The 230014-nt window shown below is 62.3% G+C and carries 214 protein-coding genes, 1 tRNA gene and 1 pseudogene (2 of these 216 only partly in view); 124 read left to right on the top strand and 92 right to left on the bottom strand.

The features are described from left to right. Together KCG44_RS11350 and ilvD are read right to left on the bottom strand one after the other, a co-directional pair. Positions 1 to 560, bottom strand: partial view of an alpha/beta fold hydrolase gene (locus KCG44_RS11350; RefSeq protein WP_218446196.1) — the 5' portion only. Its footprint begins 1396 nt before the window's first position; the window shows 560 of its 1956 coding nt (coding positions 1-560); its start codon is at positions 558 to 560; its stop codon lies beyond the left edge, outside the window. A gap of 3 nt (positions 561 to 563) precedes the next feature. Further along, complete coding sequence (ilvD, locus tag KCG44_RS11345) at positions 564 to 2213, bottom strand: dihydroxy-acid dehydratase (protein ID WP_218446195.1); 1650 nt, start codon at positions 2211 to 2213, stop codon at positions 564 to 566. On the opposite strand from ilvD, the gene KCG44_RS11340 reads away from it, so the two are divergent. After that, on the top strand, positions 2212 to 3072 hold the full coding sequence (locus KCG44_RS11340; RefSeq protein ID WP_218446194.1) for a Crp/Fnr family transcriptional regulator: 861 nt from the start codon (positions 2212 to 2214) through the stop codon (positions 3070 to 3072). The two genes, ilvD and KCG44_RS11340, sit on opposite strands and share 2 nt — an antisense overlap. Before the next feature lie 18 nt (positions 3073 to 3090). On the opposite strand, the gene KCG44_RS11335 is transcribed toward KCG44_RS11340, so the two are convergent. Beyond that, complete coding sequence (locus KCG44_RS11335) at positions 3091 to 3849, bottom strand: HpcH/HpaI aldolase family protein (RefSeq protein ID WP_218446193.1); 759 nt, start codon at positions 3847 to 3849, stop codon at positions 3091 to 3093. Between the two features lie 199 nt (positions 3850 to 4048). On the opposite strand from KCG44_RS11335, the gene KCG44_RS11330 reads away from it, so the two are divergent. Then, positions 4049 to 6388 (top strand): TonB-dependent receptor, encoded by a 2340-nt coding sequence (locus tag KCG44_RS11330; protein WP_218446192.1) that lies wholly within the window; start codon positions 4049 to 4051, stop codon positions 6386 to 6388. Positions 6389 to 6522: 134 nt separating this feature from the next. After that, positions 6523 to 8724, top strand: coding sequence for a N,N-dimethylformamidase beta subunit family domain-containing protein (locus KCG44_RS11325; RefSeq protein WP_218446191.1), 2202 nt, complete (start codon positions 6523 to 6525; stop codon positions 8722 to 8724). On the opposite strand, the gene KCG44_RS11320 is transcribed toward KCG44_RS11325, so the two are convergent. Beyond that, positions 8721 to 9308, bottom strand: coding sequence for a TetR/AcrR family transcriptional regulator (locus KCG44_RS11320; protein WP_218446190.1), 588 nt, complete (start codon positions 9306 to 9308; stop codon positions 8721 to 8723). The genes KCG44_RS11325 and KCG44_RS11320 overlap by 4 nt on opposite strands. A 204-nt stretch (positions 9309 to 9512) precedes the next feature. Between KCG44_RS11320 and KCG44_RS11315 the strand changes: the two genes are divergently transcribed. After that, a complete protein-coding gene (locus KCG44_RS11315) occupies positions 9513 to 11831 on the top strand; it encodes a TonB-dependent receptor (protein ID WP_218446189.1) in 2319 nt (772 codons plus the stop codon). Positions 11832 to 11924: 93 nt separating this feature from the next. Here the strand turns inward: KCG44_RS11315 and KCG44_RS11310 are convergent, their stop codons facing one another. Further along, positions 11925 to 12551 carry a TetR/AcrR family transcriptional regulator gene (locus KCG44_RS11310; RefSeq protein WP_218446188.1) on the bottom strand — a complete coding sequence of 209 codons (627 nt, stop codon included), beginning with the start codon at positions 12549 to 12551 and terminating at the stop codon, positions 11925 to 11927. A gap of 144 nt (positions 12552 to 12695) precedes the next feature. Here KCG44_RS11310 and KCG44_RS11305 point away from each other — a divergent pair, with 144 nt between their 5' ends. The 6 genes from KCG44_RS11305 to KCG44_RS11280 all read left to right on the top strand — a co-directional run bounded on the left by KCG44_RS11305 (position 12696) and on the right by KCG44_RS11280 (position 19003). Beyond that, positions 12696 to 13958 (top strand): pyridoxal phosphate-dependent decarboxylase family protein, encoded by a 1263-nt coding sequence (locus KCG44_RS11305; protein ID WP_218446187.1) that lies wholly within the window; start codon positions 12696 to 12698, stop codon positions 13956 to 13958. Positions 13959 to 13982: 24 nt separating this feature from the next. Further along, the gene (locus KCG44_RS11300; RefSeq protein ID WP_218446186.1) at positions 13983 to 14378 is read left to right on the top strand and encodes a hypothetical protein; all 396 of its coding nucleotides are present in this window, start codon (positions 13983 to 13985) and stop codon (positions 14376 to 14378) included. A 264-nt stretch (positions 14379 to 14642) separates the two neighbouring features. Beyond that, positions 14643 to 15296, top strand: a complete 654-nt coding sequence (locus KCG44_RS11295; RefSeq protein WP_218446185.1) for a VOC family protein — start codon at positions 14643 to 14645, stop codon at positions 15294 to 15296. A gap of 3 nt (positions 15297 to 15299) precedes the next feature. Further along, entirely contained in the window at positions 15300 to 17123 is a 1824-nt protein-coding gene (locus KCG44_RS11290; RefSeq protein WP_218446184.1) for an FAD-dependent monooxygenase, read from the top strand. A 98-nt stretch (positions 17124 to 17221) separates the two neighbouring features. Beyond that, on the top strand, positions 17222 to 17872 hold the full coding sequence (locus KCG44_RS11285) for a TetR/AcrR family transcriptional regulator (RefSeq protein WP_218446183.1): 651 nt from the start codon (positions 17222 to 17224) through the stop codon (positions 17870 to 17872). A gap of 183 nt (positions 17873 to 18055) precedes the next feature. Then, on the top strand, positions 18056 to 19003 hold the full coding sequence (locus KCG44_RS11280) for a fumarylacetoacetate hydrolase family protein (protein WP_218446182.1): 948 nt from the start codon (positions 18056 to 18058) through the stop codon (positions 19001 to 19003). A 94-nt stretch (positions 19004 to 19097) separates the two neighbouring features. Here KCG44_RS11280 and KCG44_RS11275 read toward each other — a convergent pair whose 3' ends face one another. Next, the gene (locus tag KCG44_RS11275; RefSeq protein WP_218446181.1) at positions 19098 to 19562 is read right to left on the bottom strand and encodes an Lrp/AsnC family transcriptional regulator; all 465 of its coding nucleotides are present in this window, start codon (positions 19560 to 19562) and stop codon (positions 19098 to 19100) included. Positions 19563 to 19697: 135 nt separating this feature from the next. On the opposite strand from KCG44_RS11275, the gene KCG44_RS11270 reads away from it, so the two are divergent. From KCG44_RS11270 to KCG44_RS11260, 3 genes are all read left to right on the top strand, one after another. Then, positions 19698 to 20984 carry a cystathionine gamma-synthase family protein gene (locus tag KCG44_RS11270; protein ID WP_218446180.1) on the top strand — a complete coding sequence of 429 codons (1287 nt, stop codon included), beginning with the start codon at positions 19698 to 19700 and terminating at the stop codon, positions 20982 to 20984. An 18-nt stretch (positions 20985 to 21002) separates the two neighbouring features. Beyond that, entirely contained in the window at positions 21003 to 21542 is a 540-nt protein-coding gene (locus KCG44_RS11265; protein ID WP_218446179.1) for an OsmC family protein, read from the top strand. Positions 21543 to 22068: 526 nt separating this feature from the next. Further along, positions 22069 to 22500 carry a hypothetical protein gene (locus KCG44_RS11260; protein WP_218446178.1) on the top strand — a complete coding sequence of 144 codons (432 nt, stop codon included), beginning with the start codon at positions 22069 to 22071 and terminating at the stop codon, positions 22498 to 22500. 70 nt (positions 22501 to 22570) lie between these two features. On the opposite strand, the gene phaR is transcribed toward KCG44_RS11260, so the two are convergent. Further along, a complete protein-coding gene (phaR, locus tag KCG44_RS11255; protein ID WP_218446177.1) occupies positions 22571 to 23134 on the bottom strand; it encodes a polyhydroxyalkanoate synthesis repressor PhaR in 564 nt (187 codons plus the stop codon). Between phaR and KCG44_RS11250 the strand changes: the two genes are divergently transcribed. The 4 genes from KCG44_RS11250 (at position 23128) to KCG44_RS11235 (ending at position 28014) form a co-directional block, all read left to right on the top strand. Next, entirely contained in the window at positions 23128 to 24228 is a 1101-nt protein-coding gene (locus tag KCG44_RS11250; RefSeq protein WP_218446176.1) for an alpha/beta fold hydrolase, read from the top strand. The genes phaR and KCG44_RS11250 overlap by 7 nt on opposite strands. Positions 24229 to 24261: 33 nt before the next feature. Further along, positions 24262 to 25434, top strand: a complete 1173-nt coding sequence (locus KCG44_RS11245) for an acetyl-CoA C-acetyltransferase (RefSeq protein ID WP_218446175.1) — start codon at positions 24262 to 24264, stop codon at positions 25432 to 25434. 74 nt (positions 25435 to 25508) lie between these two features. Further along, a complete protein-coding gene (locus KCG44_RS14590; protein WP_218446174.1) occupies positions 25509 to 27215 on the top strand; it encodes a methyl-accepting chemotaxis protein in 1707 nt (568 codons plus the stop codon). Positions 27216 to 27294: 79 nt separating this feature from the next. After that, positions 27295 to 28014, top strand: a complete 720-nt coding sequence (locus KCG44_RS11235) for a methyltransferase domain-containing protein (RefSeq protein ID WP_218446173.1) — start codon at positions 27295 to 27297, stop codon at positions 28012 to 28014. Here KCG44_RS11235 and KCG44_RS11230 read toward each other — a convergent pair. From KCG44_RS11230 to KCG44_RS11215, 4 genes are all read right to left on the bottom strand, one after another. After that, on the bottom strand, positions 27944 to 28210 hold the full coding sequence (locus KCG44_RS11230) for a hypothetical protein (RefSeq protein ID WP_218446172.1): 267 nt from the start codon (positions 28208 to 28210) through the stop codon (positions 27944 to 27946). The two genes, KCG44_RS11235 and KCG44_RS11230, sit on opposite strands and share 71 nt — an antisense overlap. A gap of 101 nt (positions 28211 to 28311) precedes the next feature. Beyond that, complete coding sequence (gene metW, locus KCG44_RS11225; protein WP_218446171.1) at positions 28312 to 28905, bottom strand: methionine biosynthesis protein MetW; 594 nt, start codon at positions 28903 to 28905, stop codon at positions 28312 to 28314. Further along, positions 28902 to 29999: a homoserine O-acetyltransferase MetX gene (gene metX, locus KCG44_RS11220; RefSeq protein ID WP_218446170.1), complete on the bottom strand. Its 1098-nt coding sequence runs from the start codon at positions 29997 to 29999 to the stop codon at positions 28902 to 28904. Before metX ends, metW begins: the two co-directional genes overlap by 4 nt. Further along, complete coding sequence (locus tag KCG44_RS11215) at positions 29996 to 30283, bottom strand: YciI family protein (RefSeq protein WP_218446169.1); 288 nt, start codon at positions 30281 to 30283, stop codon at positions 29996 to 29998. Before KCG44_RS11215 ends, metX begins: the two co-directional genes overlap by 4 nt. A gap of 106 nt (positions 30284 to 30389) precedes the next feature. On the opposite strand from KCG44_RS11215, the gene KCG44_RS11210 reads away from it, so the two are divergent. The 3 genes from KCG44_RS11210 to rpmB all read left to right on the top strand — a co-directional run bounded on the left by KCG44_RS11210 (position 30390) and on the right by rpmB (position 31865). Then, positions 30390 to 30740 carry a CidA/LrgA family protein gene (locus KCG44_RS11210; RefSeq protein ID WP_218446168.1) on the top strand — a complete coding sequence of 117 codons (351 nt, stop codon included), beginning with the start codon at positions 30390 to 30392 and terminating at the stop codon, positions 30738 to 30740. Continuing rightward, positions 30737 to 31432: an LrgB family protein gene (locus KCG44_RS11205; RefSeq protein ID WP_218446167.1), complete on the top strand. Its 696-nt coding sequence runs from the start codon at positions 30737 to 30739 to the stop codon at positions 31430 to 31432. The genes KCG44_RS11210 and KCG44_RS11205 overlap by 4 nt, the downstream gene beginning before the upstream one ends. A 127-nt stretch (positions 31433 to 31559) precedes the next feature. Beyond that, on the top strand, positions 31560 to 31865 hold the full coding sequence (gene rpmB / locus KCG44_RS11200) for a 50S ribosomal protein L28 (protein ID WP_218446166.1): 306 nt from the start codon (positions 31560 to 31562) through the stop codon (positions 31863 to 31865). Positions 31866 to 32037: 172 nt separating this feature from the next. On the opposite strand, the gene KCG44_RS11195 is transcribed toward rpmB, so the two are convergent. The 3 genes and pseudogenes from KCG44_RS11195 to KCG44_RS14645 all read right to left on the bottom strand — a co-directional run. Further along, entirely contained in the window at positions 32038 to 32403 is a 366-nt protein-coding gene (locus tag KCG44_RS11195) for a response regulator (RefSeq protein WP_218446165.1), read from the bottom strand. Next, positions 32400 to 34976, bottom strand: coding sequence for a CheR family methyltransferase (locus tag KCG44_RS11190; protein ID WP_500797178.1), 2577 nt, complete (start codon positions 34974 to 34976; stop codon positions 32400 to 32402). Before KCG44_RS11190 ends, KCG44_RS11195 begins: the two co-directional genes overlap by 4 nt. Before the next feature lie 93 nt (positions 34977 to 35069). Further along, positions 35070 to 35746 (bottom strand): annotated as a pseudogene (locus tag KCG44_RS14645) (chemotaxis protein CheB); the annotation flags it as partial. Between the two features lie 530 nt (positions 35747 to 36276). On the opposite strand from KCG44_RS14645, the gene KCG44_RS11185 reads away from it, so the two are divergent. The 3 genes from KCG44_RS11185 to KCG44_RS11175 are packed head-to-tail and all read left to right on the top strand — an operon-like array spanning position 36277 to position 40500. Then, positions 36277 to 38397 carry a TonB-dependent siderophore receptor gene (locus KCG44_RS11185; protein ID WP_369411972.1) on the top strand — a complete coding sequence of 707 codons (2121 nt, stop codon included), beginning with the start codon at positions 36277 to 36279 and terminating at the stop codon, positions 38395 to 38397. 9 nt (positions 38398 to 38406) lie between these two features. Further along, complete coding sequence (locus KCG44_RS11180) at positions 38407 to 38982, top strand: hypothetical protein (RefSeq protein ID WP_218446163.1); 576 nt, start codon at positions 38407 to 38409, stop codon at positions 38980 to 38982. Between the two features lie 3 nt (positions 38983 to 38985). Further along, entirely contained in the window at positions 38986 to 40500 is a 1515-nt protein-coding gene (locus tag KCG44_RS11175) for a PepSY-associated TM helix domain-containing protein (RefSeq protein WP_255536493.1), read from the top strand. Between the two features lie 32 nt (positions 40501 to 40532). Here the strand turns inward: KCG44_RS11175 and KCG44_RS11170 are convergent, their stop codons facing one another. From KCG44_RS11170 to coaBC, 4 genes are all read right to left on the bottom strand, one after another. Beyond that, positions 40533 to 40907 (bottom strand): DsrE family protein, encoded by a 375-nt coding sequence (locus KCG44_RS11170; RefSeq protein ID WP_255536492.1) that lies wholly within the window; start codon positions 40905 to 40907, stop codon positions 40533 to 40535. Further along, positions 40883 to 41641 carry a HesA/MoeB/ThiF family protein gene (locus KCG44_RS11165; RefSeq protein WP_218446162.1) on the bottom strand — a complete coding sequence of 253 codons (759 nt, stop codon included), beginning with the start codon at positions 41639 to 41641 and terminating at the stop codon, positions 40883 to 40885. The genes KCG44_RS11170 and KCG44_RS11165 overlap by 25 nt, the downstream gene beginning before the upstream one ends. Positions 41642 to 41910: 269 nt before the next feature. Next, positions 41911 to 42351 (bottom strand): dUTP diphosphatase, encoded by a 441-nt coding sequence (dut, locus tag KCG44_RS11160; protein WP_218446161.1) that lies wholly within the window; start codon positions 42349 to 42351, stop codon positions 41911 to 41913. Further along, on the bottom strand, positions 42348 to 43559 hold the full coding sequence (gene coaBC / locus KCG44_RS11155; protein ID WP_218446160.1) for a bifunctional phosphopantothenoylcysteine decarboxylase/phosphopantothenate--cysteine ligase CoaBC: 1212 nt from the start codon (positions 43557 to 43559) through the stop codon (positions 42348 to 42350). The genes dut and coaBC overlap by 4 nt, the downstream gene beginning before the upstream one ends. Positions 43560 to 43672: 113 nt before the next feature. On the opposite strand from coaBC, the gene KCG44_RS11150 reads away from it, so the two are divergent. From KCG44_RS11150 to KCG44_RS11140, 3 genes are all read left to right on the top strand, one after another. After that, positions 43673 to 44485 (top strand): alpha/beta hydrolase fold domain-containing protein, encoded by an 813-nt coding sequence (locus KCG44_RS11150; protein WP_218446159.1) that lies wholly within the window; start codon positions 43673 to 43675, stop codon positions 44483 to 44485. Positions 44486 to 44675: 190 nt separating this feature from the next. After that, positions 44676 to 44867, top strand: a complete 192-nt coding sequence (locus tag KCG44_RS11145; protein WP_218446158.1) for a hypothetical protein — start codon at positions 44676 to 44678, stop codon at positions 44865 to 44867. Then, positions 44864 to 46123, top strand: a complete 1260-nt coding sequence (locus KCG44_RS11140; RefSeq protein ID WP_218446157.1) for a hypothetical protein — start codon at positions 44864 to 44866, stop codon at positions 46121 to 46123. The genes KCG44_RS11145 and KCG44_RS11140 overlap by 4 nt, the downstream gene beginning before the upstream one ends. 22 nt (positions 46124 to 46145) lie before the next feature. Here KCG44_RS11140 and ubiB read toward each other — a convergent pair whose 3' ends face one another. Together ubiB and KCG44_RS11130 are read right to left on the bottom strand one after the other, a co-directional pair. Continuing rightward, on the bottom strand, positions 46146 to 47678 hold the full coding sequence (gene ubiB, locus KCG44_RS11135; protein WP_218446156.1) for a 2-polyprenylphenol 6-hydroxylase: 1533 nt from the start codon (positions 47676 to 47678) through the stop codon (positions 46146 to 46148). 13 nt (positions 47679 to 47691) lie between these two features. After that, positions 47692 to 48423, bottom strand: coding sequence for a class I SAM-dependent methyltransferase (locus KCG44_RS11130; RefSeq protein WP_218446155.1), 732 nt, complete (start codon positions 48421 to 48423; stop codon positions 47692 to 47694). Positions 48424 to 48509: 86 nt separating this feature from the next. Between KCG44_RS11130 and mutM the strand changes: the two genes are divergently transcribed. The 3 genes from mutM (at position 48510) to dnaA (ending at position 51684) form a co-directional block, all read left to right on the top strand. Beyond that, complete coding sequence (gene mutM, locus KCG44_RS11125) at positions 48510 to 49322, top strand: bifunctional DNA-formamidopyrimidine glycosylase/DNA-(apurinic or apyrimidinic site) lyase (RefSeq protein WP_218446315.1); 813 nt, start codon at positions 48510 to 48512, stop codon at positions 49320 to 49322. Between the two features lie 150 nt (positions 49323 to 49472). Next, entirely contained in the window at positions 49473 to 49736 is a 264-nt protein-coding gene (gene rpsT / locus KCG44_RS11120; RefSeq protein ID WP_218446154.1) for a 30S ribosomal protein S20, read from the top strand. 568 nt (positions 49737 to 50304) lie between these two features. Continuing rightward, positions 50305 to 51684 carry a chromosomal replication initiator protein DnaA gene (gene dnaA / locus KCG44_RS11115; protein WP_218446153.1) on the top strand — a complete coding sequence of 460 codons (1380 nt, stop codon included), beginning with the start codon at positions 50305 to 50307 and terminating at the stop codon, positions 51682 to 51684. 168 nt (positions 51685 to 51852) lie between these two features. On the opposite strand, the gene KCG44_RS11110 is transcribed toward dnaA, so the two are convergent. Further along, complete coding sequence (locus KCG44_RS11110) at positions 51853 to 52554, bottom strand: SIMPL domain-containing protein (RefSeq protein ID WP_218446152.1); 702 nt, start codon at positions 52552 to 52554, stop codon at positions 51853 to 51855. 76 nt (positions 52555 to 52630) lie between these two features. On the opposite strand from KCG44_RS11110, the gene KCG44_RS11105 reads away from it, so the two are divergent. From KCG44_RS11105 to KCG44_RS11085, 5 genes are all read left to right on the top strand, one after another. Next, positions 52631 to 53074: an acyl-CoA thioesterase gene (locus KCG44_RS11105; protein ID WP_218446151.1), complete on the top strand. Its 444-nt coding sequence runs from the start codon at positions 52631 to 52633 to the stop codon at positions 53072 to 53074. Then, entirely contained in the window at positions 53071 to 53487 is a 417-nt protein-coding gene (locus tag KCG44_RS11100; RefSeq protein WP_218446150.1) for a VOC family protein, read from the top strand. Before KCG44_RS11105 ends, KCG44_RS11100 begins: the two co-directional genes overlap by 4 nt. Before the next feature lie 143 nt (positions 53488 to 53630). Next, positions 53631 to 54359 carry a hydroxyacylglutathione hydrolase gene (gene gloB, locus KCG44_RS11095; RefSeq protein WP_218446149.1) on the top strand — a complete coding sequence of 243 codons (729 nt, stop codon included), beginning with the start codon at positions 53631 to 53633 and terminating at the stop codon, positions 54357 to 54359. 74 nt (positions 54360 to 54433) lie between these two features. Continuing rightward, entirely contained in the window at positions 54434 to 56230 is a 1797-nt protein-coding gene (locus KCG44_RS11090; protein WP_218446148.1) for a gamma-glutamyltransferase family protein, read from the top strand. Positions 56231 to 56326: 96 nt separating this feature from the next. Next, the gene (locus KCG44_RS11085) at positions 56327 to 56737 is read left to right on the top strand and encodes a hypothetical protein (protein ID WP_218446147.1); all 411 of its coding nucleotides are present in this window, start codon (positions 56327 to 56329) and stop codon (positions 56735 to 56737) included. 47 nt (positions 56738 to 56784) lie between these two features. On the opposite strand, the gene KCG44_RS11080 is transcribed toward KCG44_RS11085, so the two are convergent. Next, entirely contained in the window at positions 56785 to 57744 is a 960-nt protein-coding gene (locus KCG44_RS11080; RefSeq protein ID WP_218446146.1) for a mechanosensitive ion channel family protein, read from the bottom strand. Positions 57745 to 57808: 64 nt separating this feature from the next. Then, the gene (locus KCG44_RS11075) at positions 57809 to 58279 is read right to left on the bottom strand and encodes a (2Fe-2S)-binding protein (protein ID WP_218446145.1); all 471 of its coding nucleotides are present in this window, start codon (positions 58277 to 58279) and stop codon (positions 57809 to 57811) included. A 63-nt stretch (positions 58280 to 58342) separates the two neighbouring features. On the opposite strand from KCG44_RS11075, the gene KCG44_RS11070 reads away from it, so the two are divergent. From KCG44_RS11070 to KCG44_RS11015, 13 genes are all read left to right on the top strand, one after another. Continuing rightward, positions 58343 to 59155 (top strand): crotonase/enoyl-CoA hydratase family protein, encoded by an 813-nt coding sequence (locus KCG44_RS11070; RefSeq protein WP_218446144.1) that lies wholly within the window; start codon positions 58343 to 58345, stop codon positions 59153 to 59155. An 87-nt stretch (positions 59156 to 59242) separates the two neighbouring features. Next, positions 59243 to 59773, top strand: coding sequence for a DUF421 domain-containing protein (locus KCG44_RS11065; RefSeq protein WP_218446143.1), 531 nt, complete (start codon positions 59243 to 59245; stop codon positions 59771 to 59773). Between the two features lie 132 nt (positions 59774 to 59905). After that, a complete protein-coding gene (gene coxB / locus KCG44_RS11060) occupies positions 59906 to 61048 on the top strand; it encodes a cytochrome c oxidase subunit II (protein ID WP_218446142.1) in 1143 nt (380 codons plus the stop codon). Between the two features lie 19 nt (positions 61049 to 61067). After that, complete coding sequence (ctaD, locus tag KCG44_RS11055; RefSeq protein WP_218446141.1) at positions 61068 to 62732, top strand: cytochrome c oxidase subunit I; 1665 nt, start codon at positions 61068 to 61070, stop codon at positions 62730 to 62732. Continuing rightward, the gene (locus KCG44_RS11050) at positions 62732 to 63652 is read left to right on the top strand and encodes a heme o synthase (protein WP_218446140.1); all 921 of its coding nucleotides are present in this window, start codon (positions 62732 to 62734) and stop codon (positions 63650 to 63652) included. The genes ctaD and KCG44_RS11050 overlap by 1 nt, the downstream gene beginning before the upstream one ends. Next, positions 63649 to 63774 (top strand): cytochrome c oxidase system small membrane protein, encoded by a 126-nt coding sequence (locus KCG44_RS14425; protein ID WP_255536491.1) that lies wholly within the window; start codon positions 63649 to 63651, stop codon positions 63772 to 63774. The genes KCG44_RS11050 and KCG44_RS14425 overlap by 4 nt, the downstream gene beginning before the upstream one ends. Beyond that, positions 63774 to 64343, top strand: coding sequence for a cytochrome c oxidase assembly protein (locus KCG44_RS11045; protein WP_218446139.1), 570 nt, complete (start codon positions 63774 to 63776; stop codon positions 64341 to 64343). The genes KCG44_RS14425 and KCG44_RS11045 overlap by 1 nt, the downstream gene beginning before the upstream one ends. An 8-nt stretch (positions 64344 to 64351) precedes the next feature. Further along, positions 64352 to 65182, top strand: a complete 831-nt coding sequence (locus KCG44_RS11040; protein ID WP_218446138.1) for a cytochrome c oxidase subunit 3 — start codon at positions 64352 to 64354, stop codon at positions 65180 to 65182. Beyond that, complete coding sequence (locus KCG44_RS11035) at positions 65179 to 65544, top strand: DUF983 domain-containing protein (protein WP_218446137.1); 366 nt, start codon at positions 65179 to 65181, stop codon at positions 65542 to 65544. The genes KCG44_RS11040 and KCG44_RS11035 overlap by 4 nt, the downstream gene beginning before the upstream one ends. Next, positions 65541 to 66188 carry an SURF1 family protein gene (locus KCG44_RS11030; protein WP_218446136.1) on the top strand — a complete coding sequence of 216 codons (648 nt, stop codon included), beginning with the start codon at positions 65541 to 65543 and terminating at the stop codon, positions 66186 to 66188. Before KCG44_RS11035 ends, KCG44_RS11030 begins: the two co-directional genes overlap by 4 nt. A 14-nt stretch (positions 66189 to 66202) precedes the next feature. After that, positions 66203 to 67600: a threonine synthase gene (gene thrC, locus KCG44_RS11025; RefSeq protein WP_218446135.1), complete on the top strand. Its 1398-nt coding sequence runs from the start codon at positions 66203 to 66205 to the stop codon at positions 67598 to 67600. A 9-nt stretch (positions 67601 to 67609) separates the two neighbouring features. After that, the gene (locus KCG44_RS11020; protein WP_218446134.1) at positions 67610 to 68839 is read left to right on the top strand and encodes a M16 family metallopeptidase; all 1230 of its coding nucleotides are present in this window, start codon (positions 67610 to 67612) and stop codon (positions 68837 to 68839) included. Positions 68840 to 68843: 4 nt separating this feature from the next. Then, positions 68844 to 69710 (top strand): class I SAM-dependent methyltransferase, encoded by an 867-nt coding sequence (locus tag KCG44_RS11015; protein ID WP_218446133.1) that lies wholly within the window; start codon positions 68844 to 68846, stop codon positions 69708 to 69710. On the opposite strand, the gene KCG44_RS11010 is transcribed toward KCG44_RS11015, so the two are convergent. Then, positions 69707 to 70570 (bottom strand): helix-turn-helix domain-containing protein, encoded by an 864-nt coding sequence (locus KCG44_RS11010; protein WP_218446132.1) that lies wholly within the window; start codon positions 70568 to 70570, stop codon positions 69707 to 69709. The genes KCG44_RS11015 and KCG44_RS11010 overlap by 4 nt on opposite strands. 559 nt (positions 70571 to 71129) lie before the next feature. On the opposite strand from KCG44_RS11010, the gene KCG44_RS11005 reads away from it, so the two are divergent. From KCG44_RS11005 to KCG44_RS10970, 8 genes are all read left to right on the top strand, one after another. Further along, on the top strand, positions 71130 to 71549 hold the full coding sequence (locus tag KCG44_RS11005; protein ID WP_255536490.1) for an SUF system Fe-S cluster assembly regulator: 420 nt from the start codon (positions 71130 to 71132) through the stop codon (positions 71547 to 71549). Further along, the gene (gene sufB, locus KCG44_RS11000; protein WP_218446131.1) at positions 71549 to 73012 is read left to right on the top strand and encodes a Fe-S cluster assembly protein SufB; all 1464 of its coding nucleotides are present in this window, start codon (positions 71549 to 71551) and stop codon (positions 73010 to 73012) included. The genes KCG44_RS11005 and sufB overlap by 1 nt, the downstream gene beginning before the upstream one ends. Before the next feature lie 174 nt (positions 73013 to 73186). Next, entirely contained in the window at positions 73187 to 73927 is a 741-nt protein-coding gene (sufC, locus tag KCG44_RS10995; protein WP_218446130.1) for a Fe-S cluster assembly ATPase SufC, read from the top strand. Then, positions 73924 to 75036 carry a SufD family Fe-S cluster assembly protein gene (locus tag KCG44_RS10990; protein ID WP_218446129.1) on the top strand — a complete coding sequence of 371 codons (1113 nt, stop codon included), beginning with the start codon at positions 73924 to 73926 and terminating at the stop codon, positions 75034 to 75036. Before sufC ends, KCG44_RS10990 begins: the two co-directional genes overlap by 4 nt. Positions 75037 to 75038: 2 nt before the next feature. Then, on the top strand, positions 75039 to 76253 hold the full coding sequence (locus KCG44_RS10985) for an aminotransferase class V-fold PLP-dependent enzyme (protein ID WP_218446313.1): 1215 nt from the start codon (positions 75039 to 75041) through the stop codon (positions 76251 to 76253). Continuing rightward, on the top strand, positions 76250 to 76762 hold the full coding sequence (locus KCG44_RS10980; RefSeq protein ID WP_255536489.1) for a DUF59 domain-containing protein: 513 nt from the start codon (positions 76250 to 76252) through the stop codon (positions 76760 to 76762). Before KCG44_RS10985 ends, KCG44_RS10980 begins: the two co-directional genes overlap by 4 nt. Beyond that, on the top strand, positions 76762 to 77115 hold the full coding sequence (locus tag KCG44_RS10975) for a HesB/IscA family protein (RefSeq protein WP_218446128.1): 354 nt from the start codon (positions 76762 to 76764) through the stop codon (positions 77113 to 77115). The genes KCG44_RS10980 and KCG44_RS10975 overlap by 1 nt, the downstream gene beginning before the upstream one ends. 6 nt (positions 77116 to 77121) lie before the next feature. After that, positions 77122 to 77943 carry an ion transporter gene (locus KCG44_RS10970; protein WP_369411971.1) on the top strand — a complete coding sequence of 274 codons (822 nt, stop codon included), beginning with the start codon at positions 77122 to 77124 and terminating at the stop codon, positions 77941 to 77943. Here KCG44_RS10970 and KCG44_RS10965 read toward each other — a convergent pair. The 5 genes from KCG44_RS10965 to KCG44_RS10945 form a co-directional block, all read right to left on the bottom strand. Further along, positions 77926 to 78447, bottom strand: coding sequence for a Smr/MutS family protein (locus KCG44_RS10965; RefSeq protein ID WP_218446126.1), 522 nt, complete (start codon positions 78445 to 78447; stop codon positions 77926 to 77928). The genes KCG44_RS10970 and KCG44_RS10965 overlap by 18 nt on opposite strands. Before the next feature lie 4 nt (positions 78448 to 78451). After that, positions 78452 to 79699 (bottom strand): murein transglycosylase A, encoded by a 1248-nt coding sequence (mltA, locus tag KCG44_RS10960; RefSeq protein WP_218446125.1) that lies wholly within the window; start codon positions 79697 to 79699, stop codon positions 78452 to 78454. 83 nt (positions 79700 to 79782) lie between these two features. Further along, positions 79783 to 81192, bottom strand: coding sequence for an NAD(P)H-dependent flavin oxidoreductase (locus tag KCG44_RS10955; protein WP_218446124.1), 1410 nt, complete (start codon positions 81190 to 81192; stop codon positions 79783 to 79785). Between the two features lie 77 nt (positions 81193 to 81269). Continuing rightward, a complete protein-coding gene (gene mutS, locus KCG44_RS10950) occupies positions 81270 to 83879 on the bottom strand; it encodes a DNA mismatch repair protein MutS (protein ID WP_255536487.1) in 2610 nt (869 codons plus the stop codon). Between the two features lie 11 nt (positions 83880 to 83890). Beyond that, the gene (locus tag KCG44_RS10945) at positions 83891 to 84655 is read right to left on the bottom strand and encodes a 3'(2'),5'-bisphosphate nucleotidase CysQ (protein ID WP_218446123.1); all 765 of its coding nucleotides are present in this window, start codon (positions 84653 to 84655) and stop codon (positions 83891 to 83893) included. Positions 84656 to 84727: 72 nt separating this feature from the next. Here KCG44_RS10945 and KCG44_RS10940 point away from each other — a divergent pair, with 72 nt between their 5' ends. The 8 genes from KCG44_RS10940 to KCG44_RS10905 all read left to right on the top strand — a co-directional run bounded on the left by KCG44_RS10940 (position 84728) and on the right by KCG44_RS10905 (position 93946). Next, on the top strand, positions 84728 to 85096 hold the full coding sequence (locus KCG44_RS10940) for a VOC family protein (RefSeq protein WP_218446122.1): 369 nt from the start codon (positions 84728 to 84730) through the stop codon (positions 85094 to 85096). Between the two features lie 71 nt (positions 85097 to 85167). Further along, positions 85168 to 85971, top strand: coding sequence for an SDR family NAD(P)-dependent oxidoreductase (locus tag KCG44_RS10935; protein WP_218446121.1), 804 nt, complete (start codon positions 85168 to 85170; stop codon positions 85969 to 85971). Beyond that, positions 85968 to 86744, top strand: a complete 777-nt coding sequence (locus KCG44_RS10930) for an acyl-CoA thioesterase (RefSeq protein ID WP_218446120.1) — start codon at positions 85968 to 85970, stop codon at positions 86742 to 86744. Before KCG44_RS10935 ends, KCG44_RS10930 begins: the two co-directional genes overlap by 4 nt. A 141-nt stretch (positions 86745 to 86885) precedes the next feature. After that, positions 86886 to 88124, top strand: a complete 1239-nt coding sequence (locus KCG44_RS10925) for a serine hydrolase domain-containing protein (protein WP_218446119.1) — start codon at positions 86886 to 86888, stop codon at positions 88122 to 88124. Positions 88125 to 88311: 187 nt separating this feature from the next. Next, complete coding sequence (locus tag KCG44_RS10920; protein ID WP_218446118.1) at positions 88312 to 90366, top strand: 3-hydroxyacyl-CoA dehydrogenase NAD-binding domain-containing protein; 2055 nt, start codon at positions 88312 to 88314, stop codon at positions 90364 to 90366. Positions 90367 to 90530: 164 nt separating this feature from the next. After that, positions 90531 to 91730: an acyl-CoA dehydrogenase family protein gene (locus KCG44_RS10915; RefSeq protein ID WP_218446117.1), complete on the top strand. Its 1200-nt coding sequence runs from the start codon at positions 90531 to 90533 to the stop codon at positions 91728 to 91730. 116 nt (positions 91731 to 91846) lie between these two features. Then, positions 91847 to 92998: an acyl-CoA dehydrogenase family protein gene (locus tag KCG44_RS10910; RefSeq protein WP_218446116.1), complete on the top strand. Its 1152-nt coding sequence runs from the start codon at positions 91847 to 91849 to the stop codon at positions 92996 to 92998. A 3-nt stretch (positions 92999 to 93001) separates the two neighbouring features. Next, a complete protein-coding gene (locus KCG44_RS10905) occupies positions 93002 to 93946 on the top strand; it encodes a D-2-hydroxyacid dehydrogenase (protein ID WP_218446115.1) in 945 nt (314 codons plus the stop codon). Positions 93947 to 93964: 18 nt separating this feature from the next. Here KCG44_RS10905 and KCG44_RS10900 read toward each other — a convergent pair whose 3' ends face one another. The 7 genes from KCG44_RS10900 to KCG44_RS10870 form a co-directional block, all read right to left on the bottom strand. Further along, the gene (locus KCG44_RS10900) at positions 93965 to 94453 is read right to left on the bottom strand and encodes a hypothetical protein (protein ID WP_218446114.1); all 489 of its coding nucleotides are present in this window, start codon (positions 94451 to 94453) and stop codon (positions 93965 to 93967) included. Then, the gene (locus KCG44_RS10895) at positions 94450 to 95124 is read right to left on the bottom strand and encodes a hypothetical protein (protein WP_218446113.1); all 675 of its coding nucleotides are present in this window, start codon (positions 95122 to 95124) and stop codon (positions 94450 to 94452) included. Before KCG44_RS10895 ends, KCG44_RS10900 begins: the two co-directional genes overlap by 4 nt. Further along, positions 95121 to 95687 carry an RNA polymerase sigma factor gene (locus KCG44_RS10890; protein ID WP_218446112.1) on the bottom strand — a complete coding sequence of 189 codons (567 nt, stop codon included), beginning with the start codon at positions 95685 to 95687 and terminating at the stop codon, positions 95121 to 95123. The genes KCG44_RS10895 and KCG44_RS10890 overlap by 4 nt, the downstream gene beginning before the upstream one ends. Before the next feature lie 132 nt (positions 95688 to 95819). After that, positions 95820 to 96857: a 2-oxoacid:ferredoxin oxidoreductase subunit beta gene (locus KCG44_RS10885; RefSeq protein WP_218446111.1), complete on the bottom strand. Its 1038-nt coding sequence runs from the start codon at positions 96855 to 96857 to the stop codon at positions 95820 to 95822. Further along, complete coding sequence (locus KCG44_RS10880) at positions 96854 to 97348, bottom strand: hypothetical protein (protein ID WP_218446110.1); 495 nt, start codon at positions 97346 to 97348, stop codon at positions 96854 to 96856. Before KCG44_RS10880 ends, KCG44_RS10885 begins: the two co-directional genes overlap by 4 nt. Before the next feature lie 2 nt (positions 97349 to 97350). Beyond that, positions 97351 to 99183 (bottom strand): 2-oxoacid:acceptor oxidoreductase subunit alpha, encoded by a 1833-nt coding sequence (locus KCG44_RS10875; RefSeq protein ID WP_255536486.1) that lies wholly within the window; start codon positions 99181 to 99183, stop codon positions 97351 to 97353. 118 nt (positions 99184 to 99301) lie between these two features. Continuing rightward, entirely contained in the window at positions 99302 to 100210 is a 909-nt protein-coding gene (locus KCG44_RS10870; RefSeq protein WP_369411970.1) for a histone deacetylase family protein, read from the bottom strand. Between the two features lie 47 nt (positions 100211 to 100257). Here KCG44_RS10870 and KCG44_RS10865 point away from each other — a divergent pair, with 47 nt between their 5' ends. Genes KCG44_RS10865 through KCG44_RS10855 form a run of 3 tightly spaced genes read left to right on the top strand, consistent with a single transcriptional unit; the run spans position 100258 to position 103089 of the window. Further along, complete coding sequence (locus KCG44_RS10865; protein ID WP_218446108.1) at positions 100258 to 101622, top strand: MATE family efflux transporter; 1365 nt, start codon at positions 100258 to 100260, stop codon at positions 101620 to 101622. 19 nt (positions 101623 to 101641) lie between these two features. Beyond that, a complete protein-coding gene (locus tag KCG44_RS10860; protein WP_218446107.1) occupies positions 101642 to 102592 on the top strand; it encodes an alpha/beta hydrolase in 951 nt (316 codons plus the stop codon). Further along, positions 102589 to 103089 carry an RNA pyrophosphohydrolase gene (locus KCG44_RS10855; protein WP_369411969.1) on the top strand — a complete coding sequence of 167 codons (501 nt, stop codon included), beginning with the start codon at positions 102589 to 102591 and terminating at the stop codon, positions 103087 to 103089. Before KCG44_RS10860 ends, KCG44_RS10855 begins: the two co-directional genes overlap by 4 nt. Before the next feature lie 59 nt (positions 103090 to 103148). Here the strand turns inward: KCG44_RS10855 and KCG44_RS10850 are convergent, their stop codons facing one another. Together KCG44_RS10850 and KCG44_RS10845 are read right to left on the bottom strand one after the other, a co-directional pair. Beyond that, a complete protein-coding gene (locus tag KCG44_RS10850) occupies positions 103149 to 104153 on the bottom strand; it encodes a zinc-dependent alcohol dehydrogenase family protein (RefSeq protein ID WP_218446105.1) in 1005 nt (334 codons plus the stop codon). Between the two features lie 22 nt (positions 104154 to 104175). Continuing rightward, the gene (locus KCG44_RS10845) at positions 104176 to 104364 is read right to left on the bottom strand and encodes a hypothetical protein (protein WP_218446104.1); all 189 of its coding nucleotides are present in this window, start codon (positions 104362 to 104364) and stop codon (positions 104176 to 104178) included. A gap of 69 nt (positions 104365 to 104433) precedes the next feature. On the opposite strand from KCG44_RS10845, the gene KCG44_RS10840 reads away from it, so the two are divergent. Next, positions 104434 to 105297, top strand: coding sequence for a class I SAM-dependent methyltransferase (locus KCG44_RS10840; RefSeq protein ID WP_439651447.1), 864 nt, complete (start codon positions 104434 to 104436; stop codon positions 105295 to 105297). 241 nt (positions 105298 to 105538) lie between these two features. Here the strand turns inward: KCG44_RS10840 and KCG44_RS10835 are convergent, their stop codons facing one another. The 4 genes from KCG44_RS10835 to KCG44_RS10820 form a co-directional block, all read right to left on the bottom strand. Further along, on the bottom strand, positions 105539 to 106330 hold the full coding sequence (locus KCG44_RS10835; protein ID WP_218446102.1) for an alpha/beta hydrolase: 792 nt from the start codon (positions 106328 to 106330) through the stop codon (positions 105539 to 105541). Positions 106331 to 106339: 9 nt separating this feature from the next. Beyond that, on the bottom strand, positions 106340 to 108637 hold the full coding sequence (locus tag KCG44_RS10830) for an NADP-dependent malic enzyme (protein ID WP_218446101.1): 2298 nt from the start codon (positions 108635 to 108637) through the stop codon (positions 106340 to 106342). A 90-nt stretch (positions 108638 to 108727) separates the two neighbouring features. Beyond that, a complete protein-coding gene (locus tag KCG44_RS10825; protein ID WP_218446100.1) occupies positions 108728 to 110317 on the bottom strand; it encodes a fatty acid--CoA ligase in 1590 nt (529 codons plus the stop codon). 82 nt (positions 110318 to 110399) lie between these two features. Next, a complete protein-coding gene (locus tag KCG44_RS10820; protein WP_218446099.1) occupies positions 110400 to 111455 on the bottom strand; it encodes a glycerophosphodiester phosphodiesterase family protein in 1056 nt (351 codons plus the stop codon). A gap of 62 nt (positions 111456 to 111517) precedes the next feature. On the opposite strand from KCG44_RS10820, the gene msrA reads away from it, so the two are divergent. Next, entirely contained in the window at positions 111518 to 112060 is a 543-nt protein-coding gene (gene msrA, locus KCG44_RS10815) for a peptide-methionine (S)-S-oxide reductase MsrA (RefSeq protein WP_218446098.1), read from the top strand. Between the two features lie 350 nt (positions 112061 to 112410). On the opposite strand, the gene rpoN is transcribed toward msrA, so the two are convergent. From rpoN to KCG44_RS10800, 3 genes are all read right to left on the bottom strand, one after another. Then, on the bottom strand, positions 112411 to 113934 hold the full coding sequence (gene rpoN / locus KCG44_RS10810) for an RNA polymerase factor sigma-54 (RefSeq protein ID WP_218446097.1): 1524 nt from the start codon (positions 113932 to 113934) through the stop codon (positions 112411 to 112413). Beyond that, positions 113934 to 114746: an LPS export ABC transporter ATP-binding protein gene (gene lptB, locus KCG44_RS10805; protein WP_218446096.1), complete on the bottom strand. Its 813-nt coding sequence runs from the start codon at positions 114744 to 114746 to the stop codon at positions 113934 to 113936. The genes rpoN and lptB overlap by 1 nt, the downstream gene beginning before the upstream one ends. A 191-nt stretch (positions 114747 to 114937) precedes the next feature. Next, complete coding sequence (locus KCG44_RS10800; RefSeq protein WP_218446095.1) at positions 114938 to 116182, bottom strand: putative DNA modification/repair radical SAM protein; 1245 nt, start codon at positions 116180 to 116182, stop codon at positions 114938 to 114940. A gap of 253 nt (positions 116183 to 116435) precedes the next feature. On the opposite strand from KCG44_RS10800, the gene KCG44_RS10795 reads away from it, so the two are divergent. The 4 genes from KCG44_RS10795 to KCG44_RS10780 all read left to right on the top strand — a co-directional run bounded on the left by KCG44_RS10795 (position 116436) and on the right by KCG44_RS10780 (position 119877). After that, positions 116436 to 118217, top strand: a complete 1782-nt coding sequence (locus KCG44_RS10795) for a DUF885 domain-containing protein (RefSeq protein ID WP_218446094.1) — start codon at positions 116436 to 116438, stop codon at positions 118215 to 118217. Next, positions 118214 to 118768, top strand: coding sequence for a DUF937 domain-containing protein (locus tag KCG44_RS10790; protein WP_218446093.1), 555 nt, complete (start codon positions 118214 to 118216; stop codon positions 118766 to 118768). Before KCG44_RS10795 ends, KCG44_RS10790 begins: the two co-directional genes overlap by 4 nt. 241 nt (positions 118769 to 119009) lie before the next feature. Further along, positions 119010 to 119546 carry a J domain-containing protein gene (locus tag KCG44_RS10785; protein WP_218446092.1) on the top strand — a complete coding sequence of 179 codons (537 nt, stop codon included), beginning with the start codon at positions 119010 to 119012 and terminating at the stop codon, positions 119544 to 119546. Positions 119547 to 119574: 28 nt separating this feature from the next. Next, positions 119575 to 119877: a (2Fe-2S) ferredoxin domain-containing protein gene (locus tag KCG44_RS10780; RefSeq protein WP_218446091.1), complete on the top strand. Its 303-nt coding sequence runs from the start codon at positions 119575 to 119577 to the stop codon at positions 119875 to 119877. Positions 119878 to 119964: 87 nt separating this feature from the next. On the opposite strand, the gene KCG44_RS10775 is transcribed toward KCG44_RS10780, so the two are convergent. The 8 genes from KCG44_RS10775 to KCG44_RS10745 all read right to left on the bottom strand — a co-directional run bounded on the left by KCG44_RS10775 (position 119965) and on the right by KCG44_RS10745 (position 127060). Then, positions 119965 to 121254: an adenylosuccinate synthase gene (locus tag KCG44_RS10775; RefSeq protein WP_218446090.1), complete on the bottom strand. Its 1290-nt coding sequence runs from the start codon at positions 121252 to 121254 to the stop codon at positions 119965 to 119967. Between the two features lie 44 nt (positions 121255 to 121298). Next, entirely contained in the window at positions 121299 to 121853 is a 555-nt protein-coding gene (locus tag KCG44_RS10770; protein ID WP_218446089.1) for a chloramphenicol phosphotransferase CPT family protein, read from the bottom strand. Beyond that, positions 121850 to 121984, bottom strand: a complete 135-nt coding sequence (locus KCG44_RS14420) for a hypothetical protein (RefSeq protein ID WP_255536484.1) — start codon at positions 121982 to 121984, stop codon at positions 121850 to 121852. The genes KCG44_RS10770 and KCG44_RS14420 overlap by 4 nt, the downstream gene beginning before the upstream one ends. Continuing rightward, the gene (locus tag KCG44_RS10765; RefSeq protein ID WP_218446088.1) at positions 121981 to 123093 is read right to left on the bottom strand and encodes an ATP phosphoribosyltransferase regulatory subunit; all 1113 of its coding nucleotides are present in this window, start codon (positions 123091 to 123093) and stop codon (positions 121981 to 121983) included. The genes KCG44_RS14420 and KCG44_RS10765 overlap by 4 nt, the downstream gene beginning before the upstream one ends. 24 nt (positions 123094 to 123117) lie before the next feature. Then, positions 123118 to 124668, bottom strand: a complete 1551-nt coding sequence (gene serA, locus KCG44_RS10760) for a phosphoglycerate dehydrogenase (protein WP_255536529.1) — start codon at positions 124666 to 124668, stop codon at positions 123118 to 123120. A 175-nt stretch (positions 124669 to 124843) separates the two neighbouring features. Next, complete coding sequence (locus KCG44_RS10755) at positions 124844 to 126013, bottom strand: phosphoserine transaminase (protein ID WP_218446086.1); 1170 nt, start codon at positions 126011 to 126013, stop codon at positions 124844 to 124846. 182 nt (positions 126014 to 126195) lie between these two features. Beyond that, a complete protein-coding gene (locus tag KCG44_RS10750) occupies positions 126196 to 126489 on the bottom strand; it encodes a PepSY domain-containing protein (RefSeq protein ID WP_255536483.1) in 294 nt (97 codons plus the stop codon). Then, positions 126482 to 127060: a protein-methionine-sulfoxide reductase heme-binding subunit MsrQ gene (locus KCG44_RS10745; protein ID WP_218446085.1), complete on the bottom strand. Its 579-nt coding sequence runs from the start codon at positions 127058 to 127060 to the stop codon at positions 126482 to 126484. Before KCG44_RS10745 ends, KCG44_RS10750 begins: the two co-directional genes overlap by 8 nt. Positions 127061 to 127305: 245 nt before the next feature. Between KCG44_RS10745 and KCG44_RS10740 the strand changes: the two genes are divergently transcribed. The 3 genes from KCG44_RS10740 (at position 127306) to KCG44_RS10730 (ending at position 130182) form a co-directional block, all read left to right on the top strand. Beyond that, positions 127306 to 127959, top strand: a complete 654-nt coding sequence (locus tag KCG44_RS10740; protein WP_218446084.1) for an extensin-like domain-containing protein — start codon at positions 127306 to 127308, stop codon at positions 127957 to 127959. A gap of 94 nt (positions 127960 to 128053) precedes the next feature. After that, positions 128054 to 128920 (top strand): LOG family protein, encoded by an 867-nt coding sequence (locus KCG44_RS10735; protein ID WP_218446083.1) that lies wholly within the window; start codon positions 128054 to 128056, stop codon positions 128918 to 128920. Beyond that, positions 128917 to 130182: a DUF418 domain-containing protein gene (locus tag KCG44_RS10730; protein WP_218446082.1), complete on the top strand. Its 1266-nt coding sequence runs from the start codon at positions 128917 to 128919 to the stop codon at positions 130180 to 130182. The genes KCG44_RS10735 and KCG44_RS10730 overlap by 4 nt, the downstream gene beginning before the upstream one ends. 15 nt (positions 130183 to 130197) lie before the next feature. On the opposite strand, the gene KCG44_RS10725 is transcribed toward KCG44_RS10730, so the two are convergent. Then, entirely contained in the window at positions 130198 to 130914 is a 717-nt protein-coding gene (locus KCG44_RS10725; protein WP_218446081.1) for a c-type cytochrome, read from the bottom strand. A gap of 122 nt (positions 130915 to 131036) precedes the next feature. Between KCG44_RS10725 and KCG44_RS10720 the strand changes: the two genes are divergently transcribed. From KCG44_RS10720 to KCG44_RS10710, 3 genes are read left to right on the top strand one after another with little or no spacing between them, the layout of a single operon-like run. After that, positions 131037 to 131930: a prephenate dehydratase gene (locus KCG44_RS10720; RefSeq protein ID WP_218446080.1), complete on the top strand. Its 894-nt coding sequence runs from the start codon at positions 131037 to 131039 to the stop codon at positions 131928 to 131930. 48 nt (positions 131931 to 131978) lie between these two features. Continuing rightward, the gene (locus KCG44_RS10715) at positions 131979 to 133781 is read left to right on the top strand and encodes an aminopeptidase P family protein (RefSeq protein WP_218446079.1); all 1803 of its coding nucleotides are present in this window, start codon (positions 131979 to 131981) and stop codon (positions 133779 to 133781) included. Positions 133782 to 133818: 37 nt separating this feature from the next. Continuing rightward, complete coding sequence (locus KCG44_RS10710) at positions 133819 to 135258, top strand: alanine/glycine:cation symporter family protein (RefSeq protein WP_369411968.1); 1440 nt, start codon at positions 133819 to 133821, stop codon at positions 135256 to 135258. On the opposite strand, the gene KCG44_RS10705 is transcribed toward KCG44_RS10710, so the two are convergent. The 3 genes from KCG44_RS10705 to KCG44_RS10695 all read right to left on the bottom strand — a co-directional run bounded on the left by KCG44_RS10705 (position 135255) and on the right by KCG44_RS10695 (position 137453). Beyond that, on the bottom strand, positions 135255 to 136058 hold the full coding sequence (locus KCG44_RS10705; protein WP_369411967.1) for an SDR family NAD(P)-dependent oxidoreductase: 804 nt from the start codon (positions 136056 to 136058) through the stop codon (positions 135255 to 135257). The genes KCG44_RS10710 and KCG44_RS10705 overlap by 4 nt on opposite strands. Then, on the bottom strand, positions 136055 to 136714 hold the full coding sequence (locus tag KCG44_RS10700) for an NnrU family protein (protein WP_218446076.1): 660 nt from the start codon (positions 136712 to 136714) through the stop codon (positions 136055 to 136057). Before KCG44_RS10700 ends, KCG44_RS10705 begins: the two co-directional genes overlap by 4 nt. A gap of 85 nt (positions 136715 to 136799) precedes the next feature. Continuing rightward, entirely contained in the window at positions 136800 to 137453 is a 654-nt protein-coding gene (locus KCG44_RS10695) for a Tim44/TimA family putative adaptor protein (protein ID WP_218446075.1), read from the bottom strand. A 194-nt stretch (positions 137454 to 137647) separates the two neighbouring features. Between KCG44_RS10695 and secB the strand changes: the two genes are divergently transcribed. From secB to KCG44_RS10675, 4 genes are all read left to right on the top strand, one after another. After that, a complete protein-coding gene (gene secB / locus KCG44_RS10690; protein ID WP_218446074.1) occupies positions 137648 to 138202 on the top strand; it encodes a protein-export chaperone SecB in 555 nt (184 codons plus the stop codon). A 57-nt stretch (positions 138203 to 138259) separates the two neighbouring features. Further along, entirely contained in the window at positions 138260 to 139822 is a 1563-nt protein-coding gene (gene murJ, locus KCG44_RS10685; protein WP_218446073.1) for a murein biosynthesis integral membrane protein MurJ, read from the top strand. Between the two features lie 47 nt (positions 139823 to 139869). Further along, positions 139870 to 140883, top strand: coding sequence for a tryptophan--tRNA ligase (gene trpS, locus KCG44_RS10680; RefSeq protein WP_218446072.1), 1014 nt, complete (start codon positions 139870 to 139872; stop codon positions 140881 to 140883). Positions 140884 to 141001: 118 nt separating this feature from the next. Then, positions 141002 to 141640, top strand: coding sequence for a DUF4136 domain-containing protein (locus tag KCG44_RS10675; protein WP_218446071.1), 639 nt, complete (start codon positions 141002 to 141004; stop codon positions 141638 to 141640). A gap of 140 nt (positions 141641 to 141780) precedes the next feature. Here the strand turns inward: KCG44_RS10675 and KCG44_RS10670 are convergent, their stop codons facing one another. The 6 genes from KCG44_RS10670 to KCG44_RS10645 all read right to left on the bottom strand — a co-directional run bounded on the left by KCG44_RS10670 (position 141781) and on the right by KCG44_RS10645 (position 151935). Continuing rightward, complete coding sequence (locus KCG44_RS10670) at positions 141781 to 145107, bottom strand: DUF3857 domain-containing transglutaminase family protein (protein WP_218446070.1); 3327 nt, start codon at positions 145105 to 145107, stop codon at positions 141781 to 141783. A gap of 62 nt (positions 145108 to 145169) precedes the next feature. Next, on the bottom strand, positions 145170 to 146297 hold the full coding sequence (tgt, locus tag KCG44_RS10665; protein WP_218446069.1) for a tRNA guanosine(34) transglycosylase Tgt: 1128 nt from the start codon (positions 146295 to 146297) through the stop codon (positions 145170 to 145172). Between the two features lie 65 nt (positions 146298 to 146362). Beyond that, positions 146363 to 146827 carry a hypothetical protein gene (locus KCG44_RS10660; protein WP_218446068.1) on the bottom strand — a complete coding sequence of 155 codons (465 nt, stop codon included), beginning with the start codon at positions 146825 to 146827 and terminating at the stop codon, positions 146363 to 146365. A 181-nt stretch (positions 146828 to 147008) separates the two neighbouring features. Further along, on the bottom strand, positions 147009 to 148037 hold the full coding sequence (queA, locus tag KCG44_RS10655; RefSeq protein WP_218446067.1) for a tRNA preQ1(34) S-adenosylmethionine ribosyltransferase-isomerase QueA: 1029 nt from the start codon (positions 148035 to 148037) through the stop codon (positions 147009 to 147011). Between the two features lie 14 nt (positions 148038 to 148051). Continuing rightward, positions 148052 to 148744 (bottom strand): peptidylprolyl isomerase, encoded by a 693-nt coding sequence (locus tag KCG44_RS10650; RefSeq protein WP_255536525.1) that lies wholly within the window; start codon positions 148742 to 148744, stop codon positions 148052 to 148054. A 200-nt stretch (positions 148745 to 148944) separates the two neighbouring features. Then, positions 148945 to 151935 (bottom strand): TonB-dependent receptor, encoded by a 2991-nt coding sequence (locus KCG44_RS10645; RefSeq protein WP_255536482.1) that lies wholly within the window; start codon positions 151933 to 151935, stop codon positions 148945 to 148947. Positions 151936 to 152159: 224 nt separating this feature from the next. On the opposite strand from KCG44_RS10645, the gene KCG44_RS10640 reads away from it, so the two are divergent. Continuing rightward, on the top strand, positions 152160 to 153578 hold the full coding sequence (locus tag KCG44_RS10640) for an FAD-binding oxidoreductase (RefSeq protein WP_218446065.1): 1419 nt from the start codon (positions 152160 to 152162) through the stop codon (positions 153576 to 153578). 4 nt (positions 153579 to 153582) lie between these two features. Here the strand turns inward: KCG44_RS10640 and KCG44_RS10635 are convergent, their stop codons facing one another. Beyond that, complete coding sequence (locus tag KCG44_RS10635; RefSeq protein ID WP_218446064.1) at positions 153583 to 154860, bottom strand: TCR/Tet family MFS transporter; 1278 nt, start codon at positions 154858 to 154860, stop codon at positions 153583 to 153585. Between the two features lie 75 nt (positions 154861 to 154935). After that, on the bottom strand, positions 154936 to 155841 hold the full coding sequence (locus KCG44_RS10630; RefSeq protein WP_255536481.1) for an SDR family oxidoreductase: 906 nt from the start codon (positions 155839 to 155841) through the stop codon (positions 154936 to 154938). A gap of 51 nt (positions 155842 to 155892) precedes the next feature. Here KCG44_RS10630 and KCG44_RS10625 point away from each other — a divergent pair, with 51 nt between their 5' ends. Further along, on the top strand, positions 155893 to 156129 hold the full coding sequence (locus tag KCG44_RS10625) for a sulfurtransferase TusA family protein (RefSeq protein WP_218446062.1): 237 nt from the start codon (positions 155893 to 155895) through the stop codon (positions 156127 to 156129). A gap of 23 nt (positions 156130 to 156152) precedes the next feature. On the opposite strand, the gene KCG44_RS10620 is transcribed toward KCG44_RS10625, so the two are convergent. Further along, the gene (locus tag KCG44_RS10620) at positions 156153 to 156527 is read right to left on the bottom strand and encodes a VOC family protein (protein ID WP_218446061.1); all 375 of its coding nucleotides are present in this window, start codon (positions 156525 to 156527) and stop codon (positions 156153 to 156155) included. Positions 156528 to 156661: 134 nt separating this feature from the next. On the opposite strand from KCG44_RS10620, the gene KCG44_RS10615 reads away from it, so the two are divergent. Further along, the gene (locus KCG44_RS10615; protein ID WP_255536480.1) at positions 156662 to 157015 is read left to right on the top strand and encodes an Hpt domain-containing protein; all 354 of its coding nucleotides are present in this window, start codon (positions 156662 to 156664) and stop codon (positions 157013 to 157015) included. 21 nt (positions 157016 to 157036) lie between these two features. Here KCG44_RS10615 and bfr read toward each other — a convergent pair whose 3' ends face one another. The 7 genes from bfr to dksA form a co-directional block, all read right to left on the bottom strand. Beyond that, on the bottom strand, positions 157037 to 157516 hold the full coding sequence (gene bfr / locus KCG44_RS10610) for a bacterioferritin (RefSeq protein WP_218446059.1): 480 nt from the start codon (positions 157514 to 157516) through the stop codon (positions 157037 to 157039). 54 nt (positions 157517 to 157570) lie between these two features. Continuing rightward, a complete protein-coding gene (locus KCG44_RS10605) occupies positions 157571 to 157744 on the bottom strand; it encodes a (2Fe-2S)-binding protein (RefSeq protein WP_218446058.1) in 174 nt (57 codons plus the stop codon). Positions 157745 to 157826: 82 nt separating this feature from the next. Beyond that, positions 157827 to 158501, bottom strand: a complete 675-nt coding sequence (locus tag KCG44_RS10600; RefSeq protein ID WP_218446057.1) for a nitroreductase family protein — start codon at positions 158499 to 158501, stop codon at positions 157827 to 157829. A 14-nt stretch (positions 158502 to 158515) separates the two neighbouring features. Further along, on the bottom strand, positions 158516 to 160651 hold the full coding sequence (purL, locus tag KCG44_RS10595; RefSeq protein ID WP_218446056.1) for a phosphoribosylformylglycinamidine synthase subunit PurL: 2136 nt from the start codon (positions 160649 to 160651) through the stop codon (positions 158516 to 158518). A 77-nt stretch (positions 160652 to 160728) separates the two neighbouring features. Next, positions 160729 to 161436, bottom strand: coding sequence for a PEP-CTERM sorting domain-containing protein (locus tag KCG44_RS10590; protein WP_218446055.1), 708 nt, complete (start codon positions 161434 to 161436; stop codon positions 160729 to 160731). Positions 161437 to 161556: 120 nt separating this feature from the next. Then, a complete protein-coding gene (locus KCG44_RS10585; protein ID WP_218446054.1) occupies positions 161557 to 163482 on the bottom strand; it encodes an alkyl/aryl-sulfatase in 1926 nt (641 codons plus the stop codon). Positions 163483 to 163633: 151 nt separating this feature from the next. Further along, positions 163634 to 163996 (bottom strand): RNA polymerase-binding protein DksA, encoded by a 363-nt coding sequence (dksA, locus tag KCG44_RS10580; RefSeq protein WP_255536524.1) that lies wholly within the window; start codon positions 163994 to 163996, stop codon positions 163634 to 163636. A 372-nt stretch (positions 163997 to 164368) separates the two neighbouring features. Here dksA and KCG44_RS10575 point away from each other — a divergent pair, with 372 nt between their 5' ends. Then, on the top strand, positions 164369 to 164998 hold the full coding sequence (locus tag KCG44_RS10575; RefSeq protein WP_218446052.1) for a superoxide dismutase: 630 nt from the start codon (positions 164369 to 164371) through the stop codon (positions 164996 to 164998). A gap of 57 nt (positions 164999 to 165055) precedes the next feature. Here KCG44_RS10575 and KCG44_RS10570 read toward each other — a convergent pair whose 3' ends face one another. The 3 genes from KCG44_RS10570 to KCG44_RS10560 form a co-directional block, all read right to left on the bottom strand. Then, on the bottom strand, positions 165056 to 165439 hold the full coding sequence (locus KCG44_RS10570; protein ID WP_218446051.1) for a RidA family protein: 384 nt from the start codon (positions 165437 to 165439) through the stop codon (positions 165056 to 165058). A gap of 3 nt (positions 165440 to 165442) precedes the next feature. Next, positions 165443 to 166942 (bottom strand): CoA-acylating methylmalonate-semialdehyde dehydrogenase, encoded by a 1500-nt coding sequence (locus KCG44_RS10565; RefSeq protein ID WP_218446050.1) that lies wholly within the window; start codon positions 166940 to 166942, stop codon positions 165443 to 165445. A 172-nt stretch (positions 166943 to 167114) separates the two neighbouring features. Continuing rightward, complete coding sequence (locus KCG44_RS10560) at positions 167115 to 167537, bottom strand: DoxX family protein (protein ID WP_218446049.1); 423 nt, start codon at positions 167535 to 167537, stop codon at positions 167115 to 167117. Between the two features lie 243 nt (positions 167538 to 167780). Between KCG44_RS10560 and glpD the strand changes: the two genes are divergently transcribed. Then, positions 167781 to 169313 carry a glycerol-3-phosphate dehydrogenase gene (gene glpD, locus KCG44_RS10555; RefSeq protein WP_218446048.1) on the top strand — a complete coding sequence of 511 codons (1533 nt, stop codon included), beginning with the start codon at positions 167781 to 167783 and terminating at the stop codon, positions 169311 to 169313. A gap of 30 nt (positions 169314 to 169343) precedes the next feature. On the opposite strand, the gene KCG44_RS10550 is transcribed toward glpD, so the two are convergent. Further along, positions 169344 to 170852, bottom strand: a complete 1509-nt coding sequence (locus KCG44_RS10550) for an acetyl-CoA acetyltransferase (RefSeq protein WP_218446047.1) — start codon at positions 170850 to 170852, stop codon at positions 169344 to 169346. Positions 170853 to 171010: 158 nt separating this feature from the next. On the opposite strand from KCG44_RS10550, the gene KCG44_RS10545 reads away from it, so the two are divergent. The 18 genes from KCG44_RS10545 (at position 171011) to KCG44_RS10460 (ending at position 191235) form a co-directional block, all read left to right on the top strand. After that, positions 171011 to 171292, top strand: a complete 282-nt coding sequence (locus KCG44_RS10545; protein ID WP_218446046.1) for a hypothetical protein — start codon at positions 171011 to 171013, stop codon at positions 171290 to 171292. Positions 171293 to 171601: 309 nt separating this feature from the next. After that, on the top strand, positions 171602 to 172075 hold the full coding sequence (locus KCG44_RS10540; protein ID WP_218446045.1) for a division/cell wall cluster transcriptional repressor MraZ: 474 nt from the start codon (positions 171602 to 171604) through the stop codon (positions 172073 to 172075). Beyond that, positions 172072 to 173073, top strand: a complete 1002-nt coding sequence (gene rsmH / locus KCG44_RS10535; RefSeq protein ID WP_218446044.1) for a 16S rRNA (cytosine(1402)-N(4))-methyltransferase RsmH — start codon at positions 172072 to 172074, stop codon at positions 173071 to 173073. Before KCG44_RS10540 ends, rsmH begins: the two co-directional genes overlap by 4 nt. Then, positions 173070 to 173663, top strand: coding sequence for a hypothetical protein (locus KCG44_RS10530; RefSeq protein ID WP_218446043.1), 594 nt, complete (start codon positions 173070 to 173072; stop codon positions 173661 to 173663). Before rsmH ends, KCG44_RS10530 begins: the two co-directional genes overlap by 4 nt. Next, positions 173660 to 175369 carry a peptidoglycan D,D-transpeptidase FtsI family protein gene (locus tag KCG44_RS10525; RefSeq protein ID WP_218446042.1) on the top strand — a complete coding sequence of 570 codons (1710 nt, stop codon included), beginning with the start codon at positions 173660 to 173662 and terminating at the stop codon, positions 175367 to 175369. The genes KCG44_RS10530 and KCG44_RS10525 overlap by 4 nt, the downstream gene beginning before the upstream one ends. A 40-nt stretch (positions 175370 to 175409) precedes the next feature. Continuing rightward, positions 175410 to 176825 carry a UDP-N-acetylmuramoyl-L-alanyl-D-glutamate--2,6-diaminopimelate ligase gene (locus tag KCG44_RS10520; protein WP_218446041.1) on the top strand — a complete coding sequence of 472 codons (1416 nt, stop codon included), beginning with the start codon at positions 175410 to 175412 and terminating at the stop codon, positions 176823 to 176825. Next, positions 176822 to 178183, top strand: a complete 1362-nt coding sequence (locus tag KCG44_RS10515) for a UDP-N-acetylmuramoyl-tripeptide--D-alanyl-D-alanine ligase (protein ID WP_218446040.1) — start codon at positions 176822 to 176824, stop codon at positions 178181 to 178183. The genes KCG44_RS10520 and KCG44_RS10515 overlap by 4 nt, the downstream gene beginning before the upstream one ends. Next, the gene (gene mraY, locus KCG44_RS10510; protein ID WP_218446039.1) at positions 178183 to 179253 is read left to right on the top strand and encodes a phospho-N-acetylmuramoyl-pentapeptide-transferase; all 1071 of its coding nucleotides are present in this window, start codon (positions 178183 to 178185) and stop codon (positions 179251 to 179253) included. Before KCG44_RS10515 ends, mraY begins: the two co-directional genes overlap by 1 nt. After that, positions 179250 to 180536 (top strand): UDP-N-acetylmuramoyl-L-alanine--D-glutamate ligase, encoded by a 1287-nt coding sequence (murD, locus tag KCG44_RS10505; protein ID WP_218446038.1) that lies wholly within the window; start codon positions 179250 to 179252, stop codon positions 180534 to 180536. The genes mraY and murD overlap by 4 nt, the downstream gene beginning before the upstream one ends. 14 nt (positions 180537 to 180550) lie before the next feature. Next, positions 180551 to 181711 carry a peptidoglycan glycosyltransferase FtsW gene (locus KCG44_RS10500; protein WP_255536478.1) on the top strand — a complete coding sequence of 387 codons (1161 nt, stop codon included), beginning with the start codon at positions 180551 to 180553 and terminating at the stop codon, positions 181709 to 181711. Beyond that, positions 181708 to 182826 (top strand): undecaprenyldiphospho-muramoylpentapeptide beta-N-acetylglucosaminyltransferase, encoded by a 1119-nt coding sequence (murG, locus tag KCG44_RS10495; RefSeq protein WP_218446036.1) that lies wholly within the window; start codon positions 181708 to 181710, stop codon positions 182824 to 182826. Before KCG44_RS10500 ends, murG begins: the two co-directional genes overlap by 4 nt. A 57-nt stretch (positions 182827 to 182883) precedes the next feature. Further along, on the top strand, positions 182884 to 184278 hold the full coding sequence (gene murC / locus KCG44_RS10490; protein ID WP_369411980.1) for a UDP-N-acetylmuramate--L-alanine ligase: 1395 nt from the start codon (positions 182884 to 182886) through the stop codon (positions 184276 to 184278). 4 nt (positions 184279 to 184282) lie between these two features. Beyond that, positions 184283 to 185170, top strand: coding sequence for a UDP-N-acetylmuramate dehydrogenase (gene murB / locus KCG44_RS10485; protein ID WP_369411966.1), 888 nt, complete (start codon positions 184283 to 184285; stop codon positions 185168 to 185170). Then, positions 185167 to 186087, top strand: coding sequence for a D-alanine--D-alanine ligase (locus tag KCG44_RS10480; protein WP_218446034.1), 921 nt, complete (start codon positions 185167 to 185169; stop codon positions 186085 to 186087). The genes murB and KCG44_RS10480 overlap by 4 nt, the downstream gene beginning before the upstream one ends. Continuing rightward, the gene (locus KCG44_RS10475) at positions 186084 to 186953 is read left to right on the top strand and encodes a cell division protein FtsQ/DivIB (RefSeq protein WP_218446033.1); all 870 of its coding nucleotides are present in this window, start codon (positions 186084 to 186086) and stop codon (positions 186951 to 186953) included. The genes KCG44_RS10480 and KCG44_RS10475 overlap by 4 nt, the downstream gene beginning before the upstream one ends. Continuing rightward, positions 186950 to 188209, top strand: coding sequence for a cell division protein FtsA (gene ftsA / locus KCG44_RS10470; RefSeq protein ID WP_218446032.1), 1260 nt, complete (start codon positions 186950 to 186952; stop codon positions 188207 to 188209). The genes KCG44_RS10475 and ftsA overlap by 4 nt, the downstream gene beginning before the upstream one ends. Before the next feature lie 76 nt (positions 188210 to 188285). Then, positions 188286 to 189884, top strand: a complete 1599-nt coding sequence (ftsZ, locus tag KCG44_RS10465) for a cell division protein FtsZ (protein ID WP_439651446.1) — start codon at positions 188286 to 188288, stop codon at positions 189882 to 189884. 226 nt (positions 189885 to 190110) lie between these two features. Beyond that, positions 190111 to 191235: a CaiB/BaiF CoA transferase family protein gene (locus KCG44_RS10460; RefSeq protein WP_218446030.1), complete on the top strand. Its 1125-nt coding sequence runs from the start codon at positions 190111 to 190113 to the stop codon at positions 191233 to 191235. Positions 191236 to 191239: 4 nt separating this feature from the next. Here KCG44_RS10460 and KCG44_RS10455 read toward each other — a convergent pair whose 3' ends face one another. The 3 genes from KCG44_RS10455 to KCG44_RS10445 are packed head-to-tail and all read right to left on the bottom strand — an operon-like array spanning position 191240 to position 193746. After that, entirely contained in the window at positions 191240 to 191650 is a 411-nt protein-coding gene (locus KCG44_RS10455) for a DUF2497 domain-containing protein (protein ID WP_218446029.1), read from the bottom strand. A gap of 27 nt (positions 191651 to 191677) precedes the next feature. After that, entirely contained in the window at positions 191678 to 193093 is a 1416-nt protein-coding gene (locus KCG44_RS10450; protein ID WP_218446028.1) for a TolC family outer membrane protein, read from the bottom strand. Further along, complete coding sequence (locus KCG44_RS10445) at positions 193093 to 193746, bottom strand: protein-L-isoaspartate O-methyltransferase family protein (protein ID WP_218446027.1); 654 nt, start codon at positions 193744 to 193746, stop codon at positions 193093 to 193095. Before KCG44_RS10445 ends, KCG44_RS10450 begins: the two co-directional genes overlap by 1 nt. Before the next feature lie 136 nt (positions 193747 to 193882). On the opposite strand from KCG44_RS10445, the gene KCG44_RS10440 reads away from it, so the two are divergent. Next, positions 193883 to 193956, top strand: a tRNA-Cys gene (locus tag KCG44_RS10440). An 81-nt stretch (positions 193957 to 194037) separates the two neighbouring features. Here the strand turns inward: KCG44_RS10440 and KCG44_RS10435 are convergent. Next, entirely contained in the window at positions 194038 to 194790 is a 753-nt protein-coding gene (locus tag KCG44_RS10435) for an NAD-dependent epimerase/dehydratase family protein (RefSeq protein ID WP_218446026.1), read from the bottom strand. A gap of 229 nt (positions 194791 to 195019) precedes the next feature. On the opposite strand from KCG44_RS10435, the gene yghU reads away from it, so the two are divergent. Further along, positions 195020 to 195904, top strand: coding sequence for a glutathione-dependent disulfide-bond oxidoreductase (yghU, locus tag KCG44_RS10430; RefSeq protein WP_218446025.1), 885 nt, complete (start codon positions 195020 to 195022; stop codon positions 195902 to 195904). A 16-nt stretch (positions 195905 to 195920) separates the two neighbouring features. On the opposite strand, the gene KCG44_RS10425 is transcribed toward yghU, so the two are convergent. Next, positions 195921 to 196568: a GntR family transcriptional regulator gene (locus KCG44_RS10425; protein WP_218446024.1), complete on the bottom strand. Its 648-nt coding sequence runs from the start codon at positions 196566 to 196568 to the stop codon at positions 195921 to 195923. 163 nt (positions 196569 to 196731) lie between these two features. Here KCG44_RS10425 and KCG44_RS10420 point away from each other — a divergent pair, with 163 nt between their 5' ends. The 5 genes from KCG44_RS10420 to KCG44_RS10400 are packed head-to-tail and all read left to right on the top strand — an operon-like array spanning position 196732 to position 201770. Then, positions 196732 to 197616: a phytanoyl-CoA dioxygenase family protein gene (locus KCG44_RS10420; RefSeq protein ID WP_218446023.1), complete on the top strand. Its 885-nt coding sequence runs from the start codon at positions 196732 to 196734 to the stop codon at positions 197614 to 197616. After that, entirely contained in the window at positions 197613 to 198632 is a 1020-nt protein-coding gene (locus tag KCG44_RS10415) for an NADP-dependent oxidoreductase (protein WP_218446022.1), read from the top strand. Before KCG44_RS10420 ends, KCG44_RS10415 begins: the two co-directional genes overlap by 4 nt. Beyond that, a complete protein-coding gene (locus tag KCG44_RS10410) occupies positions 198629 to 199441 on the top strand; it encodes an enoyl-CoA hydratase/isomerase family protein (RefSeq protein ID WP_218446021.1) in 813 nt (270 codons plus the stop codon). Before KCG44_RS10415 ends, KCG44_RS10410 begins: the two co-directional genes overlap by 4 nt. A 1-nt stretch (position 199442) precedes the next feature. After that, positions 199443 to 200609, top strand: a complete 1167-nt coding sequence (locus tag KCG44_RS10405) for an acyl-CoA dehydrogenase family protein (protein ID WP_218446020.1) — start codon at positions 199443 to 199445, stop codon at positions 200607 to 200609. Positions 200610 to 200624: 15 nt separating this feature from the next. Continuing rightward, entirely contained in the window at positions 200625 to 201770 is a 1146-nt protein-coding gene (locus tag KCG44_RS10400) for an acyl-CoA dehydrogenase family protein (RefSeq protein WP_218446306.1), read from the top strand. A 180-nt stretch (positions 201771 to 201950) separates the two neighbouring features. Here the strand turns inward: KCG44_RS10400 and KCG44_RS10395 are convergent, their stop codons facing one another. Both KCG44_RS10395 and ygfZ read right to left on the bottom strand, forming a co-directional pair. Next, complete coding sequence (locus tag KCG44_RS10395) at positions 201951 to 202232, bottom strand: hypothetical protein (RefSeq protein WP_218446019.1); 282 nt, start codon at positions 202230 to 202232, stop codon at positions 201951 to 201953. 2 nt (positions 202233 to 202234) lie between these two features. Next, positions 202235 to 203032 (bottom strand): CAF17-like 4Fe-4S cluster assembly/insertion protein YgfZ, encoded by a 798-nt coding sequence (ygfZ, locus tag KCG44_RS10390; protein ID WP_218446018.1) that lies wholly within the window; start codon positions 203030 to 203032, stop codon positions 202235 to 202237. A gap of 142 nt (positions 203033 to 203174) precedes the next feature. Here ygfZ and KCG44_RS10385 point away from each other — a divergent pair, with 142 nt between their 5' ends. The 4 genes from KCG44_RS10385 to KCG44_RS10370 all read left to right on the top strand — a co-directional run bounded on the left by KCG44_RS10385 (position 203175) and on the right by KCG44_RS10370 (position 209834). After that, positions 203175 to 205355, top strand: coding sequence for a TonB-dependent receptor (locus KCG44_RS10385; RefSeq protein ID WP_218446017.1), 2181 nt, complete (start codon positions 203175 to 203177; stop codon positions 205353 to 205355). Then, positions 205355 to 206773 carry an alkaline phosphatase gene (locus KCG44_RS10380; protein ID WP_218446016.1) on the top strand — a complete coding sequence of 473 codons (1419 nt, stop codon included), beginning with the start codon at positions 205355 to 205357 and terminating at the stop codon, positions 206771 to 206773. The genes KCG44_RS10385 and KCG44_RS10380 overlap by 1 nt, the downstream gene beginning before the upstream one ends. Before the next feature lie 86 nt (positions 206774 to 206859). Further along, positions 206860 to 208845 (top strand): acetyl-CoA carboxylase biotin carboxylase subunit, encoded by a 1986-nt coding sequence (locus tag KCG44_RS10375; RefSeq protein WP_218446015.1) that lies wholly within the window; start codon positions 206860 to 206862, stop codon positions 208843 to 208845. Between the two features lie 65 nt (positions 208846 to 208910). Next, a complete protein-coding gene (locus tag KCG44_RS10370) occupies positions 208911 to 209834 on the top strand; it encodes a flavin reductase (protein ID WP_218446014.1) in 924 nt (307 codons plus the stop codon). A gap of 80 nt (positions 209835 to 209914) precedes the next feature. Here the strand turns inward: KCG44_RS10370 and KCG44_RS10365 are convergent, their stop codons facing one another. Continuing rightward, positions 209915 to 211141: an endonuclease/exonuclease/phosphatase family protein gene (locus KCG44_RS10365; protein ID WP_218446013.1), complete on the bottom strand. Its 1227-nt coding sequence runs from the start codon at positions 211139 to 211141 to the stop codon at positions 209915 to 209917. A gap of 443 nt (positions 211142 to 211584) precedes the next feature. Between KCG44_RS10365 and KCG44_RS10360 the strand changes: the two genes are divergently transcribed. Then, positions 211585 to 212193, top strand: a complete 609-nt coding sequence (locus KCG44_RS10360; protein WP_218446012.1) for a PadR family transcriptional regulator — start codon at positions 211585 to 211587, stop codon at positions 212191 to 212193. A gap of 116 nt (positions 212194 to 212309) precedes the next feature. Here the strand turns inward: KCG44_RS10360 and KCG44_RS10355 are convergent, their stop codons facing one another. Next, on the bottom strand, positions 212310 to 213083 hold the full coding sequence (locus KCG44_RS10355; protein WP_218446011.1) for a circadian-associated transcriptional repressor family protein: 774 nt from the start codon (positions 213081 to 213083) through the stop codon (positions 212310 to 212312). 403 nt (positions 213084 to 213486) lie between these two features. On the opposite strand from KCG44_RS10355, the gene KCG44_RS10350 reads away from it, so the two are divergent. Both KCG44_RS10350 and KCG44_RS10345 read left to right on the top strand, forming a co-directional pair. After that, positions 213487 to 213777, top strand: coding sequence for a type II toxin-antitoxin system Phd/YefM family antitoxin (locus tag KCG44_RS10350; RefSeq protein ID WP_218446010.1), 291 nt, complete (start codon positions 213487 to 213489; stop codon positions 213775 to 213777). Beyond that, entirely contained in the window at positions 213689 to 214183 is a 495-nt protein-coding gene (locus KCG44_RS10345; protein ID WP_218446009.1) for a putative type II toxin-antitoxin system PemK/MazF family toxin, read from the top strand. Before KCG44_RS10350 ends, KCG44_RS10345 begins: the two co-directional genes overlap by 89 nt. Positions 214184 to 214295: 112 nt before the next feature. Here the strand turns inward: KCG44_RS10345 and KCG44_RS10340 are convergent, their stop codons facing one another. The 5 genes from KCG44_RS10340 to KCG44_RS10320 all read right to left on the bottom strand — a co-directional run bounded on the left by KCG44_RS10340 (position 214296) and on the right by KCG44_RS10320 (position 221276). Further along, entirely contained in the window at positions 214296 to 214727 is a 432-nt protein-coding gene (locus KCG44_RS10340; protein WP_218446008.1) for a ferritin-like domain-containing protein, read from the bottom strand. 216 nt (positions 214728 to 214943) lie between these two features. Further along, complete coding sequence (locus tag KCG44_RS10335; protein ID WP_218446007.1) at positions 214944 to 215651, bottom strand: hypothetical protein; 708 nt, start codon at positions 215649 to 215651, stop codon at positions 214944 to 214946. Between the two features lie 108 nt (positions 215652 to 215759). Next, positions 215760 to 216764 (bottom strand): hypothetical protein, encoded by a 1005-nt coding sequence (locus tag KCG44_RS10330; protein ID WP_218446006.1) that lies wholly within the window; start codon positions 216762 to 216764, stop codon positions 215760 to 215762. A 374-nt stretch (positions 216765 to 217138) separates the two neighbouring features. Then, positions 217139 to 220147: an excinuclease ABC subunit UvrA gene (gene uvrA, locus KCG44_RS10325; protein WP_218446005.1), complete on the bottom strand. Its 3009-nt coding sequence runs from the start codon at positions 220145 to 220147 to the stop codon at positions 217139 to 217141. A gap of 121 nt (positions 220148 to 220268) precedes the next feature. Further along, complete coding sequence (locus KCG44_RS10320; protein ID WP_218446004.1) at positions 220269 to 221276, bottom strand: hypothetical protein; 1008 nt, start codon at positions 221274 to 221276, stop codon at positions 220269 to 220271. 59 nt (positions 221277 to 221335) lie between these two features. On the opposite strand from KCG44_RS10320, the gene KCG44_RS10315 reads away from it, so the two are divergent. Beyond that, complete coding sequence (locus KCG44_RS10315) at positions 221336 to 222079, top strand: 2OG-Fe(II) oxygenase (protein WP_218446003.1); 744 nt, start codon at positions 221336 to 221338, stop codon at positions 222077 to 222079. 181 nt (positions 222080 to 222260) lie between these two features. Here KCG44_RS10315 and KCG44_RS10310 read toward each other — a convergent pair whose 3' ends face one another. After that, the gene (locus KCG44_RS10310; RefSeq protein WP_369411965.1) at positions 222261 to 223793 is read right to left on the bottom strand and encodes a site-specific DNA-methyltransferase; all 1533 of its coding nucleotides are present in this window, start codon (positions 223791 to 223793) and stop codon (positions 222261 to 222263) included. Positions 223794 to 224016: 223 nt separating this feature from the next. Between KCG44_RS10310 and KCG44_RS10305 the strand changes: the two genes are divergently transcribed. The 4 genes from KCG44_RS10305 to KCG44_RS10290 form a co-directional block, all read left to right on the top strand. Continuing rightward, positions 224017 to 224421, top strand: coding sequence for a BlaI/MecI/CopY family transcriptional regulator (locus KCG44_RS10305; protein ID WP_218446002.1), 405 nt, complete (start codon positions 224017 to 224019; stop codon positions 224419 to 224421). Beyond that, a complete protein-coding gene (locus tag KCG44_RS10300) occupies positions 224418 to 226091 on the top strand; it encodes a M56 family metallopeptidase (RefSeq protein WP_218446001.1) in 1674 nt (557 codons plus the stop codon). The genes KCG44_RS10305 and KCG44_RS10300 overlap by 4 nt, the downstream gene beginning before the upstream one ends. A gap of 243 nt (positions 226092 to 226334) precedes the next feature. Beyond that, complete coding sequence (locus KCG44_RS10295; RefSeq protein ID WP_218446000.1) at positions 226335 to 227444, top strand: efflux RND transporter periplasmic adaptor subunit; 1110 nt, start codon at positions 226335 to 226337, stop codon at positions 227442 to 227444. After that, on the top strand, positions 227441 to 230014 hold the 5' portion of the coding sequence (locus tag KCG44_RS10290) for an efflux RND transporter permease subunit (protein WP_218445999.1). 558 nt of this gene lie beyond the right edge of the window; 2574 of the gene's 3132 nt are visible here — the first part of the coding sequence; it begins with the start codon at positions 227441 to 227443; its stop codon lies off the right edge, out of view. The genes KCG44_RS10295 and KCG44_RS10290 overlap by 4 nt, the downstream gene beginning before the upstream one ends.

The following is a 230014-nucleotide window of genomic DNA, read 5'->3' as shown; positions in this document are numbered from 1 at the left end:
TTGTAATTCCCGAACTCAATGCCCTGCCGCCGCGCCTCCTGCCGACATGACACGACCTCTGCGGCAACCGCCTGTGCCTGCTGGTCGGTCGTCAGATCATCCAGCATGTGCCGGTAGATCCTCGTCCCGATTTCGGGGCAGAACGCGCCGGAGAACCGCGAGCCGCGCTGATCGAACAGGATGAGGTCGCGCGAGGCGCGCAGCGGGGAATCGAGGAAGCGGTTGATATTGCGTATGGAGGAACTGCCCGGTCCGCCGTGCAGAAACACCGTCGGAGCCTTGTTGGTCGATCCGTCCATCGCCGGGAGGATCGCGACGCTAAGCGCGATCCTGTCCGAGGCGCGATCTGCACGGTTCTGCGGCACGCTGACCGTGCCGCATCGAACCGCGCCATCGTCGACCTCGACCGGGCAAGCCCCCGCCACAAAAACAGGAGCGGGTGCCGTCCGGCCCAATCCGGGTGGATCGGCAGGCGGGACTGTTTGACTGCCCGCACCAACCGCACCGAGCAGGGCAAGAGCAGGCAGAAGCAGCTTTGACATCGAGCGCAGGAAAGCCATGCCTTAATCCAGCACGGCACCGGTGGATGCGCAGCTGACATGTTTGCGATAACGCCGCATGAAGCCGGGCGGGATGGGGGTTTCGACCGGGTCAAGCGCGTCCAGACGGTCCGACAAGACCTGATCGGTGAGGTCGATTTCAAGCTCGCGTTTCTGGATATCGATGCGGATCGTGTCGCCGTCGATCACGGCGGCGATCGGCCCGCGATCATAGGCTTCGGGTGCGATGTGGCCAACGCTGATGCCGGACGTGGCGCCCGAGTAACGGCCATCCGTCACAACCGCGCAGCGCAGCCCCATGAATTTCAGAGTCGAGGTGATCCCCAGCATTTCGGGCATGCCCGGCGCACCCTTGGGCCCTACATATCTGATGACCACCACATGTTCGCTGGTCACTGCGCCTTCGCGAATGGCGGCAAGCGCCTCCGCCTCCGAATTGAAACAGATCGCCTTGCCGCTGAAGCTCAGTTGATCGGTCGATACGCCGGCCTGTTTGATCACCGCGCCGTTCGGCGCGAGATTGCCGCGCAGCACGGCGATGCCGCCATCCTCTCGGAAGGGTTCGCTGCGGTCGGGGATGACGCGGCTGTCGAGAACCCGCGCGTTTTTCGCCACGTCCTGTAACGTGCCCCCGCCGACGCTTCGGCAGCTCATATCAAGATCGCCCTGCATGGTCTTGATGACAGCCGGCATGCCCCCTGCCGCCCACAGGTCGGGAATACCCCAGGGTCCATTGGGACTGATCGCCAGCAGGGTGGGCGTGGTCGCGCTGCATTCGTCGAAGACGGAGAGCGGCAGTTCCATGCCAAGCGAGTGGGCGACGGCGGGCAGGTGCAATACCGCATTTGTCGACCCGCCAATGGCCATATTCATAATGACCGCGTTCCGCATCGCCGCCGGTGTCAGAATGTCGCGGAAGGTCGTGCCCTCGCGCACCAGTTCGACGACCCGCTCGCCGGTCCTGCGGGCGTAGGAGAGCTTGCGCGAATCCGTCGCGGGGACATTGGATGAACCCGGCAGGCAGATGCCCATGACTTCGGCGAGGCACTGGAACGTGTTCGCCGTTCCCATGATTTCGCACGCGCCGCAGGTCGCGCAGGTGACCGAGGCCGCCAGGTTTTCAAAATTGTCGTAATGGTCGGAGTGGTTGATGCTGGGCTTTGTTCCTTCGCCGCGCTTGTTGCGAATGTCGAATGTTCCGGGCCCGCCTGCCAGATAGATTGACGGCATGTCCAGCCGCGCCGCGGCCATCATCATGCCGGGATTTATCTTGTCGCATCCGGCAATCATCACCAGGCCATCGAACTTCTGCGAGCGCACATGGGTTTCGATAATGTCGGCAATCAGGTCCCTCTGCGCCAGCACGTAGTTCATGCCGTCATGACCCATGGCCACGCCATCGCAGGGGGCCGGGACGTTGAACTCGAACGCCTCCCCGCCCGCGGCGAGGATGCCCATCTTCACCCTCTCGGCCAGCTTGTTCAGATGCGCGTGCCCGGTGGTCAGTTCGGAATGCGAGTTGGCGATCGCGATCAACGGTCTCTTGCGCAGCACTTCGGTATCAAGAGCGACACCCTGGAGTAATCCCCTGCGAAATCCGTCCATCGACGGGTTGCCGCTGTCATAGATCAGTTTGCTGTTCCTGTCCGTCATGGTGATTTGGCTCTTTTCTCTGGCGCTTTCAGATGCAAGACTGGCTTATTGGGAGGGAACCGGGCGCGCTGTCGGCCAGCCGACAATCGCCGCGATGGTTCGGGAGGATGAGCTGGCGCATCGCGCGTTCGGCGTTCCTGAAAGGATGATCGAGTTATGGGCGCGGGCGCTGGGGGGGGGATGGTTGGAAAACCTGCCGGACGCGGTGCGCAATGCCATCAGGGAACGAATGTCGCCCGTTTCATTCCCCGCGGGCGCGGCAATCTTTCACCAGGGTGATGAAGCCGACGCGCTCTATGAGGTCATTTCGGGCGAGGTCGTTATCAGCCACATCGCTGTTGACGGCCGCGAAACCATTATCACCGTGTTCGGCCCCGGCGATTGTCTGGGAGAACAAGGCCTGATCGATGGCGGCAAACGGGAGAATTCGGCGCATGCGCGTGGTGAGGTTTCCCTGCGCAGGCTCGCCAAGGCGCATTTCAACGCATTGCGCGCGCAATATCCGATCATTGCCGAACATCTCCTGCAACTGGTTTCGCTGCGGTTTCGCCTGGTGCTCCGCCTCCTGGAGGAGGCGTCGTCATCGCCCTTGCGCCTGCGGATACTCAGGCGGTTGGCCGTTCTGGCCGAATCCAATGCCGCCGACGGAGGTGGTGGTCTCGCCATTCGGACCACGCTTTCGCAATCCGACCTGGGCAAGTGGGTGGGGTATTCCCGGCAGAGCGTGAATGCCGAGCTTCAGCGCCTCAAACGCGATGGGTATCTCGACTCGATCGACGGAAAAATCATCATCGCCGACCGCACGCTGCTACTGAGAGCGATGAGTGAGGAGGCTCTTGCGGCGCGCGAAACCGATTGAGCAGCCGATCCGCCGACTTTATTTTTCGAAAGCCGCGGTAAATTCGGTGACGGCCGACATTAACAGGCTGTCGAGATAACAGGCGAACATGCGGACGCCCAGACTTTTCAGGGCGGGGATCTGATTCGGACTATCGACAAGAATGCCGACATGCTTCTGGGCGGCGCGCGCTTTTCCTACGATCCCGACCACGGCGGCGATGAAATCGGGGTGTTGGAACTGGAGCGGGCAGCCGAGGCTCAGCGAAAGGTCGGCGGGCCCGATAAAGACGATGTCGACCTCCGCAACCCCTAGAATCGCATCGATATTCTCAACCGCTCTACGGGTTTCGATCTGGGCGATGGCAATGGCATCTTTGTTGCTGTTTTGCAGCAGGCCGGGGATGTTGTCCGCCATCCCGAATTCGAGATTGCGGGTCATCGCGACGCCGCGCCGACCCTGCGGCGGATATTGCATGGCCGCGAGCAGATCGGTCGCCTGATCCCCGGTTTCGATCATCGGAGCCATGATTCCGTCTGCGCCCAGGTCGAGGAAGCGGCCGATGACGCGGTCATCAGGCGACGGTACGCGGACAATCGGCGTGCATTCCGCCCTGTGGCACGCCAGCGAGAGAGCGGGGGTGTCCGCCGGCTCGATCAATCCGTGCTCCCCATCCCAGACGATGAAATCGAACGCGCGCGCGATCTGTTCGGCCAGCGGAACCTCGCGATAGGGAGAAAAAGCGCCGACGACGACTTCTCCATTACCGAGTCTTCTCATCAGATCGCCGCGTATCATGGATGTCCTGCCTTTCTGCCACGCCCGGACCGACACTGGCTTCGGGCACCAAGCAAATAGCGGCGGCAATTTTCGTGACCTGTCGCGCAACTGACAGGTCGGGGCCGGATCTCGCGCGATGAAGGCGGCAAGCCCATCGACCATCGATCGAGACGAGCAATCGTCAAAAGAGGCAATGATAGAAAGGGAGGCAAGAAATATGAATAAGAAGAAATTACCTACCGGTGCGCTGCTGTCATGCGCGGCAATCCTCGCCCTGCAATCCGCGCCTGCTCTGGCGCAGCAGGCGCCGGAAGACGCGGCTGCCGAGGAGGCTGCACAGGAAGCGTCCGACGTCATATTGGTCACAGCGCGTCGCCGGACCGAGACCATATTGGACGTTCCCGCTTCGCTGACTGTCATCGGCGGAGACGCCATCGAAACGCAGGCGATTCTGGATTTCAGTGAAATCGGCCGGTTCGCGCCCAATGTCTTCACCGAGGAATCGGGCAATCGGCCCGGGCGCACCCGTTCGTCCATCCGCGGCATCGCGGATCGAGCGGGGATCTATATCGACGATGTCTTTGTGGGTGATTCCTCCGCCGCCAACACGCTGCTGGTCGATATCGACCGGGTCGAGGTTCTGCGGGGACCGCAAGGCGCGTTTTTCGGGCGCAACACCAGCGCGGGGGCGATCAATTTTCACACGCGCGTGCCCTCAAATGACTTCGACGGGGCTTTCATCGGCCGCTATGGAAGCCACGAGTTCCTGAACCTTTCCGGACTGGTCACCGGGCCGCTGATCGAGGATCAGCTCGCTTTCAAACTGGCGGGCGGGATCCGCCGTCACCACGGCTATGACAGGACCGTGTCGGGACTGCATGTGAACGGCGAAGACCAGCTGAGCCTGCGCGGCGAACTGTATCTGACGCCCGGGTATCGCTTTACCGCCCGGCTGGCGCTGACCTACGATCGCGACAAGCCGCGCGTGGGTTATCTCGACGCGATCGAGGATTTTGGCGCATTGGGGAATGTCTTCGGTCATGCGGCCGCCGATGCGAAGCCATTCGATCGCATCCTGCCCGACCTCAATATCGAGAGCCGGACACGCCGAGAGGTGATCGGGGCCTATCTGACCCTGGGTCTCGAGACCGGATTTGGCGAAATCACGTCGATCACCGGCTATCGCGACGCCGAGTCGGACAATTTCAGGGATCCCGACGGCGGACTGGCGGATGTGATTTCGGGCAACCAGCCGCTCGACTATTCCTCTTTCAGCCAGGAATTCAAGATCACCGGAGAGCATGACCGCGTCAGCTGGTTGGCCGGCCTATATTATTTCAACGACCGCCGTGAGGAGAGCGATCTGGTTCGGCTGGGACCGGATTTCGTGGTCGACTTCAACCCCGCTCTGGCGCCGTGGACCGGTTCCGGATTGCTGACGATCCAGAACCTGTTCGACAATCCCACAGCGCAGGTGGCACCGGGCGTTTTCCTGCCGCTCAGCGCGGTCGTCGGCTTCGCCGCACCGACGCCCTATGGCGACCGTTCGACTTTCAAGCGACGCGATGTGGAAAGCTATGCCGCTTTTGGTGCGGTGACCTTCGAACTGACGGATACGCTCGAGGCGACGATTGGCGGGCGATATACGCATGAGAAAATCCGGGGCGCCTTTTCACAGCAGGGCGTCGCATGGTCGCCGCTCGATCCCGACGTGCCGCTACAGAGATTGAGCAAGTCCAACGACGATTTCTCGCCGTCGGCATCGTTGACCTACCGCTATCATGATGATGGTTCGGTCTATGTCACCGTCTCGCGCGGGTTTCAGAGTGGCGGCTTCAATCTCGATCCGGGGGGCACGCCGCTGGCCGAACGGGACTTCGATGCGGAATCCGTCATGAATTATGAAATCGGGTTGCGCAACAGCTTCGCCGGTGGGCGCGTGACGACCGCGTTCACGGGGTTCTACCAGAAGTACAAGGATTTCCAGCGCAGGCAGTCGATCTCCACCAATACGGGGCAGATCACCCAGACGTTCAATGCGGATGCCGATGTTGTCGGTTTCGAGGCGGAACTGGCGGCGCGGATTACCGATCATTTCGATGTGACCGCCGCGATCGGATATCAGAAGGCGGAATATGGCACGTTCGCCAATGCCCCGATCAGCACTCCAGACGGTGTTGTGATCGCGGATCTGACAGGGTCGCCTTTGCCGATCGCACCGAATTTCACCGGTTCGTTTTCCGCTCGTTATTCCCATCCCATTTCCGACAGCGTCGATCTGAATTTCGGCGTCGATGGGCAATATCGCGACGAATATACCGTCATTGACGGGGCCGAGGTGGCCGAATTGCCTTACGCGGTGGCTGAGGAGGCGTTTCTGCTGAACGCCGATATCGGCCTGTCGCTACCGGATGATTTCGGCATCAGGGTACGGGTGCAGAACATTCTGAACGAAGAGTACATAACTGCGCTCAATTTCGTCCAGCAGACCGGCACGATTACCTCGGCGCTGTCCGCTCCCCGGACCTTTTTCGTGGAGCTTTCCAAGCGGTTTTGATGACCCCGGTCCCGCGCCGGCCTCTCGTGCACGCCGCAGAATCGTCGCGGTTCTGGGCGGCGCGTGGGGAAAGGCTTGCCATTACCCTCTTCTATATGTAATTATTAATTACGTTTTGGAGGAGGTGTTGGGCAATGACAAAGACCATCGTGGGATATGCAGACCGTCTGTCAGTGCGGGCAGGAGATAAGATCGCGTTTCACGCGTCCGCTTATGGCTCCGGGACGACCGATGTCAGCCTTGTCAGGTTGACCGGCTGCGATGATCCGGATGATGGCGGCATCTTCGAAGAAACCGAGGTTCCCGCCGCATGGGCGGGGCGGATCGAGGTGCCGCACCAGCCTATCTTCGCGGGTTCCTACGCGGCTGCCGAAGGTGTTCGCGCAATTTCCCGAGACGGCGGCGTCCACCTCGCACTGTTTGTCTGGCAGAATGAGCATGTCAATCACCGCCAGTGTCTCGTGTCGATCGGCAATAGCGCAAGCGGTGCGCGGCTGGAACTGTGCCTTGAGGATAAGGTACCGCAGCTCATCTGCGGAGATGCGATGGTTTCCGGCACAGCCATATCTCCTCGCCGCTGGACGTTGTTGCTGATCGATGTCGACGGGGGCGGCCAGGCGACTATTCGTCAATGTCCAGCGCCGCAGCACGGTTTGGAGATGCGGGAGGCCAATGGCTCGCTGGTCGAAGGATGGGGCACGTTTTCCGGTGCGGCGGGTCGCGGCGCGCGCGCATCGCATCTCGAATGCTGGTTCGGGGCCGCCAATCGCGATGGCCGCCCGGCGCTTGCGTTCGATGGCAAGCTTGAGCAGCCCGCGTTTTTCGACCGCGCGCTGAGCGACAGCGAAGCGGGTCTTTACGGGAACACCGCGCCAGAAGCGCATGCTGGACTGCCCTGCAACCACATCTGGGATTTCGGTAGCGATATTGCGAGTGAAACAGCCGTGGACAGGGGCCCGGCATCGCGTCACTGCCGCATCGTCAACCTGCCTACGCGGGCGGCCTGTGGACGCAAGTGGGACGGCACGGTCCATGACTGGACGGTCGACAGTTCGCATTATGGTGCATTGCACTTTCACAGCAATGCGATTGCCGACGCCGAGTGGAAGCCGTTCGCGACCTGGACGGTGCCCGCGGATCTTCCGAGCGGCCTCTACGCGGCAAAGCTCGTGCAGGGCGAGAGCGACGATTACGTGCCTTTCTATATCCTGCCGCAACTGGACGCCGCAAAGTCGGCCATCGCCTTCCTGGCGCCGACCGCTTCCTACCTCGCTTACGCGAATTTCTGTATCCAACCGCAATTCGCGCCGCTTTACCCGCAGATGCGCGAGGACGTCGACGGCGATGCCCTGCTTCGCGCACATCCCGAATTCGGCGGCGGTCTGTATGACATGCATCCGGATGGGAGCGGCGTTCACTATTCATCGCTGCACCGCCCGATCGTCAACTTCCGGCCGAAAGCGTCGAACTGGGCGTTCACGGCAGATGGCGACATCATCGCCTGGCTGGAACAGACCGGGGAGACCTACGACACGATCACCGACGATGCGCTTCATCGCGAGGGCATCGACCTGCTCGACGGATATCAGGTCATTGTGACGGGCACCCATCCTGAATACTGGTCGACCACGATGATGGAGGCGCTCGAAGCCTGGCTCGCGCGCGGTGGGCGGCTCATGTATATGGGGGGCAACGGCTTTTACTGGCGGATCGCCTTCGATCCCAATGGCACGGACTGTATCGAGGTCCGCAGGGCAGAGGACGGCACGAGAGCCTGGCTGGCCGAACCCGGCGAATATTATCACTCGTTTTCCGGTGAACTGGGCGGCCTGTGGCGGCGGCTTGGCAGAACCCCGCAATCCCTGGTCGGCGTCGGCTTTTCCGCGCAGGGTTTCGGGGGAAGCACCCATTACCGCCTGACCGAAGCCGCTGCGGATCCGCGCGCGGCCTTCATCCTCGACGGTGTCGAAAGCGAGGTGATTGGCGATTTCGGCGCGCATGGCGACGGTGCGGCCGGAGAGGAAATCGACCGTGCCGATTTCGCGCTCGGCACGCCGCCTCATGCCCTCGTGATCGCCTCTTCGGAGAAGCACAATGCGCTCATGCTTCGGGCCAAGGAGGAATTGTTGCAGACCATGCCGCCGGGCATTGAGGACCCCGAAGTCCGGGCCGATATGGTGTTTTTCGAGACCGCCAGCGGCGGCGCGGTCTGGTCAACCGGCTCGATCGCCTGGGCAGGGAGTTTGGCGCATAATGACTATGACAACAACGTCGCGCGCATCTCCACGAACGTCTTGCGGCATTTCGCCAAGGCGGAGACCTTCAGGCTTCCCTAGCCGAACAGTTGATTGAGAACCATTTCGCTGAAGCGCTCGACCAGAAGATCGGCGTCCTTCGGCGGGACGGCCAACGCCATTCGGAAGGCGCTGCCCGACAGATGGCACATCATAAAGCACTCGATGCGTTTCATCGGACTGGGCTCGCCCCCCAGTTCGATGAACTTTTCGTACAGGCGATCGCCGCTTTCCCGGCTGTCCGCCAGATTGATCTCCTCGATATCGCGATCCGCCTCGCAACCCGACAGGACATCGCGCAGCACCGGCTCGTTTTGAAAACGCCTGAAGATCCGCCATATCATCCGGTGCATGGATTGTTCGAGGCTGGCGAGATCGGTCGCTTTCACGGCCGATGTCGAAAGATCCTCGTTGAACTGCCTGAAATATTCCCTGGCCAGCTTGGCCAGGATAGCCCGCTTGTTGGGAAAATAGCGATATACCGAACCGATCGGGACATTCGCCTTAACCGCCACGTCGGTCAGCTTGAGCGCATCGCTCCCCCGTTCGTGGATCAATTCTGCCGCCGCTTCGAGAATGCGCCTGAATGTTTCGCGGCTGCGATCCTGTCTAGGTGTCGCTCTCACATGCAATGGCCTGATTCCCGTCATCCTCGACCCATAGGCGCGCGGCGCGCGAAGAAACAAGTTTGACACCATCAAACATGATGTTTACTTATGTTATGAAACATGAGGAACCGTCATTTATGTGTCACGCGCCGCGCGGATGCGGGCGTACGCTGCGGAAACCCAGGCAAAATAATTGCGAAACAAGGTTCGGGGAGAGGATGAATGGATAAGCTGTCAGTCGTGCGGAAATCGAGGAGGTCCCGTTCGCACGTCCTTCTGGGGTCGGTAATGGCGTCCATATTGGTCGCTGCGCCCGCGCTGGCCCAGACCGAAGAGTCCGAAGCGCAATCGACAGACGGTGCCAAGGCCCCACTCTCCAGCGGCACTATTGTCGTAACCGCGCAGCGGCGGGCGCAGAACCCTCAGGACATCGGTGTTGCCATCACCACGCTTGGCGGCGAAACGCTCGCGAGTCTGGGCGTGACCGACAGCACCGATATCGATTCCCAGGTGCCCAATCTCATCATCGACCCGATGGCGGGTTCAGGTACCCAGCCGGTCGTTTTTCTGAGAGGCGTCGGGCTCAACGATTTCTCACTGAACAACAGCGGCCCGGTGGGGCTCTATTTTGATGACATCTACCTCAGTTCGTTCAGTTCGCAGAACTTCCTCCTGTTCGATCTGCAACGGGTCGAGGTCTTACGAGGGCCGCAAGGGACGCTATACGGGAAGAACACGACCGGCGGCGCGATCAACTATATATCAAATCCGCCGACCGACTATCTCGATGGCTATGTTCAGGGCTCTATCGCTGAATTCGGCGCTTATGAGATCGAAGGCGCAGTGGGTGGGCCGATCGCGGAGGGCGTGAATGCGCGTGTTGCCGTTGCCCGGCATTTCGCGGATGGCTTTTTCGTCAACGAGCTTACGGATAGGCGGAGCAACGGGACCGACCTCTGGGCGCTCAGGGCCTTTGTCGAGCTGGAACCCTCGCCCGATGCGCGGATCCTGCTACGCTTTCGAGCGGACATCAACGATACCCCCTTTTCGCAATATGAACGCTATGAAACGATCGACCCGGTAACCGGAGGGGCATGTTCCACCGGTCAGTCACGGGCGGGCGAATGTGTTGATGTCCTTGGCTATCGCGACACGACCAAGCGATATCGGGGGAATTTCAACCGCGAGGAAAGCATCGACCGCGAGGTCTATGGCCTGTCGGTCAAGGCTGAGTTCGCGCTTGGCGACGTCGACCTGACGTCGATCACCTCATATGAGGAGGGGCAGAACCTCCTGCCCGAGGATTCAGATGGCAGCCCCCTCCAGCTTCTGGCCATCACCGTCGGGGCCGACACCGACACGTTCACGCAGGAATTGCGGCTCTCGGGCGAGACCGACCGTCTGAACTGGATTGTCGGCGGATATTATCTCGACGAACGCACGCGGCAGAACCAGTCCGCCGACCTGTTCCGGGAATTGCGTCCGCTCGTGGCGTCACTGGCGCCGGCGACCAATCCGGGAGGTTTCGACCCCTTCGGCGCGGTGCTGGGAACGCCGGTGTCCTTTTCACGCCACAAGAACCAGCAGGATTCGCAATCGCTGGCCGTGTTCGCCAGGGCGGAATTTGCGCTTACCGATCAGCTGACGGTAATCGGGGGCTTGCGCTACACGAAGGAAGAGCGGGAGTTTCGTTCCGAAGCCTTCTTCGAGGAGCCGACATTCCGCGTGCCGCTCTATCAGGCCGACCTTGCCTATTCAGACGACGATATCTCTGGAAATCTCGCGATAAATTACCAGCCAAGCCGCGACTTGCTGCTCTACGCAAGCTATTCCAAGGGCTTTAAGAGCGGCGGTTTCAACGGTGGTTTTCTCTTCCAGGCGGCGGAGCTGGGGCCATTTGAATCGGAACAGCTCCACGCCTATGAGGCGGGCGCCAAATGGTCTCTTCCCGGCCATATAGGGTACCTCAACCTGGCTTCGTTCTACTATGATTATTCCGACCTGCAGGTCTTCACTCTGGTCAACACCGGCAACGTCCCCGCCACGATTCTGGACAATGCCGCCAATGCCGAGATCTACGGCGCCGAGGCCGAGTTGTTCCTCAACCCGGTCGACAGTCTGAATGCCACATTCTCACTGGGATATCTGGAAAGCGAACTGGTCGATTTTGTCAGTGCCGGCGTCAGCCAGGCCGGGAACCGGCTGCCGCGGACGCCCGAGATCACGTTCAGCGGTGCCATTTCCTATCAAGCCGATCTGTCCGATGACCTCTTCCTGAGGCCGAGTGTCAACTTCACATATACCGGCCATCATTTCTTCCTTACGGAGAATCAGCCTCTTGCAGCGCAGGACGCCTATTGGCTGGTCAATGGTGAATTGACGATTGGTTCCGATCGGGGGTGGCAGCTCGCCGGGTTCGTCAAGAACCTGTTCGACGTCGAATATAATGTGAACGTCAACGATCTTTCCGATCTCGGTTTCCATCAGGTCGTCGTGGGCGCGCCGCGCACCTTCGGCGTTCGCGCCCGCTTTGATTTTTAGGAGGACTATTACCGTTCCAGCGGTCCCGGCCCGCGCCCGGCACGCTGGCGGAAAGGCATCGTCAAGATTGCTGGGGCCACCAGCCGCGACATCTCATAGCGGAACGCCGAAGATAAGCTGCTTGGCTTCCGCAATGAGCCTTTCGCCTTCGTTCCGGTTCAACGTCAGCGCAGTGCGGATGGCGAAGGCGCTCATCCCCAGAAGCAGGAGAATGCGGTTGCGAACCTGCTCGGCATCCGCACCGGGCGCAAAGCGCATATAGGTTTCGGTCAAGAGCTGAGCGAGGCGGTCGTCGTCCTTCTGGTTCAGCCTTTGCAAATTGCGATCGGCCTCCATGATCGCCCACAACTCGCGAAGGAAGGTCGCATCGCCGCTGTTGCGATGGGCGGTCACGAAAGCCTCGGTGAACATCGTCCTGACGTCCTCGGCGCTTGCGCATTGCGCGGCCGCTTTCTCAACACGGTCGTAATTCTCGTCGAATTCGCGCAACGCCAAGCGCGCGATGACGGCATTCTTCGTGGGGAAAAACTGATAGACGGTTGCGACATTGACCTCCGCCTCCTTGGCGACATTGTTGAGGTTGAGCGCGTAGACGCCGTCCCGCTCGATCGCCTTGCGGCTGAACTCCATGATCCGCTCGACACGACGCCGACTGCGATCCTGTAAAGGCCAGCGCCCCAGAATTTCCTCGTCCCAATCCTCCGCGGCGATCAACGTCATAGCTTCCCCTTCACTTCGAGCCTGCCATCTCCAGGCCGCCAACAATAGTCTTGACCTTTAATATAATAAATTATTATATTAAGACCATCAACCGATGGCACCATAACCTGTCGTGCCGCGCCGCAATTACGAGAGAGGGCTCCTGTGAAGCAACATATCGACGATACAAGCCGCGCATATTTCCCCGCCAAGGGGGCGCAATGGGAAGAGGTCAAGCAGCGGCTTGCGGCGTTCAAGGACCGGGACATAGGCCAGGCTCAAGGGCGGCTGAATGTCTATTGCCATCAGGGCACGCCGGAACTGCAGACCATTCGCGATGAAGCCTACACGATGTTCTCTCACGGCAATGCGATGCTGGGCGGCTTCATGGAAGGGAGTGGCACGATGGAAGCCGAAGTCCTCCGCATGGCGCTCGAGATATTGAATGGTGCGGAAAACGGCATCGGCTTCATCACCACAGGGGGTACGGAGAGCATATTCTGTGCAATGCATGCCGCGCGTGAATGGGCCCTGGTCAATCGTCCTGTGCCCGGCACGCCGGAAATCATCACGCCCTATTCGGCGCATGCCGCCTTCGACAAGGCGTGTCACTTTCTGGGCATGAACATCGTGCGTGTTGCCTTGCGTGATGACCTCTATGCCGATGTCGCCGCGATGGAGGCGGCCGTTACCGAAAATACGATCGCGATCATGGGCTCCGCGCCGTGCTGGCCCTATGGCCTGATCGATCCGATCACGGAAATCGCGGCGGTGGCGATGCGCCATAATCTGTGGATGCATGTCGACGCCTGCGTCGGCGGTTACATCAATCCATGGCTGGAACGGCTGGGATACGACATTCCGACATTCGATTTCCGCGTGCCCGGCGTCCGCTCGATGTCGGCCGATCTGCACAAGCACGGCTATGCGGCGAAGCCCTGCTCCACGGTTCTTTACAGCTCCAGTGATGCGGAGACATACCATTATGTGCCGGTCGATAACTGGCCGATCGGCGAATACAGGACCGCGGGTATGGTGGGGAGCCGCCCTGCCGGTTCGATCGCCACGGCATGGGCTGTGATGAACGTCCTGGGTGAAGAGGGCTATGTGGAGATGGCCCGGCAATGCATGGCCGTGAAAGAGCGGCTGGTCGAAGGCATCGAGAAGATTGAAGACCTGAAATGCCTGAAGAACGACTCCACGATGATCTACTTCCGCTCGGAAACGCTCGACATGATGACGATCATGGGCGGGCTGTCCGAACGTGGCTACTTCCCGTTCGGCGTTTTCAATCCGCCGATGCTGCAACTGGTTCCGGAGCCCACCTCTGATGAGGTGATTAATGACTATCTGAGAACGCTTGCCGAAGTCGCCACCGGGGTCAGGAACGGCACCATCACGTCGACCGCTCTGGCGCGCTACACCTGACGGCTGGACGAGAGAGGTAAACCGATGCTGTTCAAACTGGTCATCTGGCTGCTCAGCCTGCGGATAGGAAAGCTGATGCGCAGCGACAGGGATTTTCGCTACGCCGTACGCGAGAAGAATCTGATGCTTCAATTCGCCCTGCAGAATGGCGAAGCCGTTCGCTATCTGGACTTCGACAAGGGCGTGTATCGAACCGCCAGTGGCTGGCACGAAGCCGCCCGGCAGGGCAATGCCGTCAGCTACAAGGGCAAGCGGGTCGCCACCTTCTCCTTCGCATCGGCATGGACAGGTCTGGCCCTGTTGATCAGGGGATCGAAGGACAGCGGCGTAATGCTCGCCGCGATGCGCGAAAAGACTTTGGTCGTGAAGGGCGATTTCACCCTCTTCATCTGGTTCGGCTGGCTGGCCGACCAGCTTTAGGCGGTGGCCACGAATTCACCGGACGAGACGGAATAGGGCGCAAGGGCGGGCGGCTGCCATTGCTGAAGGAAGGCACCGCCCGCCACTTCGCACGTCCGATCGCCAGGAAAATCCACTGAAAATCCACTGGCGAGGCCCAAAGCGCCCGGCCTCGCTCATCAATCATTCATGCGTAGGAGACATGGGGCTGTATAAGTTTTTTATGGATTCATAAACAGCATGTTCTATAATGGCGACGTGATGAACCAGGACGGGCCTTGAACCATGCTGCCAGAAATCAACAAAAGCCGGGCGGGCGCCGCCGCCATCAGGCCAGCCTTCCTCGCGCATATCGTGCTGCGTACCGGGCAGCCCAAGGTGATGATCGAGTGGTACAAGTCGGTGCTCAACGCTTCGGTTGTACATGCGAACGATCAGGTGACCTTCCTGACCTATGACGATGAACATCATCGCATAGCGATCGCGCGCGTACCGATCCTGGGTAAACGCGCGAAACACCGGGCGGGCGTGGATCATGTCGCGTTCACCTATGCCAACCTGGCGGATCTGCTCACCCATTTTGCCCATCTGCGGAGCATGGGTATCGAACCGATCTGGTCCATCAACCATGGCCCGACCACGTCGCTCTATTATGAAGATCCGGACAGGAACGTGCTGGAACTCCAGGTCGATAATTTTTCCTCGCAGGAGGAAATCGCCGAGTGGATGGAAGGCGGTGATTTCAACGAAAATCCGATAGGCGTCGATTTCGACCCTGTCGAACTCAAGCGCCGTCTCGATTCAGGTGAAGACGTCAAGATGCTGACGGCCCGTCCGCGAATTGGTGCACGCAGCGCCAGCAGCATTCCGAAAGCCTATCTCGGGCGATTTGCCAGTCTTGCCATCCGCGCGGCAAAGGCTCTTGGCGCGAAGGTCTAGCGGATGGCCGCGAAACAGAAATCGACGCCGCCCATAATCACGGTGGTCGGCTCGGGCCCGGTTGGTGCGACACAGGCCCTGCTGCTTGCCCGCCTTGGGCTTCATGTCATTCTGATCGAGCGCAAGGGGGCGCCAACCATGCACCCGGCAGCCCATGTTCTGAACGCCAGGGCGATGGAAATCTGGGAAACCATCGACGCGGACCTTCCGCGCCGAATTGCCCGGGCCGGCCGCACGATCAGCGCGGTCCCAAGCGTGAACTGGCAATATTCGCTGCTTGGCAAGACCATCGGTGCGGTCCGGATATTCGACAATCCGGATATGGAGGAACGCGCGAAAACCCAAAGCAAATGGGAAACCGTGCATCTGGGGCAACACATGCTTGAGCCGATGCTGTGGGAGATGGTGGCGGCGGAACCGCGCATCGATTTTCGCATCCATGCCCTGTGCACAGGTGTGTCGCAGACTGATGACGGGGTTACAGCCACCGTCGAGCAGGGGGAGGCAACCACCACCATCGAAAGCGACTATCTCATCTCGGCCGAGGGTGCGGCATCGAGCATCCGCGAAGCCCTAGGGATAGAAATGGACGGCCCGATCCTTGCGGAGATGTCCAGCGTATTCTTCAATTGCCCCCTGCCGGAGAGCGGTGACGGTCGATCGGCGGTCCTGACATGGATCATCAACGAGGATATCATCGGTCCGGTCATCCATCATGGCCATGGCGATTACGTGCTGATGACCAACTATCTGCCTAGTTTTCAGCCGATAGGAGAGATGGATAACGACTGGTGGAAACCGCGTATCCAGGCCGCGATCGGCGCGCCCGCAGAGGTGACGATCAAGTCGCGAGGCGTGTGGACCATGACCTCGCAGGTCGCACAACGCTATCGCCATGGCCGCGTTTTCCTGATCGGAGATGCCGCCCACCGCTTCCCGCCCACCGGGGGATACGGGCTGAATACGGGTATCGGCGATGCGCATAACCTCGCCTGGAAACTGGCCACGCTACTGTTGGACGGCGCGCCCCCCGAGCTTCTGGAAAGCTATGAGGTTGAACGCCGGCCCGTTGCCCGGATGGCCGCGCAGCAGAGCGTGGACAATTTCTACAAAATGGATCTCGTAACGCGCCATATCGGTATCGACGCCGATGGCCCGGCGAGGCTGGAGAGGGCGCTGAACAAGGCGCCGCTGGCATTGCTGCCTCATTGGCTTCGCAAGAGAATTGCCAGGAGCGCGATGACTTCCAAAGTGAGGCATGCCGCCCGAAAGCTCAATCCTTCCGCCCCGAACCACGCCAGGCTGGTCAAGGAGATGGAGAAGGATTTCGACAGTCAGGCCGCGCATTTCATGGCACGCGGGGTTGAGCTGGGATTCACGTACAGCGACGGGATCGTCCTGCCGGAACAGAGTCCGAAGCCCATAAGGGGCGACGGCATTCGCGAATATGAGCCTTCCACCTGGCCGGGTGGCCGCCTGCCTCTCGCAAGGCTGGAAGGCGATGCCACCGAAACGACCACGCTGGACATTCTGGCGAGCCGTTCGCTTTCACTGCTCACCACCCCCGACCATGCCGCGCACTGGAAAGAACTGGCCGGGTGCGCGACGCTGTTCGATCTGCCGATAGAGGTGATAAGCTGCCAACTGCGCGATAGTGCGCAGTGGAGAACGATCTTCGATCTCGAGGCGGGTGGAGCGCTCATCGTTCGTCCTGACGGCCATATTGTCTGGCGGACGCGTGGGAGCGACGCCGCCGAACAATGGGAGCGGCTTTTGCAGCGAGGGGAGGTTTCGCAAGCCAGAAGAGCCGAAACCGTCGCTGGCTGAGCCCACACATGTCGTGCCATGAGCTGCATGCGCTTTGCCGCGTTGGCGGATGTGGCGATGGGCCGTATAGCGACATAATGACGAAGTCAGGACAAGCTGTGACCAACAGGCGGGGCCGCCGCCGCAGCGCCGCCGAACAGGACGGTAACGAAGGAAAGGGGCAGGCGATCAGGGAGCGAATCCTGAATGCGGCCCTCGACTTGTTTTCCCGCCACGGCTTCGATGGCGTGTCCCTCAGCGCGATAGCCAAGCATGCCCAGGTGGCGCAGCCGCATCCTTACTACTATTTCAAGGACAAGGCTACGCTCTGGCAAGTCGCCATCTCGCCACCGTTCGAGGCTGTGCTGCAACAGATACAGGTGGAAGACGATCTCAAGGACCTGAACGACCATGATCGTTTCCGTGTCCGGCTGAGGCGAATCATCCACGCTTCCATCGACAATATCGCGATGATGAAGATATACCTTCAGGAAAGCGCCACCCCCAGCGCTCGCCTCGACTATATCGTCGACACTTACCTTAAGCCCATCCATGCTTCGCTGGAGGGGGAAATTCACGCGCTGGCCAGGAAGAGCGGCGCCAATCCGGCCTTCGTTCTGGCGGGCGTCGTAGGTGCGATACACTTCTTTTTCGGAACGGCCGATCTGCTGACCAGACTGCACGGGTTGGACGTGGCCGACGCCGACACGAGGCGCGATTATATCGATTTCATCGTGGATCAGGTGCTGCGCGCGACATCGGAGCGGTGATCCCCCCAGCTGGTCGGCAACATGTCAATCAGGCATCGCCGCAAGTGAGAATTTCTAATTTTATTATTATATAAATTTATTGGTTGAGTCAATAAACCACGAAGGGGTATACTCCGCGCCCAACGACAGGCGGCTGCTCTGGGCGCTGCCTGTCCGGCCGCGCCGGGCACTGGGGGAATAACAATGAAATTCGTCACCTTTCGAGATTTCGACGGGAAGCCGAGGCCGGGTGTCGTCGTTGACGGGGACCGTTCCGTTCTCGATCTGCTTGCCGCAAGCGGCGGACAAATCACCACGATATTGCAAGTGGTCGAAGGCGGTCCCGCAATGCTCGACAAGGTACGCGCCCTGGCAGCGAATCCGGGTGCGGAGCATATCGTCGCCCTCGACGGGCTCCGGCTGGAAGCGCCGCTGCGCCCCGTTCAGCTGCGGTCCTTCAGCGTCTATGCCCTACATCTCGAGCGATCGTTTCGGGCTGTTGCCAAACACCATTGGAGCAAGCTTAAATCCCTGCTTTTCAAAGTGGCGGTGAAAATCCCGCCGAAACAGTTTTTCGAGCGGCCCGTCTATTATAAGGGCACGGTGACCAATATCGCTGGCCCGCACGACGACATCATTCGCCCTCCTTATGGGGAGAAGCTGGACTACGAACTCGAGCTGGCGGTGATAATCGGCAAGAAGGGAAAATCGATAGCTCCTGCCGACGCGGAAGAGCATGTTTTTGGCTATCTGGTCTACAACGACGTCAGTGCCCGCGAACAGTTGTTCGACGAGGTCGGCCCCATGTCCGCCGGTCCCGCCAAGGGGAAGGACTTCGACAACAGCAATATCATAGGCCCGTGGCTGGTAACCCGTGACGAGGTTCCGGACCCGATGAATCTGAAAGCCCGCGTTCGGGTCAATGGCGAAGTGCGCGGCGAATCCTCGACCAGTATGATGTCGCATTCGATAGCCGAGATCATCGCCTATACGTCAACGGGCGAGACTCTCTATCCTGGCGAGATGATTGCGACCGGTGCAATGCCTTATTGCTGCGGCATCGAGGACTGGAAGTTCCTGGACGATGCCGACGAGGTTCGACTGGAAATCGATGGCATCGGGCAGATGACCAACCGGGTGGTGCCCGGCTGATTGCCATTGGCGGGGCGGCCGGAGCCGGTTTCCCTGTCGAATTCGGCAGGCCGGCCGAACTGCCAGGCTGTTGCCTGCCTGAGCGGACAGCGGTTCAGCCGACGATCGGCGGCAGTTGCTGTTCCCGCTTGATCGTGTTCATCGAAAAACAGGATTCCACCTGCCCGACCCCTTTCAGCCGGGTGATCTTTTTCTTGATGAAGCGCTCATAGCTTTCCAGCCCGTCTGTCACCACACGCATCAGATAGTCACGGCCGCCGGTAACCAGATAGCATTCCATCACCTCTGGCCATGCCATCACGGCATTCTCGAATTCATCAATATATTCATCCGCCTGCTGTACCAGCTTGACCGAAACGAACACGCTGATCGGCAGGCCGTAAAGCTTCTGATCAACGATCGCGGTATAGCCGCAAATATACCCCTCAGCCTTCAACCGCCGCAGTCGGCGCAGACATGGCGTCGCCGACAGACCCACCTTGTCCGCCAGGTCCTGGTTGGTCACCCGGCCGTCCTGTTGGAGGATCCCCAATATCTTTCGATCAATACGATCTAGCATATTCCACTCTCTTACCGGGAAAAATTAGCAACATCGTCTATAATGCAGGTAAATGCTGATGAAAATAGAGATAATCTCGCGATACCGAGTCTGCTAATTTCCCGACAACGCCAAGCGCGAGGGAGGGGGATTTTCATGGGTGAGGATGATCGACAGGGCGGAAAACGGAAGCTGCATCCCGAATCGCTGATGATGAGCCACGGCTATGATGCCACCCTGTCGCAGGGTTCCGTGAAGCCGCCGATCTTCCAGACGTCCACCTTCAGCTATCCGAGCGCCGAAGAGGGGCGCAGCTTCTTCGATGTCGCCGCGGGCCGCGAGCCTGGCACGGCCGACGTCGACGGCGGCCTGATTTATACGCGCTACAACAACCCCAATATGCAGATCGCGGAAGAGCGCCTGTCATTGTTCGAGGACGCCGAACGATGCGCGGTCTTTTCCAGTGGGATGGCCGCGATCGCGACATGTGTTCTTGCGCATTGCCGCCCCGGTGACACGATCGTTTATTCTCGTCCCATCTATGGGGGCACCGACGCATTTCTGAATAAATTTCTGACCGAGTTCGGAATTACCAGCGTGCCTATCGCAAATACAGGCAGTGCCTCCGCACTTCACGAGGCAGCGGCGAAGGCGCGGTCCATGGGGCGCCTGGCCATGTTCCTGCTCGAGACGCCATCCAATCCTCTCGCCAGGCTGACCGATATCGCGGGCGCGCGGGACGCCGCGGTGGAAAGCGCCGGGATTTCCCAGCACCGTCCGATCGTCGCAATCGACAACACACTTCTGGGACCGGTCTTCCAGCAGCCACTCCGGCATGGAGCCGACATCAGCATCTATTCGCTCACCAAATATGTCGGAGGTCACAGCGATTTGATTGCGGGTGCCGCGATGGGTTCAGCCGAGGCGATGGGACCGGTGCGCGCGCTGCGCCCGCTTTTGGGGGGCAGCCTCGATCCGCACACGTGCAGCCTGCTTTTGCGGTCGATGGAAACGCTGACCATGCGAATGTCGAAGGCCGCCGAAAACGCGACCGCCATCGCCGCATGGTTGCAGCGTCACCCCGATGTCGGCGATGTCTTCTTCCCGGGCATGGCCGCAGAGGGTTCGTGCCAGCGCGGTCTCTACGAGACACAATGCTCCGGCCCGGGGGCACTCATGTCATTCGATCTCGGCTCACGGGAGGCGGCGTTCGGGTTTCTCGACGCGCTCCGGCTGGCGCGGCAAGCGGTAAGTCTGGGCGGCACCGAGACCCTTTGCTGCCATCCGGCGACGACAGTGCTCTCGGGCTTGACGCCCGAGGAGCGGTCCGAGCTTGGTGTCAGCGACGGGCTTATCCGGCTTTCGGTGGGCTGCGAGCATGTCGATGACCTGATCGATGATCTTGATCAGGCCCTGAACAAAGTAATGCACTCCAAGAATTGAACACTGGAAAGGTTTTTTATGCTTAACAAGGTTGATGTGGACGCGCTTCAGGGCGCGCGGGATGCGATCACGCAGGATCCCGCTGGCGGTATTGCCGAATATGGCATTGAGATCGAATGGCAACAGGGCGTGCGCGGCGAAGTGAGATCGCTGCCAATGCGTCTGGGGGGCGAGGAGATCGCGCGGGATTTCACCTGGATTGTTGACGAACCCCCGCAGCTGCTCGGCGAGAGCCAGGGGCCGACGCCGCAGGAATATCTCATGTCGGGCGTAGGTGCCTGCATCATGGTCGGTTTCGCTGTGAACGCATCGGTTCGCGAGATCGAGTTGCGCTCGCTCAAGGTAACGGTCACCGGCAGCCTCGACCTCGCTGGCTTTCTCAATCTGCGCGAACATGCGCAGGTGAAGATGTCAGGGATCGAATATCATATCGAAGTCGATGCCGATGCCGATCCGGCGACCCTGAAGGCGATCGAGGAGGCTGCGGTCAATTTCAGCCCGAACGCCATGACGGTTCTCCACGGGATACCTGTCTCGGGCCGCCTCTCCCAGGCCTGAGCGACTTCGGCCGCCTCCTCATCATTGCAGGAGGCGGCCCTTTTCCGCCATTTTACCAATGGTTCGCATATTGTCTGTTGGGAGGTGCCGGCTTCGCGGTCAGACCGCCGAGACTGGTTTCCCGCGATTTAGTTTCCGACAATCTCCGCGTCCCGGCCAACGACATCCATAAAGCCCGAGCCCTTTGAGTTGAGCCAAATGTGGCCGACGAAGGGATGCTGATGGGGCGGGTCAATATCCAGAACGCGCGCATGATGTTATCGGCATGCGCACCCGATGATATGAAATAGTCTCGCCGCACTAGGGATTGCGATGTCCATCGCGCAGCACGGCTGGCATCTTCACCAGAGCTCCTCAGCGACGCGGACCAAAGATCGAACGATCAGGATATTTCTCAAAGAATGATGGAATCGATCCGCGGACTGCACAAGCTCTGCCAGTCGACATGGCAAGCCACGCGTTCGCGCGGATTTGGCATGGCGGCGGTGGCTGGCTAGAACCCTCGTTTTCGATGAAATGGGGGGAGATGATGATGAATGATGTGACGAACAAGCCGCCGCTTGCGTTCTGGCTCGTGTCCGCGTTGCTGTTGCTGTGGGAAGCGGCGGGCTGCGCCATGTATCTGAATAATGTGACGATGGACATATCGACGCTGGAACCGGACATCCGCGCTTTGTACGAGGCGACACCCATATGGGCCGCGGCGGCGTTCGCCATCGCTGTCTGGGCCGGCCTGCTGGCGGCCATTCTGCTGTTGCTGCGGCGGCGTCAGGCGCGCCCTTTGTTCCTCATATCGCTGGTCGCCGCCGCCGCGCAGTTCATCTGGTGGCTGGCGTTTAGCGGGGTGTTCGCGGTGCTGGGCGCCGCATCGGCGATCATGCCCGCGCTGGTGATTATCATCGGGATATTTGCCGTCTGGTATTCGCGCCGCGCCGCCACGCAGGGCTGGATCCGCTGATAGCGCGCGGTTCGGGTGGCCCCGTATTTACACGGTGAACGATGCCGGGCGGCTGAACCGGAAAGGCACGTCAGCCAAGGCGGTCGAGTTTTGCCTGCATAGCCGCAAGTTCGGCTTTCAGCTCCTCGACTTCGCTATCCTTTGCGGGGGCGGGGGCCGGGTCGGAGTCGGCGGGCTGCGCCGCCTTCGTCTTGCCGCCGGTGAACGCGGCCTCGAATATCTTCATGTTCTGCTGCGCGAGGGACGCGAAGGGGTTCGACGCCCCCAACATGGATTTGGCGAATTCCGCCTGGTTGCGGCGCAGCGCGGACATGCTCGCCTCCAGATAGGAGGGCACCATGGCCTGCATCTGGTTGCCGTAGAGGCTGATGATTTCGCGCAGGAAACTGGTGGGCAGCATGGTCTGGCCGCCCGCCTCTTCATCCATGATGATCTGCGTCAAAACAGTGCGGGTGATGTCGGCGCCGGACTTGGCATCGACCACTTTGAAGTCGGTGCCATCGCGCGTCATCCCGGCGAGGTGATCGAGCGTGATATAGCTGGAGGTGCCCGTATTATAGAGGCGGCGATTGGCGTATTTCTTGATAATGATGGGGTCGCCCGCATCGGATTTTCCGGAGGAAGTTTTTGCCAAGGTCTGATTCCAATGCTGCGGATGCGAACAGCCTAGCACGGAAAAATGCTGCGCAGCAATATGGTCAGGCTGAACGTGGCCGGGGCCCGCATCCACTGCCACTGTTCTGGCAACTGGTGCACGCCGAAGTAAAAGACGATGCCGCACGGCGCGCGCGTGTGATGGCGGCTGTCCGGCGGTATCAGGACGCGCCGCGCGCCGCGCCGATGCCGCCGCCGGACGTCGTCGCGGAAGACGGCGGGACGCGGCTGCTTTCCTATGGCGGGGGTGAGGGGAGGGCGGTGGTCTTCATACCGTCACTGGTGAATCCACCGGATATTCTCGATCTGGACGAGGAGCGGTCGATGATGCGCTGGTTCGCGGCGCGGGGCCGGCGGGTATATCTGATCGACTGGGGCACACCGGCAGCGGCGGAGCGCGCCTATGACCTTGCCGACTATGTGCTCAGGATCGAGCGGCTGCTGGCCGGGCTGGGGCGGCCGGTGGTGGCCGGATATTGTCTTGGCGGAACGCTGGCGATGGCGGTCGCGGCGCGCGGCGGGGCAGCGGCGCTCGCGACCATCGCGGCGCCATGGGATTTTTCTGGATATACGGACGAGCGGCGAGACGGGCTGGCGGCGTTCTGGCAGCGGACAAAGCCAATTGCGGTGCCGCTTGGCAGCGTGCCGATGAACATGCTGCAGCCCGCCTTCTGGTCGCTGGACCCCGGCGCGCCCGTTCGCAAGTTCGAACATTATGCGGCGATGGCGGCGGATGATGCAGAGGCGCGGCGGTTCGAAGCGATGGAGGACTGGGCCAATGGCGGTGCGCCGCTGACACTGCCCGCGCTGGCCGACACCTTTGAGGGGCTGTTCGGCGGCAACAAGACTGGACATGGCGAATGGCGCATTTGCGATGTGCCCGTGACGCAGGACGCCATAAAAGTGCCATGGGTGAACTTCATATCGTCGACCGACAGGATCGTTCCGGCGGCCGCCGCGCCGCGTTCGCCCGACGACCGGCACGTCGCATGCGGTCATGTCGGCATGGTCGCTGGCAGCCGCGCGCGACCGCTTTTGTGGGAACCACTGGATCAATGGATACGTAGTCTTTAGGTGCAGCGCAGCAAGTTTTAAGGAGACAGGATCATGAACGACGTCGTCATCACCGCAGCAAAACGTACGCCGGTGGGCAGCTTCCTCGGCAGTTTCGCAGGCACGCCCGCGCATGAACTTGGCCGGACAGCTCTTGTCGCGGCAATGGAGGCTTCGGGAATTGGCGGCAACGATGTCTCGGAAGTGATCCTGGGACAGGTGCTGACCGCGGCACAGGGCCAGAACCCGGCGCGGCAGGCGGCGATCAACGCCGGTATTCATGAATCGGCCCCGGCCTACGGTGTGAACCAGGTCTGCGGTTCGGGCCTGCGCGCGGTTGCCATTGGCGCGCAGCAGATCGCGCTGGGCGATGCGAGCGTCGTGATCGCGGGCGGGCAGGAGAACATGTCCATGTCGCCGCACGCGCAGGCGCTGCGCGCGGGCCAGAAGATGGGCGATCTGCAGCTGGTCGACACCATGATCCGCGATGGCCTGTGGGACGCGTTCAATGGCTATCATATGGGGCAGACGGCGGAAAATCTGGCTGAGAAATACCAGATCACCCGCGAAGAGCAGGACGCGTTCGCCGTTGCCAGCCAGAACAAGGCGGAAGCGGCGCGCAATGCGGGACATTTCAGGAATGAAATCGCGCCCGTGACGCTGAAGACCCGCAAGGGCGAGACGGTGGTCGATACCGATGAATATATCCGTGACGGCGCCACGCTGGAGGGCATTAGCGGCCTGCGCCCCGCCTTCACCAAGGAAGGCAGCGTCACGGCCGCCAATGCAAGCGGACTGAATGACGGCGCGGCCGCCATCGTGCTGATGAGCGCCGCCGAAGCGCAGACGCGCGGCGCGCCGGTGCTGGGCCGCGTCAAGAGCTGGGCGAGCTGCGGTGTCGACCCCGCCTATATGGGCATCGGGCCGGTCCCGGCGTCGAAAAAGGCGCTGGAGAAGGCCGGGTGGTCCGTGGGTGATCTTGACCTGATCGAGGCCAATGAAGCGTTCGCGGCGCAGGCCCTGTCCGTGGGCAGGGAACTCGGCTGGGATGCGGACAAGGTAAATGTCAATGGCGGCGCGATCGCCATCGGTCATCCGATCGGTGCCTCTGGCGCGCGTATCCTCACCACCCTGCTGCATGAAATGCAGCGCCGGGATGCGAAGAAGGGTCTTGCCACATTGTGCATTGGCGGCGGTATGGGAATTGCGCTGACGATCGAGCGGTGACCCCGGTTTCTGCGCGGTTTATTGCATTAACCAAGGTTTAGGGTGTCTGCATTTATGCCGGGGCGATGCAGACGGTGCCAGATTCTGAAATGCCGACCAGTGCGCAGGGCGCGGAGACGCCGAATACTCCCGTTCAGTCTGCCGTCGCCTCTATTGCCAGCCTGCTGACGCATAACAGCATGGGGCAGGAACTGAAGATGTTCCTCCGCCCTGTGGACGATGCGGGACGGCGCACGCAAATCGCGCAGATGAACGCGGCGCTGGCGGCGCTGCCGATGTCGTGCATCACCGGTATGCTCATCGCGCCGCTCATGGCCTTTTATTATGCCGACCTGGTCTCGATCTGGGCGGTCCTGCCCTGGACGGCGATCATCTACCTGGGACTATCGGGCAGCCTGGTGATGACACGAAGTGACCTGTCGGTGCGGTCAATCGAAAAGAACCTCACGCGGTACGAAATATTCGTCCTGCTGACGGGGGTTGGCTGGGCCGGTCTTGCGTTGACCATCGCGACGTCCCCCGAAGCGCCGATCTATACCCTTCTGGTGCCATTCCTGATCGCCATGGCGGCGTTGGGGACGGTGCTGCATGCGCTGATGCCCCGCGCGTGCCTTATCTTCCTTATCGTTTCGCTGGCCGCCGCGGGAGTGGTGGTGACGCAAAGCCCGTATCCGCCGCCGCCGCTGTTCCATATGCTGGTGCCTGTATTCGGGATCGTCCTCCTCCGCGCCGCATTGGTGAACTGTCTGATCTTCGTGCGTGCGCACGCTGCCGGTGAGGAGTTGATCGCGGCCCAGCGCGCCCGGCTGGAGAGTGCCGAACAGGCGTTGCAGGCGGAGCGCGAGCGCGCGAAAGCGAAAAAACTTGCCGATGCCGCAAATCTGAAGGCGTCGCAGGCGGAGCTGACCGTGCGTCAGGACGCGGCGACATCGCGCGAACGAGAGCGAAACGCGGTGGCGGCGGCCTTTGAAGCGACCATCGGCGAGATCGTCAGGGATATCAGCGATACCATCGCCCTTGTGGAAGCCGACGCCTCGAACATGCGTGAGCTGGCGGCCAAGAGCATGGCGGCGACGGGCGATGTCGATGCGGTCGCGGGCAATGCGGCGCGCGCAGCGGAAGACATTGCCGGCTCGGCCGCGAACCTGGCCGAAGTCTCTGGCGCGCTGGAAGAACGGGCGGCGCGGCAGGCCGACCTCAATCGCCGCATCGATGCGAATGTATCCGCCGGCGATAATGCCATGGCCGCGCTGGCGGAGCGCGCGAACGGGCTGGAAAAGATCGTCTCGACGATCGCCGATTTCGCGTCCCAGACGAACCTGCTGGCGCTGAACGCCACCATAGAGTCCGCACGCGCGGGTGAAGCGGGGCGCGGGTTCGCCGTCGTTGCGAATGAAGTGAAGATGCTGTCATCGAAGGTTGCCGCCGCGACCACGGAAATTGGCGGTCAGCTGAGGGAACTTGAGCTTGGCACCGGCGCCCTGGCGGAGCAGTTCGCCGACATTCGCGTGCAGATTGCGGAAATGAACACGCTGAGCGTGGAAATCGCTGACGCCGCGCAGGCGCAGCGCGGTGCGACCGAGGACATAGACCGAAATGCAAAGAGCGCCAGTCACGATGTCGACCAGGTCTCGACGGGCCTTTCAGGGGCGATGGACATGGCGCGCGAGGCGGAACGGCTGACCGAGAATGCCAGCCTGTCGGCGAAGGATCTTGCCGAGCGTTCACGCGCGCTCCTCGCCGCGTCCCAGGAATTCGCGTCGTCGCTGAGAGCCGCCTGACACCATATTCGCGCATGGACGGCCACGCGGCGCTCTCGACAAAATATAGATACGTACCCATGTTTCGCACATGCGTCCGGTGGCCACAGATTTTCGTACATTTTACGCGGGGCGCGATGGCCGCCGGACGGCGCACCGCCTTGCGCAGATCATTGCCCCGGTGGTCAGGTCAGGACCGGACAAGCGCTTTCTTGCCGTCGGCTATGCCGCGCCGCTGCTGACGGGATTGAACCCCAAGCGGTTCGAACGGATCGCCATGCTGCGACCTGCGGATCAGGGTGGGCGCCGCTGGCCGCTGAGGGGGCACGACAATTGCGCGGTGAGCGGCGATCCCGCGGCGCTGCCCTTTCCCGGCGCGCTGTTCGATCAGACGCTGGTGGTGCATGCGCTGGAACATGGCCGTGCGGATGACATTCTTGCAGAACTCAACCGCGTATTGTCACCGGCAGGGGAGTTGATCCTGATCGTTCCCAACCGGGCGGGCCTGTGGACGCATTTTGAAAAAACGCCTTTCGGGCTGGGGCATCCCTATGGACGCGGCGAGCTGACCCGTGTGCTACAGGCAAATGATTTCACGCCGGTATCGTGGAAGACAGCGCTGGTCGCGCCGCCACTGACAGGGCTGAGATGGCTGGATGCGCCGCTGACAAGGATCGCGCCGGGCCTGGGCGGTATTCATTTCGTACTGGCGCGGAAGTCGGGCGGTGCCCTGCCTGCGCGGCCCGCCGTCAGCGCCGCGCGCGCGACACGACCCGTGCGAACCGCTGCGGCTCCTGCCGCCGCGCGCGCCGGAACCTGACACCATCGACCAGGCTGGCGCCTGCGATCAAGACCGTCAGCAGGCATGCGACAAGCAGAGTCCAGCCAAATCCACCCGGATATTGTTCAAGATATTCCAGGCCGCGGATCGCGCCGCCGAGTGCAAGGGCATAAATCACGAGCCCGGCTTCAAACCCGTTTTTGAGAACGAACAGGTTGGTGACGCGTGTGATCATAGCGCGTGCCAAGCAAGGCATGTGCCAAAACGTGAAAGCAGTCACTTAATTGGTAAACGGTTTGTCAGGTGTAAAGCGGGCCGACACTTTATCACGCAGGATCAATGTTTTTTCAGCAGGAACACGGCGTGTTCCGCCAGAAGGTTTGCCGCCGTCGCAGCGGTGCTGCTGTCACCGGACAGGAACCATTGCTGTTCTATCGACGCCCCCAGTTCATCCGCCATCGCGCGAAAGTCGGCGATGGTGACATGATGGATGTTGGGCGTGTCGTACCAGCGTTCCGGGAGCAGGCGCGTCACCGGCATGCGGCCGCCGAACATCAGGCTGGCGCGGACACGCCAATGCGCGAAATTCGGGAAACTGACAAAGGCGCGCTGGCCAATGCGAAGCAGTTCCGAAAGCACCAAATCAGGGCGGTGCACGGTCTGCAGCGTCTGAGACAGCACGGCATAGTCGAAACTGCCCGTCATGTAATTGCCAAGGTCGGTATCGGCATCGCCCTGGACGACGCTGAGCCCCTTGCCGACGGCAGCGGCGACATTGGCAGGGTCGAGTTCCAGGCCGCGGGCGCGCACGGCCTTGTCCGCCTTGAGATTGGCCATCAGCGCGCCTTCACCGCAGCCAATATCGAGCAGGCTGGCCCCATGGGGGACCTGTTTCGCGATCACGCGCAGATCCGGGCGCAGCGACGTCATCCGAGGAATCCCGCGACGATCCGGTTGAGTTCCGGCGACTCCAGCAGGAAGGCGTCATGTCCGAAGGGGCTGGACAGCTCGACGAAGCTGACCTCGGCACCGGCGGCATTGAGCGCGTGCACGATTTCGCGCGATTCCGACGTGGGATAAAGCCAGTCGGTGTCGAAACTCACCACGCAGAAGCGGGTCGATGTCCCCTCGAACGCGGCGGCGAGCTTGCCGCCATGCGCCTCCGCCAGATCGAAATAGTCCATGGCGCGCGTGATGTAGAGATAGGAATTCGCATCGAACCGGTCGACAAAGGCGATGCCCTGATGACGGAGATAGGATTCGACCTGGAAATCCGCGTCGAAGCCGAAGCTTTTCGCATCGCGATCCTGCAGGCGGCGGCCGAATTTCTCGGTCAGGCCCGCTTCTGACAGATACGTGATGTGCGCGGCCATGCGTGCGACGGCGAGGCCCGCGCTGGGCGCCTCGCCGCGATGGTAATCGCCGCCATTCCAGTTCGGGTCGGCCATGATCGCCTGCCGCCCCACTTCGTGAAACGCGATGTTCTGCGCGGAGTGGCGTGCGGCGCTGGCGATCACCACGGCATTGTCGAGGCGTTCTGGATAAAGCGCGTCCCAATTGAGCACCTGCATGCCGCCCATGGAGCCGCCGACGACCGCGTGCAGCCTGTCGATGCCAAGATGGTCGATCAGCTTTGCCTGCGCGCGCACCATGTCCGCGATGGTGATGACCGGGAAACGCATGGCCCAGGGCGCGCCGTCGGGGGCCATGCTGGTCGGACCCGACGTGCCGAGGCAGGACCCGAGGACATTGGAGCAGATGACGAAGGCGCGGTTCGTGTCGATCGGCTTGCCGGGCCCGATCATGCCGAGCCACCAGCCCGGCTTTCCCGTCACCGGATGCGTGGACGCCGCATATTGATCCATCGTCAAGGCGTGGCAGATCAGGACGGCATTGGAGCGGTCTTCGTTCAGCGTGCCATATGTTTCATAGGCCACGTCGAGCGCGGGCAGGGTCTCGCCCGAATCGAGACCGAGTTCACCAAGACTGGCGACAGTTCCCGCCGCGCCCCGATCGCCGTTCATGACCGGGGAGGGTACACCTGACGCCAGGGCGTGATCGTCACGCTCGCGAACAGGCCGGCTTTTGCATAGGGATCGCCGGCCGCGAAGGTCTCCGCCTCCTCCCTGCTGGCGAACGCACAGATAATCAGCGAACCCATGGGCGCGTCCGCATCATCGAGCAACGGACCGGCAACGATAAGGTCGTCTGTTTTCGTCGCGATATATTCAAGATGCGCGGGACGTGTGTCCGCGCGCAGGGAACCGGCGTCCGGCTTGTCGAGGCAGGTAATGGCGAAATCGGGCATGGCACGTGCGTTAAAGCGCGCGCAGGGCCGCCGCAAGCGTCAGCGGAAGCCCTTTGCCGGGTGAAAGCGCTTGTCACCCGCGCTGCCGCGCCGAATAAGGATGGCGATGAAACGGGCAATCGAACTTGTGGGCGGACTGACCGTGCTGGCGTTGTTCGCCCTTGCCGGCGATGTGCTGGTCATGGTGACCGGCATCCCGCTGCCGCCCGCGATCATTGGCATGGCGCTGTTCGCGGGCGTCATGGCGCTGGCACCGAAACTGAGGGCGCGGGTGGCGCGGGCCTCGATCTTGATGACCGGCCTGCTGGGCGCGTTTATCGTGCCGCCCTTTGTGGGGGTGATGCTGTTCGCCGATGAGGTGCAGGCACATCTGGTTCCCGTGGCGGTCATCCTGCTGGTCACCACACCGCTGACCGGGCTGGTGACGGCGCTGAGCTACAGGATGCTGCGGCGATGATGATGCTGACCGAGGATATGTGGCGCGGGGCGGCGGCGTGCCTTCTGACGCTGATGGCCTTTGTCGCGGCGCGCGGCGCGGCGCGGCTGGCGGGCGGACATCCGCTGGCCAATCCGGTGCTGGGCGGAGCGCTGATCACGGGCGCCATGCTGTGGGCGCTGTCCGTGACTGTGGAGGATTATGTCATCGCCGCGCGGCCGTTGATGGGAGCGCTGGACCTGGCGATCGTGGCGCTTGGCTATGTGCTGGTGGAACGGCTTTCCGGCCGGATCAGATTGCTGCTGCCGATTCTGGGGGCGCTGGCGATCGGCACCGCATTCGGCATTGCGAGCGCCTATTTTGCCGCGCGGCTGTTCGGGCTGCCGCTGGATTTCGTACAGGCGATCAGCGCGAAGACGGTGTCGAGCGGCTTCGCCATCGCGCTGATGGAACGGCTGGGCGGGCCGCCGCCGCTTGCGGCGGGACTGGTCATCGCGACGGGGATGATCGGCGCATTGACCGTGCCGCCGCTGCTGAAATGGCTGAAGCTGGACGATGACGATACGCTGGGCCTAAGCACCGGCCTTGCCGGGCATATTGTCGGCACGGATATGTTGATGCGGAGCAATGCAGGGGCGGGCGCGGCGGCGGCGCTGGCCATGGCGGTCGCGGGGTTGATCGCGGCGGTGATCTTGCCGCTGTTCCTGTCCTGAAACGCTTGACGAACGGGCGATTCCCGCCTATGTGCCGCGCCTTTCCGGAGTGCGGCCTGAAAACCGCATTTCTCGAAGTGCCGCCCGGCGGTACTCCTAAAGACTTACGAATTTGAGGATTAGCACCATGTCGCGCATCTGCGAACTGACCGGCAAGGGCCGGCTCGTCGGCAACCATGTCAGCCACGCCAACAACCGCGTGAAGCGCGTATTCCTGCCGAACCTGCAGAAGGTGTCGCTGATGTCCGACGCGCTCGGCAAGAGCGAGTCGTTCAAGGTGTCGACGCATGGTCTGCGCTGCGTCGAGCATAATGGCGGCCTCGACAATTGGCTGGTCAAGACCAAGGACGAAAAGCTGAGCGTCAAGGCGCAGCGCATGAAGCGCGCCATCAAGAAAAGCCGCAAGGCCGAGAACGCGCAGGCCGCTGCCTGACATGGTCCGCGCCGCCTGCTTTCGGGCGGCGCCATGATGACGTCAGCGACACGGGGCCTGACCAGTCGAATGGCCCCCCTGCCAGCGTGCGGGCGACATCCAGCGGCTAGTTGGGGTATGCGCGTCTCGATACAGGCCGAAGACATCTGATTTTCGCGGATAGCGCGGTGGGTCAGCCGTTGATCGCTGCCTCGATGGTTTGCGTTAGGGTTTTGTAACTCAACGGTTTTTTCAAAAATCCGGCCAATGGATATTTATCGTGGATCTCGCCGGGATTGGCGTGCCCGGAATGAAAGACGATCGGAACGTTCATTTCCACAAGCCGGTCCGCCACGGGAAACACCTGTCCGTCCGCCAGTCTGACATCGAGCACGGCCACATCGGGCCGGTCGCCGTTCAATCCGGTCATGCATTTCGATACGGTGGTGAACGGGCCGAGGATATCGCCCTGCGCGTCTTCGACCAGATCCATCAATTGCATGGCGATCGCGGCTTCATCCTCGGCGATAAAGACTTTCAGACCGTTCAGTTTCATCATCCTGCCTGTTCATTCGGAAAGGCCAGTCGTCCGGTCCACAGCCCATCCTCCTTCTGAATGTCAACGCTACCATCAAGCTGCATGGTTGAGAATTTGATAAGACGCGATCCAAAGCCCGTGCCGGCTTCGATGTCACCGTCATCCTGCGGCAGCCGCGGCTTTTCCCGCCATGTCAGGACGAGCCCGTCCGACGGGCTATGACCCCACGATATCTCAACGTCGCCGCCGCTCGCGCCAAAAGCCCCATATTTCGCGCTGTTCGTCGCCCATTCATGAAGGATCAGCGCCAGCGGGGTCAGCTTGTCCACATGCAGGGTCACATCCGGCCCTGTCAGGCTGATATCGGCCTGATCCTCATAGGGCTCGATGGCGCCGTTGATCACATCCGCCAGTCCGATCCCGGACATTTCGGTATGGGATTGCGTAAGGCTGTGCGCCCGGCCAAGCGCCGCGATCCGTTCACTGATGTCCGTGGCAAGCTGGCTTGGCGATTTCGCCTTTCGGGCCGCTCCGACCACGAACCCGCTGATGACCGCAAACAGGTTCTTGACGCGATGATTCATCTCGCTGAGCATATATTCCCGCTGTTCCGCGAGCTTGGCCTCGGGGGTCACGTCGAAGCTGACACCCACCATCCGCTTCTGCGCAGATCCCGCCAACAGCCTGCCCAGGCCGCGGAGATGACGAACGGTTCCATCGGGCCGATTGACACGGAACGACGCCTGATAATCGCTTTCGCCGCTGATCGCTTTTCTGAGCGAGGTTTCGACTGCGGCGCGGTCGTCCTCGTGGATCAGGGCCATGAGATTTTCAATGTCGGATGTCTCATCCCGGGTGACTCCGAAAAGTTCAAGTTCGCCCTCGTCCAGGATCGTGCGTCCCGTATCGGCATGGTATTCCCATACGCCGATACGTGCGACGCGAAGGGCCATCTTCAGGCGTTCCCGCTCCACCTCCAAATCCCGCTTTGTTTGCAGAATGTCCGTGATGTCGTTGAGGACAATGGTTGCGCCGTCGATCGTCCCGTCGGGAAGCCGGTAGGGCAGGACATTGAGCGCCCATTGCCTGGCGCCGGATTTGGACATGATCGTGCGGGATTCGGCGACACCGCCGAGCAGGACCTTGCGAACATCGTCAAGATGACTGTCATCCGCCAGACTATTCGCGACATTCGCCAGGGCACGCCCTTTGTCGCTTCGCACCAGTGGGAAAATATCGGTTGCGGCATCGGTGAAGGTACGCACCATCATATTATGATCGAGAACGACGACAGCCAGTTTTGTCGATTCGAAGAAATTCCGCACATCGGAATTGGCGATGACGAGTTCGTCGACCTTCGATTTCAACTCGTCATTTACCGTCGTCAGCTCTTCATTGGTCGATTGCAGCTCCTCATTCATCGACATCATTTCTTCGTTGGAGCTCTTCAGCTCCTCATTTGCCGTTTCCAGTTCCTCGACCGTGCCGCGTAATCTACCCCTTGTCAGTTGCAGCGCTTCCTGCAGTCGCTCCACCTCACCGTCCGCAGGCCCCATTTCCGCGAGCTCGAGATCGTCGCCGGCCTCGAACGGCGCAATGTCTTTGAACACAAGGAGAATATTATCGTCGGCAAGCGGATCGGCGATCACGTCAACGGTCTGGCTGCCGAATTCCGCCTTCACGTTCACGGCGCGCGCGACGACGCGTTTTCCCGTCTGCGCAGCCTGCCGCACGAGTTGCGGCAATGCTTCCCGCAGGCCGGGCCTGGCGAGGCTGGCCGCGGATGTTGAGCGTTTACTGGCGTCCGGGAATTCGAAATATTTGGCAAGCCGACCGTTCGAGTTGATAATGGCACCATCAGCGTCGATGATCAGTGTCGCGGGAGCGTAATGCTCGATAATCCGCCGATAACCCAATGTGTCGTCGAGACTGGTTTGCGCGCTGCCGCTGAAACGTCGCGGCGCCTGCGGTTTTTTCTGCGGGCTCTGGATCGTGAAGGGCAGTTCGATCGGGTAGACCGGCCCCCCTTCGCGGCGTTTGAAAATGCGGCTTTTCTGCTTGGCGACAGCGAATAGATTTTCGTGACGCCCGATACTTTCCGAAGGCCCCAGAAACAGGTGCCCGTCTGGTTTCAATGCATAATGGAAGATCGGGAAAACCTGCTGTTGCAGCTTGTCACCGAAGTAAATCAGAAGGTTACGGCAGGAGATCAGATCAAGCTTTGAAAATGGCGGGTCCTTGACCAGGCTATGCGCCGAGAATCTGACAAGGTCCCTGACCTTCGGAGAAATCTCGAAAAAGCCATCCCGGCCGATCGTGTAATTATCCCGAAGGTCTTCAGGAATGTCGGCAAGCGCCGCGATGGGATATCGTCCTTCACGGGCGATCGCCAACATGCTTTCATCGATGTCCGTGGCGAGGATCTGGATAAGCGGCCGCTGCGCCTTTCCGCGAAAGGCGTCGGCGAGCAGGATGGCGATGGAATAGGCCTCTTCGCCGCTGGAGCAGCCGGGTACCCATATTCTTATTTCGCCATTCGTCGATGTTCGGGTCGCAAGCGGCTTGATCACCTGCTCTTTCAGATCGTCGAACATTTCCGGATCGCGGAAGAAGCGCGTGACGTTGATCAGAAGATCGCGAAACAGCGCGTCACATTCATCCTCGTCATCTTTCACCCGCTGCAGATATTCCTGCGCGCTTTTTGTTCCCAGAACCTGCATCCGGCGTTCGATGCGGCGGACCACAGTTGACTGCTTGTACCCGGTAAAATCATGACCGATGACCTCGCGAAGGGCGCTGCACATTTCATCGACGTGGTCGGCCACCATTTCGGCGGCCTTGTCCCAGCCATCGCCGCTTCCGCGTCGCTCGAAATATTCACAGAGTGTGGCAACAATCTCCTCCGGCTTGCGTACGAAATCGACCAGTCCCGTGCCGATGGCAGATACCGGCATACCATCATATCGCGCCGTTTCCGGATCCTGGGCGATACCATGCCGCCCTCCTCCTTGATTGCCCGCAGCCCGCTGGTGCCATCGGCACCCGTGCCCGACAGGATCACGCATGCGGCATTTGCACCGCAATCCAATGCGAGGCTCTGGAAGAAATCGTTGATCGGCCGTCGCAGCCCGCGAGGCTCGCTGAACTTGTCCAGCATCAGTTTGCCGTCCTCGATCCTCAGGCCGCAACCCGGCGGAATCACGTAAACGTGATTGGAGTCGACGACCTCGCCGCCGGTGATCTGCTTCACCGGCAATGCGGTCTGACGGTTCAGCAACTCGGCAAGCAGACTCTCATGGTTGGGATCCAGATGCTGAACGATCACAAACGCCAGTCCGGTATCGGTAGGTGCCGCCGTCAACATTTCGCGGATCGCTTCCAAACCTCCCGCAGAAGCCCCCACGCCGACGATCGGCACGACCGGTTTTTCATTCATATTTGCAGCCTGATTCCGTTTCACGGAGATAGCTGTAAATCTGCGATCTGCTAATCGCAATGAATGTAGATTAACCCAAACCGGCATCTGCCAAAAGATGCGAAGGGACGGGCAAGCTCAAGATGGCGGGCACGTCAGTAAATGTGCGGAACGCGTCTTTCTGCCGCACGCCGAAACGGCGCGTTTGTCTGAGACGCACTTCGCAAAAGCAGCCGTTCCGGGGCTTTGGTCTGCACGGCGGACCAGACCAGTTGGATGGCAGCCCGGCATCAGGGGTGCCGCGCGGGGATTGCGACGCGGACCGAGCATGGCCGTGTCGCGGGCCGGATTTGTAAACCCGAGCGCGGCTCCTCCGGCGCGGTATCCGAAGGCAGCGAAATGCCGCCAATATGGCCGCTGTTGCGAGTCATTATCACCTGTGTATAAGAGCGCGAACGATTCGCAATTAGGGATTTCATGTGCGCCACTATCTTCGTTTCCGCCGCGTCAGCACAGTTTCAACCATTCTCCTCATAACCTTTCCCACGGCAGGGCTTCGGGCACAGGAAGCCGCCGCCGGTGCCGATCAGGGTACCGCGGAGGAAATTGTCGTCACCGCGCGCGTCGGCACATTTGGCGCGACCAAATCACAAACGCCGATCCTGGAGACCGCGCGTTCGCTTTCGGTCGAAACCGCGCAGGACTTTCGCGACAAGGGTTTCCTCAACCTGGATGACGCGCTGGGATATACATCAGGCGTCACGCCAGAACCTTTCGGGTTTTCGACACGCGGCGATTTCAGCACCGTGCGCGGGCTCGATGTGCCGGAATATCGCGACAATCTGCAGTTCCTGTTCGGATTCTACAACAATCCGCGGCCTGACCTCTATACGTTGGAGCAGGTCGAAGTGCTGAAGGGGCCAGCGTCGGTCCTTTACGGCGCGGGCTCGCCCGGCGGCATCATCAATGTCGTGACGAAACGTCCCTATGCGGACAATGCGGGCGAATTCGTCGTGGAGGCGGGCAATTTCGACCGGTTTCAGATTGCAACCGACCTGAACGGCTTTATTCCGGGAACGGGCGAAACCGGAATGGCGCGCCTGGTCGCGCTATACCGGGACAGCGGTACGCAAATCGACGAGGTGAACGATGACAAGCTGGTGATCGCGCCGTCATTCACGGCCCAGCCCGCCGATGGCACGACGATCACCGTGCTCGCCAATTACACGGAACAGAAAACCGACGCGGCGCATCAATTCTATCCCGTAACCGGAACATTGCTGCCGTCCGCCGATGGCCGCAAAATCGATCGCACGGAATATCTGGGTGAGCCCGGTTTCAACCGCTATGACAGCGAAAGCCTGGCGATCACGCTGATCGCCGAGCAGCGGCTGACCGATAATATCGCGCTTGAGGGTGTTGGCCGTTATGTCGATGCGCAGTCTGAATATTATCAGAGCTGGCCGGGATTTGCCGGCGCGGGCATTCCGCGCATCGATGCCGACGGAAACGCGCCGCGCAGTTTCTTCCTCTCGGATCGCCGGTCCGAACAGATCTCCTTTGACGTCCGTGTGCGCGCCGACTTCGAAACCGGCGCATTGCAGCATGAAGTGCTGGCCGGGATACAGTATCAGGACGTACTGACCGATGCCGACAATGCCTTCACCCGCCTTGGCGCGATCAATGTATTCGCCCCCGTTTATGGCAATGCACCGTCAGAAGCGGCCCTTCGCGCGCTTCAATTCAACAGTCCGACAAATTATGTGGAGGAAACCGGATATTATCTGAACAATCAGATGACGGCCGGGAATGTGATCGTGACCCTGGGCCTGCGCCTGGATCAGGTTGAGAACCGCGTCGGCGGGGCCCCGGCGCAGGAGGACGATGCCGCAAGCTTCAGCGCGGGCGTCCTGTACAAGCTGCCGCACGGCATTTCCCCTTATGCAAGCTATGCCGAGTCATTCGAGCCGGTGACCGGTATCGACGCGCTGACGGGCGAGCAGTTGAAGCCGCAAGAGGGCCGCCAGTACGAAATCGGCATCAAATGGCAGCCTGAAGGCATTGACGGCCTTGTGACCATCGCGGCGTTCGACATCGAGCAGTCCAACCTGCCAAATGCGCAGGCTCTTTTCGGGGCGAACACGCAGCAGGAAGGCATCGCGAAGATCCGCGGCGCCGAATTCGAGGCCAATGTCCGGATCGGGGGCCTGAACCTCGACGCGAATGTCAGCTATCTCGATACGGAAAGCCCGGAAGGCCGCCGTCTGGACAGCATTCCCGATTTCACGGCCTCGCTATTTGGTATTTACCGGTTCACCGAAGGCCCGTTGTCCGGACTGAGACTGGGCGGCGGTGTCCGGCATGTCGCGGGAACGGAAAGCACCGACATCTCGCTGCTGACCGGTGACCTGATACGCTATGTCACGAACGGCTACACCGTCGGCGATGCGGTGATTGGCTATGAGGTCGGCAAACTGGATTTCTCGGTGAATGTGCGCAACCTGACGAACGAGGATTATCTGACCACCTGCCTTGCCCGCGGCGACTGCTACCCCGGCGAGCGGCGGAGCATCGTCGCCTCCGCGGCCTACAGATTCTGACGCGCGGCGATGTCCGATCCGCTTCTTCTGACACTGGGCACGATCGGTGCGATCGGCGGAATTTTCCTGCTGCGTTTCAGCTGGGGCCGCAGGACGCGTCACGGTGTTCTGAACCTCGCGGCGTGGGCCGTCCTGTCGGCCGGGGTCCTGTGCTGGGCGATGGCGGGCGGTGCATGGGGCATTGCGATCGCGTGCTGCATCGCCATGCTTTCCGCAGCGCCGTTTCTGGCACAGGCCGCCATGGTGTCGAAGCCACCAAAACGCGCGGAACGAGAGGTGATGGACCGTATCGCCGCGACAGGGACGCCCGATGCGGGCCGGCGCGCCGGTGTCTTCGCCCTCGTCGTGCCGGGCGCGCTGGGCCTGTCAGTCCTGGTCGGGCTGAATGGACAGGCGCTTGCCCGGCTGTCCGGCTGGCACCCGGCGGACAGCACGTCCTTTGGCCTTTTCCTGATGCCCGTCACATGGGCGGTGGTCGCGACGTTTCTGCTGTTTCGCGACGGTCTTTTTAGGATGGCCGCCTGGCTGGCGGGCGGTGTGACGCTGTCGGCGGTCCTTCTCGCAGTTCTGCCAAGGGGAGGATGAGCGATGCCATCCCAGCATTCGAAAATGGCCAACCTGTTTCGCCGCGCGCTGCCGGTGCATACGGCCATTGGCCTTTGGGCCGGTGCCCTGCTTTATATCCTCTGCCTGACGGGCATGCTTATCGTTTTCGATGAGGAATGGCAGCGATGGGAACAGCCCGATGTCCCCGAAATGACAGCGATCGCGCCTGCCGCCGTGCAGCAGGCCGCTGTCAATGTCCTTGCCGCCGAAGCCGAGCTTGAAAAACGAACCACCCATCTTTTCGTGCACCTTCCTTCCGGCGCGCTGCCGCGTACGATCGTCACCACCGATACGCAGGCCTTCCATGTCGACGGGGCGGGGAGGATACACGGCCCGGAAACGAACAGCTGGACGCAGTTCCTGCTGGATGCCCATTATTATTTCCATTTGCCGAGCTTCATTGGCCTGACCCTGGTTGGTGGCCTGGGCGTCATGATGGTCGCGCTGGCAATCAGCGGTATTCTTGCCCATCCGCGTATCTTTCGCGACGCATTCCGCCTGCGCGCGCGTGCGGGAGACCGTCTGGCCCTGACCGACTGGCACAATCGTCTCAGCGTCTGGACCCTGCCTTTTGGCATTGCCGCCGCGCTGACCGGAGCCCTGCTCGGTCTGGCGTCGATCATGGCGGTCGGCATGGCGGAGACCTTTCATGGCGGCGATACCGAAGCCGTTTTCGCACCCATCTTTGGCGAGGAGCCCGCCGCCGACCCTGCGCCCGCCGCGCTACCGGACCTGGCAGGCATGATGGAAGACATGGCCGCCAGACATCCGGACATCCGGACAAGTTATGTGATCCTGCACGATCCGGCGACCGCGGGTCAGCATGTGCAGCTTCTGGGCCACCCGCCCCGCCGCCTGATCTTTGGCGAATATTACGGATATGACGGGGCGGGCAATTTCACCGGGACAGCGGGCATGGCGGATGGCACGGTCGGTCAGCAGGTGTCCGCGTCGATCTATAATCTGCATTTCGGCAATTTCGGCGGACTGCCAGTGAAGCTGGCCTATATTCTCCTGGGCCTTTCCCTCACGATCGTCAGCGGCTCCGGCATGTCGATCTGGCTGGCAAAGCGCCGCCAGAAGGGGCTGCCGACGGCCAGGCTTGCCGGATTCTGGAGCGCCATCGTCTGGGGCACGCCCCTGATGCTCGCCCTGACGGCCGCCGCGCGGCTGGTTGTTGGCGGCGGCACCGCCTTTGCGGCCCTGTTCTGGGCCGGCATGACGGCCCTCATCATCGCCGGGATTCTGATGAAACGGCCAAGGCAGATGACGCGCTATCTACAATGCGCGCTCGCGGTCACATTGTTCGCCGTGGGGGCGGGTCATGCCATCTGGATTTCCTTGACGATGAGCGCCAACCCCGCGGGAATGCCGCTGTGGCTCGATATCGCGATCGTCATTATCGGCCTCATCATCTGGTGGTTCAGCCTGCGTCCGCGCGCGAATTTCGGATCGCATCCGGTTCCCGGTGCGGTGTCGGCGCAAAGCCCGTCCTGAGGCACCCTCCTTATGGTGCCGAAGAACCGCCTTCACGCCATCACGATCTCGTCATCGCCATGCGCTGCCAGGAAGGCGATCAATCCGGTGGTTTCCACACCGGGTATCAGACGGTCCGCGCTGAGGTTCGCAAGGTGAATGCCGGTCTCGCAGGCGCCGATGCCGATCTCCATCTCCCGCGCATTGGCGAAGAGGTCGGCGATGGTGGGGCTCCCGGCGGCCCTGTGCGCGGCATCGGCAGGCCAGACGCGGCCCGCCTCCAGCGCGGCGACGGCGCTTCCCTGGAAAAAGATCGCGACGGCGCGGCCGAGAGCGGCGGATGCGACCGCCAGTGACAAAGCGGCGTGCAGGCGTGGCTGCGTGCCCTCCGCGACGAGCAGGCTCAGGCCGCGGCGCATCTGGGACATTTAGGATCCTTGGCGAGCGCGATTGTGCGCATGCGCTGGGCGAGGGCGTCATAGATGATGACGCGACCCGAAAGCGGTTCACCGAAGGGAACGAGGCTGCGGATGACTTCGAGCGCCTGCATGGCGCCCATGATGCCGGCAACGGCGCCCAATATGCCGACATCGGCGCAGGAGCGGCCAGGCCGGTCCTGCATGTCGCCGACATAGCAGTGCCAGCAGGGCTGGTCCGCCTCCCACCCGCGAAATGTCGAGAGCTGCCCCTCGAACGGGCCGAGTGCGGCGCTGATCAGCGGGGTTTCGAGGGTGAGGGCGGCTGCGGCGACGGCGGCGCGGGTGGTGAAACTGTCGGAGCCGTCGGCGATGGCATCGTGACCCTCAAGCAGGTCCGCCGCGTTTTCAGGGGTCAGGCGCTCGCGGACCGCGGTGACGCGGACCTCGGGATTGAGGGCCTTTAGCGCCGCCTTCGCCGAGCCCGATTTCGAGACGCCCACGTCCGCAGTGCCGTGCAGGGTCTGACGCTGGAGGTTGGAGAGGTCCACCTCGTCATCGTCGATGACTGTGATCCGGCCAACGCCTGCGGCGGCGAGATATTGCAGGCACGGGCTGCCAAGGCCACCTGCGCCGATGACCGCCACGCGGGCGGCGAGGAGCTGCTTTTGGCCGCCGCCGCCGATTTCGCGCAGGACGATATGGCGGGCATAGCGGGCAAGCTGCTGGTCGGTGAGGCCGGTCATGAGGGTGTACCTGACGCATTTTCCGTTTCAAGTCCCTCACCCCGGTGAACGCCGGGGCCTATCTCTTGAGTCCGCGCCCTGCTTCTCTTGCAAGAGATGGATACCGGCCTTCGCAGGTCTGGCGGGCAAAAGGATGCGGTACCCTGAACGTTATGATCCCGAGCGCAGTCGAGAGACGCACGGTGCTGCTGCAAAACGATTGTGCGTCCTTCGACTGCGCTCGGGATGATCGGGATTTCGTTGGTTGCGGCGGAGGGCATGGGATCGCCTCAGCGCCCGGTGGAGCCGAAACCGCCTTCGCCCCTGCCGGTTGCATCAAGTTCGGCGACCTCGGCGAATTCAGCGCGGGTGACGGCGGCGGGCACCAGCTGCGCGATGCGTTCGCCGCGGCGGACGGGAAACGACTGATCGCCGTGGTTGATCATGATGATCCGCATTTCACCGCGATAGTCGCTGTCGATGGTGCCGGGTGTGTTGGGGCAGCTGATCCCGTGTTTCAGGGCCAGGCCGGAACGTGGGCGGACCTGCACTTCATAGCCCGGCGGAATGGCAATGGCGAAGCCGGTGGCAACGGCGCGCCGCGCGCCGGGGGCAAGGTCCAGATCTTCGGCGGCGACGATGTCCATGCCGGCCGCGCCGTCGGTGGCGTAAGCGGGGAGCGGCAGGCCTTCGCCGTGGGGCAGGCGCTTGATTTCGATAGTGATGGTCATGAAAATCTTTCCGCAATGCGGCCCGCGAGGCGGCGGGCGACGTCTTCCTTGGACATGTCGGGCCAATCCTCGACGCCGTCAGCGCTGATGAGGTGAACGCGGTTGTCGCCGCCGCCCATCACGTCGCCGGACACGTCGTTGGCGATGATCCAGTCGCAGCCCTTGCGGGCCAGTTTCGCCTGGGCGTGTTCGACGATTTTTTCCGTTTCCGCCGCGAAGCCGATAAGGAGTTCGGGCCGCCGTGAATGTGCGCCGAGCGCGGCGAGGATGTCCGGATTTTCGGTGAGGGCGAGCGAAGACATGCCGCCGTCCTTCTTCTTCACCTTCTGCGCCGCCGCCTCTGCGCGGTAATCGGCGACGGCGGCGACCATGACGGCGATGTCCGCAGGAAGCGCCGCTTCGACAGCCGCGTGCATCTCGCGCGCGGTCTGGACATCGATGCGCGTGACATTGGGCGGGGCGGGCAGAGTGACCGGGCCCGCGACGAGGGTCACGTCCGCGCCGAGCCCGGCAAGGGCCTCCGCAATGGCGAAGCCCTGCCTGCCGCTGGAGCGGTTGGCGATGTAGCGCACGGGGTCGATGGGTTCATGCGTCGGGCCGGCGGTCACAAGCGCGCGCCTGCCGGTGAGCGGGCGTTCGCCGCCGGGCAGGGGCCGGGCGCCTTCGCTTTTCGCAAGCTCGCCGCGGATGCGTTCGGCGATTTCGGGCGGTTTCGGCAGACGGCCTTCGCCCCATTCGCCGCACGCCATGCCGCCGGTATCCGGGCGCATGATGCGCGCGCCGTCGTCGTGCAGACGCTGGAGATTGCGCTGCGTGGCCGGGTGCGCCCACATGCGGACGTTCATGGCGGGCACGAACAGCACGCGCTTGTCGGTTGCCAGCAGGAGCGTGGTGGCGAGGTCATCGGCGATTCCGGCGGCCGCCTTCGCCATGATGTTCGCCGTTGCCGGGCAGACGACGATCAGGTCGGCATCGCGCGACAGCTGGATATGGCCGATCTCGGCCTCCTCGGTCGCATCGAGCATGTCGCCGAACACGCGGTCCTTTGTCAGGACGCCCACCGAAAGGGGGGTGACGAAGCTTTTGGCGCTGTCGGTCATAACCGCGCGGACCTTGACGCCTTCACGGTTCAGCAGCCGGATCAGTTCGAGCGATTTATACGCCGCGATGCCGCCCGAAATGATGAGGAGGATGCGTTTACCTGTCATGGCGCGCCTTATGCCGCGCGAGCGGGGGCAAAGTCGAGGGCGGCATCGTGCGTGAAGCGGCGCGCGGCGGCGCGCCATCTTGCCGCTGGGTCCTCGCGCTCTAACTAGACGGCATGTCAGAGTCTTCCGTCCAGAGATTGCGCCGCGCGATGATCCGCGTGGGCCGGCCCCGGCGCGTCAGGATGGACGGCGTTTCGGTTTCGGACGGTGACATCGCGGGAATGGCGGCGCGCACATACCGGCCGCGGGAGGTCCGCGGCGCTGCGCCCATGGTGTATTTCCATGGCGGCGGATTCATGGTCGGCGATCTCGATTCGCATGACCGGCTGTGTTCCCGTCTGGCGGCGCTGGCAGGGCTGGAGATCGTCAGTATTGCTTACCGGCTGGTGCCGCCGCACAGGCCGCCAGCGCAGCTGGATGACGCACTGGCAGCGTGCGCGGCGCTGGGCGAGAGCGGTCAGATCCTGGCGGGCGGTGATTCTGCAGGCGGTTATCTGGCGGGGCGATGTGCGCTGGGGATGCCTGGCGCGGTGAGCGGGCTGATCCTGCTATATCCGCTGCTGCAGATGGACCCGGCGCTGTGGACTGACCGTGTCTTTGGGGCGTCGCGCTGGGCAGGCCGGATTGCGGTCAGCCAGATGGCACGTCTGGGGCTGGCAGAGGCCTATGCGCCGCTGGTCGATATGGATTTGTCAGGATTGCCACCGACGGTGATTGCCGCGGGTGGCTGGTTCGATCCCGTGTCGCCGGACATTGAGCCGTTTGCCGACATTCTGGATCGGCATGAGGTGCCGGTGGACATCGTGCGGGCGCGAGGCCTGGTGCATGGGGAGCTGTGTTTCCCCGACCGCTCACGGCGTGCGGAAAGCCTTCTGCGCGAAGTCGCGGCGGCGAGTGCACGGCTGGGGCTGACCATTGACGAATAGGGCAAGCTCGGCCGTGATTTCGGTGCTGGCCGGGATCGGTTCTCTTGTGAGGAAACGCCGCCGCGCCGCCGCGACTGCGCGCTGACATTCGCGTAGGGCGCGTAAATTTGCTATAAGCGGCGGTATCAACTCTGTTCCCGTTGCGTAAGTGCGTTTCCGATCCTGCCGTAAGAAACGAGGGGAACTCGCGATGCTGATCAAATTGCCGCTGGTGACCCTGATCCTGTCGCTGCTGGGCGCCACAGCTCTGCAGATTATCATACCGACGAGCTCAACGGAGGGCGCGCTGGCTGTCTTCGTGGTGGGCTTTCTCATCACGGCCGCGATCATCCTGATTATCCGCGGACTCTTTTCCCGATCCGCAAAAGCCGACGAAGGATGAGGCGCGCGCTTGTCTGCCTGCTGACGGCGTGGCTGATGCCGCTGGCCGTGGTCGCCCATGCGCAGACCAATCCAGCACTTTCAGGACTGTCGCAGGCAGCCATCAGCGAGTGTGCGAAACTGCGCAGCGGCGACACCATCGCGACCGTTCTGTTTCGGACAGACCGCGTTACACTGACGCGGTCAGGGCAGCGGACGTTGGCCATCCTGAAACGCTGCATCGGTGATGACGCCGAGCTGCGTATCCGCGTCGGCGGCAATCCGCGAACCGACGGACAGACATCGACGAATGAGGACGAGGCGTTTCGGCAGTTCCGGAACCGCGTAGTGCTAGTCTCACAGCAATTGGATGGGCCGCGTCTATCCATCGCGCCTGCGGTGCGCGTTGATGTCGAAGTTTATGTCGGGGATTTGCAAAGCCTGCGCCTACATCCTCGCCCCGCCATGCTATTGGCACGCGCGGAAGCGTCGGGGCGTGCGGCTATTCTGGGCGTGAGGAATTTCGATCCTCCGGAAGAACCGGTGCCGGTTGGTCCACCGCCGCCGCCACGACAACCATCTGTAATACGACCACCTGATAGGCCGGTGGTGGTCCATTCCGAGGCGACCAGCGCCCCGCGGATCGCCACGCGCAGCTTCGCGTCGGGGCTGCCGCCAGTGACCGACCGCTTTGGCGCGATTGCCGTACTTGCGTTTCCCGGCGCCGCCGCGACCGTGTCGGATATTCGCCGCATGGGAGCGATCTGCCGCGTATTCGTGAGGAAATTCGACGATGCTGCCGAAATTCTTGCTGAGCGACCGGATGCGAGGCAAATGGTCACCATCTGGCCGGTAAAGGCGAGCCTGAACATCATTCCGCTCAGCCGAGATGCTTCTGATGACGAGATCGAGGCTGTCTGCGGCGACGTGATCGGCGGCTACGACTACATTACCGCGCGGGAGTGGCTGCAACATGTGCCAGAGGATTTGCGGGACCGCGGCGCGCGGGGACCCTATCTTATCGCATGGGCGCCGCCGGGTAGCATCGGCGACAGCGATCAGCCCTTTTTGGTATCCGATCTGTCGGCACTGGATAGCGAAGCGGCGATTGACAAGGCATTCCAGCTGTGGAGCGAGGAAATCGAAAGCAAGCCGGAGCGTTGGTCGAACGGCTGGGATCCCCAGATGCTGCTGCTGGCGATCGGAGCCGCTGCGGATCGCTATGGTGAGCAGATCGTCAATGGGATTAGTTTCGTCCTTGGGCGAGACAGCGATTGACCCGTATGGTTAGTCAGCGGCTTTAGAGGAAGGCCGCCAAGGCAAGGGCCAAAGCGGCGCCTAGCCCGGTGCCGAGAAGCATCCACGCAGACCGGTGCATGGGCTGCGGCTCCGGCATCGGCGCGAGCGGCGGGAGTGGGGGTGCGCCGCCTTCCTTTGGTACCAGCGTCATGACGCGGCGCATGAAGTCCGGGAATTCAGCGAGCGTGCGGGCGTTCCTGATCAGGCCGTCGGCAATGACCGCCTCGGGGCCAAGCTCGTCGCGGCTCCACTCCTCGATCAGGGGCGCGGCGATGACCGACATGTTGACGTCGGGGTCGAGGGCGTAGGCGACACCCTCCACCATCACCATGGTCTTTTGCAGCAGCAGCAGATGCGGCTGCGTCTGCATGTCGAACTGGCGCGTGATGGCGAACAGGCCGTCGAGCATATTGCCGATGGAGATGTCCTTCACCGGCAGGCCACGAATGGGCTCGCCCACACTGCGAAGCGCCGTGGTGAATTCGCCGATATTGTGATGCGCGGGGACATAGCCCGCCTCGAAATGGATCTCGGCGACGCGGGCGTAATTGCCGGTGATGAGGCCGCCGAGAATTTCGGCCAGCCAGAGCCGCGCCTTCGTATCGATGCGGCCCATAATGCCGAAGTCGATGGCGGCAATGCGGCCATCCGGCAGCGCGAACAGATTGCCCTGATGCAGGTCGGCGTGGAAAAACCCGGCGATGATGGCCTGGCGCAGGAAACCGCGCACGAGGATGCCCGCAAGCGCCCTGCGATCCAGGCCAGCGGCGTCGACGGCGGCGATGTCGGTCATCTTGATGCCATCGATCCATTCGATGGTCATCACGCGGCGGGCCGTGCGCTGCCAGTCGATTTCCGGGATGACGAAGCCGGGTTCGGCGGTCAGCTGGTCAGCGAGTTCGGACGCGGACGCGGCCTCCATGCGCAGGTTCAGCTCACGCTCCACCCAGCGGCGGAAATAGGCGATCGTCGCGCGCGGGCGCAGACGGGAAAATTCGCCCCCCATCCGCTCGATATGGATGGCGGCCCATTCATAGGTCGAGATGGCGCGTTCGAAATCATCCTCAATATGCGGGCGCAGGACCTTGATCGCGACGGTGCGCCCCTCCGTGGTGACGGCCTTGTGCACCTGCGCGATGGACGCGGACCCGACGGGGGTCTCGTCAATGTGGGAAAACAGCGAGTCCGCCGGACAGCCGAACGCCTCCTCAATGGACGCCTTGAAAATCTCGAAGGGGTAGGGGTCGAGGTCATCCTGCAGCTTTGCCAGTTCGCGGGCCGCGTCTTCGCCAATGAGGTCAGGGCGTGTCGCAAGGGCCTGGCCCAGCTTGATCGCGGCGGGGCCAAGGGCGCGGAACGCCTCGACATATTTCGGTTCCGTCGGCGCGAACGTCCCGAAGCGCGCGAGCCGGGCCAGGCGCCTCAGGGCGGGCGGTGAATGCGGATTGGTCTCGAACACGCGCAGGACGCCGTGGCGCGCAAGCGTGCGGCCCCAGCCGATGATGCGGCGCAGATGGGTAAAGTCACTCGTCACGGTTTTCGGACCCTCACGCCTTCCAGCCCATATGGATCGCGCTGACGCCGCCCATGATGGGGGTCGCGGACACACGCGAAAACCCCGCCTCGCGAATCATGCCGGCGAAGGCGCCCATGGGCGGGAACTTGCGAATGGATTCGACGAGATACTGATAGGGTTCCTCGTCGCCGGCGACCACGGCGCCGACGCGCGGCCAGAGCTTCATCGTGATCCTTTCATAGGCGTCGCCAAAGACGGGCCATTCGGCGCGGCTGAATTCCAGGCACATGAAGCGGCCGCCATATCTGAGAACGCGGTACGCCTCGGCCAGCGCGGCCGGAATATCGGTCACGTTTCTGATGCCATAGGCGATCGAATATGCGTCGAAGCTGGCGCTGTCGAAGCTGAGCGTTTCGGCATTCTGTTCGGCGAAGGTGAGGGCGGTGAAGCCGCGCTTTTCGGCGCGGGCTCTCCCGACGTCCAGCATGTGCGGATTGATATCGGCGACGGTGATGTCGGCGCCCGATGGGACCATGCGAAAGGCGATGTCGCCGGTGCCGCCCGCCATGTCGAGAATGCGCTCGCCCGCGCGGGGGCGCAGTTTGCGCACGAAACGGTCCTTGATCAGACGGTGCGTGCCCGCCGACATCAGATCGTTCATCACGTCATATTTCTGCGCGACGCGTTCAAAGACGCTGCCGACTCGTGCGGTCTTTTCTTCAGGCGTTACATCCTGGAAGCCGTAGGAAACCATATCGCTCATGGCCACGGCGCTTAGCCGCACCTACCGCGCGCAGCAAACGCGCCTTATGTCGCTGGCAATGATCCTGCGCGGAAGGGGCGAAACCGATTCCCGAATTACCTGAAGTCGAAACGACGATGCGCGGGGTCGCCCCGCTTTTGGTGGGGGAGCGCCTGACGGCTGTCGAGGTGCGCCGGCCGGACCTGCGCTGGCCGATCCCGCCGGATTTCCGGCAGCGCCTTCAGGGGGCCGTGGTGACGTCGGTGGGACGGCGCGCCAAATATGGCCTGATGCACACCGACCGCGGCGATAGCGTCATCCTGCATCTGGGAATGTCGGGACGGCTGCGGCTGAATCCCGACAGGGATGAAAAGCATGACCATGTGCTGTTCGAGACGGGGAAAGGACGGATCGCGCTGAACGATGCGCGCCGGTTCGGGTCGCTGCATATCGTGGAAACGGACAGGCTGGAGACGCAGCCGCTGATCGCCGCCTGCGGTCCGGAGCCGTTGGGGCCGGAATTCGGCGCGGCACATGTGCGGAGCGTGACGAAGGACAGCCTTTCCCCGGTCAAGGCGCTGCTGCTTGACGGGCGCAGAATTGCCGGACTTGGCAATATCTATGTGTGCGAGGCGCTGTTCGAGGCCGGTATCAGGCCGACGCGCAAGGGCGCGCGGCTGACAAAGGCAGATGCGGGGCGACTCGCCCAGACCATTCCCGCCGTCCTCAGCCGGGCGATCGCGGCGGGGGGATCATCGCTGAGGGATTATGCGCAGCCTTCGGGAGAGCTGGGCTATTTCCAGCATGATTTTCGCGTGTACGGACGGGAGAGGGAGCCCTGCCATCGCTGCGGCACGGCGATTCGGCGAATCGTACAATCGGCGCGATCGAGTTTCTTCTGCCCGTCCTGCCAGACATGACGCCGATGCGTGCGAATGTCCGAGCGGGCAAAATGTCCCATTTTCCTTGACGATTGCAGGGGTGCCGCCTATGTCGCTGCCCTTGCTGGCGGTCGGCCCTGTTCCGACGCCCCTATCGACACGCTTATATAAAGACGAGACAAAGAGCCCATGGCCAATTCACCACAGGCGCGCAAGCGCATCCGCCGCAACGCCGCCCGTACCGAAGTTCTCGGTGCGCGTCGCAGTGCCATCCGCACCTTTGTGAAAAAGGTAGAGAGCGCGATCGCGTCCGGCGACTCGGCGGCAGCGAAGACAGCGCTGAAGGAAGCGCAGCCCGAGATGCAGCGCGGCGTTGCCAAGGGCGTGCTTCACAAAAATACGGCCTCGCGGAAGATTTCCCGCCTGAGCGCGCGAATCGCAGCGCTCGGCTAAAGGCCGGTCGGGTCCGCCGGGCCGGACTGAATTTTCGATAAAAGGGGCGTCCCGGCTGAGTCCGGGGCGCCCTTTTTTGCAGGAATCGGTTAACTTCCGAAACTTAGCCATCATGGTTCAAAATGGATGCCAATCGCAGCCCCTGAGAAGAGCCTTTTTCGGTGCGATGCAGCGAATCGCGGGGCTTCCGTGTCAACGGATTTATTTCGAATTTATGACTCGTCTGAGGCTTGATTGAGGCACCCTTCGGAGCGTACAAGATCGCTCTGGCCGAGGGGCTGACCGGGGGATTTTGTTCTCCCCTATACATGATTACATTCGGATGCGGTCCGTACTCGGCTTCGTATTCATAGTTTAGCAGAAATAACAGCGTCCACCACGCTGCCGGATTGCTTGTGCACTTCGCGGCGAAAGAGAGCTTTGACTTTAACTGGTCTTTCTCGTTTCGCTGATTTGCTAATAATATCATGTTTTCCCGGGCTTTTTCTGCGCTCTTGCGGGAGTGCTGGGCGTGGAATGGCCGTGAGGGGATGGATTAACGATGGCGGTGGAAGGATCTGTTAGCGGCATGTCAGGCGCACATAATCGGAAGCTGCGGGATGTATGGGACGGCGCGCAGCAATGGGCGGATGTTCGCGAAGCCCTGCAACATGAAGTCAGCGCGCGGACCTGGTCGTCATGGTTTTCCAATATGGTGCTGGCGGGCATCGAAGATGATTGCGCGATTCTAAGCGTTCCGACCGCTTTTGGTGCCGACTGGATTCGCGGGCAGTATTCCGAACGGCTGCGCATGTTGTGGGCAAAGGGTGACAGCCCGATCACGCATGTGCGGATTGTCGCCGGCGCGCCCATTATCGAGTCGGACACGCCGATCGCGGAGATCGACGTTTCGGCGCCCCCTGCCGTTCCCCTAGTCGATGAGGTGCTGAACCCGCGCTACACATTCGACCGCTTCGTCACCGGCAAGGCGAACGAGCTGGCCTATTGCGCCGCCGAGACGATGGCGTCCGGCGGAGAGATCAGTTTCAACCCGCTGTTCCTGCACGGCGCGACGGGTGTCGGAAAGACGCACCTGATGCACGCCATTGGCTGGGCGTACCGCGCGCGGCGGCCGGACGCGAAAATCATCTACATGTCCGCCGAGAAGTTCATGTTCGAATTCGTGACGGCGATGCGCGCGAAGGATACGCTGTCGTTCAAGAGCCGCCTGCGCGGTGCCGACCTGATGATGATCGACGATGTACAGTTCGTCGGCGGCAAGGATACGACGCAGGAAGAGCTGTTCCACACGATGAACGAGGTCATCAATGCGGGCCACCGCCTGGTGATCAGTGCCGATCGCAGCCCTCAGGATCTCGACGGGATCGAGGCGCGGGTCAGGAGCCGGCTGTGCTGGGGCCTGGTCGCGGACATCAATCCGGCGGAATATGAACTGCGCCTCAACATCGTGCGTGAAAAGCTGGCTGCGCGTCCCGCCGCCGAGCAGGCGCTGGTCCCCGATGACGTGGTCGAATTCGTTGCCCGCAAGGTGAGCGCGAATATCCGCGAGCTGGAAGGCGCGGTGAATCGCATTGTCGCATTCGCCAATACCCGCCGCCGCCCGCTCGACATCGATCAGGCCCGCGCGCTGTTGGCCGACATGCTGCGTGCCAATACGCGCCGCGTGACGGTGGACAGGATTCAGCGCCAGACGGCGGACTTCTTCAATATCAAGCTGTCCGACATGATGTCGGCCCGCCGCGCGCGCGACATTGCGCGGCCGCGCCAGATCGCCATGTATCTTGCCAAGCGCATGACCCCGCGCAGCTTCCCCGACATTGGCCGCCGCTTTGGCGGACGCGATCATACGACCGTCATGCACGCCGTGAAGCGCATCGAGGCGCTGCGTGCCGACGATGGCGAGCTGAGCGCCGATATCGACCGGCTGGAGCGCCTGATCGATCTATAGGGATGGCTGACAGCTGTCCGTGAGCATGACCGCGATCGTCATCAGCCCGGGCACAGTCTGGGGACACGCCATCATATCGCAGCAGCCCTGGCGCATCATTCGAGCACGCTCAGGATGATCGGGTCTTGATGAGGGCATCGAGAGAGAATGTACCTCTCATAACACCCGCTAATCCCGCAGATAGAAGTCCACCGTCGTGACGACGCGCACTTTCTGGGCGGGCGAATCGCCGGAGCTGCCGACGGCGCCGTCGCGGGCGTCGATGCTGAAATAGCCCTGGCGCGCCGATTTGATGCCGCCAACGGATGCTCCGGAATCGCGGGCAAATTGTTCGGCGGCGGCGCGGGCGTCCTTGGTGGCCTCCGCGATCATTTCGGGTTTCAGTTCGGTCAGGCGCGTGAAGCTGTAGACCATCGCCGCGCCGCCCTGTTCGATGGCGACGCCGCGGTCGAGAAGGGCGCCCTGGGCGGCATAGGCCTTTTCAGCCCTTGCGATGTCATTCGTATTGAGGCGGATCGCCTGACGGATCTGCACCTGCGGAATCGTGCCGTTCATCCACTGATTTACCGACAGCTCCGGCGCGGAAATGGCCGCGTCGGCAAATCCCTGTTCCTTTAGAAACATACGGGCCGAATTCGCCATCGCCCCGGTCTGTCGTTTGACGGTTTCGAAATCATTGCCCTGCGCCGTGAAGCGGATGGTCCAGGTGGCAAGGTCCGCGGTGACTTCGCGCTCCGCCAGGCCGCGCACGGTGACAGAACGGTCCGACAGATTGGCGCGGGTGAGGCCGTCGCCGAGGAGGTAGCCGCCGACGATCATGCCGAGCGCGAGAATGACGGCCGCGATCAGCCAGTTTCCTGATTTTGTCATATTGCTGCCCCCTTAGGCGATCCTGACCTTTTGATGATATTGCTCATGGCTACGTGTATCGCCAATGAACTCGCTTATGGCACGATCAGAATTTCGCTTCATCTTTCCCCTGCGGGTCCGTTATGCCGAGTGCGACGTGCAGGGCGTTGTCTTCAACTCGCGCTATCTGGAATATCTGGACGTCGGCGTCACGGAATATTGGCGCGCGGTCGGCCTGTGGGATGGCGGTTCGCAGGACCTGGAGTTTCATGTCGTGCGGAATATTATCGATTATCGCAAACCGCTGTTGATGGACGAGGAATTCGATATCTGCCTGCGTACCGCGCGCATCGGCACCAGCAGCATGACGATGTTTTGGGAGCTTCACGGGCGCGGTGAAGAGGATTTGCGCGCGCAGGGCGAAACAATCAGCGTCCATGTTGCCGAAGCGCGCGGCGCGCCGGCACCGGTGCCGGACGCCGTGGTGAACATGTTCGCCGCTTTTGAAGGGGGCGACCTGAAAGGAAAGCCTGCGCGATGAAATATCTGCACACGATGGTGCGTGTCACCGACCTTGACCGGAGTATCGCCTTTTACGAAGCCCTCGGGCTGGAAGTCGTGCGACGCAAGGAGGTTCCCGAGGGGCGCTTCACGCTGATCTTCATGGCCGCGCCGGGCGATGAGGCCGCGCAGATCGAACTCACTCATAATTGGGACACCGAAGAATATGAGGGCGGCCGGAATTTCGGGCATGTCGCCTATGCGGTCGATGATATTTACGCGAAATGCCAAAAGCTGATGGACGCGGGCATCACCATCAACCGGCCGCCGCGCGATGGCTTCATGGCCTTCGTCCGTTCGCCGGACGGGATATCGGTCGAACTGCTGCAGAGTGGCGAGCGCCTGCCGCCGCGCGAACCATGGGCCTCGATGGAGAATATCGGTAGTTGGTAGCCGTTTTCATCGGCTAGCCTGTCCGCGGCGCTGCGCGGTGGATTCTTCGCTGGCCCGGCAAGGACGGCGTCCCTCGCGACCGGATATCCAACCGCATTTAGCAAAGGTTACCGCCGACGGAAAATTGCGCTAGGAGGGCTCACATGTTGAAAATCGTACAGATACCGGTGCTCTCGGATAATTATGTTTATCTGGCGCATCATGAAGCCAGCGGAGAAACGGCGGTCATCGACCCCGCGGTGGCCTCGCCTGTGCTTGCCGAGGCCGAGCGGCGTCGCTGGAAGATAACCCAGATACTGAATACGCATTGGCACCCCGATCATGTCGGCGGCAATGCGGAGATCAAATCGGCCACCGGCTGCAGGATTACCGGACCGGCCGGGGAACGCGACAGGATCACCGCGATCGACCGTGCGGTGAGCGAGGGCGATACCGTCTCGATCGGCGCGGATGAGGGGCAGGTCATCGACGTCCCGGGGCACACGGCGGGGCATAATGCCTATTATTTTGCCGGGAGCGGCGTTCTGTTCTGCGGCGATACGCTGTTCGCGATGGGCTGCGGCCGCCTGTTCGAAGGCACGCCTGCGCAGATGTTTGATAGTCTTGGGAAACTGGCTGGCCTGCCAGACGATACCGAGGTTTATTGCGCGCATGAATATACCGAGGCGAACGGACGTTTCGCGCTGACGGCGGAACCTGGGAATGCGGCGATCGAGGCGCGGCAGGCCGAGGTGATCGCGCTGCGCGCGGCCGGGACGCCCACGGTACCGTCGACGATCGGCCGTGAGCGTGAAACCAATCCATTCCTTCGCGCGAAAGATGCGGCGGAGCTGGGCGAGAGGCGTGCCGCAAAAGACGCGTTTCGCGGATAGTCCTGCCGATTGCATATCTATCGGCGGCGGGTGGGCCGCTTTCTGGGTGAGCGGGAATTTGGGAGAAGAGAAACATGCTGCGTAACTGTCTGACCGCGCTCGCGCTGAGCTTCGCCATTGCGACACCTGCCGCCGCCGCGCCCGCGACGCCGCCCGCGGCCAAGGATCAGGGCGACCGCTATATGGGCGACACGCACAAGACGCGGTCCGATGTGCTGGGCGTGAACGGCATGGCGGCCACGTCGCAGCCGCTGGCGACGCAGATCGCGCTCGACATATTGAAGGCGGGCGGCTCGGCGGCGGACGCGGCGATTGCGGCAAATGCGGCGCTTGGCCTGATGGAGCCGACCGGGAACGGCATTGGCGGCGATCTGTTCGCCATCGTCTGGGACCCGAAGTCAGAGCGGCTGCACGGGCTGAATGCGTCGGGACGCGCGCCTTACGGCCAGACGCTGGAACAGTTGCGGGCGGCATCGGCGCGGGCGGGGGATGAGAATGACATACCCGACTGGGGCTGGCGATCGGTCACCGTGCCGGGTACGGTTTCAGGTTGGGGCATGCTGCACGAGACGTTCGGCAAGCTGCCCATGGCGCAGCTTCTGGCGCCGACCATCGCATATGCCGAGGACGGCTTTCCGGTATCGGAACTGATCGCCTGGTACTGGCGCAGGAGCATGACGAATTTCGCCAATTTGACGGAACAGGGGATCGTCGAAGAGGGCGAGAATTGGCGGCAGCTGTTCCTGCGGGAGGGGAAGGGCCCGGATGAAGGCACGATTTTCCGGAACCCCGATCTTGGGCGCACGCTGCGTATCATCGCGGCCGAAGGTACGGACAGTTTCTACAAGGGCACGCTGGCCGATGCCATGGCCGCCTATTTCGAGCGCATCGGCGCACCGCACCGCAAGGAGGATTTCGAGCGGCACACATCGGATTGGGTGGAGCCGGTTTCGGTGAATTACCGGGGTTTCGATGTGTGGGAGCTGCCGCCCAACGGCCAGGGCATCGCGGCGCTGCAGATCCTCAACCTCTTGGAGGGCTATGATCTGGCGGCGATGGGGCGGGATTCGGATGAATTCTGGCACATTTTCGTGGAGGCGAAGAAGCTCGCCTTCGCCGACCGCGCGAAATATTATGCCGATCCCGCCTTTACCGAGACGCCGGTCGAGTGGTTGCTGTCGGACGCATATGCCGATGAACGCCGCAAGCTGATCGGCGCGGCGGCGGCCCCGTCCGTCGAGGCGGGACGCCTGCCGGGCGATGTCGAGGCGGCCGACACCATTTACCTGACCGTCGCCGACAAGGATGGCATGATGGTCAGCCTGATCCAGTCGAACTATCGCGGTATGGGATCCGGACTGGTCGCCGATGACGGCGCGGGCAATACGCTGGGATTCATGTTTCAGGATCGCGGCGCGCAATTCTCGCTGGATGCGGCGCATCCCAATGCCTACGCGCCCGGGAAACGTCCGTTTCATACGATCATTCCCGCGTTCATGACCAAGGATGGCAAGCCCTTAATGTCATTTGGCCTGATGGGCGGCGCGATGCAGCCGCAGGGGCACGCGCAGATCGTCGTCAACATGGTCGATTTCGGCATGGGGCCGCAATCGGCGGGCGATGCCGCGCGGTTCCATCATGTGCAGGACGACGAGCCGACGGGGAATGCGCGCATGACCGATGGCGGCCTGATCGAGATCGAATCGGGCGTGCCGCTGCATGTCGTGAGGGCGCTGGAGACGCGCGGACACCGGGTCGAATACACAACCGGGCCGTTCGGCGGTTATCAGGGGATCTGGAAGGACCCGGACACGGGTGTCTATTTCGGCGCGAGCGAGATGCGCAAGGACGGGCAGGCGGCGGGATACTGACCGCCCGATACTGACGGCCCATCGTCAGACCGTAAAGCTGCGGTTCATGTTGGGGCCAGCCTTGGCGGTGTATGATCATGAAAAGGGAGATGGACCATGAAGACCTTTTTGACCCCGCTGGCGGCGGCGGCAACGCTCGCCATGACGGCCTGCGCGACTGACGGCCAGACCGAACGCGCGAACGCGCCGCTGCCCGCGGCGGCGACTGCCGACGCGATTGGCGCGCCTGTCGGCTGTATCAACAGCGGCCTGATCGCGTCGACCAAGGGCATTACGCGCAATCACATGATGTTCGAGATGAAGGGGGGCAGGCTGTACCGCAACGAGCTGAGCGGCAGCTGTCCGAATGCAGTGCGCGGCGATCCCTATCGATATGTCAATCCGCAGGGCACCAGCCTGTGCCGCGGCCAGATCATCACCTATTTCGATGCCAGCAGCGGCATGGACATGGGAAGCTGCGTGCTGGGCGACTTCACGCCGATACCCGAAGACACGCCGCTGAAATAGCCGACGCGGCGCCGGAGAGGGCCGCATGACGCGCCAGCGGCGGCGCGCTAAGCCTCGCTGTCGTCGTTTCCGGCGTTCATACGCTGGACCGGCAGCGGCTCCTTGAACGTGAGCGTACGGTAGGGGAAGGGGATTTCCACGCCGGCATCGTCCAGCGCCCGCTTGATCGCGCGAATGACTTCGTCGCGGCTCCTGTGCATATCGACGGGTTTGGAACCGGCCCACCAGCGCACCGTGAAGTTCACCGACGAATCGCCAAATTCAGATGCGAAGACCTGTACGGGCCTGTCATTGTCGACAAGCTCGCAGCCCTCCACGGTTTTCTGAATGAGGTCGCGCGCCATGTCCGCGTCGGTGTCATAGGAAACACCCGCCGTGATCTGATGGCGGCGCATCGGGTTGTCCGTGTGGATTTCGACCGGATTCTTGAACAGCATGCTGTTGGGCATGATGGTGACTTCGTTCGACAGCTTGCGGATATAGGTTTCGCGCAGGGAGATGTGTGTCACTTCACCGGAAATGCCCTCACACTCGATATGGTCGCCGATCTTCATTTTTTCGCGAAGCATCAAAAGGATGCCGGCAAGGAAATTCTCGAAGACGTCCTGAAACGCGAACCCGATGGCAACTGAACCAAGGCCCAGCGCGGCAATCAGGCTGCCAAGCGTCATGGACGGGAAAACGATGGTCATCGTCAACAGGATGCCGACGATCCAGACGGCGACCTTCGTCAGCGTCTGCGTCAGGTTCACGAGCGATTTGCGCTCACCGGCTTTCGCCGCCGCCTTGCCGGCCACCTTGCTGAGCATCTTGGCGATGATGCCGAAAATCACGAGAACGACGATCGCGATGGCAAGCGTGGGGAGCGCGGCGATCAGCCCGCGCGCCATCTCGGTCAGCTGTTCGGTCAATGTGCCGATGATGCTGAGGCTGTCGCCCACCTCACCTACGATCGATTCGTTTTCGGCCGGTGCCTGCGCTGCGTTTTCCGCCGCCTGATCCTGCATATTGTCCCCGGAGTGTCTCGTTATGTTACGTCAGTGAATGAACGGCGACAGGCGCCGGTTCCGTCTAGCCGTCCTGATCGGGATTCGCCGTGCCGCCCGCGGCCCGCAGGATGGCCTTCTGAATGCGCGGATATGTTCCGCAGCGGCAGAGGTTGGTGATGCCCGCGCGGACATCGTCGGCACTGGGTTCCGGTGTCCGTTTCAGGAATGCGGCGGCGGCCATGATCATGCCGGACTGGCAATAGCCGCATTGCGGCACCTGCTCGGCCACCCATGCCTGCTGCACAGGATGCGAGGAATCGGGGGACAATCCCTCGATCGTAATGACATAGGTACCCTCTATGTCGCCAATGAAGGTCTGGCAGGACCGCCGCGCCTCGCCGTCGATATGCACGGTGCAGGCCCCGCAAATCCCGGCGCCGCAGCCATATTTCGTGCCGGTCAGATTACTGGCATCGCGCAGCGCCCAGAGCAGCGGTGTATCTGGCGGCAGATCATATTCGACAGGATTGCCGTTCACGGTGAAGCGAGTCATGACGTCTGCCTACTTTGAAATGGCATCATGAGCAAAGGGTGCCGCCGGTGCAGGGAGACGAACATGCAGACTGAAACGATTTCGCTCGAGATTGCCGAACATATCGCACATGTGAAACTGACCCGGCCCGATGAACTGAACACCATGACGCCCGCATTCTGGGAAGACATGATCAGCGTGTTCGAGGCGATCGACGCCGACCCGGCAGTCCGCGCGGTCGTGCTGTCGTCGACCGGGCGGCATTTCACGGCCGGTCTTGACCTGAAATCAGCGCAAAGCCTGCATGGCGACCCCAAGGATGTCGCACGCGAGCGGGTACATTTCCTGAAGCATGTAAAACGGCTGCAGCACAGCTTTACCGTCATCGACGAATGCCGTGTCCCGGTGATCGCGGTCATTCAGGGCGGCTGCATTGGCGGCGGGGTCGATCTTGTGACGGCATGCGACATGCGGATCATCGCCGAAGGCGGTTGGTTCTCGGTTCAGGAAATCAATGTCGGAATTGTCGCCGATGTCGGCACGCTGCAACGCATTCCGCATCTGCTGCCGCAGGGTATCGTGCGTGAACTGGCCTATACCGGCCGCCGCTTTCCCGCCGATGAAGCGAAGAGCTATGGCTTTGTGAATGCCGTTGCGGCGGATCATGAAGCGGCACTGGCCTCCGCAATGGCGCTTGCGAAGACGATTGCCCAAAAATCGCCGGTCGCGATGATGGGGACGAAGGCCGTCCTCAATCGGGGGAGAGGGCAGACGGTCGAGGCGGGCCTGGATTACGTCGCCGTCTGGAACGCAGCCTTTCTGCAGGGTGAGGACATGCGCGAAGCCATTGGCGCGCAAATGCAGAAACGGGAACCTGCGTTCAAGAACATCGCCTAGGGACCTCCGGCGCCAGTCGGACCGGGATTCCAGAATCGCTTCCGGGCACGCGCGGAACCTAAGCGGCGCGCCGCGCGCTGGCAGATCATGTTCTTATCCGATGCCCCCACATTCGACCTTATCCTCCGCGCCTTTCTGCTGACGGCGGCGGCAATGATATGGGTCGTCATCCTCGTTCGTGTCGTCGGCCTGCGATCATTTTCCAAAATGACCAATTTCGATTTCGTCATGACCGTGGCGACCGGCTCTTTGCTGGCGGGTGCAGGGCAGGCGACGGACTGGGGCGGGTTCGGGCAGGCGATGCTGGCCATGGCGGCGCTGTTCCTGGTCCAATATATCACCGCACGTCTCCGCAAGGATTCGGATACCGTCGAAAATGTGATGCAGAATGACCCCATCCTGCTGCTGCGCGACGGCGAAATCATCCCCTCGGCTTTGACGAAAACCCGCGTGGCGGAGAGCGATCTGATCGCGAAACTGCGCGAAGCGAACGTCTTCGACATGGCGAAGGTGAAGGCCGTCGTGCTGGAGACCACCGGAGATATATCCGTCCTGCACGGCGATGAAACGCTTGATGACCGCATCATCAAAAATGTCAGGGGCGCGGATACCGGCTGACCTGTCCCGGCAATAGCTGCGGCAACCTAGCGCTTGTCGCTTTTGAGCGGCTTATCTATAGGGCGTCGAAAGTGGGAGCGCCGATAAGGTGCGGCCCGCGTGATTTATGGTATTCAGGCCCCAGGGGACATAATGGGACGTTTCACGCATATCGCCGCCGCCGCCGCGCTCGCAATCGCCGTTTCTTGCGGGGGAGTCGCGGCTGCACAGGAACTTGAGCCGGTCACGGCAGGCACGGCGCCCGACAGCGCCATATCCGCCGAAACCACCGCCGACGAATCGGCCGTGGCCATGGACGCCGCTGAAGAGATGGGCGCCGAAGAGGTGAATGTCCTCGCCGGGATGGGAACAAAGGCGGATGCCGCCATGGGGCAGCCGCTTGGCGGCATGGACATCCAGCCGCAGGTGACGAGCCTGGGTGAGCGTGCGAACAATTTCAACACGCTGCTCCTCATCATTATGACCGTGGTCACCATCTTTGTGTTCGCCCTGCTGATCTGGGCGATCATCCGGTTCCGCCGCAAGGCGAACCCGGTACCATCGAAGACGACGCATAATGTCGCCATCGAAATTCTGTGGACGGTGGTGCCCGTGCTGATCCTGGTCGGGATCGCGGTGCCGTCATTTGGCCTGCTGAACGACCAATATGATCCGCCGGAAGCCGATGTGACGGTAAAGGCCATCGGTCATCAATGGTATTGGGAATATGAATATCCCGATGAAGGCGGTTTCTCGTTCGACGCGATCATGCTGTCCAACGAGGAAGCGGCGGCGGCGAACGAACCCAAGCTGCTGGCGACCGACAATCGCGTCGTCGTGCCGGTCGGAGCGACGGTGAAGGTTCTGGTCACATCTGTCGACGTGCTGCATAGCTGGGCGATTCCGGCCTTCTGGATCAAGATGGACGCCGTTCCCGGAAAGATTAACGAAACGTGGTTCAATGCCGAGAAGACCGGCGTTTTCTACGGTCAGTGCTCCGAGCTTTGTGGTACCAAACATGGCTTCATGCCCATCGCCGTCGAGGTGGTTGAGCAGGCGCAGTACGACCAGTGGGTGGCCGCGCGTCAGGCGGATGCGGGGATCGACCCCGCCGACCTGATCGAAGCGGATGCGCCAGCCGTAGCGACCGCGGATGCCGCGGATGTCGCCGTTGACACGGTGGCCGCCAATGCGGGCGGCGAGATGAGCGACCTTGTCGAGGCGTCCACCGCCAGCCCGGATGGCACCGTCATTGAACAGTCCGCCGCCGATTCCGGCGTTGCGACCACAGAATAAGCTTCGAGGGTAGAGTATCATGGCCACCAACGCCCCCACGACCAGTGAATTCACCGACGCCCATGGCGATGATCACGCGCATGACGCGGATCACAAGCCCGCGTTCTTTGCCCGCTGGTTTCTGTCCACGAACCACAAGGATATCGGTACGCTGTACCTGATCTTTGCCCTGACCGCGGGCATTATCGGTGGTGCGATCTCCGGTATCATGCGCGCAGAGCTTGCCGCGCCCGGCATGTCGGTCATTACCGCCTTCACCGACGGCAATATCGATGCGGCCTACCACATGTGGAACGTGTTCATTACGGCGCACGGCCTGATTATGGTCTTTTTCATGGTCATGCCGGCCATGATCGGCGGTTTCGGTAACTGGATCGTGCCCCTGATGATCGGCGCGCCCGACATGGCGTTTCCGCGCATGAACAATGTCAGCTTCTGGCTGATCGTGCCCGCGTTCCTGCTGCTGCTTGCCAGCATGTTCGTTCCCGGCCCCGCCGGCTATGACGGCGCGGGCACCGGCTGGACGGTATATCCGACGCTGTCGACGGCGGGACATCCCGGCCCGGCGGTCGACCTCGCGATCCTGTCGCTTCATCTGGCGGGCGCATCTTCGATCCTCGGCGCGATCAACTTCATCACCACGATCTTCAACATGCGTGCCCCTGGCATGACCATGCACAAGATGCCGCTATTCGTCTGGGCCGTGCTCGTGACGGCGTGGCTGCTGCTCCTGTCGTTGCCGGTGCTTGCCGGCGCGATCACCATGCTGCTGACGGACCGTAACTTCGGTACGACGTTCTTCGATCCTGCCGGCGGCGGCGATCCCGTTCTGTACCAGCACCTGTTCTGGTTCTTCGGTCATCCCGAAGTGTATATCATGATCCTGCCGGGCTTTGGCATCATCAGTCAGGTGATCGCCACCTTCAGCCGCAAGCCCGCTTTTGGTTATCTCGGCATGGCCTATGCCATGGTCGCGATCGGCTTCATCGGCTTCATCGTGTGGGCGCACCATATGTATACGGTGGGCATGGACGTGAACGTGAAGCTGTACTTCACGGCGGCGACGATGATCATCGCGGTCCCGACAGGCGTGAAGATATTCTCGTGGATCGCGACCATGTGGGGCGGCTCGCTGAGCTTCGAGACGCCGATGCTGTGGGCGATCGGGTTTATCGTGATGTTCACCCTGGGCGGTGTGACGGGCGTGATCCTGTCGAATGCCGGCGTGGATACATATTTCCACGACACCTATTATGTCGTCGCGCATTTCCACTATGTTCTGTCGCTGGGCGCGGTCTTCGCGATCTTTGCCGGCTGGTATTACTGGTGGCCGAAAATGACGGGCAAGATGTATTCGGAACTGCTCGGCAAGCTGCACTTCTGGATCTTCTTCGTCGGTGTGAACGTGCTGTTCTTCCCGATGCACTTCCTGGGCCAGGACGGCATGCCGCGCCGCATTCCCGACTATCCTGACATGTATGCCGAATATAATGCCTGGGCGACCTATGGATATGGCATCATGGTGATCGGACTGATCCCGTTCTTCCTGAACATCATCTACTCGTTCGCAGCCGGGAAGAAGGCCGCGGACAATCCCTGGGGCGAAGGCGCAACGACACTGGAATGGACGCTGACCTCACCGCCACCGTTCCACCAGTTCGAAACGCTGCCTGAAATCAAGTAATGTCGAGTACGCCGATCACACCAGCGGCGGCGTCAGCGCTACCGCTGGCGGATTGGCGCGATTACTTCGCGCTGACGAAGCCGCGGGTCATGTTTCTGGTGGTCTATACCGCCATTGCGGGCCTGGTGGCGGCGCCGACCAGCGTACATCCGGTCATTGCGCTGACGGCGATCCTGTGCATTGCGGTCGCAGGCGGTGCGGCGGGCGCGTTCAACCAGTGGTATGAACATGATCTCGATGCGCAAATGAAGCGCACCGCGGGCAGGCCGCTTCCGCGCGGCGTCATCACACGGGAAGCCGCGTTCGGCTTTGCCATGGTTCTTGCGGTCGGATCGGTAACAGTCATGGCGCTGGTCGTGAATCCGGTGGCCGCCGCGATCCTGCTGGGCGCAATTCTCTTCTACGTATTGATCTACACCGTTTGGCTGAAACGGCGCACGCCGCAGAATATCGTCATTGGCGGTGCGGCGGGCGCGTTCCCGCCGATGATCGGCTGGGCAGCCGCGACGGGCGACGTGACGGTTCTGCCGCTCCTGATGTTCGGGATCATCTTCCTGTGGACGCCGCCGCATTTCTGGGCGCTCGCGCTGTTCATGGAATCGGATTATGAAAAGGCGGGTGTCCCCATGCTGCCGGTGACGCACGGCCTGAAGGAAACACGCAGGCAGCAACTCATCTATACGCCGCTGCTGGTCGCCGCGAGCGTGGCGCCCTGGGCGCTTGGGCTGACGGGGGCGCTTTACGGCATCGCGGCGTCGGGGCTGGGCCTGATCTTCACCGTGCTGTCCGTGCGGGTGTTCCTGAACAAGGCCGAGGTGGCGGCGGACATGAAACCGGAAAAGCGACTGTTTGCCTTTTCCATCCTGTATCTTTTTGTGCTGTTCGGCGTCCTTGCCGTTGACCGGGTGATGCTCGTATGACGCCTGAAGACGAACGCGAGACGGCGAAGCGCCGCAAGCAGCGCAATTATGTGCTGGGCGGAATCCTCCTGGCGTTTGCCGCATTATTCTATGCCATTACGGTCGTCAGGATGCAGGTCTGATGGCGGTCGCGGCCAATACCCGGACGGGATTAATGGCGGCGGGCGGCGCGCTGGCGATGCTTGGCCTCGCTTACGCAAGTGTGCCGCTATATGAGATTTTCTGCCGCGTGACGGGTTTTGGCGGCACGACGCAGCGCGCCGCGGCGAATGTGGATGTCAGCGAGACCGGCATTCCCATCAAGATCCGCTTCGATGCCAATATGGCGGGCGGGCTTGGCTGGGAATTCAAACCGGCGGCGCCGACCGCAACCGTCAATATCGGCCAGCGCGCAATGGCGTTCTATCAGGCAAGAAACCTGACCGACAAGCCGATTACCGGTGTCGCGACCTTCAACGTGACACCCGATACGGCAGGCAAGTATTTCGTGAAGGTCGCATGCTTCTGTTTCAACGAGCAGACGCTGCAGCCGGGACAGGTCGTCTCCATGCCGGTCAGCTATTATGTCGATCCGGCGATCCTGGACGATAATGACGGCAAGCGGATTGAAGAGATCACGCTGTCCTATACCTTCTTCCCAGCGCGCACAGAGACCGCTAGGACGCGCACAAAGACTGACAAGCAGGGATAACAGACACCATGGCCGGCGCTAAGAACCACGACTTTCATATCCTTCCGGCAAGTCCATGGCCTCTGCTTGGTGCGGTGACCGCACTGATCATGGCCGCGGGCGCGGTGATGTGGATGCACGAAGCCGCCTTTGGTGGCTGGGTATTCATCATCGGCACGCTGGGCGTCCTGTTCGTGATGTACAGCTGGTGGGCGGATGTGGTCCGCGAGGCCAATGGCGGCGATCATACCAATGTGGTTCAGCTGCACCATCGCTATGGCATGATCCTGTTCATCGCCTCTGAAGTCATGTTTTTCGTGGCATGGTTCTGGGCGTATTTCGACGCGGCCCTTTTCCCGTCGACCGTGGAAGCCGTTGGCGGCGTCTGGCCGCCCGAGGGTATCGAGGTGCTCGATCCGTTCGTCTATCCGCTGCTCAACACCCTGATCCTGCTGCTGTCGGGGACGACAGTGACATGGGCGCATCACGCGCTGATCGAGAATGACCGCGACGGGCTGAAGAAGGCGTTGTGGGTCACGATCATCCTGGGCGCGCTGTTCTCATGCGTGCAGGTTTATGAATATAGCCACGCGGCCTTCGGCTTCGCAGGCAATATTTACAGCTCCACCTTCTACATGGCGACCGGCTTTCACGGCTTTCATGTCTTTGTCGGCACCGTGTTCCTGATTGTCTGCCTGGTCCGTGTATACAAGGGCGACTTCACGCCGGAGCATCATTTCGGCTTTGAAGCGGCGGCGTGGTACTGGCATTTCGTCGATGTGGTGTGGCTGTTCCTGTTTATCGCCATCTACGTGTGGGGCAGTGACTTCGGCGCCGCGGTCATTCCGCATAGCGGGTGACGGATAAGCCCGACGTCGACCTGCCCGCGGCGCTGACCGGGAAATGCCCGCGCTGCGGCGAAGGAAAACTGTTCCGGACGCTGACGGGGTTTGCGCCCGAGTGTGAACATTGCGGCCTCGATTTCGAGCGTTTCAATGTCGGCGACGGCGCGAGCGTGTTTTTGATCCTGATCCTGAACACCATCGGCATGGTGGGCGTGCTGCTGGTGCACTTCAAGCTTGGCCTGCCGCTGTGGCTAAACCTGGCAGGCTGGGGCGTGATCCTGGTGGGGCTCACGATTCTCGGCCTGCGTGCGGCAAAAGGTTTGCTGCTGGCGCTCGAATATAAAAACGACGCACGGGTCGGTGAGCGCAAGATATGAAATTGCCGGTCATTCCGACCGTGATGGTCGCGATCGCACTTCCCATCCTGATTTCGCTCGGCATCTGGCAGCTGGGCCGCGCGGATGAAAAGGCCGTGATCCTGGAGGCCATGTCGGCGGCCGCCGACCTGCCGCCCGCGCATGTCACGGGCGATGACTGGCCCGGCGGACTGGATTTTCGCCGTGTCACGATCATGTGCGACTTTACCGGCCCGCCGACGGCAAAAGGCGGCCGCAGCGCGGAGGGGACGCTCGGCTATAGTTATTTCGCATATTGCGAGCCTGCGGAATCCCTGAAGGCGCTGACCGTGAACGTCGGCTGGGACCGCCGCCCCGACCGGGAGGTGGCACTGCCCCGCTTCGTAAGCCCGGACAAGCGCGCGTCCGTGTCCGGCCTTCTTCGGTATGCCCCCACGAAGATCGGGGTCATGAACGCCATACCCTATCTGCTGATCGCCGATCCGGCGCTTGGCGGTCTTGAGCCGAGCCTGCAGCCGACAGTCGGCGATATTCCCGACAATCACATGTCCTACGCGTTTCAATGGTTCGGTTTCGCCGCCGTGCTGGCGATCATCTATCTGCTGTTCGTTCGCGGCTGGCGCCGGGGACGAGACAACGTTGCGGCCCCGGACGCCGGGCGCTAAGCCTTCGCCGCATTATGGAATATGTCTCCACGCGCGGTTCCGCGCCGACGCTCTCATTTGAAGACGTTACGCTCGCCGGCCTCGCCAGCGATGGCGGCCTTTATGTGCCGCGTGAGTGGCCGCGCCTGACGCAGGACGAGATCGCCGACCTGGCGGGTCTTGGCTATGTCGAGACGTGCGTGCGGATATGCGCGCCTTTCGTGAAGGGGAGCCTGACCGGAGATGAACTGCGCGTCCTGGCGACGGAGGCCTATGGCAGCTTTGCCCATGCCGCCACGGTGCCGGTCGTCCAGCTTGACGCGCAGCACTGGCTGATGGAGCTGTTCCACGGGCCGACGCTGGCGTTCAAGGATGTGGCGCTACAGCTGCTGGGGCGGCTTTTCGAGACGTTCCTGGCCAATAGCGAACGGCAGCTGACCATCATCGGTGCGACGTCGGGCGATACGGGAAGCGCGGCGATCCATGCTCTGGCCGGACTGGAGCGCGTCGACGTGTTCATGATGCATCCGAAGGGGCGCATTTCGGACGTGCAGCGGCGGCAGATGACGACAATGATCGCGCCCAACATCCACAATCTGGCGATCGAAGGCAGCTTTGACGATGCGCAGGCACATGTGAAGCGCATGTTCGGCGACCCGGCGATGAATCGTAGGTTCGACCTGAGCGCCGTGAACTCGATCAACTGGGCCCGTCTGATGGCGCAGGTCGTCTATTATTTTTATACCGCCGTGCGTCTTGGCGCGCCGGAGCGCAAGGTCGCGTTCAGCGTACCGACCGGCAATTTCGGCGATGTGTTCGCGGGCTATGTCGCGGCACAGATGGGGCTGCCCATCGAACGCCTGATCGTGGCGACGAATGTAAACGACATATTGCACCGGGCACTCAGCAGCGGCGACTATAGTGTCGGAACCGTGACGGCGACCGCCGCACCGTCGATGGATATTCAGGTCAGTTCCAATTTCGAACGGCTGCTGTTCGACATGTGCGGCCGCGATGGACCGGGGCTGGCAGCGATGATGGCGGGGTTCGAAAAGGAGAAACGTCTGTCGATTTCCGACAATATGCAGGCGGCGGCGACGCTGTTCACCTCCGCGCGCATCGATCCCGATGAGATGTCGCTGGCGCTGCGCTGGGCGCAGGCGGAGGCGGGCGAACTGATCGACCCCCACACCGCCATCGGCCTGGCCGCCGCGCGCCAGTCCGACCTGCCGCCGCATGTGCCGATCGTGACGCTGGCGACGGCGCATCCCTCGAAATTTCGTGACGCCGTGGAGCGGGCCTCTGGCGCCCGTCCGCGCCTGCCAAACCGGCTGGGCGGCCTGATGGATCGCGAGGAACGCTGCGAGACCATTCATGGCGGCTATGAGGCGTTTGCGGATTATGTGTCGGCCCACGCGCGCGTGCGCGCCTAGATGGTTTCGATGCAGCGCCTCAGCACCCTTTCCAATGGCCTGCGCGTCGTCACGCGTGAGATGCCCAGCGTGGAAACTGTCGCGGTCGCCGTTCATTCCGATGTCGGATCGCGGCACGAGAAAGCCCGTGAGAACGGTCTGGCGCATCTGTTCGAACATATGTTGTTCAAGGGCGCGGGCGGGCGATCCGCACGGCAGCTTGCCGAGACCATCGAGGACGTCGGCGGCGACATGAACGCCATGACGGGGCGCGAGGGTACCGTGTTCAGCGCGCGGCTGCTGGCCGGTGACCTGCCGCACGGCTTGTCGGTGATCGCGGACATGATCCGCCATCCGCATTTCGATCCCGACGAGCTGGAACGCGAGAAGCAGGTCGTGTTGCAGGAACTTGGCGAAGTGCGCGACAATGCGGGCGACCTGATCTTCGACGATTTGCAGGAGGCCGCGTTTCCGGGGCAGGCGCTCGGGCGCTCCATCCTTGGCGACGAAACCAGTATTTCCGGTCTGACGCGGGACGATCTGACCGGGTGGGCCGACCGGCACTACCGGCCGAAATCCATGCTGGTGGTGGCCGCAGGCAAATTATCCCATGACGATGTGATGGCGGAGGCGGAGGCGCGTTTTGGCGATATGGAAGGGGGCACGCTGCCACTATCCGAGACGGCGCGGTTCCATTGCGGCGGGATGCACCGCGACCGGCCCACGGAACAGGCGCATCTGACGCTGGGCTTTGCCGGGCCGGCGGTGAAGGCGGCGGACCTGTTTGCGGCGCGGCTGTTCGGGGAAGCGGTGGGCGGCGGCATGTCATCGCGGCTGTTTCAGGAACTGCGCGAAGAGCGCGGACTGGCCTATAGCGTCTATGCGAGCCACGCGCCGTTCGCCGATGGCGGGCTGTTCACCTGTTACGCCGCGACACCGCGCAGTGAAGCGGAGGCGGCGCTGGCATTGATGCGGGAGGTTCTGGCGGGTGCCGCCAGGGATCTGGAGCAGGCCGAACTGGACCGCGCGCGCGCATTGGCCAAATCGGGGCTGCTGATGGCGCTGGAAAGCTGCGAGGGGCAGGCGGGTTATGTCGCGCGGCAGGTGCTGGTGCATGGCCGTACGGTGGAGCCTCAGGACGTGGTGGCGCAGATCGATGCGCTGACGCTCGATGAGGTGCGCGCGGCGGGGGCGGCGATGCTGGCGGGCGCGCCCGCGATGGCCACGATCGGCGCGGGCAAGCTGAAGGCGGCGGCCTGAGCCGGTGCAGCTCGATACCATCATCGCCGAGCCGCACGAGGCTTACACCCTGATCGATTCAGGGCATGGGCGAAAGCTGGAGCGATATGGTCCGTACAGCTTCATTCGGCCCGAACCGCAGGCCATGTGGGCGCCGGCGACCGGCGACTGGCAGGCGGATGGCGAGTTCCTGCCCGCCGCGGACGCAGATGGCGGCGGCCGCTGGCATCTGGCGGATCATGTGCCGGAAAGCTGGCCGCTGACGCGCGGCGATGTGCGCTTCCATGCGGCGAACACGCCGTTTCGGCATCTGGCCTTTTTCCCCGATATGGCCCCGCAATGGGACTGGATGGCGGCACGAACGCGCGCGGGCGATGAGGTGCTGAATCTGTTCGGTTATACCGGTGTGGGTTCGCTGCTGCTGGCCGGTCAGGGCGCAAGGGTCACCCATGTCGATGCGTCGAAGAAAGCGGTCGCGGCAGCGCGGGACAATCAGGCGCTGTCGAAGATGGACGACAGGCCCATTCGCTGGCTGGTCGAGGACGCGCTGAAATATACCGAGCGGGAAGTGCGGCGCGCGCGGCGCTATGACGGGATCATGCTGGATCCGCCGAAATTCGGTCGCGGTCCGAAAGGGGAGCGCTGGGAGCTGAACGAGACCCTGCCCGAGCTGCTGGCCGCGATTGCGCAGCTGGTCGACGACAGGTCCAAATATGTCGTGCTGACCGCCTATGCGGTGCGCATGTCGGCGCTGGCACTGGGCGTGCTGATGGAGACGGTGCTGCCCAGAGGGCATGTGCAGATTGGCGAGATGGCGGTGCGGGAAGAGGCGCGGGGGCTGTTGCTGCCGACAGCGATCTTCGCGCGCTGGACGCCGGAGAAACCGGACTAGCTAAGCAGCGACAGGCGCGGGATCAGGCGATGCTGCGCGCGGGTGCGCATGCTCTGCTCCATCATGGGCGTTTTCAGCTGCGCGTAACGAAGCGGCGTGAGGCCGGTGAAGGCCTTGAATTCGCGAATGAAGTGCGACTGGTCGTAAAAACTGCTGCCCGCCGCGTCCTGCCATCTGAGACCGGGTGTCAGGCGTAGCTGTACGGCGGAGCGGAGCACGCGGCTTTTCCGTGCCAGCATCTTTGGGCTGACCCCGAAATAGGTGCGGCACAGACGCTCCACCTGCCGCGCCGACACATCGCAGGCGGCAATCAGATCATCGACCCTGGGGTTTGCCGATCCGGCGAGCCATTCGTCCGCGATCGACTGGAAATGCGCGCCGCGCGCTTCGCGCCGTGTGGCGAGTGCCCGGAAAAAGGCATTGGCGGTGTCGACGAGAATGGCGTCATTGCCGCAAAATGCTTCTGTGTGGGCCTGCATGACGCCATGCGCGCGCCGGGCGATGCCGCCGACCACGTCCTGCAGCGGGACGATGCGGTCGGTCATTTCGTCCGCAGGCACGCCGAGCAGCGCCTCGAACCCCGAAGGCAGGATTCCTGCGCCCAGAAAGCGGCCCGGGCCTTCCGCCTCGATCATCATCGGTTTTGTTCGATGCCCAAAAAGGTTCGCGCCGTTTCGGTCGGTCCAGCCGGCGTCATCCGCCAGCCCGATCCGGTAGCGGCCCCCAAGCGCGAAACGTACGCTTGCCTGCTCCGCCTGAACGATATCGCTGAGCGCGGGAAGCTGGAAATCAAGAACGTAATAGCTGGATATGAACGCGCGAAGGTCGGGCGCAGGGACATAGAATCGCATGTCAATCATAAGCCACTCCCCGCCCCGGCAGGGAGCATAGCGTAAATTCACAAACCTTGCATTTGTGAATCGGGTCTATAATTACGACCTGTTCAGAAAAAACGCACGGAACAGGAAACCTATTTCCCGTCCCGTGCGTATCTGGATCGCAGGCTTTGTATGATGCTTGCGTGACGTGCGAGTTGCGTATTCGCGTACCCACCGACGATCCAGAGTGTTCTTGCGTATAAGTGCCATCGACCATCGGATATTGTACGAATCCGACATTGTTGCGTTTTTCAGGTCATGGTCATTCCGGTGCAGGATGGAATGCCCCTGGATCGTCGGCTATTTTTTGTCTCTCCCGTTATTCATCGACGCTTATATGCCATCAGGCGCGAGGCCGGTGTGATCAGGGTCACACCCCGATAAGTTTCTTTTTCGGCCTGCGGGATGTCCTGTCATACCCAATAGTGATGACGCACCTGAAATAACCTGACGGCGTGCGGGACGCGCGCCTGCGGCGACTGGCCGCTTGAACGTCAGCGGCATTGCCATCATATAAAGCGGACTGAAAAGGTCCGAATTGATGATTCGTCTGTCTAATCTTGCTGATTATGCCGTTGTGGCGATGGTCCGCCTGGCGTCCGCGCCAGAGCGGATGAGCGCCGGTGCGCTGTCGGAGCAGACAGGCATACCGGCCCCGACGGCCGCCAAGCTAACCGCGACGCTGACACGTGCCGGACTGCTCGATTCGACGCGCGGGGCAAGCGGCGGCGCGGCACTGTCACGGCCCGCATCCGACATCCGCCTGACCGAGATTGTCGAAGCGGTTGACGGCCCGATCGGCCTGACCCAATGCCTGCATGACGGCGCGGGCGACTGCGCCATCGGCGTGTCGTGCAATGTGCGGCCGCACTGGACCATCATCAACCAGAAGGTACGCAGCGCGTTCGATGACGTGTCGCTCGCCGACCTCATGAAATTAGAGATCAAGGAACCCGCCTGATGGCCACGACCGAAACCATCGCGATTGCCGAAGAAGCGTCCAAGTATAAATGGGGTTTCTCATCGGACGTGGAATCGGAAATGGCCAAGAAAGGCCTGACCGAGGAGACGGTGCGCTATATTTCCGCGAAGAAGGGCGAGCCCGAATGGATGCTCGACTGGCGGCTGAAGGCGTTCCGCATCTGGGAAAAGATGGAAAGCCCCAACTGGGCGAAGCTGAAGATCGATCCGATCGATTATCAGGACGCCTATTATTACGCCGAGCCGAAGAAGAAACCGACCATCGGCAGCCTGGACGAACTCGATCCGGCCATTCTCGACACCTATAAGAAGCTCGGCATTCCCATTGAGGAGCAGAAGGTCCTCGCCAATGTCGAGGGTGCCCGCAAGGTCGCCGTCGATGCCGTGTTCGATTCGGTGTCGGTGGCGACGACGTTCCGCGAGGAACTGTCAAAGGCGGGCGTCATCTTTCTGTCGATCAGCGAGGCCATCAAGGAATATCCCGATTTGGTGCGCAAGCATCTGGGCAGCGTGGTCCCGATGCGTGACAATTTCTTCGCAACGCTCAACTGCGCGGTCTTTTCGGACGGCACGTTCGTCTACATTCCGGAGGGCGTCCGCTGCCCGATGGAACTGTCGACCTATTTCCGCATCAACGCGGAAAATACCGGCCAGTTCGAACGCACGCTGATCGTCGCCGACAAGGGCAGTTATGTCAGCTATCTGGAGGGCTGCACCGCGCCGATGCGCGACGAGAATCAGCTGCACGCGGCGGTCGTGGAACTGATCGCGCTGGATGATGCGGAGATTAAATATTCCACCGTTCAGAACTGGTATCCGGGCGACGAGAACGGCGTCGGCGGCATCTATAATTTCGTCACCAAACGCGGCCATTGCAAAGGCGACCGGTCGAAGATTTCGTGGACGCAGGTGGAAACCGGCAGTGCGGTGACGTGGAAATATCCCAGTTGCGTGCTGGCGGGCGAAAGCTCCGTCGGCGAGTTCTACTCCGTCGCGCTGACCAATAATCATCAGCAGGCCGACACCGGCACGAAAATGATCCACCTCGGCAAGAACAGCCGTTCGACGATCATTTCGAAGGGCATCAGCGCCGGGAAATCGGACAATACCTATCGCGGCCTGGTTCGCGTGGGGCCATCGGCGGAGAATGTGCGTAACTTCACCCAATGCGACAGCCTGCTCCTGGGGTCGGAGTCGGGCGCCCACACCGTCCCCTATATCGAGGTGAAAAACCCGTCCGCGCAGATCGAGCATGAAGCCACGACCAGCAAGATCAGCGACGATCAGATGTTCTACGCCCAGTCGCGCGGCCTCGACGAGGAAGAAGCCGTGGCGCTGATCGTCAACGGCTTTGCGAAGGACGTGTTGCAGCAGCTGCCGATGGAATTTGCCGTGGAAGCGCAGAAACTGCTCGGCATTTCGCTTGAGGGGGCGGTGGGGTGACAGAAATAGTTACGGACGATCAAGCGATGGTGGAACAGGTTCAACGAATGGCGAAAGCCTTCGACGCGATTGTGGTGATGAAGAGTTACCGGACGGGCGGTTTCGATTGAAGATGTCAGATGAGGATCGCGCAAAACTGTCCACTGCAACCAATATAAGTGATGAAGATTCTTAATGCTTAACATCAATAACCTCCACGCCTCTGTCGGCGACAAGCCGATCATCAAGGGCCTTTCGCTCGACTTGCCCGATGGCGAAGTCCATGCGATCATGGGGCCGAACGGGTCGGGGAAATCGACGCTTAGCTACGTCCTGTCGGGGCGTGACGGGTATGAAGTCACGGACGGGACGGCGACGCTGGACGGGCAGGATCTGCTTGCCATGGATGCGCATGAACGCGCCGCGGCGGGACTATTCCTGGGGCTGCAATATCCGGTGGAGATTCCGGGTGTGTCGAACCTCAACTTTCTGCGCACGGCGCTGAATGCGCAGCGGGAGCAGCGCGGCGAGGATGCCGTGTCCGCCGCCGATTTCCTGCGCATGGCGCGCACCGAGTCCGCCGCCTTCGACCTCAGCATGGACCATATGAAGCGCGGCGTGAATGTCGGCTTTTCGGGCGGCGAGAAGAAGCGCAACGAGATGGTGCAGATGGCGCTGTTGCAGCCAAAACTGGCGCTGCTCGACGAGACGGATTCCGGCCTCGACATCGACGCGCTGCGGGTGGTTGCGGACGGCATCAACCGGCTGCGCGATCCGAAGCGATCGTTCCTCCTCATCACGCATTATCAGCGCCTGCTCGACTATGTGAAGCCCGACCGCGTCCACGTGCTGCAGGACGGCGCGATCACGCGGTCCGGCGGGCCGGAACTGGCGCATGAGCTTGAGCGCGAAGGCTATGTCGGGATCGCCGCGTGAACCTGCCTGCGCGCCTTGACGATATCGGCCTGCCGACCCGGCATGAAGACTGGCGCTGGTCGGACCTGAGCGCCATCGAAACCGCGCTGACATCTGCGCCGACGCGGCCTGCGAACGATGCCGCGCCCGACCTTCGCCCGTGGATGGTTCCAGAACATGACGGGCCGCTGCTGATCTTTGTCGACGGGCGTTATGTCGAGCAGGGGTCGACACCGGGCTATGTGAAGACGGCCATGGCCGCAGATGTGGACGGCCACGGGCTGCTGGGGAAACTGGCGCGGGCGCACCGCACGGTGGCCGTCACGGCAAAGCCCGGCGAGCGGTTGCATATCATTCATTTTGCAAGTGGCGGGCAGGCGCATCTGGACCTTGTCTACGATTGTCCGGCTGGTGAGACGATGCGGGTTATCGAGACCTATGTCGGCGGCGGCGATTGCTGGACGAACGTCGCTGTGACGGCATCCGCAGGTGAGGGCGGGCGCATTCGCCGTGCGGTTCGCGTGCTGCAGGACGGCGGCGTCTGGACGGAGAGCGTCGCGGGCACTGTCGGCACGGCGGCGCATTATGGCAGCGTGAGCATGCTAGGCTCGGTGGCCTCCGCCCGCAGCGAATATGCGCTGGTGCTTGGCGATGACGCCGATGCGCGCGTCGACGGCACGATGGTCGGCGGCGGGCGGCAGATCCTGGATATTGTCGGCCGCGTCCGCCACGAAGGCGTTGGCGGGACGAGCGGCCAGACCTGGCGTGCCGTCGCTGCGAACAAGGCGCAGGCCAGCTTCGCCGGCCGTATCGAAGTCGCGCGGGGCGCGCAGCGAACCGACGCCAATGAAGACATAAAGGCGCTGCTTCTCGACCGGACGGCGACGGTGAATGCCAAGCCGGAACTCGAGATCTTCGCGGATGACGTGAAGTGCGCGCACGGGGCGACGGTGGGCGAGCTGGACAGAAACGCACTGTTTTATCTGGCAAGCCGCGGCGTGCCGGAGGATGCCGCAAAAACGCTGCTGACGGAAGCGTTTGTCGCCGACGCGTTCGAGGCGGTGGAGAATGCCGAACTGCGTGACCTCCTCGGCAATGATGCGCGCGCCGCCTTGGAGGCTGTGCGGTGAACATGCAGGTACCGATCATGTCATCGGCACCGGACTGGCGTGCGGATTTTCCCGGACTGGCACCGGGCTGGTCCTATCTGGACAGTGCGGCGACGGCGCAGAAACCAAAAGTCGTTATCGACGCGATTGCGCGGGCCTATGGCGAGGAATATGCCACCGTCCATCGCGGCGTCTATGCGCGCAGTGCGACCATGACGGAGCGCTATGAGGCGGCGCGGGAGCGGGTGGCGACATTCATCAACGCAGCCAGGCCGAGCGAATGCGTGTTCGTGCGCGGTGCCACCGAAGCGATCAACCTGGTGGCCGAAAGCTGGGGTAATGCAAATGTCGGCGCGGGTGACCATATTCTGCTGACGACGCTGGAGCATCACAGCAACATCGTGCCGTGGCAGCTGCTGGCGGCGCGTGTAGGCGCGAAAATCGATGTCGCGCCGTTGACGGCGGACCACCAGATCGACGTGGACGCGCTGGAAAACCTGATCGGCGAGCGCACGAAACTTGTCGCGGTGGCGCATGTGTCTAACGTGCTGGGCGGCGTGGCGGACGTCACGCGCATCGCGAAGGCGGCGCATGCCGTGGGCGCGAAACTGCTGGTCGATGGCTGTCAGGCGGCACCGCGTCTGGCGATTGACGTGCAGGCGCTGGACGCTGATTTCTATGTGTTTTCCGCACATAAATTATACGGCCCCACGGGTATTGGCGTGCTGTGGGCGCGGGGCGATGTTCTTAATGGCATGCAGCCCTGGCAGGGCGGCGGGTCCATGATCGAAGAGGTCGGTTTCGAAGGGTCGACCTGGGCACCCGCGCCGGGGCGGTTCGAGGCGGGGACGCCGCATATCGTCGGTGCCGTCACTTTGGCAATTGCCATCGATTATGTCGAAAATATCGGCCTGGACGTGATCGATCATCACGAGCGCGCGCTGGCGGCGCAGGCGCGGGACGAACTTCGCGCGATGAACTCCCTGACGCTATACGGTCCCGATGGCGGCAGGGGTATCGTCAGTTTCGCCATGGAGGGGGTGCATCCGCACGACATCGCCACCATATTGGATGAGGAACAGGTCGCGATCCGCGCGGGACATCATTGCTGTCAGCCGCTGATGAAATATCTGGATGTGCCCGCGACGGCGCGGGCGAGCTTTGGTGTCTATTCGGGCGCGGAGGATGTCGAGAAGCTGGTGAATGGCCTGAAACGTGTGCAGAGGATTTTCGGATGACACAGCAAAGACCCATGGCCCCCGGAGCGCTTGACGACTTCATGGACCCGGCGCTGCAGTCGACGAACCGCAACCGCAGTTCCGCGTTCGATGGCCCCGAAAACGCGAAGCCGCTCGGCGTCGACGCGAAAGATGCGCCGCGCGGGAAGGACTATCTGGAAGGCTTTCTGAAAGAATCCCCAAACACACCGGATGAAGGTGCCCCCGCTGGCAGGCTCTATGAGCAGGTCGTGGAGACCCTGCGCGAGATTTACGATCCGGAAATTCCGGTGAATATCTATGATCTGGGCCTGATCTACGGCGTCGATATCGTCGACGATCACGCGGTGGTCACCATGACCCTGACCACGCCGCATTGCCCCGTGGCGGAAAGCATGCCCGCCGAGGTTGAAATTCGCACGGGTGCGGTACCGGGAATCGGGTCCGCCGAAGTCAATCTGACCTTTGATCCGCCGTGGGATCCCGGCAAGATGTCCGACGAAGCCAAGCTTGAACTGGGGATGCTGTGATGGCCACCGCGACAAGAGAGCGCCCCGCGCCGATCTCGCTGACCGCGCGTGCCGTCGCGCGCATCGAGGAGCTGATGTCATCGGCGCCGGAGGGCACGGCAGGTGTGCGCCTGTCGACGCCGCGCCGCGGCTGTTCCGGCCTTGCCTATTCCATCGATTATGTCGACGCGCCCCAAGCCAGTGACGAAGCGGTCACGACGCCTGCGGGCACGCTTTATGTGGACGGCCCGTCGCTGCTTTACCTGATCGGCAGCCGCATGGACTGGCAGGAAGACGATTTCACGGCGGGATTTACGTTCGAAAATCCGAACGCGAAGGGCATGTGCGGCTGCGGCGAGAGCTTTACGGTCTAGCCGCGCGTGAAGGTGCCCGGGTCCGCCTCTGCCCCATGGCGGGGAAAAATCCAGACGTTGGTGGAAGCGCCGTCATTTCGCCGGTTCATCATGACGGTGATCGTCGTCAATGCCATCCTGATCGGCCTTGAGACCGACCCGGACGTCATGGCCTTCGGCGGCGAACTCATTGTTTTTCTGGATAAGGTCGCCATAGCGATCTTTACCGCCGAGCTGGCTTTGAAGCTTTTCGCCTATCGCGCGCGCTTTTTCCGCGACGGGTGGAATGTCTTCGATCTGCTCATCGTCGCGGTGGCCTATGTCCCGGCGGGCGGCGGGTTTTCGGTGCTGCGCGCGCTGCGTATCCTGCGCGCCCTCAGGATCATATCCGTCGTACCGCGCATGCGGCAGGTCGTGCAGGGACTGTTCACAGCCATTCCTGCCATGGGGACGGTCGTCCTGCTCCTGACGCTGATTTTTTATATCGCGGCAGTGATGGCGACGAATCTGTTTGGTGAACGTTTCCCATTGTGGTTCGGGACCGTGGGGGAGTCGCTTTACACGCTGTTTCAGATCATGACGCTGGAAAGCTGGTCGATGGGCATTGTGCGTCCGATGATGGACGTTTATCCCTATGCGTGGCTGTTTTTCGTTCCGTTCGTGCTTATTTCATCCTTCATCGTCCTGAACCTGTTCATCGCCATTATCGTGAATGCCATGCATGAGGCGCAGGACGAAGCCAGTCACGCGGAACGCGACGCGATCCTGTCGGAAGTACGCCTGCTGCGGACCGAAATGCAGGCGCTGCGCGACGACGTTGCCCGCCAGTCGCTATCGCGCGCGCCTTAGCACCACGTAGACGGCGCCATTGCCGCCATGACGGGCGTGCGCGGGGCGTGTCGCCGAGACGAATGGACGAAGCTGCGGTGTTTCCAGCCAGACGGGCAGGCTTTTCGAGATGATCCCGCGCGGCGCCTCCGCCGGGCTGCGCGGTTTGCCGGTGATCACGAGGAGTGTACGGACCCCGTCGCGGCTGGCACAGTGTATGGCGCGTTCAAGCGCGTCATAGGCACCATCGCGGGTGAGGCCATGCAGATCGACCGTGCGGTCGGGAACGATCTGCCCCTTGCGCACGCGGCGGTCCCAGCCGCCGTCGAGCGACGCGCGTTCGGGGGCGGCGAGGACAGTGCTGGGCCGCAGCGTCGGTGCCGTGGGCGCGCGCTCACGGATATCGACCCGCGGGAAGCTATGGTGCACCGGCACCGGCTTATCGCCGAGCGGGCGCACCGTACTCGCGACCTGGTCCCACAGCGCCCGGTCCTGCGCAGGCAGGGATTTCGGACGCTTTGGCACCGGTTCAGCGCAGGTCCAGCGCCGCGAGGCGCATTTCGCTGCGCAGCCGATTTGCGGACACATTGGGGATCAGGATCACCGCGCTGCCCTTCGATGCGAGGCCGCCTGCGATCGTGCGGGCGCGTGCGCCTGCGCCCCAGAACAGGTCGAAGCGGTTCGTGCCCTTGATCGCCCCGCCGGTATCCTGCGCCACCATGAGCTTTTGGAAAGGCGTCATGACGCGCGATTCGTTGAGATATTCCGTGGTCAGAAACACCGGCGCACCAAGCGGTACATAGCGCGGATCGGTGGCCAGGCTGACCTCTGGCGTGACGGGCGTTCCCATCGCGCCAAGCGGGCCTTCGCCGGTCAGTTCCTGAAAGAAGATATAGCTTTTATTCTCGTGCATCAGGGCCCGGCCCCGGTCGGGATTGGCGCGCAGCCAGCGCATGATTCCCTGCATCGAGGCTTCGCCCGGTGCGAGGGCGTCCATTTCCCTCAGACGGCGGCCGATGCCGACATATTCGCGGCCATTCTGGTCGGCATAGCCGATGCGCATGACGCCGCCGTCCGGCAGGCGCAGGCGACCCGATCCCTGGATCTGTAGGAAAAACAGCTCGATGGCGTCCTTCGCATAGGCGATTTCGAGGCCGCGCTTGGCAAGCGCGCCCGCATCGATGGCGGCGCGGTCGTGATAAAGCGAATATACGCCATTTGCATCGACCATGCCTTTCATGAGCTTTGTCCTGCCGGGATTTTCAGGATCGGGCTGTTCGGTGCGCGTGAGATCCTCCGGCGGTGCGTAGATCGGGACGTTGCAGTCCGGTGTGGGCTGGCGGCACCCCTCGATCTCGGGCTCATAATAACCGGTGACGAAGGCATCGCCTTCCGCCACGATGACGGGCGTGAAGCTCGCTTCGAAAAAAGCGCGGGCATCGGTCGCGCTCTTCGCGGCGGCGCAGGGGGCGAGCCAGTCGTCGGAAATGGCAAGGCGGCTGGGATCGGGACGGCGCGTGACGGACCGGCAGCTCTTTTGGAAAGCCGTCAGCGCGGGGGTGACATCGCTGGCGGGCCAGCCGGCGACATCAGCAAAGGTGACGAGCCGGAATCCAGCGGCGCGGGCGTTTTCTTCCGGTTCCTGAACCACGACCGGCGGCACGGCAGAGGTCGGCTGCGTCACCGAACCGGAAGGCGGCAATGACGTGCGGGACGCACAGGCGGCAAGCACGAAGAACGCAGTGAGCAGGGAAAGTCTTAGCACGCATCTAGGCACGGAGATGGATTCCTCTTCTCACGCCTACCTAACGCAGGCGAAGGTGAAGGTGAATCCACATTTTATATGATGTGAGATGCGTTTTAGTCGCCCGTCAGAATGCGGTCGACGAGCTGCTTCACGGTCGGCACAAAGCCGTTGGAGTAAAATGGGTCGGTCGAGAAATGATGCGCGCTGTGCCCGGCGAACATCAGATTGTCGTCGGGGTCGCCGCCATGGGCAATGTCCTGCAGTGTCTTCTGGATGCAAAAGCTGCGGGGATCGGCGAGGCGGCCCGTCGAATGCTTTTCATTATGTTCCGCCCAGGACGAGAATTTGCACTGCGACAGACAGCCCATGCAATCGGCCTGATCCTTGCGCAGGATCTTCGACATCTCGTCGGTTTCAAAAACCAGGGTGTCGTCTGGCGTCTTCATGGCGACAGTAAAGCCTTCGCCGACCCAGCCGCGGGCCCGCATCAGGTCCGCCCTGGTGACCCAGAACGTCTTATTGCCCTTGAAGCCCACATCGAGCTTGTGCGTGTGGGTGTCATCCGCCGCAGCGGTGAATGCGATCTGGCGTTCCGAACGGCGCGCCATGTCCATCAGGAACGGCGTTTTCACCGCGGAGGAATAAAATCCCGTCGGGCTGAACGGGTGCAGCAGGATGTCCCCCGCGCTCAGTTTTGGCAGGCGCTCCTTCCAGATGTCCGGAATTGGACTTTCCTTTGTGAGCAGCGGACGGCTGCCGAACTGGAACGCGATGGTGCCGAGGTCCCTATTGTCGATCCAGTCTTCCCATTCGCGCAGGAACCAGACGCCGCCCGCCATGATGATCGGCAGATCATCGGATATGCCGCCCGCCCGCATGACCTCGCGCAGGTCCTTCACACGCGGATAGGGGTCCTGCGGCACTTCCGGGTCTTCGGCGTTGGAAAGGCCATTATGACCGCCCGCGAGCCACGGATCCTCATAGACCACCGCGCCCAGCCAGTCCGGATGCTTTGAATAGGAACGCTTCCACAGCGCGCGAAAGGCCCGCCCGGACGAGATGATGGGATAATAATATTTACCGAAGCGCGCGCTGATTTCGGCAAGTTTGTAGGGCATGCCCGCGCCGCAGGTAACGCCGTCGACCAGGTCGCCCGCCTCGCTTTCGAAAATCCCCTCAAGGATGCGCTGCGCACCGCCCATTTCCCAAAGGACATTGATGTTGATGGTCGCATCGGGCCCGGCGAGGTCACGGGCCTGTTTCAGCTGCGCCACGCCGCCGTCGATACCGTATCTGACGAGTTCCTCGTGCCGGTCGTCGCGCGTACGGCCATGGTAGATTTGCGGGATGATGTCGCCATTGTCGTCATAGCTGTCCGCGTTCACGGCGCTGACCGTGCCGATGCCGCCAGCCGCGGCCCAGGCCCCGGAAGACTGGCCATTGGTCGCGCTGACGCCCTTGCCGCCCTCAACGAGGGGCAGCACTTCGCGTGCGCCCATGCGGATGCTGTTGATTGTTTTCATTGGTATCCCGTTTGCCCTGTCCTTGGCGCGTTATAGGAGCGCTGAACGAAAAAGCCGATAGCTAGTTGGCATGCGTGTCAATCCGCCAGCCGTTTGAGTTCGTAGATCAGATCAAGCGCGGCGCGGGGGGACAATTCGTCCGGACGCGTGTCGGCAAGCTTTTCACGAAGCGCGTCCTTTACCTCCGCCCTCGGTTCCGCGGCCGCGAACAGAGGCAGCTCTGTAAGCCCGGCCGCGATGCCGCCGGTTGCATCGCGTGTGTCTTCGAGGGCGGCGAGCACTTCGGCGGCGCGGGCGGTGGTGTCGCCGGGCAGCCCGGCGAGACGCGCAACGGCAAGGCCGTAGCTTTTGTCGGCGGCGCCCTCCGTGACTTCATGCAGGAAGACGAGATCGCCCTTCCACTCCCGTACCCTGACCGTGGCGAGGCGCAGCGCGTCGAGGCGCGGTTCGAGGGCCGTCAGTTCGTGATAGTGGGACGCGAACAGGCAGCGCGCGCGCAGGCCGTCATGCACGGCCTCCAGCACCGCCCACGCGATGGAGAGGCCATCATAGGTCGAGGTACCGCGGCCAACCTCGTCAAGGATCACCAGAGAGCGGTCGGTCGCCTGATTGAGAATGGCGGCCGTCTCGACCATCTCGACCATGAATGTGGAGCGGCCCTCCGCCAGATTGTCGGACGCGCCGACGCGGCTGAACAGGCGGTCGATGACGCCGATATGCGCCGCGTCGGCAGGCACGAAACTGCCCGCCTGCGCCATGACGGCGATCAGCGCGTTCTGGCGGAGGAATGTCGACTTGCCGGCCATATTGGGGCCGGTGACCAGCCACACGAAGCCATCGCGTTCCAATGCGCAGTCATTGGCAACGAACTGGCCGCTTTTCATGGCCGCCTCGACAACCGGATGGCGGCCCCGCGTGATCGTGAAGGCATGACTGTCATCGACCGCCGGGCGCACCCAGCCGCGCTGGGCGGCAAGCTCCGACAATGCCGCCGAAACGTCGATACGGGCGAGCGCGGATGCCGTCGCCTCGATGCTTTCAGCGTGCGTGAGGACAGCGGCGTTGAGGTCGGCGAAATGCTTCGCCTCCAGCGCGAGCGCCTGACCCTGTGCCTGAGCGATCCGGGTGGCGAGGCCGGCGAGCTGCTCCGAATTGAAGCGGACGGCATTGGCGAGGGTCTGGCGGTGCGCGAACGTGCTGTCCGCCGCCATCATGCCGTCCGCATGTTTCGGCGCGACTTCAATGAAATAGCCCAGGACATTGTTATGTTTGATGCGCAGCTTTTCAACGCCGGTCTGCGCGCGATACTCCGCCTCTAGCGCTGCGATATGACGGCGCGCATCTTTTGCCAGACTGCGGTGCTCGTCGAGCGTGTGATCATACCCCTCTGCGATGAAGCCGCCTTCATTGGCGTTCATGCCGGGCTCTGGCACCAGTGCGGCGTGAAGCAGCCCGGTCAGTTCCCCATGCGGGCCGATCGTCGCGAGAAGGTCGGCGAGCATGGGCGGCGGGCCCATTAGCGTGGCGCGTTTCAGATGCGCGCGAATCTGGTCGGCGCGGGTCAGTCCATCGCGGATCAGGCCGAGGTCGCGCGGGTGGCCGCGCCCCGCTGCGATACGGCCAAGGGCGCGTTCGAGGTCGGGGACTTCCTTCAGGGCGGTGCGCAGGCGTTCGCGGACCTCGCCCCCGGCATGGAATGCCGCGACGAGGTCAAGGCGCGCGGCGATTTCGGTGGCGTCGGTGAGCGGTGCGGCCAGATCGGCGGAGAGCTGGCGTGCGCCGGGCGCGGTGACCGTGGCGTCGAGGCAGGCGGTCAGCGAGCCTGCGCGGGTGCCCTTCGCGGTGCGCGATAGTTCAAGGCTGCCGCGTGTCGCGGCGTCAATGCGCATGAAGCCGCCGGGCAATTGCCGCTGCGGCGCGCGCAGGCGCGGCACGGCGGCCATCTGCGTGGCCTCAAGATAGGCCAGGAGCGCGCCGGCGGCGGCGATTTCGGCGCGGGTGAAATCGCCAAGGCCATCAAGCGCACCGATTTCAAACCGGGCTTTCAGCGCGGCCTCCCCGCGGGACGAATCGAAGTTCGGCTTTGGCAGCGGGCTAAGCGGCCAATTACCAGCGATCTCAGTACCTTCGCGCAGGATCAACTCGGCGGGGTTAAGGCGCGCGAGTTCGGCGGGGAGAGCCGCGGCCGTGACCGGCGCGGTATGGAAACCGCCCGCCGACATGTCGCACCACGCCAGCGCCGCTTCGCCCGCAGCCTCCGCATAGGCGGCGAGATAATTGGCGCTGCGCGCGTCGAGAAGGGATTCTTCCGTAAGCGTGCCGGGTGTGACGACCCGGACGATCTCGCGCTTCACCACGGATTTCGAACCGCGTTTCCTGGCCTCTGCCGGGCTTTCGACCTGGTCGGCGATGGCGACGCGGAAACCCTTCGCGATCAGGCGCGCAAGATAGCCCTCCGCACTGTGAGCGGGGACCCCGCACATGGGGATTTCCCGCCCTTCATGCTGACCGCGTTTCGTCAGCGCGATATCGAGCGCGGCGGCGGCGCGGACGGCGTCGTCGAAGAACAGCTCAAAGAAGTCACCCATCCGGAAAAACAGCAGTGCGTCGTCGCCCGCCTCGGCCTTGATGCTGAGAAATTGCTCCATCATCGGCGATGGGGCGCTGGAAGACTTTGCTGCGGGCATGGCGAAGCGTGTTAGCGGCGCGTATCCGGTTCGTCATCATGGGACGCGCGATATTCGCTGGCGAGCGCGATGATCTGCCTTGCCCGCGCCGGGTGGCAGATCAGAATGTCGGGCACGACGACATCGGCGCGGTTGTAGCGAAGCGCCGCCCCGTCAAGGCGGGAGCAATGCAGACCGGCTGCCTGTGCGACGGCGACGGGCGCGCAATTGTCCCATTCCGACTGCGCACCGGAGTGCAGATAGGCGTCCGCCTCGCCCATGATGACGGCAGCGGTCTTCGCGCCCGCCGAACCGATATGAACGAGCGTGCCGCCAAGCCTCTCGGCGGCGAACGCCGCGACCGGCGCGGGGCGGCTGCGACTGGTGGCGATGCGCAAGCGGGCGGCTTCGCCCGTCAGGGGGCGCGTCTGGTCCGACCGCAGGACGATGTCGCGGGCGGGCAGGGCGACGGCACCGAGCGTCGCTTCGCCATCGATACTGAGCGCCACATGCACGGCCCAGTCGTTCCGGCCCGCCCGATATTCCCGCGTGCCGTCGAGTGGATCGATGATCCATACGCGCCTCGCGGACAGGCGCGCCGCGCTGTCGGTGCTTTCCTCCGACAGGACGGCGTCGTCAGGGCGGGCCGTGCCGAGCGCAGCCAGAATGGCGTCGTTGGCGCGCGCGTCGCCGGCAGCGCCGAGGGCACCGCCGCTCAATCCCGACGATGCGCGCAGGTCCACAAGCAGTGCGCCTGCCCGTATGGCGAGATCGGCGGCCAGATCTTCGTCTGTCATGGGGAAGTCTTGGCGTTTTTCAGGCTGACGGTCTAGGTTCCGAATTCCACGCAAATGAAGGGGAGAAAGATCATGAACCTTGGCGCGTTTTCGACGAGCCTGGCGGTGAAAGATCTGAAGGCGTCTGAGGCATTTTACGAAATGCTGGGCTTCACGCCAATTGGCGGCGACGGGGAACATTATCGGATCATGAAAGGCCCGACGGCGGTGATCGGCCTGTTTCAGGGTATGTTCGAGGGTAACATCATGACGTTCAATCCGGGGTGGGATGAGAACGGCGAAACGGTCGAAGGCCATACCGATATTCGCGAAATCCAGGCGAAGCTGAAGGCGGCGGGCGCGGTGTTCGAAAAGGAAGCGGACCCAGACGGGACGGGACCGGATAGTTTCACCATGCTGGACCCGGACGGCAACACGATCCTGGTCGATCAGCACATCTGACACCGAATCCTTTTAACAGGATGGACGGGCTTTCCCGCGCCGCCTAGCCATGAGCGTGAAGGAGATCGCGCGTGTCAAAGCGGTTCGAGGGAAAGTCCATCATCGTCACCGGCGGCGGGTCCGGCATCGGTGCCGCATCCTGCCGCCTGTTCGCAGAGGCGGGCGGCAAGGTCCTTGTTTGTGACAGGACCGAAGCGGCGCACGATACCGCGGCCACGATCCGGGAGGCGGGCGGCATCGCGGCGGCGCGCGTGATGGATGCGGGTGTCGAGGCCGATGTGCAGGCGATGGTTGCGGCGGCGGTCGACCTGCACGGCGGACTGGATGTGTTGTTCGCCAATGCGGGCATTTCCGGCGGGCGCGAATCGATCCTGGAAGCGGATGAAGCGCTTTGGGCCGAAACGCTGCGCGTAAACCTTATCGGTCCGGCGCTGGCGATTAAGTATGCCGCGCCAGTGATGGTGGAGGCGGGCGGCGGCGCGATCATCTGTACGGCATCGGTCGCGGGGATCAATTCTGGTGCGGGGTCGTCGCACTATTCCGCCTCGAAAGCGGGTGTCATGAGCCTCGTAAAGACGGCCGCCCAGCAACTGACCGGGTCAGGTGTGCGGGTGAACGCGATCTGTCCGGGCGTCATTGAAACGGGAATGACGAAGCCGGTTTTCGATTATGCGCGTGAAGCCGGAAAGCTGGCAAAGATCGGCCGGATCAACCCGCTGCAACGTGCGGCGCAGCCGGAAGAGATCGGGACCGTGGCGCTGTTTCTGGCGTCGGACGACGCATCCTATCTGAACGGACAGAGTATCGCCGTCGATGGCGGATTATCCTCTTCGCATCCCGTGACGCGCCAGCTGTTCGGGCAGGTGGCGGTATGAGCCTGCCGCGAATTCTTGCCGGGCGCGAACCTGTCAAAGGCGGCTATCGCGCCGTGATCCCGGACGCATGGCTGCAGGGCCGCACGGCCTATGGCGGTCTGTCCGCGGCCATGGCGTATGCGGCGGCGCGGGATGCGGACGCGGACCTGCCGCCGCTGCGGTCGGCGCAGGTCAGTTTCATCGGGCCGCTGGCGGGGCCGGTGACGGTAACGGCGGCAGTGAAGCGGCGCGGCAAGAATGCGGCGTTCGTGACCGCGGAAATACACGGTGAAAACGGCCTTGGCCTTGCGGCGACATTCGTTTTCATGCGGGAGATGAAAAGTCATGTCGAACTGACCGGGGGCACGGCGGCGCCCATCTCCTCGCCGCCTGGTCCCGCACGGCCGGTTGAACACGCAACGGCACCGAGATTCCTGCATAATTTCGATATTGCGCAAGTGGATGACTGGCCGGACCGGGGCAGCGCGGACGTCTTGCGCTGGTTCCGCACCAAGGACCGCGACGGCCTGGACCCCATGACGGAGATGATGCTGATCGGTGACGGCCTGCCGCCCGCAGCGATGGCGCTCATGACGAAGCCGGTGCCGGTGTCGTCGCTGACGTGGATTTACAATCTGCTGACGCCGGCACCGGTCAGCGCGGACGGCTGGTGGCTGCTGCGCGCGACGTCGGACCATATCGAACATGGCTGTACCAATCAGGACATAATGGTGTGGAACGCGGATGGCGCGCTGGTGGCGCGCGGGATGCAGTCGATTGCTTTGTTCGGGTGACGTCCCTGGCGGGGATGGTGCGCCGCCTTGGCTGCGCCAGGGGGATGACCCGGATTTTTCTTTCGGGCGATCAGGCCGCTTGCCTCGGACACCGAATTTGATCATCCCGGGCGCAGTCGAGGGACGCACGGAGACAGCAAGATGACCATCACAGCCACAGACCCCGCCAAACATGGGCTTGACCCTGAGCGCCTGATGCGGGCGGATGCGTTCCTGAAAGAGAAATATATCGACACCGGACGGTTTCCCGGGACGCAATTGCTGGTCAGCCGGAATGGCGAGCCTGTGCATTTTTCGACCCAGGGGTCTTTACGCGAAGATGGCGTCCCGCTGGCGGAGGATTCGCTGTTTCGCATTGCCTCCATGACGAAGCCGGTGACATCGGCGGCGTTCATGACACTGTTCGAGGAAGGGCGCGTGCAGCTGGACACGCCGGTCGCCAGGGTGCTGCCGGAACTGGCGGAGGTCGGCGTGCTGGCGGGCGGCGGGTCGGGCGTGCCTTTCCTGACCGAGCCGGTGACGCGGCCGATGCAGATGGTCGACCTGCTGCGGCATACGGCGGGCTTCACCTATAGTTTCCAATATCGTTCCGCCGTCGATCACGCGCATCGAGAGCTGAAGCTGGAAAATACGCACGGCAATTTCGACCTGGATGGGTTCGTGCGGGAACTGGGAAAGCTGCCGCTGGAATTCTCCCCGGGGGATGCGTGGAATTATTCGGTCGCGACAGATGTGCTGGGCGCGGTCGTGCAGCGGCTGGCCGACAAGCCATTGGACGAGGTGTTTCAGGAGCGCATTTTTGCGCCGCTCGATATGGTGGACACCGGATTTTTTGCGCCGCCTGAAAAGCATGACCGGCTGCCGGATTGCTGGTTTGTCGATCCGGGGAAAGGGAAACGGCTGTTCGATAGCCGTGCGAAAAGCGCATGGGGCGCGAAACCGACGCTGCTGTCGGGCGGCGGCGGGCTGGTCTCGACCAGTGCGGACTATCACCGCTTTGCCCACGCCTTTCTGAACGGCGGCGAACTGGACGGCGCGCGCATCCTGAGTCCGAAGACGGTGGCGCTGATGACGTCCAATCATCTGCCCGGCGGCGCCGACCTGACACAGATTTCGCGCTCGCTGTTTTCCGAAGCGAATAATGAAGGCGTTGGCTTCGGGCTGGGCTTCTCCGTCACGATGGCGCCGCACCGGTCGCTGGTCCCCGGCAGTGTCGGCGAATATGGCTGGGGCGGGTATTTTTCGACCGCGCTGACGATTGACCCGGTCGAGAAGCTGATCGTCATCTTCATGACGCAGGTGGGGCCGTCGATGCAATATAATGTCCGGCGCGAACTGAAGACGATCATTCACGGCGCGATGACGGAAAGCTATGCATAGATTGTGAGGGGACACGCGGTGCGTCGCCCGGCTGCGCTCGGGATGATGAGGCCCTGTGTCCTGAATTGATGAAATTGGGGAGGTGCCCTCTCTGCCCCCCGATATGCCATAGCTGAATTTCATCATCCCGAGCGCAGCCGGGGGACGCAATGTCCACGCTGCAAGATCAGCAATTTCGGAGACCATCATGACCAGCCCCGTCCGCACCGAACTTCACGACGACGTTCTCGTCGTCATTTCCGACAATCCCCCGGTGAACGCCCTGGGCGCGGCCGTGCGGCAGGGCCTGAAGGACGGGATCAAGGAGGGACTGGCCAATGACGGGGTGAAGGCGATCGTCATTCGCTGCGACGGGCGCACGTTCCATGCAGGGGCGGATATTACCGAATTCGGCAAGCCGCCCATGGGACCGAGCCTGCCTGACGTGCTCGACGAGATGGAGCGCGCGCCGAAGCCGACCATTGCCGCCATTCACGGCACGGCGCTGGGCGGCGGGCTGGAGGTGGCGCTGGCCTGCAATTACCGCATCGCGGTGCCATCGGCGAAGCTGGGCGTGCCGGAAGTGAAGCTGGGCCTGCTGCCCGGCGCGGGCGGCACGCAAAGACTGCCGCGTGTCGTGGGCGTCGAGCAGGCGCTGGAGATGACGGTGTTCGGCAATCCGATATCCGCAAAGGCGGCGGAGGCGTCGGGGTTGGTCGACAGGCTTGTCGAGGACGATCTGGCAGGCGCGGCGATCGCCTTTGCCCGGGAAGTTGCGGCAAAGGGCGATCATCCCGTATCGTCAGCGCGGACCGACAAGCTGCCAGATGCCGCCGCGATCGACGGCATTTTCGAAGCGTTCACGCAAAAGAACGGCCGCAAGATGCGCGGCTTCGATGCGCCGGCGGCGAACATGCGCTGTGTCCGTGCCGCTGCCGAAATGCCCTATGAACAGGGTGTCAAGGTCGAGCGCGAGGAGTTTATGAAGCTGATGACCGGCGACCAGTCGAAGGCGCAGCGGCATCTGTTCTTTGCCGAACGGCAGGCCGCCAAGATTGACGACGTGCCAAAGGACACGCCGCTGATCGACATAAAAAAAGTTGGCATCATCGGCGCGGGGACGATGGGCGGCGGCATCGCCATGAATTTCCTGTCGGCGGGTATTCCGGTGACGACGCTTGAAATGTCGGATGACGCGCTGGAGCGCGGTCGCGGGGTCGTCGGCAGGAACTATGCCGGAAACGTCAAGGGCGGCCGCATGACCGAGGCGCAGGCAAAGGGCGCGATGGACATCTGGACGGGGACGACCGATTATGCCGACCTTGCCGATTGCGACCTGATCATCGAGGCGGTGTTCGAGTCGATGGACGTGAAGAAGGACGTGTTCGGGAAGCTTGACAGCCACGTGAAACAGGGCGCGATCCTGGCCTCCAACACCTCATATCTGAACATTGATGAGATCGCCGCCGCGACGAGCCGCCCGGACGCGGTCGTTGGCATGCACTTCTTTTCGCCTGCCAATATCATGAAACTTCTGGAAGTGGTGCGCGGCGCGAAGACGTCGGATGCGGTGCTGGCGACGGTGATGGCGCTGTCGAAGAAGATCGGCAAGGTCGCCGTGGTGGCGGGCGTCTGCGACGGCTTTATCGGCAACCGGATGCTGAAACCGCGTCAGGTCGAAGCCAACAAGCTGATTATGGAAGGCGCGAAGCCGTGGGACATCGACCGCGTGTTTGTGGAATTCGGGTTTCCGATGGGGCCATTCCAGATGTCCGACCTCGCGGGTCTCGACATTGGGTGGCACCGCGATGAAAGCCGCATCGAGACGCTGCGCGACGAGCTGTGCGCCGCTGGCCGCTGGGGCCAGAAGACCGGCAAGGGCTTTTACGATTATGACGATTCGCGGCGGGGATCGCCATCGGACGAGGTCGAAGCCTTGATCGCCAAATGGGCGGAGAAGGAAAGCAGGCCGCAGCGCCATGTGCCCGACGAGGAAATCCGCGAACGCTGCCTCTACACCATGGTCAATGAAGGCGCGTTGATCCTGGAAGAGGGCATGGCGCAGCGTGCGTCCGACATCGATGTGGTCTGGATCTACGGCTATGGCTGGCCGCGCTATACTGGCGGCCCGATGATGTGGGCCGACCTGACGGGGCTGGACGTCATCGTCGCCGGTCTGGAAAAACACGCGGCGGAAATGCCGGAGTGGCCGTTGTCGCAAATGCTGAAGGACAAGGCCGCGAAGGGCGAGACGTTCAATTGAGCGTCTCCTCCTTACCCGTCGGCGAAGGACGCGAATGGGGTGCCGTTCAATCTGCGATCATGGCGAAGCTGACGCGGCAGGCGCTCGACCTTGCCGAATGAAATAGGGGTCAGCGCCGCCGTGATGCGATAGGACGATAGGCGACCAAAGGATGGAGCGCCAAAATGCCCGATATTGATCTCGACAGTTTCCGCGCCGAGACGCGCGCCTGGCTGGAGGAAAACTGTCCCCCGGAAATGCGCACGCCCGCGGCGTCCGACGACGATCAGTGCTGGGGCGGACGAAAATTCACGTTCCAGTCCGAGGCGCAGAAACTGTGGCTGGAGCGGATGGCGGCGAAGGGCTGGACGGTTCCCGACTGGGCACCGGAATATGGCGGCGGCGGACTGTCGCGCGCGGAAACGCGTGTGCTGCATCAGGAAATGGCGCGCATCAAGGCGCGCAGCCCGCTCAGCAGTTTCGGCATTTGGATGCTGGGTCCTGCGCTTTTGAAATACGGAACCGAAGATCAGAAGCGTGAGCATCTGCCGCCCATCGCGCGCGGTGAAATCCGCTGGTGCCAGGGCTATTCGGAGCCGGGCGCGGGCAGCGATCTGGCGGGCCTGCAAACGCGGGCGGTGAGCGCAACTGACGAGGGCGGCGATTATTACATCATCAACGGCCAGAAGGTCTGGACCAGCTATGCCGACAAGGCGGACTGGATCTTCTGTCTGGTCAGGACCGATCCCGAGGCGCCCAAGCATAAGGGGATCAGCTTTATCCTGTTCGACATGGACCAGCCGGGGGTCGAGCCGAAGCCGATTCGGCTGATTTCCGGGTCCTCGCCCTTTTGCGAGACATTCTTCACAGATGCGCGGGCGGAGAAGAAGGACCTGGTCTATGAAGAGAATAAGGGCTGGGACGTCGCGAAATATCTGCTCGGTCACGAACGTGAGATGATTTCCGGCATGGGTCATGGCGGCGGCGGCAAGACGCTGCCGCAAATGGCGCTGGACTCCGTGGGAGTGGGGGCGGGCGGGCGCCTGGCCGATCCCCTGATGCGCGCGGAAATCGCGATGTTCGAGGTGCGGGCGGCGGCGTACCGCGCGCAGGCTGAGCGATTTAACGATGAGTGGAAGGCGGGCCGGATTAATCCGGCTGTGTCTTCCATGATGAAATATTACGGCACCGAGCTTAACAAGCGCCGCAATGAGCTGGCCATGCAGGCTGGGGGCACTGGTGCGCTGGAATGGGAGTCTGAAGAGTCGAACGGCGGCAAGAGCGCGCGCGACTGGCTGCGGTCGAAGGGAAATTCGATCGAGGGCGGGACGAGTGAGATTCAGCTGAACATCGTGGCGAAGCGCGTGCTGGAATTGCCCGGTTAGACGCGCGGAAGACTGTCATCCCGGCGAAGGTCGGGATCCCTCTCCCACCATATATGCGGATGGAGATTGCCGGAGATGGATTCCGGCCTTCGCCGGAATGACGAAAGTATCTGGATATGCCCCTCTACCTTACCGATGATCAGGACATGCTGCGTGACAGCGCGAAGGGTTTTCTCGCTGTAAAAGCGCCCGTTGCACATCTGCGGAAGCTGCGCGACGCGGATGACGCCGCCGGTTATGACCCGGCGCTGTGGAAAGAATGCGCAGAGATGGGCTTCACGTCGATCCTGATACCGGAAGCCGAGGGCGGCCTGGGTCTCGGCCATGTCGAGGCGGGCGTCGTACTGGAAGAAATGGGGCGCAATCTGACACCATCGCCGATGCTGCCCACCGCCGTCGCTGCCGTTGCGGCCCTGAAGAAAGGCGGCGCGCAGCACCGGGACAAATGGTTTCCAAAGATCGCATCGGGCGATGCGACCGTGGCGCTCGCCATCGACGAGGGGGCGAAGCACGACCCGGCGGCGACGGCGATGCGCGCCGAACGCTCCGGCAATGGCTTCAAGCTGTCGGGGCGCAAGCGGTTCGTCGTGCAGGGGCATACCGCCGACATGCTGATCGTCGCGGCGCGCACGGCGGGCAGTGCGGGCGAGAGCGACGGCATCACATTGTTCGCCGTGGAGAAGGGCACCGCGAAAATGACGGCGGATCCCCGGCGGCTGGCGGATTCGTCCTTTGCCGCCGTGGTGGAGTTTGATGGTGTCGAGCTTGATGCCGACGCGGTGATCGGTGAAGTCGATGCGGGGTGGGCGCCGCTGACCGCGATGCTGTGCGCCGGCCGTGCCGGGGCGAGCGCCGAGCTGCTTGGTGTCGGGCAGGGGACGACGGACCAGACAATGGCGTACATCAAGGAGCGCAAGCAGTTCGGCGTTATCATCGGTACGTTCCAGGCGCTGCAGCACCGCGCCGCGCATCTTTATGCCGAGCTGGAGGTCGCGCGCGCCGCGACGCTGAAAGCGCAGCAATTGCTGGATGACATTGTCGACGAGAAGAGCGCCGACAGAGCGCGCCGCGCCGTTCATACGGCGAAGGCGATGACGGGACTGGCGACGACGCTGGCGGTTCAGGAGGGCGTACAGATGCATGCCGGCGTGGGGATGACCGATGAATATGATGTCGGGCTGTACATGAAGCGCGCCCGCACGCTGGCGGAACTGTTCGGGGACACCAATTACCATGCCGACCGGCTGGCATGTGAAGCAGGTTATTAAATTATGAAACTGGCCCTGTCCGCGTTCTGGCGGCCCGCACTGGAGCCGCGGCTTCCCGGCGATGTCGAGGCAGCGTGGTTTCACGATGTCGATAGTGCCATGGAAGCGGTCAAGGGCGCGAAGGCTGCGGAGCTGGATCTTCTTTGCGGGCCAGACGCGTTTACCCGCATTCTTGAGGCCGGACAGAATCTGGAGTGGATCGCCTGCTGCTTCGCCGGGATTGATCGCTATCCGGCGGAATATATCCAGCAGCGCGGACTGATCTTCACCAACGGCGCCGGCGTCACCGCGGTTCCTGTTGCAGAATGGGCGGTCATGGGCGTCTATGCGCTTGCCAAGGGATTTGCCGATGTGGTCCGCATGCACGATCGCCGGGAGTGGCGGGAAATCCCCTATGGCACAGTCGAGGTGTCATCGTCGAAAGTGCTGCTGATCGGCTATGGCCATATCGGCAAGGAAATCGCGCGGCAGCTGCGCGGAGTCGGCGCGGATGTGACGATTGTGCGGTCGAGGGCGGATCATATGACAGGCGCCCTCGGCCCCGATGACTGGCGGCCACGGTTGGCGGAATTTGATTTCGTCATTCTGGCCGCGCCGGGCACGGAGGAAAATCGCGGCATGATTGGCGCGGACGAACTGCGCGCGATGAAAAAGGGCGGACATCTGATCAATATCGGTCGCGGAAGTCTGGTCGATCAGCAGGCATTCGTGGCGGCGATGGCGGCGGGCGAGATTACCGGCGCGCTGCTTGACCCCACCGAGCCGGAGCCGCTTCCACCGGGCGATCCCCTATGGACCGCCGAGCATACCATCATCACATCGCACCTGTCCGGCCGCAGCCAGACAAGCATGCCGGACAGGGTGAGCGATTTGTTCCTGGATAATCTCACACGCTTCCGCGAGGGCGATGCGCTGGTGAATCTCGTCGACTTTGGCCGGGGGTATTAGCCCCGTCGAACGAGGCGTCTAATCCGAAACCTGTTGTGCGGGGGGGCGCTGGCCTGAGCGCATATTTTCAAGATTGCGCTGCTGGCGGACCATCATGCGGTCGAGCAATTCCATGCGATTGCGGGCGCGCTCCATCTGCTGACGCACGCGCGCCTCGCGGTAGGCAAGGGCGGCGGCGAAGGCGCGGCGGTCCGATGACGACAGCTTTTCATATGCCGTCAGCATGCGTTCATGAGCACGCGCATGATCGCGCATCACAAGAGTCCGCTCCGCCCGCTGCGCCTCTGCGATGGCATTCACGTCGAGTTCCTCGGCTGACAGCAGCTGAAGGACACGGGCGCGGGCGCGGCTGACGGCCTGGTCATGGCCAGGCGCATGTTGCCGTGTCATGGCCGCGGCGAGGATGGCGCGGCCCTCCTCGGACAGGCCGCCAAAGGGCTGCTGCGCAGCAGCAGGCGCGCCGATGGCCAGGCCGATCAGCGCAGCGAATATCAGATGCGTCTTCATGGCAAGAACATCTCCTCTTCAGGGCGCGGTGTGAAGACGTGACCGACCATGAACAAATCATCGTTCGGTTCATCGAGGCTAAAGCCGCCCGCCGCCAGCTCTTCATTCAATGCGGCCAACCTTGTGCCGCCATCGGTCGCACGCCGCGGTGCGCCAAAGGGCGTCGGCGCAGCGGGCGCGGCCGCAGTCGCCATATCGGGAATTTCGACATCGGGAACTGCGATATCGGAAACGGCGATATCGGCGGCCATAGGGTCGGAAGGTGGAATATAGGCGGGCGGGATGCCGGGAACGACACCGTCGGAGGTGCTGGCGAATGCGAGCTCCTGCGGGGCGGCTTCGCGCTGAACCGGCGCGGGCTCGGCTGCTGCCAATTCAACGCTGTCAGCGGGAATGGACGGCGACAGGGGAGACTGTCCGCCAACAAACATGACGCCGGCGACGGCCGCCGCCATGCCGCCGCCGATCAGCGCGGCGGGAAACCAGCGGCGATCATTGGCGGCTTCGGGGATATCCGCGACGCGCGCCGATGCCAGTGCGCGCTCGGCGGCGACAATCGCCACATGCTCGGCAATCAGCGGATGACGGTCCGCCGTCGCCCAGCGGGTCAGCAGCGCATCGATGGCTTCCGGTGTCGGTGCCGGTGCTCGAATATCAGGCGGCGTCTTCATGCCTCCAGCTCCTCTTTCAGCGGCGCAAGCCGCCGTGCCAATTCCGCCCGCGCACGTGCGAGCAAACCTTCGATTGCTTTTGGCGTGGTGTCCAGCGCCTCGGCAATCTCGCTCATCGTCGCCCCGTCGCCGTAAAACAGCGTGATCGCTGCCCGCTGGCGTGCGGGGAGTTCCATAACGGCGGCATTTACGCGGCGATCGCGCATCATGTCCCCGGTTGCATCCTCCGGCCCGGCCTCGTCACTGGCCGCGTCGTGAATCTCGTCAATATCCTCTACGGGCTTCATGGCCCGCTTGCGATCGATGCAGCAATTGACGACGATACGGCGGAACCATGTCGAGACCTTCGCCCGTTCAGGGTCAAACCGGTCGGCTGTTTTCCACAGCTTCACCAGGGCGGTCTGCACCGCATCCTCGGCCTCGGCACGGCTGCCCATGACCTTCATCGCCGTGCCCAGCGCCGGACCATAAAGGGTCTGCGTCAGGGCCCGGAACGCCCCATCATCCCCCGCGGCCACGTCAGCCATGAGCGAAGATGGGTCGATGGGTGAAGGACGTGTCATCACCTGCAACATCGCAAGGGTTACGGGCAAAATAAAGGCAGTCCCCCGCGCGCTTCAGCGCAAATCGGCCCAGCCGCTTCCCGCCCGCCCTTCGGGCACCCTCCCCCGCAAGCGGTGGAGGGGACCCTGGGTTTACTGTTCCCGCAGTTTTTTCTGGTTCACTTCCCAGGTCTGGCCCTTGCGTATCAGCGCGCCGAGGTCGACGACCTTGCCGGCGCTTTCCTTCGCGTTTTGGGTGACGACGTCCTGTTCGAAGCTGGGCTTTGGATCGCAGTAGATGACGCCCAGCGCGACGGGCATGGTGGGATGGCGCATTTCGACGAGCATCTGGGCGAGGGTGCGGTTTTTCTCGTCATGGGCAAGGACGCCCGCAGCTTCCCAGTCGCCGTCCACGACATCGACGATTTCGAGGTGTAGATCGTCGCGGTTCAGCTTCAGGCCCTTTTCGCCCTTGGCGAACAGCATCGGCTCGCCGTGGGTTAGCCAGATCTGCGTATTGGCGCTGTCCTTCTTGTTGGTGAAGGGTTCGAACACGTCGTCATTATAGACGATGCAGTTCTGGTAGAGTTCGACGAAGCTGGCGCCCTGGTGCGCATGGGCGCGTTTCAGGATGTCGGGCATCTGTTTTTGCGCCGTGTCGATGCAGCGGGCGAGGAAACGCGCGCCTGCGCCCAGCGCAAAGGTGCATGGTTCGGCGGGCGCATCGACGCTGCCATAGGGCGTTGAGGGACTGCGCGTGCCGATGCGGGACGTGGGCGAATATTGCCCCTTGGTCAGGCCGTAAATCTCATTGTTGAACAATAGCACCTGGCAATCGAGATTGCGGCGCAGCAGGTGCAGCATGTGGTTGCCGCCAATACTGAGCCCGTCGCCGTCGCCGGTGATGATCCAGACATCGAGATCGGGATTGGCGAGCTTCACCCCCGTCGCCAGCGCGGGCGCGCGGCCGTGGATCGTGTGAAAGCCGTAGGTTTCCATATAATAGGGGAAGCGCGAGGAGCAGCCGATGCCGGAGATGAACACCGTGTTTTCCGGCCGTGCGCCCATTTCCGCCATGGTGCGCTGTACGCCCTTCAGGATGGCATAGTCGCCGCAACCGGGGCACCAGCGGACCTCCTGGTCGGTGGCGAAGTCGTTGGGTTTCAGCTTGGTGGGGGTCATGTCGTTCATTGGTTTGCTCCAGCTAAATCTGCTACCCGCTCAGCGCCTGAATGACGTGCATATTTGGAAGGTTGTCCAAAACAATCTCGACATAAATCATTACTCGTGGCGAGATGCTCCAACTCGTAAACGTATAGTTCCGGAAAGTCGTTCTCACACTTCACCAACATTCCTGTAACTTTTACGCAAACAAATATGCCACCTTCCTCAATGCTGCCGGAAGATTTAGGAAGTACCTTGGAAGATTCTGCAATCCGAAGATTTGCAACTGTTTTCCAGTCTGTTGGGTACATGCCATTCTGCCTAAGGCGAACGCTCTTCCCATGGCGACCCCATCCTGGCTCCATGATTCCGTCCGCGCCTTTCAGTTTTTCCGCGCTGTCATATTCACAAAGAGGTTCGTATTCGAGATACCCCCTGCTCTCCAGCTCCGCCTCGATTTCATCACAACCAGATAGCCAGATTGATGCCGAAAGGGCGACTATCAGCCAGATGTTCAACGCTATATCCCCCCAATCGCCGCTTCGATCTCGGCAATCTTGAACGGCTGACCTGACACCTTGTTCAGCGGTTTCGCGTCGACGAGGAACTGATCCCGCAAAACAGTCTTCAATTGGCCGGTATTCATTTCCGGCACCAAAATCTTTTCGAAGCCCTTCAGCAGCGGGCCGAGGTTTTTCGGCATGGGCCAGATGTGGCGGATGTGGAGGTGGGCGACGTTCCTGCCCGCTTTCCGCGTCTTTTTGACGGCCTGATGGATGGGGCCGAAGGTGCTGCCCCAGCCGACGACGACCATGTCGTCATCGGGGCCGCCGAGTTCGAAGCCCTGATCGGGGATGGAGTCGGCGACGCCCAGCACCTTGTTCTGGCGTGTGTCGGTCATCTTCTGGTGGTTGTCGGCACCATAATCGATATTGCCGGTTTCGTAGTTTTTTTCGATGCCGCCGATGCGGTGCATCAGGCCGGGTGTGCCGGGCCTGATCCAGACGCGGGCGAGCTTTTCGTCGCGCTTGTACGGGCTGACGGTTTCGCCCTCATAGTGCGTCACCGGATGCGCGGTGAAGTCGGACATTTCGGGCACCGCCCACGGTTCGGCGGCGTTGGCGATATAGCCGTCGGTCAGGATCATGACGGGGGTCATATACTGGGTCGCAATGCGGCACGCCTCGATGGCGACCTCAAAACAGTCGACCGGGCTGCGCGTTGCGAGGATGGGCATCGGCGCGTCGCCGTTACGTCCATAGAGCGCCTGGTAGAGGTCGGACTGTTCGGTTTTTGTGGGCAGGCCTGTTGAAGGTCCGCCGCGCTGGCTGTTCACGATGATGAGCGGCAATTCGGTCATCACGGCGAGGCCCATCGCCTCGCCCTTTAATGCGATGCCGGGGCCGGAGCTGGAGGTGACGCCAAGCTGGCCGGCATAACTGGCACCGATGGCGGCGCAGATGGCGGCGATTTCGTCCTCCGCCTGGAATGTGGTGACGCCGAATTCCTTCAGCCGCGCGAGGGTGTGCAGCAGCGGGCTGGCGGGGGTGATCGGGTAGGAGCCAAAGAAGAGCGGCAGGTCGACGAGGCTGGCACCGGCGACGAGGCCAAGCGACAGGCTCTCACCGCCCGTGACGGTGCGATAAAGGCCGGGTTCGACTTCGGCCGCGCCGACATGATAGCGGCCCAGGCCCTGCTGCATCTCCGCCGTTTCGCCATAGGCATGCCCGGCATTGAGGGCGGCGGCGTTGGAAAGCGCGAGTTCGGGCTTCTTCGCGAATTTCGTGTTCAGCCAATCGATGATCGGCTGGCGGTCGCGGTCGAACATCCAGAGGACGAGGCCGAGGGTCCACATGTTCTTGGACCGGAGCGCTTCCTTATTGCCGAGGCCGAATTCCTTCACCGACTCCAGCGTCAGCGCGCTGATGTCGAAGGCGACGAGCTGGTAATCCTTCAGGCTGTCATCCTCGAGCGGATTGGCTTCGTAACCAGCCTTTTTCAGGTTGCGCGCGCCAAATTCTCCGGCGTCGGCGATGATGAGGCCGCCGGGTTTCAGCGCTTCGAGATTGACCTTCAGCCCCGCGGGATTCATCGCGACGAGGATATCGGGGGCGTCGCCCGCCGTCTCGATCGCGTCCGATCCGAAATTGATCTGGAAAGCGCTGACGCCGAAGGTCGTTCCCTGCGGCGCGCGGATCTCTGCCGGGAAGTCGGGGAAGGTCGCAAGATCGCTGCCCGCAAGTGCGGTGGACAGCGTGAACTGCCCGCCGGTCAGCTGCATGCCATCCCCGGAATCACCGGCAAAGCGGACGGTGACCGCTTCGCGTTCGCGGGCGGCGGGGGATTCTTTCAATCGCGTTGCCAAATGATCGGCCTCTTCATAATTCCGGCGCTTCCTTTCGGAGGCGCAACTTTTCCCAGTTGAACAGTCGTTCTATGCGCGGCTTCGTGCGGCGGCAAAGAAAGAATTGCTAGGGCATGGGCAACCCGGCGAGCACCATCATCGAGCGGGCGTGGCGGTGGGCGAGTTCAAGACGCTCGTCATCGCGGCCATAACCGCCGCCCATCGTGCTGGCGAAGGGCAGGCCGGCGCCGATGCACATGTCGCGAATATAGGCATCGCGGGCCTGTAGCCCCGCGTCGGTGAGCGACAGGCGGCCAAGGCGGTCGTCTTCATGCGGGTCGACGCCTGCCTGATAGAGAATGAGGTCGGGACGGAAACTGTCGAGGGCGGCGGGCAGGTGGCTGTCCATGGCGGCGAGATAACCGGTATCGCCAAGCCTGTCGGGGAGCGACACGTCGAGGCTGGAGCGGGCCTTGCGGACCGGGAAGTTGCGTTCCGCGTGAAAGGACAGCGTGAACACATCCGTGCGGCCCGCGAGGCAGACGGCGGTGCCGTCGCCCTGATGCACGTCCATGTCGATGACCATGATGCGCCTGGCATGCCCCTCCGCCAGCAGGCGGTTCGCGGCCACGGCAAGGTCGTTGAAGACGCAATAGCCCGCGCCGCTGTCCGGCAGGGCATGGTGCGAGCCGCCCGCGCCATTGGCCGCGAACCCGGTGTCGAGCGCCAGCCGTGCCGCCAGATATGTGCCGCCGACCGCGAGCCGGGACCGGCGCGCGACGCGCTCTGTCACCGGAAAGCCAATGCGGCGCTGAATTTGCGGGTCGACCGTTTGGGTGAGGACGGCCTCCACATAATCGGGGGAATGCACGGCGGCGATCCAGCCTGCGTCCATTGGACCCGGCATCTGCATGTGCGGCGCGATCCGCATCTGTTCGAATGCGGTGATCAGAAGGCCGTATTTGTTCATTGGAAAGCTGCTGCCCGCCGGAAGCGGGGCGACATAGTCGGGGTGGTGAACGAGGGGGAAGGTCACAGACGTGTCTTTTAGCTTTTCGCCCGGGCTTGTGGAGGGGTAGGGGCGTGCGTGTGACAAATGCGCAGCCTTCCTCACATCCAGCGTCCCGCATCGACCCGCGCCTGATCTGGGCGATTGCGCTCCCCGCGATGGCGACGAATGTGGCGACGGCGCTGATCGGGATTGGCGATATCTGGGTCGTGGGGCGTCTGGGCGATGTCGCGGCGCAGGGGGCGGTGGATGTGGGCGCGAAGCTGTTCGCCCTGCTGTTCACGGTCATGAATTTCCTGAAGACCGGCACGACGGGCCTGGTGGCGCAGGACCGGGGGACGGCGTCGGCGCAGGCGGAAACGCTGGTGCGCGCGGTCATCATCGGACTGGTCATCGCGGCGGGGCTGCTGGCGCTGAAGCCGCTGATCGTGCCGCTGGGGGTCGAGGCGCTGGGCGCGGAGGGCCGCGTGGCGGAGGCGGCGCGGACCTATATCGATATCCGCTATTGGGCGGCGCCGGCGGTGTTCGCCAATCTGGCGTTCATGGGCCTGCTGATCGGGCGGCGGCAGATGCGCGCCGTGCTGGTGATCGAAGTGCTTTATAATGCGGCGAATATCGTGCTGGGCCTGCTGTTCGTGCTGGTCCTCAACACGGGCATTGCCGGGATCGGCTGGTCGAGCCTGATCGCGGAATATGGCAAATTGCTGATGGTCGCCGTTTACGCGCTGCGCGGGGAGACGGCACGGCATGTCCGCCGCGCGCTCGCGGACAAAGGCGCGCTGGCGTGGGCGAAGTTCCGGCCGCTGCTGGCGCTGAACGGCGATCTGTTTCTGCGCTCGCTGATCCTGGCGCTGGCGATCGCGTCGCTGACCCGCGTGGGCGCGGGCTATGGCCCGGTGCCGCTGGCGGCCAATGGTATCCTGTTCCAGATCTTCATCTTTTCCGCGCTGCTGATCGATGGGTTCGAGAATGCCGCGCAGGTGCTGAACGGGGAGCGGTTCGGCGCGCGTGACCGGGCCGGGTTCATGAAGTCGATGCGCATGATCCTGTGGCGGGGGCTGGCGGTGTCGGCGCTGGTGGCGGCTTTCTTCGCCGTGCTGGGCGGGCCGATCCTGCGCAGTTTCGCGGCGACGCCGGAGGTGGCGGCATTCGCGCAGGCGCATCTGATCTGGCTGGTGCTGGTGCCGATGACGGGCGTGATCAGTTTTGTTTTCGACGGCGTGTTCATCGGCGCGAGCTGGACGCGCGCGATGTTGATGAGCATGGCGGCGGCGGCCTGCGTCTATGCCCTGTCGATCTGGCTGAGCGCGCCGATGGGCAATCACGGCCTGTGGATGTCGTTCAACATCTTCCTGCTGGCGCGCGCGGGATTTCAGGCCCTCCTTATTCCGCGGCTTGCGGCGCGTACGATGGCAGATAGGGTTGACCGCGAAACATGACGCCAATGGAGATCATCCGATGACGAAGCCCTTTGTTCGCCCCGACGTGCAGGGCGTGCTCGGCATGCTGACCGCGCAGGAAGGCCCGCCGATGCACGAGACGCCGCCGGAGGTCGCGCGGCAGATGCTGCTGGCGATGACGACCCTGGCCGAGATGCCGCGCGGGGAACTGGCGCGGTGCGAGGATTTCACGATTTCGTCCGGACACGGTCACGACATTCCCGCGCGCATCTATCAGGCGAAGGCCGGCGGTGAGGCCGGACCTGTCATGACATTCTACCATGGCGGCGGCTGGGTCATTGGCGATCTGGATACGCATGACAGTTTCTGCGCGGAGGTCGCGCGCCTGCTGGACATGACGGTGGTCAGCGTGGATTACCGGCTGGCGCCTGAGCATCCGTTCCCGGCGGCGGGCGAGGACTGTATCGCGGCGACGAAATGGGCCGCGTCCGGACCGGCGGAGATCGGTCATCCCGTGACGGGGATCGTGCCATGCGGTGACAGCGCGGGCGGGAATATGGCTGCTGTCGTCTGCCAGGAGTTGCACGGACAATTGCCTGTACCGATTATCGCGCAGTGGCTGATCTATCCCGCCGTCGATATGGCGGCGGCGACTGGTTCCATGGTCGATTTTGCGGAAGGGTATCTGCTGACGAAAGACGGCGTGGACTATTTTATGCGGCATTATCTGGGCGGTCAGGATGCGGCCCAGGCAAAGGCAAGCCCGCTGAATGCCGATCTGACCGGACAGCCGCCCGCGCTTGTGTTCACCTGCGGCCTCGACCCCCTGCGCGATCAGGGCCGTGCCTATGCCGGGAAGCTGATCGCGTCGGGTGTCCGCACAATCTTTCGCGAGGCCGAAGGGCAAATCCATAGCTGTATCACGCTGCGCATGGCGATCCCGAGCGCGCAGGCCGATATCGAGGCATGTGTCCGCGACCTGAAATTCCTGCTGTCGGAGGCACAGTGAACGAGGCGATTGCGAACGTGCCGAGACACCCGAGCGGCCTGCCCTACCGGCCCTGCGTGGGAATCATGCTGATCGCTGCGGACAGCAGGGTGTTCACGGCGCGGCGGCTCGATAATCCGGCGGATTACTGGCAGATGCCGCAGGGCGGGATCGATCCTGGTGAAGACCCGCAGACCGCCGCTTTGCGTGAACTCAAGGAAGAAACCGGACTGGGACCGGACAAGGTCGATGTTCTGGGCACCAATCAGGGCTGGCTAAGTTATGACCTGCCGCCTGAACTGCTCGGTAAGATCTGGAAGGGACGTTATTGCGGGCAGGTGCAGAAGTGGTTCGCCATGCGCTTCACCGGGCAGGATACGGACATCGATATCGAAACGGAACATCCCGAGTTTGCCGAATGGCGCTGGGCAGAGCCAGGCACGCTGCCGGAGAAGATCGTGCCGTTCAAGGTCAGGCTGTACGAGGATGTTTTGAAGGCGTTCACGCGTTATTTCTAGGGCGAAAGTGCTATCGACACGTCATTCCGGCGCAGGCCGGGGTGACGCACCTAGCGTTTCTAAATCGTGACCACGATTTTTCCAAAGTGCCGCTGGCTTTCCATGCGGCGAAAGGCATCGGCGAGTTTTTCGAGCGGGTAGCTGCTGTCGATCACGGGTTTGATGTTGTAACGGTTCGGGTCGCCGATCATGTCGAGCTGGTGCGCGCGGCTGCCCACCGTAATGCCGCTCATCGTCAGGTTGGACGAGAAGAAGGCGGCGGTCGGCACTTCGCCGGAAATGCCGGTCAGCACGCCGATCATCGAGATGTGCCCGCCGATACGGCATGCGGCGATGGACTGAGGCAGGGTTCCGGGGCCGCCGATCTCAACGACTTCGTCGACGCCGATACCGCCGGTGAGTTCTCTGGCCTTTGCGCCCCAATTGGGCGTGGTCTTGTAGTTGATGATGTGATCGGCGCCGAGAGCCTTCACGCGTTGAAGCTTCTCATCGGATGACGAAGTCTGGATGACCTTTGCGCCGACGCTTTTCGCCAGCGACAGCGCAAACATGGAAACACCGCCGGTGCCCTGAACCAGGACCCAGCTGCCCGCGCGCACAGATCCTTCGACGAACATGCCGCGAAATGCAGTGAGCGCGGCGCAGGGCAGCGTCGCGGCGTCTTCGAATGAGAAGCCAGCGGGCATTTTTGTAAACGCGGTCTGCGGCATGGCGACGAGTTCCGCTGCGAAACCGTCGACATGATCGCCAGGGACGCCGATCAGTTTTTGCAGTTCCGGACCACCATCCTGCCAATTGGGAAAGAACAGCGACATGACGCGGTCGCCCACGGCAAAATCCGTGACGCCGTCGCCAAGGCCGACGACTTCACCAGCGCAGTCGGACAGCGGAATGCGGCCGCCGGGCGTGGGAATACCGCCGGTAACGACGACATAGTCATGAAAATTGAGACTGCTGGCGCGCACGCGGACCAGAACCTGCCCGGGGCCGGGCGCCGGGTCGGGGCGTTCCTCGGCGATCAGATGATCGAGTCCGCCGGGCTTTTTCAGTATAATGACCTTCATGCTCACGTGCCCCCTATGTTCATCACTTAGGCCAAACTGCGATCAGATGCGCCGCCATCAAAACGGACAGGAGGAGCGACAGCAGCATCATGCCGTGCCATGGAAACAGGCCGACCTTGAACCCCTCCGGTTTTCGCCGGACACCAATCATGCTGGCGACGAGCCCGACGATACCTGCGCCAAAGAGCCATAATGTCGCTTCGAATCCCATGGCTCGTCACATAGGCGCGGGTGCGTTAGGATGCCAATATATCACCCCCAAACCGGAGTTTTGACAATGATCCGTTCCCTATTGTTCGCAACCGTTTCGCTGGGCCTTCTGGCCGCATGTACGCCGCAGGCCGATATGGCCGAGGAGGATATGGCAAGCGAAGACACAATGGCCGCCAAAGGCGATGACATGACGGCAGGCACGGTCGATTATGGCCCGATCCTGGCCGGTGAGCATCGTAGCGACGAGAACCGTGCGCGCGACAGGTATCGCCGCCCGGCAGAGACGCTTGCCTTCTTTGGCCTGGAGCCCGGCATGACCGTCGTTGAAATTGGACCCGGCGGCGGTTGGTACACCGAAATTATCGCGCCTGCCGTTGGTCCCGAAGGCAGGCTGTACGCCGCGCATAACGACCCCGCGTCGAGCGAACGCGCCGCGGCGGGTGTGGCACGCTTCGCGGAGAAGCTTGCGGGGAGCGATGCTTATGCGGGAACCGAATTGGCCATATTCAGCGGCGGTGAGCTGAACACACCGGACGGCGCGGCGGATATGGTGCTGACCTTTCGGAACGTCCATAACTGGTACATGGGCGATGTCGCCGAAACGGCGTTTTCGAGCTTTTACGATGCGCTGAAACCGGGCGGAGTGCTGGGCGTTGTCGAGCACCGCCTGCCGGAAACATCGGACGACGAATTGCAGAAGACCAGCGGCTATATGAAGCAGTCCGCGGTGATCGCCATGGCCGAAGCCGCCGGTTTCAAACTCGTGGAGGCGAGCGAGATCAACGCGAATCCGAACGATACGGCGGATTATCCAAAGGGCGTCTGGACGCTGCCGCCGCGCTTTGCCGAGGGCGAAACCGACCGTGCAAAATATGCAGCGATTGGCGAGTCGGATCGCATGACGCTGAAATTTGTGAAACCCGCCGCCTAAGATGCGGGTTTGACGGCAGTTTCTGGCCGTGACGGTGTTCGCCGTCACGGCCTGAATTGCATGTGCGTCCGTCTTTGTGCGTGCAGGGTAAAGGCCCCATCACCCCGAGCGAAGTCGAGGGACGCACAATGGCGTTGCATTGACCTGGGCGCGTTCTTCGACTGCGCTCAGGATGATCGGATTTTGGAAGCTGCCCGTCGTCTGCCCTTCATTCTCGGGGTAACGATGATGACAGGTCGACCTAGCCCCCAAGCATATTCAGAAAATTGTCCATTGCCGATGTCACGCGGCCCGCGACGGGATCGTGGAACAGCCAGTGGCCGACACCGTCAAGCTCGACATAGTCGACCTCGCCGCTCAGCTTGCGCACCGTCGCGCGGGCGGTGGCCACAGGCGTGATGCGGTCGACATCGCCAACGACGACCAGCGCGGGCATGTCGAGCTTTTCATAGTCGACATGGGTCGCCTTGGACTTGTCCGCCCAGGGCATGGATATCTGATAGAGAACGCGGCCTGAATCCCATACGAGATCGGCGATGGCCTCTTCGGTCTCCTTGGCGGGGACTTCGTTGAAGATCCCCCAGCGGGCGCGTTCCTCGTCGATCATGGTGGGCGATTTCCACCATTTGCCCCGGACATTGCTGGTCAGTCCGAACGTGGTCCTGAGGGGCGCGATGGCAAGGCTGCCGGTGCTGGCCGTCGGCGCCGGCGACAGCAGGATCAGCCCGCGCGCGCCAATGGCCTCCGCAAGTTTCTGCGCGAGCATGCCGCCCATGGAATGGCCGATGATGACGGGCGGTTCACCCACATCGCGCGCCGAGGCGATGAGGGCGTCGACATAATCCTGAACGCCCGTCGTCGACAGCAGCCGGTCAGGCGCGTCGTCGCGGCGGTTGTCAGCGTCCCGCTCATGAAATGGCAAATGCGGGACGTGCACGACATGGCCGCGCGCCTCGAAATGGGCGCGCATGCCGTCCCATACCTTGGGCGTCGACCACATGCCGTGGATGAAGAAGAGAGGTGGTTTTGTCATCTGACTATCCTAGTCCGTAACACCGCTTGCCGCCAAGACCGCCATTGTGACAATATCGGTGGCTCCCGATGTCATCGGTACGATCTGGACCGGCTTGGCCATGCCCATCAGCAGGGGCCCGAAGATCCGGCCGCCGCCGATTTCCTTTAGCAGCTTGGCCGAGATGTTCGCGCTGTGCAGGCCGGGCATGATGAGAATATTGGCAGGGCCGGTCAGGCGGCTGAAGGGATATAGTTTTGCCATGTCGCGGTTGAGTGCGACGTCGGCGGACATTTCGCCCTCATATTCGAAGCCGACGCGGCGCTGGTCGAGAAGCTCGATGGCGCGGCGGATTTCATCGACGATCTCACCCGGGGGATTGCCGAAGTTCGAGTAGCTGAGAAAGGCCACGCGCGGCGTTCGGCCCATGCGGCGGGTGACGGCGGCGGTCTGCTCGGCATAATCGGCGAGCTGCTCGGCGCTTGGGCGCTCCGTCACGGTGGTGTCGGCGATCATGTAGGTCTCGTGGCGTCCGACGACCACGTGGATGCCGAAGGGCTCGTGCCGCGGGCTGGGGTCGATCACCTGCCTGATCTGTTCCATCGCCTGCGTGAAGTGGCGCGTGACGCCGGTGACCATCACGTCGCCATGACCGAGCGCGACGAGGAGCGCGGCAAAGACATTGCGGTCCTGATTCACCGCACGCTGCACGTCGCGGTAAAGGGCACCCTGCCGCTGCCGACGACGATAAAGATGCTCGACCATGCCGGGGACAAGCGCATTGTCGCGGCTGTTTTGGATTTCGAAGGCATTGGGATTGTCGACGCCAAGCGCGCTCAGCCGCTCATGTATCTTCTCGTCGCGGCCGACGAGCACGGGTGTGCCGTACCCCTGTGACTGGATGGTGAGAGCGGCACGCAGGACGACTTCCTCTTCACCCTCGGCAAAGACGATGCGCTTGGGCGCGGCGCGGGCGGCGTTGAAGCTCTGCTCGAGGACGGCGGTTGTCGGGTTCAGGCGCGAACGCAGCTCGATCCGGTAGGCGTCCTCGTCGATGATCGGGCGCTGGGCAACGCCGGAGTCCATCGCGGCCTTGGCGACCGCGAAGGGAACCGCCTCGATCAGACGCGGGTCGAAGGGCGCGGGAATGATATATTCCGGGCCAAAGGCAAGCTGCTTGCCATAGGCCGACGCGACTTCGTCCGGCACGGCCTGCTTGGCAAGATCGGCAAGCGCACGGGCCGCTGCGATCTTCATTTCGTCGTTGATCGTCGTCGCCCGCACATCGAGTGCGCCGCGGAAGATGTAAGGAAAGCCAAGGACGTTGTTGACCTGGTTCGGATAGTCGGAGCGGCCGGTGGCCATGATGGCGTCGGGGCGCACGGCCTTCACTTCCTCGGGCAGGATTTCCGGGACCGGGTTCGCCATGGCGAAGATGATGGGCTTGTCCTTCATCAGCAGGATATCGTCCTGCGTGACGGCACCCGCAACGCTGAGCCCGACGAAAACGTCGGCGTCTTTCAGCGCGTCCTTCAGCGAACGTTCTTCCGTGACGACGGCATAAGCCGATTTCCACTGGTTAAGATCATCGCGCCCTTGATGGATCACACCGGTACGGTCGCACATGCGGACATTCGCGCGCGGCACGCCCATCGAGATGAACAGCTCGGCGCAGGCGATGGCGGCGGCACCGGCGCCGTTCACGACCATCTTGATCTCGTCCAGCTTCCGGTTGGTGAGTTCGAGCGCGTTAAGAAGGCCAGCGGCGGAAATGATCGCCGTGCCGTGCTGGTCGTCATGCATGACGGGAATGTTCATCTCGTCACGCAGGCGCGCCTCGATCTCGAAACATTCCGGGCTGGCAATGTCCTCAAGATTGATGCCGCCAAAGCTTGGCTCCATCAGTTTGACGGCCTGGCAGAAGGCATCGACATCCTCGGTGTCGAGTTCGATGTCGATGGAATCGACGTCGGCGAAGCGTTTGAACAGGACGGCCTTGCCCTCCATCACGGGCTTTGAGGCGAGCGCGCCGAGATTGCCCATGCCGAGGATCGCGGTGCCATTCGAGATGACGGCGACGAGATTGCCCTTCGCGGTGTAATCATAGGCCGTCTGGGGGTCGTCGGCGATGGCCTGCACCGGAACGGCGACGCCGGGCGAATAAGCGAGGCTGAGGTCCCGCTGTGTCGCCATGGGCTTCGAGGCGACGATCTCGATCTTGCCGGGGCGCGGATGGCTGTGGAAGCGCAGCGCCTCTGAATCCGAGAATCTAACGGAAGACCCGCCCTCTTTTGCAGATTTCTTGCCGCGTTCGTCACTCTCGCTCATTCCGGACCCTCGTTTTGACAGATTTTTACCTGCAATGGCGCAAGCGTGCGGGCGGAGCAAGCAAGACCTGAACGCAGGCCGATATCCCCGCTAATTTACGGCGCGGTCGCGTCCTTTCCAAAAGGGTGCGCGCAGATCCTTGCGCAGGATCTTGCCGCTGGGATTTCGGGGCAGGGCGTCGATGAAGTCCACTGATTTTGGTGCCTTGAACGCGGCAATCCGCGTGCGGGCGAAAGCGATGATATCCGCGGCGGCGGGCGACGTGCCGGGTTTGGCGACGACGATGGCCTTGACGGCCTCGCCCCACTGGTCGTCCGGAACGCCAATGACGGCGACCTCGGCGATATCGGGATGGCCATAGACGGCGCTTTCAACCTCGGCGGGGTAGATGTTTTCCGCGCCCGAACAGATCATGTCCTTCACGCGGTCCTGGATGTAGAGATAGCCATCCTCGTCGAGATATCCGGCGTCGCCAGTTTTCAGCCAGCCATCATCGGCGATCGTCTCGCGTGTCGCGTTATCCAGTTTCCAGTAGCCGAGCATGTTGTGACACGAGCGGGTTTCCACCTCTCCGATCACACCGGGGCCGACGATGTCGCCGTCACTGCCGCGCACGCGAAGCGATACCCAGGGAAAGGGCTTCCCCGCGCCGCGCATGCGCTGATTGCCTTCTACATCGTGATCTTCAGGCGGCAGGTAGACGATGGTGCCGGTCGTTTCGGTCATGCCATATTGCTGACAGAAGCCGCACTGGAAGACCTCGATAGCCCGTCTGAGAAGATCGAGCGGGATCGGTGAGGCGCCGTAGAGAATGTAATTGAGGCGGCTATAGTCGACGCTCTGCGCGCGTGGATCGGCGAGCACGAACTGGATCGCCGCCGGAACCATGAACAATTTCGAGATGCCATCCCGTTCGATGAAATCGAGCACGGCGGACGGGATAAACTCGCGCGCGATCACGTTGAGCGCGCCGGCGTGATACCCCATGAAACCCCAGCCGGTGCCGCCAATATGCGAGCAGGGCATCGCGACAAGGCTGACATCGTCGTCGGTCCACTCGTTCCACGTCATGTCATGTTCGGACATGCGGGCGCGCCCCTCGGTGAAGTTCGCATGGCTGAGAACGGCGCCCTTTGGCCTGCCCGTCGTGCCGGAGGTATAGAGTTGCAGCAGCGGTGATGCGGGGGTCAGGGCGATGTCCGGCGCGCCATCGCCGGCGCCGGAATACCAATCGGAAAATCCAGTCAGGCCCGACACGCCCGTTTCCATCGCGATCAGAGTCCTGATGCCGGGGCAGCTCGAATGGATCGATATGGCCTTTTCAACGAGTTCGGGACCGACGAACATGATCGCCGCGTCGCAGTCCGCCGCGATATATTCAATTTCCGGCCCCGCCAGCCGCCAGCCAATGGGGATGAGAACGACGCCCGCTTTGGCGCAGGCGAAGAAGAGCTCGAAATATTCGTCGGAATTCTTGCCGAGATAGGCGACGCGGTCCCCGCGGGAAAGGCCGTCGGCGGCCAGCCGGTTGGCGATCCGGTTCGTGCGCAGGTCGAATTCGGCATAGGTGGTCTCGCGCCCCTCGAAGCGGGCGGCGAGCTGATCCGGACGGTGTTCTGCGTGAAAGGGCGGCAGCTGGCCCACGAGTCTGATATCGGCGCGTTTCGCTGCCGTGGACATGCGCATGTTCCTCCCAGAAATACTGTCGGCAGACTGCGCGCAATCCCCCTCGTACGGCAAGCCCGATTTTTGGAGGGGCGCCTCAGCAGCCCCGCCGGGCCGCGACAGCCTCCGCGACATGATCGGCGAACAGGCCATCGACGCCGACGGCGACATGGGCGCAGATTTCCGCAGCGATGTCACCGCGGCCGTCCGGATCGTCGCCACCCTGAAATTCCGCAGGCAGGAAGACATTTTCGGCGCGGAAGGTCCATGGGTGGACGACCAGCCCGGCATTATGGGCCGCTTTCGTGAGGCCGGTATCGCGTCCCTCGTCGATGACGAGCTTCTTATTTGGCCCGATGCCGACGGCATATTCACGGATCGCCGCGAGACCCGTCGGCGTCAGGAGATCGGCATAGCTCACGCCGCCGCCGTCCGGAACCGCCTCGTCCGGGGCGGAGATGAGCTGCACCAGCCTGATGCCCGTCCGCCGCGCCAGCGCCTTCAGGTTCGCGGTCTCGAACGACTGGATGAACACCGGGGCGTCGGCGTCGGTCCAGCCTGCCTTTGCGAGTTCGTGAAGAAGGGGGGGCTCCAGCGGCAGGCCAATGCCGGCGAAGTAGGAAGGGTGTTTGGTTTCGGGATAGATACCGACGCCGCGTGCCTGTGCCAGTGCGACGATATCGGCAAAAGGCGGGATGGAATATCTGCCGTCATATGCTGTCCCGCGAAGCTGCGGCAGGCGCTCGCGGGTGCGAAGGCGCCGCAGTTCATCGAACGTGAAGTCTTCGGTGAAAAAGCCGGTCACCTGGCGGCCGTCGATGGTTTTGGTCGTCCTGCGGTCCGCAAATTCCGGGCGGTCCGCGACGTCTGTCGTGCCGCTGATTTCATTTTCATGGCGCGCGACCAGAATGCCATCCTTCGTCATTACGAGGTCGGGCTCGATATAGTCCGCGCCAAGCGCGATCGCGCGCTCATAGGCCGCGATGGTGTGTTCTGGCAGCTCGCCCGAGGCACCCCGATGGGCGATGATCAGGGGGACGGCCGGGGCGGTCATCGCTTCGCGCGCAGGGACAGCTGCAGTGACGGGGGCAGGGACGGCGGGCGCGGCATGGCATGCGGAAAGCAACAGAAACAGGATCGCGGCATTGCGCATGATAACTCCGTCTTGAACGGGGGAAGGTCAAGTCCGACATATGCCGCCAAGGAGACCGTGTGATGACAAGTGAAACCGCAATCCTCGCCGGCGGCTGCTTTTGGTGCCTGGAAGCCATTTACAACGATCTGCAAGGTGTCCAGCACGTTGAATCGGGGTATATTGGCGGCCATATCGACCACCCGACCTATGAAGAGGTTTGTGGCAAGAAATCCGGCCATGCGGAGGCGGTGAAGATCGAATTCGATCCTGAACTGGTGAGCTATGCCGAGATGCTGGACATCTTTTTCCACATCCATGATCCCACCACGAAGGACCGGCAGGGCAATGATACCGGGCCGCAATATCGCAGCGCGATTTTCCCGCTGGACGACGCGCAGCGCGCGGCGGCGAAAGCGGCGGTCGAAAACGCCGCTTCCTTGTGGAGCGATCCCATCGTGACGACGATCGAAGGCGGCAAATGGTGGCCGGGCGAGCGCGGGCATCAGGACTATTATGCGCGCGTCGGGAATTCCACGCCTTATTGCAATTACGTCATTGGTCCGAAGGTACAGAAGTTCCGCAAGGAATATCGTGATCGGCTGAAGCCTGGCGTCGCTGTTTAGGGTTGGGTTCAGGCCTTGAGTCGGGCGTGAATTTCGCCGCCTGTCCGTTACCCCGGCGGAAGCCGGGGGCCACCTTTTGAGTCTGCGCCCTGGTTCTGTCGCAACAGGTGGATAGCGGCTTTCGCTAGTATTAATGTGTGGGGCAGGGGCGCTTTTTCCTCTTTATCATCCCGAGCGTCGTCGAGGGACGCGTGATGGTGTTGTAGCCCTCTGGGTGCGTCCTTCGACTGCGCTCAGGATGATGGGATTTTGGGTTTTGCGGCATTCTTGAGGGAGGCTGGTGCTTCAATGAATCTGTGTCACATTTTACCTATCATCCCTGTGAATGCAGGGGAATGCAGCGGGAGCATTTACGCCGCTTCGCTGCGGTCGCCTGCATCGCTGAGCGCATAGGAGCGGCGGCGCTGGACGGAGCTGCCGAGCCCCAGGGACTCGCGGTATTTCGCGACGGTCCGCCGGGCGATGTCAAAGCCTTCATCCTTCAGCAATGTGACCAGCTTGTCGTCGGACAGGGCCTTTGTGCGCGGTTCTTCTGCGATCAGCGCGCCAATGCGGTCTTTCACAGCCTCGGCACTGACGGCGTCACCATCCGCTTCCATCGATTGAATGGCGCTGGTGAAGAAATATTTCAGTTCGAACAGGCCGCGCTCGCACATCATATATTTGTTCGAGGTCACGCGGCTGACGGTGGATTCGTGCATCTCGATTTCTTCGGCGACGGCCTTCAGCGTCATGGGTTTCAGCTTCGACACGCCGTGGCGAAAGAAACCCTCCTGCTTCTTGACGATCTCGGATGATACTTTGACGATGGTGCGCTGGCGCTGGTCGAGCGCGTTCATCAGCCAGTTGGCGGATTGCAGGCATTCGGACAGAAAGCTGGCGGTTTCCTTCGACTTGATACCGCCACTGGAAAGGTCGGCGGAATAGGAGCGGTCGATGAGCAGGCGCGGCAGGGTGGCGCCGTTCAGCTCGACCTTCCAGCCGCCATCATCCTTCGCACTCACGAAGACATCGGGCACGATGGGCAGCGCTTCGCCGCCGCCAAAGGCAAGGCCTGGTTTGGGATTGTAGCTGCGAATCTCGCTGATCATGTCCGCCAGATCTTCGGAGTCGACGCGGCACAGGCGCTTCAGCGTCGGCAGGTCGCCGCGGGCGAGGAGATCAAGGCGCGATAGCAGCTTTGCCATGCAGGGGTCATAGCGATCCGCTTCCTTGGCCTGCAGTGCGAGACATTCGCCAAGATTGCGCGCGCCGACGCCCGTCGGTTCGCACTGCTGAACCTTGAGAAGAACCTGCTCGACAGCTTCCTCACCGATGTTGAGACGCCAGCCGATTTCCTCGCAGGTACCGACAAAATACCCGGAATCGTCGATCATATCGATAATGTGACGGGCGATCATGCGTTCGGTGGGCTCCAGGCCGGCCGTCTGTTCGATGAGGAAATCCTGTAGCGACAGATCGGCCTCGGCGGCCGTGCCGATATCGAATTCACCGCCGGCACCGCCGCCGCCGCCGGCACCATCCGACAGGCTGAGCCCCTCGCCGCTATTTTCGGGCTGGCGTTCGGGCCGGTCCACCTCGGCGTCATGGTGGAAGGTTTCTTCGCTGTGATCGACATCCAGCGGCGCGTCATTTTCGCTGCCGCCGCCCTTCATGAGTTCGTCGCTGCTGGCGGGCTCTTCCGCAGGGCCGGTTTTTTCGGGACTGCCCTCACCCTCCTCCACCTGAAGCAGCGGGTTCTTTTCCAGCTCTTCCTGCAGGAACGCCTCAAGCTCCACATTGGACAGCGCAAGCAGTTTGATGGCCTGTTGCAGCTGCGGCGTCATCACCAGCTGCTGTGACTGGCGGAGGTCGAGGCGAGGCCCGAGCGCCACTAGCGGGTAAAGCCCTCGCCCAGATATACGCGTTTCACGTCCTCATTCTCGACAAGCGCGTCGGGCGTGCCTTCAAAAAGGACGCTGCCGTCGAAGATGATGCAGGCGCGATCAACGATATCGAGCGTCTCACGGACATTATGGTCCGTGATGAGCACGCCGATATCGCGGTCCTTCAGATGATAGACGAGATCGCGAATATCACTGATCGAAATGGGGTCGATGCCCGCGAACGGCTCGTCAAGCAGCATGATCGAAGGATCGGCGGCCAGCGCGCGCGCGATTTCACAGCGGCGGCGTTCACCGCCCGACAGTGCCATTGCGGGCGATGAACGCAGGCGCGTGATCGAGAATTCCTCGAGCAGCTGTTCCAGCCGGTCGCGGCGTGCGGACCTGTTCGGCTCGACGATTTCAAGGACGGCCATGATGTTCTGCTCGACGGTCATGCCGCGAAAGATCGACGTCTCCTGCGGCAGATAGCCAAGACCCAGCGCGGCGCGGCGGTACATGGGAAGCTGTGTGATGTCGATGCCGTCGAGACTGATGCGGCCATGGTCCGGCTGCACGAGTCCCATGATCGAATAAAAGCACGTCGTCTTGCCGGCGCCGTTGGGACCGAGCAGGCCGACCACCTCGCCGCGCCGCACGCCGAGGGAAACGTCGCGCAGCACCGTTCTCTTGTCGTAGGACTTGCCAATGGAAATGACCGAAAGACCGCCGGCACCATCAGGTGCGGCGTCTGCCTCACGGGCGATTTTTGCCGCCTCGCCAATCGCTTGCACGTCCTGGCCGAGAATTTTTGTCTCGCTCATACCGAAAGCCTTATCAAGCGATGGGTTAAGGATAAATGATGAAAAGCATGAATTGGCACGAAACGTGCTGCGGGGCTGTCAAGCGGTCTTTTTGTTGCGAAATTGACACAGTCGGGCTGGCCAAAAGCCGAACCCCGGCGGTTCCAGGGCGATCGACCGGAAGCCGCCACATTGCCTGGCGAGTGTGCTGGTCAGGTCCGGGCGAAGAGCTCCAATTGCTCCTTCTTTGGAACGATCAGGCTTTTCAGATCTTCGCGATCGGTGAGGCGGGTCGGCTGCCAGCCGACGCAGGAGATGAACGGGCGGATCTTGCGAATGGACTGAGTCAGGCGGCCAAGGTCGTCGAGGCGCAAATTGCGATAGCGGCGGGACTTCAGGATCGCGCCGACCGCCTTTGTGCCAAGCCCCGGAACACGCAGCAGCATGTCGCGCGGCGCACGGTTGACGTCGACGGGAAAACTTTCCCGGAATTTGAGCGCCCAGGCGAGCTTTGGGTCTATATCGAGCGGCAGCATGCCATCCTCGGATGCGGCAATGACTTCGCGCGGCTGGAAACCATAAAAGCGCATCAGCCAGTCAGACTGGTAGAGGCGATGTTCACGCATCAACGGCGGCGATTTCAGCGGCAGGACGGCGCTGGCATCGGGAATCGGGCTGAATGCGCTGTAATAGACGCGGCGCATGCTGAACCGGTTGTAGAGGCTGGAGGCCTTCAAGATGATGTCGCCGTCCTTTGCCGCGTCGGCACCAACGATCATCTGCGTCGACTGACCGGCAGGCGCGAATTTCGGAGCGCTTTTATATTTCTTGCGCGCATCCCTGCCGTCGATGATTGCCGTATTCATATGGGACATGGCGCCTTCGATACGGCCCTCATCCTTTTCGGGGGCAAGACGTTTCAAGCCGCGTGATGTGGGCAGTTCGACATTGATGGACACGCGGTCGGCATGCAGTCCGGCGAGCCGCACAAGTTCCGGGTCCGCGTCGGGGATCGTCTTCAGGTGAATATAGCCGCGAAAATCATGCACCTCCCGCAATTGCCGGGCGATCTCGACAAGCTGTTCCATGGTATAATTGGACGATCCGATGATGCCGGACGAAAGGAACAGACCCTCAATATAGTTTCGCCTGTAGAAATTCAGGGTCAGGTCGACGACTTCCGAAACCGTGAAGCGTGCGCGCCGGACGTTCGAGCTCTTGCGGTTGATGCAATAGTGGCAGTCGAAAATACAGCTATTGGTGAGCAGGATCTTGAGGAGGGAAATACAGCGGCCATCGGGAGCATAAGCGTGGCAAATCCCCATCCCCTCGGTAGAGCCGACGCCCTTGCCGCCCGCGCTATTGCGTTTTGACGTGCCGGATGATGCGCATGACGCATCATATTTGGCGGCATCAGCGAGAATCGCTAGTTTCTGACGGGTATCGAGCTGAGCCATTCGTTCTTTATATGTTCTCGAGTGCCAGGTGTCGATAGATGCAGGTTATAACCTGCTGAAAGGCATGAATTCGGGGGCTGACTGCGCCTTTCGGCGCGGGTCGCCATGCCCGTCCCGAACCGATGTTCCGCTTCACCTGCGTACCGAGACATGCCGGCATTCGCGGAGAGGGAAGAGGGCGGCCGCGGCTTTGCTTTACGGTTTGGATGTCGGGCGATAGGGCGTGTTCACGATATTCGGGAGATGTCACCATATGAAAAACTGGATTCTGGCAGGTGTGATCGCCGCGCTGCCGCTGACCGGCGCACCGGTCCTGGCCGCGCCAGTGGATGATTATACGGCGCTGCGCGAAGAGCTGTGGCAATGGACGCTGGACAATAGCCCGCTGACGGCGATGCGCGTCGGCGACCGGCGCGGGGACAGCAAGATTGGCGACCTGTCAGAGGCCGCCGAGCAGAGGCAGCTTGCCGAGGTGCGCGCGTTCCGGAAACGCTTTGCGGCCATCGATGTGGGCGCGCTGCCCAATGATCTGCGTGTCGATTACGGCGTGCTGTTGCGGGGAATCGACGATCAGCTGGCGGGGGCGGAATTTCCGCACAGCCGCTACATGATCTTCACCAATCGCGGCGGCTGGCACATGTGGTTTGCGGGTTTGCCGGAGGGGAGCCCGTTTTTCACCAAGGCGGATTACGACTCCTATATTGGCCGACTGGAAAACTATTCGGAGCAGAACGCCGCCGGAATCGCGCGGACGCGCAAAGCCATAGCGGGCGGGCTGATGCAGCCCTGTGAGCCGATGGAAACATTCATCGGCACGATCGAAGGGCGCTATGCGGACACGGCGGAAAGCTCCAGTTTCTGGATGCCCTTTTCCGAGCGCCCGGATACGATTTCGGAAGGCGAGTGGGAGGACCTGAAGACACGCGCCCGGGCCGCCATCGAACAGAGCGTCATTCCGGCTTATCGCCAATTCGGAGAGTTCTACACGGCTGAATATGAACCGAAATGCCGTGATACCATCGGAATTTCCGAAACGCCGGGCGGTACGGATTATTATCAATATCTGATCAAGAGCTTCACGACGACCGACATGACAGCGGACGAGGTGCATAAGCTCGGCCTGTCCGAAGTCGCCCGTATCCGGGCGGAAATGGAAACGGTCGCCGCAGAGGCGGGCTTCGCGGGTGACCGCAAGGGCTTCATCGAGGATTTGCGCACCAATCCGGTCTATTATCCGAAAACGGGTGATGAGCTGCTACAGGTCACGGCGGCGCAGACGAAGCTGATCGATGGCTGGATGCCGCAATTGTTCGGGACGCTGCCGCGGCTGCCCTATACGGTGAAGCCGATCCCAATGGATCAGGCCGTTGGCAATACGACGGCCTATTACGAACTCGGCTCGCTCGCCATCGGGCGTCCGGGTATTTACCGGGTGAACCTGACAGCTCTTGACCAGCGTCCCTTGTGGGAAGTGCCCGTGCTGTCGATTCATGAAGCGGTTCCCGGACACCACCACCAACTGTCTTTGCAGCAGGAACTCGAGATGCACCCGATCCGGCAGTTCGGATCGAATTTCACAGCATTTGTCGAGGGCTGGGGCCTGTATTCCGAGCAGTTGGGCAAGGAAATGGGCATGTATGACACGCCCGCCAAGAAAATGGGTCAGTTGAGCTACGAGATGTGGCGCGCCTGCCGCCTGGTCGTCGATACCGGCATCCATTCAAAAGGCTGGAGCAAGGCGCGTGCGGTTGCCTTCATGACCGATAATAGCGCTTTGTCCGCAGCGAACATCGATGCCGAAGTGAACCGCTACATTACATGGCCGGGACAGGCGCTGGCCTATAAGGTCGGCGAACTGAAGATCCGGGCGTTGCGGGAACGGGCGGAAACGGCATTGGGGCCGTCCTTCAACCTGCGTACGTTTCATGACGCCGTGCTGGAAAATGGCGCGGTGCCGCTGGATGTGCTTGAAGGTCATGTCGACCGCTGGATCGCGGCCGAGCAGGCAAAAGTGATCGAGGAAGGGGTTTCATGAACATTGAAGACATTGCCGGCGCAGCGGGCGTCGATTTTACGAATGTTGGCCAGCAGTTCGGACTGACACCGGAGCAGACCCGAGGCGCGATGGCGTCGCTGCTGCCGATGGTGATGGGCGGGATGCGAAAGCAGGCCGCGGGCGGCGACCTTTCGCAGGTGGAAGACCTGGCCGGGAGGGTTGAGCGGCCCGAAGCCGCGCGGGATACCGGTAACCAGATCCTGGGTCAGATTTTCGGATCGAAAGATGTCAGCCGTCAGGTCGCGAAGAAGGCGTCGACCGAAACACCGGGCGTATCCGATGCCGTGATGAAGATGCTGCTGCCCATCGTGGCGGCGATGGTTGGAAAGGCGCTGACGAAGAGAATGGGCGGCGGCGCGCTGGGCGGCCTGATCGGGGCGGCGGCCGGGTCGATGCTTGGCGGGCAGAGCGGCGGTGCCGGTCGCGGGGCGGCGCCCACAGGCGGGTTTGGCGGATTGCTGAATGCACTCGATCAGGACGGCGACGGCAATCCGATCGACGACATTATGGGTATGTTCGGCCGCAAATAGCCGCTCCCTCTTTCGCGTCCGAGCCCATATCTTTGCCGTCATGTCGGCGCAGGCCGGTGTCGATCTTTTGAGAGAAAGCCAGGGCGCAGACACAAGGGATGGACCCCGGCGTGCGCCGGGGTGACGTGCAGAATGTGCGGCATAGACCGGAAGGGGTTCCAAGATCCTTGCCATGCTGCGACCAAGATGCCCTGCGCTTCATGGTGGCCAACGCCTTTGTGACACCTTAGATTGGTTGGCTATGCCACCTACACGTACACCGAAAAGCTGGGGATTCCCGCGCTGGGGCGAATATGACGCCGCCGGATTCGACGCGGCGACTGTCCGTATCTGCGACCGCCATGGCTGCGAGGAAAAGGGGGACTGCCCTGCTCCGAAATCGCCGAATTCGAAGGATCGCTGGTATTTCTGCCAGAAACACGCGGGCGAGTATAATCGCGGCTATAATTATTTCGAAGGCCTGACGAAAGAACAGGCGCAGGACCGCGCGAATGATGAAAACGCGGCCGCGAAACACGCCCGCTCGCGCGCTTATGAGTGGGCCGGTAGCGGCGATGGCAGCCGCGGTCAGGGCGAGCTGGACGCGCTGGAACTGTTCGAACTCGACGTCGATGCGAAGTTCGAGGAGATCAAGCTGGCCTACCGCAAATGGGCCAAGCTGCATCATCCTGACCGCAAGCCGGGCGACGAAGAGGCGGCGAAACTGTTTCAGGCGGGGCAGGCGGCCTATGAAGTCCTGAAGCGCGCCGAGGAAATGCGCGAATGGAAGGGCGAATAGCCACGCCGGTCGCCGGATTCGTCGCCAAATGAAACGCACCGTCCGGTCCGACTGGTCGAAGGCGATTCTCGTCTGCGCGAAATGTTCGAAGAAATGCAAGGGCGGCTTTGGCATTAAGGGCAAACAGAGCCTGATGAAGGCGCTGCGCGGCTATTGCGGCGGCGGAAAGGGCCGCAAAAGTCCGATGGGGATTATCGAGGTGAAGTGCCTGGGTGTCTGCCCGAAAAACGCCGTGGTGGTGATCAACGGCTGTAACAGCGACCTTTGGAATATCGTCCCGAAAGGCACGGATATGGACGAGATCGCCGAAATTGTGGGCCTCACGGAATAGCGAGTTTCGGGCGGTGCCGCGCCCCGGGCGAGGTTTTTCCTTCGTTCCGCGACTTTCCGCGCGATTGCGAAATCTGCTTCTGGGTCTTTACCCCTTGAACGGGTCCGTCACCAGGATCGTGTCGTCGCGCTCGGGGCTGGTCGATACCAGGGCCACCGGGCAGCCGACCAGTTCCTCGATGCGCTTGACATATTTCACGGCCTGCGCGGGCAGGTCGCTCCAGCTGCGGGCATTGGCGGTCATGCCCTCCCAGCCTTCAAATTCCTCATAGACCGGCGTTGCGGCCTGCTGATCCTGCGTGGCGGCGGGCAGATAGTCATAGTGTTTGCCGCCAATTTCATATCCGGTGCAGATGCGCAGCGTCTCGAACGTGTCGAGGACATCGAGCTTTGTAAGCGCCATGCCGCTGACGCCGGAAATGGCGATGGACTGACGCACCAGCGCGGCATCGAACCAGCCGCACCGCCGCTGGCGGCCGGTGACGGTGCCGAATTCATGGCCGCGCTCGCCGAGTTTCCGGCCGGTCTCGTCCATCAGTTCGGTGGGGAAGGGGCCGCTACCAACGCGGGTGGTGTACGCCTTGACGATGCCAAGGACATAGCCCGCCGCATCGGGCCCAAGGCCCGACCCGGATGCCGACGTGCCGCTGACCGTGTTGGAGCTGGTGACGAAGGGGTAGGTGCCGTGATCGACATCGAGAAGCACACCCTGCGCCCCCTCGAACAGGATCCGCTTGCCATCCGCCTGGGCGGCGTTGAGATCGCGCCAGACCGGGGCCACGTAGGGAAGAACGGTGTCCTTGATCGCCGCCAGCTCCGTCAGCAGGCCTTCGCGATCAATAGGCTCGACGCCGAAGCCCGCGCGCAGGGCGTTGTGATGCGCCTCGATCCGGTCGAGCTGCGGACCGATGCGGCCGAGGTCGTGAAGATCGCAGACGCGAAGGGCGCGGCGGCCGGCCTTGTCCTCATAGGCGGGGCCAATGCCGCGGCGGGTCGTACCGATCTTGCCTTCGCCGGAGGCATCCTCGCGCAGGCCGTCAAGGTCGCGGTGGAAAGGGAGGATGAGCGGGCATGTCTCACTGATGCGGAGCACGTCCGGCGTGATGTCCACACCCTGACCGCGCAGGGTCTCGATCTCCTTGGCGAGCGCCCAGGGGTCGAGGACGACACCATTGCCAATGACGCTGAGCGTGCCCCGAACGATGCCGGACGGCAGCAGGCTGAGCTTGTAGACCTTGCCATCCACCACGAGCGTGTGCCCGGCATTGTGGCCGCCCTGAAACCGGACGACGACATCGGCGCGCGCAGCCAGCCAGTCGACGATCTTGCCTTTGCCCTCGTCGCCCCATTGTGCGCCGATTACGGTTACGTTGCTCATGTCAGAAACTCTCTACGGCTGGAAGAAACGGGCCGTGCGCTTGCCTAGAGCCGGGCGGCGATCAGGTCCAATATCTTCTGCGCGCAATCGGCATTGGAATCGCGGCTCGTGTCGACTTCCAGATCATATTGCGGTGCGCGATGCACAAGGTTGATCTGGGCGCGGGCCTGACCGATCATGCGGTCACCGCGTTCCCGTTCGCGGCGTTCAAGTTCCGGCAGGTCGCAATGGACACCAACGGTAAGGCGGGGCAGGGCGCCAAGTGCTTCCTGCCAATCGGGCCAGAAGCGCGGATCGAACATGACGTGATCGACAATGATCCTGCCTGTCGCCGCCATCGCAGCGACCGCGCGGTGGAAGGCCTGGATCATCTTAAAACCGCTAGGGCCAAAGGCGAGCGCCACGGTGCCAGCATGCTCATCGCTGACGACGCGAATGCCTTCGGGGTCGTTTCGCAGGCCTGGCGGCATCATTTTAATGAAATCATCGATGCTGGCATTCAGCCAAACGCCGGGGAGTCTGGCCTGCAAAGCAGCGGCGAGACTGGTCTTCCCGGCGGAAGTCGCGCCGTTGAGAAGGATCAGCCGGGTCCGTGTCATCTTGACAGCGGCATGAACAGACCGAGGATCGAGAGGGCGAGGGCGATGGCGGCGATGAAGAGCGCTATGGTGGCGAATATGCCCGCGCGGGCCGCATCGTCGCGGAGCTTGTTTTGCTCTTCTTCGGTCACAGCGCGGCCGGTTCGCCGGTCCAGATGTGGGTGCAGGCGTTCGCTTCCGCATCATCGGATCCTGAAAGGGCGGCGACGGTGACCCAGCCGTCGGCGCGCAGCGCCGTACCAACCCCGGCATCGGTGCCGTGCGGCAGGAAGATACGGCGTGTCTTCCGCCTGCCCAGGCCCGCCTGAACCAGACCGTCAATGTAGAGGGAGAAGCCGATGGCGGGTTCCTCCGCGCCGCCGGGATGGCGGACGATATAGGTGCCGCCGCGGCCGATTTCAGAGGCGATACCGCCCGCGAACAGACTGAAGCCGAGCCAGGTCTGAAACTCGAAGCCGCGCCGCTCGGTGGGATCGACGGTGACGCGGGCGAGGCCGGAGGCGCGGGCCGTCAGCGCCTCTGCGGCATCAAGGCGGCGGTCGAAAGCGGCGCCCATGCCGGCTGCGCGGAGGGCGGGGATCGCGGATGCCGCGGGGCCAGCGGCCTCGATCAGCGGGGCATAGGCCGCGCCGCCCGCCGCAATCAGGGACGCGTGGTCTTTGCCGTCAAGGGCGGCGCGGACGGCGTCAAGGTTGTCAACGGGCCAGTCAGCTTCGGCAAGCTCTTCGACGAGCGAGGGCAGGGTGAGGTCGACGGAAAGGTCGGCGCAGCCTGCGGCGGTAAGGGCCTCCAGCGCGACGGTCAGGATTTCGCCTGCGGCGGCGACGCTGTCATGGCCGATCAGTTCCGCACCGATCTGCATGCGTTCGCGTTCCGCGCCGACCTGCGGCGGGCGCACGCTGAGCACGGGACCGGCATAGCTGAGCCGCAGCGGACGCGGACGGTGCGCAAGGCGCGTGGCGGCGATGCGTCCGGCCTGCGGCGTGATGTCGGAGCGGATGGCGAGCGTGCGCTGCGAGACGGGGTCGATGACGCGCAGCAGATCCTGCGCGCCGCCATCGGACAGCCGCCCGATCAGGCTGTCCTCAAACTCCGCAAGGGGCGGCTGCACGAGGTCATAGCCATGGGCCGTGATGCGATCGCAAAGGGTGCGCACGAGCCTGTCCGCAGCCGCGGCGCGGGGCGCGAGGCGATCACGGAATCCTTCGGGCAGGAGCCCGCGAGAGATGGGGTCGGTCATGCGCACCCTACGCCCTGATACGGGCTAGAAAGTCAATGCCTTGACGTTCTTGACGCCGTCCAGTGTCTTGATGGTCGCCATGACGTCGGCGTTCACTTCGTCATCGACGGCGACGAGCATGACGGCGTCCGAGCCGCCGGCGCGGCGGCCGAGATTGAACGTGCCAATATTGATCCCGGCCTGGCCCAGCGTGGACCCGACCGCGCCGATGAAGCCCGGCTTGTCCTCATTTTCGATATACAGCATCGGACCGTCGAGCTCCGCCTCCATGCGGATACCGAAAAGTTCGACCAGACGCGGCGCATTATCGCCAAACAGCGTGCCTGCGACGGAGCGCACACCGTCCGATGTTTCGACGGTCAGACGCAGCAGGCTGGCATAATCGCCTTCCTTGTCATGGCGTACCTCGGCGACGTCGATATCGCGTTCACGTGCCATGAAGGGGGCATTGACCATGTTCACGGTATCCGAAATCGGACGCAGCATACCGGCAAGGACGGCGGCGGTGACCGGCTTCATATTGAGTTCGGCAAGGGCCCCCTCGGCCTCGATGGACACGCGCTTGATGCCGCGATGCGCAAGCTGTCCGGCGAGCAGGCCAAGCTTGGTGGCGAGCGTCATGTAAGGCTTCAGCCGGGGCGCTTCCTCGGCGCTGACCGAGGGCGTGTTGAGCGCGTTGGTGACCGCGCCCGTCAGCAGATAGTCGGCCATCTGCTCGGCAACCTGAATGGCGACATTGACCTGCGCCTCCGTCGTCGATGCCCCAAGATGCGGCGTCGCGACAAAGCCGGGCGTACCGAACAGGCTGTTTTCCTTCGCGGGTTCCTCGCCAAACACGTCGAGCGCGGCACCGGCGATGTGGCCGCTTTCCAGCAGATCCTTCAGCGCCGCCTCGTCAATCAGGCCGCCGCGCGCGCAGTTGATGATGCGCACGCCTTTCTTTGTCCTTTCAAGATTTTCCCGGCCAAGAATACCGCGTGTCTGGTCGGTGAGGGGTGTGTGGAGCGTGATGAAATCGGCGCGCGACAGAAGGCCGTCGAGATCGACTTTTTCAGCGCCGATTTCGACGGCGCGGTCCTCGGTCAGGAACGGATCGAAGGCGACGACTTTCATCTTCAGGCCGCGGGCGCGGTCGGCGACGATGGAGCCGATATTGCCGGCACCGATCAGGCCGAGCGTCTTGCCGGTGAGCTCCACGCCCATGAATTTCGACTTCTCCCACTTGCCAGCCTGTGTGGAGGCATCGGCCTCGGGCAGCTGGCGGGCGAGGGCGAACATCATCGCGATGGCGTGTTCCGCCGTGGTGATGGAATTGCCGAACGGCGTGTTCATAACGACGATACCGCGCGCCGATGCGGCATCCTTGTCGATATTGTCGGTGCCGATCCCGGCGCGGCCAATGACTTTCAGGTTCGTGGCCGCGTCCATGATGTCGGCGTCAGGCCGCGTCGAGGAGCGTATGGCGAGGCCGTCATACTCGCCGATGATGGCGATGAGTTCGTCTTTGCCGAGGCCGGTTTTCTCGTCGACCTGGATTCCGCGTTCACGGAAGATCTCGGCAGCCTTTGGGGACATTTTGTCGGAAATAAGGACTTTGGGAGTCGTCACGGGAATTCTCCATGCTGGAAGTTGAATTTGATCGTCCCGAGCGCAGTCGAGGGACGCACTATGGCGTGGCAATGGGCTGGGTGCGTCCCTCGACTGCGCTCGGGATGATAGGAGTCGGGATGTGGCGGGGCTGCCGGTTCGGCTAGCCCTTCGCCTTCACCTCGGCATAGGCCCATTCGATCCAGGGCAGCAGGCGGCGGAGGTCTTCTTCCTCGACCGTGGAGCCGCACCAGATGCGCAGAGATGGCGGCGCGTCGCGGTAGCCGTTGAAATCGTAACCGACGTCCCGCTCTTCGAGCATTTTTGCGATGGTCTTCGGCACGGCCGCCTGCGCGTCGGCATCGAGGCCGTCATACCAGTCGCCCTGAAACACCATGCAGACGCCTGTGTTGGTGCGCTGCGCCGGGTTTGGCACCATGTTCCTGAGCCACGGCGTGGCCTCGATCCAGTCGGTGACGATCTTTGCGTTCGCGTCGGCGCGGGCGTGCAGCGCGGAAAGGCCGCCGATCGATTTGGCCCATTCGAGCGCCGCGATATAATCTTCGGTCGCGAGCAGCGACGGCGTGTTGATGGTCGCGCCCTCGAAGATCGCGCGGTTCAATTGTCCGCCCTTCTTGATGCGGAAGAGCTTGGGCAGCGGCCAGGCGGGGTCGTAGCTTTCGATACGCTCCACCGCTTTCGGGCTGAGGATCAGCATGCCATGTGCGGCCTCTGACCCCATCACCTTCTGCCAGGAATAGGTCGTCGCATCGAGCTTTGCCCAGTCCATCGGCTGCGCGAACAGCGCCGAAGTGGCGTCGTTGATGGTGATGCCCTCGCGGCCGGGCGCGAGCCAGTCGGTATTCTCGATCTTCGCGCCGGACGTCGTGCCGTTCCAGGTGAAGACGACATCATTGTCCTGCGGGATCGAGGCGAGGTCGGGGATCTGGCCATAATCGGCGTCGAGGACGGTGAGGTCGGCGAGCTTCAGCTGCTTGACCGCATCCTGAATCCAGACATTGCCGAAGCTTTCCCATGCCGCGACCGTTGCGGGGCCTTTGCCCAGCATCGTCCACATGGCGCATTCGAGCGCGCCGGTATCGGAGCCCGGCATGATGCCGATCAGATAGTCGTCGGGGATGCCGAGGATTTCGCGGCTGAGGTCGATGGCGTATTTGAGGCGGCCTTTGCCGATGGCTGAACGATGCGACCGGCCAAGAGCCTTGGTTTTCAGCCTGTCCAGCGACCAGCCCGGGAATTTGCAGGTCGGTCCGGATGAAAAGAACGGACGCTCAGGACGCAATTCGGGTGTAGGCGTAGTTTCATTTGACACAATATTCTCTCCTTACAGAGAGCTCGCGCGGCGTTGGGACCGCGTGGCCCGTCGCCGTTCCTATTGCTGCGGCGCAGCATGTCAAATGTTCATTTCAAGGCAGGCCATTAGGCAAAAGAAAAACGGCTCCGATCCCGGTTGAGGGGGATCGAAGCCGTTTCCGCCAGACTGAGGCTGTTCGGTTATTTCTTCTCGAACAGGACCTTGCCGCGCTGCGCGACGTAGAGCTTTTCGAAGGTGGCGGGGTCGAAATAGGCTTCGATTTTCCGACCTTCCTCGTCTTTCGCATAGACTTCGTAGCAGCCGCCATCGACTTTTGACTTGCGAACGGTCCAGCCCTCGGCGGTCAGCTGCGCCTCCAGCGCTTCGCGGGGCTGCCATTCCGATTCGGGAACGTCGCAGGTCACTTTGCCGGTGGCCATTGCGGGGGCGGCGATGGTTGCCGCCGCGAGGGCGGACATGATGATCTTACGCATGAGCGGGGGTTTTCCTTCGGTTGAGATGATGGGCGATTCGGTAAGCTTCAAGCAGGGCGAGCGGCGCGAAATGTATGAGCGCGGCGGTGACCCCATCATGAATGAGCAGCCAGTGGGCAAGGGTAAGGATCGCGGCAGGGTAAGCGAGGCGCTGGAGTTTCTTCCAGCCAGCCCGCAGCCAGCGCATCGAGGCATCGTTCGACGTGAGCGCCATCAGCAGCATGGCGATGATGGCGAGCCAGCCAGTCCATATGGAGATAATGGTAATTTCCGACAGGATCGCGGGCAGCGTCTCCATATCCATGACGTAATAGAATGTGTGAAGGGCAGCGTATGCGAAGGCGGCCACGCCGATGTAGCGGCGGCGCTGCTGTAGCCAGAGCGTCCAGCGGGCGCGGCGTGCCACGAGGACAAGCGGTGAGATGGCGAGCGCCAGAATCAGAAGGCGCGCCGACCATTCGCCGGTGCCGTGCAACTGGTCCGCCGCATCCTTGCCCGACAGGATCGCCGCGACCGCCGGAAGGGCAAGCAGCGTCCAGAAGAAAATTCGATGATTGACGATGGCTTTCATTGTTGCGAGTGATTATCGATAACAGGGCTGGGGTGCAAGAGGCAGCGTATTTCTGCCCCAGATGTCTATGCCACTCGCTTAATCCGCTCAGGATGATCGGACTTGGGGATATTGCATTTTAAACCACGCAAACACGTTATGTCGGCGAAGACCGGTATCCATTTCCTGCGATCGCATCTAGGTTTGGACGGAAGAGATGGACCTTGGCCTGCGCCGGGGTGACGTATTGAGAATGGGAGTTTTTCTTGATCGTTCGGATTTTCGTGATCTTCGCGGTGCTGTGCCTCGCGGCATGCGGCGGTGGACGCAGTGACGCGCCGGTAAGGTCTTCCTCCGCAGCGCAGGCGCCGCGCACCGATATTCCGCAATCGGCGAAGCAGTGCCATGCGCGGCTGGACCGGCTGCGGGGCCTGGAATACCGCAAACTGCCGCCGCGGCGAACGGCGGAGGGATGCGGGTTTTCAAACGGTGTGCAGCTGCTGCAGGTCGGCGTGCCGATCAGCGGGATTACGGCCATGTCCTGTCCCGTGGCCGAAGCGCTGCACGGCTGGATCAACGAGGATTTGCAGCGGGCGGCGCGGCGCCATCTTGGCAGCGATGTCGTCCGGATCATCAGCTATGGCACCTATTCCTGCCGCAGCGTCAATAGCCGACCCGGCGCGCGCCTGTCCGAACATGCCTATGCCAATGCTGTCGATGTGGCGGGATTCGAGCTGGCCGATGGCCGCACGATCCGGGTGAAAGGCGGCTGGACGGGCGGCGGCGATGCGGCGCGGTTCCTGAAAGACGTGCACGGCGCGGCCTGCAGGCGCTTCCAGATCGTCATCGGCCCGGATGGGGACCGGTTCCACGAGGATCATTTCCATATGGATATGGGGCGCGGACCCTATTGCCGCTAGCGCGGGCATGCCGTGAAGGGCTGCCCTTACCAAAGGGCGCTTATCCTTCATGCGCAGCATTCCAAATCATGAGGACAGGCCCTAAGCGGCGCTGATGACAAAACATGATGATGTGCACGCCCGCCGCTTTGCCTCCAATGCGGAAGACGCCGAACTGGCCGCGCAGGGCCCCACCGACCACCCGTCCTATCGCCTGGCATATCAGGACCTGGATTTTCTGAAGCGGGAAGACATGCGCGCATTCCGGCTACAGCTGGAATTGCTGAAGCCGGAACTGTTGCAGCAGGAGCATGGCATCGAATCGACGTTCGTCGTTTATGGCTCCGCGCGTATTCCCGAAGCTTCGGCCGCCGCGGCGATGATCGCGAACGCCAAGACGCCGGTCGAACGGCGCAAGGCCGAGAAGCTCGCCGAGAAAGCGAAATATTACGAAGAAGCGCGCAAGCTGGCGCAGACGGTGTCGCTGCTGCCGCAAACCGAGGACGGCAAGCGTAATTTCGTGATCGTATCGGGCGGCGGTCCGTCGATCATGGAGGCTGCGAATCGCGGTGCGCATGATGTCGGCAAGGAGTCCATCGCGCTGAACATCGTGCTGCCGTTCGAGCAGGCGCCGAATCAGTATGTGACGCCGGAACTGAGCTTTCTGTTTCACTATTTCGCCATTCGGAAGATGCACTTTCTGATTCGCGCCCGCGCCGTGGCGGCGTTTCCGGGCGGATTCGGAACATTGGACGAATTGTTCGAGACGCTGTGCCTGATCCAGACCGGCAAGATCAAACGCATGCCGGTGCTGCTTTACGGCCGGGCATTCTGGGAGCGCGTGATCGATTTCGAGGCGCTGGTCGATGAAGGCACGGTGTCGCCGGGCGATCTGGACCTGTTCCACTATGTCGAGACAGCGGCGGAAGGCTGGAAGATCGTTGCCGATTTCTATGGCATCGAGGACGGCGCGTCGGTGTGACCGCACTGGCGGAGGACACCGCCAGACGGGGACGTATCGACAGCCTCGACATGCTGCGCGGGGTGGCGGTTGCCGGTATATTGCTGATGAACATCTGGTCGATGGGCAGCGTGCCGGGCATCGAGCGGAACCCGGCACTCGCCCCCGGCTGGGGCCTGGCGGACCAGGCGGTCTGGTGGTTCGGCATGGTGTTTGTCGAAGGCGCGATGCGCGGGCTGTTCTGTCTGCTGTTCGGGGCCGGTTTCATGCTGATGGCCGGGCGGGTGAGCGCGTGGGTCTGGTACCGGCGCACGCTGCTTTTGATCGGTCTGGGGCTGGTGCATGGCTATCTGCTGCTGTGGCCGGGCGATATCCTGCTGGTTTATGGATTGTGCGGGCTGGTCCTGTGGCTGGCGCGGGACATGGAGGCGCGCCCCATGGCCGGGCTGGGGATTGCGTGCCTCGTCCTGCTGACGGGCCTGACGCTTGGAAATCTTGTCGGTCTTGCGAACAAGCAGGCCTTTGCCGAGGCCGCGATTGCAGCGGGCGTGCCAGAAGAGGATGCGCGCGTGTCGGCCTGGCGGACGGTGGAAGCGTCGGTGCGGCCGGACCCTGAACTGATCGAGCGGAGCCGTACCGCGCGGGCAGGGGGGATCGAGGCGAATCTGATCTATAAAAGCGAGGTGGCGGATCAGCTGAATGACCTTGGCTATTCGCGTGTCTGGCTGCTGGATGCGCTGGGGATCATGCTGATCGGGGCGGCCATGATGAAATGGGGCCTGTTCGGCGCGGATGCGGATCGCGGCATCTGGCGCTGGATGATGATCGCGGGCTATGGGGTCGGCATCCCGGTCGGCTTGGCGGAATGGGGTCAGCTTTATGCGGGCGGGTTCACCACGCCGATCCAGCTTTTATCGGTGACCGACCAGATCGGACGGTCGGCGATGACGTGCGGACATCTGGGCGCGCTGCTATTGCTTTGGCACGGCAATGGTAAGCCGGTTCAAGGAACAGGCGGTGCACGGCGCATATTGTCGGTGTTCGTACCGGCGGGGCGCATGGCGCTGACCAATTATATCGGCCAGACGATCATCTGTCAGTGGGTGCTGTTTCCGGGTTTCGGCCTCGGCCTGCACGCAAAGCTGTCACATGCGCAATTATGGCTGGCCGCGGCCGCGATCATCGCCGTGCAGCTGACGCTGAGCGTTTTGTGGCTAAGGCGTTTCAGACAGGGACCGCTGGAATATCTGTGGCGGCGGGGCACCTATTTGCGGCGCCCCTGAATCTCCGCCTGAAATTTACTGGGCCGGATTTTCGTCCGCATCCTGATTCGGTGCCGCCGGTCCGCCGATATTGCTGTTGGGAACGGCCTGGGCGTTCTCGAGCTCAGCTTCCACCGTATCGTCCGCTTTCGCGGCCTCGGCGCCCGTGCCGTCCGGATCTTCATCGACAAGCACCGGCGCAGGCATTGCGGGGAGCGGCAGGTTCGAGCCCTGCTCGTTCAGATAGGCAAACAGGTCAGCGCGATCGTCGGCCTTGGAAATACCGGCGAAGGCCATCACGTTGCCCGGGATCGCGCTGCGCGGATTGGCGATATATTCGTTCATCTTTTCGAATGTCCACGAACCGGTCTCTTCCTTAAGTGCGCTGGAATAGCTGCCGAAGCCGGCCGCACTGCCAATATCCCGGCCCATGACGCCGTAAAGGTTCGGACCCTGCTTATGTTCACCGCCCTGGTTGATCGTGTGGCAGGTCGCGCATTTCTTGAAGACATTCGCGCCCTTCGACATGTCGGCGTCCTGCATGGCGATGGCGATTTCGTCGGCCATGGACATGCCGGCCTCTTCTTCGCCCGCGTCTTCGGTGACGCATCCCGCTTCACCGCAGGCAAGATAGCCCATCGTTTCGGGGCGCTCGTTCGGGAAGGCGTAGCCCGTAACAATGCCGAGACCCAGCACGGCAATCATGGCGGCGAGAAGCCAACCGAAAATCTTGTTCCACTCGAAACTGTCCACGGATATTCCCTTGCCGTTCGCTGTCGCTGCATGTTGCCGTGCGGCCCACATATAAGCCGATGCGCGCCTTGCCAAGCACCTGCGACTTGACGGCGCGGCTTTATCGCGGCGTTAAGGCGCGTATGGAGACGTATCCCCGCGCCGCAGAAACACTTGTCCGCCAGATGGAGGGTGCCGCCGCCGCCGAACCGGCGCGGGCCGTGTCCTTTCAGGGCGCGCCGGGTGCCTATTCGCATCAGGCCGTGCGGGAACTGTTTCCAGAAGCGCTGCCATTACCGTGCTTCACCTTCATCGATGCCATCGCCGCCGTTCGCGAAGGCCGCGCCGCCCGTGCGATGATCCCCATCGAAAATTCCCTGCATGGACGTGTCGCGGACATTCATTTTCTGCTGCCGGAAAGCAATCTGCACATCACGCATGAGCATTTCGTGCGCGTGCAGCACTGCCTTCTGGCGCTGCCGGGGACGGCGCGCGAAACGATAAGTGAGGCGCACAGCCACCCGCAGGCACTGGGTCAGTGCCGCAAAAGGCTGGGCGAGTGGGACATCCAGCCCAGGCCGCAGGTGGACACGGCGGCGTCGGCGGCGCTGGTGGCCGGTCAGGACGACCAGAGGAAGGCCGCCGTGGCCTCGTCACTGGCCGGTGAGCTTTACGGGCTGGAGGCGGTGGCGACGGGTATCGAGGATGAAGCGCACAACACGACGCGCTTCGTCGTTCTGGCCCAGGACCCCGTAAATCCGCCCGACGGCGCGGAGGTCATGACCACGCTGACCTTCGAGGTGCGTTCCGTACCCGCGGCGCTGTTCAAGGCGCTGGGCGGCTTTGCGACGAACGGCGTGAACCTGACGAAACTGGAAAGCTATATGCGCGGCGGGCAGTTTCGCGCGGCGGAATTCTACGCCGATATCGAGGGGCGGCACGACGATGAGGCTGTCATGCTGGCGCTGGATGAGCTGCGGCATTTTTCGAAATGGGTTCGAATTCTCGGCTCCTACGAGCGGGCACGGGCGCGCTGAACACCTTCATGCTGGCGCGATGCGGCGAAGCGCGCGATAAGGCCCGGTATGAGCATCTATTCCAGCCGCCTAGAGGCACTTCGCACCGAACTTTCAAACCGCCAGCTTGACGGCTTCGTCATTCCCCTGACCGACGAGCATATGTCCGAATATGTCGGCGACTATGCGCTGCGCCTGCAATGGCTGACGGGGTTCCAGGGATCGGCGGGGACGGCAGCGGTCCTGCCCGGGATGGCCGCCATCTTCACCGATGGCAGGTACAAGGTGCAGGTCCGCGATCAGGTCGATGGCGCGCTGTACAGCTATCAGGATGTACCCGCCGTGCAGCCCGCCGACTGGCTGGAGGCCGAAGCGTCGAAGGGCATGCGCATCGGCTATGATGCATGGCTGGCTACGAAAACATGGGCGCGGGCGACGGAAACGCGGCTGAAAGCGAAGGGGATTTCCCTGACGCCGGCAGACGGCAACCCAATCGATGCGATCTGGCCGGACCAGCCCGCGCCGTCCGCTGCGCCGCTTAGCGTGCATGAAGATGAATTTGCCGGACAAAGCGGGGCGGAAAAACGCGCGCAGATCGCCGACTGGCTGAAGAGCGAAACGGCCGACGCGGTGGTGATCGCGGCGCTCGATTCGGTGGCGTGGACGCTCAACATCCGGGGGAGCGACGTGTCGCATACGCCGGTGGCGCTCGCCTTCGCCGTGGTGCGGAGCGACGGCACGGCGACGCTGTTCGTGGAGCCGGGGAAGGTCACGCCGGAGGTGCGGGCGCATATGGGCGCCGATGTCGATGTCGCGCCGCGCGATGGCTTTGCCGCCGCGCTGGAGCAGATGGGCAAGGACGGGCTGACCGTCGCGCTGGACCCGAGCAGCTGCGTGGCGGCGATTTTCCAACTGCTGGCGGCGGCGGGCGCGAAGATCATCGAGCGGCGCGACCCGGCGCTGCTGCCAAAGGCCGTGAAGAACGACACCGAGCTGGAAGGTAGCCGGGCGGCGCATATCCGCGATGGCGGCGCGGTCACGCGCTTTTTGAAATGGATCGAGGAGACCGCGCCGGGCGGTGAGCTGGATGAATTGGGCGCGGCGGCGAAACTTCATGATATTCGCCGGGAATCAAACCTGCTGCGCGACCTGAGCTTCGATACGATCAGCGCGGCGGGTCCGAACGCAGCGCTGCCGCATTACCGTGTGTCGGAGGAATCGAACCGGAAGATCGCGCTGAACAGCATCTTCCTGTGCGATTCCGGCGGGCAATATACCGACGGCACGACGGATGTGACCCGCACCGTGGTGGTCGGCACGCCGACGGACGAGATGAAGGAGCGCTTCACGCGGGTGCTAAAGGGCCATATCGCCCTGGCGACGCAGACATTTCCCAAGGGAACGCGCGGGACGCAGCTTGATTCGCTGGCGCGCATGCATTTGTGGCGCGGCGGCGTCGATTACGGCCACGGCACCGGACACGGCGTCGGCAGTTTCCTTGCCGTGCACGAGGGGCCGCAGCGGATCAGCGCGGCGAATTACCCCGGTGCGGGCGCGGACGAACCGCTGCGGGCGGGCATGATCCTGTCGAACGAGCCGGGCTATTACAAAGAGGGCGAATATGGCATCCGGATCGAGAATCTGGTGATCGTCGAGCCCCGCGAAATCGACGGCGCGGAGGGGGAGTATCTGGGGTTCGAGACGATCACATTTGCCCCCATCGACCTCAATCTTGTGGCGGCCGAAATGCTGACCAGCGAAGAACGCGACTGGCTGAACGGCTATCATGACGATGTGCGCGCCAAGATTACGCCGGAGCTGAAAAATGCCGAAGATCAGGCGTGGCTGGCCAACGCGACGCGAGCGATCTAAGTGCAGGTTACATAATAAAAAATTGGGGAGGGCGGCTGTGCTTGAAGTGCTGACGGAAGCCGTGGGGACGCTGAATGACCGCGTATTCCAGACGGTCAATATGTTCGGGGTCGATATCGGCGTGGTGGTGCTGTTTCTGGCGGGGGCCATGCTGTTTTTCACGGCGTGGCTCGGCGTGCCGCAGGTGCGCGGGATCGGGATCGGGATACGCGTTCTGAAGGGTAAATATGACGACCCCGAGGCACCGGGCTCCGTCAGTCAGTTTCAGGCGCTGTCGACGGCGCTTTCGGGCACGGTGGGGCTGGGCAATATCGCGGGCGTTGCGATCGCCATCGGCCTTGGCGGCCCCGGCGCGGTGCTATGGATGTTCATCATCGGCTTTTTCGCCATGGCGCTGAAATGCGCGGAGGTGACGCTTGGCCTGAAATATCGCGAGTTCGCGGCGGACGGCGAAGTCCGCGGCGGGCCGATGTACGTCGTGAAGAACGGACTCGCCTCAATCGGTCTGCCGCGTTCAGGCAAGTTTCTTGGCGTTCTCTATTCGCTGTTTGCGCTGGGCGGTGCGATTCCCCTTATTCAGGCGAATCAAAGCTTTGCTGCCCTGGCGGATGTCGGCGGGTTTGAGGCCGGCCCTACAGGCGGTCTGATCTACGGCATCATCCTGGCGGTGATGATCGGTGTCGTCATCGTCGGCGGCGTCAAGTCGATCGCGCGTGTGACGGGGCGTGTGGTGCCGGTGATGTGCGCCATCTATCTTGGCGGCGTGCTAATGGTGCTGATGGTCAATGCGGGAGCCATTCCGGCGGCCCTGGCGAGCATTTTCAGCGGTGCCTTTTCCGCGGATGCGGCCGTTGGCGGCGTTGTCGGCGTCTTCGTCGTCGGCATGCAGCGCGCGGTGTTCTCGTCAGAGGCCGGTGTCGGCACTGCCGTTATCGCGCACAGCGCCGCCCGTACGCACCACCCGGCATCCGAAGGGATGGTGGCACTGCTGGAGCCGATGTTCGACACGATGATCGTCTGCATGGCGACCGCGCTGATGATCGTCGTGACGGGCGTGCATCAGCAGGGCTTTCAGGATATCGCAATGACGAGCGCGGCCTTTGCAAGCGTGGTCAGCTGGTTTCCCTATGTGCTGCTGATCGCGGTGCTGTTATTCGCCTATTCAACGCTAATCGCCTGGGGATATTATTTCGCGACCGCGTTTGGATATCTGTTCGGGCACGGGAAGCGCCGGGATCTGTTCGCGAAAATTCTGTACTGTGCGCTGACGCCGATGGGATCGATCCTGGGCGCCGCGGCCGTTGTGAATCTGATCGACGCGCTGTTCTTCCTGATGGTGCTGCCGAATGTGATTGGCCTCATCTTTCTGTCGCCGATCCTCAGGCGGGAAGTGAACGGGTTTCTGGCGAAGGTGAAATCGGGCGAGATTTACGGGGACGGCGTTGGCGACGAGCACATCACGCCGCCTCATGATTAGGCGCCTGTGCGTTCGGCCATTCTGTCCATCGTCATCCCGGGGAGGAGCCGGGCCATGACCGCGTTGGCGCGCTCCTGAGCGGTGCCGACGGTAATCTCGCGCTTGCCGGCGTTCAGCGCCGCGATGATCTGATCCGCGGCCATTTCCGCAGTGATGCCGTGGTTGACGGGATCGTCGTTCGGGCCGTAGCGATTGCCTTTGCCGTCAACGGCGTTGGCGGCGATGTCGGTCTGGACGAAGCCAGGCGTGACACTGAGCACGTTCAGGCCGTGGCGCGCATTCTCCGCACGCAGGGCGTCGGAATAGCCCATCAGGGCGTGTTTAGCGGCGCAATAGCCCGTGCGCATCGGGACGCCGATTTTCCCGGCAAGGCTGGCGACCTGTATCAGTGTGCCGGATCCGCGTTCGAGCATGGCGGGCAGCAATAGCTGCGTCAGGCGCAGCGGCGCGAAGAAATCGACCTCCATGAGGCGGCGGTAGACGTCGAAGTCGGTGTCCACGCCAAGCGCGCGCTGGGAAATGCCGGCATTGTTGACGAGGATGTCGGGCGTGCCCTGCCAGGTGGATGCCTCTGCGACGATGCCGGGCAGGGCGTCATAGTCGGTGGCCTCGAAGGGGAGGATGAGGGTTTCGCCTGCACAGTCGGCGGCGGCGGCATTCAGGGCCTCTGCGCGGCGGCCGGACAGGATGATGTTCGCGCCCGCGGCGGACATGGCGATGGCGAGCGCACGGCCGATCCCGGAGCTGGCGCCGGTGATCCAGACGGTCTGACCGGATAATGTGTCCGCTGAAGGCTTCACAGAATGAACTCCCATAATCTGGTCGTCACACCAAACACATATGGATGCGCGGCGACGAGGACGGCGTAAAGGACAGTGCCCGCGATGACCGGTGTCAGGCCAGGCCAGCGGAGGCGCGGCCAGAAGCTTGTTTTCGCGGCATAGGCGGTCCATGCCGCGCCGATCAGCCTTGCCTTTTTCGCATCCTGCGCGCGGGCACCGGCAAGCGCGAGAAAGCCGATGCCGCCTGCGAAGACCAATGTCGAAAATGTGCCATTCATGGCGATATGCGCAATGGCCCAGAGCGCGAAGCTCCACATCATCGGGTGGCGCGTGATCCGCATCGCCCCCTGGGGTTCGGAGATCTTCGCCAGACTGCCCTGCGCACCGACAAGCGCGGGATTGGGTTTTAGAACACTGCCGACATACAGGATCGACGCGAGCAGCATCAGCACGTGGCCCGCAATAACCACCCAGAAATAGACAAACCAAAGCTGCTGGTCAGGCGCGCCGCCATAGGCCAATGCCGCCCAAATCAGGAGGGCCAGCGAAACGAGCGAATACACGCCGAGAAAGCCTTTTTCGCCAAGCGCGCCGACCATCGGGGCACGCAAGGGATGGCTCATCAGAAAATGGCTGCCAACAAAAAGCGCCATCGCGATCACAAGTTCGGTCATGATGCGGAGTTTAGCCGCATGTGAAGCGGATGGCGATGCTTCAGAATGTTAGGCTGTAACGGATTATCGCGTTCACGCGGGAGCCTTATTCCGCGCCGTCGGTCTCGATCAGCAGCCAGGCCGGATCGTCGGAGCTGAGGTGGCGGCTGAACGTCCAGATGTCGTGCGCCTGCGTGGCGTCGCTGTCGGAACCGGCAATGACGTTGCCGTCGGCGTCGCGGGTAACGGAAATCAGGTCGCTGTCGAAACGGACGGTGATTTCCGCCATTTGGCCGCGCAGCCCCGCACTCAGGATTTCCGCATTCTCGATATCGACCAGACGATTCTCATACTGATTATCATCGTCGGCGCGGGCATCGATCGCGGCGGCGAAATCATCATATATATCGTCTGAAACCAGATCCTTCAGCTCGTCCTTGTCGCCGTTCCAGAACGATTCCAGAACCATACGGTACGCAGCGGTGGCGCCTTCGACAAAAGCGGTGGGGTCGAAATACGCGTCTTCCCCCGCAATGGCCTCCAGGCCGCCGCGCGCGGTATCGTTGACACCGTCGGGAATTGTGAGTGGCGGACGCTCCGCCGCGGGCATGGCAATGACGTTACCGCCTGCGCGCGGCGCTTCCTTCGTGCGCATCATCGGCTGGGGCGTTTCAGCGGATTCATCGTGGCGGCCAAGCACGCTGATCAGCCGGAGGGCAATAAACCCGGCAAGTAAGGCCAATACGACGATCTCGAACAATTCTGCCTCCTGATGGCATTGTCTGTGCCGGCGGACTCGCAACTGCCGCCAAAGCGCCAACATAAGGGAGCGTACGGCCTGCACAAGTGCAGAGGACGTGCGACCTATCTGCGACCTATCCTTGCGCGATAGGGGGCTCCCCTGCTAGCGCGCGCGGCAAATCAATTCATATTTCTCAAGAACAGGTGAAACTCATGGCAGACGAAGCAACTCCCGAAGGCGCGGCACCGGAAGGCCAGCAGGCTCCGATCGCGATCAATATCCTGGCGCAATACACAAAAGACCTGAGCTTTGAAAATCCAAGGGCACCGATGAGCCTGCAATCCGGCCAGCCGCAGCCGCAGATCGACCTGCAGGTGAATGTCGAGGTCAAGAAGCAGGATCAGGCGAACGTCTATGAGGTCGTTCTGAACCTGTCCGGCAAGGCGTCGATCAATGACGGCAATGACACGGCGTTCATTGTCGAACTGTCCTATGGCGGCCTGTTCGCCCTGCAGAATGTTCCGGAAGAGCATCTGAATCTGTTCCTGGTCGTGGAGGCGCCGCGCCTGATCTTCCCCTTCGCGCGCCGTATCTTCGCCGACGCCGTTCGCGATGGCGGCTTCCCGCCGCTCATGCTCGATCCCATCGATTTTGCAGCGCTTTACATGGCCCGTCAGCAGCAGGCCCAGGCCGGGCAGGCGCGTCCCAGTGAAAATCCGGTGGAAAATGGCGGCGGCGACACGCCAAACATCATTTTGCCGAACTAGGGCAGACCGCACATGGGCAGCTTTCCTGATGTCCCCGGGCCGAGGGGAGGCTAGCCCATGTCGCTGATCAAGAATGTCGGGACGATCGGCGGGCTGACGATGGTCAGCCGCGTGTTCGGTTTTGTCCGGGACATGCTGCTGTCGCGCCTGCTGGGCGCGGGCACCGGCGCGGATGCCTTCTTCGTGGCGTTCAAGCTGCCGAATATTTTCCGGCGGCTATTTGCTGAAGGTGCGTTCAGCGCAGCTTTTGTGCCGATGTTTTCAAAAGCCTATCACGGCGAAGGCGGGCGCGAGGCCGCGCTGACATTTAGTAGACAGGTCCTGTCGGTGTTTCTGCCGATCCTGTTTGTCTTCACGGCACTGGCGGAAATTTTCATGCCGTGGATCGTCTACGCGATGGCCAATGAATATCAGGACGTGCCGGGCAAATTCGGCCTGACCGTCGATCTGACACGAATCACGTTCGTTTACCTGCTGCTGATCAGTCTGGTCAGCCTGCTGGCGGGCATATTGAACAGCCTGTCGAAGTTCGCCGCGGCGGCGGCGGCGCCGATCCTCCTCAACATCTGCCTGATCACGGCCGTGCTGATTTTCGGATCGACCGAACCTGATCCCGAATTCGTGACGGCGCGCGCGCTGGCGGTGGCGGTTAGTATTGCGGGCGTGCTGCAGTTCCTGTGGCTGTTATGGGCGGTGCACCGCGCGGGGATCGACCTGCGCGTGTCGCGGCCGCGCCTGACACCGCAGGTGAAGCGCCTGCTGACGATTATCCTGCCGGCGACCTTTGGCGCGGGGATTTACCAGATCAGCCAGTTCGTCGACATTTTCTTTGCCACCCGGCTGGAAGAGGGCGCGATGAGCTTCCTGAACTATGCCGACCGTCTGAACCAGCTGCCTCTTGGGGTGATCGGTATCGCCCTTGGCACGGCGATCCTGCCTGCGCTCAGCCGCCTCATCGGGCGCGATGATCAGGAGGGGGCAAAGCGGCTGATGGGGACCGCGCTGGAACTTTCCATGCTGCTGACCATTCCGGCGGCGGTGGCGCTGTTCATCTGCGCCGAGCCGCTGGTGGCTGGGATCTTCATGGGCGGGCGGTTCACGGCCGAGGACGCGGCGATGACCGCCAGTGTCATGGCGGCGCTGTCCGCCGGTCTGCCCGCCTATGTGCTGATCAAGGTGTTCACGCCCGGCTATTATGCGCGCGACGATACCAAGACGCCGGTTTATACGGCGCTGGCGGCGCTGGTGGCGAACATTGTCCTGATCCTTTTGCTGATCGAGCGCCTGGAGGTCGTGGCCCTGCCGGCGGCCGCTGCGAGTGCGGCGTGGCTGAACTGCGTGCTGCTGTACATCGGCCTGCACCGCAGCGACCGTTTCCGCCTGCCGACAGTGGTGGCGGGACGCGTAGTGAAGCAGATCGCCGCCGCGGCCCTGATGGGGGCATTGCTGTGGTGGCTGCGCGGCCTGCTGGACGGCAATTTCGCAGCCGGTATCCTGACGCGCATGTGGAGCATCGCGGCACTGGTCGGCGGCGGCATGGCCCTCTATTTTGGGACGCTGTTCGTCATTGGCGGCTTCGACAAGGCGCAGTTGGCGAAATTCAAGCGGCCTGCCGCCTAACCTGTTCCGGGTTGACCTGAGAATCCCATTGAATGAGACGACAGCGCATGACTGACACTCCGCACCCCCGCGTATTTTCCGGTATCCAGCCCACGGGCGATCTGCACCTTGGCAATTATCTGGGTGCGATCATGAACTGGGTGAAGATGCAGGAAACGCATGAGTGCATTTTCTGCATCGTCGATATGCATGCGATCACCATGAAGCATGATCCAAAGTCGCTCGCGCGGGCGACGCGGGAGCTGACGGCGGGGCTGATTGCGTCGGGCGTCGATCCCGACAAGGCGATCCTGTTCCACCAGAGCGCGGTACCGATGCACGGGCAGTTGACGTGGATATTGGACTGTGTGGCACGGATCGGCTGGCTCGACCGGATGACGCAGTTCAAGGACAAGTCCGGCGCTGACAAAGAGGGCGCGTCCGCCGGCCTCTATGTCTATCCGGTGCTGATGGCGGCGGACATCCTGGGCTATAAGGCGACGCACGTTCCCGTCGGCGAAGACCAGAAGCAGCATCTGGAGCTGGCGCGCGACATTGCCGAGAAGTTCAACCGCGACTTCGGCGTCGACCTTTTCCCCATTCCCGAACCCTTCATCCAGGGGGCGGCGACGCGGGTGATGTCCTTGCGCGACGGGACGGCGAAGATGTCGAAATCCGATCCGAGCGAGATGTCGCGCATCAACATGCTGGACGATGGCGACACCATCATGCGCAAGTTCAAAAAGGCGAAAACGGATGCGGATGCGCTGCCGTCGGAGGTCGCGGGCCTTGCGGCGCGTCCGGAGGCGGCGAACCTGGTCAATATCCATGCCGCTTTGAGCGGGCAGACGGCGGCGGATGTACTGCGCGAATTTGGCGGGCAGGGATTCGGAGTCTTCAAGCCAGCGCTTGGCGAGCTGGCGGTGGAGAAGCTGGCCCCGATCGCCGAGCGGTTCCGCGAGCTGAAAGGCGACAAGAAGACGCTGGATGGCATATTGCATCGCGGCGCGCAGCAGGCGAACGCCATCGCCGAGCCGATCCTGCAGGAAGCCAAACGCGCGGTCGGATTTCTGAAGGGCTAGCGGCGGCGAGACTGGCGGCGACGAATCGTGCTTATTCAGCGACCGTTCAGCGCAATTCCGGTAAAACTATGGACGCTTAGGGCACGTATGATATCATGTCCGCAGAGGAAATTGCGTTATGAAATTTATGAAGACCGCCGTTCTTGCAGGAGCCTTGCTGCTGACGTCCGCCTGTGCATCGTCATTCTCCGCCGATGTCAGCCGGTTCCAGCGCCTGCCCGCGCCAACCGGTGAAAGCTACACCATTGTCGCCATGGGCGATGAGGAAACCAACAGCCTCGAGTTTCAGAATTACGCGCGCTACGTCGCGGCGCAAATGAATGCGCAGGGCTATACCGAGGTATCGAACCCTGATGATGCGACCATGATCGTGTCGCTCGACTATGGTGTGAATGATGGCCGCGAGAAGATTGCCAGCCGTCCAGGCACACGGTTCGGCGGGTTTTATGGTTGGGGGAACCCCTATTATTATGGCCGCGGCTATTATCGCCGCCCGATCTTTTACGACCCGTTCTTCCATGGCGGCTTTGGCGGCTTCAACGACGAAGTTTACAGCTATACCGTATATAGTTCGTTTCTGGACATGAACATCACCCGCCCGGGCGGCGAGCCGGTGTTCGAAGGGCGCGCCGAGGCGAATTCACGCGGCGACAATCTGCCCGAGCTGGTGCCGAACCTGGTGACGGCGATGTTCACGGACTTCCCCGGCATGAGCGGCAAGACAATTCGCGTGCGCGTTCCGACCGAGCGGAAATAGCCAGAACGAAAATCGGGAAATCCGCCGGTAGCGGGAAACCCGGGCGGGCAGCAGGTGCCACCCCTGCGCCCTTGCCCGCTCCCCGTGCGCTGTCCGCGCGACCGGTCTCATGCTTTTCGATCTCGACGAGCGACATATCGCTATTTTGTTTCCTGTTCGGCATCATCTATGAACGCCGGTAGTACGACGGCATATTTCCGATAATTCTCTGCGATCGTCGGCGCTTCCGCTTTCGCCTTGGCGATATCCACAATCGCCTCTGCCTCGCGGCCCAAGGCGAATAGCGCCAAACCGCGCCCGAAGCGCGCGTATGCAAATTCGGTTTCTGCAAGCGCTTCTTCGTAAAGCGACAGCGCAGCGGCAGGTTTGTCGCTACTGAGTTCGACGAGCGCAAGACTGTCCAGATATGCTGGATCCCGATTTATGGAGAGCGCCCGCTGACAGTCAATGCGCGCCTCTTGCAAGCGCGTACCTGCAGTGGCGCGGTTCCAGCATATATTGTTCCAATATGTTGCTATCTCTGCGCGCTGCGCGTCGGTTGCGTTCGCGAGCATCGCGTCGGCGGCGGAACGGTCCCCAGCTATGGCGCGCAGAAAGGGATAAGTCCACATATGATCAGTTTCGTCCTCGTCGTCGGGTGATCCTGCAACCCTTTGCTCCTGCTCCGCAATGTGGCGGAAGTAAGTGTTACGCACGTCGGGATCGGCGAGGATCGCGTCGAATTCCTCCATGATCTCGAAAACTCTTCGGGGAGCGGATTGAACCAGCGTGAAAAACGCATCGCGACGCTCCTTTGGCGTCTCCCAAAGTTTGTAGTTCAAGATCAGAAGGGCACCATTGCCCAGCTCATCACCTATGATTTGACGTGCCAGCGATCGTGCTTCGTCTTTTCCATCCAGGTGGACCAGGAGGTTGGCCTTCAGTGCGAGCGCGTGATTATTTGAAGGATCACTTGCCAGCCATGCGTCGACACTTGCCAGCGCATCATCTACGCGGTCGAGACGAGACAATATGTCGGCTTGGAATATGTAAGCGTTTACATCGTCAGGCTGTCGCCGAAGGTGGATGGCGACATCGCTCGCCGCGCCGACGTAATTTTGCTGCGCGGCACGGACTTCAGCTCGATTGGCGTAGACCGCCTCACTCTCTGGATGCGCGAGGATGATGCGGTCTGCAACGATCTCGGCATCCTGATAGCGTGCCTCGCTGAAAAGACGGTCAAAACGATATTGCAGCCCGTTTCGCGATTGCGGAAAGTCTGCCAGCAGACGTTCATTTGCAGCATCCGCATCGCCCTGGCGACCGAGTATCGAGAGCGATGTAACGCGCATTGACAGCGCTGGCTCCGTCTCAGCCGCAGCATCATCCAACGCGTCTAATTTGCGGAGTACATCTTCGGCCTCTTCAGGCTGAATCAGGTAGCTATACGGTCCATTCCAATCAATCTGTTTATCAGCGAGCAGAGCGGTTTTTATGTCGTGATCCGGTCCCGTATTCTCATTACCCGCCATGACGGGGATGGCACGGCCCGCGACCCGCACGCGAAGTCTCTCGGCCCATAAATCGTCGCTTTCCTTGTCGGCGGCTTTGGCTTCGGCAAGTGTGAGTTCTGCGGGTGCGATTTGCGTCGATCGCGACAAGGTCAAAACATTGCCATTCAGCTCAGCATGACGCCGATAGCGTGCCGGGCCGATGTTTCGGTCAATGTTCACCTCACCATCAAGAGAGAATATGCCTTCACCGGGCGGCAGATGCAGCGTTACCTTGCTGGCAACATGCTCCGCCTCAACCTGCGTGGGGATATCGGCATAAGGGCCAGTGATCTGGCGCTTTTTCACCAAGTCCCGCCCGAGCCGGGAGTAAGGCACATTGTAATAGCCCGTCTGTCCTTTCAGGTTCCAGTCGATCTCAACCGTTCCCGTGAACGTCACGCCGCTCGTGCCTTCGGCTTCGTTTGCGAGGATCGTCGCGCTGTCGATATCGATCCAGTTGAATTGCGATGCTGCGAACTGCATGAGCACTTCTTCCCGCCGGGCATCCCCTGCCTGCAGCAGGACAAGGTCAAGGCCACGGGCTCGATCGTCCCTGTAGACGATCGAGCCGGATACCGCCGCGTCGGTCTCCAGGCCCGCACTCATATCAACGTCGATCGTGGTAAGCACAGCCGGCTTGGCGGTTGCCGCTTGAGGCAGTGTCACAAGCTCGCTACCAGCTGTCGTTATCGGCAGAACATGGCGATAGGGCGGCGGCGTCAATCCTGAAGCGAGGTCATCGCCCATGCGAGTCCCGTCCAGCCAGTAGGTTTCATCGCCGATCCGCGCCCTGACGATGACATGATCGAACCAGAACGCGGCAGGGACGTCAATGTCGGTCAGGCCGCTCCCGATCGCCCGCACCATGACGGGATCGGCTTCGATGCCGAAGCGGCGCAGCAGCGCGACGAGCAATACCGATTTTCCCTTGCAGTCGCCCTGACGGTCTTCCCACACTTGCTCAGCCGTGCGCGGTGTAAATCCACCCAGGTCATAGTTTCGAAAGAGGTAGCGAACGTCGCCCTGGACCAGTCGAAGGGCGGCTTCGGCACGGGCCGTGTCGCTGCGATGTTCAGCTTCAATGCCGGCTGCGATGTCATTTAAGGGGGTACCGGCATCAATGGTGGCCGCCGCATCATAGCTTTGCGCAAACATGCGGGACAGTGCGTGCCAGCCCTGATGATCGGAAATTGCGACTGCGAATTCGCGTTGATAGCGCGCCGGCGCATCGAAGGGCAGCGTGGGCAGATTCGCGCTCTCGATGTCGAGGGTTAACCTTTCCCTGTCGCCAATCCGCGTGCGCTTCGCCGTCCGCCATTCCGCACCCATGGCGAGGTTGCGGTCACGCCCCTGCGGCCATGACAGCAGAATATGGATGCGGTCGGCAAGCATGCCGACAGGCACCACGGGAAGCAATTCCATGTGTGCGTTCAAGGCCGGGTCGCGATGAATGACGCTGCTCAGAACCTCAATACGGTCGCCTACGCGCAAAGCGGGAATCATGAGCACTGCTGTCAGGTCGCCGCTGATGAACCCCTGTTCGAGGCGTATTTCGCGTTGCAGCGTTTCAAATTTTGCCTCGCCCGCCAGAACGTCGATAACGTTGCCGTCCCGGTACACGTTGACCTTATGTACCGTCGCACGCTGTGTAACGGGCTGCCACGTGACGGAGACCGTGCCCGCAGCCTGCAGCGCGGCGGCGTCGTTCACTTGAAGAACGACGTGCTGAAAGGTTTCGAGCGCGCCATCTTCGCGAAAATGATGTTGGTTATCCAGCAGCCGAATGGCGAGCGCCTGTCCTTTGGTAGCGGCGGTCGCCTCCGTCGGCGCTTCGACAGTTGCAATCCATTTTGGCTCCGGCCCGAATTCTAAGGATTCCGAAGCCCCGGCACTGCCTGTCGCCATTGCCAGCAAGAGAATGAAAATTCGGAGCATTCACAATATCCTTGCTTAATCAAAGTGATTTAGCCGCAAAGACCATTGCCACGCAGCAGGTCTCAGTGACGCCTGTAACGATCAATGAATGCGCTGGAAAATGCATTGAGCCGACTTTCCGCGATGGCCGTGCGCAGTTTTGACATAAGCTGTTGATAGAAAGAGAGATTATGTTCTGTCATCAGCATGGCGCCGAGAATCTCTCCGGAGCGGATCAGGTGGTGGAGGTAGGCGCGGCTGAATTCGGCGCAGACGGCGCAGCCGCAGTCCGAATCGAGCGGGGTTTTGTCTTCGCTGAATTTCGCGTTGCGGATGTTGATGGGGCCGTCATGGGTGAATGCCTGTCCGGTGCGGCCGCTGCGTGTGGGGAGCACGCAGTCGAACATGTCGACGCCGCGCATCACCGCGCCGACAATATCATCGGGCTTGCCGACGCCCATCAGGTAGCGCGGCTTGTCGGCGGGGAGAAGGCCGGGGGCATAGTCCAGAACCTCGAACATCCGGTCCTGGCCCTCGCCCACGGCGAGACCGCCAATGGCATAGCCATCGAAACCGACCGCCTGCAGCGCGTCGGAGCTTTCACGGCGGAGATCGGGCCACATGGATCCCTGCTGAATTCCGAAGAGCGCCGCGCCGCTGGCATGTTCCATGCCGCTGTCGAAACCCTCGCGGCTGCGCCCGGCCCAGCGCATGGAGCGGTTCATGGACGCCGCGGCGACGTCCTTTTCGACGGGCCAGCTGGTGCATTCGTCAAACGCCATGACGATATCGCTGCCGAGATTGCGCTGGATCTCCATAGAGCGTTCGGGCGACAGCATGTGACGTGACCCGTCGAGGTGGGATTTGAAGGCGACGCCGTCCTCGCTCGTCGTGGTAAGCTCGGAAAGGCTCATGACCTGAAAGCCGCCGGAGTCGGTCAGGATGGGCCTGTCCCAGCGCATGAAATCATGCAATCCGCCAAGCCGTGCGAGGCGCTCGTCGCCGGGGCGGAGCATCAGATGATAGGTGTTCCCAAGAATGATGTCGGCGCCAAGCTGGCGGACGGTTTCCGGCTTCATCGCCTTTACCGTCGCCGCGGTGCCAACCGGCATGAACGCAGGGGTCCGGATCTGGCCGCGGCGCATGGAAATGGTGCCGGTGCGGGCGCGGCCATCAGTGGCGGAAATGCGAAAATCGAAACGTGAGGTCATGCCGCTGGCCCCTGCCGCAGGAGGCCTGGTTTCGCAAGGCGGTGCCTTGCGGGCGTGGCTGCACGCTATTCGACTGCGGGAAGGCCGACCGCGGGAAAGCTGGCCGGAGGAAGGCTGGTCGTAGGAAGACTGGTCGCAGGGAGGGCGCTCGTCAGCGCCTTTTGAATGGTGACGCGTCCGCTCGCGGTCGCCTCTGGCGCAATGTCGAGTTCGATGCGAAAGCGTTCGCCGCCGCGCGCCAGCCCCTCGATCACGCGCGGTTCGCTGGTGGTAAGGACAACTTCAGTATCGGCGAGGCCGCTGATGAAATGTCGCCGGACCCGCTCGACAGCGGCCGGTGCGGAAAAATCGATGGTGACGAGACCATTGCCATCGACGCCGCCCATGGCTTCGACGGCCATCGAGTTGATGATGGACCCTGGATAAAAGGCGACTCCGTTGATCGCGACATCGCCCATCGGTTTCTGATCGCCGGGAAGCTCCATCGACATGTCGAAACCCGGAAAATCGAGGGATATACGCGTGGTCATTGGTGACCTGATATCGGCATTTTCTTCAGCTGCTGATGCAGAGGCTTTGGGCGATCCCGCATCGCATGCCGCCAGAATCAGTAGGGCGGACAAAGGAGCCAAGATGGTGGTAATCTGCATGACTCCGCGCTCTCGTTCTGTGTTAGCTGGTCAACACAGCATGCCGAATCTCGCGAAAAAGTCAATTCGGAAGCAATAAGCTTGCGTCACCATAGCTATAGAAGCGATATTTGTTACGTATCGCATAGGCATAGGCCGCATGCATCCGCGTTTTTCCCATAAGCGCGCTGACCAACATAAAGAGTGTCGAGCGGGGAAGGTGAAAATTTGTCAGCAGACCATCAATAGTACGGAAACGGTATCCCGGCGTGATAAAAATGTCGGTATCCCCGCAAAAGGCCGCCAGCGTGCCGTCCTCCCGCGCGGCGCTTTCGAGAACACGCAGGCTGGTCGTGCCGGCCGGGATGATGCGGCCGCCCCTGGCGCGGCGCTCGTTGAGGCGGGCCGCCGCCGCGGCGCTGAGTTCACCCCACTCGCTGTGCATTTTATGATCTTCGGTATCATCGACCTTTACAGGCAGAAATGTGCCCGCACCCACATGAAGCGTCAGGGTCTCAACATGAACGCCGCGCGCCTTCAGATCCGCCATCAGGGTATCGGTGAAATGAAGGGAGGCCGTCGGCGCTGCCACCGCGCCGTCACGCCGCGCGAACATGGTCTGATAATCGTCCGCGTCGCGCGCGTCGGTCGGACGCTTCGATGCGATATAGGGGGGCAGTGGCATCGTACCCGCCGCGGCGATCTCTGCCTCCACAGGACCATCCGATAGGAACCGGAAGTGGACTTCGCCGCCCTCTGATTTTGCGAGCACATCTGCGCACAGCGTTGCCGAGAACACAACCCTATCGCCGATACGCAGGCGCCGGGCGTTGCGGACAAAGGCAAGCCACTCGTCCTGAGCCTCCCGCTTATGCAGCGTAACGCCAATTCCCGCCTCGCCGCGCCGTCCCGCCAACTGCGCCGGGATGACGCGGGTGTCGTTGAAGACGAGCGTGTCGCCCGGCGCGAGGCACGCGGGCAGGTCCCGCACGCCGCGATCCTCAAACGCGTCCGGCCGGACGACAAGCATCTTCGCGGCGTCGCGCGGAACCACGGGGCGCAGGGCGATACGCTCTTCGGGAAGGTCGAAATCGAAATCGTCGACGCGCATCGGGCGAGCCGTTCCTAGCGCTGTGGCGTGTCGACGAGTATATCCGTATCCACATCAAATGCGGGCTCTTCGCCGGCCAACTCCTCCGCGACCTGTTCCGCACCGTCTTCGCCAAGACGATTCTGCGCCTCCGGCACATCGGCGGCACCTGGCGGCAGCTGTGACTTCAGGTCGGCAAGCGGGTCCGCATCCGCGACCACATCGGCGGCGGGGACGTCATTGCCGATGCTCGCGCGAACGATCCGGCTGGGATTGGCCGGCGGTTCGCCGACAGCGATGCTGTCGACATATTGCATGCCGCTAATCACGCGGCCGAATATGGTGTAATTTTCATCCAGCGGTGCGCGGGGCATGAACACGATAAAGAACTGGCTGTTGGCGGAATTCTCATCCTGCGCACGCGCCGCCGAGACGGTCCCGCGCAAATGCGGCGTCCGCGTGAACTCCGCCTCAAGATCCGGAAGCTCGCTGCCGCCTGTGCCGGTCCCTGTCGGATCGCCGGTTTGCGCCATGAAACCGGGAATGACACGGTGGAATATGACGCCGTCATAAAAGCCCTGCCTGGCCAGGGTGCGAAAACGTTCCACATGGTTTGGGGCAAGGTCGGGGCGCATGCGGATCACGACGCGGCCCCCGGTGGAGAGATCGAGATTCAAAATATTCTCAGCGTCAGATGCCGCGGCGGGCGCAGGCGCGATCGCTGCCATGTCCTGGGCGGACGCGCCGCCAGAAATGATGAGCGCGAAGAGAGCGAGAAATAACTTCATAAATGTACGTCCGTCATATCGTCCTGATGGCAAGCGTGTGCCCCGGATAGCGTATAGCGGGCGCGCTTGCACCTGATATGAACAAAAGAAAAGGGCGGAGGCCAAACCTCCGCCCGTCTGCTTTCGATATGACCCAAAGACTAGAACTTGAAGCCGACAGCCGCACCGTAACGGCGCGGTTCGGTGTAGAATTCGTTGGTGAACAGACCCGAGCTCTGATCCGTGCGGTACCGGCCGGTGACGCCAAGCGTATCGAACGCATTCTGGATGAAACCGCGGACGTAGAAACGCTCATCGGGGGAACGGAGTGTCAGCTGGGCATTTACGATCTCATACCCTTCCAGCCGGTCCGTCGCCTGATTGAAGTTCGATGAGAATGAATTGCCGGTGAAATTGACATCCACGCGCGGTGTGATGGTCCAGCCGCCATCCGTCAGGATTTCATATTGCGCACCGACCGAGAATTTCCAGTTCGGTGAATTCGCCAGTTCGTTTCCGCTGAGATCGACCGGGATACCGCCGGGCAGGATAGGCGTGCCGTTCGGCTGGAACTCCAGCAGGATGCCCTGTCCGCCAAATGCGTCGAACGCGCCCGATGCAATGGCCCCGGCAAGCGCTCCGCATAGTGAAAAGGCGCCGAATGTGTTCGTGCCCGGCACGGGAACCGCGCTTCGCAGTACGGACGGATTGGGGCCAGGGCCGTCAAAATCGAAATTCTGGTTGAACGCATTGACGATGCCGACAAGCGCTTCCTGTGACACCGCGCCCGGTGTTGCCGAAGCGAGAACGCAGTTCGATGCATTCGTGATATCCTTGATGAGGACAGCGTCTGAACGGCCAGCTGAGGGATCGCGCGAGTCGAAGATCGCCAGGTCTTTGATCTTGGTCTTCTGATAGCTGAGCGACGCATTGATCGTCAGGCCCTCTGTCGGCGCAAGGATGGATTCCAGCTCAAGGCCATATACCTGCGCGTCCGTATTATCGTTGAACGAGGTGCGATTGAGGATGCGGCTGACCTGTAGTCCCTTATAATCGTAGTAGAAGCCTGTCAGGTTGACCTGCGCCGTGCCGCCACCGAAAGAATTTTTCATGCCGATTTCGTAGGCGTTGATCTTTTCGCTTGCGAACGACACGGGCGCTGAAAGAACCGTGGGATCAAAGGCGGGATTAATGCCACCCGGCTTGTAGCCGCGCGTGTAGCTTGCGTAGATGAGCGTGTCGTCACTAAACGCGACGTCTGGCGTGTAGTCGATAACCAGACGGCCCGTGATGGCGTCGTCATCGAAGGTCTGCTCGCGAAACGCCTGCGCCCCGGCGACACTCGGATCGGCGTCATAACGGCCGTCCGCCGCCAACACCCGGGCGTCCTCCGTGCCGAACGGAATCGGGAAGTTCAAAAGGAAGGTGCGATCCCGAACGAACTTCTTGTCATTCGAGTAACGCAGGCCGCCGGTGATCTTCAGCTGGTCGTTGACCTCGAAATAGACTTCGCCAAAGATCCCGTACGTATCGAGCTCCACCAGATCGGTAAGGTTGTTGAACATGGGAGGGCCGACAATGGCGGCGAAATTCGACGCAGGCCCGCCGAGCAGGACCGACGCGTAATCAAGTCCGCTGGCATTGACGAAATAGTCGGATTCGGTCGCCTCGCCCTGAAGGTAGAGACCGCCAATCAGGAAGTTGAACGGCCCGTCGAAATCGGACGCCAGACGCGCTTCCACCGACCATTGTTCGTTGCGGATGCCGGACTCGTCGAATTCCGAGGTGTTGTCGGCGCAGCGATTGACGACACCATTGGCGATCCCGACCTGCTCCCGCGTTGCATCGGAAACGCAGATCTGACCGTTCTGGAAGAGAGGCGTTGCCAGAATGCCGCCCGCAATCGCGGCCGCGTCGGGGCCAAACGCACCGCCCGCGATCGCCGTCAGTCTTGCAATCTGCGGCTGAACGGAGTCGGTGATCGACAGATTATAGTCGGTCCTGGATCGGACGCTTGTCTTGGAATAACCGCCATTAAGCGTGGCGACCACACCGCCAAAATCATGTTCCAGCTCCGCCTGTATGATGAGCTGGTCCGCCTTATATGTCGGTTCGAAATCAATCGCGACCTTGCGCGGGTCCGTCGGGTTGTTCGCATTGGAAAACGCGCTGGGCCCATAAACGTCGTAAAGCGCAAATGGGGCCAGTGCCGGGGACGCCGCGATGGACAAGAATTGCGAGCTGGAGAGGATAGTCGCCAGCGTCGCATTGCTGTTGATCGACCCAAAGCCCAGGCGATCGGGCCGGCAGCCCAATATGCCTGTGGGGTCGGTCGCGCAAAGCTGCTTTTGAATACGGGACCGGTCTGAATCCTCCTCGAAATACTCGGCGGTGACCGTGAATGTCGTGTCTATCGTGGGTTCAATGAGTAGCGATCCGCGGAGCGCGAAACTGTCACGGCCATCAATGTCGTTTCCCGTCGCGACATTCTCCGTATAGCCATCGCGGTTCACGTAAATGCCTGCGAGGCGCACCGCGGCAAAATCGGCAAGGGGAGCGTTGACCATCCCGCGTCCAACGATGCTGTTGAAATTGCCATATTCGAATTCGCCGGCCGCCTGGAATTCCTTTTTCGGCGTCGCGGTGATCAGATTGATGACGCCGCCCGTGGCATTGCGGCCAAACAGGGTGCCCTGCGGCCCGCGCAGGACTTCCAGGCGTTCCAGATCGAAAAACTCATTCTCGAACAGGCGGCTGGCGACGAGTGGCATGTCATTATAGTGGACACCGATGCCGGAATCGCCCGATGTGGCCACCGCAGGCGAGCCGATGCCGCGGATCGTTATTGAAGACCCGGTGAAATTGCTTTTGGTGAACGTGGTATTGGGAAGGGCCTGTTGCAGATCAAGCGTATTCTCGATCTGCTGGTCCGCCAGGGCCTCATTGCTGAAAGCGCTGACCGCGATCGGGACGTCCTGCAGGCTCTGGGCGCGCCGCTGGGCCGTCACGACGATCTCGTCAATGCCGCCGCGGTCATCCACAGCTTCCGCAGCCTGGGCGTTTTCCTGTGCGAGAGCGGAGCCTGCCGCCAGCATGGCGAAAACGGATACACTTGTCGTGAATGCGCGCCGCGCGCCGGAATTCATCTGCATGATGCGATCCTCCCCAAAAGGACTATGTTTGCTGCATCGCTTCTCTGGCGGAAGCGTTATGCATTTTTGCGCGAGTGCATTTGGTGCCTCGCTTAACCGCGAATAAGAGCGTGCGGGAGGTGACTTGTCCAGCGTCCTTGCGATGACACTGCCTCAATTCTGAGGTTTCTTTTCCTCAGCGTGCCTTTTGTGCAACAAAACATTGAAGAGTCGGGATTAGACGCATGAATCTGTCAGACATCATGGAAGACTTTCAGCACTGCGTTTGCGAGGGTGGACGCGTTATCACCGTGCCGGAAGAGATGGCGGCGTACCTGACCGACTGGCGGGGCAATAAAACCGGTCATGCGCGGATGGTGCTGCAGCCGGGCAGTACGGAAAGCCTGGCGCGCATCGTGCGGCTGGCCGCGCAGACGGGAACAGCCCTGGTGCCGCAGGGCGGCAATACCGGCCTGGTTGGTGGCAGCGTGCCGGAAACGGACGGCAACGCGATCCTGGTTTCCATGACGAGGATGAACCGCATCCGGTCCGTCGATCCGGCGAGTGACTGCATCATCGCGGAAGCCGGCGTCATCCTGCAGCATGTGCATGAGGCTGCCGCTGCGGCGGACCGGATGTTTCCGCTGTCCCTGGGGGCGAAGGGCAGCGCCACGATCGGCGGGCTGGTTTCCACCAATGCCGGCGGTACTCAGGTACTGCGTTATGGCACGATGCGGGCACAGATATTGGGACTGGAGGCGGTGCTTCCCAGTGGCGAGGTGCTGGACCAGCTGTCGCCGCTCAGAAAGGACAATAGCGGCTATGACATCAAGCAGTTGCTGATCGGGGCGGAGGGGACATTAGGTTTCGTGACGGCGGCGAGCCTGCGTCTGCTTCCCGCGCCTAAAACGGTGGTGACCGCGCTTGTGGGCCTGACCGACCCGGCGGCGGCGCTTGGCCTGATGACGCGGCTGAAGCCCGCGACGGGCGACCGGCTGGATAGTTTCGAGCTGATGCCGCGCATCGCCGTCGAGCTGGTGACGCAGCACGTACCGGGCACGCGCGATCCGCTGGAAGATGCCTATCCATGGTATGTCCTGATGGAAGTCACCAGCAGCGTGGCGGGCGACGCGCTGCATGACGCCCTGGAAGCCGCGCTGGCGGCGGAACTTGCGGCGAACCGCATTCTGGATGCCGTCATTGCGCGGTCGGAGCGCGAGCGCGGCGAGTTGTGGCAATTGCGGGAAACCATCGCGGAGGCCGAGAAGGCCGACGGCAAAGCGCTGAAACATGATATTTCCATTCCCGTCGCGGACATGCCGCGCTTCATGGCGGCGGCGGCGGCGGCGATAGAGGATCGCTGGGAAGGTGCGCAGGTCTTTGCCTTCGGCCACCTTGGCGATGGCAATGTCCACTTCAACGTCAGAAGCGATGCGCGGCTGCCACGCGAGCGGCTGATGCTGCTGCGGGACGATGTCGCCGCCCTTGTCTACCGCATGGTCGCGGACCATCGCGGCTCCATCAGCGCCGAACATGGTATCGGATCATTGAAGGCGGGCGAACTGGCGCAGCTGGGCGACCCCGGAAAGCTGGCCGCGATGAAGGCGGTGAAAGCCGCGCTCGATCCCATGGGCATCATGAACCCCGGGAAAATGTTCGTCTGACCCGTCAGGGTTTCAGAGGACCGGGCGTGCGGGCCATGCCGTGCAGGCCATTGCCATGCAAAAAGACGGCCAAGGAGACGATGGCGATCATAGCGGCAAGGCCAAAGACGGCGCCGGGCGCGTAGATTACCGCAGCCTCGTTCGTGAAAAAGAAGAACACGGCGGTGAACATCAAGGGGCTGAACATCGACGACAGGCTGGAAATGCTGGCGACCGCGCCCTGCAGCTCGCCCTGGCTGCGCTCGCTTACCGCGCGGCTCATCAACGCGTTGATCGATGGTTGGACAAGGCCCTGCAGGCTGCCGACGGCAATGGCGACAGGTACCCAGATCTCATTTCCGGCCAGCAGATATATCATGCAGCCCGTGAACATGCAGGTGACGCCCAGAATGATCGATCTTCGCTCTCCGATGCGGGGCACGATAAGGCGGATCAGACCGCCCTGTACGATGGCGCTGGAGAGCCCGACACCTGCAAGGGAGAGGCCGATCATCGATTTTGACCAGCCGAACGCCTCAATGCCATAAAATGCCCAGATGATCGGATAGACCATATGCGCCGTCATCCAGAACAGCAGCGCGGCGGCGTACCAGATGATGACCCGGTCCTGTCCGTTCAGTTCCTTCAGCGCGGAAACGGCATTCGAACGGATGAGCGAGAAGGGGCGGCGCCTGTCGCGGGGCAGGCTTTCCCGAAGACAGAAATAGCCGAAGACGAAGTTGACAAGCGCGAGCGCGCCGGCCGCATAAAAGGGCAGGCGAAGGCTGTAATCACCAAGCACGCCGCCAAGGGCAGGGCCGACGATGAAGCCAAGACCGAATGCCAGCCCGATCAGCCCGAAATTCTCGGCGCGCTTTTCGGGCGGCGTGATGTCGGCGACATAGGCATAGGCCGCGCTGAAACTCGCGCCCGTAATGCCGGCGATGATACGGCCAATAAAGAGCCACAGCAGCGTCGGGGCCAATCCCATCAGGGCATAGTTGACGGAATAGGCGAGCAATGTGGCGAGGAGCACGGGACGCCTGCCGTACCGGTCGCTGAGATTGCCGACAATCGGGCCAAAGACGAACTGCATCGCCGCGTAAACGAAGGCGAGCCAGCCGGCGTCCATGGCCGCGGCCGCATTGGAATCCCCGGTCAGCTCCGTCAGCAGCGACGGTAGCACCGGCATGATGATGCCAAAGCCGATCATGTCGATCAGCACCACGGCGAAGACGAACGCCAGTGATCCGCGCATGCCCTTCTGCGCGGACGGATCGGAAGGGTGCGGTATCGCGGCCATTTCGCGTCTCTAGACCCGCACGCGTCAGGAACAAGTCATGTCTTGCCGCAGCGGGGCGGCGCGCGGACCGTATGATCAGGTTGTGCGGGCCTTTCTGTCTTCTGCATTGGTGGCCTTGATACCGGCGGAGATCATGTCCCAGTCGGCATCGTCCAGAGCCGAGAGATTGGAGAAGGTTCCCGCGGTGTTCAGCCATTGTCCCCCGTCGAGCGCGATAACCTCGCCCGTCAGATATTCGCAGCCGGGCATCATCATGAAACTGGCAAGGTTCGTCAGTTCCGCATGATCACCGACGCGGCCCATTGGAATACCGGCCGTGCCGTCCCTGTTCTCGCCCTCCGCACCGATTTTTCTCATCAGGGGTTCGGGCATCAGCCGGTCCCATGCGCCTTTTGTGGGGAAGGGGCCGGGCGCGATGGCATTGGCGCGGATCCCCTTCGGCCCCCATTCAACGGCGAGCGACTTGGTCATGGCGGCGACGCCTGCCTTCGACATGGCCGAGGGCACCGTGAACGGGCCGCCGCTCCAGACCCATGTGGTGACGATGGACAGGATGGAGCCTTTGTGACCGCCCTCGATCCAGCGTCTGCCCGCCGCGACCGTCGTGTTGAACGTGCCGTGCGCGACGATGGACGCGATGGCATTGAACGCATTGGGCGACAGGCGTTCCGTCGGCGAGACGAAGTTGCCGGCCGCATTGTTGACGAGCCCGGTGAGCGTACCGCGGTCGAAAATGTCCTGCATCGCTTCGTCAATGGCACCGGCATTGCGAATGTCGACGCTCATGGCGGTACAGGTGCTGCCGCTCGCCTCGCGCATTTCGGCGGCCGCCTCTTCCAGCACGCCGCCGCGGCGGCCCCAGATGATGACGTCCGCGCCCAGCCGCATGAAAGCCTCCGCCATACTGCGGCCAAGACCGGTGCCGCCGCCCGTTACCAGAATGCGTTCGCCCTTCATTGCGTCGTCGCGGAAAACCGTCATCACCATAACTCCCTTGTCGAAAAATGCTGCGGATCGTGGTAGCGTACAGGAATGCCTGCGAAGCCTGTCAAAAACGATGCCGCCACTGCGGTAGATGCGCGCGGTCTGCGCTGTCCGCTGCCCGTATTGCGGCTGCGAAAGGCGGCGATTTCGCTGCCGCTGGGAAGCGTGCTCGACGTGACCGCCGACGATCCCGCCGCCGAACGGGATGTGCCGGTCTTCTGCGCCGAACGTGGCTGGGTATGCAAACGCCTGGGTGACGGCCATTGGCGCATCGTGACGGCCTGAGCAAAGCCGCCCGGGCGCCTTGGTCAGTCGGGAGCGGGACCGATTTGCTCCCACAGTTCGATTTTTATGCCGTCCGGGTCCATGATCCAGGCGAATTTGCCGTAGGATTCGTCCTGTCGGCCAAGAATTTCCACCCCTTCTGCCTCCAGCTTCTTCTGAAACGCATCCAGGTCATCGACACGGAAATTGATCATGACGGGCACGGTGGACGGCTCCATATAATCGGTGTCGCCAGCGAAAGTGGATATCACAGCGAAGGCCTCTTCGCTGTCGTCGCGATATTTCAGATTGGCGCCATATTCGCCCTTGAGACCAAGATGTGCCGCGTACCACGCCTCTCGGGCGACCCTGTTTTGAGATTTGACGAAAACACCGCCAATTCCAGTGATTTTGGCCATTTATTTTCTCCCCCCGATAGAAAGGAGTTTTTTACCCCGATGTGCGATCACTTGGCAAACGGCTGATCATCATACGGGGTTAAATTCATATCATGAGCGTGGATATGCGGACCTTTGAGAATATACGCTCCCTGATGGGAGCGAGATTCATCAACACGATCAAATATTTCCTCGAAGATGGCGCAAAGGCTGTTTCGGCGATCGAGGAAGGTCAGCGCGGCGGCGATGCTGCCGCCATGGTGCTGCCCGCGCACACGCTCAAGACCGAGGCGCGGCAGCTGGGTGCCTATAATCTGGGCGATCTGTGCGACGATATCGAACAATGCGCGCGCCATCTGGTGGAAACGCAGGAACGGCCCGATGACCTGCTCACCAAGGTTGCACAGCTGAGAGCGCAGTTCCGTGATGTCACGACGATATTCCAGCGGGAAACCAACCCGTTGCAGCAGCCCTGTCAGAAGGCGGTCTTCGGCCGGGCCGCACGCTAGGCGAGGCGGGCCGCGATGATCCTAATTCGCGCCGCCGCCGGACTGTAGCTGAATGTAATTTTCGGTACCCATCAGGCGAAGCTGTTCCAGCTGCGTTTCGATGTGATCGACATGTTCCTCTTCACTGGCGAGGATTTCCGAGAACAGATCGCGCGAGACATAATCATGTGTGCCCTCGCTGATATCAATCGCGCTTTTCAGCTGCTCCAGCGCCTCATATTCCAGCGCGAGGTCGGCCTTCAGGATTTCCTCCACCGTTTCGCCGATCCGCAGGCGTCCCAGCATCTGGAAATTGGGCAGGCCGCCGATCATCAGGATCCGCTCGGCCAATTTGTCCGCGTGCTTCATCTCGTCGATCGATTCCGCGCGTTCATATTCGGCAAGCTTCACCACTCCCCAGTCGTGGAGCAGGCGATAGTGCAGCCAATATTGATTGACCGCCGTCAGTTCGTTCTTCAGTGATTCATTCAGACACGCAATAACATCGGCATGGCCCTTCACGGCGCACTCCCATCAATTAGGTTCAGGTCATTGTGGCCGGTCAGGCGACGGCGATCAAGCCGTGATGGAAGGCTCACTGCGCATAAGATCGCGGGCAAAGGGCAGGCACTGACCGCACCGGGGACGGCAGCCCAGGGATGCATAAGCGGATTTTGGGCAGCGTGCGCCATTACGAGCGGCACTCCGCACATCAGTTTCCCGAATCGCATTGCAGACACAAACAACCATCAGTGCCAATCTCCCATGTTGGGATCATTCTACTGATTATGAGACTTGTTCGCAATAGCGTTTTCGCGGCGTGTGGTTTTTGTCAGAGCCAGCTGGCGATCCGCTCCAGCGATTTCTTGATCGTCGCGTGTTCCGGCATCGTCGCCGTGTCGGCGGGCTTGCCGCAGACGATGATCATCAGCGGTCTTTCATCCCTGGGCCGATCGCAGATCTGGTTGAGGAATTTCATCGGTGATGGGGTGTGCGTCAGCGTGGCGACGCCCGCATATGTCAACGCCGCGATCAGCATGCCGCAGGCGATGCCAACGGATTCGGGAACGTAGTAGTTCTGCCTGTTTTCACCGGGCAGTGCGCCGCCGCGCCGCTGACCGAAAACGACGATCAGCCACGGCGCATCCGTCAAATGTTCCTTCACGTCGTCCGTGCCGAGGGGGGCAAGCGCGTCGAGCCACTCCTGCGGTGCCTTGCCGGCGTAAAATTCCCGTTCCTCTTCTTCCGCGCCTGACCGGATCTCCTGCTTTTTTTCCGGCGAGCGGATGACCGCAAAGTGCCAGGGCTGGTGGTTTGCCCCAGACGGCGCTGTCCCCGCAGCGCGGATCGCATCCTCGATTACCGACCTGGGGATGTCGGCATCCGAAAAATAACGGCAGGAATGACGCCGACGGAGATCCTCGTAAAACGTCCTGGCGCGGACCGACATCTCATCGTCGGCAAAATCGATGAAATCCGTGAACGGAACAGGTTTGTAGACGGGCATGATATCGCGTTCCCCTACCGTGTCATTATATCTGGCAGCCAATCGCGGTGCGCCGTGCGAATATCGGCAAGACCGACCTGCGTGCCGCCGACAGCGATGGACGCGCCGCCGACCGTGCCGAGGCGGGTGCCCTCGATAGCGACACCCTCGGGCGCCGTGACAATGTAGCGGGCCTGATCTTCGCCAAAGGCTTCGGCATGGGACATCGGCGTTAGTGCCGCGCCCATGTCACCTGCCAGCGCCATTTCCGCAACAGCGACAAGCGCGCCGCCATCGGAAATATCATGGGCGGCGGTGATCTCGCCATTCCCGATCAAATTGCGAATATAGTCGCCCATCGCCTTTTCGGCGGCCAGATCGACGGGCGGCGGCGGACCGTCTTCGCGGCCTTCCACCTGCCACAGCCAGACGGACTGATCGAGGTGACGGCCCGGCGCGCCGACCAGCCAGATGACATCGCCCGCCGTCTTGAAGGCGATGTCCGTGCGCCTGTCATAGTCCTTCAATAGTCCGACCGCGCCGATGGCAGGTGTGGGGAGGATGCCGACGCCGTTGGTTTCATTGTAAAGTGAGACATTGCCGGACACGATGGGCATGTCGAGCGCGGCGCACGCCTCTGCCATGCCCTCGATACATCCGACGAACTGGCCCATGATCTCCGGACGTTCGGGATTGCCGAAATTCATGCAGTCGGTGGTCGCGAGCGGCGTGGCACCCACGGCGGTCAGGTTGCGATACGCCTCCGCAATGGCCTGCCGGCCGCCCTCGACCGGATCGGCGAAGCAGTAGCGCGGATTGCAGTCCGTGGTGATGGCGATCGCCTTTTTGGTTCCGTGCACGCGAACGATCGCGGCGTCGCCGCCCGGACGGCCGATCGTGTCGGCCATCACCATGTGATCATATTGCTCCCAGATCCAGCGGCGGCTGGCGAGCGCGGGGCACCCCATAAGGGTCACCAAATCATCGGTGACGCCGTTCCTTGGTGCGAGCCCTCCAATGGGCTGGCGCGCGGGCGTTGGCACGTGCGGCCTGTCGTAGAGCGGCGCATTGTCACCCAGCGGGCCGAGCGGGATATCGCAGACGGTCTCGCCGCCAAAGCTGAGCACGAGATGCTTCGTGTCGGTGACCTCGCCGATGACGGCGAAGTCGAGTTCCCATTTTTCAAAGATCCTGCGCGCCTCGTCCTCGCGGCCCGGCTTCAGGACCATCAGCATGCGTTCCTGCGATTCCGACAGCATCATTTCATAGGGCGTCATCGCCTCTTCGCGGCACGGCACCTTGTCGAGGTCGAGATGGATGCCGACGCCGCCCTTGTCCGCCATTTCAACGGAGGAGGAGGTGAGGCCCGCCGCGCCCATGTCCTGAATGGCGACGATCGCGTCGGTGGCCATGAGTTCGAGGCAGGCCTCGATCAGCAGCTTTTCCGTGAAAGGATCGCCAACTTGGACGGTGGGACGCTTCTCCTCAGAATCCTCGGTGAATTCGGCGCTGGCCATGGTGGCGCCGTGAATGCCGTCGCGGCCGGTCTTTGAGCCGACATATATGACCGGATTGCCGATGCCGGCGGCGGCGCTGTAGAAAATCCTGTCGGTGCGCACCGTGCCGACCGTCATCGCATTGACGAGGATATTGCCATTATAGGCGGGGTGGAAATTGGTCTCGCCGCCCACAGTGGGCACGCCGACGCAATTGCCATAGCCGCCGATTCCCGCGACGACGCCCTTCACCAGGTGACGGGTCTTTGGATGGCCGGGGTCGCCGAAGCGCAGGGCGTTCATATTGGCGACGGGGCGGGCGCCCATGGTGAAGACGTCGCGCAGGATACCGCCGACACCGGTCGCCGCGCCCTGATAGGGTTCGATAAAGCTGGGGTGGTTGTGCGATTCCATCTTGAAGATCACCGCATCGCCGTCGCCGATATCGACGATGCCGGCATTCTCGCCCGGGCCGCAAATGACCTGTGGGCCGGTGGTCGGCAGCTTTTTCAAATGCAGGCGGCTGGATTTATAGCTGCAATGTTCAGACCACATGACGGAAAAAATGCCCAGCTCCGTCAGATTGGGCGTGCGGCCAAGTGCCGTCAGGATAACGCCATATTCTTCGGGGCTGAGGCCGTGTTCGGCGACGAGTGCGGGGGTGATTTCGCTCATGCGGGAGCGCTTTAGTCGAGCGCGGGCATCAGGGCCAGTGGGGATGTGGCGGGAGGCTGGGCATATTGGCGAATGCGTCATCGCAGCCGCCTGCGAAACGCGGCGATGCCCAGCAGTGCCAGACCGAAAAGGCCCGTCGCACCCGGCGCGGGAACGGCAAGGCGGCCAATGACGAAATCGTCGACATCATTCAGGAAATCGCCGCCGCCCGCCAGCGGTGTGCCGCCGAAGATGGATTCGATGCGGCGATCGGGGTCGGCGATACCCCAGAAAAAGACATTGCCGCGGCCAAGATCCTGTCCGACGTTGAATATCTCGACGGCGCCGCCTTCGAACGTCACGTTGAGCGTCAGCGGCCCGGTGGCGAAATCAATGCCATAGAAGCCGATGCCGTTAACCGGCCTGGAGAAAAAGCTGACCGCGACGGCTTCCTCGTCATTGGTATAGGTCTGGTTTCCCGACGTCGCGAGCGCATTGTTGGCAACCGCGCCCGCCTGCACGAAATTGGCATAGACGCGCCCTGCCGCGCCGTCGAAGCGCGCCTGTCCGATGAAACGCCCCTCTGCGGGTTCGTCCGGAAGAGCCTGGCCGGCCGTATAGCCCTCGAAATCCTCAACCGCGACGAAGTTGCTGAAGAAGCTGTCAAAGTCCGCGCGCGCCGCGCTCGCAGCTGGAATGGTGCTGCCGTCGGTAGGCGCGATATCCTCGCCGAAAAAGATGGTCGGTGCGGCATTCGCTGCCGCTGCGAGAAAAAGGGCGGCGGAAAGGGTGAGTGTCAGGCGCATGATCGTGCTCCGCGGGAAAAAGGCCAGGAGAGAACGCGACGCGACTTACCAGATCATCATAACAGAAACGGTGCGCCGGTGCGAGACACGAGACGCTGTGCCGCCGGCACGGGCATCAGGTTAAGGCGTGACGATCGCGATCCGCCCGCCCCCCTGATCGAGCGATCCGAACAGGGCGAGGATGGCGTCCGGCTGCCCCTCAACCGTCAGCTTTCCCTGCTGGATCAGCGCTGTCGGCGTCGCCTGGCGCGCGATGATAAGATCAAGATCGCTGCGGTTCATTGTCAGCGTGGCGGCGGGTGTCACGGCGTCCACGCCGAGGCGCGGAATGAGAACCGCTTCACGCATTTCGACAGACAGGCGTTCCCGGCGATCCGGAAATATGAACTGCAGCGCGATTTCGGTCCGCGGCGCCTTTTCCGGCGCATAGCGGACGGCCAGGGCATCGAAGAGGTCATCCGTCGGCACAGCGGCAAGGAATGCCGCCTGCGCGACATCTGCAATCTGCTCGGCGGGGCCTTCGCGCAATTCGCGGGCGGCGGACAGGTAATAATCGCGCCATGCACCGGATTCAGCGCGGTAACCGAGCTGCTCATAGCTGTTGGCCAGACCCTGTTTCGCCGCCTCGCCGCCCTCGCCCGCGAAGACGAGATGATTGTAGAGCCGTGCGGCCCAGCGGTCGTCGCCTTCGGCATGGGCGGCGGCGCCCAGGGCAAGGACGCGGTCCGCGCCGCCCATCGCCGCGACATAGCGTTTGCTTTCCGCCTCTGGCGGGTGCGGATTGTAGTTCGCAGGTACGCCGTCCCACCAGCCGAAATAATGCTGATACACCGCCTTGGCGTTGTGATTCATCGTGCCGTAATAGCCGCGCACGCTGAAGTCGCGGGCGGCGAAGTCCGGCTCTGCCAGCGCGTCGCCGATTTCCTGCAGCGTTTCCCCGCGATTGGCGCGGCGGACGGTCTGGTCGTGGATGTAGCGGTAAATATCGCGCTGGTTCTGAAGATAGGTCCGGACGTTGTCCCGGCCCCATGTCGGCCAGTGGTGCGATGCGAGAACGGTATTCGCACGGCCGCCGAAATTGAGGAGCGCGCCGTCGATCACCCGCGACCAGGCGAGGAGGTCGCGGACCTTCGCGCCGCGCAGGGTAAGGGCATTGTGCAGCGTGCCCGACGTGACCTCAGACATGATAAGCGCCTGCATCTCGGGAATGAAGAAGACGAATTCGGCGGGCGCCTCGGTCTGCGCGGCGTCGAGGAATTCGAATGTCACGCCGTCAATGGCGAACGGCTCCGCCCCCGCCGCGACTTCCCGCGTAGGCGCGCGAAGCGAAGTCTTGCCGCTGGAGAGTGCCTGACCGAGGCCGACACCCACCTGTCCGCGCGGGCCGCGTGGAAGGGTGTTGCCGAACATATGCGCGGCGCGGGCGCGCATATACGGACCGGCAAGCAGATTTTCGCTGATCGCCTCTTCAAGAAAGCCTGCAGGCGCGATGACGGGGATGTCGGATGCCGCGCCAAGGCCGCCAACGCCCGCGAAGTGATCCGCATGGCTATGCGTGAAAATGATCGCGCTGACGGGGCGCTCACCGAGGTGGTCATTGACGAGTTTCAACGCAGCGGCCGCGGTTTCCACCGATAATAGCGGGTCGATGACGATCCAGCCGGTCTTGCCGCGGATGATGGTCATATTGGCAAGATCGTAGCCGCGCACCTGCCAGATGCCGTCGGTAACCTTGAACAGGCCATGCTCGCTGAGCAAACGCGATTGCCGCCATAGCGAGGGGTTCACGCTGGCGGCGGCATCGCCGTCGAGAAATGCGAAGCTGGCCGCGTCCCAGACGGGATTGCCGTCCGCGTCCCGGATGATGCCGCCCTCGATCTCGGCGATCTTGCCGCGGCGCGCATCTTCGAAATCCTGCCGGTCGGCGATGGGCAGGCGTGCGGCGACGGCGTCGTTCGCGGCGCGAGTGGCCTCGGTCGCGGGATTTGCGGCGGCGGCTGATGTCGAAAATAACAGACTGGCCGAAAAACAGATGGCGCGGAACATGTGCGGTCTCCCCCTTAATGTCGTCGGGAGACGGGATCGCACGATCCGGGCCTGCAGGAAAGCTGGCGCTTCGGTAAGGGCAGGCGCCGCGCGGGAAGGGGGGCTGGCTTTTCGTGAAAAGACGCGGAAAGCGGCGGTTTTTGCGGAAATTCTAGTCGCGCGAGACCTTTTCCGTCCGTTCATGCGCTTCTTGCGCTTCGACGGTCATGGTTGCCGTGGGGCGGGCGTCGAGGCGGCCGAGGCCAATAGGCTCTCCGGTCACTTCGCAGAGGCCATATTCGCCCGTCTCGATACGGCGCAGGGCGGCATTGATTTTTGACACGAGCTTTCGCGCGCGGTCGCGTTTGCGCAGGTGGACGGTCCAGTCGCTTTCCGCGCTCGCCCGGTCGGAAAGATCGGGTTCACGCAGCGAATCCGCCGCAAGTTCGTCGCGCGTTTCCTGTGCATCCTGTTGCAGTTCGTCGCGCCAGGAGATGAGCTTCCGCCGGAAATAGGCCAGCTGGCGATCGCACATGAAATCTTCATCGTCGGATGGGCGATAATTTTCGGGAAGGTCGATCGCTTGCAACCGTTCGACGACCTTTCCGGCATTGATTTCCCTGTTTTTCTCAAGGCTGGAAACCGTCATTCATCATCCTCCATCTTATCGCGCAATGCGGCCCCGCTCCGCAGTCGATGTCGCGCCCTATAGGCCGCGCTATATTACCTCTCAATGACTGGCAGGTTGACGCGTTCCGGTTTTTTTGATGGCGCGGTGACGATCCACCGCACATGACGAAGGCGGAACGATTTCTTCACCCGCGACGAACCAGCGCGCATTGAACCTTCGCCATGTCTCGCGCATTAAAGAGGCAAGACCAACCGAAATCACAGGAGACCACAGACGATGGCTTTTACGCTTCCCGACCTTCCCTATGCCAAGGACGCCCTTTCCCCCGCGATTTCCTCGGAAACGCTGGATTACCACCATGGCAAGCATCACAATGCCTATGTTTCCAAGACCAATGACGCGATCAAGGGCACCGATCATGAAGGCAAGAGCCTGGTCGAAGTGATCCGCGCGGCGAAATCCGGCGGCAATCAGGGGCTGTTCAACAACAGTGCGCAGATCTGGAACCACACGTTCCTGTGGCACAGCTATTCACCCGATGGCGGCGGCAAGCCGTCCGGCAAGCTGGCCGACATGATCGACGATGCGTTCGGATCGCTCGACGATTTCAAATCGAAGTTCAAGGAAAAGGCGACCGGCAATTTCGCATCGGGCTGGACCTGGCTGTGCGAGGCCGGCGGCAAGCTCGAAATCGTCAACACCGACGATGCCGACACCCCGATCGTGCATGATGGCAAGAAGGCGCTTCTGACGCTCGATGTGTGGGAACACGCCTATTATCTCGACAAGCAGAACGATCGCGGCGCCTATGTCGATGATTTTCTTGAGAAGCTGGTGAACTGGGAATTCGCGGCGGGCAATCTCGGTAAATCCGAGGAGGATTTGGCCGGCAATCAGAACGGCTGATCATCTTCGGCGACGTCTGTCATCGGCGCGTCCTTCGTAACGAAGGGCGCGCCGATTCTATGTGCGGGCGAGCGTCGCTTCCGCCTCGATTTCGACCTTCCATTCGGGTCGCAGGAGAGCGGCGACGACCACCATCGTGGCGGCGGGGCGGGTCTCGCCGAACAGTTCGCCATGCACGGCGCCGATGGCTTCGCCGTCCGCCGCGTCGGTGATGAACATGCGCGTCCTCACCACATCCGCCGCCGATCCGCCCAGTTCCGCGATGGCGGCGAGCGCAATGGCAAAGCACCGCCGCGCCTGCGCAGCCGCATCGCCCGGCGTGGACGACCCGTCCGGCTCCACCGGACCCGTGCCGCTGACAAGGATGCGATCCCCGACACGCAGGGCGCGGGAGAAGCCGAACCGGGCCTCATAGGGAGAGGCGGAAGCTGTCCTGCGCACGGCTCACCCCATGGTCGGAATGACAAAGGCGTTTTCGTCGCCGACGCCGCTGCCGTCGGGCCAGCGCTGTGTAACGGTTTTCAGCTTTGTCCAGAAGCGGACGCCTTCCATACCATGCTGGCCATGGTCGCCAAAGGCAGAGCGCTTCCAGCCGCCGAAGCTGTGATAGGCGATGGGGACGGGGATCGGCACGTTGATGCCGACCATGCCGACATCGACGCGCTGCGCGAATTCGCGGGCGGCATGCCCGTTGCGGGTGAAGATGGCGACGCCATTGCCATACTGGTGCTGGCTGGGCAGCTTCAGCGCGTCCTCGAAACTTTCCGCGCGGACGATCTGAAGGACAGGGCCGAAGATCTCTTCCTTATAGCTCTGCATATCCGGCGTGACATTGTCGAACAGGCTGGGGCCCATGAAAAAGCCGCTTTCGTGCCCCTGCATGGAAAAGCCGCGACCATCGACAACAAGGTCCGCGCCTTCATTGACGCCAGTCTGAATCCAGTTTTCGACGCGGGTGCGATGCTCCGCCGTGACGACGGGGCCGTAATCGGCGTCCGGGTCCGTCGAAACGCCGATGCGCAATTTCTCAATCGCCGGGATCATGGCGTCACGCAGGTCGTCGGCGGTCTTCCTGCCGACCGGGACCACGACCGGAAGGGCCATGCAGCGCTCGCCTGCGGAACCGAAGGCGGCACCGGACAGGTCGTTTACCACCTGGTCCATATCGGCGTCGGGGAGGACAATGCCGTGGTTCTTCGCGCCGCCCATGGCCTGAACGCGCTTTCCGGCGTCGACGCCGCGGCGGTAGACATAATGCGCGATGTCGGATGAGCCGACGAAGCTGACGCCTGCAATATCGGGATGGTCGAGAATCGCGTCGACCATTTCCTTGTCACCGTTGACGACCTGCAAAATCCCCTCCGGCGCGCCCGCCTCCAGCATCAGTTCGCCAAGCCGCATGGGGACGGAGGGATCGCGTTCCGATGGCTTGATGATCATGGCATTGCCGCAGGCGATGGAGACGCCGAACATCCACATCGGGATCATCGCGGGGAAGTTGAACGGCGTGATGCCCGCGCCGATGCCGAGCGGCTGGCGCATGGAATAAACGTCGATGCCTGGTCCGGCGCCCTGAGTGTATTCGCCTTTCAAAACATGCGGAATGCCGCAGGCGAATTCGATGACATCGAGACCGCGCTGCACATCGCCGCGCGCGTCGGCAAGCACCTTGCCATGTTCGGACGACAGCAGTTCGGCAAGCTCGTCCATGCGCGCCTCGACAAGACGCTTATATTCGAACATGACGCGCGCGCGTTTTTGCGGATTGGTGGCGGCCCATCCGGGCTGCGCGCCCTTGGCGAGGTCGACGGCGCGGTCGAGATCGCCCTTGGTGCCAAGCTGCACCGATGCCTGCACCTCACCGGTGGAGGGATTGAAGATGTCCTTTGTCCGCGTGCCGCCCGCGACGCGCCCGCCGCCGATCAGATGTTCTACGATACGCATTCAATGGTCTCCTGTGAAAATCCGGTTGTTTCGCTACTTACAAACGGACTGTCGGCCCGGTTGCAAGCCAGCAGCCGTCATTTGGTCCGCGGCCGATGTCTTTATCGAACGCGGCGCGGATCGCTATCCATATTCACGGTGGCGGCGGGAAGGGGCCGCCCTGAATGCCGCTTCATGGGCGGGCCGCTGACCGGGCCGACTTTTTTCGCATCGGCCAGTCGATGATGCCGCCCGCGAAAAGCGCCCACCAGACGAAGACCGGCTGGAAGAGCAGGCGCGGGACGTGATAGCGCCAGTCAAGCGTGACACCGTTCACTTCCAGTCCCTCAACGGCATGCCTGATGTTCGCGGGGTAGACGGCGACGGCATAGGCGGCAAGCATCCAGCCCGCGGCGCGGCGGAATTTCGGGGTCATCAGCAGGACAGCGCCGATGATTTCCCAGATGCCGGTCAACGCAACGACTTGCTGAGGGAAGGGCACCCATTGGGGCATGATGGCGAGAAACGGTTCCGGCGTTCTGAGATGCGCGATGCCGACGTAAAGATAGATGGCCGTCAGCAGCCAGCGCAGTCCAGTCCGGACAATCTCACCCATTTCCCTGTCCCGCCCCCGCGTGCCCGGCGTGCGGCAGGCGGCGGGCACGCGTTCCCCGCACGCCCTCATGCCCGCATGATTGAAGATGACCGATCCGCGGCAGGCATGACGATGCAGCGGATTGCCGACAATTCTTATGTTTCATCGGTACCTTTGCCAAAGCGCCCGCCGCGTAATTCATAGATTGCTGCATGTCCGCTGCTATAGGGAGCGTATTGAGATCAGGAACCACTGACGGCGAATATGTACGATTTACTGGTTATCGGCGGCGGGATTAACGGCACGGGCATTGCGCGCGATGCCGCTGGCCGCGGGCTGTCCGTGTGTCTTTGTGAACAGCATGACCTGGCGTCGCACACGTCATCGGCATCGACGAAACTGGTCCATGGCGGGCTGCGTTATCTGGAACATTTCGAGTTCCGGCTGGTGCGGGAATCGCTGAAAGAACGCGAGACGTTGATGCGCGCCGCCCCGCACATCATCTGGCCGATGCGCTTTGTGCTGCCGCATCGCAGCGGCGGGCGTCCGGCGTGGATGATCCGGATCGGGCTATTCCTTTACGATCATGCGGGCGGGCGTAAGCTTCTGGACGCGACGACATATTTGAAGCGGCGGTCCTCGGATCGATTTACGCCGCTGGAAACGGATGTGAAGTCGGCATTCGAATATTCCGATTGCTGGGTCGAGGATAGCCGTCTTGTCGTTCTGAATGCCGTCGATGCGAAGGAACGCGGCGCCGACGTCCTGACCCGCACGGCCTGCACCGCGCTGGAACGCCATGCCGGTCATTGGTCGGCCACGCTGGCTGACGAGAATGGCAATGCCCGCATGATCGAGGCGCGGGCGATCGTAAACGCGGCCGGACCGTGGGTTTCCGACATTGCCGGGATGGCGGCGCAGACATCCGAAGGCCGCCTGCGGCTGATCAAGGGATCGCACATTGTCGTGCCGCGCCTGTATCCCGGCGAGCAGGCCTATCTGCTGCAGAATAGCGACGGGCGTGTGATCTTCACCATTCCCTATGAGGGCAAATATACGCTGATCGGGACCACAGATGTTCCGCATGACGGTAGCGACCGCGCCGCCATCGCCATCTCCGGCGACGAGATCGACTATTTGTGCGGCGTGGTGAACCGCTATCTGAGCAGCGATATTACGGCCGACGATGTCGTCTGGACCTACGCCGGTCTGCGGCCCCTGTTCGATAACAATAGCAGCGATGCGTCGAAGATCACGCGGGATTATCATTTTGATTATTCCGCAGGCGATGGCGGCGCGCCGATTCTGTCCGTGTTCGGCGGCAAGATCACCACTTATCGGCGACTGGCGGAAAAGGCGCTCGACAGGATGAAGGGCGACCTTGCCGAGATGTCCGCCCCCTGGACCGCGCGCGCGCCGTTGCCGGGCGGCGATATCGCGGACGCGAATTTTTCAGGCTTTCTGGCGGGCGCCAAAGCGCGCTTTGGCTGGTGCCCGCCGACATTGCTGCGCCGCCTGGCGCGGGCATATGGAACGCGGATCGACATCATCATGCGGAACGCCAGCGGCATTGCCGATCTGGGCGAAGAAGTCGCGCCGGGGCTGCACGGCGCCGAGCTGCACTATCTGGCGGAACATGAATTTGCGCGTACCGCCGACGACGTGATCTGGCGCCGCTCAAAGCTCGGTCTGCACGGCGCGGCGGACAAGGTCGATGCCATCGAGGCATGGTTCGAAACCTACAGGTCCGCGAAAGACCGTGACGAAGAGCGCCGCGCCGCCAAGGCAGGCGCTTAGATCCTCTGACACGGCCGTGCGCGACGCCCGCTATTCGAAAACAGCCTCATTCACCGGGTCGCCTGACGTGACCGTGATCCGCTGCCCGACGGCATTGGCCTGTGTCAGCCGATCAAGGCCGGATGTCATCTGCGCGAGAAAGCGCCTGCCTTTGCCCTCGCCGATGACGATGGCGAACTTCGCGCCGCCGCGGCCATGGACGACCGTATAGGCTTCGATCGTCCCCGCGCCCGACGGCGCTTCGTCCACATTCCGCGATGGCAGGGCATCAAGGTCCGCCTGGTAGGTCGCGGGATCGACGCGGGGGGCGTAGCCGGGCCGGGCGCTGTAGACACCGAAACTGTGCTTCGAAAGATAACCGCCATTGGCGAAGACGAGGCCGTAGTCCTGGGGCGCGTTACGGCACGCCGCGTAAACTTCGGCGATGCCGTGGAGGGAATAGGCGTTGCCCGGGCCGCCAAAATAGGGGAGTCCGCCGGTCATGGTCAGCCGCTTTGGCCTGTCGGTCGGCAGGCCGATGGCTTCCGCCGCGATCTCGACGGCAACGGGAAAGCAGGAGTAAAGGTCCACCGGGCCCAGGTCGCTGGCCGCAACACCGGCCTGGGATAGCGCGTGCCGCGCGCCCATTTCAATCGCGGGGCAGCGGGCGAGATCCTCGCGTTCCGACGGCGTCTTCTCCGCCGTATCGGCGCTGCCGTGCAGATAGACGCGGCGGTCCCGCGCAATGCCGAGCGCGTCCGCCCGTGCCGCTGACATTAGGAGCACGGCACCGGCCTGATCGACAAACATGTTGGATACGAGATATTTTGTATAGGGCCAGGAAATCATGCGATTTTCGGCTGTTTCCTCGGTAAGTTCGCCGGGTGCGCGCGATATACCGGCCTGGGCATAGGGATTGTTCGCGGCGACGTCCGTAAAGCCGCTCATCAGGCGGCCGATCTGTGCGCGGTGTTCCGCCAGGGACCAGCCCTTTTTCGCGCCATAAGCGGTTTCAAACAGCGGGTAGACATTGACCGGCATGGCAATGCCGTGCGCCAGTTCGTGCCGGGTCAGGAGGCGCGCCTCGGGAAAGGGCGTTTCGGGCGGTGCCGGGGCATCCTCGCCCCATTCCGGGTCGAGGCCCGCCTTTGCCGCGCGTGCCTGTGTACGCAGCGCCTCGCCGCCTGCGATGAGGGCGATATCGGCCTCCTTGTTCCAGATGGCTTCGGCAAAATGATTGACCAGCATTTGCGGCGTGTTGCCGCCAACGGGGCCGTAAACGGCGCGCGCGTCCGTCGCCCCAATACGCCGGGCGACGGACCAGGGCAGGTTCCGATATGCGCCGAAGGGCGATGCGAAGGCCGGTCCGGAATCCGCGAACAGCCGTACGATCGCAACAGTGTCGATGTCGGATGCGGACACTTTCCCCGCATCCACCAGCGCGCGCCGTGCGACCTCCGCCAGCATGTCCGCGGGCGACAGGCCGGCGGCGGGATCCCGCGTGCGGCCGACATATTGCGCGGCGCCGACAAGGCAGGGCGTATTGGGTGCGACCGTCATTCAAATCTCCCGCAGCCTCGGGGCCGCCAAACCGGATTTTCGCATACATATCTTCGTACAACCCGCTGTCACCCTTGCGATTGGGGGAGGAGGAGGACTATCTTAGGGTTATGAATAGGGTACGATTAGGCATAACGGGTCTGGCCCTGGTCTTCCTGATGGCACTGTTATTCGCAGCGCTTTTCGGTCCGGTCGGGCTTGTCGAACCGGGCGGCGGGCAGAATGATACGCTCGCGACGCTTGGCGTCGCCCCCGGAAGCGAGGAGGCACTCGATTCCGCGCCTGAACCTGAGTCCGAGCCGCAGCCGCCATTGCCGGGATTCGAACAGCCCGCCATCATCATGCCGCCGCCGGTTGAAGATGTTCTGCCAGCAATTCCAGCCGATCCGAACGCGCCGCAGGAACAGCGATCATCGGAAGGCGAGCTCACCGAGATCTAGCCGGGTGCCCGTGGGATGGAAGGTCCCCGACATCTTATCCCACAGACTTATCCACAGGCTGTGTGTCAGGGGTTGTCCTGCACACCCAAATCAGGAGGTGTTATAAAACTGTTGTAATACAAATGTTTGTCAATGACGGGGCCGATTATCCCAACATTTCCATTGAATTCCCATGCCATCCCATGTTAGCCCTTTTGCACATGGGATGTGGTGCGCTGTGTTGATCGGGTAGTTCCCGGATTGTCGGATTTTTGACCTGATGATGATGCGTTTTTGCCGCGTTCCGCAGAGAATGATGGGAAAGCGCGGGTGGCCGACGGCCTTTTTGAAGGAATTCACCTGAACGGTGTCGATGCGAAGGGACGAATCTCGATTCCGGCCCCTTTTCGCGACGTCCTGCAGGTGAAATCCGGCGAACGCCGCCTGGTGCTGATGCCGCATCGCAAGATGAAACCCTGCCTGCTCGCCTACGATACCGCGAAGATGGAGCGGATGAACGCGGCGAAGCGCGAGCGGTTCGCGGAAGATGAAATTTCCGATGAGGAGGAAGAGGACCGGCTGGCCATCTTCGCACTCGCGCACCGTCTGAATTACGAGGAGGCTGGCCGTCTCAGCCTGCCGGAAGATCTGCGCGATTATGCCGGGATCGACGATTTGGTGCTGATGTTCGGCATGGGTGACAATTTCCAGATCTGGCGGCCCGAGACCTATATCGAAGAAGCGAAGAACGAGACGGTTCTGCGCATCGTGAAGAGCAAGCTTGCCCGGGCGCGCAAGTCATGAGCCGTGCGCCGCATATTCCCGTGCTGCTTGACGACGTGCTTGCCGCGATTGCGCCGGTACAGGGGGCCGTGGTGGTCGACGGGACATTCGGTGCCGGCGGCTATGCGTTTGCCGCGCGCGATGCCGGCGCGGATCATGTCTATGGGTTCGACCGGGACCCCGACGCGATCGCCGCCGGTCGCCGGCATGCGGGCGGACAGCTGACCCTGATCGAAGAGCGCTTCTCTCGCATGGGGGAGGCGCTGGCGGATCGCGGCGTGGGCCGGGTCGATGCGATCATGCTGGATATCGGCGTGTCGTCGATGCAGCTGGATCAGGCCGCCCGCGGTTTTTCGTTCCGCGAGGACGGGCCACTCGACATGCGCATGGCGCAGGACGGGCCGACGGCCGCCGATCTGGTGAATGAGGCTGATGAAGGCGAGCTGGCCGACATCATCTATCATTATGGCGATGAGCGCGCCGCACGGCGGGTGGCACGCGCACTGGTCGGCGCCCGCCCGCTGGCGCGCACGCACGAAACAGCCGAAATCATACGCCGCGCGGTGGGGCACCGTCCGGGCGCAAAGACGGACCTGGCGACCAAGACGTTCCAGGCGCTGCGCATCGCGGTCAATGATGAAATGGGCGAGCTTGAGGCGGCGCTGGAGGCGGCGGAACGCCTGCTGGCCCCCGGCGGACGCCTTGCCATTGTCAGCTTCCACTCGCTGGAGGACCGCATCGTGAAACAATTCCTGCGGACCCGCAGCGGCGGCGCGCCGGGTGGTTCGCGCCACCAGCCGGAACTGAACGCTTCCGGGCCAGCGCCTACATTCGCACGTCCGGCACGTCCCGTCCGCGCGGGGGATGCAGAACTGCGCCGCAATCCGCGTTCCCGCTCCGCAACCCTGCGCGCGGCGACACGTACCGATGCCGCCGCATGGGCCGGTACAGAGCGCGCGGATGCAGCGCATCGATCAACCAGAGGATGGACCGCAAAGCGGCCCGGGAGAGCAGCATGAGCAAGTTTGGCACCATCGGTCTTGGTATTGTCACCATTGGCGCGGGGCTTGGTCTCTATCTGTCGAGCTATCATGTCGGCGAGGAGCGCGACCGCATCTCTGATTTACAGGCCCAGATGCGCGAAGACACGGACCGCATCGCGAAGCTGCAGGCCGAGATCGGTGCGCGCTCATCGCTCGCGCGCCTTGAAATGCTGAATGCAAGCCTGTGGAATTATCACGCGCCGAAGCCGGGTCAGATCGTCGGCGGACCGCGTGCGTTCGCGGCTGCGTTCGATCAGAGCGGCGCGGCGGCGCTGCATCTGGCCGTCGTGGACGATGCCGCTGTGACGGCAACGCCTGCGCGGGTCGCCGCGCCGGTCCGGACTGTTGCCGTCGCCGAGTCCGCGGCGGAAGTGCCGCGCCCGCTGCCCGTCGCCGCGCCGCCAGCCGACCAGCAGGCAAGGCAGGCGCCGAAGGAAACCACCTTTGCCGCAGCCGAATTGGCGCAGGCGGACCCCGTGGACCTGTTTTCCGATAATTTCATCGCTGACGTCGACACGGCGGCAACGCTGGAGCGCGCCGGTTTCCAGAAAGTCTCACTACGGTGAGCCCGGCGGCTCTCCGCACCCTTCGCATCCAGCTTGCAGGGAAGCGCCAGGCGCACCTGCGCCGCGCACGTCAGCGTATGGTGGTGGGCATGGCCCTGTTCGGCTGCCTGACCCTGCTGACCGGTGCGCGTCTTGCCGACCTGGCGCTGCGAGAACCGGTGGGCGTCGCAAATGCCCATAATCTTTGGGAGCGCATTGGCCCGCGCGCGCCGATCGTCGATCGCAATGGCAGCGATCTGGCCCGCAGTTTCGAAGCCTATTATCTGGCCGTGAAACCGCAGCAGCTGATCGGTGACCCCGCCGAGATCGCGGAGCAGATAGCGCGCATCATCGGCGAGCGCGATCCCGCGGACATTCAGAAGAAGCTTAGCCACCGTGGCAAATGGGCATATGTCGAACGCCGCGTCATGCCGCGCGATGCGCAGGCGCTGAAAGCGCTTGGCGAGCCCGGACTGGAAATCGGCCGGGAATGGGAACGCGTCTATCCCAATGGTACGCTGGCGGCGCATACGATTGGCCATGCCAATGCCGACGGTGAGGGTATGGCCGGGCTGGAGCGTCAGCTGGACGAACGCCTGCGCGACCCCGACCGCGCGGACGAGCCGGTGCAGCTATCGCTCGATACGCGCGTGCAGCATGTTCTGGTGCAGGAACTCGCCGCGCAGATGGACAGGCATTCCGCCATTGGCGGCAGCGGTATCGTGATGGACGTGCGAACGGGCGAGCTGATCGCCATGACCTCGCAGCCGGTATTCGACCCCAATGCGCCGAAATTCGGCGGCGGCGGTGAGATGGATCCGCGCTTCAACCGCGCGACATATGGCGTCTACGAACTTGGCTCGACATTCAAGGCGCTGACCATGGCCATGGCGATGGAGAGCGGCGTCGTGACGTCGATGGCGCAAGGCTATGATGCCAGCGCGCCGATCAGGATCGGCCGTCACCGCATCCGCGATTTTCACGCCAAGAACCGCTGGTTGAGTGTCCCTGAAATCTTCATGTATTCATCGAACATCGGCACGGCGAAAATGGCGCTGGATATTGGCCCGGAACGGCAGCAGTCGTACCTGTCACAACTGGGCATGCTGGACCGCCCGACGCTGGAACTGGCCGAGCGCGGAAAGCCGTTGCAACCGCCGCGCTGGGGCGAAGCTTCCACCATGACGATCTCCTATGGCCACGGCCTGTCCGTGACGCCGCTGCATCTGGCGGCCGCCTATGCCGCGATCGTCAATGGCGGTGTCTATCACGAGCCCACGCTGATGAAGCTGGGTCTGGACGAGCAGCCGGAGGGTCGCCGTGTCTTTTCAGAAGCGACATCGGCGCGGGTAAACGCGCTGCTGCGGCTGGTCGTGAAGAACGGCACGGGCCGCAATGCGGAGGCCGAGGGCTACCGCGTGGGCGGCAAGACCGGCACGGCCGAGAAGCCCAAGAATGGCGGTTATGCGCGGCGGTCGCTCGTGACGACTTTTGCCGCCGCCTTCCCGATGGACGATCCGCAATATGTCGTGGTTGCGATGCTGGATGAGCCCAAGGGGATCAAGGAAACCTATGGCTATGCGACGGCGGGCTGGACGGCCGCGCCGGTGGTGAGCCGCGTTATCGGCCGCATCGCGCCGCTGCTGGATGTCGCGCCCTCGGACACGAAAGATGTCGACCTGTCTGAAATGCTTGCGCAGGTTCGCGGCGCGAAGGAGACCGGGTAGTGCCGGAGCGATTTCCGGTTCCGGCAGATAGAGACGCATCATGAAACTCGGCACGCTGATCGGCACTGAAGATAAAACGCGGGTGACGGGCTTTGCGATCGACCACCGGAAAGTCGCCAAGGGAACCGTTTTCGGCGCGTTTCGCGGTGCCAAATTCAACGGCGAGGATTTCATCGCCGCTGCGGTCGATGCGGGTGCCGCGGCGATTGTCGCCGCGCCCGGTGCCTTGGTGGAGGGTGTTCCCCATATTGCCGCCGATGAGCCGCGCCAGCGTTTCGCCGCGCTCGCCGCGCGCTTTTACGGGCCGTTCCCGCAAATGACCGCGGCGATCACGGGCACAAATGGCAAAACATCGACAGCGGAGCTGCTGCGTCAGCTATGGCGTTTTGCCGGACATCCTGCGGCATCTATCGGGACGCTGGGCGTCACGACGGCCGAGGGGCAGGTGTCGACCGGCCTGACGACGCCCGACATTGTCACGTTCCTGTCGAACATGGCGGGTTTGCAGCGCGAGGGCATTACGCATGCGAGCTTCGAAGCGTCCAGCCATGGCCTGTCGCAATATCGCACCGAAGGGTTGCCGGTACGGCTGGCCGCGTTCACCAATCTATCGCGCGATCACCTAGACTATCACGGGACGATGGCGGCCTATTTCAACGCCAAGATGCGCCTGTTCAGCGACGTCGTGGCGTCGGATGGCACGGCGGTTATCTGGGCCGACGATCCAAAATCCGCCGAAGTCGCCGACATTGCGCGTTCACGGGGCGTGCGGACGCTGACAGTGGGGCGCGATGGCGCGTTCCTGCGGCTGGTGTCGCAGACGCCAACGCATCTGGGTCAGACGCTGGAAATCGAAGCGGAAGGCAGGACGCACCTGCTGAAGCTGCCGCTGATCGGTGCCTATCAGGCGGCGAACGCGCTGGTCGCGGCCGGCCTTGCGCTGGCGGGCGGTGACACGCTGACGCAGGTGCTGGGCAATCTGGCGCGGGTGGTGCCGGTGAAGGGGCGTCTGGAGCGCGTTGCGCTTTCGAAAACGGGCGCGCCGATCTACGTCGATTACGCGCATACGCCCGACGCCATCGCGGCGGCGTGCGATGCCCTGCGGCCACATACGGACGCGCGGCTGCATCTGGTGTTTGGCGCAGGCGGCGACCGCGATCAGGGCAAGCGCGGCCCGATGGGCGCAATCGCGCGGGAAAAGGCGGATGTCCGCTATGTCACCGACGACAATCCCCGCGGCGAAGATCCGGCCATCATCCGCCGCACCATCATGGCAGAGGCGGGCGAGGCGCTGGAAATCGGCGACCGGCGGGAAGCGATTGCGGCGGCGATCATGGCGGCGGCGCCGGGCGATGTCGTGCTGATCGCTGGCAAGGGCCATGAACGCGGCCAGATTATCGGCGACAGGGTGATGCCCTTCGACGATGTGGCCGTCGCGCGGGAAGAAGCCTCATGACGTTATGGACGTCGGCAGATATCGCCGCCGCGACGGGCGGTACCGCGTCGGCGGACTTCACTGTCGATGCGGTGACGTTCGACAGCCGCGAAGTCATTGGCGGCGAGTTGTTCGTGGCGATGAAGGGCGAGGTCACCGACGGCCACCGGTTTATCGGTACGGCCATCGACCGCGGCGCGGCCGGGTGCCTGGTGAGCGCGCCTGTCGAGGCGCCCCATGTTCTGGTGAAAGACGGTCTGGCCGGTTTGACCGCACTGGGTATCGAAGCGCGCAAGCGGGCATCGGCGAAGATCATCGGTGTGACAGGCAGCGTCGGGAAAACCAGCGTCAAGGAAGCGTTGCGGCTGGCCCTGTCGGAAGTTGAGCCGCTGCACACGCACGCGTCGGTGAAGAGCTATAATAATCATACCGGCGTTCCGCTGAGCCTGGCGCGGATGCCCGCGGATAGCCGGTTCGGCATTTTCGAAATGGGCATGAACCATGCCGGAGAGCTTTCCGCGCTGACGCGGCTGGTGCGCCCCGACATCGCGATCATCACGGCCATCGCCCCTGCGCATATCGAGTTTTTCGAAAATGAAGCCGCCATCGCCGACGCCAAGGCGGAGATATTCGAAGGTCTGACGCCGGGCGGGACGGCGATCCTGCCGCTCGACAGCCCGCATTATGTTCGTCTGAGGGCCCGCGCGGAACGGTTTGCCGATAATGTCCTGACGTTCGGTCTGGATAAACGCGCCGACGTGCATGTCATCCGCTCCGCGATCGTGGAGCACGGGACGGTCGTGCAGGCCGTGGTGGGCGATGTGGAGATCGCATATACGGCGCAGGTCGCCGGTGAGCACTGGCTGAGCAACGCCATGGCCACACTGGCCGCAGCACATGCCGCGGGCGCGGATATTGCGGCGGCGGCCCTTGGTATCGCGCAGTTGCAGGGTCTGGCCGGACGCGGGGCGCAGCATGAAATTCCGTGGGGGAACGGCACGGTTCGCCTGCTGGATGAAAGTTACAACGCGAATTCGGCGTCGATGAAGGCGGCGCTTGCCGTTCTTGCCGATACCGCCACGGAGGGCAGGCGTATCGCCGTCCTGGGCGCGATGAAGGAACTGGGCGATCGTTCCGATGAATATCACGCCGAACTCGCCGCGCCGATCCGCGCTGCGGGGGCGGACCCCGTCATCCTCGTGGGCGAAGAAATGCAGCCTCTTGCCGCCGAGCTTGGCTGTGCCCTCCTGCCCAATGCGACGGCCGCAGAAGAGTGGTTGCGAAGCGAGCTGAAGGCTGGTGATACAGTGCTTGTAAAGGGTTCGAATTCGATCGGCCTGTCGCGCATAATCTCGGCGTTCCGGGGAGAGGCTGCCTAATGTTTTACTGGATTGCGGAATCGTTCGGTTTTGAGGGGTTCTGGAACCTGTTTCGCTACATCACCTTCCGCTCCGGCGCGGCGGTGATGACGGCTTTGTTTCTGGGCCTGTGGATCGGCCCCGGCATGATCCGCTGGCTGGCCTCCAAACAGGGGAAAGGCCAGCCGATCCGTGAGGATGGCCCGGCCAGTCACCTGCTTACGAAGCGCGGGACGCCCACCATGGGCGGCCTGATGATCCTGATCGCGCTGACCGTGTCGACGCTGCTGTGGGCGCGGCTGGACAGCCTGTTCATCTGGACCTGTCTGTTTGTCACGCTTGGCTTTGCGCTCATCGGATTTTCCGACGATTACAACAAGGTTTCCAAGGGCAACCACAAGGGCATTTCCGGCAAGGTGCGCCTGCTGCTGGAATTCGCTGTCGCGGGCGTGGCCTGCTGGATGATCGCCGACCGGACCGACACCACCTTATATTTGCCGTTCTTCAGTTTTGGCCTGGAGATGGGGCCGTTCTACATCCTGTTCGCCGCGTTCATCGTGACCGGCTTCGGCAATGCCGTGAACCTGACGGACGGGCTTGACGGGCTGGCGACCATGCCGGTGATCATCGCCGTGCTCACCTTTGCGCTGATCGCGTATCTTGTCGGCAATACGCGGTTTTCCGATTATCTTGGCATATTATACGTTGAGGATGCGGGGGAGCTGGTGGTGTTTTGCCTGGCCATTATCGGTGCCTGTCTGGCGTTCCTGTGGTACAATGCGCCGCCTGCGGCCGTGTTCATGGGCGATACCGGGAGCCTTGCCCTTGGCGGCGCGCTGGGGACGGTGGCGGTCGTGGTGAATCATGAACTCGTCCTGCTGGTCGTGGGCGGCCTGTTCGTGCTGGAGACCGTCAGCGTCATCGTGCAGGTTGCAAGCTTCAAGCTGACCGGCAAGCGTGTCTTTAAAATGGCGCCTATCCATCATCATTTCGAGGCGATGGGCTGGGCGGAATCGACTGTCGTGATCCGCTTCTGGATCGTGTCCATCGTGCTCGCTCTGGCAGGCCTTGCCACGCTGAAGCTGAGATGATCACGAGCGCCGCCTTTGCCGGACTCAGCTATCACGTGCTGGGCCTCGCCCGCACGGGACTGAGCGTCGTGGAGGCGTTGCTGGCATCCGGTGCGGAGGTTGCGGCATGGGACAGCCGGGAAGAGGCGCGGGCCGCCTTGCCGGCCGGCGTTTCGCTCGCGGATCCCATGGAGACCGACCTGAGCGGTTACCATGCGCTCGTCATATCTCCGGGCGTGCCGCTGAATACGCATCCGCTGTCCGCGCGCGCGGCGGCGGCGGGCACCCCGATTATCGGCGATGTGGAATTGTTCGCGCAGGCCCGTGCGGGCCTGCCGCCGCACAAGGTTGTGGGGATCACTGGTACGAACGGCAAGTCGACTGTCACAGCGCTTATCCATCATGTGCTGAGGGCGGCGGGCGTACCCACCAGCATGGGCGGCAATATCGGCCTGCCGATCCTGTCGCAGGACCCGCTGCCCGTGGGCGGCGTTCATGTGCTGGAGCTGTCGAGCTATCAGATCGACCTGACGCGGACGCTGGCATGTGAGGTGGCGATGCTGCTGAACATTTCACCGGATCATCTGGACCGGTATGATGGCAGTATGGACAAATATGCGGCGTCGAAGGCACGGCTTTTCGAGATGCAGTATGGTGCGGGTAGCGCGGTGATTTCGGGCGCTGACCAATGGTCGGCGGCAATCCGGGCCGCGCATGCCGAACGAATGGCAGCGCTGACGGGTGATCTGCTGGATCAGCAGGAAAGCTGGCCTGCGTTGCAGGGACCGCATAACCGGCAGAATGCGGCAGCGTCGATTGCAGCGCTGAGGCGGCTTGATATCGCCGACGCTGCTATTCTTGCGGGGTTTGAGAGCTTCCCCGGCCTGCCGCACCGGATGGAGCGGATCGGCGTGCGCGGCGGCATCGCCTATGTGAATGACAGCAAGGCGACCAATCCTGAAAGTGCCGCGCCTGCTCTTGCCGCGTTCGCACCCATTCACTGGATCCTGGGGGGAAAGGTGAAAGGCGCCGACCTCGATGCCTGCATGCCGTATCTGGATCGCGTCGCGGCGGCCTATCTGATCGGCGAGGGCGGGCCGGTATTCGGCAATGTCCTGCGGGGCAGGGTGCCTGAACTGGTCCAGGCGGGGACATTGGAAAACGCGGTGAAGATCGCGTCGGCGAAGGCGAGTCCGGGCGATACCGTTCTGCTGTCGCCCGCCGCCGCCAGTTTCGACCAGTTTCGCGATTTTGAGGAGCGCGGCGATATCTTTCGTGCCTTGGTTGAGAGGCTGCCAGCATGAGGGCGCTAAGGACAATGTTCTCTCGCGGAGATCGTACGATCCTCGGGCGCTGGTTCTGGACCATCGACCGGCCTTTGCTGGGCATGGTGCTGCTGTTGATGGGCATCGGCCTGATTGCCGTCGCGGCGGCATCGCCTGCGGCGTCGCAGCGTTTGTCGGGGGCGAATTATACCTATGCCGATCTTTATTTTCTGAAGCGGCAGGTGATCTGGGTCGCCATCGGCCTTCCGGTGCTGATCGCCGTCTCGATGCTTCCCAAGCTATGGACGCGAAGATTGGCGCTGCTCGGCACGGCCGGGGGGCTGGCGGCGCTGGCGGCGCTGCCGTTCCTAGGGGATGAGGGCACCAACGGCGCCGTGCGCTGGATCATCATAGGCGGCTCGCAGGTGCAGCCCTCGGAACTCCTGAAACCGATGTTCATCGTCACCACCGCATGGCTGCTGGCGTTTCGCTTCGACGATCCCAAAGTACCCGCGATTCCGGCGTCGGGTCTGCTGCTTGTGCTCATTGTCGCGTTGCTGATGATCCAGCCGGATCTGGGCCAGACGGTGCTGGTTTCAAGCATATGGGTTGCGCAGGCGTTCATTGCGGGCCTGAGTGCGACGCTGCTGGCGATCCTGATCGCGATTGGCGCGGTCGGCATATTGATGGCGTATCTGTTCGTGCCGCACGTTACGAGCCGGATCGACCGGTTCATCACGGGCGAAGGCGATAATTTTCAGGCTGAGCGCAGCATCGATGCCATTCGTTCAGGCGGCCTTTTCGGCACCGGGCCGGGGGAGGGGCAGGCGAAATTCAGCCTGCCGGAACCCCATACCGACTATATTTTTGCCGTGATCGGTGAAGAGTTCGGCATGATCGCCTGCCTGTTCGTCGCGATCCTGTTTCTTGCCATCGTCGTCAGGGTGATCACGCAGCTATTTGACGAGGACGACCCGTTCGTGACGGTCGCCGCGGCCGGGCTGGCGGCGCAAATCGGCCTGCAGGCCTTCATCAATATGATCGTGGCGCTGGACCTGCTGCCATCGAAGGGCATGACGCTGCCGTTCATCAGCCATGGCGGGTCGAGCTTTCTGGCGCTGTGCATCGGCACGGGAATGCTGCTGTCGCTGACGCGTCGCAGCCGGTTCCTGACCCGGGCCGCCGAGCCCGAGATGCGGCTGGGCGCGACATGAAGACGGGCGCGCATTATCTCGTCGCTGCGGGCGGTACGGGCGGCCACATGGTGCCGGCGCATGCCGTCGCGCGCGAACTGGAACGGCGCGGCGCGCGGGTGTCGCTGATCACCGACGCGCGGGGTGCCCGCCTGCCGGGGCTGTTCGGCGGCAATGACAGGCATATCATCGACGCGGCGAGCATTGGCAGGAATCCGCTGAAATGGCCGGGTGCGATGTGGAAGATCGCGAAGGGCAGACGGCAGGCGGCCGGGATCCTGCGCGATGATCCCCCTGCGGCCGTCATCGGGTTTGGCGGCTATCCCGTGCTGCCTGCGATGATCGAGGCGGCGAAGGCGGGCATTCCCACACTGATCCACGAACAGAACGCGGTGCTGGGCCGGGTCAACCGCGTATTGCAGGGACGCGTCGACGCCATCGCGACCAGTTTTGTGCAAACGTCACGGTTGAGCGCAGCCGACAAAGCGGACTTTACCGGCAATCCGGTGCGCGGCGATGTGGCGGCTCTGGCCCGTAGCGACTTCCCCCTGTTCGACGATGTCATGCCGCTGCGTGTGCTCGTGCTGGGCGGTTCGCTGGGGGCGACGGTGCTGTCAGAAGTCGTCCCGCGCGGACTCGCCGCCCTGCCCGAGCCGCTGCGCCAGCGACTGCAGGTCATGCAGCAGGCGCGCGAGGAGGATATCGCCGATCTGGCCGCGGCATATCGGGACAGCGGCATTCCCGCCGACCTTTCGACCTATATGGAGGATGTGCCCGCCGCATTGGCGCGCGCGCACCTGTTCATCGGGCGCGCCGGGGCCTCGACCATCGCTGAACTGACCGCGGCGGGACGTCCGGCGATCCTGGTACCGCTGCCCATTGCGACGGATGACCACCAGGCGGCGAATACCGCGGAGATGGTGGCCGCGGGCGGTGCGGTCATGCTGCGCCAGGACAAATTTACGCCCGAAGCGCTTGCCGCGCAGATCGCCGCAATGGTTGCGAAGCCGGAAACGCTTGCAAATGCGGCCGCGCGCGCGAAGTCGGTTGGCCGACCCGATGCCGCCATCCGCGTTGCCGATATGGCTGAGCGCCTGGCAGGCTTCATATCCCGAGCCCAAGAGAGTGAGACTTAAGCTTTGACCAGTGCCGATATACAGGAACGCCGCAGCCAGGCCCGCTTTTCAAAAGCCATCGGGATCATTCATTTCGTCGGTATTGGCGGTATCGGCATGTCCGGCATTGCGGAGGTGATGAAGAACCTTGGCTATGATGTGCAGGGTTCCGATATTGCGGACAGCGCCAAGGTGGAATCGCTGCGGGAGCTCGGCATTCGCGTCGAGATCGGCCACAAGGCGGAAAATGTCGAAGGCGTGAGCGTCCTCGTCATCTCGACGGCGATCAAGCGCGGCAATCCCGAAGTGGATGCTGCGCTTGAGAAACGCATCCCGGTCGTCCGCCGCGCGGAAATGCTTGCCGAGCTGATGCGCCTGAAATCAAATGTCGCCGTCGCGGGCACACATGGCAAGACGACGACGACGTCCATGGTTGCGGCGCTGCTCGATTCCGGGGGAATGGACCCGACGGTGATCAATGGCGGCATCATCAATGTCTATGGCACGAATGCGCGCGTCGGTACGTCGGACTGGATGGTCGTCGAGGCGGACGAAAGCGACGGCACGTTCCTGCGCCTGCCGCCGACGCTCGCCATCGTCACGAATATCGATCCTGAACATCTCGATCATTACGGCGATTTCGACGCGATCAAGAAGGCCTTCGTCGATTTCGTCGAGCATGTGCCGTTTTATGGCGCGGCGTTCCTGTGTATCGATGACAAGGATGTGCAGGCGATCCTGCCGCAGGTGCGTGACCGGCGCATCGTGCCCTATGGCTTTTCCGCGCAGGCCGATATTCGCGGCGAGAATGTGCGCCCTGAGCCCGACGGCAACCGCTTCGACGTGGTGGTTCGGGACCGGGAAGGCGAGACGCGCACGATCGAGAACCTGTTCCTGCCCATGCCCGGACGGCACAATGTGCAAAATGCGCTGAGCGCTGTTGGTGTCGCGCTGGAACTTGGCCTGACCGACGAAGCGATCCGCGAGGGGTTTGCGCGTTTCGGCGGGGTAAGGCGGCGCTTTACAAGGGTCGGCGAAGTCGACGGTGCGCTGATTATAGACGATTATGGCCATCACCCGGTTGAGATCAAGGCGGTGCTGCAGGCCGCGCGCGAATCCGCGAAAGGGCGTGTCATCGCCGTCTGCCAGCCGCATCGGTACACGCGTCTGCGGGATCATATGAACGAGTTCGCAACCTGCTTCAATGATGCGGATATCGTCTATGTGACGCCTGTTTACGAAGCGGGTGAGCAGCCCATCAAAGGCGTCAATGCCGACGCGCTGGTCGCGCGCCTGAAAGAAGCCGGACACCGCAAGGTTGCCGTCATCAAGGATGCCGAGGCGCTGGCCAAGGAACTGGCGGGTGTGGCTGAGAAGGATGACCGTATCATCTGCCTGGGCGCCGGTGACATTACGAAATGGGCTGCCGGTCTGGCGGACACGATCCGCCTTGCGCGGGACGGGACGATCTAGGGCCGTGTCCGAGACCCTGCCCACCCCGCGCGGTACGCTTACGCAGCATGCAGACCTGTCGAAGTTCATCTGGTTTCGTACCGGCGGTCCGGCGGAATATATGTTCCGTCCTGACGATGTGGCTGACCTGTCCGACTTTCTGGCGGCGCTCGATCCCGGCGTTCCTGTCATGCCTGTCGGCGTCGGATCCAATCTGATCGTGCGGTCGGGCGGCGTGCCCGGCGTGACCGTGCGGCTTTCCAAGGCGATGGCGACCATCACCGTTGACGGCATGCGCGTTCGTGCGGGTGCCGCGGCAATGGGCATCTCCGTCGCCAGCGCCGCACGTGATGCGGGCATTGCCAGCCTGGAGTTCCTGCGTGGGATCCCCGGGACGGCGGGCGGCGCGGTGCGCATGAATGCGGGCGCCTATGGCAGTGAAGTCGTTGACGTGCTGGTCGAAGCGACGGTCGTCCGGCGCGGCGGTACGGTTGAGACCCTGTCGAAAGACGAGCTTGGCTTTACCTATCGCCATTCAAACCTGAACCCCGGCGATATCGTCGTCGAAGCGGTGTTCGAGGGACGCCCTGGCGACCCCAGGGATATCGGCGCGCGCATGGATGAAATCCAGGAAAAGCGCGAAGCGTCTCAGCCAACGCGCACGCAGACCGGCGGTTCAACATTCAAAAATCCCGATGGCGGCAAGGCGTGGCAGCTGGTCGATGCGGCCGGATGCCGCGGGCTCACCATCGACGGCGCACAGGTGAGCGAAAAGCACACGAATTTCCTGATCAACACCGGCACGGCGACCGGCAATGCCATCGAGGATCTTGGCGACGAGGTGCGCAGGCGCGTAAAAGCGCATTCAGGGGTCGATCTGACATGGGAAATCGAACGGGTGGGCAACCGATGAAAGTCGCGGTTCTGATGGGCGGCTGGTCCGCCGAGCGCGAAGTCTCGCTGATGTCCGGCAGGGGCGTGGCCAAAGCGTGCCGGACGCTCGGTCATGAGACGCACGAGATCGACATGGATCGCGACGTCGCGGCGGTCCTGTCCGCGCTTGCGCCCGATATCGTTTTCAATGCGCTGCACGGGGTCCCGGGCGAGGACGGCACGGTTCAGGGCATGCTCGACATGCTGGGACTGCGCTACACGCATTCCGGTGTCGCCGCGTCCGTGGTGGCCATCGACAAGGAACTGACGAAGCGCGTCCTGGTGCCCGCGGGCATCCGCATGCCGGAAGGCAGGATCGTCGAGACGGAAAGTCTGCACGCAGGGGATCCGCTGCCGCGCCCCTATGTGCTGAAGCCGGTGAATGAGGGATCGTCGGTCGGTATCGCCATTGTCACGGCGGACTCGAATTACGGAGACCCGATTGCGCGCGATGCCGCCGGACCATGGCAGGATTTCAAGACGCTTTTGGCCGAACCGTTTGTCGGCACGAGGGAACTGACGGTCGCCGTGCTGGGCGACAGGCCGCTCGCGGTCACCGAGCTGATCCCGACCCGGGGCTTTTACGACTTCGACGCGAAATACACAGAGGGTCTGACCGAGCATCGCTGCCCCGCCGATTTACCGCAGGATGTCGCCGCGCGGGCCATGGCGGATGCCGTGAAGGCGCATCAGCTGCTGGGCTGCGAAGGCGTCAGCCGGTCGGACTTCCGCTATGACGATCAGGGTCCAGAAGGTCTGTACCTGCTGGAAACCAACACGCAGCCCGGGATGACACCGCTCAGCCTGGTGCCGGAACAGGCCAGGCATGTCGGCATGACCTATGAGCACCTGGTGCAGCGCATTATCGACGAAGCGCTGGAAGGGACGGGCCCATGACCGAACGGGTGGTCCTAAAGCGTGGAAAACCTGCTCCGAATCCGCGGGCGCGGAAGGCGGGAGCGAAAAAACCGCCGCCGCGCCGAAAGGCGAAATCCGCGCGTCCATGGCTGGCACCCACCATCGCCGTCAGCCTGGCGATTGCCGCGCTCGGCGCCGCGTGGCTGTACCGCCTGCCGGACCGGTTGTGGCTTGCCGCGGCCAACGGCGTTGCCGCCGCGGGCTTCGAAGTGCGCGACGTCGAACTGACGGGCAATCGGGAACTGACCACGCTGCCCGTCTACACGGCGGCGCTGGACGGGGCGTCGGATTCCATGCTGCTGGTCGACCTGGACGAGGTGAAGCAGCGGCTGGAGCTGTTGCCCTGGGTCGCTGAAGCCAGCGTGGGGCGCATCCTGCCGGACAGGCTGACAGTCGATATTGTTGAGCGCGAGCCCGCCGCGATCTGGCAGAATGAGGGCAGGCATCAGTTGATCGACGTCGAGGGGCGTGTCCTTCCGGCGGATGATCTTTCCCGCTTTGCGCACCTGCCTTTGGTCGCCGACAAGGGCGCGGAGGCTCAGGTGCCGGACCTGATCGCGTTGCTTGCCGATTATCCCGCCCTTGCCGAGCGGCTGGAGGGTGCGGTGTGGCGTAGCGAGCGCCGCTGGAACTTCCACCTGAAATCCGGTGAGATCCTGATGATGCCGGAGGATGAAGCGGAGCTGCGCGAGGCGCTGAACGTCTTTGTCCGCATGGAACGCGACACGGGCGTTACCGGGCGAGGCTTTCTGACCGTGGACTTTCGCGTTCCCGAACAAATGATTGTCCGCAAGGGCAATGGCGCAAATGATCCGCTGACGACGGCGGAAGGAACCGAGATATGAGCCGCAAGCCTGCCAAGCAGCGCGGTGAAAAGACCGTCGCCGTCCTCGATGTCGGATCGTCGAAGGTCGCCGCCCTCATCGCCCTGGTCGGCCCGGATGAAGATGTCCCGCGCGTGATCGGCATGCACCAGCTGGCGTGCACCGGTATGAAAAGCGGTCTCGTTGCCGATCTGGCCGCGGTTGAATCCGCCGTGCGTCAGGCCATGGACAAGGCGGAGCGAAATGCCGGGGTCACTGTTCGCGATGTCGCCGTGTCCGTTTCCGCCGGCGGGCTGGAGAGTGACCTGGCCACTGTCGAGGTCGATATTGGCGGCCAGCGCATCGAGCGCGCCGACCTGGATCATGTACATGACGAGGCGCGCGCGGGAATCGAACCCGAGGGCCGGATCGTGCTGCACGCGGAGCCCGCGCTCTATACGCTGGATGGACAAAATGCGGTGATCAACCCGCTTGGCCTGCATGCCGAAACGCTGGCCGTGTCGATCAACATTCTGAGTGCTGAACGCGCGCCGATGCAGAATCTGGAAATGGCGGTCCGCAGCGCCGATCTGAATGTGACATCAAAGATCGCCGCGCCGGTTGCCGCCGCGCGCGCCTGCCTGAGCGCGCAGGAAAAGGCGCTGGGTGTCGCCCTGGTCGACCTTGGCGCGGGGCGCACCAACATCGCGATCTTCGCGCAGGGGCTGATGGTCGGGTTTTCCTCGATCGCCATGGGCGGCGAGGATGTGACGCAGGATGTCGCCAGCGCGCTTGGCACGCCGCCATATGCAGCGGAGCGCCTGAAGGCGCTGAAAGGGTCGGCAAGCGCCGTTCCGCGCGATAATCACGAACGCATCGATGTGCCGGGACTTCAGGGCGGCGATTCGCTGTATCAGCGGCCGCGCGCGGAGCTGGTGCATGCCATACGCGGCCGACTGGACGTGCTGTTTGCGCTGATCGACGAGCGTTTCGAGGAACTCGGCTTCGTCGGGCCGCGTGCGCGGCAAGTTGTCCTAGCGGGCGGCGGCGCGGCGCTGGCGGGCATTGCCGATTATGCCGAAGGCATTCTTGGCCGCAACGTCAGAATCGGAGCACCGTCCGGATTGACCGGATTTCCGGAACAGCAGCAGGCCAGTGCATTCAACGTGCTGACCGGGCTGGCTCTGATGGCGTCTGAGGATCAGCCTGATTTCTGGCAGCAGAAGACCACGACATTCGTCCCTGCCGAAGGCTCCGGTCTGTCGCGTATGTGGCGCCTGCTGAAGCAGAACATTTGACGAATTTTTTCAATTAGGGGATTCACGGCGAGTCGCGGAGTCGCTAGGGTTTTCGCACCGCATTTGAGGGAGCTGCATCATGGTCGAATTCGAGCGTCCGGAACTTACCGAACTGAAACCACGCATTTCGGTGATTGGCGTCGGCGGGGCTGGCGGAAACGCCGTGGCCAATATGATCGACAGCGGCCTCGAAGGCGTTGAATTCTGCGTCGCGAACACGGATGCGCAGGCGCTCGCCGCCAGCGCCGCGTCTGTCCGGCTGCAGCTGGGCCACAAGATCACGCAGGGGCTTGGCGCAGGTGCCCGGCCCGAGATCGGGCGAGCGGCCGCGGAAGAAAATGTGGACGAGATCGAAAGTGCGCTCGGCTCCTCCCACATGTGTTTCATCACGGCTGGCATGGGCGGCGGTACGGGCACGGGTGCAGCGCCCGTTATCGCGCAGCAGGCCCGCGAGCGCGGTATCCTGACCGTTGGGGTTGTGACGAAGCCCTTTAATTTCGAGGGCGCGAAACGCCAGCGTGCCGCGGAAGCCGGCATTGCCGAACTGCAGAAGCATGTCGACACGCTGATCGTCATTCCGAACCAGAACCTGTTCATGATCGCCAGCCCATCGACGACGTTCAAGGAGGCGTTTCAGATGGCCGATCAGGTGCTGCACCAGGGTGTGCGCGGCATCACCGACCTGATGATGATGCCCGGCCTCATTAATCTCGACTTCGCCGATGTGCGCACCGTCATGTCCGAAATGGGCAAGGCGATGATGGGCACCGGCGAAGCCGAGGGCGAAGGCCGTGCCATCGAGGCGGCGAACAAGGCGATTTCCAACCCGCTGCTCGACGAGGTATCACTGCGCGGGGCGAAGGCGCTCCTGATCAACATCACGGGCGGCGATGACATGGGTCTGATGGAGGTCGACGAGGCGGCCAATCACATCCGCGAAATGGTCGATGCCGATGCGAATATCATTTTTGGCAGCGCGTTCAATGCCGACCTGAACGGCAAGCTGCGCGTGTCGGTCGTGGCGACTGGCATTGACGCCGAAGCGCGGGCCGAAGCGGAATCCCTGCCAAGGCCCGGGGCGACGCGGCCCGCGTTCGGGAATGTGGCATCAGGCTTTGGCACCGTGACCGCAACGAGCGCCGCTGTATCGGACGCGCCCAAGGCGCAGCCCTCCGATACAGCCGCGGAGGTCGAGGCACACGAGGCACACGAGGCGCCCGAAGTGCCCGAGACGCTGGATGTCGCCGACGCCGATATGTTGGAGATGCCGGAACCGGTATCCGCCGAGGTGCCGACGGACAATGATGCAGACCTTCTGCCTGAAGCTGATGACGTGGCGGACATCGGCGCGGAAGATGAGCCCGCAATTTCAGCGGCGGACGCCCCATTGAACGAAACCAATGTCATGCGGCTGCGCGCCGAAGAACCGGAAACCGAACAGGAAGCGGTCGCCGAAGAGCGTCCCTATGCCGAGGATATTCGCCCTTCCCGCGAAGCTGAACCGGCACCGGAGCGCGGCCCGAGTCTGTTCGAGCGCATGACGTCCATCGGTAAGGGCAAAAGCGAGGCCAGGCGTGCACGCGAAGACCTGTTCCCATCGGACGCGAAGAAGGACAATGCAGGCGAAGACCCGCTGGAAATCCCCGCATTCTTCAAGCGTCAGGTGAACGACTAGGCCCTCCTGACGGCGGCGGCGATGGCGGCTTGCGCCGCCTTAAACGCCGCCGCCCGGCCGATCTGATCATGCCCGCCGATGATGATCGGTCGTGGCATGGTCGGCCATGTCCATGACCAGACCGAATGACGTCACGCTTGTTTGTGCACCTCACGCTAGCGGCAGTTGATCGCGCCGCTTGTTCGCGAGCAGGGTGGGTGCAGACCGCTTTTCAGGAGACAAGCATATGCCCGGACCCCTTACCGGCCTTCGCATCATCGAAATGGCGGGCATTGGCCCGGGTCCGTTCTGCGGCATGATGCTGGCGGATCACGGCGCCGAGGTGATCCGGATCGATCGGCCCGGCGCGCGGCCCGAGCCCGTGCTTGGGCGCAACCGCCGGTCTGTGGTTATCAATGTGAAGACGCCCGAGGGGGTCGATACGATCCGGAAGCTGGCCGCCTCCGCCGACGGGTTCTTCGAGGGGCTGCGGCCGGGCGTCATGGAGCGACTGGGCCTGGGGCCGGACGTTCTCATCGGTGACAATCCAAAGCTTGTTTACGGCCGCATGACGGGCTGGGGCCAATATGGTCCCTATGCCAACTCGGCGGGGCATGACATCAACTACATTGCCCTGTCGGGTGCCCTGCATGCCTATGGGCGCAGGGGCGAAAAGCCGACACCGCCCATAAACATGGTCGGCGATTTCGGCGGCGGCGGCATGATGCTTGCCTTTGGTATGGTGTCGGCACTTTTGCACGCGGCAAAGACCGGCGAGGGACAGGTTATCGACGCGGCGATGACGGATGGCTCGGCGGTTTTGATGGGCATGATCTGGGGCATGCGCGGCAGCGGCATGTGGCCGGGTGAGCGCGGGACGAACCTGCTGGATACCGGCGCGCATTTCTATGACACCTATGAGACGTCGGATGGCAAATACGTCTCCATCGGGTCGATTGAGCCGAAATTTTATGCCGAGCTGCGCCGCCTTGCCGGACTGGAAAACGATGCGGATTTCGACGCGCAGATGAACCCCGCCAGCTGGCCGCCGCTGAAACAGAAACTGACGGCGCTGTTCATGACCAGGACCCGCGATGAATGGGATACGCTGATGGCGCAGACGGATGTCTGCTTTGCGCCCGTTCTGTCGATGGAAGAGGCGCCGTCGCATCCGCACAATGTGACGCGCGAGACCTTTGTCGATGTCGGCGGCATGATGAATCCGGCGCCGGCACCGCGCTATTCCGTGACGCAGGTGCAGACGCCGGAAGCGCCGCCCGCGACGGGAAGTTCAACGCGCGATGTTCTGGCGGAAGCCGGGCTGAGCGACGCGGAAATCGACGCGCTTTACGAAAGGAAAGCCGTCGGCTGAGCCATTATCGCTTTGTAATGTGATGGATCTGTTCGGCGACCATGCGCTCGACAAGGTCCGGCAGGTGAGCGTCCAGCCATTCCTGCAGCATCGGGCGCAGCATGTCCCTGACAACGCCCTCAAGCGTATTGTCGCTGCCCGCATATCCTCGCATAAGCGTCGTTTCGAGCGTTGCCGCCGTCACTGGCGCGGCGCTGGCGGCGCTGTCCGAAGCCGGGGCGCGTGCGGCTTCGGCGAGACGCTGAAGGTCTGCATGCACGTCTTCTGCCGTGCCCGGGGTATCGCGGCTGGCCATCGCCTCGGCCACGGTCCCCGGTTCGCGCCGCTCGTCGACCTCTCCGCCATCGGCGATCAGGGTGCGGATCGATGCCAGGATGTCGTCGACCGACTGGTCTGACCTGGGCGGCGGGCTCATATTGTGATCCTGCCCATATCGTGAATGTCAGTCTTCCGTCTCGGCAGGCAATACCGCGGTGCTCAGCGGCTGGGCGTCGAATTCCGCCGCCCAGTCGAACCAGCGGTCATCCGCACGGTCCAGATATTGTTCCGCGTTATAAAGCGCGACGGGAACGTCGAGATTCTTCACTTCTGCGCGGCCTGTTGCTGCGAGCAGCGAATAGCCTGCGACATAAGCATTGCGTTCCGCGCGAACGAGCTGCACCTGCGCGTTCAGCAATTCCTGTTCCGCATTCAGTACGTCGAGGATATTGCGCGTGCCGACGGTCTGCTCCGCCCGTGTGCCTTCCAGCGCAAGTTCGTTCGCTTCGACAGCGACGCTCGCGGCCTGGATCGTGGCACGCGCGCTCAGCAGATTTTCAAAAGCGGTACGGACATTGGCGATAGCCTGCCGTTCAGCGGCGGTTGCATCCTCGCGCAGCTGATCAGCGCGCGCCTTCGCACTGCGGATCGCGCTGCCCTGCTGACCGCCCTGATAAATTGGAATGGTCAACCGTGCGCCGATATTCTGCGTGAATTCGACGTTCGAAAATCGGATGCCACCGATCTGGTTGTTGAGGCCGCGAAAGTTCGTGTAGCCGACGGAGAAGGTGGCGTCGAGGCTCGGCAGGCGGGCACCGCGTGCGGAGCTGACCGAATAGCGTGCGGACTGTTCCGCGAGCTTTGCCGAATTTACGAAAGGGCTTTCGGCAAGCGCGAGATCGACCGCCTGTTCCGGCGTGCCGGGCAGAACGGGCAGCGGCGGTGGTGGCTGCAGGTTCACGGGCTCATTGCCGACAATGCGGCGATAAGCGTGGCGGCTCGCTTCAAGGTTGGCCTGTGCGGAGATGAGCTGGCTGCGGGCAAGGGCAAGGCGGGCATCCGACTGCGCCACGTCGGTGCGGGTCACGTCGCCAACCTCGAATCGGTCAGTGGACGCCTGAAGCTGCTGCTCAAGCACGCTGACATTGCCCTGCGTCAGCTCGACTTCCGACTGGTTGCTCAGCACGTCCAGATAGACGGTGACGGTATCGAGGATAAGCTGGTTTTCCGTCGCGCGCAGGCGTTCACGGCCAGCGAGCACGCTCTTATCGGCGGCGCGGATGTTGTTGATCGTCTGCCCGCCGCGCCAGACCGGCTGACTGAGCTGGATCTGCGAGTTGAACAGGCGGCTCTGATCGTCAAAACGGCCTGGTGACGTCGTCTCCTGATCCAGGACGGAGGTACTGCTGATGGTTGGACGAATACCGGCCTTTGCGCGCACCAGCTCTTCATCCGTCAGCCGCTGACCGGCGCGGGCCGCCGTGATGTCAGGATTCGTTGCATAGGCCGACGCAATGGCCTCGCGCAGCGTTTCCGCCTGCACCGGGAGCGCCATTGCACATGTCAGAAGAAGGGCGATGGGGGTCGCGCGAATGGACATTAAAATACAAATTCCCGTGCTTTTGCGAAGCCCGGCAGGGCCGGCGCTTCCAGATCCATGAAAAACGACCAGCCGACATGGCCGCCGAAAACGCGGCCGATACCAGCGCGAGGGACGCCTTCGTCCACGAGAATGGCGGAAATGCGGCCGCCCTCGACGACTTGCGCTAACAGTGTCTCCGGAAGGGTCTCGATCATGCCCTCGATCAGAATGAGGTCGAACGGCGCGAACGACGCTGCGCCTTCAATGAGGGGGCCGTGAACGACATTGACGCCCGGTCCAGGGGTGAAGGCGGCGGCGAGCGCTTCCTCTTCAAGCACGGTGACATGTGCCCCAAGATGAGAAATGATAGCGGCGGAGTAGCCGGTGGTCCCGCCGACGATCAGCACGTTCTGGCCAGGGCGGATGTGCGCCTCACTGACAAGACGTCCCAGTGTCAGCGGGGCGACCAGATAACGGCCTGGTGCGACTTCGATTTCCTCATCGGAATAGGCGAGCGATGCACGTTCGGCCGGAACATAGTCTTCGCGAGGTACGGTTTCGAAAGCGGTGACGACGAGCGGTTCGGTCACACTATTCGGGCGAAGCTGGCTGTCGACCATGGCACGGCGCATCTGCGCGAAATCCGGGCCGGCGGGAAGGGAGGTCGTCACGGATAGTCCTTTAATGGTTCACAGGTGACATAGCTGAATAATACAGCTACCGGCAAGAGCCAATTTGAGCGTTCCTCTAAGCGTTTCGGTTGCGCTCGCCAAGCCGCGCTGATAGAGGCCTGCTTCCCGCTTACGAGGCCCGATGGCGGAGTGGTTACGTAACGGACTGCAAATCCGTGTACGCCGGTTCGATTCCGGCTCGGGCCTCCATCTTTTCCTGAACGAAAAGCGTGATTTTCCCTGAATCATCGCGGCCCTTCATGACTGGTCTGAATGGCCGGGTCCGGGCGGTCAGGAATGCGGGGCTTCCGCAGCTGTTTGTGCCCTATGGGGCAGGTTTCTGCCGCGCCAGCGGAACTGCATCTGCCGTACCTGCCGGTTCGGAAAGATCGCGCGCCGCTCCGGCGCGATGGTATCGATGGCGCGAAAGGACGTCCTCAGCGGGTGCAGTGCGGCAAGAATCAGCCGCGCGAGATCGTCCGCGCCGGTCCACATGCCCGCCGGTACGTCATCGCGCGAGACACTGACCTGGCCGATGCGAAGACAGGTGACCTGCATGCCGAACTTTTCCGCGTACATACGGGCAACCAGCTCTCCAGCGGCTTTCGAAGCCGCGTGGTGATTGTCGGGACGGAAGGGCGCGCCTGCTGGCAGCTGTGCCGTATCGCGGAAAAAGCCGCGCGCGCCGATGCTGCTGGCGTAGACGACGCGCTTGATTCCCTTCGCCTGCGCGGCGGCGAAGACATTGGCCGTCCCCTCGATATTCATCTTCACAAGATCAGGCCACGTCGCGTCTTCCGCCAGTCCGCCAAGGTGAATGACCGCCTCCGCCTTCGTCATGGCGGGCGTCAGGACGTCGGCATCCTCCAGCTTGACGTGCATCGGCGTCTCGCAGGGCAGAAAGACCGTGACCGGACGGACATCGAGCAGTCGCAGCTCCCGGCAGTGAGCGGCCAGGAGCGGGCGCACGAGTGTCGCAACGCGTCCGGCCGCGCCGGTCATGACAACGGTGCCGAATGTCGGTGCGAGCGTTCCGCGTTTCATGGCGTTTCCTGCTCCATGGTGCGCGCGATGATACGGCGCGATGCTTTACCAAAGTTTTACCGAACGCAAATGCGAAAATCCATGGCATCGGCGGTAGAATGGACAGTCAAGTATGTAACCAGCGTGGCCCCGACCACGAACGCTATCGTGCATTTTTCTGATAAGTTGCGACATGCGCGGCGCTCGGGCATGCCGGGCGCCGAAATCCAAACCGCCTGGGAGCCAGTACATGACCGCCGATCTGCCCGATTACACGCCGCCTGCCGTCTGGAAATGGAACAAGGATAATGGCGGCCAGTTTGCGAGCATCAACCGGCCGATCGCCGGTCCTACGCACGACAAGGATCGCCCGGTCGGAGATCACCCGCTACAGCTTTATTCGCTGGGCACGCCGAACGGCGTGAAGGTCACCGTCATGCTGGAAGAACTGCTGGCGCTCGGCCATGAGGGCGCGGAATATGATGCCTGGCTGATCAATATCGGCGAGGGCGACCAATTCTCGTCGGGTTTTGTGGAGGCGAACCCGAATTCCAAGATTCCCGCCCTGATGGACCATTCGGGAGAGGGGCCACCGCAGCGGGTGTTCGAATCCGGCTCGATCCTGTTGTACCTCGCTGAAAAGTTCGGCGCCTTCATTCCGCGGGATCATGCCGCGCGGACGGCGTGCATGTCATGGCTGTTCTGGCAGATGGGCAGCGCGCCCTATCTGGGCGGCGGGTTCGGCCATTTTTACGCCTATGCCCCGGTGAAGATCGAATATTGCATCGACCGGTTCGCCATGGAGGTGAAGCGGCAGCTTGATGTGCTTGACCGGCACCTGGCTGATAATCGCTATATGGCGGACGAAATGTATACCATAGCCGATATGGCGATCTGGCCGTGGTACGGCGCGCTGGTGAAGGGGATGGTCTACGATGCGGCCGAGTTCCTGCAGGTGCATGAATATAAGAACGTCATCCGCTGGACCGATGAGATCGCCGCGCGTCCGGCCGTGAAACGCGGCCGGATGGTGAACCGGGTGTTCGGCGACCCGTCAACACAGCTGCACGAGCGGCACGATGCTGCGGATTTCGAGACCAAAACGCAGGATAAGCTGAACCCGGGCGCGGCGTAGCTGTTCCCGGTTGGGGCTATGCCGTCCCGTCCTGCTGGAATTTTGCGAGCGCGTGATAGGCGCGCCGGATGTGTCCGGTCATCACCGACCGGGCCCATTCGGGATCGCGCAGCGACATCGCCGTTATGAGGTCGGCATGTTCGCTGTGACTGCGTTCGAAAAGGGCGCGGTCATATCGGTGTACCGTTGCCCGCACCAGCGGCTGCTCGACCAGCAGGCCGATCATGATCGCGGTGCGTTCGGATGCCGCCGCCTCCAGAATGATATCGTGGAACAGGCGGTTTGCGGACAGAAAAGCCGCTACGTCCGGCTCCGCTGAAACGGCCAACGCGATCCGGTCGTTGCATGCCCTCAGCCGGGCAAGGTCGCCGTCGCTGATGCGGGCGGCGGCGCGGGCGGCGGCGTGCCCTTCCAACATGGCCCTCAAGGTAAAATGCTCGCTCAAATCGGAAAGATCCCAGTCACGCACCGACAGGCGGCCCGTCGCTGACCGCGCGATCAGCCCTTCGGCCTCCAACTGACGAAGCGCCTCGCGGACGGGTGTGCGGCTGACGCCGGCGATCTCGGCCAGCGCGGCTTCGGTCAGCGCTTCGCCAGGTTCGAGCCGACCTGCCAGAATGGCGGTGTGTATGCCGGAATAGGCGCGGGCGGCGGCGGTTGTCATGGCAGGATCCTAGCAGATCAGCGTTCATGGCATCAACGGCGCGCGCCGCCTGATCGGCGTGAAGGCCGATAGGGAGTCCGATAGGGAGGCCGGCGTGAATTTCCGGTCGCACTCACAGATTGCATGGTGGGTGGAGGGCAGGCGGGGCGCTAGGGTGGCGTCCATGCCCGCCCTTACACATTTCGCGCCGGACGCCCCTATTGAGGATATGATGGCCGTGCTTGCGCGTGATGCGGGCCTTATCATCGATGCCGCGATTCCGGAGGATCTGACGGATCAGGCGCGGGACGAGATTTTTGGTCTGATGGGTGCTGATTCCCTGGGAAAGGACGATTTCGTCGGATTCAAAACGCGCCGTGTCGGTTCGCTCATGGCGCGCTCGCCCGCATGTAGGGCGCTGGCGATGCACAAGGCTGTGCGTGCGCTGGCCGGGGCCTTTCTGAAGGATCATTGCGACGATTATCAGCTTCATCTGACGCAGGCCGTCGCCATTGGTCCGGGCGAGGGCGGCCAGATGCTGCACCGCGACCGCGGTGTGTGGGGCGGTTATATCCCGCGCCGGATCGAGACGCAGTTTTCCACCAATTGGGCACTGACGGATTTTACAGAAGAGAACGGCGCCACGGCGGTCGTGCCAGGCTCGCATCTGTGGGAAGGCAAGCGCCAACCAAGGCCCGACGAAATCGCCCATGCCGAAATGAAGGCGGGCTCGGTACTGATTTTCACCGGCACCGTTATTCATGGCGGCGGCGCGAACAGGACGGACCGCGACCGGCTGGGCGCGCTGCTGCACTATGCGCCCAATTGGCTGCGGCAGCAGGAAAACCAGTATCTCAGCTGTCCGCCGGATGTGGCCGCCACGCTGGCGCCTGAACTGCGCCGCCTGATGGGATATACGAAGGCCAGTCCTGTCTGCGGGTTTTATTCCGCACATGACGGCGCGCCGGGGCAGGAACTCGCCCCGCCCGAGGCGCTGTTCGGCGAAGATGAAACGGCGCTGGGCATGATCGGCGATTCTGAAAGCCTGCTCGAACGGACCAAAAGATGACTTACCGCTATGTGGCGCTCGCGCGTTATTGCGACGGCCTGCCCGTCGAAGATGATTTTGCCATTCACGAAGGGCCTGTACCGGTGCCCGGGGACGGGCAGTTCCGGGCCCGGCATATCTGGAACTCGGTCGATCCGGGTACCCGCTCGCGCCTGTCGGGCAGTGATACCTATGCCGCGGCGCAGACGCTGGGGAAACCGATGGATGGGTTTTCCGTCGGTGTGATCGAGGAATCGAAGCACCCTGACTGGCCCGAAGGCACTCAGATCTTTTTCGCGGGCGGCTGGCGAACGCACAGCATTCTGAATGGCAAGGGCTTTATCGGCAAGGTGCAGGAGGCCGGTCTGCCGCTTTCCACCTGGATCGGCGTGCTGGGCGTGCCGGGCCTGACCGCGTGGTTTGGCACCAGGGAGATCGGGCGGTTTCGTGAAGGCGACCGCGTGCTGATCAGCTCGGCGGCCGGTCCGGTTGGCGCAACCGCTGGCCAGCTGGCGCGGGCCTGGGGCGCATCGCGCGTCGTGGGCATTGCCGGTACGGCGGAAAAGTGCGCATGGCTGACCGAGGAAGCGGGGTTTGACGCGGCAATCAACTACAAGGCTGTCGATGATCTCGATGCCGCCATCGCCGAGAACATGCCGGAGGGTGTCGACCTGCTGTTCGACAATGTCGGCAACCGCATGATCGACCGCGTGCTCCCCAGGATGCGATACAAGGGGCGTATCTGCGTCTCGGGACAGGTGGCGGATTACAGCGTCGCGCCAGCCGAGCGCGATGGCATCCGCAATACAATGCCCTTCATCACGCATCAGGTGAACATGCAGGGGCTCGTGGTCTTCACCTTCGCCAAGGGGTTTGCCGAGGCGCTGACCGGCATGGCGAAGATGATCCATGCGGGCCAGTTGAAGCTGAAGGAAGAGCGGTTCGAAGGGCTGGACGCGATGCCATCCGCCTTTTGCGGCCTGTTCCGCGGTGAGAATTTCGGACGCCGGGTCGTCCGCGTAGGGGATGAGACATGAGCCGCGAATTCCATATCGAAGCGCAGGATTATTCCCGGTTCACCTTTAGCCGCGACGGCCGCATTCTGACCGCGTGGATTACCTCCGATCATCCGGTCAACGGTGTCGACGAGCCGATGCATGAGGAGCTTGCGCGGGTCTTCACCGACCTGCAGCGCGATACCGGTAGCGATATTATCATTCTGGCCGCGAAGGGGCGCGCGTTTTGCGCCGGGGGCGATTTCGACTGGTTTCAGGAGCAGGTGGATCATCCCGAGCGGTTTCGCGACATCGCCTGGGACGCGAAGCGCATCGTCTCGTCACTGCTGGACATGGAAAAGCCGATCCTGTGCCGTCTGCACGGCGCGGCGGCGGGACTGGGTGCGACGATTGCGCTGCTATGCGACATCATCGTTGCTGACGAAACCGCGAAGATCGGTGATCCCCATGTGAAGGTCGGTCTGGTCGCGGGCGACGGCGGTACGCTGATCTGGCCGCAGCTCATCGGCTTTGCGCGCGCGAAAGAGCTGCTGATGACGGGCGATATGCTGACGGGGGCGGAGGCAAAGGACCTCGGCCTCGTCAATCATGCCCTGCCCGCAGATCAGGTCGATGCAAAACTTGGCGAGATCATCGGCAAGCTGACCGCCAATCCGAAATGGGCCGTGCGCTGGACCAAGACGGTGACCAACATTCCGCTGCGCGCACTGATGGCGCAAGTGATGGATGCCGCGATTGGCTGGGAAAGCGTGTCGAACACGCTGGAGGACCGCCGCGAGGCTGTCGCCGCCATGGCCGGGAAGCGCGCGCCGAAGTTCACGGGCGAATGATATGATCTCCGCGACCTTCGCCCCAGAGGCCGATCATATCACCGAACTTCGCCGCCAGCTTTCGCGTTTCGTGGCGGAGAAGATGCCGCGTGAGAAACGGCGGGAGTGGGACGTTAATCACACCTGGCCGCGCGATCTGTTCCGGGAAATCGCCGACATGGGCTTGATCGGCCTGACGATCCCGGAAGACTATGGCGGGCTGGGACAGGATTTGATGGCCGCCACCGCCGTTCTGGAGGAACTGCAGCAGGGCGGGCCGTTCGTGACGGGGCCCTTTATCCATGCCGCATTTTATGGCGGAATGAACATATCGGAGAATGGGTCGGCGGCGCAGAAAGCCGCGATGCTGCCGAAGATCGCGGCGGGCGAAATGCTGCTGTGCTACGGCCTGTCCGAACCCGATGTGGGCGGTGACCTTGCAAGCGTGGGCACGACGGCGGTGCGCAGGGAGGGCAGGATCGTCATCAACGGCGCGAAGCGCTGGTGCACGGGTGCGGACTGGTCGGACTATATCTACTGTCTTGCCCGTTCAGGCGAAAAGGAAGAGCGCCATCGCAACCTGAGCTTCCTGCTGATTCCCACGGATGCGCCCGGTGTGTCGATGAGGCCCATCGAGCATTCGAACTTGCGCTACACGGCGTCGATGGATGTGCATTTCGACGATGTTGAACTGGATGACAGCGCGATCGTCGGCGGACCGGAAAAATGGAATCAGGGCTGGGGCATGCTCGCCGGGCGCGCGCTCGATGTCGAGAAGATCGAGATCACGGCCGTCGCCTTTGGAACGGCGCGCGCCGCGGTCGAGGAGGCATGGCAGTATGCGCAGGAGCGCGAACAGTTTGGCCGCCCCATCGCGCAGCATCAGGCCATCGCGCACAAGCTGATCACGGCACGTACGAAGCTGCAGGCGGCGCGGCACATGCTGTATCACGGTGCGTGGCTGGCCGATCAGGGGCGGCCCTGCGCCATCGAGACGTCGATGGCGAAGCTGTTCGTGGCGGATACCGGCGTGGAAATCGCCCTCATCTGCCAGCAGGTGATGGGCGCATACGCCCTCAGCGATGCCTATGACATGGACAGGCATGTGCGTGACCTGCTCGGTATGCCCATCGTCGGCGGGTCGAGCGATATGCAGAAGAATAATCTGGCCAAGATGATGCGGCTTTAAAGGATCTTAGCGATGATGGATGCCGACAGTTTCACCGCGTTCCATGAGCAGCTGCACCGCTGGGTGCGCGAACGGCTGGTGCCTGCGGAAACGGAGGTCATCCGTATCAATCGCGTGCCCGATGACATCCGCGCGGAAATGGCCGATATGGGTCTGTTCGCGATCACCACGCCGGAGGAATATGGCGGCGCGGGCATGTCGATCTCGCAATATATCGCGACCATGCAGGAAATCAGCTGGGCCGCGCCCGCGTTCCGGTCATTGCTGTCGATTAATGTCGGCATGGTGACGACGTCGCTGAAGGGTGGCACGGATGCGCAGAAGGCGGAATGGCTGCCCAAAACGGCGGGCGGCATGGTCGCCGCTTTCGCATTGACCGAGCCCGATAGTGGCAGCGATAGTGCGGGCCTGAAAACCCGTGCGGTGAGGGACGGCGATCATTATGTCCTGAACGGCACGAAGCGTTATATCACCAACGCGCCCTTTGCCGACATGGTGATCGTCATGGCGCGGACCCATGTAGAGGCGCTGCCGAAGAACGCGCATATCAGCGCCTTTATCGTGCCTGTCGACACGCCCGGGGTCACCATTGGTGCACCGGATGAAAAGATGGGCCAGACCGGTGCGCAGATCGCCGATGTCATCATGGAGGAAGCGCGCATTCCCGCCGACTGCCTTTTGGGCCGTGAAGAGGGGCGCGGGTTTCAAACCGCCATGCAAAGCCTTGACAATGGACGTCTTTCTATCGCCGCCTGCTCCGCCGCCTATGCCGCGCGCGCACTCGACAGCGGCCTGAAATACGCAACGGAGCGCAAGGCGTTCGGCGAGCCCATTGCGGGCTTCCAGCTTATCCAGGCGATGCTGGCCGATTCGAAGGCGGAAATCTACGCCGCCGAATGCATGATCCGCGACGCCTGCGCAAAGGCGGACACCGGCGCGCGCGTCACGCTGGAAGCGAGCTGCGCCAAGATGTTCGCGTCGGAAATGTGCGGCCGCGTCGTCGACCGAGTCGTGCAGATCTACGGCGGCGCAGGCTATCTGAAGGAATATGACGCCGAGCGCTTCTTCCGCGACGCCCGCCTCTACCGCATTTACGAGGGGACCACGCAGATCCAGCAGCTGGTCATCGCGAAGCAGATGCTGCGCGCCATGGACGGCTAGGGGCGCCGCCCCCGGAACCCGTTATCCCGGCTTTTGCTGGAATGACGGGTTCCAGATATGCGGCGATATCGCGCCGCCAATGACTACCAGGTGATCATCACGAAAAACGCCACCATGACGACGATCATCGTCCCCAATACGGTGACCAGGCGCTTGTCCTTTAGCGGATCGGGTTTCTTTCTAGCCAATGCCGGTCGCCGGGTCGCTGGCTTCCAGATGGTCGGCGATTTCCTTCGCTTCTTTCAAACCACAGCGCGTGCGGCTGCGGACTTCCCTGATCGCGTCGATTTTCCTGCCCTCCTTGATAAGCGTCGAGACATGCAGCCGGTCCTCCGTACGCATCTGCGCGGCGGCACGCGCTGCCGCCTCCGGGTCCGCGGGAACCTGCCCCCGCTTTGTCCACCAGACGCCAAAGCCGAATCCGGCGCCGAAAATGGCGAAGGCGTAGAGAACGCCATCCATGTCTAGCCTTTCCCCTCTCGCGGCAGCCAGTCCGGCCAGCGCACGTCAACATCGTGATCGCCAAGTGTCAGCGGCGCGTCCGACATTTCCAGCCGCAGATGCGCCATGCCGAGCCATTCGCCATCCACTTCGGCGGCGCTCGTCAACGTTCCGGCGGCTTTCCCTTGGGCGACAATTTCCGTTTCATCTTCGGGCGCGCCGGAAAGCGTCACGGGCAGGATCCGTTTCCGGACCTTGCCGCGATAATTCATACGCGCGGTGTTTTCCTGTCCGACGAAGCAGCCTTTGGTGAAATCGACGCCGTTCAGAAGGTCGGCGCCCGATTCAAGCCACATGAGCCTGTCCGCCTCGAAATCGACGCTGTCCGGAATGCCCGTGGCAATCCGGTGCGCGTGATAATCCGCCAGTTCGCCTGTCACCGTCTCGACAGCGGCGTGCCAGCGTTTCCCAAGGGCGGGACTGCGCGGATCGTCGGGTCTGACCAGCAGCGGGTCGCCCCAGCCCGCAAACATCTGCTGGCGGCTGTCGCCAATATCGATCTTTTGCCGCAACCGGTACCGTTTCAGGGCCGCCATTGCCGCGTCATAGCGCTGGGCTGGCAGGTCGAGCAGCAACTCCTCGCCGACGCCGCCCTGACCGCCCGCGAATATGAACATGTCCGCCAGATATTTGCCCTGAGCGCTCAGCAGTCCGGCCCAGAGGCTATGCCCGGACGTGACCTTTGTGACGTCCGTGGTGACAAGCCCGTTCAGAAACGCGGCAAGCGAACCCTCCGCGCCTTCCGGAGCATGCAAGCGCATGACTTTACGATCGGACAGATGAACAAGCATGGCGGCAGGCTAGCGCATTGCGGCGGACAATGGAAAGGGCGCGGCGCGGGCCTTGTGTCATTATGCCATTCGGGTATCAGGAGCAGACCCCCATCTGCACCACAGGATCAGCATGATACGTCTTCGCACATTGCTTTTCATTTGCGCCTCTGCGCAGGCTTCCGCCGCGCTGGCGCAGCAGGCGGAAAACACTGAATTGCCGCCGGTAAACACCAATCCCGCGGTGACCGTCTTTGACGAGGATCTGCGCGAAGTGCGCTATTTGCAGGACCCGCAGGAAATTCTGCGCCATGTGCCCAATGCTGCGGCTGTGACCATGCCGGGCTTTGGATCCGGCAACGTCTATACGATTCGCGGACTGCGGGATGTCGGTACATATGTGGACGGGGTTCGGCTGGACAGGATCGAGGCCAATCATGTCGGTCTGTTCCACGCCGACGAAATCGCTGTCGCACGCGGGGCGATGCCGCTGACACATGCGCGTCCCGCCGCGGATGGCGGCGTGCATGTCCGCCTGCGCCGCCCGGGCACGAAAACGCGGGGCCGGTTCGAGGGGCTCTACGGCGAATTCGACCGCCTTGGCTTTCGGGGATCACTGGATGCGATCTCTGCGAACAAGGCGTTTGGCGTGACGTTCGGCGGGTATTACGAAACGTCGGACGGCCCCGTCCGGAACCTGACGACTGGTGAAGATCCCAATGGTCAGGACCGCTGGGGCGGGCGCATGGCCGTGCGGATTTCGCCCTCGGACAGCATCGACTGGCACATTGGCGCTGCCGTGATGCACGACGAGACGCTGAACCTGCTGTCATTTGATTGCGGCGACAGGTGCGACGACCGCTTTGCGACGACCGGCTTTACGGCAGTCCAGCCCGACCGCCTGAATCCCTTTGGCGGCGCCGGTGTCTCCGGTGACAAGTCCCGGCTGGGCCTTGGCAATGAAGCGAACACCATGCTGCTGACATCGGACTTCGAATGGCGCGGCGAGACCATCGCGCTGTCGCTGGTCACCGGGTTCGTGGACACGGACCATGAGTCGGCGATCGATTTCGGAGATGGACGCACGACGCCAGTTCCCGGCCGTCCGCTGCCGCCCGAAGACGCCTTCGCCTTTGGCGGCAATGTCCGCATCGCCGATGAAAGCCTGACAGAGGTGAGCCAGGATATCCGCCTGTCGGGGAAAATATCCGACCGTCTCGGCTGGACCATCGGCGCCGCGCTCTACGAACGGAAGGCGCGGGGCGAAATCGCGAACCTGTTCACTTTGTTCATAGACGGGGACGAGACCAGATATCTGCAGTCCGACCGCGCTTATGATGCCAGATTGCGGGGCCGGGCGGCCTATGCCGGACTGGATTATATCGGGGACGATGCGTCATTGTCATTCGGTCTGCGCTACGCGGACGAGGATGCCGATTTTCAGGCGCGCGGTCTGCTGGGCCCCTGCGAGGTCTGCGCGGATACGCCGCTCCCGGTGCCGCCGCCTTTCAATACGCCGCTGACGGAATTGTCGGACGGTATTCTCACCGGCTACCTCTCCGGCCGACTGGGTCTGGGGCCGGAAGCGGCTTTGTTCGCCTCGGTCAGGCGCGGTTTTGCATCCGCCATTGACCGGCGCGAGGCCCGGTTCAGTTCATCCGCGCCATTATTGGCACCGTCAAAGCGCTGGAGTTATGAAGGCGGGATCGAGACGGGATTGTTCGGTGGCGGGCTGAACCTCAGGCTGACGGGTTTTTACCTGGAGGCTTCGGATGTTAGCATCGATGGGCCGCGCCCGGCGGACCGTGGTTTCGAAAGCGGACCGTTCGATTTCAGCAATTATGGCGCGGAGGCGGAAATCACCGCCCAGCCCTTGCCGAACCTGAACCTGTACGGGACGTTCGGGTGGCAGAATGCCGAATATGATGACGATATGCTGGACGCCGACGATCGTGATGAGGCGATCGTTCCGGTTCTGGCACCGGACCTGACAGCCAGCGGCGGCATATCCTATGACTGGTATGTCGCGAAAGCGGAGAGCTTCATTACCCCCTCCATCGGCTTCACATATCGCGGCGATATGGAAATCGACCATCGCAATTTTCTCTTCTTCACCACGGACGGCGTTCAGCGCGCCGATGCGCGGGTTCTGGTCGATGCGGGTCTGTCGCTCCGCACGGACGATGACTGGTGGATCGTCTCCATCGAATGCGACAATTGCCTTGACGAAACCTATGTGGACAGCGGTGCTCTTGGCTATGCATATCTGGGCCAGCCGCGCACCTGGACATTCCGCGCACGAAGGAAATTCTGATGCTGAAATGGATATTCCCGCTCGTAATTCTGGCGGCGCCCGCGGCGGCGGCCGATCATAGGCCAAAGAATGTCATTGTTATGATCGCCGACGGCGCGGGCTATAACATGCTGGCCTCGACGCGCTACTGGCTGGGCGCTCGCCTGGTTGCGGACGGCCCGGAATGGCAGCGCGCGGCAATGGCGACCTATGCCCTGCGCCGGGACGGGAAGGGCGCTGGCCAGGATGACAGCCTGATCTACACGAGCGAGAAGGCGTGGGACACACGGCCGATGGCGGGCCAGTCCAAATGCGCCGACGAATATGCCGCCGGTTATGTTGGCTATGAATGGCACCGCTGCAGCTATCCAGACAGCGCAGGCACGATGTCCGCAATGATGACCGGCGTACGCACATATAATGGCGCGGTGAATGTCGATGGCGAGCAACAGGCGGTCACGTCTCTTGCCGAAACCGCCAAAGCGAGTGGGCGCATGACCGGCACGATCAGCAGCGTGCCCTTCAATCACGCCACGCCTGCTTCTGGCGGCGGCGCGCATAACATCGCGCGCGGCAATTATAATGAAATCGCCCATGAGATGCTGACCTCGGATACGCTCGACCTCATCGCTGGCGGCGGCAGCCCGGACCATGATCATCGCGCGCAGCTGGTGGCGGCCGATGCCGATGACGACAGGCGCTACGAATATATCTCGAAGGAAGACTGGGCCGCCGTGAAGGACGGGTCGTTCGGCTGGAAGCTCGTGCAGGACCGCGCGGAGGTGCAGGATATGTCGACCTTTGGCGGCGATGAACGCATCATGGTCGTGGCGAAGGTCATGGCAACATTGCAGGCACGGCGCTGGACAGATCCGGAACTCGATCGCGCGACCTATGCGCCGGGACAGACCGGGCTGATCGAAACCGTTCCCACGCTGACCGAACTCACTCAAGGCGCGCTGACCCATCTGGACCGCCAGCAGGGGTTTTTCCTGTCGATCGAGGGCGGTGCGGTCGACTGGTCGATGCATGCCAACATCCTCGGCAGCGCGATTGAGGAATATGTCGACTTCAACAACGCCGTCCGCGTCGTGTCGGCATGGCTTGACGATCCGGCAACCCTCGCGAACTGGGACAATACGCTGGTTATCGTCACAGCCGACCATGACCACATGCTGTTCGGTCCCGATGCGGATCACCCGTACCAGCCGGTGACCAACCGCGGTGCGGGTGCGCTTCCCGGCCATAAATGGTGGTCGGGCTCGCATTCCAGCCAGCTGGTGCCGTTCTTTGTTCGGGGCAAAGGCGCGGAACAGCTGATCGAACAGGCGGACGAGGTGGACGTGGTGCGGTCGCGGGATGGGCAGACACGCGGACGCGGCAGATATCTTCACCAGAATGAGATGGGCCGGACCCTGATGGGGCTGCTGGGACGCTGACAGGCCTGTCTGTCTGGATAAGTGTTCATTGACCTGACCGGCGTGCGCCGCGACAAACAATATAAAATTTAAGGGAGACCGTCCGGGTGCTGAAGAAAATCCTGATTGCCAATCGCGGCGAAATCGCCTGCCGCGTGATCAAGACGGCCCGCCTGATGGGCATCGGGACGGTAGCGGTATATTCGGATGCCGATGCTGCCTCGCTGCATGTGCGCATGGCGGATGAGGCGGTCCATATCGGCCCCTCGGCCGCCAGCGAGTCATACCTGCTGGCCGACAGGATCATCCAGGCGTGCAAGGATACCGGCGCCGATGCCGTCCATCCGGGGTATGGTTTTCTGAGCGAACGCGCGAGCTTTGTTCAGGCCTGTGAAGATGCCGGCATTATTTTCATTGGCCCGCCGCCAAATGCCATCGCCGCCATGGGCGACAAGATCGAATCCAAGAAGCTGGCGCGCGAGGCGGGGGTCTCCGTCGTGCCCGGATTTGTCGGCGAGATCGAGGATACCGACCACGCGGTCAGGATCGCCACCGAGATCGGCTATCCGGTGATGATGAAAGCGTCAGCTGGCGGCGGCGGCAAGGGCATGCGGCTGGCCTATAGCGAGGCTGAAGTGCGCGAAGGCTTCCCGGCGACAAAATCCGAAGGGCTGAACAGCTTTGGCGATGACCGTGTGTTCATCGAAAAATTCGTCGAAGATCCGCGCCATATTGAAATCCAGGTGCTGGGCGACAAGCACGGCAATGTGATTTATCTCGGTGAGCGTGAATGCTCGATCCAGCGCCGCCACCAGAAGGTCATCGAAGAAGCGCCATCGCCCTTCGTCACGCCGGAAATGCGCAAGGCCATGGGCGAACAGGCCGTCGAGCTGGCGAAGGCGGTCGGTTACACGTCCGCCGGTACGGTCGAGTTCATCGCGGGCAGTGACCGCGGCTTTTATTTTCTGGAAATGAATACGCGCCTGCAGGTGGAACACCCGGTCACGGAACTGATTACGGGGCTGGATCTGGTCGAGCAGATGATCCGTGTAGCCGCGGGGGAAGAGCTTTCCCTGAAGCAGGACGATGTGAAGCTGGACGGATGGGCGATCGAATCCCGTGTCTACGCGGAGGACCCCTATCGCGGTTTCCTGCCGTCGATCGGCCGCCTGACCACATACCGCCCCCCGGAAGAGCGCGAGCGTGAGGTTCGCGTCGATACCGGCGTGGTCGAGGGCAGCGAGATTTCGATGTTCTATGACCCGATGATCGCCAAGCTGGTGACATGGGCACCGACCCGTGAAGAGGCGGCCGCGCGCCAGCTTCTCGCGCTGGGTAGCTATGTCGTGCGCGGGATCGGTCACAATATCGATTTTCTGAGCGCGGTCATGCAGCACCCGCGTTTCCTGTCAGGCGACATCACGACAGGCTTCATCGCCGAGGAATATCCCGACGGATTCGAAGGTGCGCCGCTGACCGACGTCCAGCGCGAACAGATCATCGCCGCCGCCGCCGCCATGCAGTCGAGCCGGACGGCACGGGCCGCCGGCATCTCCGGCCAGCTGAACGGCGGCGCGGAATATGGTGATGACTGGGTCGTCGTGGTGGATGACGATGCTGTTGCCGTGTCCATTTCCGGTGCCGCGCCGGAGTGGGACATCGTGATTGGCGAACGGACGCTGAGCCTGACGAGCGGCTGGCAGCCCGGCGATCAGCTATTCAGTGGTTCGCTTGGCGGTGAACCGGTCGCGATCGAGATCGAACGGCAACCCGTTGGCGATCGAATGGGGATTGGCGGCAGTCGCCATGATGTTCGCGTCCTTTCGCCGCGTATCTTTGAGCTGTCGGCGCACATGATCGAGAAGATCGCGCCTGACATGTCGAGATACCTGCTGTGCCCGATGCCCGGACTGGTGGTCAGCCTGAAAGTCGGCGAGGGTGACAAGGTCGAGGCCGGTCAGGCGCTCGCCGTCGTCGAGGCCATGAAGATGGAGAACATCCTGCGCGCGGAAAAATCCGGGACAGTGCTATCCGTAAAGGCCGAGGAAGGTCAAAGCCTGGCGGTCGACGAGATCATCATGGAGTTCGAATAAGCGCGTTCGGGCCTATGCAATCGAATGTTGAACATGCCAGCGAGGACGCAACCGGCAGGACAAGGATGACAGTGCAGGCGTTCGATCCCAGGGAATTTCGCAATGCGTTGAGCAGCTTTGCGACCGGCGTTACCGTGGTGACCACCGTGGCACCGGACGGCAATGATGTCGGACTGACGGCGAACAGCTTCAATTCCGTATCGCTTGATCCGCCAATGATCCTCTGGAGCCTGGCACGGGCGTCGAGCAGCCTTCCCGCATTTCAGGCGGCGGAATATTTTGCCGTCCATATCTTGTCATCGGAGCAGCAGGCGCTGTCCAACCGCTTCGCCAGCCGCGATGTGGACCGGTTCGAGGGGCTGACGCTATCCCGCGGGCCGGCGAATATTCCGTTGCTGGAAGATTTCGGTGCACGGTTCCAGTGCCGGACCGCACATCAATATGAGGGCGGTGACCATATTATTTTTGTCGGTGAAGTGATCGGTTTCGCGCGCCGCACGACATCGCCGCTGATCTATCATGGCGGCGATTACGCGCTGGCGGCGCGCATGGCGGATGCGCTGTCCGCTGACGAGGAGAAAGCGGATTACAGCCTGAGCAAAGCGTTTCTAGGCAATCTTCTGGGGACGGCGCACGCTCGTCTTTATGCCGAGGTTGGTGCGGCACTCGACCGGCATGAACTGGGGGAAACCGGTCACGGACTGCTGTCGGCACTGGCGCTGGAGGACGACCAGAACCTTTCCGCAATGGCGGCAATTCTGGGAGACGATACAACCATTGTCGAAGCGGCGGCCAATGCTCTGGTGGACCGGGGCCTGCTGCACCGGCAAGCGGGCATGCTGCGGGTGACGGATGCAGGCCGCGACGTTTTACACGATATTTCCAACGCGGCGCGTCAGGCCGAAGCGCGCGCGCTCGGGCCCTTATCGGAAAGCGAACGCGCGGATTTGAAGGACATGCTGGTACGGCTCGGCCGGTCGGCGCAGTAGCGGCCTGGAAAAGAGACCAAAAGGGTACGCCGCCTGGTGCATGACGAACCCTTTGGTTGCCAAAGCGCCGCCGGTTGCAGCTATGGGACGATATGTAAATCCAGCCAGACGAGATGATGATCGGAGCTGGGGCGCGGATTCTCGGCCGTTCCGGTAAGCCGCGATAGCCGGTCGGAGCTATGCGGCCAGAACACACCACCATCTTTGATCCGAAGCCCGCTGACCGAGGGCAGGACGTAATCCACCCGCAGATTGCCTGTGAAACGCTCATCGAAGTCGGCGGTATCGGTGCGGCAGGGTGTCTGGTGATCGATATTGACGCCGCCCTGTGCCTGCGCTGCCTCGCATGCCCCCTCTGACCCTGGCGTAAACCGGGTATCGACCAAAGGGTTGTCAAGAAGCTGGCCGATCGCGCCCGGCCTGGAACCACCGTCGGCGGGATCCGCATTCAGGTCACCCATGATCACGAAACGAGCGCCCTTTGCCAGTCCGCCATATATGCCATTGTCGTCGTAAAGATACGAAGCCGCACCGGGCGTGATGTAATCGGCAAACATGCGGATCTCATCATAATTGCGGCGACCATTGCGGTCCTCCTCTCCGTCAAAGCCGGGGGGCGTCGGGTGGCTGGCGAGGATGTGGATTGTTTCACCACCGACAATGATCGGGACGTCGATGTGGGTCTTCGACGACAGGCGCAGCGCCGCCGCGACCTCGCCATCATAAAAGGGGCGCGGGATCAAATTGTCCGGCATGTCGGCCCAGCGAAACTTCTGGAAGCTGCGAACCGCATCTTCGTCGATGTCGTATTTCGACAATATGGCCATGCCGTATTGACCAGGATGACGTCCAAAGCCCCACGCATCGGCAGGCCCGCCAAGCGTGCTGTCCTTGTCAAGGTCGAAGCCGGAATCGATGCCGGTGTTCGACGGCGCGATGAAGCTGTCGGTAAAATGGATCGCGGCGGCTGTGCCTTGCGACGCAGCGAGATATTGTTCCCGAAACAGAGAGAGGGCGTTTCCGCCCGCATCATAGTCAAATTCATTGATGAGCAGGATGTCGGGATCGACCCGCTGGATGATTTCCGCAATGGCGAGCGCCTGAGGATTTTCGCCGCCCGCCAGATCCCGTGCCAAGGCGCCGGGTTCATCACGGTAAAGCGAAGCGTTGAAAACGGCGACACGGATCGGATCCTTTACAGCTATCGTTACCCCGGTTTGCGTGCCCGCAGGTTCGACGCCGGTGTCGGAACAGGCGGATACCGCGACGATCATCGCGAGGCTGGCGGCGAGGCGGTGAAATGGCATGGCGTATGAACATCCTTGTTCGTCTTGAGCGATATGATCGGCGGCGCGGACGCAGCACTTGCATGAACCCGGTCATCCGCCAAGACGCGGCAGTCGAAAGGGTATGCTGACCCGACTACGCTTCGCATGTGTCAATATGGAGAGCGGGCCGCTTCGATAGCCGCGCCAGGTGTCATGACCGCTTCGCCAGGCATTGCGCAATGGCGCCGGACAGGCCAAGGACCGGCACGGCAGTTCGTGGCGGGGCGGACTTGAAGACGAACCGTCGCGGGCTGTCACCTTCCCATCATCGCCGAATTCAATTCGAGGCGGGCCGTTTGCCAGTGGCATCCGGTCAGGCCGCGGCGGTGCCCGACACCGGGACGCGATGTGCCGGAAAGGGATTGCCATCGCGGTAAAAAGATATATCTTAATCATATCGAAGACTCATCGGAGATTATCTTATGTTCGGTCATCATCACCGTTATGGACGCCATCACCGCCATGCGAAATGGGAAGCCTTCGCGCCGTGGCTGAAGGAATTCGGCATGAACATGGGCGAGCGTGGCTATGGGAGCGGCCGTGGACGTGGACGTGGACGGGGCAGCGGCGGGCGCATGCTGAAGCAGGGGGAATTGCCGCTGCTGCTGCTGACGCTGATCGAAAATGAGGCGCTGCACGGCTATGCCCTGATCGAGGCGATCGAGGCGCGGACGGGCGGCAGTTATGCGCCAAGCCCAGGCATCGTCTACCCGTCTTTGACCCTGCTGGCCGATATGGGCCTGGCGGAGGAGCAGGCGGATGGCAGCCGCAAACTCTATGCGATCACCGACAAGGGCCGCATGCACCTGGAAGAACGCCGCGGCGAAGCGGACGACATCCTGGCCCGGCTGGACGCGGCGAAGGACGGCGGCGCCGGCTGGGCCACCGACAACGCGCCCATTGGCCGCGCCATGATGAATTTGGGCGCGGCGCTGAAACTGCGCATGTGGGAACAGAAAGCCGACCGCAACGAGGCGCGGCGGATTGCCGACATCCTGGACAAGGCCGCGCGGGATATTGAAGCGGGATAAGAGGAGCGGGGGCGGGGCGTTCATGGGCGTGGATCGCATCGCTCCTTCCTCCCTCCCATTCCCCGCGCCAGCTTCACACCAGCTTCACACCAGCTTCACACCAGCTTCACACTACGTCACCGGCGCTGGCTTTGCCTGCCCGCCGCCAGCCGATTACGCTGCTCGCGGCGGTGGAAGCCGTTGAGGAGCGCGGGCAGTTTTTCCTTGCGGGCCTCGGCAAGGGCCCAGGCGTCATAGGGCTGCGCGCCCGACATATTGCCATAGACCGCCGGACGGTGATGCGTGAGCATGAACATCAGCAGGCGGTCGTTGATGCGCCTGGTGTAACCGGTCACTTCACCGTCCGCGTCATAGCGGGTTTCGATGGCCCCGTTCAGCACGCGGTCAAAGGCGATTTCCTGCAGCATCTGGCCGGCAATGTCGGTGGCCGCATCCCAGGCGTCACGGAAATCGGCGCGGTCGGTGCGGCGGCGCAGCTGGTACGCGCTTTCCCGGCTCATCCCCGCGCGGTCGGCGGCGCGGCTGACGATGCCGGTTTCCGCCAGCGTTTCGATGAACAGGCGCTGGCGCTCCGCCGTCCAGCGGCGCGGATGATCGCGGGGCAAGGGGCACCAGTCGCTGGGCGCGGATACGGGATCGTGCAGACGCTCCGGCGCGGCGGCACTGGCCTGCGTCACCGCCTGATCCGGCGCGGGATCGGCGGTGTCATGCGGCGCGGGGTGTGAACCGGCGCTGTCCGGTCGGGCGGTGTTTGGCGCCGTGCCCTCCGCAAATATGAAATCCGGAGATACGGTATCGCCCAAGTCGCCGTGAAAGACGCCGACGCTCGTTTCGCCGTGCGGCGCGTGTGGTGGATTGACGAACGGCGTCGTCTGGTCGCTGTGAATCATGGCATTGCCCCCCTTGGATCGAAAATCGGAAAGGCCGTATCAAAAGACAGGGAAAATCCTATTTTGCAAGGAGAAAACGGGATGTCGGTGTCGAATTATCCTATTCGGCACATGGCATCAAAGGGGGGGGCGAAAGAAAGCTACCCAGTCGGCCCGGCGCGGTGGCCAAGCGAGAATGGCAGCGAATTTAATGCAGCCGATCCGCCAACCGGGCCAGTCAGCATCAGCCAGGTTTGGGAGTCTTTGCATCATGATCACCTGGTGCTTCTTCACGAATATGGCGATCAAGATGGGATTGATCCAAATCATCGTTAAAGGTGAAAGTGAGAAAAGATTGATTATCAATAAAACAGTGCTTATCCGTCTTTTCTCTCTTTTGTAACGGTTCTGGGTGGGCCATATCATGAAGGTAACGAACGACAATCTTCTGGAGGTCGCGGCGAAACAGGTGTCTAGCCGCTTTGGATTTTACACGGACGAAGCGATGCTGCGTCCGGTGGGTATCCAGCGGCATGGGACGACGCGGGTCGTGATGATCTCGCTGTCGGAATATGAACGCCTGAAACGCCGGGACCGCCAGGTCAAATATGTGAAAGACCTGACCGATGACGAAATCCACGCCATCAAAACCGCGAAACCCGGCAAGGCCAGCCGCGCGCTCGACGACCTCATGGCCGACACCGGAGCCGGGTGAAACACTCTCATATTCCTATCTTTGGCGATACGAATATGAAAAGGGCATTGAGGAAGGTCGCAAGGACCGGCCGGTTGCGGTCATCGTCGCGCTGACAGGCAATGATGATAAGGCCCGGCTGTTCGTTGCGCCGATTACGACGCAGACTCCGGACGACAGATCCAGCGCCATCGAAGTTCCAGCCCGCCTGAAAGGCCCTGCGGGCCTGGATGCGGAGCGATGTTGGGTCGTGCCCAATGAGCTTAACATTTTCACATGGCCGGGACCGGACATCCGGCCCGTTGAACGCGTCGGCGAACGCACGCCGATTATCGGGGCGTTCCCGTCAGCATTTTATGAGCGGATTCGTGCAGCTGTCGAACAGCAGATTGAGAAGCGGGCATTCGCGGAGGTAGATCGGGATTAAGGGGAAAATAGAGGATGATGTCGCTGATCTTTTTCTCTTCCTTCCACATGCAAACGCCGCTGCGCCCCCTTGGGGACACAGCGGCGCGGATTGCAGTATGGATATGCGGTGATCAGTCGTAATATTTCTCAAGACGGTCGGTCAGGCGTTCGCCCGCGCTGATCTCGTCATAGGCGGCCTGCACGGTGGGACGCACGGCCGGGTCGAGGTCGCCCTTGTCGAGGGCGTGCCAGAATTTCTGACTGATATAATCCTCGCCCTCCTCGACGGATTCAGCCGCGACGGCATCGCCCGACTGGAACAGGTCGGCGACCTTCGTCCAGATGCGGTGCAGGTCGCCGGTGACGGTGCCCTCGGTGGTCAGCGTGCCACCCTGGCGCGCAACTTCCGTCTTCAGCATTTCGACCGTGGCGCGGCGCTTCGCGGCCTGATCGACCAGCACCTGCTTCAGTTCCGGAGATTTGGCGCGCTCGGCGGCCAGTTCATAGCCCTTCAGGCTGTCAATGGCGGTGTCGGTCAGGGTTTGGAGAACGGTACTGGACATGGGGGATGCTCCTTTTGTCTGTTCGGTACAGAAGGAACGTGCGGCGGTGAATTTGGGTCCGGCGAGATGTGTGAAAAGTTTATGTTATCATAGGTTAAAGCGGTACATGCGCCTCGTGTTAATTATGTATAGTGTCCCCGAAATTTCTAGTGTCCCCGAAATTTCAATTTTCCCCGCGATTTCCCCGCAATTTCGATTGCACGCCTGGAGGGCAGGTCAATCGTGCTGCCAGCGAAAGGCAATAATGTGTGCCGTCCGATCAGGTTGCTCTTGCACGACGGATAGCAAGCCGCTCCGGGTATCCGGATCTGGAAAATAGGACACGCCCCTGATCGGCAGATCGGACGCCAGCAGAAGAACGGGCGCGGTCGCCGTTCCGTCGGACGAGGCCATGAAGGTGCCGATGGCCGAGCGTGTCGAATCCGACCATACACCCACGTAAAGACGGCTGCTGCCACTACCCGTTGACTTGACCCCGTAACTGGCGCCGTCGACAAAGCGACGCTGGTCCCATTCACGCAAGGCGACGCTGTCTATACCTTTGGCGTCAAAGAGGATCGACGCGTCGTCGCGTGCAACAACCTCGCCATTACGGCTTGCGTAATAATTCCCGTCACTAAGCAGTATCTGACCCGGCATCGCGTCGTGAACCAGGTGCGCGCACGAACCGCTGACGCGCTCGACCCTGAATATCTCAAGCTCGCCAAGACGGTCCGGAGATATATTAAGGCTGGCACTAGCCTGCGCAGGGTCGCCGTCACTGATCGAAAGGCCGTTCGCCCCTTCCGCGCACATGATCGCCACTGACGAGGGCGCAGCGCTTATGCGAGGCGTGGACGTTTCCGGATTATCGGCCGCACAGGCACCGATCATCATGGCGGCCACAAAGACGGCAGGGGACCGAAAAACAAGCCTCATCTTCATCGATATTGTCATGATCTCTTGTTCCTACCGTCTTTTATATTAGCCGATTAGCAGCGACTTACGTTCGGGCTGCCGCCGCCACCGTCGCTACCGGAGCCTCTAGTGCCACTACCCGCCCGGCGTCGTGAAGGTCAGAGGAGAGCCTGTACTATACGTTGCTAGTGCATAAGTTGAAAGTCCAGCGGTCGCCGCTATCGCACGGGCGACATCGTTGGCTTCAGTTTCTGATAAGTAATTATTGTTGTTCTCACTGAAGTGACCAAGTTCATGCAGGATCAGATAATTGCCACCCCCTTGATGCGCTTGGTACGCTTGGATTACATCGATATTCAGACTAATTTCGGGATTGCCTCCATTGAAGTCGGCTTCGCCCCGGCCTGATCTATTTGCATATCCATTATATTGGGCAGGGTTCACCGTGAAGTCGGTGTTCGCCCACGCGGCTTTCAGCTCGGCACCGGTCACAACCGTGCCATCGCCAAGGGTAATCTGAGCATTTGACGCAAGCGCATTGATCGCAGCGCCAACCTTCAAGATATCAGCTTTCAGCTTATCAATTGCGGCCTGCTCAGTCTGCGTAGGATTCGGGATGTTAACGGCCACATCATGGCTGTCGCTGTCTTCTCGACCTTCATTGCCGGGATCCTCATTACCCTCGTCGGCCTCATCATCCGTATCGCCGTAATTATCTTGTTCTTCCTCTTCGTCTCCATGTGGATCATCGCCAATGTCATTATCATCTTCTCGCTCGCCAATGACTATGATCTCGTCTTCCTCGCCTTCTTCAGACTCCTCCCGGTCTTCGCCATTCTGACCATAAAGAGCATCAATATCGCCAAACCCCAGGTCTTTTAGTAAACCTACCGGATCGGTTGGACTGAGCCCCCGCGATAGAATCGTCGCACCCATCAAATCAAAATCGACAGAAGGCAAAGGATCCGCATCACCTTCGACAAGCACATCTATCAGCGCGGACGCATCACTAATATTCGAATCAGAGCGCGATTCCATGCTAATCTGTGTTAAATCGCTATTATGAATTTTTGGAACTTGAATAAGTGATGAACTACTACCCTCAAAAATAATGAGTTGTGCTTCAATAAACTCAAACATAGTGCTACCTCGAATTAAAGAATCAAATTTGGATGGGTATTGCGTATATTCACGAATTGAATAATTTCAAATGATATTACGCATCAGAAACGAAAATATAATGATAAATCCAATTAATTTATTCATTTATAAATAATATTTGAAATATAAAAAATATAGAACGAGTTTAATAAAATGTAATGAAAATCAGTTAAAGTAACTATTTTTAATATTGCAGATTTTTTAAAACAAAAAATTTCCCTAAGGAATATTATGATTAAAAATACAAGTGTTCATATTTTATTATTTTCACATATTGAATATTTATTGCGAAGTTATTATACGACACTCCATCGTGGTGTATCAAGTTTGTATAATTTGCTTTGAAAGATACTTCAGGCCGGCATCTTCGACACTTCTGGTGCAGCCTTTGACGACTCGGGCGAAACCATCCCAAGCAAAGGCCTCAAATACCGTCCCGTATAACTCCCCTCCGACCTTGCCACCTTCTCCGGCGTCCCGCTCGCGACAACCGTTCCGCCGCCATTGCCGCCCTCCGGCCCTAAATCGATGACGTGGTCCGCTGTCTTGATGACTTCCAGATTATGTTCGATGACGATGATGCTGTTGCCCTGTTCGACGAGGGCGTGGAGGACTTCGAGGAGTTTGCGGACGTCTTCGAAATGCAGGCCGGTGGTGGGCTCGTCGAGGATGTAGAGGGTGCGGCCGGTGGCGCGTTTGGAGAGTTCTTTCGCGAGTTTCACGCGCTGGGCCTCGCCGCCACTGAGGGTGGTCGCCTGCTGGCCGACCTTGACATAGCCGAGGCCGACCTCCTCCAGCATCGCCATTTTATCGCGGATGGGCGGGACGGCGGCGAAGGCGCTGTGGGCGTCCTCCACGGTCATGTCGAGCACATCGGCGATGGACATGCCCTTCCATTTTACCTCCAGCGTCTCGCGGTTGTAGCGCTGCCCCTTGCAGACGTCGCAGGTGACGTAGACGTCGGGCAGGAAGTGCATTTCGATCTTGATGACGCCGTCGCCCTTGCACGCCTCGCAGCGGCCGCCCTTCACGTTGAAGGAGAAGCGGCCGGGCTTGTAGCCGCGCGTTTTCGATTCCGGCAGGCCGGCGAACCAGTCGCGGATGGAGGTGAACGCGCCGGTATAGGTGGCGGGGTTGCTGCGCGGCGTACGCCCGATGGGCGACTGGTCGATGTCGATGACCTTGTCGAGATGCTCCAGGCCCTTCAGCATCTTGTGCGGGCCGACCGGGATGCGCGCGCCATTCAATGTGCGGGCGGCGGCGGGGTAGAGCGTGTCGATGACCATGCTGGACTTGCCGGAGCCCGAAACGCCGGTGACGCAGGTAAAGGTGCCGAGCGGGATCTTCGCATCGACGGACTGAAGATTGTTGGCGGTCGCGCCCGTCAGGCGCAGGGACTTGCCATTGCCCTTGCGGCGCTTTTTCGGGACGGGGACGGACATGCGGCCGGAAAGATAGGCGCCGGTCAGCGACTCCTCATTGGCCAGGATGTCCTCCAGCGAGCCGCTGCCGATGATGCGGCCGCCATGCACGCCCGCGCCGGGGCCGATATCGACGATGTGATCGGCGGCGCGGATGGCGTCCTCATCATGTTCGACGACAATGACGGTGTTGCCGAGGTCGCGCAGGCGCTTGAGGGTGACGAGCAGGCGGTCATTGTCGCGCTGGTGCAGGCCGATACTGGGCTCGTCGAGGACGTAGAGGACGCCCGACAGGCCGCTGCCGATCTGTGACGCCAGACGGATGCGCTGCGCCTCGCCGCCCGACAGCGTGCCGGACTTGCGGTCGAGGTTCAGATAGTCGAGGCCGACATTGTCGAGGAAGCCGAGGCGCTCGACGATCTCTTTCAGGACGCGGCCGGCGATTTCATTCTGCTGGTCCGTCAGGCGTTCGGGGAGGGTCTTGGCCCATTCATAGGCCTGGTCCACGGGGAGGCGGGAGATGTCGCTGATCTGGTCGCCGGCGAGCTTGACGGCCAGCGCCTCGGGGCGGAGGCGGGCGCCGTCGCACACCTCGCAATTGGCGGCGGACTGGAATTTCGCCAGCTCGTCGCGCATCCACTGGCTTTCGGTGGAGGCGTAGCGGCGCTGGAGATTGTGGATGACGCCCTCGAACGGTTTCCTGACGTTGTAGGACTTGCGGCCATCCTCGAAGGTGAGGGTGATGGCCTTGCCCTTCGTGCCGTGCAGGATTATGTCCTGCGCCGCGGCGGGCAGCTCTTCCCACGGAGTGGAAAGGGCGAACTTGCCCGCCTTGGCGACGGAGCGGAGCACCTGCATGTAATAGGGGCTGGGCGGCTGTGACTTGGCCCAGGGGACGACGGCACCCTTTTGCAGGCTGAGCTTCGTATTGGGGACGATCAGGTCGGGATCGAAATAGAGCTTCTCACCAATCCCGTCGCACGCCGGGCATGCCCCCTGCGGCGAGTTGAAAGAGAACAGGCGCGGTTCGATTTCGGGAATGGTGAACCCGGAAACCGGGCAGGCGAATTTCTGGGAGAAGAGGATGCTGTTCTGCCCTCTCTCCCCGCCGGGGAGAGAGCTGGAGGGAGGGGGCGAGGTTTTGCCCTTCTTACCGGACTTGGTTTTCGCGGCGGAATTGTCTCCCTCTCCCGGCCTCTCCCCAGCGGGGAGAGGGGAAGGATCGACCAGTTCGGCGACGGCCAGGCCCTCGGCAAGGGCGAGCGCGGTTTCGAAACTGTCGGCCAGGCGGGATTCGATGCCCGGTTTCACGACGATGCGGTCGACCACGATTTCGATGTCGTGCTTGAATTTCTTGTCGAGTTTCGGCGCGTCCTCAATGGCGTGGATCTCGCCGTCGACCTTGATGCGCTGGAACCCGGCGGCCTGCCATTCGGCGAATTCCTTCCTGTACTCGCCCTTGCGCCCGCGCACGACGGGGGCGAGGAGGAGAAGGCGCGTCCCTTCGGGCAAGGACATGATACGGTCGACCATCTGGCTGACCTGCTGCGTCTCGATGGGGAGGCCGGTGGCGGGCGAATAGGGAATGCCGACGCGTGCCCATAAAAGGCGCATATAGTCGTAGATTTCGGTGACCGTGGCGACGGTGGAGCGGGGGTTCTTGCTGGTGGTCTTCTGCTCGATGGAGATGGCGGGGCTGAGCCCCTCAATATGGTCCACATCGGGCTTCTGCATCAGCTCCAGGAACTGGCGCGCATAGGCGCTGAGCGACTCGACATAGCGCCGCTGGCCCTCGGCATAGATCGTATCGAACGCGAGCGAGGATTTACCGCTGCCCGACAGGCCGGTCATCACGACAAGCGCATCGCGCGGCAGATCGATATTCACGTCCTTCAGATTATGTTCGCGCGCGCCGCGGACGGAAATCGTGGTGAGGGCCATAAAGGTTTAGTTTCCGGTTTGTTCTTCTGCGGAGGGCGTTAGCGCAGGGAAAGGATTCTGGGAAGAGGGCGAGGTGGGCGATCACCGCCCCGCGCGCAAGGTGCGGGGTGTCGCACGATCGCTAGACGGAATGCGGGGGCAGCGGAATTGTCGGCGGCAATTGCGCGGCAATCCGCATTGTCCAGTCGGCGGCACCGGCGATCTCTTCCTCCAGCAGCGGGCTTTTGGCATGCGCCTTTTCGGCGTCGACACGCGCCGCGTAATCGCCGCTTTCCTTCGCATGGCTGCGGAAAACATCGCTGTCGCCAAGCGCCCGCGCGGCGTCCGCGTCGAGGGGCAGGTCGAAGTGGCGCGCGACGGCGGCCAGCGTCTCGCCGCGATGGGCATTGAAATCGGCGGAATCGACGATCAGAAACCGCTCTTTTCCGGACTGCGCCATGAGGGAAGCGAAATGCTGCTGGTGCAGCAGCCACGCCAGACCGGCGATGTGATAATCGGAAAGCTGAAACAGTCCGGCACCATCGAGGCCAAGTTCAAGCGGCACGTAGACGCTGAGCTCGGCATAAAGGCGCCGCGCCCAGACACGGCCCGCCAGCCCCTTCTTCACGACCGAAAACAGGAAATCGTTGAGCGGGGCGTAGAGGAGCACCGCCTTTGCCCCCGGGGCCGCGCGCAGCAGATGCGGCGCGGCCTGATTGGCGTGATTGGACGGCTTGATCACCATCGGTCCGTCGCCCGGGAACGCGGCCGCCAGCGACGACAGCAAAGGGGTCACCGTGCCGGACCCGCCACGTGCGCGCACCTCCTGCGCCAGATCGTTCATCAACGCCGGTTCGCTCAGCCCGCGCGCGCCGCCCGCCCGGTCGAGCGCCTTCACCATCAATGTCGACCGGCAGAAGGCACTATGGAAGATGAAGTGCGTGGCCGGTGGATCGCCAGCGGTTGCTGCCATCGCTGAAATGGGTAACCAGGCCGACGGCGCGTTTTCCGCGAGGGTCGTGTCGGCGAGAAAGGTGCGTGCCTGCCGCGCAGCCAGCGGAACCTTCAGAAACAGTATCCGCTGCTGATTGAAATCATAGCGATAGGGAAACCAGTCGGGGTCGGAAAGCTGTTCTGCTGGTTCGGCCATCATCCTCCTGTTAAGGGCTGGCCATCCCCAGATCAAAGCGATTGTGCAGGAGCGGAACCTTGGGCGAATTCAAGCTTGGCGAACGGTCCGACATGTCGGCGCTGGCCGCCGATTTTTCGGCAAAACGCTATATCCAGGTTCCCGAAATCCTGGACGCGCACGCCGCCAAGGCGGCACAAAAGGCCCTGTGGTCATTGCCCTGGGGGCTGTGTTTCAACGAGGGGGAGGCCGTCCACCAGATCAGCCCCGACGCGTTGCAGCGGATGCCGCCGGAAACGCAGCGGCAAATGCTGGCGCGGGTGCACCAGGGCGCGGCGCGGGGGTTTCAGTTCCTCTATAATTTCTTTCCCATGCTGGAGGCTGCCACACGGCTGGGGAAGGAGGCGCCGATGGCCGGGTTTTTCGCGTTCATCAACAGCGCTCCTTTTTTGAAATTCGTCAGGAACGTCACCGGCAATGACGACATCCAGTGGGCGGATGCGCAGGCGACCCTGTTTCAGCCGGGTCATTTCCTGACCTGGCACGACGACAGCAAGTCAAAGGACCGCCGCGTCGCCGCCTATGTCTTTGGCTTTACCGAGGACTGGGGCAGCGACTGGGGCGGTTATCTGAATTTCTTTGACGAGCGGCGCGACGTGACCGCCGCGTTTCGCCCGAAGTTCAATGTGCTGAGCCTGTTCGCCGTACCGACCCCGCATGCCGTCGGCGTCGTCGCCCCCTTTGCCAAGGGCCAGCGCTTTTCCGTCACCGGCTGGCTGCGCACCGACGATCCCCCGGCGGAGATCCGGGTGTTGATGAAGTAAGACGCCGATAGACCCAGGCCTGTCACCGCCCCGCGCGCCGCCTTGCGCGCCGGGTACGGAATGTTGCAGGACAGTTGCGGCGCGTGCGACGCGGTGAATCTTCCGGCCGTAACACGCCTGCGTTGAGCGGGTGGAGTGCAATGTGGGGGAAATGGAAGTCCCCACCGCGCGCTAGCTGCACCTAAAGCAGCTTGTCTTGTTTCGTTTCTTCGCGCTTGGCTTTTTTGCGGGTGGAGGTGTCTACCCATGGGATGTCGGGCCGCTTGTTCTGGAAGAGTTCGGCCAGCGTCAGAATTTGAAGGCGCGCGTGCTTGCGGCCGGTATATTCGTTTTCCCAAACGCCGACCGCCGCGGCGTCCCGTTCCATCGTTCGCGTGGGCAGCTGCGCCGTGAGAAGGACGCCGATCTTGGCCCCCTCCCGTTCCATAACCTGAGCGAGGCGACCGACGTCTTTTACCCCGGTTTTGCCGCCCTTGACTTCAACGATTGCCTTTTCGGTCTTCTTTCCGTCGGGCTTGAACCAGATGATGCCGTCGATTCCACCATCAGGCCCCTTGCGTCCGCCCTTCCACGGATCGGCATCGACGACGCTGAGAGCCCATAGTTCGAACTGGTGCTTGTCGCGCTTGGCGAGGTCTTCAGCAGAGGCAAGCGATTGCGGACGACCCTTCACTTCGAACTCAAGGCCGGGGAACGCTTCGCTCATGCGCTTCTCGATTAGGCCGATGGCAAGGTGGGTGACGTCGATCCCGATCCAGTTACGACCCAGTTTCTGCGCCGCATGCACCGCCGTGCCGCAACCGCAGAACGGGTCGAGCACAACATCGCCCTCGTTGGAGGACGCGGCGATGATACGCTCAAGCAGGGCGAGGGGCTTTTGGGTGGGGTAGCCGAGGCGTTCTTGGGCGCGAGAATTGATCGGAGGGATATCCTCCCAAAGGTTTTGGAGTGGCCTTCCCTCGCGCTCATCCAAGAATATCTTCAGACGAAGACGTCCACCTTCCTTCTTTGGGTAGTATATCAAGCCTTTGGCATCGTATTCCGCCATTAATTTTTTCGAGATCGACCAGCCATTTGGGTGAGGCTCATAACCTTTGTACGTGTATGTGAGGTTTGGCCTTGGACTGGGGCTCCGAAGATCCCGGGTCGTGAACCTTCGACCCTCGTCATCAACATTCGCATATTTCGCTTCGACATGCGCTTCCGAGAGAGGCATAAACTGACGGTTCCAGATGGGCTTATCGCCCTTAGAGTAATAAAGTATTGTGTCAGTCACATCGCCATAAGAAACACTAGCATCTCCGTGAGCACTGGTGCGCTTCCAGACAATCTCATTTCGATAGTTCGTCGCCCCAAACACCCCATCCAGCAGCAGCTTGAGGTAATGGCTCGCGGTCGGGTCGCAGTGGAGATAGAGCGAACCGGTCGGCTTCAGTGCCCGGTGCAGTTCGATCAGCCGCACCGCCATCATGGCGAGATAGGCCATCATGTCGTTCTCGCCGAGGAAGTCGCGCATCGCGCGCAGCAAGGTGAAGGCGTCGGTATTGCCGCTCTTCATCACCTCGTCAAAGGCGTCTTCCGCGCTGTCGTTCCAGTGCCATGTATCCTCGAACGCTTCGATCTGGCTTTCCGACTGCGCGCCTTCGGGGCTGCGAAACAGAATGTTGTAATTGGCGTTCGAATTGAACGGCGGGTCGAGATAGACTAGGTCCACGCTCTCATCCGCTATGTGTTCGCGCAGGACGTGGAGATTGTCGCCGTAATGAAGCGTGTTGATGGTTAACCCTTCCCATTGTCGACATGTGCCGCCCCGCTTGTGCTGCAACAGCGCTATAGATGTCACCTGTAAATCGAGCCAAGTCGCGTACTTTTAAGAAGACGCACTTGACTCCCTGCTACAATCGTAGCATTGCTACAGGTGTAGCAGGAGAGTCCGAATGTCCGAGTCGTCCTTGATATTGTCCCTGCCGCGGCGGGAGCGGGAGGTGTTCGAGTTGCTGGTGACGGCGGGTCAGGCGACGGCCGGGGAGCTGCTGGAGGGGATGCGGGACCCGCCGTCCTATTCCGCCGTGCGGGCGCTGCTGGCGCGGCTGGAGGGGCGGGGGGTGATCGAGCGCAGGGCGCCGTCCGGCGGCGCGTCCGGGCCGTCCATCGTCTATGCCCCCGTGCCGCAGAAGGCCGAGCTGCGCGAAGGGGCGCTGAAATCCATGATATCGACTTTTTTCGGCGGATCGGCCGCGGCGGCGGCGACGGCGCTGCTGGGGATGAGCCGCGACCTGTCCGCCGATGATATCGACAAGCTGCAGGACATGATCGACCGGCAGAAGCGGGAGGCGGGATGATGCTGGACCTTATTTTCGAGCTGGGCTGGAAATCGCTGATCATCGCCGCGCTGGGCATGGCAGGGCTGCGGCTGCTGAGGAACGGCGCGCCGCGGGAACGCGCGGCGATGGCGGCCATCACGATGGGCCTGGTCGCGGCGCTGCCCGTGCTGGCGGCGCTGCTGCCCGCGGTGACGATCGCGCATGCCGGGCCGGTGAACGCGGACGCGGTGCTGGCGCCGATCACGCTGCCCGCGGCAAACCCGGACCTGAGGGCGGTGGATATGCACAGTTTTGGCGAGCCCGTGCCGGTGAGGGAAGAAGCGGTGATCCGGGTCGTACCGCTGCTGCTGGCGCTGTATCTGGCGGGACTTGCGGCGCTGGCGGGGCGGCTGGCGGTTGGCCTGATGGTGCTGCGGTCGAAGGCGGGCGCGGCGCGCGCGGTGACGGATGCGCACTGGAGCGCGATGTTCCGCCGCGTGCGCGCCGAGCTGGGGCTGAAACGGCCGGTGCGCCTGCTGTGCGCGGCGGAAGACTGCCCGCCGATCAGCTTTGGCGTCCGCCATCCGGTGGTGCTGATCGACCGGGCGGCGCTTGCCCGCCCCGACGATGCGGCGGCGATCCTGCGTCACGAAATGGCGCACGTCGCGCATCATGATTTCGCACTGCGGCTGTTGTCGAAAGCCGTGCGTGCCCTGTTCTGGTTCAACCCGCTCGTCTGGATTGTCGATCGCGACCTGGAAGCGAGCCAAGAGGAGGCTGCGGACGACATGGCCATCAATGGAATGAAGCGCACGGATTATGCCCAGGCGCTGCTGAATGCGGCGCGCGATGTGAAAGGCCTGTATGTGGCCAATGGCGCGGGGTCCGCGCATTTGGAAGGGCGCCTGTCGGCGCTGCTGTCCGGTCGTGATGCGCGTCCGGCGCGGGGCGCCGTTATTGCCGGTGCCGCACTGATCTCGCTGGCGATTGCCGGGCCGGTGGCGGCATTGCAGTTCGAGGCGGCGGCGCCCGTGCCGCCCGCAGCGCCGGTGCCGGTGATAAAGCAGGTGCCGCCGCCTGCGCCCGTCGCGCCGCAAGCGCCGCCTGCGCCTATCGATGTGCCGGTCGCTCCTGCGCCTCCGCCTGCCCCCGCGACGCCCGTCGTCACGGCCGCCATGCAAGCGGCGGCGTCGCCAGCGGCAGCAAAAAACGGTCCGCACGATGCGGCGGAGGATTCGCGAGAGATAAGGGACGTCGACCGTGAAATGGAAGCGGCCATGGCCGACGTCGCGCGTGAGATGAAATCCGTCGCGGCCGACGTCGAACGTATGATGGCCGATGTCGATGTGCGGGTCCTGAAGGCGAGCGCTGTCGCCATGGAACGGAATGAGGCACGTATCGAAGCGGCGGTTGCCCGCGCGGAAGAAAGCGCGCGCGCCGCCATGGCGCGCGGCGCCGAAGGGATGCTGCGCGGTGCGGACAAGATGGAGCGCGGTGCCGACAAGATGGCGGCCAAGGGCAGACAGATGCGCGACGACCGCGCCTTTCGCGAGCGCATCATCGCCAAACAGGCGAAGCGCGGCGAGACGGTGACCCATGAAGACCTGATCCAGGCCGGTAAGGACCTGATCGAAGGCGCCGAAGGCATGTGCGAGGGCGCCGACGACATGCGCAAGGCCGCGGAGGATATGCGGACGCAGGACATATAGCGCCGGGCGGTGACTGAAACCGCGGCAATCCGCGCTTTTGAGCATATTCCGGTGCGGCTCGCCGCCACGCTTTTTGCCGTAAATGCGGGCATCATGATGTCGCCGCCCGTGCGGACCCCGCCGCCGAGGCCAAAGGCCGCGGTTCTTTTCCTGGCAAGGTCATTGGCCGGCGCGCCCGATCGACCGCATTTGCCGCACATTTCCAGCTTGCGCGGCAGGCTCTACGTCGGCCAATGGTGATCGATGAACCAATTCTTTCGCCCTGCCGTACTGATCGCGGCGCTCACCGCCCTGTCATCGTGCGGCGATGGCGGCGGCGGCGGACGAGAGGACAGGGCACCGACGGCGGTGGGCGGGCATGTCACCGAGACCGCGTTCTCGGAATCCATCGAAGCGGTGGGCACGGCCTATGCCAAGGAGCAGACGGTCCTGACCGCACCCGTTACCGAGCGGATCGAGCGGATAAATTTCACCGACGGCGCGGAAGTGCGGCGCGGGGCGATCATCGCGCAGCTGTCGCGTAGTGAAGAGACGGCGGACCTTGCCGCGATCCAGGCACGAGCGCGCGAAGCGGGACAGCAGCTGGATAGGCTGCGGGAATTGCAGGAGCGCGGTTTCGCGACGCGGGCGAGCGTCGAAGCGCAGCAGGCGTTGCGGGATTCCGCGCGGGCCGATGCGAATGCCGTCAGGTCGCAGATCGACGACCGCGTCGTCCGCGCGCCCTTTGACGGTGTCATCGGGCTCAGGACGATTTCGGCGGGGGCGGTGATCAGCGCCGGTTCGCCCATTGCCACGGTCAGCGACATCTCGTCGATCAACCTGGATTTTACGGTCCCCGAAAGCTTCCTGAGCGCCATCGAGGTGGGCCAGTCGATAGAGGCCCGCGCGGCGGCATATCCCGACGATGTTTTTCGCGGCGATGTGGACGGTATCGAGCCCTTGGTCGATCCGCTGTCGCGCAGCGTGACGGTCAGGGCGAACATTCCCAATCCCGATCGGCGACTGCGCCCGGGCATGCTGCTGTCGGTGGAGATTGTTTCGGGATCGCGCACGTCACTGGCCGTGCCGGAAACCGCTCTTGTGTCGCAGGGCGACCGCAGCTTTGTCTTTCGTGTCGAGGATGGCGAGGACGGGGTGCCGGTGGCACGGCGGACGGCGATCGAAACCGGGATGCGCAAAGGCGGATTTGTCGAGATCCGCAGCGGCGTGGAAAAAGGCGATACGATCATCGTCGACGGAACCGTCAAAGTGCGTGACGACGCGCCGGTGCAGCCGGTCTTTCCCGAAAAAGAGCCACCCGGCGGACGCGGCGGCAGCCCGGGCGCAAATGGTCCCGCGAGCGCCGCCCCATGATGATCTCAGACGTCTCGGTAAAACGGCCCGTCTTTGCCGTGGTGCTGAGCCTGTTGCTGGTGATCGCCGGAATTGCCGGGTTCATGCAGTTGCCGGTGCGGGAATATCCCTCGATCGAACCGCCGATCGTGTCTGTCGACGTACGTTATCCTGGTGCCGCGGCGGCGGTCGTCGAATCGCAGATCACGCAGCTGATCGAGGACCGCATTGCCGGGATCGAGGGGATCGATACCATTCGTTCGTCCTCACGCGATGGGCAGTCGGATGTTTCCATCGAATTTTCGCCATCGCGCAATGTCGACAATGCCGCCAATGATGTGCGTGACCGGGTTTCGGGCGCGCTCGATAATCTGCCGGAGGAAGCCGATCCGCCGGAAGTGAACAAGGTCGATTCCGACGCCCGCCCGATCATGTGGCTGAACCTGACGGGCGAAGGGCGAGACCCCTTATGGCTGGCGGACTATGTCGACCGCGTGCTGATCGACAGGTTTTCCAGCATAGATGGTGTCGCGCGCGTGCGCGGCGGCGGCGGCGAGCGTCCCGCCATCCGGATCTGGCTGGACCGCGAAGCGCTTGCCGCGTACCGCCTGACGCCCGGAGATATCGAGACCGTCCTGCGGCGCGAGAATGTCGAATTGCCTGCAGGCCGGGTGGAATCGGACGACCTCAATCTGACCGTCCGTGTATCGCGCGCATATGGCGATGTTGACGATTTCAAGGCGCTGGTCATCAGGCGCGGCGGTGATGGATCGCTGCTGCGGCTGGGTGACGTCGCGCGTGTCGAACTCGGCCCGGAAAATGTCTATTCCTACTTCCGTTCGAACGCCAAGCCCGGCGTAGGGCTGGGTATCGTTCGACAGTCGGGGGCGAATACCCTGGCGGTGGCGCTTGCGGTGAAGGAGCGGATCGAAGAGGTGCGGCCGCTGCTCCCCGCAGGCGTGGGGCTGTATGTCAGCTATGACAGCAGCGTCTTTATCGCGAAGGCCATCGAAAATGTCTGGGAGACGCTGGCGATTGCCGCGCTGCTGGTGGTGGTGGTCATCTATCTGTTTCTTGGTTCCGTTCGGGCGACGATCATTCCGGCGGTCACGGTGCCGATTTCGTTGATCGGCAGTTTCTTCGCGCTGTGGGCGCTCGGACTTTCGATCAATCTGCTGACGCTGCTGGCGCTGGTGATGGCGATCGGCCTGGTTGTCGATGACGCGATCGTGGTGCTGGAGAATATCTATAGCCGCATCGAGCGCGGGGAGAGCCGGCTGGTGAGCGCCTATGCCGGCGCGCGGCAAGTCGGTTTTGCGGTGGTCGCGACGACCCTGGTCGTGATCGCGGTGTTCGTGCCGGTCATGTTCCTGCCCGGGAATACCGGACTGTTGTTTCGCGAACTGGCCATCACCATGATCGTGTCGGTATCGATCAGCACGTTCGTCGCGCTGACCCTGATCCCGGTTATGTGTTCCAAGCTTTTGAAAAAGGGCGGCGGTGCGACGCGGCTTACACATGCCGTCGACCGGAATTTCGAACGTGCGTCGGGCCGCTATGAAAGTCTGCTTTCGCGGCTGGTGAAAAAGCCGCTGATTGTCGGCGGTGTGGCGCTTGGCGGCGCGTTCCTGATCGCTGGTTTCTCTATCGCCACACTGGAAAGCGAGGTCGCCCCTCTCGAGGATACCGGCTTCATGTTCGGCAGCATCAATATCGCGGAAGGCGCGGGGTTCGAGCGGCTGCTGAGGACGATGGAGGATGCGCAGGACATTCTGATGCCCATGGTCGATGCGGACGAGGTCGATCCCGCCATTCCGGCGCGGCGCGTCCTGCTGCGGGCGCCCGCCAGTTTCGGACCGTCGGGTGATTTTTCCAGCGGCCGGATCATCATGTTCCTGAAGGACTGGGACAAAAGGGACATGACCACCGCCGATGCCGTGATGGAAATCAACAAGTCCTTTGCACCCTATCCCCAGGCGCGGGTCTTCGTCAGCGGCGGCCGTACCATCGGCGGACGCGGCGGTGAAGCGATCGAGTTTGTCATTGCGGGTGACACCTATGAAGAACTGGCCCGCGCGCGCGACGCGCTGTTCGTGGCGGCGGATGGGTTTCCAGGCATTGCGACGCTGGAGGCCGATTATGAAGAGACGCGCCCGCAGCTTGTCGTCAACGTCGATACCGTCCGCGCCGCCGATCTTGGCGTGTCGGTGCAGGATATCGGCCGGACGCTGGAAACCATGATGGGGTCGCGCCGGGTCGGTACCTATACGGACCGCGGCGAAGAATATGATGTGATCGTGCAGGCGGAGCCGGAAGACCGCGTAACGGCGGACGATCTGCGCGGTGTCTACGTGCGCGCGCGGGAAGGCGGCGTCGTTCCCCTGTCCGCGCTGGTGACAACCGATACGCGTGCGGAGGCGGGAGAACTGAACCGGTTCAACAAGCTGCGCGCCATCAAGCTGTCCGGAACACTGGCACCCGGCACGTCGCTGGGCGAAGCCCTGACCTTCCTCGAAGATGAAGCCGCGACGCTGCCAGAGGTTGCCGCGATCGGCTATGAAGGCGAGTCGAGAGCTTTGCGGCAAACGGGC

This window comes from Pacificimonas pallii (assembly GCF_019204005.1).
GTDB classification, from domain to species: domain Bacteria; phylum Pseudomonadota; class Alphaproteobacteria; order Sphingomonadales; family Sphingomonadaceae; genus Pacificimonas; species Pacificimonas pallii.
Note: the sequence above shows the minus strand (reverse complement) of the source record. Positions and strands in the feature narration are given on the sequence as shown.

Coding starts and splice junctions, on each gene's coding strand:
- KCG44_RS11110 (WP_218446152.1), bottom strand. CDS start 52,554: ATGACAAAATCAGGAAACTGGCTGATCGCGGCCGTCATTCTCGCGCTC.
- KCG44_RS11090 (WP_218446148.1), top strand. CDS start 54,434: ATGCTGCGTAACTGTCTGACCGCGCTCGCGCTGAGCTTCGCCATTGCG.
- KCG44_RS11335 (WP_218446193.1), bottom strand. CDS start 3,849: ATGATACGCGGCGATCTGATGAGAAGACTCGGTAATGGAGAAGTCGTC.
- KCG44_RS11340 (WP_218446194.1), top strand. CDS start 2,212: ATGGTGATTTGGCTCTTTTCTCTGGCGCTTTCAGATGCAAGACTGGCT.
- KCG44_RS10380 (WP_218446016.1), top strand. CDS start 205,355: ATGCTGAAATGGATATTCCCGCTCGTAATTCTGGCGGCGCCCGCGGCG.
- KCG44_RS10500 (WP_255536478.1), top strand. CDS start 180,551: ATGTTCTCTCGCGGAGATCGTACGATCCTCGGGCGCTGGTTCTGGACC.
- KCG44_RS10620 (WP_218446061.1), bottom strand. CDS start 156,527: ATGGCCAAAATCACTGGAATTGGCGGTGTTTTCGTCAAATCTCAAAAC.
- KCG44_RS10735 (WP_218446083.1), top strand. CDS start 128,054: ATGACAAAACATGATGATGTGCACGCCCGCCGCTTTGCCTCCAATGCG.
- KCG44_RS10700 (WP_218446076.1), bottom strand. CDS start 136,714: ATGACCGAACTTGTGATCGCGATGGCGCTTTTTGTTGGCAGCCATTTT.
- KCG44_RS11325 (WP_218446191.1), top strand. CDS start 6,523: ATGACAAAGACCATCGTGGGATATGCAGACCGTCTGTCAGTGCGGGCA.
- KCG44_RS10615 (WP_255536480.1), top strand. CDS start 156,662: ATGGGAGCGAGATTCATCAACACGATCAAATATTTCCTCGAAGATGGC.
- gloB (WP_218446149.1), top strand. CDS start 53,631: ATGTTGAAAATCGTACAGATACCGGTGCTCTCGGATAATTATGTTTAT.
- KCG44_RS11010 (WP_218446132.1), bottom strand. CDS start 70,570: ATGATTGACATGCGATTCTATGTCCCTGCGCCCGACCTTCGCGCGTTC.
- KCG44_RS10745 (WP_218446085.1), bottom strand. CDS start 127,060: ATGAAAGCCATCGTCAATCATCGAATTTTCTTCTGGACGCTGCTTGCC.
- KCG44_RS10355 (WP_218446011.1), bottom strand. CDS start 213,083: ATGATTCACAGCGACCAGACGACGCCGTTCGTCAATCCACCACACGCG.
- KCG44_RS10900 (WP_218446114.1), bottom strand. CDS start 94,453: ATGAAGACGCATCTGATATTCGCTGCGCTGATCGGCCTGGCCATCGGC.
- KCG44_RS11260 (WP_218446178.1), top strand. CDS start 22,069: ATGATGATGAATGATGTGACGAACAAGCCGCCGCTTGCGTTCTGGCTC.
- KCG44_RS10890 (WP_218446112.1), bottom strand. CDS start 95,687: ATGACACGTCCTTCACCCATCGACCCATCTTCGCTCATGGCTGACGTG.
- KCG44_RS10780 (WP_218446091.1), top strand. CDS start 119,575: ATGAAACGCACCGTCCGGTCCGACTGGTCGAAGGCGATTCTCGTCTGC.
- rpsT (WP_218446154.1), top strand. CDS start 49,473: ATGGCCAATTCACCACAGGCGCGCAAGCGCATCCGCCGCAACGCCGCC.
- KCG44_RS10635 (WP_218446064.1), bottom strand. CDS start 154,860: ATGGCCGCGATACCGCACCCTTCCGATCCGTCCGCGCAGAAGGGCATG.
- KCG44_RS10835 (WP_218446102.1), bottom strand. CDS start 106,330: ATGACAAAACCACCTCTCTTCTTCATCCACGGCATGTGGTCGACGCCC.
- KCG44_RS10335 (WP_218446007.1), bottom strand. CDS start 215,651: ATGAAGATGAGGCTTGTTTTTCGGTCCCCTGCCGTCTTTGTGGCCGCC.
- KCG44_RS11210 (WP_218446168.1), top strand. CDS start 30,390: ATGAAACGGGCAATCGAACTTGTGGGCGGACTGACCGTGCTGGCGTTG.
- KCG44_RS10420 (WP_218446023.1), top strand. CDS start 196,732: ATGCCCGCCCTTACACATTTCGCGCCGGACGCCCCTATTGAGGATATG.
- KCG44_RS10715 (WP_218446079.1), top strand. CDS start 131,979: ATGAGCATCTATTCCAGCCGCCTAGAGGCACTTCGCACCGAACTTTCA.
- KCG44_RS10905 (WP_218446115.1), top strand. CDS start 93,002: ATGAAACTGGCCCTGTCCGCGTTCTGGCGGCCCGCACTGGAGCCGCGG.
- KCG44_RS11180 (WP_218446163.1), top strand. CDS start 38,407: ATGTCCGATCCGCTTCTTCTGACACTGGGCACGATCGGTGCGATCGGC.
- KCG44_RS10605 (WP_218446058.1), bottom strand. CDS start 157,744: ATGGTTGTTTGTGTCTGCAATGCGATTCGGGAAACTGATGTGCGGAGT.
- KCG44_RS11040 (WP_218446138.1), top strand. CDS start 64,352: ATGGCCGGCGCTAAGAACCACGACTTTCATATCCTTCCGGCAAGTCCA.
- KCG44_RS10675 (WP_218446071.1), top strand. CDS start 141,002: ATGAAATTTATGAAGACCGCCGTTCTTGCAGGAGCCTTGCTGCTGACG.
- KCG44_RS11070 (WP_218446144.1), top strand. CDS start 58,343: ATGCAGACTGAAACGATTTCGCTCGAGATTGCCGAACATATCGCACAT.
- KCG44_RS11045 (WP_218446139.1), top strand. CDS start 63,774: ATGGCGGTCGCGGCCAATACCCGGACGGGATTAATGGCGGCGGGCGGC.
- KCG44_RS10305 (WP_218446002.1), top strand. CDS start 224,017: ATGTCCGAGTCGTCCTTGATATTGTCCCTGCCGCGGCGGGAGCGGGAG.
- KCG44_RS11075 (WP_218446145.1), bottom strand. CDS start 58,279: ATGACTCGCTTCACCGTGAACGGCAATCCTGTCGAATATGATCTGCCG.
- sufC (WP_218446130.1), top strand. CDS start 73,187: ATGCTTAACATCAATAACCTCCACGCCTCTGTCGGCGACAAGCCGATC.
- KCG44_RS10765 (WP_218446088.1), bottom strand. CDS start 123,093: ATGACCGACCCCATCTCTCGCGGGCTCCTGCCCGAAGGATTCCGTGAT.
- murD (WP_218446038.1), top strand. CDS start 179,250: ATGATCACGAGCGCCGCCTTTGCCGGACTCAGCTATCACGTGCTGGGC.
- rpmB (WP_218446166.1), top strand. CDS start 31,560: ATGTCGCGCATCTGCGAACTGACCGGCAAGGGCCGGCTCGTCGGCAAC.
- KCG44_RS10750 (WP_255536483.1), bottom strand. CDS start 126,489: ATGCGTAAGATCATCATGTCCGCCCTCGCGGCGGCAACCATCGCCGCC.
- KCG44_RS10395 (WP_218446019.1), bottom strand. CDS start 202,232: ATGGATGGCGTTCTCTACGCCTTCGCCATTTTCGGCGCCGGATTCGGC.
- KCG44_RS11215 (WP_218446169.1), bottom strand. CDS start 30,283: ATGCCCGATTTCGCCATTACCTGCCTCGACAAGCCGGACGCCGGTTCC.
- lptB (WP_218446096.1), bottom strand. CDS start 114,746: ATGAGCGAGACAAAAATTCTCGGCCAGGACGTGCAAGCGATTGGCGAG.
- KCG44_RS10640 (WP_218446065.1), top strand. CDS start 152,160: ATGAATCTGTCAGACATCATGGAAGACTTTCAGCACTGCGTTTGCGAG.
- thrC (WP_218446135.1), top strand. CDS start 66,203: ATGGAATATGTCTCCACGCGCGGTTCCGCGCCGACGCTCTCATTTGAA.
- KCG44_RS10920 (WP_218446118.1), top strand. CDS start 88,312: ATGACCAGCCCCGTCCGCACCGAACTTCACGACGACGTTCTCGTCGTC.
- KCG44_RS10295 (WP_218446000.1), top strand. CDS start 226,335: ATGAACCAATTCTTTCGCCCTGCCGTACTGATCGCGGCGCTCACCGCC.
- KCG44_RS10385 (WP_218446017.1), top strand. CDS start 203,175: ATGATACGTCTTCGCACATTGCTTTTCATTTGCGCCTCTGCGCAGGCT.
- KCG44_RS10885 (WP_218446111.1), bottom strand. CDS start 96,857: ATGAACGACATGACCCCCACCAAGCTGAAACCCAACGACTTCGCCACC.
- KCG44_RS10565 (WP_218446050.1), bottom strand. CDS start 166,942: ATGCGTATCGTAGAACATCTGATCGGCGGCGGGCGCGTCGCGGGCGGC.
- KCG44_RS10480 (WP_218446034.1), top strand. CDS start 185,167: ATGAAAGTCGCGGTTCTGATGGGCGGCTGGTCCGCCGAGCGCGAAGTC.
- KCG44_RS10550 (WP_218446047.1), bottom strand. CDS start 170,852: ATGACGGTCGCACCCAATACGCCCTGCCTTGTCGGCGCCGCGCAATAT.
- KCG44_RS10340 (WP_218446008.1), bottom strand. CDS start 214,727: ATGTCCAGTACCGTTCTCCAAACCCTGACCGACACCGCCATTGACAGC.
- KCG44_RS10980 (WP_255536489.1), top strand. CDS start 76,250: ATGACACAGCAAAGACCCATGGCCCCCGGAGCGCTTGACGACTTCATG.
- mraY (WP_218446039.1), top strand. CDS start 178,183: ATGTTTTACTGGATTGCGGAATCGTTCGGTTTTGAGGGGTTCTGGAAC.
- murG (WP_218446036.1), top strand. CDS start 181,708: ATGAAGACGGGCGCGCATTATCTCGTCGCTGCGGGCGGTACGGGCGGC.
- KCG44_RS11080 (WP_218446146.1), bottom strand. CDS start 57,744: ATGCAGGATCAGGCGGCGGAAAACGCAGCGCAGGCACCGGCCGAAAAC.
- KCG44_RS10560 (WP_218446049.1), bottom strand. CDS start 167,537: ATGGGTGAGATTGTCCGGACTGGACTGCGCTGGCTGCTGACGGCCATC.
- KCG44_RS10790 (WP_218446093.1), top strand. CDS start 118,214: ATGAACATTGAAGACATTGCCGGCGCAGCGGGCGTCGATTTTACGAAT.
- KCG44_RS11310 (WP_218446188.1), bottom strand. CDS start 12,551: ATGACGTTGATCGCCGCGGAGGATTGGGACGAGGAAATTCTGGGGCGC.
- serA (WP_255536529.1), bottom strand. CDS start 124,668: ATGTCCCCAAAGGCTGCCGAGATCTTCCGTGAACGCGGAATCCAGGTC.
- KCG44_RS10915 (WP_218446117.1), top strand. CDS start 90,531: ATGCCCGATATTGATCTCGACAGTTTCCGCGCCGAGACGCGCGCCTGG.
- sufB (WP_218446131.1), top strand. CDS start 71,549: ATGGCCACGACCGAAACCATCGCGATTGCCGAAGAAGCGTCCAAGTAT.
- KCG44_RS10830 (WP_218446101.1), bottom strand. CDS start 108,637: ATGAGCGAGAGTGACGAACGCGGCAAGAAATCTGCAAAAGAGGGCGGG.
- KCG44_RS10400 (WP_218446306.1), top strand. CDS start 200,625: ATGGATGCCGACAGTTTCACCGCGTTCCATGAGCAGCTGCACCGCTGG.
- KCG44_RS10415 (WP_218446022.1), top strand. CDS start 197,613: ATGACTTACCGCTATGTGGCGCTCGCGCGTTATTGCGACGGCCTGCCC.
- tgt (WP_218446069.1), bottom strand. CDS start 146,297: ATGACCTCACGTTTCGATTTTCGCATTTCCGCCACTGATGGCCGCGCC.
- KCG44_RS11275 (WP_218446181.1), bottom strand. CDS start 19,562: ATGCTAGATCGTATTGATCGAAAGATATTGGGGATCCTCCAACAGGAC.
- KCG44_RS11085 (WP_218446147.1), top strand. CDS start 56,327: ATGAAGACCTTTTTGACCCCGCTGGCGGCGGCGGCAACGCTCGCCATG.
- KCG44_RS10660 (WP_218446068.1), bottom strand. CDS start 146,827: ATGACCACGCGTATATCCCTCGATTTTCCGGGTTTCGACATGTCGATG.
- KCG44_RS11150 (WP_218446159.1), top strand. CDS start 43,673: ATGTCAGAGTCTTCCGTCCAGAGATTGCGCCGCGCGATGATCCGCGTG.
- KCG44_RS11170 (WP_255536492.1), bottom strand. CDS start 40,907: ATGTCCCAGATGCGCCGCGGCCTGAGCCTGCTCGTCGCGGAGGGCACG.
- KCG44_RS10945 (WP_218446123.1), bottom strand. CDS start 84,655: ATGACAGACGAAGATCTGGCCGCCGATCTCGCCATACGGGCAGGCGCA.
- KCG44_RS11100 (WP_218446150.1), top strand. CDS start 53,071: ATGAAATATCTGCACACGATGGTGCGTGTCACCGACCTTGACCGGAGT.
- metX (WP_218446170.1), bottom strand. CDS start 29,999: ATGAACGGCGATCGGGGCGCGGCGGGAACTGTCGCCAGTCTTGGTGAA.
- KCG44_RS11175 (WP_255536493.1), top strand. CDS start 38,986: ATGCCATCCCAGCATTCGAAAATGGCCAACCTGTTTCGCCGCGCGCTG.
- KCG44_RS10985 (WP_218446313.1), top strand. CDS start 75,039: ATGCAGGTACCGATCATGTCATCGGCACCGGACTGGCGTGCGGATTTT.
- KCG44_RS11300 (WP_218446186.1), top strand. CDS start 13,983: ATGCTGTTCAAACTGGTCATCTGGCTGCTCAGCCTGCGGATAGGAAAG.
- KCG44_RS14425 (WP_255536491.1), top strand. CDS start 63,649: ATGACGCCTGAAGACGAACGCGAGACGGCGAAGCGCCGCAAGCAGCGC.
- KCG44_RS10530 (WP_218446043.1), top strand. CDS start 173,070: ATGAGCAAGTTTGGCACCATCGGTCTTGGTATTGTCACCATTGGCGCG.
- KCG44_RS10515 (WP_218446040.1), top strand. CDS start 176,822: ATGACGTTATGGACGTCGGCAGATATCGCCGCCGCGACGGGCGGTACC.
- KCG44_RS11205 (WP_218446167.1), top strand. CDS start 30,737: ATGATGATGCTGACCGAGGATATGTGGCGCGGGGCGGCGGCGTGCCTT.
- uvrA (WP_218446005.1), bottom strand. CDS start 220,147: ATGGCCCTCACCACGATTTCCGTCCGCGGCGCGCGCGAACATAATCTG.
- KCG44_RS10940 (WP_218446122.1), top strand. CDS start 84,728: ATGAACCTTGGCGCGTTTTCGACGAGCCTGGCGGTGAAAGATCTGAAG.
- KCG44_RS10360 (WP_218446012.1), top strand. CDS start 211,585: ATGTTCGGTCATCATCACCGTTATGGACGCCATCACCGCCATGCGAAA.
- metW (WP_218446171.1), bottom strand. CDS start 28,905: ATGACGTCGCTGCGCCCGGATCTGCGCGTGATCGCGAAACAGGTCCCC.
- KCG44_RS11145 (WP_218446158.1), top strand. CDS start 44,676: ATGCTGATCAAATTGCCGCTGGTGACCCTGATCCTGTCGCTGCTGGGC.
- yghU (WP_218446025.1), top strand. CDS start 195,020: ATGACCGCCGATCTGCCCGATTACACGCCGCCTGCCGTCTGGAAATGG.
- dut (WP_218446161.1), bottom strand. CDS start 42,351: ATGACCATCACTATCGAAATCAAGCGCCTGCCCCACGGCGAAGGCCTG.
- KCG44_RS10330 (WP_218446006.1), bottom strand. CDS start 216,764: ATGTTTGAGTTTATTGAAGCACAACTCATTATTTTTGAGGGTAGTAGT.
- coxB (WP_218446142.1), top strand. CDS start 59,906: ATGGGACGTTTCACGCATATCGCCGCCGCCGCCGCGCTCGCAATCGCC.
- dnaA (WP_218446153.1), top strand. CDS start 50,305: ATGTCAGGCGCACATAATCGGAAGCTGCGGGATGTATGGGACGGCGCG.
- KCG44_RS11030 (WP_218446136.1), top strand. CDS start 65,541: ATGAAATTGCCGGTCATTCCGACCGTGATGGTCGCGATCGCACTTCCC.
- KCG44_RS10585 (WP_218446054.1), bottom strand. CDS start 163,482: ATGTTCCGCGCCATCTGTTTTTCGGCCAGTCTGTTATTTTCGACATCA.
- KCG44_RS10975 (WP_218446128.1), top strand. CDS start 76,762: ATGGCCACCGCGACAAGAGAGCGCCCCGCGCCGATCTCGCTGACCGCG.
- KCG44_RS10435 (WP_218446026.1), bottom strand. CDS start 194,790: ATGAAACGCGGAACGCTCGCACCGACATTCGGCACCGTTGTCATGACC.
- KCG44_RS10590 (WP_218446055.1), bottom strand. CDS start 161,436: ATGCGCCTGACACTCACCCTTTCCGCCGCCCTTTTTCTCGCAGCGGCA.
- KCG44_RS10645 (WP_255536482.1), bottom strand. CDS start 151,935: ATGCAGATGAATTCCGGCGCGCGGCGCGCATTCACGACAAGTGTATCC.
- KCG44_RS11315 (WP_218446189.1), top strand. CDS start 9,513: ATGGATAAGCTGTCAGTCGTGCGGAAATCGAGGAGGTCCCGTTCGCAC.
- KCG44_RS10850 (WP_218446105.1), bottom strand. CDS start 104,153: ATGAAGGTCATTATACTGAAAAAGCCCGGCGGACTCGATCATCTGATC.
- KCG44_RS10520 (WP_218446041.1), top strand. CDS start 175,410: ATGAAACTCGGCACGCTGATCGGCACTGAAGATAAAACGCGGGTGACG.
- KCG44_RS10785 (WP_218446092.1), top strand. CDS start 119,010: ATGCCACCTACACGTACACCGAAAAGCTGGGGATTCCCGCGCTGGGGC.
- KCG44_RS11290 (WP_218446184.1), top strand. CDS start 15,300: ATGGCCGCGAAACAGAAATCGACGCCGCCCATAATCACGGTGGTCGGC.
- mutS (WP_255536487.1), bottom strand. CDS start 83,879: ATGCCCGCAGCAAAGTCTTCCAGCGCCCCATCGCCGATGATGGAGCAA.
- KCG44_RS10820 (WP_218446099.1), bottom strand. CDS start 111,455: ATGCGCAATGCCGCGATCCTGTTTCTGTTGCTTTCCGCATGCCATGCC.
- KCG44_RS10320 (WP_218446004.1), bottom strand. CDS start 221,276: ATGGCCGAACCAGCAGAACAGCTTTCCGACCCCGACTGGTTTCCCTAT.
- secB (WP_218446074.1), top strand. CDS start 137,648: ATGGCAGACGAAGCAACTCCCGAAGGCGCGGCACCGGAAGGCCAGCAG.
- dksA (WP_255536524.1), bottom strand. CDS start 163,996: ATGTGCGATCGCCAGCTGGCCTATTTCCGGCGGAAGCTCATCTCCTGG.
- KCG44_RS10630 (WP_255536481.1), bottom strand. CDS start 155,841: ATGACGGTTTTCCGCGACGACGCAATGAAGGGCGAACGCATTCTGGTA.
- KCG44_RS11330 (WP_218446192.1), top strand. CDS start 4,049: ATGAATAAGAAGAAATTACCTACCGGTGCGCTGCTGTCATGCGCGGCA.
- KCG44_RS10910 (WP_218446116.1), top strand. CDS start 91,847: ATGCCCCTCTACCTTACCGATGATCAGGACATGCTGCGTGACAGCGCG.
- KCG44_RS11130 (WP_218446155.1), bottom strand. CDS start 48,423: ATGAGCGATATGGTTTCCTACGGCTTCCAGGATGTAACGCCTGAAGAA.
- KCG44_RS10845 (WP_218446104.1), bottom strand. CDS start 104,364: ATGGGATTCGAAGCGACATTATGGCTCTTTGGCGCAGGTATCGTCGGG.
- KCG44_RS11195 (WP_218446165.1), bottom strand. CDS start 32,403: ATGATGAAACTGAACGGTCTGAAAGTCTTTATCGCCGAGGATGAAGCC.
- KCG44_RS10370 (WP_218446014.1), top strand. CDS start 208,911: ATGACAGTGCAGGCGTTCGATCCCAGGGAATTTCGCAATGCGTTGAGC.
- KCG44_RS10625 (WP_218446062.1), top strand. CDS start 155,893: ATGCCTGCGAAGCCTGTCAAAAACGATGCCGCCACTGCGGTAGATGCG.
- ygfZ (WP_218446018.1), bottom strand. CDS start 203,032: ATGCGCTTGCATGCTCCGGAAGGCGCGGAGGGTTCGCTTGCCGCGTTT.
- KCG44_RS11065 (WP_218446143.1), top strand. CDS start 59,243: ATGTTCTTATCCGATGCCCCCACATTCGACCTTATCCTCCGCGCCTTT.
- KCG44_RS11295 (WP_218446185.1), top strand. CDS start 14,643: ATGCTGCCAGAAATCAACAAAAGCCGGGCGGGCGCCGCCGCCATCAGG.
- KCG44_RS11140 (WP_218446157.1), top strand. CDS start 44,864: ATGAGGCGCGCGCTTGTCTGCCTGCTGACGGCGTGGCTGATGCCGCTG.
- KCG44_RS10775 (WP_218446090.1), bottom strand. CDS start 121,254: ATGAGCAACGTAACCGTAATCGGCGCACAATGGGGCGACGAGGGCAAA.
- rsmH (WP_218446044.1), top strand. CDS start 172,072: ATGAGCCGTGCGCCGCATATTCCCGTGCTGCTTGACGACGTGCTTGCC.
- ftsA (WP_218446032.1), top strand. CDS start 186,950: ATGAGCCGCAAGCCTGCCAAGCAGCGCGGTGAAAAGACCGTCGCCGTC.
- KCG44_RS11105 (WP_218446151.1), top strand. CDS start 52,631: ATGGCACGATCAGAATTTCGCTTCATCTTTCCCCTGCGGGTCCGTTAT.
- KCG44_RS10650 (WP_255536525.1), bottom strand. CDS start 148,744: ATGGCAGCGATCGCGCCTGCGCCCGCCGCGGCATCTGACGCTGAGAAT.
- KCG44_RS10545 (WP_218446046.1), top strand. CDS start 171,011: ATGGCACTGTTATTCGCAGCGCTTTTCGGTCCGGTCGGGCTTGTCGAA.
- KCG44_RS11280 (WP_218446182.1), top strand. CDS start 18,056: ATGAAATTCGTCACCTTTCGAGATTTCGACGGGAAGCCGAGGCCGGGT.
- KCG44_RS11020 (WP_218446134.1), top strand. CDS start 67,610: ATGCAGCGCCTCAGCACCCTTTCCAATGGCCTGCGCGTCGTCACGCGT.
- KCG44_RS10955 (WP_218446124.1), bottom strand. CDS start 81,192: ATGAAAACAATCAACAGCATCCGCATGGGCGCACGCGAAGTGCTGCCC.
- KCG44_RS11005 (WP_255536490.1), top strand. CDS start 71,130: ATGATTCGTCTGTCTAATCTTGCTGATTATGCCGTTGTGGCGATGGTC.
- KCG44_RS10405 (WP_218446020.1), top strand. CDS start 199,443: ATGATCTCCGCGACCTTCGCCCCAGAGGCCGATCATATCACCGAACTT.
- KCG44_RS10345 (WP_218446009.1), top strand. CDS start 213,689: ATGACGAAATCCACGCCATCAAAACCGCGAAACCCGGCAAGGCCAGCC.
- KCG44_RS10930 (WP_218446120.1), top strand. CDS start 85,968: ATGAGCCTGCCGCGAATTCTTGCCGGGCGCGAACCTGTCAAAGGCGGC.
- KCG44_RS10460 (WP_218446030.1), top strand. CDS start 190,111: ATGCCCGGACCCCTTACCGGCCTTCGCATCATCGAAATGGCGGGCATT.
- purL (WP_218446056.1), bottom strand. CDS start 160,651: ATGAGCGAAATCACCCCCGCACTCGTCGCCGAACACGGCCTCAGCCCC.
- KCG44_RS10350 (WP_218446010.1), top strand. CDS start 213,487: ATGAAGGTAACGAACGACAATCTTCTGGAGGTCGCGGCGAAACAGGTG.
- KCG44_RS10475 (WP_218446033.1), top strand. CDS start 186,084: ATGACCGAACGGGTGGTCCTAAAGCGTGGAAAACCTGCTCCGAATCCG.
- KCG44_RS10770 (WP_218446089.1), bottom strand. CDS start 121,853: ATGACACGGACCCGGCTGATCCTTCTCAACGGCGCGACTTCCGCCGGG.
- msrA (WP_218446098.1), top strand. CDS start 111,518: ATGACAAGTGAAACCGCAATCCTCGCCGGCGGCTGCTTTTGGTGCCTG.
- KCG44_RS10300 (WP_218446001.1), top strand. CDS start 224,418: ATGATGCTGGACCTTATTTTCGAGCTGGGCTGGAAATCGCTGATCATC.
- KCG44_RS10795 (WP_218446094.1), top strand. CDS start 116,436: ATGAAAAACTGGATTCTGGCAGGTGTGATCGCCGCGCTGCCGCTGACC.
- glpD (WP_218446048.1), top strand. CDS start 167,781: ATGTACGATTTACTGGTTATCGGCGGCGGGATTAACGGCACGGGCATT.
- KCG44_RS11050 (WP_218446140.1), top strand. CDS start 62,732: ATGTCGAGTACGCCGATCACACCAGCGGCGGCGTCAGCGCTACCGCTG.
- KCG44_RS10575 (WP_218446052.1), top strand. CDS start 164,369: ATGGCTTTTACGCTTCCCGACCTTCCCTATGCCAAGGACGCCCTTTCC.
- ctaD (WP_218446141.1), top strand. CDS start 61,068: ATGGCCACCAACGCCCCCACGACCAGTGAATTCACCGACGCCCATGGC.
- KCG44_RS10895 (WP_218446113.1), bottom strand. CDS start 95,124: ATGAAGACGCCGCCTGATATTCGAGCACCGGCACCGACACCGGAAGCC.
- KCG44_RS11190 (WP_500797178.1), bottom strand. CDS start 34,976: ATGTTCGACGATCTGAAAGAGCAGGTGATCAAGCCGCTTGCGACCCGA.
- KCG44_RS11270 (WP_218446180.1), top strand. CDS start 19,698: ATGGGTGAGGATGATCGACAGGGCGGAAAACGGAAGCTGCATCCCGAA.
- murJ (WP_218446073.1), top strand. CDS start 138,260: ATGTCGCTGATCAAGAATGTCGGGACGATCGGCGGGCTGACGATGGTC.
- queA (WP_218446067.1), bottom strand. CDS start 148,037: ATGCGCGTCGACGATTTCGATTTCGACCTTCCCGAAGAGCGTATCGCC.
- KCG44_RS10800 (WP_218446095.1), bottom strand. CDS start 116,182: ATGGCTCAGCTCGATACCCGTCAGAAACTAGCGATTCTCGCTGATGCC.
- KCG44_RS11265 (WP_218446179.1), top strand. CDS start 21,003: ATGCTTAACAAGGTTGATGTGGACGCGCTTCAGGGCGCGCGGGATGCG.
- coaBC (WP_218446160.1), bottom strand. CDS start 43,559: ATGACAGGTAAACGCATCCTCCTCATCATTTCGGGCGGCATCGCGGCG.
- KCG44_RS10825 (WP_218446100.1), bottom strand. CDS start 110,317: ATGTCCACGGCAGCGAAACGCGCCGATATCAGACTCGTGGGCCAGCTG.
- KCG44_RS10450 (WP_218446028.1), bottom strand. CDS start 193,093: ATGTCCATTCGCGCGACCCCCATCGCCCTTCTTCTGACATGTGCAATG.
- KCG44_RS10720 (WP_218446080.1), top strand. CDS start 131,037: ATGGAGACGTATCCCCGCGCCGCAGAAACACTTGTCCGCCAGATGGAG.
- KCG44_RS10860 (WP_218446107.1), top strand. CDS start 101,642: ATGACGAAGCCCTTTGTTCGCCCCGACGTGCAGGGCGTGCTCGGCATG.
- KCG44_RS10425 (WP_218446024.1), bottom strand. CDS start 196,568: ATGACAACCGCCGCCGCCCGCGCCTATTCCGGCATACACACCGCCATT.
- KCG44_RS10925 (WP_218446119.1), top strand. CDS start 86,886: ATGACCATCACAGCCACAGACCCCGCCAAACATGGGCTTGACCCTGAG.
- KCG44_RS10365 (WP_218446013.1), bottom strand. CDS start 211,141: ATGCCATTTCACCGCCTCGCCGCCAGCCTCGCGATGATCGTCGCGGTA.
- KCG44_RS11230 (WP_218446172.1), bottom strand. CDS start 28,210: ATGATCACACGCGTCACCAACCTGTTCGTTCTCAAAAACGGGTTTGAA.
- KCG44_RS10600 (WP_218446057.1), bottom strand. CDS start 158,501: ATGCCCGTCTACAAACCTGTTCCGTTCACGGATTTCATCGATTTTGCC.
- KCG44_RS10455 (WP_218446029.1), bottom strand. CDS start 191,650: ATGAGCCCGCCGCCCAGGTCAGACCAGTCGGTCGACGACATCCTGGCA.
- KCG44_RS11165 (WP_218446162.1), bottom strand. CDS start 41,641: ATGACCGGCCTCACCGACCAGCAGCTTGCCCGCTATGCCCGCCATATC.
- trpS (WP_218446072.1), top strand. CDS start 139,870: ATGACTGACACTCCGCACCCCCGCGTATTTTCCGGTATCCAGCCCACG.
- KCG44_RS10670 (WP_218446070.1), bottom strand. CDS start 145,107: ATGCTCCGAATTTTCATTCTCTTGCTGGCAATGGCGACAGGCAGTGCC.
- ilvD (WP_218446195.1), bottom strand. CDS start 2,213: ATGACGGACAGGAACAGCAAACTGATCTATGACAGCGGCAACCCGTCG.
- KCG44_RS11245 (WP_218446175.1), top strand. CDS start 24,262: ATGAACGACGTCGTCATCACCGCAGCAAAACGTACGCCGGTGGGCAGC.
- KCG44_RS10410 (WP_218446021.1), top strand. CDS start 198,629: ATGAGCCGCGAATTCCATATCGAAGCGCAGGATTATTCCCGGTTCACC.